The sequence below is a fragment of the Anaerofustis sp. LCP19S3_F7 genome (assembly GCF_052119445.1).
GTDB classification, from domain to species: Bacteria; Bacillota; Clostridia; order Eubacteriales; family Anaerofustaceae; genus Anaerofustis; species Anaerofustis butyriciformans.
Genome location: NZ_JBQKFF010000002.1, coordinates 57672 through 254622, shown reverse-complemented (window position 1 = coordinate 254622; position 196951 = coordinate 57672). Strand labels below are relative to the sequence as shown.

The 196951-nt window shown below is 31.0% G+C and carries 188 protein-coding genes, 1 tRNA gene, 1 other RNA gene, 7 pseudogenes, 2 riboswitches and 1 other annotated feature (1 of these 200 running past the window's edge); of the genes and pseudogenes, 49 read left to right on the top strand and 148 right to left on the bottom strand.

Translation table 11 applies throughout. The features are described from left to right. Positions 1-87: 87 nt before the first annotated feature. Together ACTQYZ_RS04685 and ACTQYZ_RS04680 are read left to right on the top strand one after the other, a co-directional pair. Positions 88-921, top strand: coding sequence for a deoxyribonuclease IV (locus tag ACTQYZ_RS04685; RefSeq protein WP_441416112.1), 834 nt, complete (start codon positions 88-90; stop codon positions 919-921). A gap of 3 nt (positions 922-924) precedes the next feature. Then, positions 925-1467, top strand: coding sequence for a 5-formyltetrahydrofolate cyclo-ligase (locus tag ACTQYZ_RS04680; RefSeq protein ID WP_441023091.1), 543 nt, complete (start codon positions 925-927; stop codon positions 1465-1467). Positions 1468-1491: 24 nt separating this feature from the next. Here the strand turns inward: ACTQYZ_RS04680 and ACTQYZ_RS04675 are convergent, their stop codons facing one another. Further along, complete coding sequence (locus ACTQYZ_RS04675; RefSeq protein WP_441416111.1) at positions 1492-2688, bottom strand: ATP-binding protein; 1197 nt, start codon at positions 2686-2688, stop codon at positions 1492-1494. 141 nt (positions 2689-2829) lie between these two features. Between ACTQYZ_RS04675 and ilvA the strand changes: the two genes are divergently transcribed. Further along, a complete protein-coding gene (ilvA, locus tag ACTQYZ_RS04670; RefSeq protein WP_441023088.1) occupies positions 2830-4035 on the top strand; it encodes a threonine ammonia-lyase in 1206 nt (401 codons plus the stop codon). Positions 4036-4100: 65 nt separating this feature from the next. On the opposite strand, the gene ilvD is transcribed toward ilvA, so the two are convergent. The 8 genes from ilvD to ACTQYZ_RS04630 form a co-directional block, all read right to left on the bottom strand. Continuing rightward, complete coding sequence (ilvD, locus tag ACTQYZ_RS04665) at positions 4101-5765, bottom strand: dihydroxy-acid dehydratase (protein WP_329385284.1); 1665 nt, start codon at positions 5763-5765, stop codon at positions 4101-4103. Positions 5766-5791: 26 nt separating this feature from the next. Next, entirely contained in the window at positions 5792-6289 is a 498-nt protein-coding gene (gene ilvN / locus ACTQYZ_RS04660) for an acetolactate synthase small subunit (protein ID WP_441023086.1), read from the bottom strand. 17 nt (positions 6290-6306) lie between these two features. Continuing rightward, complete coding sequence (gene ilvB / locus ACTQYZ_RS04655; RefSeq protein WP_441023084.1) at positions 6307-7968, bottom strand: biosynthetic-type acetolactate synthase large subunit; 1662 nt, start codon at positions 7966-7968, stop codon at positions 6307-6309. Positions 7969-8177: 209 nt separating this feature from the next. Beyond that, positions 8178-8885 (bottom strand): ABC transporter ATP-binding protein, encoded by a 708-nt coding sequence (locus tag ACTQYZ_RS04650; RefSeq protein WP_441416110.1) that lies wholly within the window; start codon positions 8883-8885, stop codon positions 8178-8180. A 1-nt stretch (position 8886) separates the two neighbouring features. Continuing rightward, complete coding sequence (locus ACTQYZ_RS04645) at positions 8887-9669, bottom strand: ABC transporter ATP-binding protein (RefSeq protein WP_138269370.1); 783 nt, start codon at positions 9667-9669, stop codon at positions 8887-8889. Positions 9670-9672: 3 nt separating this feature from the next. Further along, the gene (locus ACTQYZ_RS04640; RefSeq protein ID WP_441023081.1) at positions 9673-10698 is read right to left on the bottom strand and encodes a branched-chain amino acid ABC transporter permease; all 1026 of its coding nucleotides are present in this window, start codon (positions 10696-10698) and stop codon (positions 9673-9675) included. A 15-nt stretch (positions 10699-10713) separates the two neighbouring features. Beyond that, positions 10714-11592, bottom strand: a complete 879-nt coding sequence (locus tag ACTQYZ_RS04635; RefSeq protein ID WP_441023079.1) for a branched-chain amino acid ABC transporter permease — start codon at positions 11590-11592, stop codon at positions 10714-10716. A 168-nt stretch (positions 11593-11760) separates the two neighbouring features. Beyond that, positions 11761-12927, bottom strand: coding sequence for an ABC transporter substrate-binding protein (locus tag ACTQYZ_RS04630; protein ID WP_441023077.1), 1167 nt, complete (start codon positions 12925-12927; stop codon positions 11761-11763). A gap of 197 nt (positions 12928-13124) precedes the next feature. Here ACTQYZ_RS04630 and ACTQYZ_RS04625 point away from each other — a divergent pair, with 197 nt between their 5' ends. From ACTQYZ_RS04625 to ACTQYZ_RS04605, 5 genes are all read left to right on the top strand, one after another. Further along, positions 13125-14426: a bifunctional folylpolyglutamate synthase/dihydrofolate synthase gene (locus tag ACTQYZ_RS04625; RefSeq protein WP_441416109.1), complete on the top strand. Its 1302-nt coding sequence runs from the start codon at positions 13125-13127 to the stop codon at positions 14424-14426. Between the two features lie 122 nt (positions 14427-14548). Beyond that, a complete protein-coding gene (locus ACTQYZ_RS04620) occupies positions 14549-15019 on the top strand; it encodes a MarR family winged helix-turn-helix transcriptional regulator (protein WP_441023073.1) in 471 nt (156 codons plus the stop codon). Beyond that, on the top strand, positions 15019-17289 hold the full coding sequence (locus tag ACTQYZ_RS04615) for an ABC transporter ATP-binding protein (RefSeq protein ID WP_441023071.1): 2271 nt from the start codon (positions 15019-15021) through the stop codon (positions 17287-17289). The genes ACTQYZ_RS04620 and ACTQYZ_RS04615 overlap by 1 nt, the downstream gene beginning before the upstream one ends. Further along, positions 17282-19114 (top strand): ABC transporter ATP-binding protein, encoded by a 1833-nt coding sequence (locus tag ACTQYZ_RS04610; RefSeq protein ID WP_441023069.1) that lies wholly within the window; start codon positions 17282-17284, stop codon positions 19112-19114. The genes ACTQYZ_RS04615 and ACTQYZ_RS04610 overlap by 8 nt, the downstream gene beginning before the upstream one ends. 71 nt (positions 19115-19185) lie before the next feature. Then, entirely contained in the window at positions 19186-19356 is a 171-nt protein-coding gene (locus ACTQYZ_RS04605) for a hypothetical protein (RefSeq protein ID WP_329385250.1), read from the top strand. Positions 19357-19392: 36 nt separating this feature from the next. Here ACTQYZ_RS04605 and ACTQYZ_RS04600 read toward each other — a convergent pair whose 3' ends face one another. Beyond that, a complete protein-coding gene (locus tag ACTQYZ_RS04600) occupies positions 19393-19536 on the bottom strand; it encodes a hypothetical protein (protein WP_441416108.1) in 144 nt (47 codons plus the stop codon). A gap of 28 nt (positions 19537-19564) precedes the next feature. Beyond that, the gene (locus tag ACTQYZ_RS04595) at positions 19565-19795 is read right to left on the bottom strand and encodes a helix-turn-helix domain-containing protein (RefSeq protein ID WP_441416107.1); all 231 of its coding nucleotides are present in this window, start codon (positions 19793-19795) and stop codon (positions 19565-19567) included. A 152-nt stretch (positions 19796-19947) separates the two neighbouring features. Here ACTQYZ_RS04595 and ACTQYZ_RS04590 point away from each other — a divergent pair, with 152 nt between their 5' ends. The 3 genes and pseudogenes from ACTQYZ_RS04590 to ACTQYZ_RS04580 all read left to right on the top strand — a co-directional run bounded on the left by ACTQYZ_RS04590 (position 19948) and on the right by ACTQYZ_RS04580 (position 22097). Next, positions 19948-20301 (top strand): helix-turn-helix domain-containing protein, encoded by a 354-nt coding sequence (locus tag ACTQYZ_RS04590; protein WP_441023063.1) that lies wholly within the window; start codon positions 19948-19950, stop codon positions 20299-20301. Then, a complete protein-coding gene (locus tag ACTQYZ_RS04585; protein ID WP_441023061.1) occupies positions 20294-20863 on the top strand; it encodes an ImmA/IrrE family metallo-endopeptidase in 570 nt (189 codons plus the stop codon). The genes ACTQYZ_RS04590 and ACTQYZ_RS04585 overlap by 8 nt, the downstream gene beginning before the upstream one ends. A 122-nt stretch (positions 20864-20985) precedes the next feature. Then, positions 20986-22097, top strand: a pseudogene (locus tag ACTQYZ_RS04580) (IS3 family transposase). Positions 22098-22288: 191 nt separating this feature from the next. Here ACTQYZ_RS04580 and ACTQYZ_RS04575 read toward each other — a convergent pair. The 29 genes and pseudogenes from ACTQYZ_RS04575 to ACTQYZ_RS04435 form a co-directional block, all read right to left on the bottom strand. Beyond that, positions 22289-24703, bottom strand: a complete 2415-nt coding sequence (locus tag ACTQYZ_RS04575; protein WP_441416106.1) for a recombinase family protein — start codon at positions 24701-24703, stop codon at positions 22289-22291. A gap of 65 nt (positions 24704-24768) precedes the next feature. Further along, positions 24769-25266, bottom strand: a pseudogene (locus tag ACTQYZ_RS04570) (type IV secretory system conjugative DNA transfer family protein); the annotation flags it as partial. Next, entirely contained in the window at positions 25256-25450 is a 195-nt protein-coding gene (locus ACTQYZ_RS04565; protein WP_441416105.1) for a hypothetical protein, read from the bottom strand. The gene ACTQYZ_RS04565 and the pseudogene ACTQYZ_RS04570, both read right to left, overlap by 11 nt. 1 nt (position 25451) lies before the next feature. Next, positions 25452-26099, bottom strand: a complete 648-nt coding sequence (locus ACTQYZ_RS04560) for a PcfB family protein (RefSeq protein WP_441416104.1) — start codon at positions 26097-26099, stop codon at positions 25452-25454. Beyond that, positions 26083-27024 (bottom strand): annotated as a pseudogene (locus ACTQYZ_RS04555) (relaxase/mobilization nuclease domain-containing protein); the annotation flags it as partial. The gene ACTQYZ_RS04560 and the pseudogene ACTQYZ_RS04555, both read right to left, overlap by 17 nt. Before the next feature lie 308 nt (positions 27025-27332). After that, entirely contained in the window at positions 27333-28475 is a 1143-nt protein-coding gene (locus ACTQYZ_RS04550) for a MobA/MobL family protein (protein ID WP_441416103.1), read from the bottom strand. A gap of 85 nt (positions 28476-28560) precedes the next feature. Next, complete coding sequence (locus tag ACTQYZ_RS04545) at positions 28561-28746, bottom strand: hypothetical protein (RefSeq protein WP_441416102.1); 186 nt, start codon at positions 28744-28746, stop codon at positions 28561-28563. Between the two features lie 148 nt (positions 28747-28894). Beyond that, entirely contained in the window at positions 28895-29347 is a 453-nt protein-coding gene (locus ACTQYZ_RS04540) for a hypothetical protein (RefSeq protein WP_441023048.1), read from the bottom strand. Positions 29348-29451: 104 nt separating this feature from the next. Next, positions 29452-31425 (bottom strand): leucine-rich repeat protein, encoded by a 1974-nt coding sequence (locus ACTQYZ_RS04535; protein WP_441416101.1) that lies wholly within the window; start codon positions 31423-31425, stop codon positions 29452-29454. A 94-nt stretch (positions 31426-31519) separates the two neighbouring features. Then, complete coding sequence (locus ACTQYZ_RS04530; protein WP_441416100.1) at positions 31520-32215, bottom strand: TetR family transcriptional regulator; 696 nt, start codon at positions 32213-32215, stop codon at positions 31520-31522. Positions 32216-32439: 224 nt separating this feature from the next. Then, entirely contained in the window at positions 32440-34227 is a 1788-nt protein-coding gene (locus ACTQYZ_RS04525) for an InlB B-repeat-containing protein (protein ID WP_441416099.1), read from the bottom strand. A 95-nt stretch (positions 34228-34322) separates the two neighbouring features. Continuing rightward, entirely contained in the window at positions 34323-35018 is a 696-nt protein-coding gene (locus tag ACTQYZ_RS04520) for a TetR/AcrR family transcriptional regulator (RefSeq protein WP_441416098.1), read from the bottom strand. Positions 35019-35159: 141 nt separating this feature from the next. After that, positions 35160-35330: a hypothetical protein gene (locus tag ACTQYZ_RS04515; RefSeq protein WP_441416097.1), complete on the bottom strand. Its 171-nt coding sequence runs from the start codon at positions 35328-35330 to the stop codon at positions 35160-35162. A gap of 83 nt (positions 35331-35413) precedes the next feature. Then, positions 35414-35743 (bottom strand): hypothetical protein, encoded by a 330-nt coding sequence (locus tag ACTQYZ_RS04510; protein WP_441416096.1) that lies wholly within the window; start codon positions 35741-35743, stop codon positions 35414-35416. A gap of 64 nt (positions 35744-35807) precedes the next feature. Continuing rightward, positions 35808-37436 carry a VaFE repeat-containing surface-anchored protein gene (locus ACTQYZ_RS04505; protein ID WP_441416115.1) on the bottom strand — a complete coding sequence of 543 codons (1629 nt, stop codon included), beginning with the start codon at positions 37434-37436 and terminating at the stop codon, positions 35808-35810. A 45-nt stretch (positions 37437-37481) separates the two neighbouring features. After that, positions 37482-38087, bottom strand: a pseudogene (locus ACTQYZ_RS04500) (thioester domain-containing protein); the annotation flags it as partial. An 18-nt stretch (positions 38088-38105) separates the two neighbouring features. Then, positions 38106-38333: a hypothetical protein gene (locus ACTQYZ_RS04495; RefSeq protein WP_441416095.1), complete on the bottom strand. Its 228-nt coding sequence runs from the start codon at positions 38331-38333 to the stop codon at positions 38106-38108. 301 nt (positions 38334-38634) lie between these two features. Continuing rightward, a complete protein-coding gene (locus ACTQYZ_RS04490) occupies positions 38635-39453 on the bottom strand; it encodes a ParB/RepB/Spo0J family partition protein (RefSeq protein ID WP_441416114.1) in 819 nt (272 codons plus the stop codon). After that, entirely contained in the window at positions 39407-40225 is an 819-nt protein-coding gene (locus tag ACTQYZ_RS04485; protein WP_441416094.1) for a ParA family protein, read from the bottom strand. Before ACTQYZ_RS04485 ends, ACTQYZ_RS04490 begins: the two co-directional genes overlap by 47 nt. A gap of 195 nt (positions 40226-40420) precedes the next feature. Then, the gene (locus ACTQYZ_RS04480) at positions 40421-41023 is read right to left on the bottom strand and encodes a hypothetical protein (protein ID WP_441416093.1); all 603 of its coding nucleotides are present in this window, start codon (positions 41021-41023) and stop codon (positions 40421-40423) included. Between the two features lie 385 nt (positions 41024-41408). Then, positions 41409-41757: a transfer-messenger RNA gene (gene ssrA / locus ACTQYZ_RS04475) on the bottom strand. A gap of 2 nt (positions 41758-41759) precedes the next feature. Further along, positions 41760-42239, bottom strand: coding sequence for an SsrA-binding protein SmpB (smpB, locus tag ACTQYZ_RS04470; protein ID WP_441023028.1), 480 nt, complete (start codon positions 42237-42239; stop codon positions 41760-41762). Between the two features lie 7 nt (positions 42240-42246). Then, complete coding sequence (gene trhA, locus ACTQYZ_RS04465) at positions 42247-42906, bottom strand: PAQR family membrane homeostasis protein TrhA (RefSeq protein ID WP_441023026.1); 660 nt, start codon at positions 42904-42906, stop codon at positions 42247-42249. A gap of 19 nt (positions 42907-42925) precedes the next feature. Further along, the gene (locus ACTQYZ_RS04460; protein WP_441416092.1) at positions 42926-43810 is read right to left on the bottom strand and encodes a polyprenyl synthetase family protein; all 885 of its coding nucleotides are present in this window, start codon (positions 43808-43810) and stop codon (positions 42926-42928) included. Position 43811: 1 nt separating this feature from the next. Next, the gene (xseB, locus tag ACTQYZ_RS04455; RefSeq protein ID WP_441023022.1) at positions 43812-44039 is read right to left on the bottom strand and encodes an exodeoxyribonuclease VII small subunit; all 228 of its coding nucleotides are present in this window, start codon (positions 44037-44039) and stop codon (positions 43812-43814) included. Beyond that, positions 44029-45246, bottom strand: a complete 1218-nt coding sequence (xseA, locus tag ACTQYZ_RS04450) for an exodeoxyribonuclease VII large subunit (protein ID WP_441416091.1) — start codon at positions 45244-45246, stop codon at positions 44029-44031. The genes xseB and xseA overlap by 11 nt, the downstream gene beginning before the upstream one ends. A gap of 83 nt (positions 45247-45329) precedes the next feature. Then, positions 45330-45728, bottom strand: coding sequence for a transcription antitermination factor NusB (gene nusB, locus ACTQYZ_RS04445; protein ID WP_441023018.1), 399 nt, complete (start codon positions 45726-45728; stop codon positions 45330-45332). A 23-nt stretch (positions 45729-45751) separates the two neighbouring features. Continuing rightward, positions 45752-46120, bottom strand: a complete 369-nt coding sequence (locus ACTQYZ_RS04440; RefSeq protein WP_441023016.1) for an Asp23/Gls24 family envelope stress response protein — start codon at positions 46118-46120, stop codon at positions 45752-45754. 91 nt (positions 46121-46211) lie between these two features. After that, positions 46212-46712, bottom strand: coding sequence for a DUF6512 family protein (locus tag ACTQYZ_RS04435; RefSeq protein ID WP_441023013.1), 501 nt, complete (start codon positions 46710-46712; stop codon positions 46212-46214). A gap of 146 nt (positions 46713-46858) precedes the next feature. Between ACTQYZ_RS04435 and ACTQYZ_RS04430 the strand changes: the two genes are divergently transcribed. After that, a complete protein-coding gene (locus ACTQYZ_RS04430; protein ID WP_138269436.1) occupies positions 46859-47362 on the top strand; it encodes an ECF transporter S component in 504 nt (167 codons plus the stop codon). Positions 47363-47419: 57 nt separating this feature from the next. Here the strand turns inward: ACTQYZ_RS04430 and ACTQYZ_RS04425 are convergent, their stop codons facing one another. From ACTQYZ_RS04425 to minD, 5 genes are all read right to left on the bottom strand, one after another. Then, on the bottom strand, positions 47420-48235 hold the full coding sequence (locus tag ACTQYZ_RS04425; RefSeq protein WP_441023011.1) for a DUF1002 domain-containing protein: 816 nt from the start codon (positions 48233-48235) through the stop codon (positions 47420-47422). A gap of 159 nt (positions 48236-48394) precedes the next feature. Next, positions 48395-48910 carry an O-acetyl-ADP-ribose deacetylase gene (locus tag ACTQYZ_RS04420; RefSeq protein WP_441023009.1) on the bottom strand — a complete coding sequence of 172 codons (516 nt, stop codon included), beginning with the start codon at positions 48908-48910 and terminating at the stop codon, positions 48395-48397. Continuing rightward, a complete protein-coding gene (locus ACTQYZ_RS04415; RefSeq protein ID WP_441416090.1) occupies positions 48891-50405 on the bottom strand; it encodes a 4Fe-4S dicluster domain-containing protein in 1515 nt (504 codons plus the stop codon). Before ACTQYZ_RS04415 ends, ACTQYZ_RS04420 begins: the two co-directional genes overlap by 20 nt. A 94-nt stretch (positions 50406-50499) precedes the next feature. Beyond that, entirely contained in the window at positions 50500-50763 is a 264-nt protein-coding gene (locus ACTQYZ_RS04410) for a cell division topological specificity factor MinE (protein ID WP_138269431.1), read from the bottom strand. 8 nt (positions 50764-50771) lie between these two features. Then, positions 50772-51563, bottom strand: a complete 792-nt coding sequence (minD, locus tag ACTQYZ_RS04405) for a septum site-determining protein MinD (RefSeq protein ID WP_441023006.1) — start codon at positions 51561-51563, stop codon at positions 50772-50774. 278 nt (positions 51564-51841) lie between these two features. Next, a riboswitch (Lysine riboswitch) is annotated at positions 51842-52016 on the top strand. 82 nt (positions 52017-52098) lie between these two features. Here minD and ACTQYZ_RS04400 point away from each other — a divergent pair. Genes ACTQYZ_RS04400 through dapD form a run of 4 tightly spaced genes read left to right on the top strand, consistent with a single transcriptional unit; the run spans position 52099 to position 55497 of the window. Beyond that, positions 52099-53112 carry an aspartate-semialdehyde dehydrogenase gene (locus ACTQYZ_RS04400; RefSeq protein ID WP_441023004.1) on the top strand — a complete coding sequence of 338 codons (1014 nt, stop codon included), beginning with the start codon at positions 52099-52101 and terminating at the stop codon, positions 53110-53112. 1 nt (position 53113) lies between these two features. Further along, positions 53114-53995, top strand: a complete 882-nt coding sequence (dapA, locus tag ACTQYZ_RS04395) for a 4-hydroxy-tetrahydrodipicolinate synthase (RefSeq protein ID WP_441023002.1) — start codon at positions 53114-53116, stop codon at positions 53993-53995. Positions 53996-54005: 10 nt separating this feature from the next. Further along, on the top strand, positions 54006-54755 hold the full coding sequence (gene dapB, locus ACTQYZ_RS04390) for a 4-hydroxy-tetrahydrodipicolinate reductase (protein WP_441023000.1): 750 nt from the start codon (positions 54006-54008) through the stop codon (positions 54753-54755). 10 nt (positions 54756-54765) lie between these two features. Continuing rightward, positions 54766-55497, top strand: a complete 732-nt coding sequence (gene dapD / locus ACTQYZ_RS04385; protein WP_441022998.1) for a 2,3,4,5-tetrahydropyridine-2,6-dicarboxylate N-acetyltransferase — start codon at positions 54766-54768, stop codon at positions 55495-55497. Between the two features lie 103 nt (positions 55498-55600). Here dapD and rplL read toward each other — a convergent pair whose 3' ends face one another. The 9 genes from rplL to ACTQYZ_RS04340 form a co-directional block, all read right to left on the bottom strand. Continuing rightward, a complete protein-coding gene (gene rplL, locus ACTQYZ_RS04380) occupies positions 55601-55975 on the bottom strand; it encodes a 50S ribosomal protein L7/L12 (RefSeq protein WP_138269425.1) in 375 nt (124 codons plus the stop codon). 46 nt (positions 55976-56021) lie between these two features. Next, on the bottom strand, positions 56022-56543 hold the full coding sequence (rplJ, locus tag ACTQYZ_RS04375; protein ID WP_329385191.1) for a 50S ribosomal protein L10: 522 nt from the start codon (positions 56541-56543) through the stop codon (positions 56022-56024). 11 nt (positions 56544-56554) lie between these two features. Continuing rightward, positions 56555-56679, bottom strand: a sequence feature (ribosomal protein L10 leader region). 63 nt (positions 56680-56742) lie between these two features. Then, a complete protein-coding gene (gene rplA, locus ACTQYZ_RS04370) occupies positions 56743-57432 on the bottom strand; it encodes a 50S ribosomal protein L1 (protein ID WP_441022996.1) in 690 nt (229 codons plus the stop codon). A gap of 80 nt (positions 57433-57512) precedes the next feature. Continuing rightward, positions 57513-57938 (bottom strand): 50S ribosomal protein L11, encoded by a 426-nt coding sequence (gene rplK / locus ACTQYZ_RS04365; protein ID WP_138269422.1) that lies wholly within the window; start codon positions 57936-57938, stop codon positions 57513-57515. Positions 57939-57964: 26 nt separating this feature from the next. After that, positions 57965-58516 (bottom strand): transcription termination/antitermination protein NusG, encoded by a 552-nt coding sequence (gene nusG, locus ACTQYZ_RS04360; protein WP_441022993.1) that lies wholly within the window; start codon positions 58514-58516, stop codon positions 57965-57967. A gap of 12 nt (positions 58517-58528) precedes the next feature. Next, positions 58529-58768, bottom strand: coding sequence for a preprotein translocase subunit SecE (secE, locus tag ACTQYZ_RS04355; protein WP_329385183.1), 240 nt, complete (start codon positions 58766-58768; stop codon positions 58529-58531). Between the two features lie 11 nt (positions 58769-58779). Beyond that, on the bottom strand, positions 58780-58929 hold the full coding sequence (gene rpmG / locus ACTQYZ_RS04350) for a 50S ribosomal protein L33 (protein WP_007049596.1): 150 nt from the start codon (positions 58927-58929) through the stop codon (positions 58780-58782). A 269-nt stretch (positions 58930-59198) separates the two neighbouring features. Further along, positions 59199-60083, bottom strand: a complete 885-nt coding sequence (locus ACTQYZ_RS04345) for a cation diffusion facilitator family transporter (RefSeq protein ID WP_441022990.1) — start codon at positions 60081-60083, stop codon at positions 59199-59201. 201 nt (positions 60084-60284) lie between these two features. Further along, positions 60285-61331 (bottom strand): alcohol dehydrogenase catalytic domain-containing protein, encoded by a 1047-nt coding sequence (locus tag ACTQYZ_RS04340; RefSeq protein ID WP_441022988.1) that lies wholly within the window; start codon positions 61329-61331, stop codon positions 60285-60287. Between the two features lie 171 nt (positions 61332-61502). Between ACTQYZ_RS04340 and ACTQYZ_RS04335 the strand changes: the two genes are divergently transcribed. Beyond that, positions 61503-62096, top strand: a complete 594-nt coding sequence (locus tag ACTQYZ_RS04335; RefSeq protein WP_329385169.1) for an SIS domain-containing protein — start codon at positions 61503-61505, stop codon at positions 62094-62096. Between the two features lie 25 nt (positions 62097-62121). Here the strand turns inward: ACTQYZ_RS04335 and gatB are convergent, their stop codons facing one another. The 10 genes from gatB to hydE all read right to left on the bottom strand — a co-directional run bounded on the left by gatB (position 62122) and on the right by hydE (position 73504). Next, positions 62122-63552 carry an Asp-tRNA(Asn)/Glu-tRNA(Gln) amidotransferase subunit GatB gene (gatB, locus tag ACTQYZ_RS04330; protein WP_441022986.1) on the bottom strand — a complete coding sequence of 477 codons (1431 nt, stop codon included), beginning with the start codon at positions 63550-63552 and terminating at the stop codon, positions 62122-62124. Between the two features lie 10 nt (positions 63553-63562). Next, positions 63563-65023, bottom strand: a complete 1461-nt coding sequence (gene gatA, locus ACTQYZ_RS04325) for an Asp-tRNA(Asn)/Glu-tRNA(Gln) amidotransferase subunit GatA (RefSeq protein WP_441022985.1) — start codon at positions 65021-65023, stop codon at positions 63563-63565. Positions 65024-65194: 171 nt separating this feature from the next. Then, positions 65195-65791 (bottom strand): hypothetical protein, encoded by a 597-nt coding sequence (locus tag ACTQYZ_RS04320; protein ID WP_441022983.1) that lies wholly within the window; start codon positions 65789-65791, stop codon positions 65195-65197. 176 nt (positions 65792-65967) lie between these two features. Beyond that, positions 65968-66387: a hypothetical protein gene (locus ACTQYZ_RS04315; protein WP_441416089.1), complete on the bottom strand. Its 420-nt coding sequence runs from the start codon at positions 66385-66387 to the stop codon at positions 65968-65970. Positions 66388-66469: 82 nt separating this feature from the next. Next, positions 66470-66913 (bottom strand): hypothetical protein, encoded by a 444-nt coding sequence (locus tag ACTQYZ_RS04310; protein WP_441416088.1) that lies wholly within the window; start codon positions 66911-66913, stop codon positions 66470-66472. 50 nt (positions 66914-66963) lie between these two features. Next, the gene (gene glyA / locus ACTQYZ_RS04305) at positions 66964-68211 is read right to left on the bottom strand and encodes a serine hydroxymethyltransferase (protein ID WP_441022977.1); all 1248 of its coding nucleotides are present in this window, start codon (positions 68209-68211) and stop codon (positions 66964-66966) included. A 210-nt stretch (positions 68212-68421) separates the two neighbouring features. After that, complete coding sequence (locus tag ACTQYZ_RS04300; protein WP_441022975.1) at positions 68422-69612, bottom strand: M24 family metallopeptidase; 1191 nt, start codon at positions 69610-69612, stop codon at positions 68422-68424. A 147-nt stretch (positions 69613-69759) separates the two neighbouring features. Continuing rightward, a complete protein-coding gene (gene hydF / locus ACTQYZ_RS04295) occupies positions 69760-70944 on the bottom strand; it encodes a [FeFe] hydrogenase H-cluster maturation GTPase HydF (protein WP_441416087.1) in 1185 nt (394 codons plus the stop codon). Positions 70945-70952: 8 nt separating this feature from the next. Then, a complete protein-coding gene (hydG, locus tag ACTQYZ_RS04290; RefSeq protein WP_441416086.1) occupies positions 70953-72380 on the bottom strand; it encodes a [FeFe] hydrogenase H-cluster radical SAM maturase HydG in 1428 nt (475 codons plus the stop codon). 77 nt (positions 72381-72457) lie between these two features. Continuing rightward, positions 72458-73504 (bottom strand): [FeFe] hydrogenase H-cluster radical SAM maturase HydE, encoded by a 1047-nt coding sequence (gene hydE, locus ACTQYZ_RS04285; protein WP_441022969.1) that lies wholly within the window; start codon positions 73502-73504, stop codon positions 72458-72460. Between the two features lie 245 nt (positions 73505-73749). Between hydE and ACTQYZ_RS04280 the strand changes: the two genes are divergently transcribed. After that, positions 73750-74238: a prolyl-tRNA synthetase associated domain-containing protein gene (locus tag ACTQYZ_RS04280; protein WP_441416085.1), complete on the top strand. Its 489-nt coding sequence runs from the start codon at positions 73750-73752 to the stop codon at positions 74236-74238. Positions 74239-74264: 26 nt separating this feature from the next. Here ACTQYZ_RS04280 and ACTQYZ_RS04275 read toward each other — a convergent pair whose 3' ends face one another. Continuing rightward, complete coding sequence (locus ACTQYZ_RS04275) at positions 74265-74600, bottom strand: hypothetical protein (RefSeq protein WP_441416084.1); 336 nt, start codon at positions 74598-74600, stop codon at positions 74265-74267. A 151-nt stretch (positions 74601-74751) separates the two neighbouring features. Between ACTQYZ_RS04275 and deoC the strand changes: the two genes are divergently transcribed. Further along, entirely contained in the window at positions 74752-75444 is a 693-nt protein-coding gene (gene deoC, locus ACTQYZ_RS04270; RefSeq protein ID WP_441416083.1) for a deoxyribose-phosphate aldolase, read from the top strand. A gap of 250 nt (positions 75445-75694) precedes the next feature. Here the strand turns inward: deoC and ACTQYZ_RS04265 are convergent, their stop codons facing one another. Next, positions 75695-77026, bottom strand: coding sequence for a RuBisCO large subunit C-terminal-like domain-containing protein (locus tag ACTQYZ_RS04265; RefSeq protein ID WP_441022961.1), 1332 nt, complete (start codon positions 77024-77026; stop codon positions 75695-75697). A 186-nt stretch (positions 77027-77212) separates the two neighbouring features. On the opposite strand from ACTQYZ_RS04265, the gene ACTQYZ_RS04260 reads away from it, so the two are divergent. Further along, positions 77213-78184: a sugar-binding transcriptional regulator gene (locus ACTQYZ_RS04260; protein WP_441022959.1), complete on the top strand. Its 972-nt coding sequence runs from the start codon at positions 77213-77215 to the stop codon at positions 78182-78184. A 23-nt stretch (positions 78185-78207) separates the two neighbouring features. On the opposite strand, the gene ACTQYZ_RS04255 is transcribed toward ACTQYZ_RS04260, so the two are convergent. Next, positions 78208-79053 carry a patatin-like phospholipase family protein gene (locus tag ACTQYZ_RS04255; RefSeq protein WP_441022957.1) on the bottom strand — a complete coding sequence of 282 codons (846 nt, stop codon included), beginning with the start codon at positions 79051-79053 and terminating at the stop codon, positions 78208-78210. Positions 79054-79155: 102 nt separating this feature from the next. Between ACTQYZ_RS04255 and ACTQYZ_RS04250 the strand changes: the two genes are divergently transcribed. After that, positions 79156-79231 (top strand) — tRNA-Thr (locus ACTQYZ_RS04250). 8 nt (positions 79232-79239) lie between these two features. Here the strand turns inward: ACTQYZ_RS04250 and ACTQYZ_RS04245 are convergent. Continuing rightward, positions 79240-79572: a hypothetical protein gene (locus ACTQYZ_RS04245; protein ID WP_441416082.1), complete on the bottom strand. Its 333-nt coding sequence runs from the start codon at positions 79570-79572 to the stop codon at positions 79240-79242. A 105-nt stretch (positions 79573-79677) separates the two neighbouring features. Between ACTQYZ_RS04245 and ACTQYZ_RS04240 the strand changes: the two genes are divergently transcribed. Then, the gene (locus ACTQYZ_RS04240; protein ID WP_441022953.1) at positions 79678-80205 is read left to right on the top strand and encodes an SGNH/GDSL hydrolase family protein; all 528 of its coding nucleotides are present in this window, start codon (positions 79678-79680) and stop codon (positions 80203-80205) included. Between the two features lie 10 nt (positions 80206-80215). Here the strand turns inward: ACTQYZ_RS04240 and ACTQYZ_RS04235 are convergent, their stop codons facing one another. From ACTQYZ_RS04235 to ACTQYZ_RS04195, 9 genes are all read right to left on the bottom strand, one after another. Beyond that, entirely contained in the window at positions 80216-81109 is an 894-nt protein-coding gene (locus ACTQYZ_RS04235) for a YihY/virulence factor BrkB family protein (protein WP_441416081.1), read from the bottom strand. A gap of 64 nt (positions 81110-81173) precedes the next feature. Next, complete coding sequence (locus tag ACTQYZ_RS04230; RefSeq protein WP_441416080.1) at positions 81174-81425, bottom strand: hypothetical protein; 252 nt, start codon at positions 81423-81425, stop codon at positions 81174-81176. 18 nt (positions 81426-81443) lie between these two features. Then, complete coding sequence (locus ACTQYZ_RS04225; protein WP_441416079.1) at positions 81444-81935, bottom strand: hypothetical protein; 492 nt, start codon at positions 81933-81935, stop codon at positions 81444-81446. A gap of 84 nt (positions 81936-82019) precedes the next feature. After that, a complete protein-coding gene (locus ACTQYZ_RS04220; protein ID WP_441416078.1) occupies positions 82020-83384 on the bottom strand; it encodes an MATE family efflux transporter in 1365 nt (454 codons plus the stop codon). Positions 83385-83522: 138 nt separating this feature from the next. Next, entirely contained in the window at positions 83523-85832 is a 2310-nt protein-coding gene (locus tag ACTQYZ_RS04215) for a hypothetical protein (RefSeq protein WP_441416077.1), read from the bottom strand. Between the two features lie 69 nt (positions 85833-85901). Next, on the bottom strand, positions 85902-86432 hold the full coding sequence (locus tag ACTQYZ_RS04210) for a hypothetical protein (protein WP_441022943.1): 531 nt from the start codon (positions 86430-86432) through the stop codon (positions 85902-85904). Between the two features lie 105 nt (positions 86433-86537). Continuing rightward, positions 86538-87338 carry an ABC transporter permease subunit gene (locus ACTQYZ_RS04205; RefSeq protein WP_441022941.1) on the bottom strand — a complete coding sequence of 267 codons (801 nt, stop codon included), beginning with the start codon at positions 87336-87338 and terminating at the stop codon, positions 86538-86540. Beyond that, positions 87331-88218: an ABC transporter ATP-binding protein gene (locus ACTQYZ_RS04200; protein ID WP_441022939.1), complete on the bottom strand. Its 888-nt coding sequence runs from the start codon at positions 88216-88218 to the stop codon at positions 87331-87333. Before ACTQYZ_RS04200 ends, ACTQYZ_RS04205 begins: the two co-directional genes overlap by 8 nt. 20 nt (positions 88219-88238) lie before the next feature. Beyond that, a complete protein-coding gene (locus tag ACTQYZ_RS04195; RefSeq protein ID WP_441022937.1) occupies positions 88239-88850 on the bottom strand; it encodes a TetR/AcrR family transcriptional regulator in 612 nt (203 codons plus the stop codon). Between the two features lie 114 nt (positions 88851-88964). Between ACTQYZ_RS04195 and ACTQYZ_RS04190 the strand changes: the two genes are divergently transcribed. Next, a complete protein-coding gene (locus tag ACTQYZ_RS04190) occupies positions 88965-89594 on the top strand; it encodes a GNAT family N-acetyltransferase (RefSeq protein ID WP_441022935.1) in 630 nt (209 codons plus the stop codon). Between the two features lie 24 nt (positions 89595-89618). On the opposite strand, the gene ACTQYZ_RS04185 is transcribed toward ACTQYZ_RS04190, so the two are convergent. The 23 genes from ACTQYZ_RS04185 to ACTQYZ_RS04075 all read right to left on the bottom strand — a co-directional run bounded on the left by ACTQYZ_RS04185 (position 89619) and on the right by ACTQYZ_RS04075 (position 118748). Continuing rightward, complete coding sequence (locus ACTQYZ_RS04185; protein ID WP_441022933.1) at positions 89619-90464, bottom strand: histidinol-phosphatase HisJ family protein; 846 nt, start codon at positions 90462-90464, stop codon at positions 89619-89621. Between the two features lie 12 nt (positions 90465-90476). Continuing rightward, the gene (holA, locus tag ACTQYZ_RS04180) at positions 90477-91487 is read right to left on the bottom strand and encodes a DNA polymerase III subunit delta (RefSeq protein ID WP_441022931.1); all 1011 of its coding nucleotides are present in this window, start codon (positions 91485-91487) and stop codon (positions 90477-90479) included. A gap of 36 nt (positions 91488-91523) precedes the next feature. Then, on the bottom strand, positions 91524-93017 hold the full coding sequence (locus ACTQYZ_RS04175; RefSeq protein WP_441416076.1) for a ComEC/Rec2 family competence protein: 1494 nt from the start codon (positions 93015-93017) through the stop codon (positions 91524-91526). Positions 93018-93113: 96 nt separating this feature from the next. Then, on the bottom strand, positions 93114-94262 hold the full coding sequence (locus ACTQYZ_RS04170; protein ID WP_441022927.1) for a M20 metallopeptidase family protein: 1149 nt from the start codon (positions 94260-94262) through the stop codon (positions 93114-93116). Positions 94263-94282: 20 nt separating this feature from the next. Then, positions 94283-94783: a hypothetical protein gene (locus tag ACTQYZ_RS04165; protein WP_329384127.1), complete on the bottom strand. Its 501-nt coding sequence runs from the start codon at positions 94781-94783 to the stop codon at positions 94283-94285. A gap of 69 nt (positions 94784-94852) precedes the next feature. Next, positions 94853-95938, bottom strand: a complete 1086-nt coding sequence (gene mnmA / locus ACTQYZ_RS04160; RefSeq protein WP_441022925.1) for a tRNA 2-thiouridine(34) synthase MnmA — start codon at positions 95936-95938, stop codon at positions 94853-94855. A gap of 14 nt (positions 95939-95952) precedes the next feature. Further along, the gene (locus ACTQYZ_RS04155) at positions 95953-98403 is read right to left on the bottom strand and encodes an ATP-binding protein (protein ID WP_441022923.1); all 2451 of its coding nucleotides are present in this window, start codon (positions 98401-98403) and stop codon (positions 95953-95955) included. Further along, on the bottom strand, positions 98404-99480 hold the full coding sequence (locus tag ACTQYZ_RS04150) for a metallophosphoesterase family protein (RefSeq protein ID WP_441022921.1): 1077 nt from the start codon (positions 99478-99480) through the stop codon (positions 98404-98406). A 14-nt stretch (positions 99481-99494) separates the two neighbouring features. Further along, complete coding sequence (locus tag ACTQYZ_RS04145) at positions 99495-100295, bottom strand: hypothetical protein (RefSeq protein ID WP_441416075.1); 801 nt, start codon at positions 100293-100295, stop codon at positions 99495-99497. A 17-nt stretch (positions 100296-100312) separates the two neighbouring features. After that, on the bottom strand, positions 100313-100495 hold the full coding sequence (locus ACTQYZ_RS04140) for a DUF3006 family protein (RefSeq protein WP_441022918.1): 183 nt from the start codon (positions 100493-100495) through the stop codon (positions 100313-100315). A 2-nt stretch (positions 100496-100497) separates the two neighbouring features. After that, positions 100498-101388 (bottom strand): ComEC/Rec2 family competence protein, encoded by an 891-nt coding sequence (locus ACTQYZ_RS04135; RefSeq protein ID WP_441416074.1) that lies wholly within the window; start codon positions 101386-101388, stop codon positions 100498-100500. A gap of 5 nt (positions 101389-101393) precedes the next feature. Then, positions 101394-102644: a phosphoribosylamine--glycine ligase gene (purD, locus tag ACTQYZ_RS04130; RefSeq protein WP_441022914.1), complete on the bottom strand. Its 1251-nt coding sequence runs from the start codon at positions 102642-102644 to the stop codon at positions 101394-101396. Positions 102645-102658: 14 nt separating this feature from the next. After that, positions 102659-104200, bottom strand: coding sequence for a bifunctional phosphoribosylaminoimidazolecarboxamide formyltransferase/IMP cyclohydrolase (purH, locus tag ACTQYZ_RS04125; protein ID WP_441022912.1), 1542 nt, complete (start codon positions 104198-104200; stop codon positions 102659-102661). A 14-nt stretch (positions 104201-104214) separates the two neighbouring features. Beyond that, complete coding sequence (gene purN, locus ACTQYZ_RS04120; protein WP_138269129.1) at positions 104215-104835, bottom strand: phosphoribosylglycinamide formyltransferase; 621 nt, start codon at positions 104833-104835, stop codon at positions 104215-104217. Further along, positions 104826-105857, bottom strand: a complete 1032-nt coding sequence (gene purM, locus ACTQYZ_RS04115) for a phosphoribosylformylglycinamidine cyclo-ligase (RefSeq protein ID WP_329384099.1) — start codon at positions 105855-105857, stop codon at positions 104826-104828. The genes purN and purM overlap by 10 nt, the downstream gene beginning before the upstream one ends. Position 105858: 1 nt before the next feature. Then, positions 105859-107232, bottom strand: a complete 1374-nt coding sequence (gene purF, locus ACTQYZ_RS04110; protein WP_441023151.1) for an amidophosphoribosyltransferase — start codon at positions 107230-107232, stop codon at positions 105859-105861. An 89-nt stretch (positions 107233-107321) separates the two neighbouring features. Then, positions 107322-108026, bottom strand: coding sequence for a phosphoribosylaminoimidazolesuccinocarboxamide synthase (gene purC, locus ACTQYZ_RS04105; protein WP_441022909.1), 705 nt, complete (start codon positions 108024-108026; stop codon positions 107322-107324). A gap of 12 nt (positions 108027-108038) precedes the next feature. Continuing rightward, positions 108039-108527, bottom strand: coding sequence for a 5-(carboxyamino)imidazole ribonucleotide mutase (gene purE / locus ACTQYZ_RS04100; protein WP_138269132.1), 489 nt, complete (start codon positions 108525-108527; stop codon positions 108039-108041). A 12-nt stretch (positions 108528-108539) separates the two neighbouring features. Further along, the gene (locus ACTQYZ_RS04095) at positions 108540-112262 is read right to left on the bottom strand and encodes a phosphoribosylformylglycinamidine synthase (protein WP_441022907.1); all 3723 of its coding nucleotides are present in this window, start codon (positions 112260-112262) and stop codon (positions 108540-108542) included. Positions 112263-112480: 218 nt separating this feature from the next. Continuing rightward, positions 112481-114943, bottom strand: a complete 2463-nt coding sequence (locus ACTQYZ_RS04090) for an alpha-ketoacid dehydrogenase subunit alpha/beta (RefSeq protein ID WP_441022905.1) — start codon at positions 114941-114943, stop codon at positions 112481-112483. Between the two features lie 12 nt (positions 114944-114955). Next, entirely contained in the window at positions 114956-116317 is a 1362-nt protein-coding gene (lpdA, locus tag ACTQYZ_RS04085; protein ID WP_441416073.1) for a dihydrolipoyl dehydrogenase, read from the bottom strand. A gap of 13 nt (positions 116318-116330) precedes the next feature. Then, positions 116331-117590 carry a dihydrolipoamide acetyltransferase family protein gene (locus tag ACTQYZ_RS04080; protein WP_441416072.1) on the bottom strand — a complete coding sequence of 420 codons (1260 nt, stop codon included), beginning with the start codon at positions 117588-117590 and terminating at the stop codon, positions 116331-116333. Positions 117591-117608: 18 nt separating this feature from the next. Beyond that, complete coding sequence (locus ACTQYZ_RS04075) at positions 117609-118748, bottom strand: CDP-glycerol glycerophosphotransferase family protein (protein WP_441022899.1); 1140 nt, start codon at positions 118746-118748, stop codon at positions 117609-117611. Positions 118749-118989: 241 nt separating this feature from the next. Here ACTQYZ_RS04075 and ACTQYZ_RS04070 point away from each other — a divergent pair, with 241 nt between their 5' ends. Both ACTQYZ_RS04070 and ACTQYZ_RS04065 read left to right on the top strand, forming a co-directional pair. Continuing rightward, entirely contained in the window at positions 118990-120339 is a 1350-nt protein-coding gene (locus tag ACTQYZ_RS04070; RefSeq protein WP_329384074.1) for a MurT ligase domain-containing protein, read from the top strand. A gap of 9 nt (positions 120340-120348) precedes the next feature. Then, a complete protein-coding gene (locus tag ACTQYZ_RS04065) occupies positions 120349-121101 on the top strand; it encodes a hypothetical protein (protein ID WP_441022897.1) in 753 nt (250 codons plus the stop codon). Between the two features lie 102 nt (positions 121102-121203). Here ACTQYZ_RS04065 and ACTQYZ_RS04060 read toward each other — a convergent pair whose 3' ends face one another. The 5 genes from ACTQYZ_RS04060 to ACTQYZ_RS04040 all read right to left on the bottom strand — a co-directional run bounded on the left by ACTQYZ_RS04060 (position 121204) and on the right by ACTQYZ_RS04040 (position 125482). Beyond that, positions 121204-121662 carry an RpiB/LacA/LacB family sugar-phosphate isomerase gene (locus ACTQYZ_RS04060; RefSeq protein ID WP_253229989.1) on the bottom strand — a complete coding sequence of 153 codons (459 nt, stop codon included), beginning with the start codon at positions 121660-121662 and terminating at the stop codon, positions 121204-121206. Positions 121663-121672: 10 nt separating this feature from the next. Beyond that, a complete protein-coding gene (locus ACTQYZ_RS04055) occupies positions 121673-122743 on the bottom strand; it encodes an NAD(P)H-dependent glycerol-3-phosphate dehydrogenase (protein WP_441022895.1) in 1071 nt (356 codons plus the stop codon). A 168-nt stretch (positions 122744-122911) separates the two neighbouring features. Beyond that, on the bottom strand, positions 122912-123721 hold the full coding sequence (locus tag ACTQYZ_RS04050) for an ABC transporter permease (RefSeq protein WP_441022893.1): 810 nt from the start codon (positions 123719-123721) through the stop codon (positions 122912-122914). Next, on the bottom strand, positions 123708-124469 hold the full coding sequence (locus ACTQYZ_RS04045; RefSeq protein ID WP_441416071.1) for an ABC transporter ATP-binding protein: 762 nt from the start codon (positions 124467-124469) through the stop codon (positions 123708-123710). Before ACTQYZ_RS04045 ends, ACTQYZ_RS04050 begins: the two co-directional genes overlap by 14 nt. A 17-nt stretch (positions 124470-124486) precedes the next feature. Then, entirely contained in the window at positions 124487-125482 is a 996-nt protein-coding gene (locus ACTQYZ_RS04040) for an ABC transporter substrate-binding protein (protein ID WP_441416070.1), read from the bottom strand. 175 nt (positions 125483-125657) lie between these two features. Between ACTQYZ_RS04040 and ACTQYZ_RS04035 the strand changes: the two genes are divergently transcribed. Continuing rightward, the gene (locus ACTQYZ_RS04035) at positions 125658-126359 is read left to right on the top strand and encodes a DUF554 domain-containing protein (RefSeq protein ID WP_138269145.1); all 702 of its coding nucleotides are present in this window, start codon (positions 125658-125660) and stop codon (positions 126357-126359) included. A 31-nt stretch (positions 126360-126390) separates the two neighbouring features. On the opposite strand, the gene ACTQYZ_RS04030 is transcribed toward ACTQYZ_RS04035, so the two are convergent. From ACTQYZ_RS04030 to ACTQYZ_RS04010, 5 genes are all read right to left on the bottom strand, one after another. Beyond that, positions 126391-127761: an aldehyde dehydrogenase gene (locus ACTQYZ_RS04030; RefSeq protein WP_441416069.1), complete on the bottom strand. Its 1371-nt coding sequence runs from the start codon at positions 127759-127761 to the stop codon at positions 126391-126393. Between the two features lie 60 nt (positions 127762-127821). Next, complete coding sequence (locus tag ACTQYZ_RS04025; protein ID WP_441022885.1) at positions 127822-128343, bottom strand: hypothetical protein; 522 nt, start codon at positions 128341-128343, stop codon at positions 127822-127824. A 171-nt stretch (positions 128344-128514) separates the two neighbouring features. Further along, the gene (locus ACTQYZ_RS04020) at positions 128515-129516 is read right to left on the bottom strand and encodes a lipoate--protein ligase (protein ID WP_441022883.1); all 1002 of its coding nucleotides are present in this window, start codon (positions 129514-129516) and stop codon (positions 128515-128517) included. 3 nt (positions 129517-129519) lie between these two features. Continuing rightward, the gene (locus ACTQYZ_RS04015; RefSeq protein WP_138268722.1) at positions 129520-129798 is read right to left on the bottom strand and encodes a hypothetical protein; all 279 of its coding nucleotides are present in this window, start codon (positions 129796-129798) and stop codon (positions 129520-129522) included. Positions 129799-129853: 55 nt separating this feature from the next. Then, positions 129854-130402: a Sir2 family NAD-dependent protein deacetylase gene (locus tag ACTQYZ_RS04010; RefSeq protein WP_207669790.1), complete on the bottom strand. Its 549-nt coding sequence runs from the start codon at positions 130400-130402 to the stop codon at positions 129854-129856. A gap of 134 nt (positions 130403-130536) precedes the next feature. Here ACTQYZ_RS04010 and ACTQYZ_RS04005 point away from each other — a divergent pair, with 134 nt between their 5' ends. Continuing rightward, on the top strand, positions 130537-131490 hold the full coding sequence (locus ACTQYZ_RS04005) for a Gfo/Idh/MocA family protein (RefSeq protein WP_441022879.1): 954 nt from the start codon (positions 130537-130539) through the stop codon (positions 131488-131490). Between the two features lie 10 nt (positions 131491-131500). Here ACTQYZ_RS04005 and ACTQYZ_RS04000 read toward each other — a convergent pair whose 3' ends face one another. After that, positions 131501-134164 carry a calcium-translocating P-type ATPase, PMCA-type gene (locus tag ACTQYZ_RS04000; protein ID WP_441416068.1) on the bottom strand — a complete coding sequence of 888 codons (2664 nt, stop codon included), beginning with the start codon at positions 134162-134164 and terminating at the stop codon, positions 131501-131503. 182 nt (positions 134165-134346) lie between these two features. Further along, a riboswitch (M-box (ykoK) riboswitch) is annotated at positions 134347-134504 on the top strand. Positions 134505-134751: 247 nt separating this feature from the next. Here ACTQYZ_RS04000 and mgtA point away from each other — a divergent pair. Then, positions 134752-137430 (top strand): annotated as a pseudogene (gene mgtA / locus ACTQYZ_RS03995) (magnesium-translocating P-type ATPase). 125 nt (positions 137431-137555) lie between these two features. On the opposite strand, the gene ACTQYZ_RS03990 reads toward mgtA, so the two are convergent. From ACTQYZ_RS03990 to ACTQYZ_RS03945, 10 genes and pseudogenes are all read right to left on the bottom strand, one after another. After that, positions 137556-137723 carry a hypothetical protein gene (locus ACTQYZ_RS03990; protein WP_441022876.1) on the bottom strand — a complete coding sequence of 56 codons (168 nt, stop codon included), beginning with the start codon at positions 137721-137723 and terminating at the stop codon, positions 137556-137558. A gap of 43 nt (positions 137724-137766) precedes the next feature. Then, positions 137767-138204, bottom strand: coding sequence for a DUF4368 domain-containing protein (locus tag ACTQYZ_RS03985; RefSeq protein WP_441416067.1), 438 nt, complete (start codon positions 138202-138204; stop codon positions 137767-137769). After that, positions 138197-139381 carry a recombinase family protein gene (locus ACTQYZ_RS03980; protein WP_441416066.1) on the bottom strand — a complete coding sequence of 395 codons (1185 nt, stop codon included), beginning with the start codon at positions 139379-139381 and terminating at the stop codon, positions 138197-138199. The genes ACTQYZ_RS03985 and ACTQYZ_RS03980 overlap by 8 nt, the downstream gene beginning before the upstream one ends. Before the next feature lie 152 nt (positions 139382-139533). Next, entirely contained in the window at positions 139534-139701 is a 168-nt protein-coding gene (locus ACTQYZ_RS03975) for a hypothetical protein (RefSeq protein ID WP_441022872.1), read from the bottom strand. A gap of 740 nt (positions 139702-140441) precedes the next feature. Further along, a pseudogene (locus tag ACTQYZ_RS03970) lies at positions 140442-141656 on the bottom strand (replication initiation factor domain-containing protein). Positions 141657-142099: 443 nt separating this feature from the next. Beyond that, the gene (locus tag ACTQYZ_RS03965) at positions 142100-144019 is read right to left on the bottom strand and encodes a VWA domain-containing protein (RefSeq protein ID WP_441416065.1); all 1920 of its coding nucleotides are present in this window, start codon (positions 144017-144019) and stop codon (positions 142100-142102) included. 242 nt (positions 144020-144261) lie between these two features. After that, positions 144262-144869 (bottom strand): annotated as a pseudogene (locus tag ACTQYZ_RS03960) (recombinase family protein). Between the two features lie 318 nt (positions 144870-145187). Beyond that, complete coding sequence (locus tag ACTQYZ_RS03955; RefSeq protein WP_441022868.1) at positions 145188-145325, bottom strand: helix-turn-helix transcriptional regulator; 138 nt, start codon at positions 145323-145325, stop codon at positions 145188-145190. 94 nt (positions 145326-145419) lie between these two features. Then, positions 145420-147138 carry a phospho-sugar mutase gene (locus ACTQYZ_RS03950; protein WP_441022866.1) on the bottom strand — a complete coding sequence of 573 codons (1719 nt, stop codon included), beginning with the start codon at positions 147136-147138 and terminating at the stop codon, positions 145420-145422. A gap of 13 nt (positions 147139-147151) precedes the next feature. After that, positions 147152-147787 (bottom strand): cyclase family protein, encoded by a 636-nt coding sequence (locus ACTQYZ_RS03945; RefSeq protein WP_441022864.1) that lies wholly within the window; start codon positions 147785-147787, stop codon positions 147152-147154. Between the two features lie 157 nt (positions 147788-147944). Here ACTQYZ_RS03945 and ACTQYZ_RS03940 point away from each other — a divergent pair, with 157 nt between their 5' ends. Both ACTQYZ_RS03940 and hprK read left to right on the top strand, forming a co-directional pair. Next, positions 147945-148766 (top strand): Cof-type HAD-IIB family hydrolase, encoded by an 822-nt coding sequence (locus tag ACTQYZ_RS03940; RefSeq protein WP_441022862.1) that lies wholly within the window; start codon positions 147945-147947, stop codon positions 148764-148766. After that, on the top strand, positions 148766-149704 hold the full coding sequence (gene hprK / locus ACTQYZ_RS03935; protein ID WP_441416064.1) for an HPr(Ser) kinase/phosphatase: 939 nt from the start codon (positions 148766-148768) through the stop codon (positions 149702-149704). Before ACTQYZ_RS03940 ends, hprK begins: the two co-directional genes overlap by 1 nt. 31 nt (positions 149705-149735) lie before the next feature. Here the strand turns inward: hprK and ACTQYZ_RS03930 are convergent, their stop codons facing one another. Genes ACTQYZ_RS03930 through ACTQYZ_RS03920 form a run of 3 tightly spaced genes read right to left on the bottom strand, consistent with a single transcriptional unit; the run spans position 149736 to position 153413 of the window. Next, positions 149736-150941, bottom strand: coding sequence for a DUF2207 family protein (locus tag ACTQYZ_RS03930; RefSeq protein WP_441022858.1), 1206 nt, complete (start codon positions 150939-150941; stop codon positions 149736-149738). A 6-nt stretch (positions 150942-150947) separates the two neighbouring features. Continuing rightward, positions 150948-152843 (bottom strand): DUF2207 domain-containing protein, encoded by a 1896-nt coding sequence (locus tag ACTQYZ_RS03925; RefSeq protein ID WP_441416063.1) that lies wholly within the window; start codon positions 152841-152843, stop codon positions 150948-150950. Positions 152844-152858: 15 nt separating this feature from the next. Continuing rightward, complete coding sequence (locus ACTQYZ_RS03920; RefSeq protein WP_329384011.1) at positions 152859-153413, bottom strand: LemA family protein; 555 nt, start codon at positions 153411-153413, stop codon at positions 152859-152861. Positions 153414-153617: 204 nt separating this feature from the next. Between ACTQYZ_RS03920 and ACTQYZ_RS03915 the strand changes: the two genes are divergently transcribed. The 4 genes from ACTQYZ_RS03915 (at position 153618) to ACTQYZ_RS03900 (ending at position 157240) form a co-directional block, all read left to right on the top strand. Further along, entirely contained in the window at positions 153618-154811 is a 1194-nt protein-coding gene (locus ACTQYZ_RS03915) for an acetate/propionate family kinase (RefSeq protein ID WP_441416062.1), read from the top strand. Between the two features lie 81 nt (positions 154812-154892). Further along, positions 154893-155369 carry a YceD family protein gene (locus tag ACTQYZ_RS03910; RefSeq protein WP_441022853.1) on the top strand — a complete coding sequence of 159 codons (477 nt, stop codon included), beginning with the start codon at positions 154893-154895 and terminating at the stop codon, positions 155367-155369. A gap of 13 nt (positions 155370-155382) precedes the next feature. Continuing rightward, complete coding sequence (gene rpmF / locus ACTQYZ_RS03905) at positions 155383-155562, top strand: 50S ribosomal protein L32 (protein ID WP_138268708.1); 180 nt, start codon at positions 155383-155385, stop codon at positions 155560-155562. Positions 155563-155713: 151 nt separating this feature from the next. Continuing rightward, positions 155714-157240 carry a YifB family Mg chelatase-like AAA ATPase gene (locus ACTQYZ_RS03900; protein WP_441022851.1) on the top strand — a complete coding sequence of 509 codons (1527 nt, stop codon included), beginning with the start codon at positions 155714-155716 and terminating at the stop codon, positions 157238-157240. Positions 157241-157280: 40 nt separating this feature from the next. Here ACTQYZ_RS03900 and ACTQYZ_RS03895 read toward each other — a convergent pair whose 3' ends face one another. After that, positions 157281-157817, bottom strand: coding sequence for a hypothetical protein (locus tag ACTQYZ_RS03895; protein WP_441022849.1), 537 nt, complete (start codon positions 157815-157817; stop codon positions 157281-157283). A 251-nt stretch (positions 157818-158068) separates the two neighbouring features. Between ACTQYZ_RS03895 and rpsB the strand changes: the two genes are divergently transcribed. From rpsB to ACTQYZ_RS03845, 10 genes are all read left to right on the top strand, one after another. Continuing rightward, the gene (gene rpsB, locus ACTQYZ_RS03890; RefSeq protein WP_441416061.1) at positions 158069-158803 is read left to right on the top strand and encodes a 30S ribosomal protein S2; all 735 of its coding nucleotides are present in this window, start codon (positions 158069-158071) and stop codon (positions 158801-158803) included. Positions 158804-158824: 21 nt separating this feature from the next. Further along, positions 158825-159733 (top strand): translation elongation factor Ts, encoded by a 909-nt coding sequence (gene tsf, locus ACTQYZ_RS03885; protein ID WP_441022845.1) that lies wholly within the window; start codon positions 158825-158827, stop codon positions 159731-159733. A 113-nt stretch (positions 159734-159846) separates the two neighbouring features. Continuing rightward, the gene (pyrH, locus tag ACTQYZ_RS03880; protein WP_329383985.1) at positions 159847-160551 is read left to right on the top strand and encodes a UMP kinase; all 705 of its coding nucleotides are present in this window, start codon (positions 159847-159849) and stop codon (positions 160549-160551) included. A gap of 12 nt (positions 160552-160563) precedes the next feature. Then, entirely contained in the window at positions 160564-161121 is a 558-nt protein-coding gene (gene frr, locus ACTQYZ_RS03875) for a ribosome recycling factor (RefSeq protein ID WP_441022842.1), read from the top strand. Between the two features lie 28 nt (positions 161122-161149). Continuing rightward, positions 161150-161866, top strand: coding sequence for an isoprenyl transferase (locus ACTQYZ_RS03870; RefSeq protein WP_441022840.1), 717 nt, complete (start codon positions 161150-161152; stop codon positions 161864-161866). A gap of 1 nt (position 161867) precedes the next feature. Further along, positions 161868-162689, top strand: a complete 822-nt coding sequence (locus ACTQYZ_RS03865) for a phosphatidate cytidylyltransferase (RefSeq protein ID WP_441022838.1) — start codon at positions 161868-161870, stop codon at positions 162687-162689. Positions 162690-162701: 12 nt separating this feature from the next. Further along, positions 162702-163727, top strand: a complete 1026-nt coding sequence (gene rseP / locus ACTQYZ_RS03860) for an RIP metalloprotease RseP (RefSeq protein WP_441416060.1) — start codon at positions 162702-162704, stop codon at positions 163725-163727. A 12-nt stretch (positions 163728-163739) separates the two neighbouring features. Then, a complete protein-coding gene (gene ispG / locus ACTQYZ_RS03855) occupies positions 163740-164789 on the top strand; it encodes a flavodoxin-dependent (E)-4-hydroxy-3-methylbut-2-enyl-diphosphate synthase (protein ID WP_441022834.1) in 1050 nt (349 codons plus the stop codon). Then, entirely contained in the window at positions 164789-165526 is a 738-nt protein-coding gene (locus tag ACTQYZ_RS03850) for a PHP domain-containing protein (RefSeq protein ID WP_441416059.1), read from the top strand. The genes ispG and ACTQYZ_RS03850 overlap by 1 nt, the downstream gene beginning before the upstream one ends. A gap of 3 nt (positions 165527-165529) precedes the next feature. Continuing rightward, the gene (locus ACTQYZ_RS03845) at positions 165530-166021 is read left to right on the top strand and encodes an N-acetyltransferase family protein (RefSeq protein WP_441022830.1); all 492 of its coding nucleotides are present in this window, start codon (positions 165530-165532) and stop codon (positions 166019-166021) included. Between the two features lie 25 nt (positions 166022-166046). Here ACTQYZ_RS03845 and uppP read toward each other — a convergent pair whose 3' ends face one another. The 3 genes from uppP to rpsO all read right to left on the bottom strand — a co-directional run bounded on the left by uppP (position 166047) and on the right by rpsO (position 169414). After that, complete coding sequence (gene uppP, locus ACTQYZ_RS03840; RefSeq protein WP_441022828.1) at positions 166047-166883, bottom strand: undecaprenyl-diphosphatase UppP; 837 nt, start codon at positions 166881-166883, stop codon at positions 166047-166049. A gap of 66 nt (positions 166884-166949) precedes the next feature. Further along, positions 166950-169088, bottom strand: coding sequence for a polyribonucleotide nucleotidyltransferase (locus ACTQYZ_RS03835; protein ID WP_441022826.1), 2139 nt, complete (start codon positions 169086-169088; stop codon positions 166950-166952). A 62-nt stretch (positions 169089-169150) separates the two neighbouring features. Next, positions 169151-169414: a 30S ribosomal protein S15 gene (gene rpsO / locus ACTQYZ_RS03830; protein WP_253230045.1), complete on the bottom strand. Its 264-nt coding sequence runs from the start codon at positions 169412-169414 to the stop codon at positions 169151-169153. Between the two features lie 249 nt (positions 169415-169663). Here rpsO and dut point away from each other — a divergent pair, with 249 nt between their 5' ends. Next, positions 169664-170104, top strand: coding sequence for a dUTP diphosphatase (gene dut, locus ACTQYZ_RS03825; protein ID WP_207669788.1), 441 nt, complete (start codon positions 169664-169666; stop codon positions 170102-170104). Between the two features lie 24 nt (positions 170105-170128). Here dut and ACTQYZ_RS03820 read toward each other — a convergent pair whose 3' ends face one another. Further along, positions 170129-171244: a hypothetical protein gene (locus ACTQYZ_RS03820; RefSeq protein WP_441416058.1), complete on the bottom strand. Its 1116-nt coding sequence runs from the start codon at positions 171242-171244 to the stop codon at positions 170129-170131. Positions 171245-171398: 154 nt separating this feature from the next. Between ACTQYZ_RS03820 and ACTQYZ_RS03815 the strand changes: the two genes are divergently transcribed. The 3 genes from ACTQYZ_RS03815 to ACTQYZ_RS03805 all read left to right on the top strand — a co-directional run bounded on the left by ACTQYZ_RS03815 (position 171399) and on the right by ACTQYZ_RS03805 (position 173714). Next, positions 171399-171638: a YlmC/YmxH family sporulation protein gene (locus tag ACTQYZ_RS03815; RefSeq protein WP_138268691.1), complete on the top strand. Its 240-nt coding sequence runs from the start codon at positions 171399-171401 to the stop codon at positions 171636-171638. A gap of 19 nt (positions 171639-171657) precedes the next feature. Beyond that, on the top strand, positions 171658-172848 hold the full coding sequence (dapG, locus tag ACTQYZ_RS03810) for an aspartate kinase (RefSeq protein ID WP_441022822.1): 1191 nt from the start codon (positions 171658-171660) through the stop codon (positions 172846-172848). 161 nt (positions 172849-173009) lie between these two features. Beyond that, the gene (locus ACTQYZ_RS03805) at positions 173010-173714 is read left to right on the top strand and encodes a ClpP family protease (RefSeq protein ID WP_441416113.1); all 705 of its coding nucleotides are present in this window, start codon (positions 173010-173012) and stop codon (positions 173712-173714) included. A gap of 9 nt (positions 173715-173723) precedes the next feature. On the opposite strand, the gene ACTQYZ_RS03800 is transcribed toward ACTQYZ_RS03805, so the two are convergent. The 14 genes from ACTQYZ_RS03800 to ACTQYZ_RS03735 form a co-directional block, all read right to left on the bottom strand. Next, a complete protein-coding gene (locus ACTQYZ_RS03800) occupies positions 173724-175178 on the bottom strand; it encodes a lipopolysaccharide biosynthesis protein (RefSeq protein WP_441416057.1) in 1455 nt (484 codons plus the stop codon). A 34-nt stretch (positions 175179-175212) separates the two neighbouring features. After that, the gene (locus ACTQYZ_RS03795) at positions 175213-176577 is read right to left on the bottom strand and encodes an O-antigen ligase family protein (RefSeq protein WP_441416056.1); all 1365 of its coding nucleotides are present in this window, start codon (positions 176575-176577) and stop codon (positions 175213-175215) included. A gap of 17 nt (positions 176578-176594) precedes the next feature. Continuing rightward, positions 176595-177734 carry a glycosyltransferase gene (locus tag ACTQYZ_RS03790; protein WP_441416055.1) on the bottom strand — a complete coding sequence of 380 codons (1140 nt, stop codon included), beginning with the start codon at positions 177732-177734 and terminating at the stop codon, positions 176595-176597. Then, entirely contained in the window at positions 177735-178871 is a 1137-nt protein-coding gene (locus tag ACTQYZ_RS03785; protein WP_441022814.1) for a DegT/DnrJ/EryC1/StrS family aminotransferase, read from the bottom strand. Positions 178872-178882: 11 nt separating this feature from the next. Continuing rightward, positions 178883-180001: a glycosyltransferase gene (locus tag ACTQYZ_RS03780; protein ID WP_441022812.1), complete on the bottom strand. Its 1119-nt coding sequence runs from the start codon at positions 179999-180001 to the stop codon at positions 178883-178885. Next, positions 179994-180563 carry an acyltransferase gene (locus ACTQYZ_RS03775; RefSeq protein ID WP_441022810.1) on the bottom strand — a complete coding sequence of 190 codons (570 nt, stop codon included), beginning with the start codon at positions 180561-180563 and terminating at the stop codon, positions 179994-179996. The genes ACTQYZ_RS03780 and ACTQYZ_RS03775 overlap by 8 nt, the downstream gene beginning before the upstream one ends. Beyond that, the gene (locus ACTQYZ_RS03770) at positions 180563-181636 is read right to left on the bottom strand and encodes a Gfo/Idh/MocA family protein (RefSeq protein WP_441022808.1); all 1074 of its coding nucleotides are present in this window, start codon (positions 181634-181636) and stop codon (positions 180563-180565) included. The genes ACTQYZ_RS03775 and ACTQYZ_RS03770 overlap by 1 nt, the downstream gene beginning before the upstream one ends. A gap of 14 nt (positions 181637-181650) precedes the next feature. Beyond that, positions 181651-182964: a nucleotide sugar dehydrogenase gene (locus tag ACTQYZ_RS03765; protein ID WP_329383918.1), complete on the bottom strand. Its 1314-nt coding sequence runs from the start codon at positions 182962-182964 to the stop codon at positions 181651-181653. Positions 182965-182979: 15 nt separating this feature from the next. Then, entirely contained in the window at positions 182980-184233 is a 1254-nt protein-coding gene (locus ACTQYZ_RS03760; RefSeq protein ID WP_441022806.1) for a glycosyltransferase family 4 protein, read from the bottom strand. Positions 184234-184236: 3 nt separating this feature from the next. Beyond that, positions 184237-184863, bottom strand: a complete 627-nt coding sequence (locus ACTQYZ_RS03755; protein WP_441022804.1) for an acetyltransferase — start codon at positions 184861-184863, stop codon at positions 184237-184239. Beyond that, entirely contained in the window at positions 184863-185504 is a 642-nt protein-coding gene (locus ACTQYZ_RS03750; RefSeq protein WP_441022802.1) for a sugar transferase, read from the bottom strand. The genes ACTQYZ_RS03755 and ACTQYZ_RS03750 overlap by 1 nt, the downstream gene beginning before the upstream one ends. 2 nt (positions 185505-185506) lie before the next feature. Continuing rightward, on the bottom strand, positions 185507-186658 hold the full coding sequence (locus ACTQYZ_RS03745; RefSeq protein ID WP_441416054.1) for an aminotransferase class I/II-fold pyridoxal phosphate-dependent enzyme: 1152 nt from the start codon (positions 186656-186658) through the stop codon (positions 185507-185509). A 30-nt stretch (positions 186659-186688) separates the two neighbouring features. Further along, complete coding sequence (locus tag ACTQYZ_RS03740; RefSeq protein ID WP_441416053.1) at positions 186689-188014, bottom strand: hypothetical protein; 1326 nt, start codon at positions 188012-188014, stop codon at positions 186689-186691. A 121-nt stretch (positions 188015-188135) separates the two neighbouring features. Continuing rightward, on the bottom strand, positions 188136-189962 hold the full coding sequence (locus ACTQYZ_RS03735; RefSeq protein WP_441022796.1) for a polysaccharide biosynthesis protein: 1827 nt from the start codon (positions 189960-189962) through the stop codon (positions 188136-188138). Between the two features lie 202 nt (positions 189963-190164). On the opposite strand from ACTQYZ_RS03735, the gene ACTQYZ_RS03730 reads away from it, so the two are divergent. Then, positions 190165-192075, top strand: a complete 1911-nt coding sequence (locus tag ACTQYZ_RS03730; protein WP_441416052.1) for an NAD(+) synthase — start codon at positions 190165-190167, stop codon at positions 192073-192075. 26 nt (positions 192076-192101) lie between these two features. Here ACTQYZ_RS03730 and thrB read toward each other — a convergent pair whose 3' ends face one another. The 5 genes in view from thrB to ACTQYZ_RS03705 are tightly spaced (at most 12 nt apart) and all read right to left on the bottom strand, a layout consistent with a single transcriptional unit that may run on beyond the window. After that, a complete protein-coding gene (gene thrB, locus ACTQYZ_RS03725; protein ID WP_441022792.1) occupies positions 192102-192971 on the bottom strand; it encodes a homoserine kinase in 870 nt (289 codons plus the stop codon). Then, positions 192971-194461 carry a threonine synthase gene (thrC, locus tag ACTQYZ_RS03720; RefSeq protein ID WP_441022790.1) on the bottom strand — a complete coding sequence of 497 codons (1491 nt, stop codon included), beginning with the start codon at positions 194459-194461 and terminating at the stop codon, positions 192971-192973. Before thrC ends, thrB begins: the two co-directional genes overlap by 1 nt. A 10-nt stretch (positions 194462-194471) precedes the next feature. Then, positions 194472-195449: a PTS transporter subunit IIC gene (locus tag ACTQYZ_RS03715; protein WP_441416051.1), complete on the bottom strand. Its 978-nt coding sequence runs from the start codon at positions 195447-195449 to the stop codon at positions 194472-194474. A gap of 12 nt (positions 195450-195461) precedes the next feature. After that, positions 195462-196391, bottom strand: a complete 930-nt coding sequence (locus tag ACTQYZ_RS03710) for a PSP1 domain-containing protein (RefSeq protein ID WP_441022786.1) — start codon at positions 196389-196391, stop codon at positions 195462-195464. Continuing rightward, positions 196391-196951, bottom strand: the 3' portion of a protein-coding gene (locus tag ACTQYZ_RS03705; protein WP_441416050.1) for a hypothetical protein. Its footprint extends 309 nt past the window's final position; the window shows 561 of its 870 coding nt (coding positions 310-870); its start codon lies off the right edge, out of view — the gene reads right to left on this strand; its stop codon occupies positions 196391-196393. The genes ACTQYZ_RS03710 and ACTQYZ_RS03705 overlap by 1 nt, the downstream gene beginning before the upstream one ends.

Here is a 196951-nt window from a genome sequence, read left to right as displayed (position 1 = left end):
ATAAATCCCTATTAATTTTATAATAATTGTTTGATTTTTATTATAAATTTCTTATACTTAAATATAATAAAATTTTAGGAGAAAAAAATGTTAAATATAGGACCACACATATCAATAGCAAAAGGATATAAAAAAGCAGGAGAAGAAGCTTTAAAAATAAACGCAAATACATTTCAGTTTTTTACAAGAAACCCAAGAGGAGGAAAATCAAAGGATTTAAACGAAAAAGATGTTGAAGCTTTAACAAAAATAATACAAGATAATAATTTTGCCCCAATACTTGCCCATGCTCCATACACTCTAAATATGGCATCAGCAAAAGAAGATGTAAGAGAAGCTGCAAAAGAAATATTTAGAATGGATTTAGATATAATGAATCAAATCCCTTCAAAATTATATAACTTTCATCCTGGAAGCTACACAACAGATAACGTTGAAATAGGAATAACAAGAATTACCGATATTTTAAATGAATGTATAAAGGAAGATGACGATACATTTATTTTACTTGAAACAATGTCAGGAAAAGGCAGCGAAATTGGGAGAAGTTTTGAGGAACTTAGAGAAATCATTGACAGAGTAAACTTGAAAGATAAAATGGGAGTATGTTTGGATACTTGTCATGTTTACTGCGCAGGTTATGATATTGTAAATAATTTAGATAAAGTTTTAACCGATTTTGATAAAATCATTGGACTTGATAGATTAAAAGCAATTCACTTAAATGATACATTAAATGACTTCAATACAAATAAAGACAGACATGCCAAAATCGGAGAAGGCTTTTTAAAATTAGAACCAATAATAAAATTTGTTAATCATCCCGCATTAAAGCATTTACCATTCTTTTTGGAAACCCCAAACGATATGTATGGATATAAAAAAGAAATAGAATTATTAAGAGAAAATTATGTGGAATAAAATATGAAAAAAGAAGATATTAGAAAAGAAATTCAATTAAAATTACGAAATTTACAACATAGAGAAGAAAAAAATAATTTAATATTTAAAGAGTTAATAAGTAATAGAGATATAGAAAAAGCAGAAAATATTATGTGTTTTGTAAGCTTTAGAAATGAAGTTGATACTCATAAATTTATTAAACATATGTTAAAAAATAATAAAAACATATATATACCAATAATAGATAGCAAAAATAAAATAATGAATATATCAAAACTTAAATCCTTTGATGAACTTGAAAAAGGATTTTATGGAATCCTAGAGCCAAAGGAAGAATTTATAAGAATTACAGATCTGGAAATTTTGGATATTGTAATAACTCCCGGAGTAGTATTTTCAAAAAATAATTACAGAATTGGATACGGAGGAGGATTTTACGATAAATTTTTTGCTAACAAAAAGCTTAAATCAAAAAAAATAGGACTTTGCTTTAGTGAACAGATAATCGAAAGCATTCCTATAGATAAATATGATATTCCCGTTGACTATATAATTCATAAATAAAAAAATACCCATATGGGTATTTTTTTATATTCCTATTTTTACAAGCTCCACAAATTGTTTTGCAGTTCTTGCACTCCTTCCACCATGTCTTATTGAAAAAGCCTCTGCCTTTGTAAATAACTCATCAAGATCCATTTCTACACCGTATTGTTTAGCAAGATTTTCAACTATATTCAAATATGCTTTTTTATCAGGTTTTTGGAATGTTATTGTAAGCCCAAATCTAGCAGAAAGACTCATTGTTTCTTGAAGTGTATCATTTCTGTGAAGTTCATCACCTTGTCTTTCTGACATTGTTTCTTTAACTAAATGACGTCTATTGCTTGTTGCATAAATAGCAACATTATTACCAAGAGCTGAAACCCCACCTTCCAATATAGCTTTAAGAGCTGAAAAATTATCATCATTACCGGTAAAGCTTAAATCATCAATAAATATAACAAATTTTAATGGATTTGCCGCAAGCTCATCCACTATATTAGGTATTTTATATAATTGATTTTTCTTTATTTCAAGAAGCCTCAAACCGTCATTTTTAAAATGATTGCAAACTGCTTTTACACTTGAACTTTTTCCTGTTCCTGCATCACCATATAAAAGCATATTGCTTGCACCTGTACCGTCAAGAAGAGCTTTAGTATTTTTAATTATCAAATCTCTTTCTCTTTCATAACCAAATAAATCTTCAAGTCTTTGAGAATCAGGATATTTTACGGGAACTATTTTATCATCATCAAGAACAAAAGCTGTATATTTTGCATACATTCCATAACCCGTAAAAGTTAAAGAATTCACTTTTTCCTTATATTTTTCTTTTAAATCAAGCATAGTATTTTCCCATGCTGGTAGGAAACCATCATAAGAAATAAACTCTTTTATTTCAATAGGTGTTAACTTACTTAAATCATCAAGAATATTTAATTCTTCATCAACACAGTTTTCTATAAAATCAGGAACATTCTTCCCTGCAGCCTTAGCTTTTATATAAAAATTTTCATCATTTAATATAAAATTAAATATGTATTTTGAAAAATCAAAATCATAATTATAAAGACATGAAACAAATTCACTATACGCGAATACCATTGATTCATCATCTTCATATTCAAGAATAGTATCTAATAATATTCTTAAATTTTTTATAACATCTGTATTTAAAATATTTCTAAAAACTGCCAATGAATCCAGTTTTTCATTTAAGCCTTTTAATGTATGTTGCATTTTTCTTCTCCTATAAAAAAATATAATAAGAGTATATCACTAAATTTTTCTTTTTTAAATATTTAATTAAAAATATTTGAAATTTTCAGAAAATAATATATAATGTAATTTAATAGATTTTTATTTATAAGGAGGGTTAAAATGTTAACATTAGATAAAGTTTATCATGCAGCATTTACACTAAAAGATGTAATAAGGAAAACAGACTTAATTATTGCACCCGCTCTTAGTGACAAAAATAATATATATTTAAAAACAGAAAATTTACAAACAACAGGTAGCTTCAAAATTAGAGGTGCCTATTATAAAATAAGCCAATTAAAAGATGAAGAAAAGGGAAAAGGTATTATTGCTTGCTCTGCGGGAAACCATGCACAAGGCGTTGCATTAGCCAGCGAAAAAAGTAATATACCATGCTTAATATGTATGCCTGACGGTGCACCAATAAGTAAAGTAGAAGCAACAAAAAGCTATGGTGCAAAAGTTTGTCTTGTAAGTGATACTTATGATGATGCTTACAATAAGGCATTAGAACTACAAAAAGAAGAAGGCTATACTTTCATTCATCCTTTTAATGATGAAGATGTAATAGCAGGTCAAGGAACAATCGGACTTGAAATTTTAGACCAACTTGCAAATGTAGACGCAGTTGTAATTCCTATCGGAGGTGGCGGACTTATAAGTGGTGTTGCTTATGCCGTAAAACACCTAAAACCTGAATGTAAAATATATGGTGTACAAGCCGCAGGTGCCCCAAGTATGTATAAATCTGTAAAAGAACATCAAAGACAAGCAACAGAAACAGTAAATACATTTGCAGATGGTATTGCAGTTAAAGAACCTGGAGACTTAACATACGAACTAGTAAGTGAATATGTAGATGACATTATAACTGTAACAGAAGATGAAATAGCAGCAGCAATCCTAACATTAATGGAAAAACAAAAACTTGTTGCTGAAGGTGCAGGAGCCGTATCTGTTGCCGCAGCGATGTTTAATAAAATTCCACTTAAAAACAAGAATGTTGTTTGTATCGTAAGTGGTGGTAATATCGATGTTAACATTTTAAACAGAGTAATTGACAGAGGTCTTGTAATGAGCGGAAGGAAAAGTGCTCTTACAATTGCTCTTACTGATAAACCTGGACAACTTGTTGGCGTAAGTAACATAATAAGCAAATGTGGAGCAAACGTTGTAGGAGTTCAATACGACAACGGAGATCCTGAAATGCCTATAAACAGTTGTTTTATTAAGATAACAATGGAAACAAAAGACAGCGAACAAGCAAAAGAAATTGAAAAAGAACTTACAGAAAATGGATTTAGAATTGTAAGTGAAAGGGTATAAAAAGATATAATATTAATTAATAAAAAAAGAGATATATCAAATATATCTCTTTTTTATTTAATTTTTTATTTCATTACAGCACCTTTACTTGCTGAAGATACATTTCTTTGATATCTTGCAAGCCATCCACTTTTAACAGGTTCTTTAGGACATACATAAGCTTTTCTTCTTTTTTCAAACTCTTCATCACTTACTTTAGCATTAATCTTAGATGCAGGTATATCAATTTCAATAATATCCCCTTCTTCAATTAAACCAATATTTCCGCCTGCATAAGCTTCAGGACAAACATGACCTATTGATGCACCTCTAGATGCACCTGAGAATCTTCCATCAGTTATTAATGCAACTGTTTTATCAAGTCCCATTCCTGCAAGTGCACTTGTAGGATTTAACATTTCTCTCATACCAGGACCACCCTTTGGACCTTCATATCTAATGACAACAACATCCCCGTCAACAATTTTTCCATTATATATTGCATCAATAGCTTCTTCTTCACTATTAAATACTCTTGCTGGACCACTATGTTTAAGCATGCTTTCATCAACAGCACTTCTCTTTACAACACAACCGTCTTGAGCTATATTACCCCACATAACTGCGATACCACCTGTTTCGCTATATGGGCAAGCCACTGTTTTAATTAAGTTAACATCTTTAATTTCATGACCTTCAATATTTTCACCAACGGTTTTTCCATTTGCTGTAATTAAAGAAGTATCAACTAAACCTTTTTTGTTAAGTTCATGTAAAACAGCCATTAATCCACCAGCTCTGTTTAAATCATGCATATGAGTTCCGCCGGCTGGTGCAAGATGACATAAGTTTGGAACTTTTGCGCTAAACTCATTGAATATTTCAAGGTTTAATTCAACACCAGCTTCATTTGCTATTGCCAATAAATGAAGTACACTGTTTGAAGAACAACCAAGTGCCATATCACAAGCAAGGGCATTTCTTATTGATTTTTCATTAATAATATCTCTTGCTTTAATATCTTTTTCAACTAAATTCATAATTGCCATACCTGCTTTTTTAGCAAGTCTTATTCTTCCACTTTCAACAGCAGGAATTGTTCCATTTCCAGGTAAAGCAATACCAATAGCTTCAGCAAGACAGTTCATACTGTTTGCTGTATACATACCAGAACATGAACCACATCCAGGACAAGTATTTTCTTCATATTCTAAAAGTTCATCATCATTTATTAAATCTGCTTTTCTTGCTCCTACTGCTTCAAACATCTTAGATAAAGATGTTTCTTCTCCTTTTACAAGGCCTGACATCATAGGACCACCTGAACATACAACTGTTGGTATATTTAATCTTACAGCTGCCATAATCATTCCAGGAACGATTTTATCACAGTTAGGAACCAATACAAGACCGTCAAAGCAATGAGCAATTGCCATTGTTTCAACACTGTCTGCAATTAACTCTCTACTTGGAAGAGAATATCTCATTCCTGCATGTCCCATTGCTATACCGTCACATACCCCAATTGAAGGAACTTCTATAGGGGTTCCTCCTGCCATTCTTATTCCTGCTTTTACTGCTTCCGTAACTTTATCCAAATGAATATGTCCTGGAACAATTTCACTTTTTGCATTTACTACCCCTATAAGAGGTCTACTTAACTCTTCTTTTGTATATCCCATTGCATAGAAAAGACTTCTAGCAGGCGCCTTTTCCAAGCCTTTTGTTACATTTTCACTTCTTAACTTCATTGTCTTCTCCCTTTGTCGTTTATTTATTAATGTATCTCTCTTAAATCTCTTGAAATTCCTGTTATACCTGTTCTACAAACTTCTACAACATCATAACAATCTATCATTTTCATAAATCCATCTAATTTTTCAGGAGCACCTGTTAATTCAATAATCATGCTTTCTTTAGATAAATCGATTATTTTACCTCTGTATATATCAACAATTTCTTTAAGTGATGTTCTTTTTGTTTTATCTGTTTTAATTTTCACAAGTAAAAGTTCTCTGTAAAGAGAATTGCTTGCATCTAAAACAAATATGTCTCTTACAACTTCAAGTTTTTGTGTTTGAGTAATAATTTGATATAAAGATTGATCACTACCGTTAAAAACAATCGTAATTCTTGAAATATCAGGATGATTTGTCGCTGAAACAGTTAACGAATCAATATTAAAACCTCTTCTTCCATACAAACTTACAATTCTAGTTAAAACATTAGATTGATTGTCAACTAAAATACTTACAACTTCTTTTCTATCAGCCATCTTACATTCTCCTTATTTTAATTTATTATCATATCATCAATGGTTCCACCATTAGGAATCATAGGTAGAACTCTTTCAAGCTCTTCTATTCTACAATCAATCCATACAGGACCATCTTGTTTTAAAGCTTCTTCAAATACATCTTCAAATTCTTCTAATGTTTCTGCTTTATAACCTTTTAAACCAAAAGCTTCAGCTAATTTAACAAAGTCTGTTTTTCTGTTTAATACAGTTTGAGAGTATCTTTTATCATAAAATACTGTTTGCCATTGATAAACCATACCAAGAACGCCATTATTCATAATAATTGTTATAATAGGTAAATTTTGACTAACAGCCGTACATGCTTCATTTAAATTCATATGGAAAGACCCATCTCCTACAAATTGAATGACTCTTTTATCAGGACATCCAACTTGAGCACCAATTGCAGCGCCATAACTATATCCCATAGTTCCAAGTCCGCCACTTGTTAAAAATTTAACCGGTTTTACATTTTTTAGATATTGTGCAGCCCACATTTGATGTTGACCTACATCAGTAACAAAAATAGGTTTTTTATCTACCATTCCACAACTTGTCATTACAATATCGCCAGGATGTAAATTACCTTTATAATATGTATCTTCTACAGGTGTTTTACTCCATTTTAATGTTGTATCTAACCATTCTTTTCTGGTTTTCTTTTCAATAAGTGGAATTAATCTTTGTAAGAAATTTTTTACATCACTTATTATACTCTTATGTACAAAAACATTTTTATTGATTTCACTTTTATCAATATCAACTTGAATTTTTTTTGCATTGCTTGCAAATTTATTTGGATTAAGTGCAACCCTGTCACTAAATCTAGTCCCAAGAGCTAAAACCAAATCTGCGTTATATATAGCTTTATTTGCTGCAACAGTTCCATGCATACCAATCATTCCAAGTCTTCTCTTATTATTGTAACCAAGTACTCCTGTTGCCATCAAGGTATTAGTTGCAGGTATATCACCTTTTTCAAGTAATTCATTCAATTCTGCTATTGAATCAGATGCAACTATACCACCACCAAAATATATAACCGGTTTTTCTGATTCATTAATCATTTTTGCAACTTCTTCAATTTCTTCATCTGTTGCAATAGGATTTTCATATAAAGGAAGTGGACCTTGTTTTTTATATTCAACCAAATTTGCTGTTACATCCTTTGTAATATCAACCAATACAGGACCTTTTCTTCCGCTATTAGCAATTCTAAAAGCTTCTCTTAAAGCATCTTCCAAATCTTCTACTCTATTTACAAAAAAGTTATGTTTTGTTATTGGTAAGGTAACTCCAGTTATGCAAATTTCTTGGAAAGAATCTCTACCTATCAAATTATCTGGAACATTGGCAGTAATTGCAACCATAGGAATACTATCCATAAATGCTGTAGCAATACCTGTTACAAGATTTGTTGCCCCAGGACCACTTGTTGCAATAACAACACCAGTTTTGCCTGTTGCTCTGTAATATCCATCTGCTGCATGTGCTGCACCTTGTTCATGTGCCGTAAGGACGTGCTTAATTTTATCACTATATTTATATAATACATCGTAAATATTTAAAGCCGCTCCTCCCGGGTAACCAAACACCGTATCTACCCCATGCTCTAATAATACTTCTGCTACAATTTCAGAACCTGTTAATTTCATATCGCATCATCCTCTTCTATCTAATTATTTATTATTATTTTTTTATTGATTTTTTAATTATATAAATTTTATCAAAAAAGTACAAGTATTTAAACTAAATTATTAAGAATTTTCAGAATTTTTATATAATTTAACAAAATAAATATATCTTATATTTGCAAAAACTTCCCATTAAAACCTTAATGGGAAGTTTATCTTACATATATTTTTTAACCACCTAAATATGCTTTTCTTACATCATCTGATTGAAGTAATTCCTTTGCGTCACCGCTCATAACAACTTCACCTGTTTCAAGTATATATGCTCTATTTGATATTGAAAGTGCCATATTAGCATTTTGTTCTACTAAGAAAATTGTGGTACCTTCTTTATTAATTTGTTTAATTAATTTAAAAATATCTTGAACGATAACAGGTGCAAGTCCCATTGAAGGTTCATCAAGAAGTAAAAACTTAGGTCTTGACATCAATGCTCTTGAAATAGCAAGCATTTGTTGTTCTCCACCACTAAGTGTTCCTGCAAGCTGACTTTTTCTTTCTTTTAGTCTTGGGAACTTATTGTATATTTCTAAAATATCTTTTTTAATATTATCTTTATCTTTTCTTAAATAAGCACCCATCTCAAGATTTTCATATACTGTCATATCAGCAAAGATTCTTCTTCCTTCTGGAACATGAGAAACACCTCTTTTTACTATATCAGTGGCCTTTACATTATCAAGACTCTCTCCCATAAATTCAATATTTCCGCTTGTTTTTGGAACAAGCCCTGATATTGTTCTTAAAGTGGATGTTTTTCCGGCACCGTTTGAACCTATTAAAGTTACAATTTCTCCTTCGTTAACTTCCAAAGAAACATCTTTAAGGGCATGAATAGCACCATAATGTACATTTAAATTTTCAATTTTAAAAAACATTCTATACTTCCTCCCCTAAATATGCTTTTATTACTTTTTCGTTATTTTTTATTTCTTCAGGCTTTCCTTCAGCAATAATTGTACCAAAGTCTAAAACATATATTCTTTCGCATATTTCCATAACGAATTTCATATCATGTTCAATTAAAATAACGGTTAATTCATATTTTTTTCTTAAATTTTCTATTAAAATTCTAAGTTCATCTGTTTCACTTGGGTTCATTCCCGCTGCAGGTTCATCAAGGAATATTACACTTGCACCGGTAGCAACGGCTCTTGCAATTTCAAGTTTTCTTTGTTCTCCATAAGGAAGATTTTGAGCAAGCTCATCTCTTTTATCTGCAAGACCAACAAATTCAAGAATATTCATTGCATTTTCATAAAAAATAGTTTCGCATTCTCTGTATGCTTTAGTTCTAAAAATAGCAGAGAAAATATTATATTTTACTCTTTTATGCATTGCAATTCTTAAATTATCAAGTACGCTAAGTTCATTAAACAATCTGATATTTTGGAAAGTTCTACTTATACCAAAGCTACTTGTTATATAAGGTTTTAAACCGTTAATTAAAATTGTATCTCCAGTTTTATCATTTTTTAATTCAATTTTACCTGATGTTGGAGTATACACACCTGTAAGCAAGTTAAATATTGTAGTTTTTCCTGCCCCATTAGGTCCTATTAGACCTATTAATTCGCCTTTTTCAACATTTATATTTACATGAGAAACAGCTTTTAAGCCGCCAAAACTTTTACTTAAGTCTTCAATTTTTAATATTGCCATAAACTATTCCCCCACTACGTCTTTATTCTTTCTTATTTTATTTTTAAACTTTTCAACAGAAAACATTTCTCTTAATTTAACAAAGAAAGGAGTTTCACCTGATTTAATAAGCATTATGGCAATTAACATAATCGCATATAAAATCATTCTGATTTCTGAGAAGTCTTGAAGAGCAAAAGAAATAATATTTAAAACAAATGCTGCAATAATTGTTCCATTAATATTTCCTAGTCCGCCAAGTACAACAATCATTAAAATATCAATTGACTTCATGAAACCAAAGTTCTTTGGTTGAATAACGCCTACATAACCTGAATATAATGCTCCCGCAACACCTGCAAAGAATGTTCCTATAATAAAAGCAAGAATTTTTGCTTTAGTTACATTTACACCCATTGATTCAGCAGCTATTTCATCTTCTCTCACAGATACGCATGCTCTACCATATGATGATTTTAAAACATTTGTTATTACAAAATAACAAATAAACATACATATAAAACATACTTCAAGTGAAGAATATAAAGGGATTGAAGACAATCCGGCAGCTCCACCAAGGATAGTTTGGTCTACGTTTTGAATAACAATTCTGATAATTTCACCAAGGCCTAATGTAGCAATTGCAAGGTAGTCACCTCTTAAACGAAGAGTTGGAATACCAATTAAAAATCCTAAAAATCCTGATAAAATTCCACCTAAAATTAACGCAAGGATAACCATAACAATGCTATCTGACATTCTAAGAGTCATAAGAGCACTTGTATATGCACCTATTGCCATAAATCCCGCATGCCCTAATGAGAACTGTCCTGTAATACCTGTAATTAAGTTTAGACCAAGGGCTAAAATAATATCTATACAAAGTTTTAATACAATAGTTTCATAGAATGGAGAAATCATTCCAACAAAAATGAATAACTTTATTATTATATATGCAGCAACAAAAGCTATTACAGTAGGAATATTCCCTTTTAGTCCAAGTATCTTACTTGGATCTTGCTTTTTAAACATATCTAAAATCTTTTTCATATTAAACGTTACCTCCTATACTTTTTCCTTTCTATTCTTTCCAAGTAAACCTGATGGTTTAACAATAAGAATAATTATAAGGATTGCGAAGGCAACCGCATCTTTATATGCACTTGAAAGATAACCACTAACCAAAGTTTCAATTAGTCCAAGTGATACACCACCAACGATAGCTCCCGGTATACTTCCTATACCACCAAATACGGCAGCGATAAAAGCTTTTAAACCAGGTGTCATACCTGATAATGGATTTACAGTAAACATAGCACCATACATTACACCAGCAACAGCTGCTAAAGCAGAACCAATAAGGAATGTGAATGAAATTGCTTTATCTACACTTACACCCATTAATTGAGCAGCATCTGGATCAGATGAAACAGCTCTCATTGATTTACCTATTTTTGTCTTACTAATTAATAACTGTAATAAAACCATTAATACTAGTGTAATAAATGTAACCATTAATTTGTCACTTGGAATTGAAATTCCACCTAAATTAATGTAACCAAGTCCAAAAAATCCTGAAGGATATGTTCTAACATCTGGACCTACAAAATACATCATTGCATATTCAAGCAAGAAACTTACACCAATAGCTGTAATAAGAAGCGTAATTCTTGGTGCATGTCTTAGTGGTCTATATGCAACTCTTTCAATTACAACTCCAAGTATAGAACAAATTATAACTGCAATAATAGTTGCAGGTATAAAGCCTATTCCTAGCGTATATGAACAGAAAAATCCTACATATCCTCCTATCATTAAAATATCTCCATGCGCAAAGTTAATAAGGTTTATAATTCCGTAAACCATAGTATATCCAAGCGCAATCAAGGCATAAATACTACCAATGGAAATCCCATTGATAATTTGCTGAATAAATTGTTCCAAATTATGTACCCCCAGTATCTTTATTATTTTAAAAATATTGTTAAAACCATATTATATTCATATATTGTTTTAATCATATCCTTAAAACTGCAGTAAAGTGGTGAGTTTTTCTCACCACTTTACCAAAATTTATTTTATTTGTTAATAAATTTCAAATATTTTATTCAATTAAAGTTTTGTATTAAATACAGCATTTCCATCTTTAAATTCAAGTACTACTGTTTCTTTTACAGGGTTATGTTTTTCATCAATGCTTAGAGTACCTGTTACAGCTTGGAAATCTTTTGTTGCAGCTAAAGCTTCAGTAACTTTTTGAGGATCAGCACTTCCTGCTCTAGCGATTGCATCACAAGCAAGTTTACCTGCATCATATCCTAATGTTTCAAAAGCACCAGGATTTTCATCGTTATTTGCAGCTTTATAAGCTTTTACGAAGTTTTGAACAACTTCTGATTCATCATCTACTGCATAATGGTTTGTAAAGTATACATTTTTAAGTGCATCTTTACCTGCTGTTTCAAGCATTGTTGGAGAGTCATATCCGTCACCACCTAAGATTGGTAAATCAATACCTAAATCTCTTGCTTGTTTAATAATTAAAGAACATTCTGTGTAATAACCTGGTAAGTAGATTACATCAGCTTTTTTATCTTTGATTTTTGTAAGTACAGGAGAGAAATCTTTATCTTGAGCTGTAAATGTTTCTGTTGATACGATTGTTCCTCCATTTGCTTTAAATTCTGATTCAAATGCTTTTGCAAGTCCGTTTGAATAATCATTTGATGTATCAGCCAAAACGATTGCTGATTTTGCATTTAATTTTTTAGTTGCAAATTCAGCCATTTTGCTACCTTGTAATGAGTCTGTATAGCATAATCTAAATATATATTCTTGTACATTTCCGTTTGAATCTACTGTAATATCATCTGATGTACCTGAACATGTAATTGCAGGAACTTTATATTGATTTGCAGCTGCGATTGTTGCTTTGAAAGCACCTGAAGTAGCAGGTCCAATCATAACACTTACGCCTTCTTTACTTGCAAGTTTTGTTGCAGCACTCATAGCTTCATTGTTATCTGATTTGTTATCAATTTTAACAATTTCAACTTTTTTACCATTTATTCCGCCAGCTTCGTTTACTTCATTAACGGCCATTTCAACGCCTTTTGTACAAGCTTGTCCGTATGTTGCAACGTCACCTGACAATTCATAGTTAACCCCTATTTTAATTGTGTCTGAATTTTCTGCGCTGCTTCCTCCACATGCACTAAATCCTACAAGCATTGTTGCAGACAAAAGTAAAGCAGCAGCTTTTTTCATTGTCTTTTTCATCGTCTATACCCCTAACTAATTTTTTTAATTAATATAAAAATATATTAATAATTGTTATTATCTTACCCTTACTATTTTCTTTTGTCAAGTAAAATGATACAATTTTCTGAATATTTCAAAATATTATATATTACTCCCGATTTTTTTCAAAAATATGGTATAATTTTAATCAAGTTTTTATATTAAGGAGATACAAATTGAACTACGAACAAGCAATAAATTTTATACATTCTACAAATAAATTCGGATCTGTACTTGGACTTGATAATATCAATGAATTACTTAGGCTTATAGGAAACCCTCAAGATGATTTAAAGGTAATTCACATAGCAGGAACAAACGGAAAAGGCTCTATTTCAACAATGTTAAATGCTGTTTTATCAAAGTCCGGATACAAAACAGGTCTATACACTTCACCTTTTTTGGAAAAGTTTAATGAAAGAATAAAAATAAACGGTATAGACATTTCAAATGAGGATATAGCATATTACGTATCAGAAGTTAAAGATAAAATAGATAAAATGATAAAAAATAATTTCCCTCATCCTACAGAATTTGAAATAATAACTGCAGCCGCACTACTTTACTTCAAAGAAAAAGATGTTGATATAGTTATACTTGAAGTAGGGCTTGGAGGTAGATTAGATGCTACAAACGTTGTAGATAATCCTCTAATAAGCGTTATTGCATCAATAGGTTTTGACCATGTTGAACAACTTGGTAATACTTTAAAAAAGATTGCATACGAAAAAGGAGGAATCATAAAAACAAATTCAAATGTCGTAATATATCCTTCTGATAAAGAAGCTGTAGATGAACTTATAAAAATATCAAAAGAAAAAAATGCATCTTTTTATTTACCTAAAAAAGAAGATATTGAATTAATAGAAAGCAGTTTTGACGGAAGCAAAATAAAATATAAAAAAACAAATCCTTTTAGTATAAATGAATTTAAACTTTCTTTACTTGGTAAAAATCAAGTTTATAATGCATTAACGGTTTTACAAACTTTGGAAGTACTTTATTCACTTGGATATAAAATAAAAAAAGAAGATATACTAACTGCATTAGAAAATATACATTTTAATGGAAGATTTGAAATTTTCTCCAAAAATCCAATAATAATATTAGATGGAGGGCATAATAAAGAAGGAATTGAAAGTTTTGTAAACAACTTAAACCTTTATTTTAAAGATAAGAAAATAATACTATTTTTTGGTATGCTTGCAGATAAAGATATAGATAGTTCGTTAAAAAAACTTTTGCCAAAGGCAGAAAAAATTTATACTTTAACACCAAATAACAATCGTGCTTTTTCAAGCAAAGATATGTATGAAAAAATAAAACAAATTGATAAAAATGCCCATGTATCCTATATCACAGATACGTCAAAATCAATTGAGTTAATAGAAAAAGATAGTGAATATATATATGCATTTGTAGGATCCTTATACCTTATAGGCGAAATAAGAACTTTACTTAGACATGCAAATTATTAAAATTTCATTATAAAAATTATTTTATATTGACATATAAACATCTCAGTAATATAATTAAGCAGCAAAATAATTAAGTAACTTAACTATTTGTTGCTTTTTTTTGTTTTAAAGAGGATAAAGAAATGCAAGATAAAATTGAAAAAAAAGAAATTAAAGAATTTATTTATTATCTGCACTCTATCGGTAAAATCTTAGGTTCAAAAGCGGAATGTGACATTAAACTTCCAAAGTCTGAATTTTTTCTTCTTGCTTTTTTAATAAAACAGAAAAAAGAAAAAAATATTGACAGTGTTTTACCTTCAACAATAAGCGAAAAGACTAAATTATCAAGACCGGCAGTCACACAAACGTTAAATAGCCTTGAAAAAAAAGGATATGTAGTAAGGATAATGGATGAAAAAGACAGAAGAAAATTCAAAGTAGAAATAACACCAAAAGGGAAAAAAATGTTTAATGATACTTTTGAATCCAAATTCAGTGAACTTATGAATATTATCGAAAAATTAGGGAAAGAAAAAGTAAATCAACTTACGGATATTTTTAAAGAAATAGTAGAAATATCCCAAAATAACCAGAAAGGAAATGACCTATAATGATTAAATTAAGAAAATACTTAAAACCATTTATTTTCTCTATTATTTTTTCAATTGTATTTCTATTAATACAGGCAAATTGCGAACTATCTCTACCTGATTACATGTCTAAGATAGTAGACTACGGAATACAAAACGGTGGTATTGAGAACAACCTTCCAAATGTAATAAGAGAAAATAAATATGAAAAAGTTAAATTTTTCTTAGAAGAAAATGAACAAAAACAACTTGACAGCATTTATTCAAAAGTTACAAAAGAAAATAATGATTATGAAGAATATAAGGAAGAATACCCTATCCTTGAAAAAGAAAATGTATATGTTCTTAAAGATGATGCAAACAAAGATGTTATTAATTCATTAAATTTAGCAGTTGGGAAAAGTGAAATTATCGTAAGTTTTATTGATAACCCTGAAAACATGCAAAAACAAAATTTATTTGATATCGATACAAAAGAAGGTGATAATAAAACAGCTGATATGAGTTTAATGATGTCAAGTAATACTGATATGTTTTCTATAATAAAGGACATGCCAAAAGAAAATAGAGATGAACTTTTAAATAAAATAAACTCTCAACTTGACAACATTCCCGAAACAAGCATATCTCAAATTGCTTGTACTTATATAAAAGGTGAGTATCAACAAATAGGATTAAACCTTGAAGATGTTCAATCATCATATATTATCAATATTGGCGTTAAAATGCTTCTAATTGCTCTTGTATCTGCTGTTTGTGCTATTTTAGTAGGTTTCCTTGCATCAAGAACTGCAGCAGGAGTTGCAAGAACACTTAGAAAAGATGTTTTTGCAAAAGTAGAAAGTTTCTCTAATGTAGAATTTAATAAATTTGCGGTATCTTCTCTTATCACAAGAACCACAAATGATATTACCCAAATTCAAATGCTTATAGTAATGGGACTTAGAATATTATGTTATGCTCCTATAATGGGAGTTATTGCAATAATGAAAGCTCTTAGCTCTAGTACATCAATGAGTTGGATAATTCTTCTTGCAGTAATAGTTATTTTAGGATTTATGATGATAGCTTTCAGTGTTGTACTTCCAAGATTTAAGAAAATACAAAAATTAACAGATAAATTAAATCTAGTTGCAAGAGAAAATTTATCAGGACTTATGGTTATAAGAGCCTTTGGAACAGAAGATTTTGAAGAAAAAAGATTTGATGAAACAAATAAAACTTTAACAAAAAATAACTTATTTGTTAATAGATTCATGATGTTCTTAATGCCATTTATGATGCTAGTTATGAACCTTGTACAACTTCTTATTGTTTGGGTTGGAGCAAACCAAATAGAAGCAAGTACTCTTCAAGTTGGAGATATGATGGCATTTATCCAATATGCAATGCAAATAATTATGGCGTTCTTAATGATTTCAATGATGTTTATCATGGTTCCAAGAGCTAGTGTTTCTGCTAACAGAATAAATGAAGTTTTACAAACACCATTAGAACTAAAAGACCCTAAGGAAGAAAAACTTTTTGATGATAACAAAAAAGGAGTTGTTGAATTCAAAAATGTTTCTTTCGCTTATCCGGGTGCTAGTGAATATGTGCTTCACAATATAGACTTTACCGCTAATAAAGGTGAAACTACTGCTATTGTAGGTTCTACGGGAAGCGGTAAATCAACTCTTGTACAATTAATACCAAGACTTTTTGAAGCAAGTAAAGGTGAAATATTAGTTGATGGAGTAAACATAAAAGATATTAATCAAACATATTTAAGAGATAAAATAGGATACATTCCTCAAAAAGGAGTCTTATTCAAAGGAACAATAAGATCTAATCTTGAATATGGAAAAGAAAATGCAACAGATGAGGAATTATGGAAAGCTTGTGACATTGCACAAGCAAGTGAATTTATAAAAGAAAAACCGGATGGTTTCGAAACTGAAATTGCATCAGGAGGAACTAACGTTTCCGGAGGTCAAAGACAAAGATTATCAATAGCAAGAGCAATTGTAAAAAATGCTGAAATATACATCTTTGATGATAGTTTCTCTGCCCTTGATTTCAAAACAGATAAAAATCTTCGTAGTGCAATAAATAAAGAATTATCAGATGCTACGATAATTATAGTTGCTCAAAGAATTAGCACAATTATGCATGCTGAGCAGATAATAGTACTTGACGATGGAGAAATCGTAGGAAAAGGCACACATAAAGAATTAATGCAAAATTGTGAAGTATATAAAGAAATAGCCTTATCTCAATTATCAGAAGAGGAGGTAAGAAACAATGAGTAATCATAGAAGAGGACCTATGAGAGGAATGCCTGCAATGAGAGGCGGAGAAAAAGCAAGAGATTTTAAAGGAACAATGAAAAAACTTCTCCATTATCTCGGAACAAAAAAATTACAAATATTTATTGTCTTTATATTTGCAGTAATTTCAACTGTATTTAATATAGTAGGACCTAAAATACTTGGAAAAGCAACTACAAAAGTATTTGAAGGCGTAATGGGAAAAATTGCAGGTACTGCAACAGGAATTGACTTTATTTATATTGGAAAAATACTTATTATATTAGTATGTCTATATTTAATATCTGCCATATTCTCTTATTTACAAGCACATATAATGACAGGTGTTACAACTAATTTAACATACAACCTTAGAAAAGATATTTCTCATAAAATAAATACTCTACCTTTAAAATACTATGATACACAACAAACAGGTGAAGTTTTATCAAGAATAACAAACGATGTAGATACAATAAACCAAAACTTAAACCAAGGTGTTACACAAATAATAACAAGTATTACAACGGTAATTGGTATTTTAATAATGATGGCAAGCATAGATATCACAATGACTATTATTGCTTTACTAATCATTCCTATTTCTTCAATATTCATTATGACTGTAATACACTTCTCTCAAAAATATTTTAGAAGTCAACAAGAATATCTTGGACATGTTAATGGACATATTGAAGAAATGTATTCAGGACACTCTATTGTTAAAGCATTTAACAGAGAAGAGCAATCAATCAATGATTTCAATGAATATAACGATACTCTATATCATTCAGCTTGGAAATCACAATTTTTATCAGGAATGATGCAACCTATCATGAGTTTTATCAGTAACCTCGGATATGTAGCAATTTGTATTCTTGGTGGATATAGAGCAACAAAAGGATTTATAACAGTTGGTGATATACAAGCATTCATACAATATGTAAGAAACTTTACTCAACCTATAACACAACTTGCAAATGTTTCTAATATTCTTCAACAAACAGCAGCCGCTGCTGAAAGAGTTTTTGAATTCTTAGGAGAAGAAGATGAAAAAGAAACAACAAATGAACCTAAAGAAGTTAATCTAAATAATGTTAAAGGAAGCGTAGAATTTGACCATGTATATTTTGGATATGATGAAAATAAACCTATCATTAAAGATTTTTCTTCTAAAATAAAACCAGGACAAAAAATTGCAATAGTTGGACCTACAGGAGCTGGTAAAACTACAATAGTAAAATTATTAATGAGATTCTATGATATAAACAGCGGTTCAATAAAAGTTGACGGTGTAAATATAAATGAGTACAAACGTAGAGACTTAAGGAAAATGTTCGGTATGGTTTTACAAGATACATGGCTATATAATGATACAGTAATGAATAACATTAGATATGGTAACTTAAACGCAACTGATGAAGAAGTAGAACAAGCTGCAATTGCTACTCACGTTGACCATTTTATCAAAACAAATGTTGATGGATATCAAATGGTACTAAACGAAGAAGCAAGTAATATTTCAAGCGGGCAAAAGCAGCTTTTAACAATTGCCAGAGCATTACTTGCAGACCCTAAAATTTTAATTTTAGATGAGGCAACAAGTTCCGTTGATACAAGAACAGAAAAATTAATTGTAAAAGCAATGGATACCTTAGTAAAAGGAAGAACAAGTTTTATAATTGCACATAGATTATCAACAATAAAAGATGCAGATTTAATACTTGTAATGAATGAAGGAAATATTATTGAACAAGGTACACATGATGAATTAATGAAAGAAAATGGATTTTACGCAAATCTTTACAATTCACAATTTGAAGAATAAAAAAGAGCCTTAAGGCTCTTTTTTTAATATTTTATTTATTTTTTGGGAAAATAAATATTAAGGAGGTTATTATGAAAATAAACAAAAAAGATCTAAACCCACCTGATACTGATTTCTTAAAAAATTCAAAAACCATTTCATCAACAGAATGTACCGGACTAATGCAAAACATACCTAAAAGTAATGATGAAGAAGAATCTTATGAAGATTTATATCAAACACAAACAAATATAGAAAAATAAAAAACGCAATAATATCTAAGTATTTTTACTTAGATATTATTGTGTTTTTTCAAAATCAGCATAATAAAATACTTCAATATCAAAATTGTCAGGCTCTAAAATGTCTTTTAACAAAAAATGAAAATCTTCATCAATCGCATATATAATCTTATAAAGATTATATATGTCATCTTTTGTCATATTTAAAACTCTCCCCCTATAACTTATATTATTTAAAATTTTTTGGATCTTTATTTATATAACTACATATCTCAAGAAATTCATCTACATCCAAACTTTTTCTATTTTCATTAATGCTAATTTTTACGTCATTATAATTTAAACCTGTTTCTCTGCATATTTGTTTAATATCAATATTATTATCCAGTATATATTTCGATAAATTTTTACTGGCATTATCGGTATTCCCTACTCCATCATCCAATTTCTTATCCATCATAATATCTTCTCCGTTTTGAAGAATTTTTATTTTATTATAATATTACATAAAAACTTTGTCAATAAATACTCTTCAAATCGAAGAATATTTATTGACAAAATATTGACAAAAAAGTGACTTTTATATATGATTGAAAACAAGGAGTTAACAATATGAGCAAGGAAGAAATCTCACTAAAATTAAAAGAACTTAGAAGAAAAAACAAGTTGACAATAGATGAAGTCAAACATCTTTTGGAAAAAAGAAATATAAATGTTGCAATAAAAACAATATACGGTTGGGAAAGTGGACAACGACTTCCAAACCCCGATATTTTTTTAAATCTATGCGATATATATAATGTTAATAATATCTTAGAAGAATTTGAAGTTGGAAACAGAAAAAAGAAAGTAAATAATAATTTAAAAATGATAGCTAGAGAAGATGGAATAAGCTATAACTCTCTTAGTAAATACGAACTAAATAAACTAAAAGAAAATACTATTCTAATTACAAAAGATGAATAAAATAGATTTAAATAATTATAAAAATATACAGCATTTAGTTTGGTACATTTTAAGAGAAACAAAAACAAATAAACTTCCTGTTGATATCATTCATATATGTAAAGAATTAAATATAAAAATAAGATATTATGATAATAATAGTGAAATTGCAAAGACATATAAAGATGGATTTTCATATATAACTGAAGATAATGAAAAAATAATCTTTTTTAATAAATCTGTAAATAATTCCTGTAGAAATAGATTCACAATAGCCCACGAACTAGGTCATATTTTACTTGAACATAGTAAAGATAAAACTAAAACATACAACGAAATGGAAACCGAAGCAAACATATTTGCCATAAGACTTTTAGCCCCTCTTTGTGTTTTAAAAGAAATGAATATATCTTCTTCTGAAGAATTATCACAACTATGTAATATTTCTAAAACCGCAGGAACATACAGATATGAAAGATTACAAAAAGCATTAATAAAAAATAAATTCTATGTTAATCCAAAAGAAAAAAAGATTTTACAACAATTTAATAATTACATAAACAGTTTTTCCAGAGATATTTAATAAAATATCTCTTTTTTTAATAAAAAAACAATGATTAAAACCATTGCATTATACTTATTAAAGTGGACACATTTGTTAAATAGACTTACTATTAAATTAGACACCAAAAGGAGGTATCTTTTATGTCCACAAAACAACGTTACGATGAGGATTTCAAACGAACCCTCGTAGAGCTTTACCACAATGGTAAAACCCAAGCCTCTCTTATCAAAGAGTATGGCGTATCTCAAACTGCTCTTACCAGATGGATTAAGCAGTATTCAACCGTTGAAACTGATGACGGCGAAGTTCTCACTGCCAAGCAGGTCAAGGAACTTCAAAAACGTATGGCCCAACTTGAAGAAGAAAATCAAATACTAAAAAAAGCGATTGCCATATTCACGCCACACTCAAGCAACGATTAGATGCTGTTCATAAGCTGCGTCATCAGTATGATACCAAGACTCTGTGTAGAGTTCTTAAAGTAAACCGCAGCACTTATTACAAGCATTTTTATTCAGAACCGGCTCCTCGCACTGAAGAGAACCAAGTCATTCGTAAACACATTTTGCAAATCTATACTGATTATGATAACTCTCTTGGTGCTTACAAAATCCGTCGTGTATTAGAACGTGATTATGGCATTAACATCAGTCTCGGCAGAGTGTACCGTCTGATGAACACTATGAATCTTCCAAAACGTTCCACTGAAAAGCCTAAATGCAAAGGATCCTGGAAAGATAATGATCCATGCGTTAATCACCTTAATCAGCAGTTCAATCCCACAAGTCCTAACTCTGTCTGGGCAAGTGATTTTACTTACATCAAAGTTAATGGTTCATTCCATTATCTTTGCGTTGTTATTGATTTATTTTCAAGAAAAGTAATTGGTTGGAGAGTTCACAACCGGCACAATGTCGATCTAACTGAATCCGCGTTTAAAAATGCTTACTCCAACAGATGAGAGCCTGATTATGTACTCTTTCATTCAGATCAAGGATCCGAATATACCGCTACAACATTTCGCCAGACTCTTGAGAAATGTAATGCAGTTCAGTCTTTCTCCAAGAAGGGCTATCCATATGACAATGCATGTTGCGAAAGTTTCTTTCGTCATATGAAACGAGAATGTATAAATCGAAAGTCATTCCGCAATCAGGATGAACTGCGTCTTTGCTGCTTCGAGTACATAAACCGTTACAACTCTAAACGCCCTCATTCTTCACTTGGTGATTACACTCCAGATGAAATATAGGATTTCTACATGGAAAGGCAGGAATAATTCTGTCTTTCCTTAAAATGTATTTAAAAAGTGTGTCCATTTGCTTGACTATGCTGCAAATATTTACCTCATAGTCATCAAGCTTAAACCTTCTTTTCATCATAACATCCTTATGTACTTTGAGACCCCAGAGAGCCTCTCATAAAAAAGAAGCGGGCAACTGACTACACAGCAGCTCGCTTCACAGTATCGTAGTTCTCTTGCTTTCGAATGCTGATTCGCTGTTTTCGGCACTCATCGCAGCAGCAGATTGAATTAGGACCGCTAGGCCAGAACTCTTTACCGCATACAACGCATTGCCTCTTAAAGAACTTATGTCCTTCTTTCTCAGCCAGATCGCGATTCATTCTGACGAAATTCTCATGAGCTCTTCCACATTCTTTTGAGCAATACTTCTGTGATGGTCTTGTCGGCCAGTATTCCTTGCCACATTGCTCACATATCTTTGCCGGATATAGATGTCCATCATTCTCTGCCATTGCAGCTTTTTTCTTCTCTTCACGCTTCTTCTTTTCTTGTTCAGCTATGGCTTCACGATGCTCTTTAGTATACTTCTCACGGTATTCCTTGCTATTCTTCTCCTTGCATTCCTCGGAACACATCACCTCCCTGCCATTGGACGGGCAGAAAGGTTTACCGCACACTTTACATATTTTCTGAGTAAAGATGTGGTCTCCTTTTTCCTCATATCGTTTCGCTAGCATGACCTCTCTGTCATGTGCATACTTGCATTCCGAAGAACAATACTTCTGTTTACTGCTGTTCGGCCAGTATTCTTTACCACACTGTTCGCATATCCTCTTGGCGAACTTGTGACCTTCATTGGCTGCATAGCGTTCAGCTTTCTTCCTCGCACGATACTCTTTTTCACGTTCCTTTTGTGCTTCTTTCTTTGCAAGCTCTTTCGCTTCTTTTTCAGCCTGAATTGCATTGAGTTCTTCTTCGGTATATGCGAGATTTATCTCACCGACAAAATTAAAATGAATTTCTACCTTCTGAGTTCTACTGCTTCCTGCCCCTGAGAAATCATGAACGATGATTTTATCAATCAGTTCATTAACCATCAATGAGGTAAGTTCCTCAGGATACTTAAACTTCCTGATAATATCAATAAACTTCTGAAGCTGAACCGGCTCCGATTTTAATATTTCCATACGAGCCTCAAGTTCAGTGATTTCCTTCTCAAGATTTTCTTGCTCCTCGTCATACTGAATCATCAGAGAGTGATACTGTCTTTCCGGAAGTATTCCTGCAACATAGTTTTCGTAAAGACCTTTGATAAGGCTGTCAACTTCGTCATATCTTTTTCTGCATTTTGCCAGTGCTGTCTTATCCCGGTTCGGTATCTCTTCGTGCTTCTGTTCATACTTCTCTTTCAGTTCTTCTGCAAAGGCTTCCTCATCAATTTCAACTCTGCTCATTATTCTCTGTATTGTAGTCAGCACCAGCTTTTCTAAAGATACTTCACCAATATTATGAGATGAACATACCCTTCTATCAGATGCGTGCTTACCACATCTGAACGAGAAATACGGATGCTCTCTATCAGTGCCGCCAACCGCAGCTCTCATTCTGCTCCCGCAGTCAGCGCAGAAAACGAGTCCTCCCAGAAGATGTCCTTCCGTAAATGTTCCGGCAGGGTTCACTCTTTTGCTTCTTGCCCGCTGTCTAAACTTCTGAGCTTTATCCCAGATTTTCTGAGATACTATCGGCTCATGGGTGTTTTCAAACAGCAGCTGATCTTCCTTGGCAACAGCTTTTCGATTCTTCATCTTGAAGTTTGCTCTCTCTGACTTTTTCAGTACTGTGTGACCGAGATACTCTCTGCGGTTGATAATGTCGCTGATAGTTCCGTATCTCCATCTGTATGGGTCTTTGAAAGTCCTGTTGTTGTTCTGTTCCGGGTGGTACTTTGCTGTATAGGCTGACGGAATGAGAACCTTCTTAGCTTCTAATATCTTTGCTATCTCTGATATAGGCGTTCCCACCGAAGCCATATCAAAGATTCGCTTTACTACCTTAGAAGCAACTGGGTCAACAACAAGCTTCTGTTTGTCATCGGGAAGTCTGTTGTATCCATATGGTATGCTCCCGGAGCATCTGAGACCTTCACTCATTCTAGAATTGAACACAGCCTTTATCTTGTTGCTTGTGTCTTTCGCATACCACTCATTCATGATATTCAGGAACGGGGTAAAATCATTGTCCACCGGATTATCACTGTCAACACTGTTATTGATTGCAATGAACCTCACATTCTTCTGAGGGAATACCATTTCAGTATAGAAGCCGACCTGAAGATAGTTTCTTCCAAATCGGCTCATGTCCTTAACAATTATTGTGTCAATTTTGCCTGCTTCAACATCGGCAATCATCTCCTGAAATCCCGGTCTTTTGAAGTTGGTTCCGGTGAAACCATCGTCTGTGTAATGCTTTAGGTTCAGAAAGCCATTCTTACGAGCGTAGTCCTCTAAGTATTTTTTCTGATTGGAAATACTGTTAGATTCACCCTTAAGTTCATCATCTTTAGAGAGTCGCTCGTAGAGGGCAGTAAGCCGTAAAGCCTTAAATTTAGCCATTTCTGCCATCTCCTTTCTCTAAAATATGTAAACTTTGAAGGCAAATTTAATGCTCGTTCATATTTTAGTTGCCCCTTTGGATCAAGGCAAACAAAAGATGTGTTGGCCTGCATGAGATTTGGCTTCACATAGAATCTCGTTTTGCCCGAGCCTGAACCGCCGCACACGAGTACGTTCAGATTTCTTCTGTGCGCCCTTCCGTCAAGACCGATTCTTACATTCTGTGTAAGCAGCTTGCTTTCTCCGGGAGCCTTCGCGGCATACCTTTTGTTAAGCTTTGCCGCATCACCCCACTTTGCCGACCCCATCTCCTCACCGCGACGATAGTTCCTTCTGGTGCTGAAATAAATTCCGATTCCCATAAGATATGCAGCAATCTCAATCGCTGCCCACTTCAGACTTTCGCCGCTGAGCTTTACGGCAAACGGATTGGCAAGTGCCTCGAGAATAGGCTCCATGGCCGATACCAGGCCGTCCTTCATGCATGGAGCGACAAGGAGTGCCAGCCATACGACCGGCACAAGTCCGCTAGCTCCATAGATTACCCATTCCTTATCTTTCATGGCGTTCACCTGCAATTCTGCTTTTGCGCCTGGGAGCATTGCAGATATCTATTATGACTTCGCCAATCCATTCCACGTCCATGCCCTCCTTGAGCTTCGATTCTCTGAACTCGAGAAGAGCATTGATGATGAGGCCCTGCGTAGCTTCATCAAGCGTTAATACATATTTATCTTCACCTATCATGCTACCTCTCCTTTACTGGTTTCTTTTTCGGAGTAAGCTTCCGTACATTTGCTCTGCCTTGATAATCTCTTCTGGGAGCCACACATCTCTGCTCCTTCCCGGTATCGTCTCTGTACTTATCAAGCTCCGCTTTGACGGATGGCTTCTCGTTCTTACCCATACGGGAATCTTTTGCCCCGTTCAAGCTGTGCAAAGACTGAGGGTCTTTTTCTGTCTTTGCCCGGGCGGGATTTCTCTCTGCCTCCATGTCTCTTACAACAGAAGCCTTGTCCACTGTGCTGAGATTGAACCTCTCAACAATCCTGTTTATCTTCGGAGCATCGGCCGCTCTTGCGATAATATCTATCGCTGCATCGGGATTCTTGTTTCCCTTCTCGCGAAGAATGCTGTAAAGCACTCCGTACCTCTTTGCCTCTTTGGCAAAAGTCTTAAGGTCTTTCTGCTGCACAGTAAACACCTTAAGCTCGTTGCCGGACTTTATCATATTGGAAAGTCTGGCCTTGCCATGTGTCTTCTGCTCTTCCTTAAGAACTGCAGCGATAAGGATTGCAAGCTGCTTGGCACCCTCGCCTGATATTCTGGCCGCAACCTCAACTCCTTCAAGTGACATCCTTACTACCTGTTCTGCTGCATCACCGCCTGCGTTCATCCTTCTTCACCTCACTTTCTTTTTCTGTTTCCTTAATCTTTTCTTCAATAACCGCTGACCTGCTTTCTATGCTTTCGAGCATTTTCAGTTCTTTCCTCAGGTCTTTAAGTTCTCTGCTTATCGCAGTAGCCTGCTTTCGCAGGCTCTGTCTTTCATCCTCCGGGATTTTGCGTCTTGACTTCGTATAAATCTCGCCCCTCTCAGATGTTTTCTGCTCAATGGTCTCGCTGCATCTTGCAATGCGCTCCCGTAACTCCTCCATTGTTGTTATGTTCTCCCTGCAAAGCATTCGAGTTTCTTCTGCTAGCCTATCCATCTTGATAAGATCGTCGCGAAGCAGAGGTGATACCTTAGCCGGTCTCTTCGTATACCTTGGCAGATACCCCAGAAGATAGCAGTAATGGAGATACAGACCCTTGAGCCCTCCTACCTTTCTGATTCTGTCGCCTCTTGTCTGCATCCCGTACTGCCTCTTCTTCACTACAATGATTCTCTGAAACGAGCTGAACATTTTGTTCTCAGCTTCTCGCTCGAGTCTTGAGATAATATTCTCGTTTGTATAGGCATCTCCCATACGGTACATCCTAATAGGCCGCTGCCAGTCCTTCTGTTTAATCGTCCAGTACTTCCTCGAAGAATCCAGATTGCAGCTGTAACCCATGGCCTTCAGCGCCATTCTAAACTCATGCAGATTCTGGGAAGCTTCGATTGCTTCATCCACTGCTGCCTTTGCAAGATTAAGTCTTGTAGGCACACCTGCCTTCTCTGCGTTATATACAAAAGCAGGGACGCTTTTGCCTCGCGGATTCTCTATCACGCTGAGGCCGTACTCTCTGCAGATTTCATCCGACACCTTGTTGAAGTCGTACCAGCGCTTTGCCCTGCATCGCTTTCCGTCCTTGAATGAAACCGAGTTCACCACGAAGTGATTATGGAACCACTTTTGTCAAGGGTAGTTTTGTTATCAAAGAAAAAAACAGCCATACATTTATAATGCATGACTGCTTGTCACCGACAATAAATCACAAAAATAACTGCCCAGTCTGCAAACGAAAGCGGTTATTTTCATAACTAATTTTCACTTGTGGCTAACCGTATATTCGGTAGCATCTTTTCTATATCTATTATATATTCTCGGTTTTATTCTGTCAAAGATATTTTGTGTCTCATATTATCTTTCCCATCCATCACGCTCCTTCACAGTTCTGTTTCTCTCCGGCACTCTGCACTTCGCTATGAAATCCTTAAGAGAGCCAAATATGCTTTTTTCTGCTCCGGCTCGGCAAAGTAGAATTGCTTCGCACAGTTGCGAGCTGTAGCAGCTGCCCGAAGAACAATCTGTCTGAATGCAGACCTGTTGCTCTCAGGTGTTGCCATCGACTCTGCTATCGGTTCAATGATTTCTGTCTGCTTCATAACCTTCATTGACTCTTCCGGTATTCCGTATTTCAAGTTAACATTCACCTGCCTGTTCCATTCATCACGAACCCTGTTGTCCTCTCGGATTTCTTTTTCAAGTGGATTGTGTTTTCCAATCTTCTTTGTTGCAAGGTATGGTCCATCCGGGTTGAACACCTTCAGCTTCTCATCAGGTCTGGAAAGCTGATTCATTATCTCTGTGTAGTGATGCTTGACCTCTCTTATGAAAGCCCGGCTCTTGAAAGTTTCGTCCTTGCTGCTGAACATCTGCTGCTCATAGACTTCACCTTTAGGAAGTATGCGGCAGCCGGGCAAAAGATTACCGTCTGCATCAATAATCTCTTTCTTTGTTCTGACCTTCTTTCCCTTTGCATTGAAAAAAAGATTTCTTCCTGCAACTTTCTTTACCGGATCATCAAGTAGTGTTCGCTCCGAGTAAATCAGATGAATATGATAGTTTGTCTTTCTCGGGTTGTGGTGCAGAGCTGACGAGCACTCAACTCCATACTTCTTCTTAAATTCCTCTGTAAAATACTTCAGCAGTTCATTTGGATTAAACTGCTGTAAACTTTTCGGCAATGCAATCACAAGTTCTCTTGCTTCGATGCACTTGACGGGAGCACCGGACTTCTTGAACTCCGCCTGACTCTCGCGAGCGAGATCCTCCCAAAAGGGAGCTTCGTTCGTTTCGTAAGTGGCGTAAAGGTGCTCCTGCTCCTCATGGCTGCTGATATATCTCACGCGACCGCAGACATCATGGAGCTTCGTCTGTCTGACAAAAGTGAAACCCTTCATGTTTCCTCCTTTCACTTTGGGAAGCAGACCCGCCCCGCAGGGCCTTCGGAGAACGAAATACTTCTTGTCATAAACCTCAGGTTTGTGCAAGGTGTGTATTTCGCTCTCAAGCGCCGAGGGCTTAGCTAATGTCTTATCTGCTGCAATAGTTGTAGCTTTCATGCACGGTGCTGCTTACTGCTGTAGGATACCGGGCAATAAAAAAAGCACTTATTTGGTGCGCATTTCCCAAAAAGTGCCGGCTAGCTTATGGTTTTTTCTTCGTTATCACACTCATCGATATCTTTATCAACCTTCGGTCTTTTTCCCATTCTGTATGGGTATAGGGGGCAGTTTTCAGATTACAAAGCTTGATTTCTTTAGCCTGCCCACAGCAGCAATCCATACATTTTGCGCGTATCGCCTTTAGCGGCGTTAAGATTTTATCTGCCATTTGCTCATCCTACTTTCTCCCAAAATAAAAACAAGCCCCATTTTTAATACTGTGTCGGTATTACTTTTAATACTTGTTAGTGGTGTTTTTGTTACTCCTATCGGTATTAAAATTGCGACTCCTTATATATATACCAGGCATAGGGCGATTACTTATCGTCATATGCCTGGGCCAGCTCTTTGCGATTGTTCTTCTCCCAGTTGATTCTCTCTCTGAGCTCCTTCTTTATCTTTCCGGCAGTCTCAATATCTTGGATATCCTTCCACTTGTCCGAGAAATGATAAACAGTAGGCTCTCTCATAAGATTCCCCGGTTCTCTGACAATGAATCCCAGAGCTTCAAGAAGTCTTAATGCAGGTGGAATTGAGTTCCTGCTGATACCATACTGCTCCATGGTTGAATAAGGACAGGTGATATTGTTCATCGTAAAGTTTCCTCTGTACTCATTCTTAAGGATCAGATAAATCCTCGTTGCTACCGGTGATAGAGCTTTGAATGCAGGTGATTCAATCATACTCTCAAAGATTCTGACAAAGCGTTCATGGTCACTTATGCTTTCCCACTTCTGCGGTGGTTCCCGTTTATTATTTTTTCTTGACATAATTTCTCCTTTCTTGGGCATAAAAATAACCGCCAGACCTTTCCAAATTGAAAGAGCCTGACGGCTGTGTTATGACGCTTTGTTATTTCGTATCAGCGTTTTGTTTATTCATTTGTTCTTTTTCTTCTTGTGTAAACAGCAGTGCCTGTTATTCCTGCGCCTGCAAGAAGCATCAGTGCAAGCCACAGAGCAAGGTTAGTATCGTCTCCGGTCTTTGCTGAGTTTTTATCTGACTTTGAGTCATTGTCATTGTTACTGTCATCTGAAGTTCCAGGTGCTGCTTTTTCTGCTACTGTAAACTGTATTTTATCCTCAAGTCCTGTATAGTTCTTCGTTTCCTCTACCGTAGCTTTTACCCAGTATGTCCCGGCGTTTGCCGGCTGAGTAGATGTATATGTACCATCTTCTTCGGTTGAATAGCTGTATGTTGGCGTACCGAATTTTGCTGCAGCATTCGGGGCATTTGGTGTATCACCGTAAGTCCAGGCCTCTATTGAAAGGTTTTTTGTGAAGCTGTTTTCAGCCTGCAGGATTGTAAACCGGCCAATCTCATAACCGGATATTGCATCATACTTATCGCTGGCCGCAATATCGATTTTAACCGTATAGGTTCCTGCATTAACCGGACCTTCTGATACTTGACCGTTTTCATCATAATACTCTACAGTGAAATCACCATAATCCGAACTGTTTTTCGTGACTGTTGCTTCTTTTGCTTCTCCATCATACGTCAAATTGCTCGGCGGTGTAAAAGAAAAATCTTTAGTTATGTTTCCTACATATCTCACTTTTGCATTGTTATCGCCAGTAAGGTCACTATTATGATAAACAATTCTTATTTGATTCCATTGCTCTTTTGTGCCGAGATAATAAACATCCGTAAGTCCACCACAGCCTTCAAACGCTCCCCATTTAATCTCTGTCACACTGTTCGGTATAGTAATGCTTGTTAGGCTACTACAGTTATAAAACGCATACCTGTCAATTGATGTCACACTGTCCGGGATGGTGATACTTTTCAGACTTGAACAAAAATTGAACGCAGAATCGCCAATTGATGTCACACTGTTCGGTATAGTGATACTGGTAAGGCTTGTACAGTTATAAAACACATATTTATCAATTGATGTCACACCGTACGGAATCGTGATGCTTTCCAGACTTGAACAAGAATGGAAAGCTCTATGGCCAATTGATGTCACACTGTCCGGAATGGTGATGCTTTCCAGACTTGAACAAGAAATAAACGCTTCATAGCCAATTGATTTCGCACCGTCTGGGATACTATATGAGGTACTAGTTTTACCAGCAGGATATTTCATCAATTCTTCTCCACTGTTTTTGAACAACACTCCATCCACTGATGAATAAGCTGTATTATTTTCATCAACCATAATGCTTGAAAGGCTTGTGCAGTAATCAAAAGAGGCATCACCGATAGATGTAACGCTGCTTGGGATAGTTACACTTGCAAGGCTTGTGCAATTATAAAAGGCGAAGCTTCCGATTGATGCAAGCTGTGAATTGTTTTCAAATGTTACATTTGTAAGGCTTGTGCAACCATAAAAAGCCCCTTTTCCAATAGATGTAACGCTATTTGGAATCGTTACACTTGCAAGGTTTGTGCAACCATAAAAAGCACTTTCTCCAATCGCTGTAACTTTATAATAAACGTCCCCATCCTGAATTAAACTTGGAATTTCAACATCAGCAACACTGCCGTTATACCCGGTAATCGTTACCTCACCATCGGAAATAGTGAAGCTAAAACCATCTTCTGATCCAAAAGATAACTCAATGGTACTTTCTTTCTGAATATTATAATCGGCCAATGTTCTTCCATTTTCTAGGACTTTCCCTTTATACTTTAAGACCTGAAACGCTTCAGGATATCCGGTTTCGTCTTTGATTTTTGCCTTTACATTTTCAATACTATCACCGGATTCAACTTCAAGCGTCAATGAGGCCGCACCAGTGATACTCAAATCCACATAGATAGGCATAGCACTTGCGGAAACCGGTACAAGCGCCAGCACCATGCACAGTGAAAGCACTATGCCTAATAATCTTCTCTTCATTTTCTTCCCTCGTTTCATTTTAGAATTATCGTATTTTCATGCCGAACTATCTTTCCGGCTGTATTTCTCAATAAGAATTTGCTTGCTTCTGCCCTCAGGTCAGCAGGCCTTCCAGGGAGAATTCATATCGCATTGCAAGCTTTTCGAATAGTTCCTCCATAACTGACTGTGCCAGCTTTCTAATGTCAAGGCCTACAATGTATGAAAGGACTTTTTCTATCTCATCCTCCGGCACCTTGCAGCATCTGAGTGCCAGAGTAAGGAATGTGCTAAGCTTCTGCTCCAGGGTGAAGTCTTCCGTGCATGGGTTTGCCATGTAACCTCGCATCAGCCCTGCTGTTCCAAACTCAAGCCGATAGAAGTCCCGCTCTGTAAGCTCAGGCTGATATGATCCGAAGATTTCCTTAAGCTTCTTTGCCGTTTCCGTCTGAATGTAGTCAAGAGTGCTTTCTCGTGTGTAGGCTTCAATATATATGTCCCTGAGGTTCTCGTTAAGCTCTGTTAATGTAATCTGAATTGCGGTTTCTGTCGCATATACATATACAGGCGGAAGCTCAATTCCTGCAGCATTTCTCGCTGCACCGAACTGGTTTTCATACATGAACTTCACAAGCTCCAGAAGAACTCCTTCCTTGCTTGTAAACAGGTTCTGGAAGCTGCTGCAGGAAACCTTTGCATCCTTTAAGATCTGTCCTGTTACAGCCTTGTGATATCCTTTCTCGAGAAAAAGCCTTACGCACACCTGCAGAATACGCTTCTCTGTATTTGCTACGTCGTTTTTTCGTGTCACTGATAGTCTCCTTGCTTTTCTATGGTAGTACTACCATTATAGCCGATTTTCACTACTTTTTCAAGATAAATCGTTCGCATTGCCGCAGCTTTTTTGCGGAGGAAAAGCTTTCATGTAAATAAGGGCATAAAACACGCACCCGGTGCACGAAAAAGCCGCCGGGCTTCGAATTGAAACCTGACGGCTATGTAAGGACGCTTTGTTATTTGGTATCAGCGCCTATTCTATTCATTTGTTCTTTTTCTTTTTGTGTAAATGGTAGTGCCTGTTATTCCTGCTCCTGCAAGAAGCATCAATGCAATCCATAGAGTCAGGTTAGCGTTATCGCCTGTCTTTACCGAATCTTCAGCGTCTGCCTTTGAGTCCTTGTCGGCCTCTCCGTTTGTTGTGCCCTCAGAATCTGAAGGATCGACCGCCGATCTGGCATATTTGTTGACGAACGTCATTTTGTCTACACCATTTTCACCATATTCTACACTGTATGATGTACCGTCTTTTACTGCAGGGAAAATATAGATAGGGGAAGGTTCTACTTCTTCGTCACTTAAATCAACAACACTTCTATGGAAAAGCCCCCATGCTGCTTCATCAACATCCCAGTTCGAATCATTTACACCCGCCTGCTTAACATATATATATCCGTATTCATCACGTTCATTATCAAACATTCTCAAAATCGCTGACGCTGTTCCTGTGAAAGTTAAATTACCGTTATAGTCTCCTGCACCATCTGTTTCAACAGAAGCGGTAATTTCCACATTGTAATCATTCGGCTGCAGTTCATTTCCATGGGAATCTACAACCTCGAGGTTAAAGGTTGTCTCACCCGGTGAAGCATTTCCGCTCACCTCAACTGTAGTGGTGAAAGGCACAGTCAAGGTGATTTTTTCTTCTTCCCATCCAGCATAGAGGGTTATGTTATCTTTAACTTCGCTTTCAAAATCGTACGGAGTTTTGAGTTCTTCGTCCAAGTACCAGCCTGCAAATTCATATCCTTCTCTTGTCGGAGCAACAGGTTCAAGTGCCTGTGCCGTATCAATATTGACGAACCACTGTTTCGGTATGGAACCGCTGCCGCCGTTTAAGTCAAAACTGACAGTGTGATACGTGTCTTCCACTGTGCCGCCGCCTGAAATACCACCATAGTAAATGCCGCCGCTGATAGTACCATGGTCGCCGAGGCTGGTAGTAGCATTCGTAACCTCATCATAGAATCTTGTGCAACCGCCGTCTGTGGCAGTGTTCTGAATCCGTCCATATGAGAAAACCGTGCCTTTAATCGTTCCGCCGTTTGCATCGACGATCGAGTCAATGTTGACGGTGACAGCATCGCCAAAGTCTTCTGCTAAACAGTCGTAAATGGTGCCGCCGGTCATGGTAAATCTGCTGTCAGCAACATACACCCCACCTCCACCTTCATTTTTTGCAGAACAGCCGTAAATGGCGCCGCCGGTCATGGTAAATCTGCTCTCTGTGACATCCACACCTCCACCTTTCCGTGCAGAGCAGTCGCAAATGGCGCCGCCGGTCATGGTAAATCTGCCATATTTTTCGACACGCACACCACCACCACCACCACCAATATCCATGTGGCACTTATAAATGGTGCCGCCGTTCATGGTAAAGCTGCCGCCGTAGACATGCACGCCTATGCCTTCGGCTCCTGGATAATCGTTGGTTATCACCCCGCCTGCAGGCAATGAAGCGTCATCCCCAGAGTGTCCTGCCTCCGATTTACTGTCCTTCAAAGTCAGGTTGCCGTTGCTTCCCACATTTATCACTGAACCGTCGCCAGTCATCTTGATTACATGACCGTTCAGGTCAAGGGTGACGTCTTTTGTCACGTTCAGCGTCGTGTCGATGGCATAGTCCTTTTCCAGCTTCACCGTGCCGCCCGCAGTCAATTTGCCCTGCAGCTCGGTAGTGTCAGCGTTCTCCGCAAACACCATCTGCGGCATCAGCGCCAGCACCATGCACAGTGAAAGCACTATGCTTAATAATCTTTTCTTCATTCTACTCACCTTTTTTCTTTTTAGTATTATCGTATTTTCATGCCGGACTGTCTTTCCGGCTAATTTCTTAATATATAGTTTTCTTACTCCAATCCTCATGTAATCAGGCCTTCCAGGGAGAATTCATATCGCATTGCAAGCTTTTCAAACAGTTCCTCCATAACTGACTGTGCCAGCTTTCTAATGTCAAGGCCTGCAATGTATGAAAGGACTTTTTCTATCTCATCCTCCGGCACCTTGCAGCATCTGAGTGCCAGAGTAAGGAATGTGCTAAGCTTCTGCTCCAGGGTGAAGTCTTCTGTGCATGGGTTTGCCATGTAGCCTCGCATCAGCCCTGCTGTTCCAAACTCAAGCTGATAGAAATCCCGCTCTGTAAGCTTAGGCTGATATGATCCGAAGATTTCCTTAAGCTTCTTTGCCGTTTCCGTCTGAATGTAATCAAGGGTGCTTTCTCGTGTGTAGGCTTCAATATATATGTCCCTTAGATTTTCATTAAGCTCTGTAAGTGTAAGCTGAATTGCAGTTTCTGTCGCATATACATATACAGGTGGAAGCTCAGATCCTGTAATACTTCCTGCTACGCCAAACTGGTTTTCATACATGAATTTCACAAGCTCCAGAAGCACTCCTTCCTTGCTTGTAAACAGGTTCTGAAAGCTGCTGCAGGAAACCTTTGCATCCTTTAAGATCTGCCCTGTTGCAGCCTTGTGATATCCTTTCTCGAGAAAAAGCCTTACGCACACCTGCAGAATACGCTTCTCTGTATTTGCTACGTCGTTTTTTCGTGTCACTGATAGTCTCCTTGCTTTTCTATGGTAGTACTACCATTATAGCCGATTTTCACTACTTTTTCAAGATAAATCGTTCGCCTGACCGCAGATTTTTTACGAAGGAAAAGCTTTCATGTAAATAAGGGCATAAAACACGCACTCCTAAAGCTCGATTACCACACCGATTTCCTCTCCTCTTACCTCGCAGAGAAGCATGTCCTTCATTCCGAAGTTCATCACCTTCTTCTCATCATCAAAGCCCGCATCAAGGAGCTTCGTGATGACCTTCATCTTCAGTTTCCTGTCCACTTTTCTCACCTTCTTTCTTTTCATCTTTTAGCTTTCCCACAACCTTCATCATGCAGAAGCTGTAGAAGGGAGCATATCTGTTTCTGTAGTGACAGTTATCGGGGCATTTAACAGTATCCTTTATGCTCATCACCCCATTTTATTATCTTTCGCCCGTACTCCGTAAAGGCATACCAGTTGGTGTGATCAAAGCCTCCGAAGCTTAGCTTTCTTCTTATGATGATTTCTTTGTCCCTAAGAAGTCCTATTGCATACTCAACCTGAGCCATGCTTAGGAAAGGATAGATTACTGTAATGCTTTTGAATGAGCATCTGCACCAGGTCTTTCCAAACTTCTCTACAGCATCTCCTTCCTCCATTAATCCCATCAGCAGATTCGCTATGATTCCTGCATTTGTTCCGGCTTTCATTGCCACTCTGTCATTGCATATTGCCATTTAATCCATCCTTTCCGTGTATTACAAAAGGGAGCCGAAGCCCCCTTATGCTAATCCACAATCTCTATTTCTTCTTTCTCTTCTGTACATATTCGTTTACAAGAATACCCGATCCGATAACAGTCATTGATGCTGCAAGTATAATCCAAAGCAGCATGTGAAAGCTGTCGCCTGTCTTAGGTACGTCTGCCTTAGGTGCAGCAACCTTTATCATCTGATCCTTATCGTCCTTATCCTTATGCTCTGCAACCAGCTTTCCGTCAAGTCTAAGATCTTCAAATACAGTGATGTCTGAATCTCCGTATTCTGAAGCATCAAAGGTAAGCTCTGCCTTTACAGTGCCGTCTGCAGCTGCTGCGGTAAACTCCTTTGTAACCTCGGTTCCGCGGATCTTCTTTCCGTCCCTTGTGTGCCATGTGGTAAGGGTATACTTTTTGTCCGCAAGGAGCTTCTCGTAGGAAATTTCATCCGTGATTTTCTGATCCTTCTCGGCCTTGATGATATTGGTTTTGCCCGAAGCATCAGTTGCCTTTGTACCGATCTTAGGGATTACAACGCTCTGGCCTTCGTCATTGATGTCCTCATGGCCTGCGACCTCTGTCTCGGTCTTGGCATCATATACCTTTTCAAATACAACCAGCTCGGTTCCGGAAAGGCTGCTTCCATCGAATATGAATGTAATATCAGCGGTTCCCTTCTCCTTTGACGGAGTGAAAACCTTCTCTGAGGTTACAGCCTTACCGTTTACAGTTACCGGCTCTCCAGTCTCCTTGTCCATCAGGGTTCCCGCAAGTCTGTATGTCTTGCCCGGTGTGAGACCTCTGTACTTTACAGTATCGATGATTGTAACCCTGTTATCTGCAAGTGAGATGTGATTACCTGTATCGCTGTCCTTTGCGGTAGTACCGATGCTTATTACATCATCTGTCACTGTTCCAAGGTTTACTTTCATATTGTCTCTGTAGATTCTAAACTCAACGTTTTCTGCAAGCTTAAGGCCCTTGTTGCCCTCGCCTCTTATCTCATCAAGAGTGTAGTAGTCGTAAAGGAGTGCTCCCTTTTTGTCATCAATGGCATCAATCTCGCCAAACCAGAGTCCGCTTTCGGCTGTTCCTCCGTTAGTATCCTCCTTGTGGGAATTGAAGCCCGATGACATGTCGATCATTCCGTTCTCGTTTGTGCAGACAATATGACTCTCGCCTGTTGTTTTTGAGGTTATCTTAAACTGCACTCCCGGAAGTCTTGTCATGGTTCCGTCCTTTACCTTTACAAGCTGGATGTCACCACGCTTTATCTGCTCTGCAACTTCATCGTTTGTTCCGATTACAGGCGTATTAAAGGTGTTTACAGTCTCTACTGTTTCACTTCCCTCTTTGATTTCAGCTGTGTAGATTTTGCTGTTAAGAAGATAGCCTTCAGGTGCCTTAACCTCCTGAATGGTTACTGTTCCGAGCGGAAGGCATATACTGCCCTTGCTGTCCAGGTAAAATGCTGAATTTTCAAAGCTCATGTCAAGATAAGCATCTGTAAGCTCTGCCTTTCCCTCTGAATCGGTAATGACTCTCCAGGTTCTGTCTAAGTTCTTACCTCCATCCTTGTGTTTGTAATACTTAATCTCATATACAGCACCGGAAAGCTTTGCTCCTCCCTGAGGCTCTGCCTTTCCTGTCTCGGCATCACCCTTCTGAAGCATGAGGCTTACAGGATTGTTCTTTGGTACCTCAGATACGCTGACATTTGTAATCTGTTCATTCTTTACCGTGCAGTTATGGCTCTCAGTATCAACCGCAAAGCCCTTTGATGCATCCATTTCCTTAATCACATAGTCAGCTGCGAGAACGTTATCCAGTGTGCATGCTCCGTCCGCATCGGTTGTCATCGTGTAGCAGAGCTTGCCCTTGCAGCATACGCCGTATTTTGCACCCTGAAGCGAGTAGCTTTCCGAGCCCTCTGATATCTCACTGCTTGAGGATGCCTTCTTAAGCTTAATTGTTCCGACATCATTAAAGGAGCCGAGGATATCCTGCCTGCCGTCGTTTCTGATTCTAAACGCCCTGTAGTTTGCAGGGGGATCCGGAAGAGTCTTGATATATTCATAGAGACTCTTTACATTGTTCTTCCACGAATCACTGAGTCCCCTGAACGGATCTGACTCCGCACTAGTTGTCTTGTCATAGGCAATCGAGATGATAATGTGAGTCAGTGCATACGCATCATCCTCACCATCCCACTGACCGCTAAGCTTCTTGTTCGTGTATTCTTCAAAGCCCGGGCCGCCGAGTCCGTAGTACAGACACTTGGCAAGCATCGAATCAAAGTCGATGAAGTTGTACGAATAGGTTCCTGCAGAAGGCGCCGAAAGCTAAGGCTGCGCACAGAACACCGGATTGTCCTTATCAACTGCGTAGAAGTAATGGGTGAAGTGAGATGAATAATCTATCACTCTTCCCACCTTAAGAGTGATGGTTCCGTCTGCCGCAAAAGCTCTCTCGGGAAGTGCCGCGCCAAACACCGAAAACATCATGGCGACAAGCATCAGTATCGCGACGGACTTCCTTCTGCCGTTTGCTGTTACTTTGTCTTTTGTCATGAAATTTGTTCCTCCTTTCCATGCAAAAGACGGCTCTCGCAGGGGCTGATAATTCCCCGTGCAAAAGCCACCATATGAAATACTTTGCTTTACTATCTACGGAAGAGAGATAACCTACGGAAGTATTAATACCTACGAAAGAGAAAGGTAATGTCATATATTCTCTTCCTCCGAAGGTAATTGTCATCTTTCTAGATCTCTCTGTTTTCTCAGATACCTTCCGTAGTGCTCAATAGTCTTTAAGATATATTCCCCCCTCTCGCTAACAGGAAGATCTCTTGGAAGAATCTTTATTGTTCTTTCATCCCGCAGGATTACCTTCTCTCTGGTTAGGCTTCTCCTCCTGCATGATGGCTGATATCACCTCAGGTGTCAGCTTGTCCTGCTTAAAGAGTCCCTTCATGCGCACCGCCTGGTCGTGAGACGGAGTACATGCCTCCATCTCAATATTGTCAAGAAGTTCCTTCTGAAGATCCTTTGGAAGATATGAGATCTCTACCGCAGGTCTTAGAGCAATCTTGCCTTCATCGACCATTTCAAGGAGCTGTGGAATCAGTTCAGTCAGGCGGATATATCTCCTTATATTGTCTTTTCCTTCTCCAACTTGTGATGCAAGTTCTACATCAGCTCGCCCTAAATTAGTCGCCACTGGCGACGCATTTTTCGTTGGTCGCCCTGCTTGACGCTTCATCGCATCCAGCCTCATCTTGTAAGCAAATGCATTCTCGCTCGGAAGAATTGTCGTTCTCTGCAGGTTGCTGTCGCACATGAAAATAGTTGCGGCATCTCTGTCCAGCTCAACGATTTCACATCTGAGAGTATCCATGCCAAGAAGCTGACATGCTCTCCATCTTCTGTGACCTGACAGCATCTCATATCTTCCGTCTTCTTTTTTCCTTACTGTAGCAGGAGTAAGGACGCCGTTTTCTCTGATGCTTTCCACAAGATTCATCATGTCCTCATCGTCCTTCACCTTATATGGATGCTCTGGGAATTCGTCAATCTCATCAAGCGGAATCTCGTGAATCCTTGCAAGCTTTGCATCGTCTCTCATCTCCTGGGTTGTGAACATATCATCTACAGTCCCTAAAGTGAACCTTGGCTTTTTCTCTTGCGGCATCACCAATCACCTCCTTTGCAAGTCCTGCATACGCTCTTGCCACCTCGCTTTTGGGCTCATACTGAAAGATGCTCACGCCCATTGCAGAAGTCTCTGCCGCCTTGATTCTCATGGAAATCTGATTGGTGTAGATCCTGAGTCTCGGATACATCTGGCGTATCATCTCAGAAACCTCTGAAGCAAAGGTCGTTCTTTCATCGACAAGGGTCATCAGCACGCCGTCTACCTTAAGAGATGGATTAACATATTTCTGCACCTTGCCGACAGTCTTTAGAAGCTGCTCCATACCTTTGGCTGGCAGATAATGGGACTGTACGGGAATAATGACTGAGTCTGCAGCAGAAAGTGCATTGACTGTAATCATGCCAAGTGAAGGCATGCAGTCGATAATGACAAAGTCGAAGTTCTTTTTAACCTTATCTACATATCCCTTAAGTACTCTTTCCCTGTTCATAGTTCTTACAAGATTCATTTCCATGGCAGAAAGATCAAGATTAGCCGGAAGCAAATACACCCCGTCCTTACTTTCAAGCAGGCCTTCTCTCCAGCTGAAGGCTTCATCATTGATTGCCTTGGTCATCATATCAGACACAGTAGTCTCAAGTGAGTCTGTCCTTGCAAAACCAAGACAGGTAGACAGATCAGCCTGCGGGTCCATATCTATGGCAAGAACCTTCTTCCCTTCCATGGCCAGATCCGCACTTAAGCTTGCTGCAGTAGTTGTCTTGCCCACGCCGCCCTTCTGGTTACAAATAGCTATTACCTTGCTCATCCTCGTCCTCCTTTCGCAGTAATAAAAAAGCAGCATCATCTCTGACACTGCATGTACCTGCTAAGCTATTCGTAGCCCATTCTTATATTCTATTTTTATCTCCACAAACTGGAATTTAGGGGGCTGTTACCGATGACATTAGCAACATATGATGTTCTTCACCAATGAAATGTCATCGGTAAATTGAGATTTAACTTATTTAAAGCTCCAGTTAGCATATATCTCATCATGGTAATTCGGATAAGTCACATATGTGATTTCTTTTTCCTTCTGCTCTATAAGATCATACAGCTTACAATCCGAAAGGACTGTGCAGAAAGATATTTCTTCAGCTTTGCATCTCTCTATAGATTCTTCAGTAATTCCCTCATATCTACGCTTGTTGTCTATTACAACCATGACTTTTCCTACGCAGTGGCGGAATGCCGGCGTTATCACGGTTGTCTTTCTATCTATACAAGCTTTTTCACTTAACATAGTCTCCATTTCCTTATACCGTTTTACCCAGTCAGAAATTGCAACAGCTGCAGCATTTATCTCTACTGATTCATCCAGATAAAACCAGTCTGATATTCCGGTATCATCATTAAGACGATCAACGTCAGCCTTTATCGTATCCAGGTATGCTTTAAATGGTGTGTCGTTCAAAACTAATCCGAAAGATGTGATTCTGATATACGGTTCTGAAAAACCTTCCGGCAGTCTGCCTTCCCCTTCCATAAAATCCTGAAATGTTTTTTCTATTTCTGCACGTGCATCTGCAATTTTCTGTTCTTTTGATTTAAATAGTTTAAACATTGTATGCGCCCCTTTCTTCAAGTGCATTACACAATTCAATCTTACTTTCTTTAGTTTGAAAAGATATTCACAAATTCCGATTTACACTTCCATTATAATTCCCATTTCCCATCTCGTAAACGCAAACCTTTCGGCAACAGTAGGAACACTTGCTGTCAACTCTGCTCACTCTCGCCTGATTCAAAGGAGTCGAAGTCCTCACATTTCATCCCCAATACCATCAAAAAAACTCCTGTTTCATCCCCAGTTTCAGTTGTCTGAGATAATCTGAAACTGGTCTGAAATGATATTTGAAAAGGCACTGAAGCCTTGATGCTACTGGGGTTATCGTTCAAAACCGCTGGAAATAAAAGAATCTAGGCATTTTCTACCTAGGTCTAAAAAATGGTGGAGATGGGGGGAATCGAACCCCCGTCCAAAACCAGCTAAATTAAACTTTCTCCGAGTGCAGTTTATCTTAAATTTTAACCTAATAATATAAAACAAACAAAATTATATAAGGCGAGCCTTAATTAATACTATACATTGTCAAGACACCCAATATATAGGTCCCTGCGAAAGTGTGACAATCGTTATATTTCTTGCAGGTCAGAAATACACGACCGCGCTGCAACTAGGCAGCGAAAGATAATCTATTGTTATCGTTTATTTTTTAATTTGCTTATTTTAAAGATGTTAAGCTCATCTACTCGCTTATTTAACCTCACTAACCCTGTCGAAACCATTGCATCCCCGTTTATCTATAACTATTTTTAAGGTTTCTAGCTATATCACGTTTTGCATCTTTTTCTTTAAGACTTTCTCGTTTGTCATAAAGCTTTTTTCCTTTACAAACAGCGATATCCATTTTAACATAACTTTTACTAAAGTGCAAATTTAAAGGGATTAAAGTATATCCATCTTTTGTAAGATAGTCCTTTATTTTCCTTATTTCCCTTTTATTTAAAAGCAGCCTTCTTTCTCTTAAAGGATCGACATTATTTCTGTTACCAAATTCATAAGGACTTACATGCATACCAATTATATATATTTCATTTCCTTTAGTAACATTTGCATAACTATCTTTTAAATTAACTTTACCGTTTCTTATTGATTTTACTTCCGTACCTTTAAGCTCAATGCCTGCTTCATATTTTTCTATAATAAAATATTCAAAATTTGCCTGTTTATTTCTGGCAATTATTTTTTTATCTTCTTTATTTTTATTTGCCCCCATATTCTACCTACATACCTATAATATTAAATAAAATTGCAAAATAATGTAATATAGTGCCTGCCAAAACAAATAAATGCCAAATAGAATGCATGTATATATATTTAGTCAAACAATAAAATATTACACCAACAGTATACATCAATCCTCCTAAAATTAAAAGAACCAATGTTAAAAACGAGACAGCCTCAACCAAAGGTTTTATTGCAAAAACAACAGCCCATCCCATAATTAAATATAAAACTAAAGATATTTTTTCAAATTTCTTTAAATTGATTGCATTTAAAACTATACCTACTATTGCACTTAACCATATAACAACAAATATATACCATCCAACACTTTCTCTTAATGTATATAAAGTAAAAGGTGTATAAGTACCAGCTATAAGTAAAAATATTGTACAATGATCAAATACTCTAAAAATTTCTTTTACACGATGGTTCTGAAAAGAATGATATAAAGTAGATGCAAGATATAAAGAAAACATACTTATGCCATAAATAATGCTTCCAATTACAGCCCACATATTAGCATACATCGCACTAAGAACTATTAAAACGGCACAGCCTGCCACAGCAAAAAATACACCTACACCATGAGATACAGAATTAAATATTTCTTCCCCTAGTGTATATCGTTTTATTACATCTTTTTTTTCGTCACTCATAAATTTTCCTCTTCTCAAATTAATTTTTTCTGCTTGATAGATAAATAGCAAGATTTCTTAAAAAATCTGCACTTTCATCAAAACATGAAAGACTGTCAAGAGCAATATTTAAAAGCTGTTCTACTTTTTCATATGATTTCTCCAATCCATAAACATATGGATATGTCATTTTATTTCTTTCCTCATCCATTCCAACATTTTTACCTAAAGTTTTACTATCAGAAACAACATCCAATATATCATCAACAACTTGAAACATTAGACCAATGGAAGAAGCATATTTATTAAAAGATCTCATCTTTTCTTCGTCTGCCCCACCAATAATTGCTCCACTTAAAACACATGCTCTAAGAAGTGCTCCAGTTTTATTATCATGTATAAAATCGAGAGTTTCACTATTAGGTTCCTTACCTTCACTTATCATATCCATTACTTGGCCTGCAACCATACCATTAATACCTGCAGCATCGGCAATAACTTCCATTGCATCTACATATCTTGTTATATTTTTAGCCTTTTTACAATTTTTAATCATTGTTTCATATGCAAGATTTAATAAACTGTCTCCTGCAAGAAGAGCTGTCGCTTCACCATATAATACGTGATTTGTTGGTTTTCCTCTTCTTAATTCATCATCATCCATGCATGGTAAATCATCATGAATAAGAGAGTATGTATGAATCATTTCTATTGCAGCCATTAAAGGATAAGCTTCCTTTACATCTCCCCCAACAGCTTTGCATGATTCCATTAAAAGTATAGGTCTTATTCTTTTTCCGCCGACAAATAAAGAATAATTAAAACTTTCAAATATAATTGATGGTTTACCTTCTTTAACAGTATATTTATTTAAAATATCTTCAACAAAAATCTGTTTTTCTTTTAATTCTTTTTTTATATCCATTTTAGGCCTCTTCAAAATCTTTAACTAAAGCTTCATTATCTTTTTCTTCTACAAATATTTTTACTTTCTTTTCAGCATTTGAAAGTTCTTCTCTAAGCTCTTTTATTAACTTTCCAGCTTCGTCATATAATTTAACACTATTATCTAATGTTATTTTAGATTCTTCCATTAAACTGCTTATTTCTTCAAGCCTTGCCAATTTTTCTTCAAAAGTTTTTTTACTGCTCATTTTCTTCTCCTTCAATCTCTTCTACTGCAGAAATCAAATTACCGTCTTTCATTCTTATTTTTATTTTATCATTTATATTTACATCATTTATTGAAGTAATAACCTGATTTTCTTTTTCCACTACCACAAAACCTCTATCTAGAATACTTTCAATAGAAAGAGATTTTATCAATTTCTCAAGAGAATCTAATTTTTGTTTTTGTAAATTAATTTTATTTATATACGATATATCTATTGAATCTTTTAAACTATCTACATACTGCTCAATATTTTCAATATAAGCATTTGGTCTTTTTATTACAGGTTTATTTATAACATTATCAATTCTCTGTTTATATACATTTATTAAATTAAGTAGGCTATTAGCAATATTTTTTTCAAATTTATCAATGGATAAAAGAATATTATCCAAAGGTTCACTTACAATTTCACCGGCAACAGATGGTGTTGGAGCTCTAAAATCTGCCACAAAATCACATATTGTAAAATCCGTTTCATGTCCTACTGCAGAAACAACCGGAATTTTACTATCATATACTGCCTGAGCAACGACTCTTTCATTAAAAGCCCATAACTCTTCTATACTGCCTCCGCCTCTACCTGTTATAATAACATCAGCAAGATTAAGCCTGTTTATATTGTAAATCATTTGAGCAACATCTTCTCCGCTTCCCTGCCCCTGTACAAGAACAGGACAAACGATTATCTCAATATTTTTATTTCTTCTTTTTATAACGCTTATTATATCCCTTATTGCCGCTCCCGTTTTGGATGTTACAACCGCAACTTTATTTACAAATTTAGGTATAGGTTTCTTTTTATCAGAATCAAAATATCCTTTTAATTTTAGTTCCTCAAGTAATTTATTATATTCTTCATATAATCTTCCTATACCCTTTTTCTTCATACTGCGTACGTATAATTGATAATTACCGTTCTTTTCAAAAACAGACACATTACCCTCTATTATTACTTTCATGCCATCCATAGGCTCAAAATCTAGAGAATATGTGTCTGATCTAAACATAACGCAGTTTATTTTTCCTTTATTATCTTTTATTGAAAAATATAAATGTCCCGAAGAATGTCTTTTATAATTTGAAACTTCTCCTTCGACTTTTAAATTTGACAATAATTCATCATAATCAAGTAAAGTTTTAATATATCTATTTACATCCGTAACGGTCAAAATTACATTATCAATCATTTTAACCTCTCTATGTATTCAAAACCATATTATCTAGTATTGAATACTATATTATAATATATCAAAATACAAGTCAATATATTTTAAATAACTTTTTTATAAACACTGTTTAAAAGCCCATTTACAAAACTTGCTTCTTTTTCATCAGAATATGTATGAGCTAAACTAACAGCTTCATTTAATCCAACTAAAGCAGGAATATCATCATTATACATAATTTCAAAAACACCAAGTCTCAAAACAGCTATTACATGATTTGAAAGTCTTTCAAACTTCCAACCTTTTAAATTTTCTTTTATTATTCCATCAATTTCATCAAGATTTTCTAATATACCTTTAATGGTTTTTTTTGCATACTCCCCTTGAGTTCCTTTTAAACCATTATCTATAATCATTTGTTCATATCTTTCATTAAAATCATCATGGAAACTCATTTGAAAAATAATTTTATATACTAAATCTCTTGCTACGTCTCTTTTCAAAATTTAACCCCTTTAAAATATATTTAACATTCTAATCCTTCAATATATATATTAACTTGAATTACATTGTATCCTGTCATAGATTCAACAGATTGTTTAACTTTTTTCTTAACTTCATCTGTTAAATTAGGTATTATTGCTCCATATTTTATAATTAAAGAAATATCAATAATAATTTTATTACCACTTATTATTGTTTTTACACCTTTTCCAACATTCTTTTTACCAAATATTTCTCCAATATCTATACCGCCATATAGACCGCTTATACCATCAACTTCTCTTGTAACAAGTCCTACTATTGAAGTTATCACATTATCACTTATATTTAACTCATCACCTTGTTCTAAGGTTTCTCTTAAAGTAATGTTTTCATCAATATTTTTGCTCATAATTGTACCTCCTTTTCGAGAAATAAACATATACATATTAGTAACTCAATTATAACATTATTTTATTTTATTTCAAATAATTAATGAAAATTTAAATATCCATAAAAATTGGTGTATTTAAAGGATTATATGAAAAATAAACAAGTATTATTCCAAGTAAAATAATGCTCATTATACTTATTAATTTTACTTTAACTTTATCATTTTGTTCATCAAGCAAAATTTTATAACTAAAACTTTGACTTATACCTACACAAATCAAAACTAAAACAAAATAAAAAATAGTATTCATTACACCAAACATATTTTTAAAAGTATAAAAAAACATTGGAATACTAAAAACAAGAATATATGTACTTATTGCTTTTGCAAGAAAAAAATTATCATTATACTGAATTTTACAAATCATTTCTATAATCATAAAAAACATATAAGAAAAATATACAACTTTCATTTGCTCCAACATACTATTATTTCCTGCACATATAAATTTAAAGAAATCAAACTCAGTAAGAAAATATAAATTTGATAATAAAAAAACAAATAAAGTAATAAAAATAATCCCAAATCGTTCAACTTTTATAAGTTTCATAACATTACCTCCCTTTTATACAAATAATATATAAAAAGATGTATAAAAATAATGTCGTTTTAAAATAGAAATGAAACTTTATTATTGAAAATTTAATAATGTAGTATTAAAATAAAAAATAATTGTGATCTGACAGGAGGGAAAATATGACCAACAAAAAAACATTAAATATTGTTCTTACGGGAGTAATGGCAGCGTTTATATATATTGCAACATATATAAATATAAGACTCCCAATTTCATTTACAGACGGCGGACTTATACATTTAGGAGGAGCAGTTCTTGTTATTGCAACTTTTCTTCTTATGCCTGTTGAAGCAGGACTTGCGGGAGCAATAGGTATGGGACTTTTTGATTTATTAAGTCCTTATGCTGTATGGGCACCATTTACTTTCGTAATAAGACTTGTTCAAGGAATTGTTGTTTCTAAAATATTATTAAAAGGCGGAATTTCTAAAACAGTATTTGCCATGATAGCTTTTACCATAATAGGAATGGTTGGATATTATATGGCTGAAGCTTTTATTTATGGCAACTGGATTGCACCAATGGCGTCAATGCCCGGAGAATTTATCTCTGATATGGTAGCAGTTGTAATTGGCGTTCCTGTAGCAAAAATATTAATGAAATATAAAATAAGTTACAAATAAAAAAGCACATATAATGTGCTTTTTTTACATAATTATCTAATATTAACTTTTTTATTTTTAGTTAAATAATCCTTTAAAGAAATTTACTATTTTATCCCAAATACCAAGATCAGCAAATTGATTTGAAATATTTTTAAGTTCATCCATTACTCCGCTAAAATCAACATTTTCTAAACTTCTAACTAAATCAAGAAGTTGATCTAATTGTTCATCTGTAAGAGAAATGTTCATTCCATCAGCAATATTTTTTATTTCTTCTTTTGCCTGTTCATCATCCATATTTTTAAAATCATCTATAGATAATTTTAATTCATTTACAAGCTGAGAAGCATTTTCACTTCCAATATCATCAGATAATTCACCTGTTGTAACAAGTTCTTCAGTGGCAGCTTCTTTTGCTTCTTCTGAAACTGTTTCACCACTCATTTGTTCATATGCTTTATAAACTCCTGTTAATGCTGCAGTACCTGAAACTTCAAATGGCGCTGCAATAACAATTTTTGCATCTTTAATACCAACAGTTAAAAGTGCATTTTGATATATGTCTTCTGTTAGCCAGTTTATATTATGAAGTTCAATATCTAAACCAGCACCTTCATTTTGTGTTTCAATATAAATAGAAGATATACTGTTTGAACCTATTCTTGATGGATCAACATCTTGTAGATATTGTTTTTCATCATCATGAGTTACAGTAACTTCATCTACACTTCCTTCACTAACGCCAAAGTAATCATAAACTGTCTTTCTTTGGCTCTCATTTAAATCTCCTCCGATAGCAACCATCTGTTTACCAGATTCTATCGCGAAAACATTTGATAATGGTACCATTATCATCATAATTGATAAAACAATACTTAATATTTTTTTCATATTCTACTCCATTAAATTTTATTTCGATTTCAACATGATACCACAAGTTTCATGTTATTACCATGTTTTTAATAAAAATATAATAATTTAAATAATATAAAACTACTAAAATCTTTTGGATGTAAAATATTTATTTTAAGTAAAAAATTAATTACCAGCTTATCTAGTATATTTCTCTAATGCATTTTTATAATACTCATAAGTATTATTATCAAAACAAACCATTATAACTTCTTCAATTGAATTGTTTTTCTTAAGAAAATTCAATATAGTCTTTATGGCAATGTCACTTGCTTCTTTTAATGGATAAGAATAAACACCAGTACTTATTGAAGGAAAAGCAATTGTCTTTATTTTATTTTCAACTGCAACTTTAAGAGAATTTTCATAAGCATTTTTAAGAAGTTCACTTTCGTTGTTATTTCCTCCCCTATAAATTGGCCCAACAGTATGAATAACATATTTCGAATGAAGATTATATCCTTTTGTTATCTTTGCCTCTCCTGTTCTACATCCATTAAGAGTCCTACATTCTTCTAAAAGCTCCCTTCCTGCAGCTCTATGAATTGCACCGTCAACACCTCCCCCTCCAAGAAGAGAGGTGTTGGCAGCATTTACTATTGCATCTGTTGTTTCTTTTGTAATATCCCCTATTTTAATGTTCAACTTTGACATTTTCTTCTCCGATTTCTTTAATATATTCATTTTCATATGCTTCTTTGGATTTGGCTTCATTTTCAAAAGATTTTATTCCTTTTTCTGCTTTTGTTTGAGATATCAAAGTACCCATTCCTCCAACACAACCTCCTGGACATCCCATTCCTTCAAGTAAATATCCGTCTCTCTTACCCTTTTTTGCAAGCGTTAAAATCTTTTTACAGCCATTAAGTCCGTCAGCTCTATCATTTGGCACTTCAAGTTCAGGATCAAATTTCTTAATTGCTCCTATAATAGCTTTGCTTACACCACCTGAATATCCATACCCTCTACCTGCTGCTGTTGCATCTTCCATATGTTCACCTTTTAAGTCGCTTACTTTTATTCCTTTTGCTTCAAACATTCCATACACTTCTTCAAATGTTAATACATAATCTACATCGCTCTTTACGCTTCTTCTGTTAGCTTCCAATTTCTTTGCACTACAAGGTCCAATAAATACAATCTTTGAATCTGGATACTTTTCTTTTATTATTCTTGCACATGCAACCATAGGTGTAAGAGCAGGTGAAACATAAGGAGCAATATCAGGATAATCTCTTTTTGCCATAACTGCCCATGAAGGACAACATGAAGTTGCAAGGAAAGGTTCTTTACCTGTTTTAACTTTTTCAATAAAATGCTTTGCTTCCGCAACAGCCCCCATATCAGCACCAAGAGCTACTTCAACAACATCATAAAATCCTAGTTTAATTAGTGCTTCTTTTATTTTTTCAGGACTTGCATCAATTCCAAACTGTCCAACAAAAGCAGGAGCAATTTCTGCTATAACTTTTTTATTGTTTTGAATTGATTTTATTGTTTGATAAATTTCTGATTTATCACTTACTACACCAAAAGGACATGAAATAATACATTGCCCGCAAGAAACACATTTATCATAATCTATTTTTGCATGACCTTCATCATCACTTATATAAGCATTTACTCCACAAGCTGCTTTACAAGGTCTATCATATTTTACAATTGCATTATAAGGACAGGCAGCCACACATTTACCACATCTAATACATTTATCTTTATTAATTACACTTTTACCATTTTCAAAATATATTGCATCAACAGGACAAACTTCACTACAAGGATGAGCATAACAGCCTCTACAATTATTTGTTACAAAAACTGTATTTTCTTCACACTTCATACAAGCATCAGTTACAACATTTACAAGAGGAAGATTTAATACGTTCTTTTCATTTTTTATATTCTCAATATCTTTTTCTTTATTATATGGATTACTTTCGGTTGTAGCATCAAGCCCAAAAGCAAGTCTTAATCTTTCCAAGATTAAAAACGTTTCTCTCTTTTTATCAGTTATTTTGTTATCTTCTTCCATGACAATTTTTTTTGCTAAATTTTCTAAATCAATATCTAAATTTTCATATGCTACTTTTGCAACTTCTTTAAAAACTTTTCTTCTAATATCAACGATAGGGGTAAATATTTCTTTCATTACATTTCTCCTTTTTTTCTTATTATAATTTATTTTTAACATTTATTACAAAATTAATAGAAAAAAATAAAAAAAGAGATGAAATACATCTCTTTTAATTTTTAATAACCATAAGCGAAACCAGAACATTTTCTTCTTTTTTTTCTTTACCAAGTTTCATTTTTGTAAGATAAGTTTTGCTTCTTCTTTCATCTACCATAAAATATTCATTTACAACGCAAAGAACTTCTTTTTTTACCATCTCCAATTTATCATTTGTTATATTTGTTCTTTCTTTCATTAGAATATTTTGAAGTCTTTCTTTTGCTATATCTTTACTTTTATTTTCATCTGTTTTATCCCTAAAAAAATCAAACATATCTCCTCCTAAAATCCAAGACTATGAACAAGCCTTTTTACCAAATTTTCTTTCTTTACAATATTTCTTATTGGTATTTCTTCCCCTGTTATTCTTTTTGCTATGCCCATATACGCTTGTCCTGTTATTAAATCTTCTTTTCCCGCAACCGGCTCACCTCTATTTGAAGAAATAACAATTTCTTTTTCATCAGGAACAATTCCAATAAGTTCTATACCTAAAATATCCAAAATGTCATTTGTATCCATCATCTGACCCTTTTTCATCATATCTTCTTTTGCTCTATTAATTATTAATTTTGTATTTTCTATTCCATTTACATCAAGAAGGGATATTATTCTATCAGCATCTCTAACTGCTGAAACTTCGGGAGTGGTTACAACTATTGCTTCTTTTGCACCGGCAACCGCATTTTGAAAACCTTGCTCTATTCCTGCAGGAGAATCAACTATTATATAATCAAAAGTATTTTCAAGTTCTTTACATATTTTTCTCATTTGAGTTGGTCTTATTGCCGTTTTATCCTTTGTTTGCGAAGCCGGAAGCAAGTATAATCCATCATAACGTTTATCTTTAATAAGCGCCTGTTTTAATCTACATCTGTTTTCAATTACATCAATAATAGTATAAACAATCCTGTTTTCAAGCCCCAATATTACATCTAAGTTTCTAAGTCCTATATCAGCATCTATAACAACAGTCTTTTTCCCCAGTTTACTTAAGGATACACCAATATTTGCAGTAGATGTAGTCTTTCCGACTCCTCCTTTTCCCGATGTAATAACCAAAGTTTTTCCCATTTTTATGTTCTTCCTCTTTTCGCTTTTTTTATAAATAATAGCAATCTTATTTAAAATTTTTTGTCTTTATTTGTTAGTAAAATAAAAAATCAATGTAACAAAAAATAATTATGAAAATATTATGAAAAAAGCAAATAAATTATATTTAAAACATTATTCAAAAAAAGATTTTATAAATTTAATTTTCAAATATAAAACTACATCAAAACTATAATAAAATGCTTGCAATAAAACACATTTATTACTATAATAAAAACAATAGAATTTATATATCATAGTGTTAAAATAGAGGTGCAAATTTTATCAGTAATTTATTGGATATAGGTAAATATAAGTGAAAATAAATGAAAGGGAAATTTGCCGAGAATTGGCACTTTTTACCGGGTGTCTTTTCGGGCTTAATGTTAAGAGCATTAAGACTGTCATCGGGTTTGATGGAGTGCTATTCACTAATACTGATTTATTTACGTATTATGAGTCGCATTGTCGACTTTTATTTTTTATAACACTATAAAAAATATTTAGGAGGATTTTTATGGGAAAATACAATGTAGCTGTTGTTGGTGCAACAGGTGTTGTAGGACAAAAAATGATTGAAGTACTTGAAGAAAGCAAAATTGATGTTTATAACTTTTACCCTATGGCATCAATAAGATCAGCAGGAAAAAAAGTTAAATTTAACGGAAATGAATATACTGTAGAAGAATTAACAGAACATTCTTTTGACAAAGATATCGACTTTGCATTATTTTCAGCAGGCGGAGGAACAAGTTTAAAATATGCACCTATCGCAGCAAAAAACGGAGTTGTTGTAATTGATAACTCTTCAGCATGGAGAATGGATGATGAAGTACCTTTGGTTGTACCTGAAGTAAATCCAAAAGATGCTTTAAAAAACAAAGGAATAATCGCAAATCCAAACTGCTCAACTATCCAAGCAATGGTAGTTTTAAAACCTCTTCATGATGCGTATAAAATAAAAAGAGTAATCTATTCTACATATCAAGCAGTTGCAGGTTCTGGACTAAAAGGAATAAAAGATCTTGAAGAAGGAGTTAAAGGCGGTAAAAATGAATTTTACCCTGTTCAAATCGCATATAACTGTCTTCCTCATATTGATGAATTTACAGAAAACGGATATACAAAAGAAGAACTTAAAATGGTTAATGAAACACATAAAATTCTTGGTGACTACGATGTAAAAGTTACTGCAACAACAGTAAGAGTACCTGTTTTTGTAGGTCATAGCGAAAGCATCAACCTTGAATTTGAAAAACCTTTTGACCTTGAAGAAGCAAGAGAATTATTAAGAAAAGCTCCTGGCGTAATAGTAAAAGACGATATTTCAGTTCCAGAATACCCTACTGTACTTGATGCAGCAGGTGGAGATGAAGTTTACGTTGGAAGAATAAGAAGAGACTTTTCTGTTGAAAGCGGAATGAACTTATGGTGTGTAGGTGATAACATCAGAAAAGGCGCTGCATCTAATACAGTTCAAATCGCTGAATATTTAATTAAAGAAGATTTCTTTGGAAAGGAAAATAATTAATATGTCTATTTTTAAAGGTGTAAGTACTGCTTTAGTTACTCCATTTGATGAAAATAATAAAGTAAACTATAACGTACTTGAAGAACTTATTAACTCACAAATAGAAAATGGGATTAACGGTCTTGTAATTTGTGGCACAACAGGAGAATCTCCAACAGTTACCGATGAAGAAAAGGACCAAATTTTCAAAGTTTCAAATGAAGTTATAAACGGTAGAGTTCCTTTTATTGCAGGAACAGGAACAAACAATACAAAACATGTTCTTCATTTAACAGAAATAGCAGCAAAAAGAGGTGCTGATGCTGTTTTAATCAATAACCCTTATTACAATAAATCAAGTGATGAAGGAATTTATAAAAGTTATGAATATATAAGCGACAGAGTAGATGTACCTATTATTGTTTATAACGTTCCATCAAGAACAGGTAAAAATATATCTGCATCACTTGCTATTGAACTTACTAAAATAAAAAACGTAAAAGGTTTTAAAGAAGCAAGTGGAGACTTATCTCAAGTTGCAAGAATAATGAAAGATTTACCTGAAGATGTAGAATTATATTCAGGAAATGATGACCAAATTATGCCTGTCCTATCTCTTGGAGGAGATGGTGTAATTTCAACATGTTCAAACATTATTCCTAAAGAATGTGTAGCATTAACAGATGCATTCTTTAATGGAGATATAAAAACAGCAATTCAAAAACAACTTGATATCTTACCAATGTGCGATGCATTATTCTGTGAATGTAATCCAATCCCTGTAAAAACTGCCATGAAAATAATGGGACTTAATACAGGTGATATGAGACTTCCTTTAACAGAGCTAACAGGAAGTAAAAGAGATTTATTAGAAAAAACATTGAAAGAATATTCTTTAATCTAAGAGGCTAAATATGATAAAAGTTATGATAAGCGGCTTTAACGGAGCCATGGGACAAAATGTAAAAAACATAGTCGAAGGATATGAAGATATGAAAATCGTATGCGGATTTGATAAAAACATAAAAGGAAATGAAGAATATCCTATATATGATTCCTTTGATAAAATAAAAGAAGATATAGATGTTGTAATAGATTTCTCTCATTTTAGTCTTGTTGACAGTTTAATAGACTTTTGTGTTAAAAACAATATTGCACTTGTATGTGCTACAACAGGTCTTGATGAAGATACAAACAAACATTTAGATGAAGCAAGCAAAACTATACCTGTATTTAAAACAGGAAACTTCTCTTATGGCATAAGCGTTGTAAGCAAAATGCTTGAACTTGGCGCTAAACTTCTTTGTGAAGATTTTGATACCGAAATAATAGAAAAACATCACAACAGAAAAGTAGATGCTCCAAGTGGAACAGCTTATATGCTTGCAGATGTAATAAAAGAAAATTCAAATAAAGAACTTGAATATAAATTTTCAAGATATGGTAAAGATGTTAAAAGAGAAAAAAGCGATCTTACAATACACGCTGTAAGAGGCGGTACTATTGTAGGAGAACATGAAATAATCTTCGCCGGAGAAGATGAAATAATAGAAGTAAAACATACAGCATTATCAAGAAAAGTATTTGCAGTGGGAGCAGTTAAAGCAGGCAGATACATATATGATAAAGGAAATGGATATTTCCAAATGAATGATATAATTTAAGGAGAAAATAATGGATAACGCTAAATTAAAAGAACAATTTGACTTAACAAACCCTTATGAAATCGCTAAATACATTAAGGCTGCACAAAAAAGTACACCTATAAAACTTTATGTTAAAGGTGATTTAGTAGAAAACATGCTTGAAGGACTTGAATATTACGGAACACAAGGTTCTTATATTGTATTTGGAGAAAAAGAAGAGGTATTTGACTTTATTGATAGCAACAAAGACAGAATATCAAGCTATAGAATGGAATATGACAGAAGAAATTCAGCTATTCCTATGATGGATACAAATGAAGTTGAAGCAAGAATTGAACCAGGTGCAAACATCAGAGAAGGTGTACAAATTGGTAAAAATGCCGTTATAATGATGGGTGCTACAATAAATATCGGAGCTGTTATCGGCGAAGAATCTATGATTGATATGAATGCAGTTCTTGGTGCAAGAGCAACAGTAGGTAAAAGAAGCCATATTGGTGCTGGAGCAGTTCTAGCAGGAGTTTTAGAACCACCATCAGCAACACCTGTTATTGTTGGAGATGATTGTATGATAGGCGGAAACGTTGTAGTTTTAGAAGGTGTTAAAATAGGAAACGGAAGTGTTGTTGCAGCAGGAAGTGTTGTAACAGAAGATGTTCCTGAAGGCGTTGTAGTTGCAGGTGCACCTGCTAAAATCGTAAAACAAAAAGACGATAAAACAGAAGAAAAAACAGAACTTCTTGATGATCTTAGAGGTTAATAACTTAAAAATATAAGACGGATTTAATTCCGTCTTTTTTTATTATCATCAGTTTATAAAAAAAAGACCACATAATTGTGGTCTTTTAAAATTATAATCTAAACTATTTAAGTTCGATTTGTCCGCCAACTTCTTCGATTTTAGCTTTAATTTCTTCAGCTTCTTCTTTGCTAGCGCCTTCTTTGATAGCTTTTGGAGCGTTATCAACGATTTCCTTAGCTTCTTTAAGTCCTAAACCTGTTACTTCTCTAACAGCTTTAACAACTTTAAGTTTAGAATCACCAGCAGCTGTTAAGATTACATCAAATTCTGTTTGTTCTGCAGCACCACCAGCAGCACCAGCATCACCAGCAACTACTACTTGTGCAGCAGCAGCACTTACACCAAATTCTTCTTCTAAAGCACTAACTAATTCAGATAGTTCTAAAACTGACATAGATTTTACTTCTTCAATAATTTTATCAAATTTTTCACTCATTTTAATTTTCTCCTATTTATTTTCTTATTTCTTTAGCTAGACAAAACTAAGCGCTTGCTTGTTCGTCTTCTTCCATTTTTTCTTTGATAGCATTGATAACACATGCAAAGTTTGAAATTGGAGCTTGTAAGCTTCCAAGCATTTTTGCAAGTAATGCTTCTCTTGATGGTAATGTTGCGATTTTTTGTAATTCTTCTAATTTAGCTACACTACCTTCGATTACACCGCCTTTAATTGTTAAGCATTCTAAAGCATTGTCTTTAGCAAATTCGCTAACAACTTTTGCTGGTGCAACAACATCTTCGTCACAAAAAGCAACTGCTGTACTTCCTTTTAATACGTCAACAAGTTCATCGTATCCACATTCTTTTGCAGCAAATCTAAGGAATGTATTTTTGTAAATTTTGTAATCTACGTTTAATTCTCTTGCTTTTGCTCTGAATGCAGTATCTTGTTCAACATTAATACCTTTATAATCTACTAAAACGAAAGCTTCTGCATTTTTCATTTTTTCAACTATTTCGGCAACAATGGCTTTTTTGCTTTCTAAAATAGCTTCTGATGACACGACATTTCCTCCTATTCATAAAAAATACTCTTTCCGCAAGTTAAGAAAGAGTATTAGATAACTCCACTTCTTAACCTCGGCAGGATTGTTACGGATTATATCCCCCTGCTGTCTGCGGTATATATTAAAAGGTTAAAACCCTTTAATTATCGTGAATAATTAATATTTAATTTTTAGCTAATATATTATACTATATCAATTAGAATTTTGCAACAGAAAGTTTTACTCCAGGAGACATTGTGCTTGATAAAGTAACACTTCTGAAATATTGTCCTTTTGCTGCAGCAGGTTTTGCTTTCTTGATAGCATCGATTAAAACATTTAAGTTTTCTTCGATTTGTTCTTCACCAAAGCTTGCTTTACCAATAGCAACGTGAATAATGTTTGATTTATCAAGTCTGTATTCAACTTTACCTGCTTTAATTTCATTTACAGCTTTATCAACATCAAATGTAACAGTTCCAGATTTTGGGTTAGGCATTAAACCTTTAGGTCCAAGAACTCTACCTAATCTACCAACAACACCCATCATATCAGGTGTAGCTACAACTGCATCAAATTCGAACCAGCCTTCTTTTTGAATTTTGTCCAAATATTCTTCTGCTCCAACATAATCAGCACCAGCAGCTTTAGCAGCTTCAGCTTTTTCACCTTTAGCAAATACTAAAACTCTAACTGTTTTTCCTGTTCCGTGAGGAAGAACAATAGCACCACGAACTTGTTGGTCAGCATGTCTTGAGTCAACACCAAGTTTAACATGAAGTTCAATTGTTTCATCAAATTTAGCTGTTGCCATTTTTTTAACTAATGCTACAGCTTCATTTACATCATATAATTTACCTTGTTCAATCATTTCTTTTTTTGCAAGATAATTTTTACCTTTTTTCATTAATATATATCCTCCTGTGTGGTTACAATTTAAATACTTATTTACCTCTCCCACATATATACGAGATAAATAAACAGTTATTATTCTTCTACAGTAATACCCATACTTCTTGCTGTACCTTCGATCATGCTCATAGCAGTATCAATATTAGCAGCATTTAAGTCAGGCATTTTCATTTCAGCAATTTCTTTAATTTGATCTTTAGTAATTTTACCTACTTTGTTTTTGTTAGGTTCTCCACTACCTTTTTGTAGGTTGATAGCTCTTTTAATTAATACTGGAGCTGGTGGAGTTTTTGTAATAAATGTATATGAACGGTCTTGATATACACTGATTACAACCGGAATTATAAGACCGGCTTGTGATTCTGTTTTTGCGTTAAATGCTTTACAAAAGTCCATGATATTTACACCATGTTGACCAAGTGCAGGACCAACTGGTGGTGCTGGTGTAGCTTTTCCAGCAGGAATTTGTAATTTTATCATTCCAACAATTTTCTTTGCCATTTTTTATTCTCCTACTTTTCTTTCAATTAAAATTTTCTTACTTGTTCAAAATCCAATTCAACAGGTGTTTCTCTGCCAAACATAGATATATTAACTTTTAATTTTGCCTTATCGAGATTAATTTCTTCGATAATACCGGTATAATTTTCAAAAGGTCCGGATAAAACTTCAACTTCATCTCCAACCTTAAGGTCTGTCGTCACTGTTTCTTTTTCAATTATGCCAAGATTTCTAAGTTCTTCTTCCGTTAAAGGTACTGGTTTTGATGCTGGGCCAACAAATCCTGTTACACCTCTGGTATTTCTTACGATATACCAAGCATCATCAGTCATGTACATTTTTACCAAAACATATCCGGGAAATACTTTCTTTTCAACAACTTTTCTTTCTCCGTTTTTTGTTTCTTCAACTTTATGCATAGGCACTACAACTTCTTCAATAACATCAGACATATTCCTACGAATAACTGCAGCTTCGATATTTTCTTTAACCTTGTTTTCGTATCCTGAATAAGTATGTGCTACATACCAAAGTGCTTTAGTGCTATCACTTTCAATTTGTTTAACATTTTCACTCATAATTTTTACCTACTACAAAAGACCTCTTAATAATCCTAAAACAGTATCTAAACCCCAAATAAATATTGTAAGTATTCCGCAAATAACAATTACAACAATTGTTTGCTTTATAAGTTCATCTTTAGTTGGCCATGTAACTTTTTTTAGTTCTACACTAACCCCTCTAAAAAATTCAGAGATACCTTTTATCCATCTTAAAAGAAAAAATTCTTTTTTCTTTGTGGCTTTAGCATTTTTCTTACTGTTTGCCATAACCATACTCCTTATTTTGTTTCCTTATGATTAGTATGTTTCTTGCAAAATCTACAATACTTTTTAAGTTCTAATCTCTCTTTTGGATTGTCTTTATTTTTCATTGTATTATAGTTTCTTTGTTTACACTCTTCACATGCAAGTGTTACTTTTACTCTCATTATTTACAACCTCCGCTGTATTACTTGGTGAAGCTTTATATCTACAGGACTTAATATAAAACTTCGATGCAAATCACTCTCTATAATGGAGTCCACATCATTATCAAGAATAAATTTGCAACATTAAAAAAAGGCTTTTTTGCCTTTAGCAATCATAAGTATACCATAATAAGAAGAAAAATCAAGAGAAATAAAGTTTTTTTTTACTTTTTTTATACATAAATAAACAAAAAACTTTTGTAATTAAAACATTACAAAAGTTAAAAATTTTAATTTATAAAAATAGGATCAACATGCACCATACAATGCTTTACTCCCTCAAATTCTTTTTCAATTGCTTCATGAACATTCATTGCTATTGCATGCCCGTCATATACTGATAACTTTCCGTCTACATAAATTATAATATCAACATATTTTTTACTTCCGAAAAGTCTCGTTTTTATATCCTTTATTGAATAAACACCATCAATATTTTTTATAACTTCAACCATATCCTTAACAGTATCTTCATCACAAGACTTATCTACCACTTTATCTACACAATCCTTACCTATTTCATAAGCAGCTTGAAAAATCATTAAACAAATTAAAATGCATGCAATAGGATCAAGTATTGTAAAACCTAACCTTGCTCCCAAAATACCAACAAAACTACCTATTGAGGATAAAGCATCTGATCTGTGATGCCAAGCATCTGCTTTAAGTGCAGTAGAACCTGTTTTTTCTCCAGCTCTCATTGTAACTCTAAACATCATTTCTTTTACAACCACAGATAATACGGCTATATATAAAGCAATACTGGAAGGTACAGCTATAGTAGTATGATTAATAATTTTTACTATCCCGTCATACCCAATACCAAAACCTATAACTGCAAGAAATGCCGATAAATACATTCCAACCACACATTCTATTCTTTCATGTCCATATCTATGTTCAGTATCTGATTCTTTACTTGAGGCATTTATACCAACCATAACAGCAACAGTACTAAACACATCTGAAAGAGAATGTATACCATCAGAAATAAGAGCTGATGATTTTCCAAAGAATCCAACTGCAACCTTTATTATAGATAAAAAGACATTTACTATCATGCTCCAAAGAGATACCTTCATTGCAAGTTGCTTATCAGTTAAATTGTTTTTCATGATGATAACCTCCAAATAAAAAATATATCCATGAAACCCACAGATATATCAAACTGTTGCATAAAGCCCGGCACTACGCCTGTTAAATAGGATATTAATTTATTAGTCGAATTTTACTACATATTTTATTATATGTCAATATTACTTTTTTGTAATAAAAAAAGATTGTCCGAAAACAATCTTTTTTATTTTTAATTAATTTTATTCATTAAAAGGTTTCAAAACTACTTTTATTGCTTCCCCTGTTTTAATTGCTTTAATACCTTCTTTAATATCTTTTAAAGGCATAATATGAGTTACAAATTGTGTAGCATCAATTTTCTTATTAACGATTAATTCAACAGCTTTTGCAAATACTTCTGGAGCATAAGCAAATCCGCCTACTACATTAAGTTCTTTATAATGAATTAAGTTACTGTCGAAAAGAACTTTACAATTATCTTTTGGAAGACCTCCAAATAGAACTACAGTACCTCTTGGTTTAACAAGATGAGTTGCTTGTTCTTGAGCTGAACCAACAGGACATGCAACGATAACAACATCAGCTCCATGACCGTCTGTTTCTCTCATTACGCAATCTTCCAAAGTTTCTTTATTTGGATTATTAAATACATCCGTAGTTTTAAATCTATGAGCCATTTCAAGTCTTGATTCATTTGGTTCAGAAATAATTACTTTTCTTGCTCCTCTCGCTTTTGCAATAGCACTATGTAGATTCCCAAGAGGACCGGCACCCATAATTACAACATCGTCCCCTTCTTTTACTCTTGCAAATTCTTGTACAGAATAAACACTTGATGTTGTTTCTGCAAGAGGAATTAAATCAACATTAAAATCACTAGGTATTTTAACTATTGTATCATCAGTACAACATTCTTCTGGTAAAGCTGTATATTGTGCATATCCTCCAGGTAAATTTGTACCAAGTGTTATTTTATTTTCACAATGATTTTTTAGTCCATGTGTACAGAAATAACAAGTACCACATAATCCAACAAGTGGATTTATAACAATTTTTTCTCCAACAGGATAATTTTCATTATCACTTTCACAAATAATACCTGCTGCTTCATGTCCTAAAATATAAGGAGGTGTAACCGCAAAATGTCCTGAACTAAAAGTTCTAACATCAGAACCACAAAGTCCTACTGCTTCAACTTTTATTAAAACCCCTCCTTTTGGACATTTCGGTGTTTCAACTTCTTCTAGGCCAAAATCTTCAGGGCCTCTGAATACGACTGCTTCCATTAATATTTTCTCCTTTATAATTTAATCATAACTATGTATTTATCTATATTATTATAAAACATAATTATTATTTTTTCAACAATATATTTGAATAATTTTACTAATTAAAACATAAAAACCTTTTAAACAAATAAAAATAATGATAAAATAAAATATAAGGAGGTTATCTTTATGAATAATATAAATACTATAAAAGAATTATTAAAAAGAGAAGTCGATGCAGTTAACAATTTAGAAAAAAGTTTAAATTTTGAAATAGTTGAAAAAGCAAGTAATAAAATTGCAAATTGTAAGGGGAATATCATATTTGCAGGATGCGGATCTTCCAGTACAGCAGCATTTAGGGCAGCAAATATATATAATTTTTTATATATTCCTTCAATTGCAATAAACGTAATGAATGGACTTCACGGAGAATATGGAGTAATAAGAGAGAATGATATATTTGTACCTATTTCCAAAAGCGGCAATACAAAAGAACTTATGCATTCCATTCCAATAGCTAAAAAACTTGGAGCATATATAATAGCAATAACAGAAAACAAGGATTCTTATTTAGCTAAAAATTCAGATATTTGCATAACTTTTGATTCTTTAAAAGAACTTGACGACAAAGAAATGGTTGCAACATCATCAACTACCTGCACAAGCATAGTTCTTGATATAATAGGTGCAACTGTTATGAAAATAAATAATATAACAGATAAAGATTTTAAATTAATACATCCTTACGGAGCCGTTGGAGAAATGCTAAAAGACAAATAAAAAAAAGAGAGCAAAGCTCTCTTTTTTATAATCCTAAAATTTCATTAATTAATTGATTTACAATACCAGGATTAGCTTTTCCTTTTGTTTGTCTCATAACTTGACCAACCACAAAACCTGCAGCTTTTTTCTTTCCACCTTTCAAGTCTTCAACAACTTGAGGATTATCATTTAGAATTTTTTCAACGATAACTTTGATTTCTCCTGTATCGTTCATTTGTTTTAAGCCTTTTTCTTCAACTATTACTTCAGCATCTTTACCGCTTTCAAACATTTCATTTAAAACTTTTTTAGCAGTAGATAGGTTTATATCTCCTTTATCAACAAGGTTTATAAGTTTAGCAAGATTTGCCGGAGTAAATTTAATATCAGCAAATTCTAATTCATTGCTATTTAAGTATGCTGAAATATCTCCCATTAAGAAGTTTGCAACAGATTTGATGTTTTTAGTATCCTTTATTGATTCTTCAAAGAAATTACTTATTTCACTTGAACCTGCTAAGAAGTTTGCATCATATTCACTTAAAGAATATTCTTCCATAAATCTTTCTTTCTTTGCTTGAGGAAGTTCAGGCATTTGAGCTTTATATTCTGCAATTTCTTCATCTGTTAAGATAATAGAAACTAAGTCAGGGTCAGGGAAATAACGATAATCATGAGCATCTTCTTTGCTTCTCATAGAGAATGATTTTCCTTTTTCATCATCCCATTTTCTTGTTTCTTGTACTATTTCTTCACCTTTTTCAACGGCTCTAACTTGTCTTTTATATTCATATTCTATAGCTCTTTTTAATGATCTAAAAGAGTTAAGATTTTTCATTTCTGTTCTTGTACCAAATTCACTTGAACCTTCTGGCATAACAGATAAGTTTACATCAAAACGAAGAGAACCTTCTTGCATTTTACAGTCAGAAACTCCTACAGTTAAAAGATTGTTTCTTACTGTTTCAGCAAATAATAACGCTTCTTCTGCCGTTCTGATATCAGGTTCTGTTACAATCTCAATTAAAGGAACCCCACATCTATTATTATCAAGCAATGTTTGATAATCTTCATGAATAAGCTTTCCGGCATCTTCTTCAATATGAATTCTTGTTATATTTATTCTTTTCTTTTCTCCGCTTTCCTTAGTTATATCAAGATATCCTCCAAGACAAATAGGTTCATCATATTGAGATATTTGATATGCTTTTGGAAGGTCTGGATAAAAGTAATTTTTTCTATCTAATTTTGAAAAGTTTTGAATATTACAGTTTAAAGATAAACCTGCTTTTACAGCATATTCAACAACCTTTTTATTAAGTACGGGAAGAGTTCCAGGCATTCCCATACATCTTTCACATACATGAGCATTTTCTTCGGCACCAAATTCTGTTGGGCAAGAACAGAAAATTTTACTTTTTGTACCTAATTCACAATGAATTTCAAGCCCTATTACCATAGTATAATTTTTCATTTCTTACCTCCTATAAACTTGGTTTATTTTTATGAAAATCAGTTACTTGTTGATAATTATATCCGGCTTTTATAATATCACCTTCTCCAAATGCTCTTGATGCAATTTGAAGTCCTATTGGCATACCATTTTTCGAAAATCCACATGGAATACTTGCAGCAGGTATTCCTGCAAGGTTAGCAGTAACCGTAAATATATCATCAAGATACATCTTTGTTTGATCAGTACTTTTTTCACCTATTTTAAATGCTTCGCTTGTTGTTGTAGGAGTAAGAACTATATCACATTGTTTAAATATTTCATCATATTGTTCTTTAATAATTCTTCTAACTTTTAAAGCCTTATTATAATACATATCATAATATCCAGCAGAAAGAGCATATGTTCCAAGAAGAATTCTTTTTTTAACTTCTTCACCAAAACCTTTTGTTCTTGAATTTATTATAATATCTTCAAGTGTTTCCCCTTCTTCTCTAACTCCGTATCTTATTCCGTCAAATCTTGAAAGATTTGAAGATGCTTCAGAAGAAGAAATTAAATAATATACAGGTATTGCATAATCAAAACAGTCGAAAGAAATATCCACTATTTCTGCACCCATTTCTTTAAATGTTTCAATTGCTTTTTTTATATTATCACAAACATCTTTATCAATTTTGTTTTCATCTAAAAGGCTATAATCAACGCCCACTTTCATACCTTTTATACCATCACTTAAGAAAGAAGTATAATCAGGAACATCAACTTTCATGCTTGTAGAATCATTTTCATCATACCCTGCAATTACATTAAGCACACTTGCTACATCTTTCATATCTTTACCAAAAGGTCCTATTTGATCAAGAGAAGAAGCAAAAGCAACAAGTCCATATCTTGAAACTCTACCATAAGTAGGTTTTAAACCTGTTACCCCGCAAAAAGCAGCAGGTGTTCTTATTGACCCACCTGTATCAGACCCAAGAGTAAAAGCAGCTTGTGATGCACTTACACTAACAGCACTTGCACCAGAAGATCCTCCTGGAACTCTTGATGTATCCCAAGGATTTTTTACTGTGTGATAAGCAGAATTTTCATTTGATGAACCCATTGCAAATTCATCCATATCAACTTTACCAAGAAGTAATGCACCGCTGTTTTGAAGTTTTTTATATACAGTAGCACTATAAGGAGGCACAAAGTTTTCAAGTAACTTAGACGAACAAGTTGTTCTTACATCTTTTGTACACATATTATCTTTAAGGGCATAAGGTATCCCATCAAGAAAACTTAAAGGTTCTCCCTTTAAAATTCTTTCTTCGCTTTTTTCTGCATCTTTTTTTGCAACCTCAAAAGTTTTTGTTAAAAAAGAATTTAATTTATCATCAGTATCTTCTATTCTTTTTATATAACTATCAAGAACTTCTTTTACACTGACTTCTTTTTTATCTAGCATATCTCTTAATTGATATACGGTTTTTTCATATAAAGCCATGTTTCTTCCTCCATGTTTTATTTACACATTTTTCTTAATATTTTAACAATTCCATTAATTGTTTTATTATACATTTTTTTCATGCTTTTTGCAATGTTAATCCCCTATAAATACCCAATATGTAATAAAAAAAGAGGCTTACGCCTCTTTTAAGCTCTGTTATTTTATTTATTAATTATCCTCTTTAGATTCTTCATCTTTTTCTTCGGTAGCTTCTTCATCTGTAGACTCAGTGTCTTCAGTTGATTCTTCATTATTTTTTACCACATCTTCTTTTTCTTCTATAACTTCATCTACAGTTTCTTCTTTCTCTACAATATCTTCTTTTGACTCTTCTTGTTCTTGTACAGATTCTTCTTGTTCCTCTATATTTTCTGAAACTTCGCTATCTTCTTTTTCTTCAGATGTATCAGCTTCTTCAACAGTTTCTTCTTCAACAACTGATTCATAAACAATATTTCCTTCTGAATTTTGTTCCTCAGTTTCTTCTATTTTAACTGTTTGTGAATTATTTTCTAAAATTCTATATACTCCCAAAAGAACAAAACCTATACCGCCTATAGTACATAATGGTTCAATTACATATGGGAGGAATTGTGCAGGGAATAAATATTTTAATATTTCGCCCATTTCAAATCCTTGAGAAGTATATGATGATACGGTAGAAATAAAAGAATATATTCCCATAATTGCATCAAAAATTGCAACTACAAAAAATATAACAGAGAAAATTTTAAAAATATTATTTTTGTTTTGTCTTTCCTTCATAAATAAACTCTCTTTCTATAATAATTTCATAATCATCAATATTGTACCAATATTTCATGTAGAAAAAAAGAGTAATTATAAAAAACACAAAACTTTCATAAATTATTCACTGCATATTATTAAAATTATTAATTTATTTATATAAAAAAATCATTTATTTATAAAGTATAACTTAATTAATCAATTTCTACATATTTTTCTATCTCACTTTCTATATTTTCCAAAATATCTTCCATATAAGAAATTTGTTTTTCTTTATTAGAATATTCTTCTCTTGTTATTTCATCCTTATCATATAAAATTTCTAAATCATCGTCGATTAAATCAAGCTTATCTTCTAAATCTTTTACATCATCTTTTAATTTAGCATATTCATTTTTATCAGATACATTCAATTTATTTTTTAGTTTTTCTATTTCATTCTTTAAAATATCAATTTGATTTATATTTTCCATTCTTTCTTTGTCGTTATCACTTTTTATTAAAGACCTACTATTATTCATATCGTTATTGCTATTTGATAAAGATAATGAGCAGGCAGACAATGAACAAATAAACAAACAAATTAAAATTGAATAAAATACTTTCTTTAACATCGTTTCACCTCATTAAATATTTTTATCAACAATGATTTTTTTATTCAAAAAAAAGAGAGGTTTCCCTCTCTTAATTAATCGTCTACTCCAAAATAAGTTCAATTTTATCTTCATAATTATCTAACTTATTATCCATACTATCAAGTTTCTTTTCAAAATTTCGATAATCACTTTGGCTTAATGAACCACTTTCATACATCATTTCCAAATCATCATCCAAAATATCAATCTTATTTTCGACTTTTTTTATTTTAGAAGAAATATTTGAATATTCATCAATATTTTTTTGTCTGCTGCTACCTGCTTTTGCGTTATTTACAATATCTTCCAATTCATCCACTTCTTTTTCATAAGAAGAAATAGTGTTATTTATTTCATCTAAATTTACACTGGATTTCGTATTAGAGCTTCCTTCATTATTTGTTGTAGAATTTGAAACAGAATCTGTTGAATTAGAATGTTGTGCATCATTCCCTAAATTTATATTTATACTACAACCCGCAAATAACGCTAAAGAAACAGTCATTGCTAAAACCAATAAACCCCTTTTTTTTCATTCTACCCTCTCCTTAAATTTTAATAAAGTGGAAATCTGTCAGTTAAATTCTTTACTCCTTCTCTGATATAATCAGCCTTATTATCAAAATCAGTAGCCGCTAAATAAATAAAATCTGCTATTTCCTTCATTTCATCTTCTTTAAATCCTCTTGATGTAACAGCAGGAGTACCTATTCTAACACCACTTGTAACAAAAGGACTTTCAGGATCATTAGGAATTGTATTTTTATTAACAGTTATATAAACATCGTCAAGTCTATTTTGAAGTTCTTTACCTGTAACTTTAACCTTTCTTAAATCAGCAAGCATTAAATGATTATCTGTTCCTCCAGAAACCAAATCAATACCTCTGTTCATAAGTTCATCAGCTAAAACAGATGCATTTTTTACTACTTGTTTTGCATATTCTTTAAATTCTGGTTTCAAAGCTTCTCCAAAACAAATAGCTTTTGAAGCTATTACATGCATCAATGGACCACCTTGAGTACCTGGGAAAATTGCCTTATTTAGTTTTTTAATAAGATCATCATCATTTGTTAAAATAACACCGCCTCTTGGACCTCTTAATGTCTTATGTGTAGTTGTTGTTACTACATGGGCATATTCTACTGGATTCATGTGACATCCACCTGCAACAAGTCCTGCAATATGAGCCATATCCACAAATAAATAAGCTCCTACTTCATCAGCTATTTCTCTAAACAAATCAAATCTAATTTCTCTTGGGTATGCACTTGCACCTGCAATAATCATTTTAGGTTTTACTTTTTTGGCAATGTCCCTTACTTCGTCATAATCAATCATATGAGTTTCATCATTTACTCCATATGAAACCATATTATAAAGAATACCTGATTGATTAACAGGTGAACCATGAGTTAAATGTCCACCATTATCAAGACTCATACCCATAACCGTATCACCAACATTACATAAAGCTTGATAAACTGCCATATTAGCTTGAGCTCCTGAATGAGGTTGAACATTTGCATATTTTGCACCAAAAAGCTTACATACTCTTTCTATTGCAATTTCTTCAGTTTTATCTACACATTCGCAGCCTCCGTAATATCTTTTACCAGGATATCCCTCTGCATACTTATTTGTAAGAACAGTTCCCATTGCAGCCATAACTGCAGGAGAAACTACATTTTCAGAAGCAATAAGTTCTATATTTCTACATTGTCTTTGATATTCTTCAAAAATACTTCCGCCTACTTCTTTGTCATATTCCATTAAATCTTTTATGTTTTTTTCTACATTCATTAAATCCATCCTCCTAAAGTATGTCATTTTAATTTTACTAAATTTATTGAATTTTGCAAATACTTTTTAAGCAATATAATATATATAAATTTTAAATTTTATTTTAGTAAAATCATATTAAAAATATGCTATATATTTTAAAAAATATATATAAAATATCATACAGTTTAATGACCTAATATACATAAAAAACACTTTTAAAAAAGTGTTTTAAATTATATCTATAATATCTCTTGCGCCACCCGTAATGCATTCTCCGCCTTCTTTACCGACAATAAAAGTTTCTTCAACACCGACAATTCCTCTATTATCAACGCCGCATTTTGGCTCAACTGCCAAAACCATATTTTCTTCTAAAGATTCATTAAATCCATTTGCTATAACAGGATATCCATCTAAAAACATTCCAACACCATGTCCTAAGAAAGAAACTTTTCTATCTTTATACCCCATAAAATTTTGTTTTAATTCATTTGAAATATTATTCATTATTTCATTATAAATTTCACTTGGCTTATTTTCCGGCTTTAAAAGAGAAGAAACCTTGTTTAAAATTTCCATACATTCATGATGAAATTCTCTTTCTTTATTTGTTACTTTACCTTTAAAATTATAAACTTGTGTTTTATCCGTTTGATATCCTTCAAACATAGGAGAAGTATCTACAAAAACCAAATCTCCTTTTTTTAAGGTATAATCTCCTCCTACAATAGGAATAATAGCATTTAATCCTTGCATCCCTCCAGGCCCATCATGATTTGTATTAGCAAGGGCATTTTTACCAAAACTAAACTGTCCCAAAGCAACCTCATTATAAGGATCTTTAAATCTTACAACACCTTGTGAACCAAGTTTAATTTTTTCATTATATAATATTCCTTGAAATTCTTTTTCTTTCAAACCTTCTTTTAAAATATTAGGAACAACTTCGTTAAATGCTTTAGAATGAATCTGTCCACATTTTCTAATAAGATTAAGTTCATATTCACTTTTTACGCTTAATAATTTATCAAGAATTCTATCCACATCAAAAATATTATTCATATTTAAATATTTTTTTATTCTGTTTAATACAAGCATTGTCATTTGTGACATTTCTATATATACATCTGATAATTCGTTACCAATATATTTTACAATATCCTTGTAAGATCTAATTTTATATACGTCATCAATAGTTGCTTCTGCTTTTGCTCTATCATAGTCTCTTCTAACAAACAAATATGGCTTTCTTGTTTTGTTATTAAAAATTAAAAGAGCATCCTGCATTGTACCGGTAAAGTAATATTGATGGATTCTATTTATAATAATAACATTATCCCATTTACCATTTTCATCCATCATATTTAAAAATTTATCTATTCTATTTTTGCTTTCTTCTTTTGGAAGTAAATGATACATAATATACCTTTCTTTCTATATTTTTATTACCCAAATTTTTCTATATTATAACTTTAATATTTATTTAATGCAAACAATAAAATTAATATAAATATTTCTATTAACATAGTATAAAACAGTTAACAAAAAAGGACTTAAAAGTCCTTTTTATAATTTTATTGAAAGAGGTTCTACCGACCTTTGTAAAATACCATTTAAGTATGCAAGAAGAATTCCATAATTTACGATTTCCAAACCTTGATTATTTGTATAGCTAATTCTATGTTTCATTTCTTTTTCATTTAACATACATCCACCACAGTGAACAACAAGAGCATACTTATCAAGATTTTTTGGGAATTCCGTTCCGCTTGCAAATTCAAAGTTTAAATCTTTATTTGTAAATTTCTTTAACAATTTAGGTATCTTCTCACTTCCGATATCTCCACATTGTCTATGATGAGTACAGCCTTCACTTATTAAAATAATATCTCCGTCTTTAAGCTCTTTTACTTTTCTTACTCCTCTAAGTAATATATCAATTTCACCTTTATATCTTGCAAATAATATAGAAAAAGACGTAAGAGGAATATCTTTAGGAGTATCTAAACTTACTCTTTCAAATGCTTGTGAATCTGTGATAACAAGCTTAGGTTTTTCTTTCATTAAAGAAATAGTATCTTTTAGCTCATCTTCTTTACACATTATAGCAACAGCACCTTTATCCAAAATATCTCTTATTGTTTGTTGTTGAGGAAGTATTAATCTTCCTTTTGGTGCAGCTTTATCAATAGGAATAACTAAAATAACTTTATCTGACGGATTGATTAAATCAGACACAATAACTTTTTCATTCTCTTTAGGAGCTATTTTACCTATAAGTTCTTTTAACTCATTAATATTTTCTTTGGTTATAGTGCTTACATAAATATAATTTTCATCTTCTATCTTAGTTTCAATCAAATCGGATTTATTCATTACAACCAAATATGGAATATTTTTATCTTTTATCAAAGAAAGAATTTCTTTATCTTCACTGCTTAGCCCTAAAGAACTATCTACAATAAGAAGTGCTATATCTGTTTTATTTAGCACTTGATATGCCTTTTCAATACGCTTCTTTCCTAGCATTCCTTCATCGTCAAGTCCAGGTGTATCAATTATTGTTACCGGACCTAATGGTAGCATCTCCATTGATTTACTGACAGGATCAGTTGTTGTTCCTTTAACATCAGAAACTATTGCAAGCTCTTGTCCTGTTATTGCATTTATTATGCTGGATTTACCTGCATTTCTTCTTCCAAATATGCCTATATGAATTCTATTTGCATTTGGAGTTCCGTTAAGTCCCATTTTCTCTCCTATACTCTAAAGTCTCTTTGTCCTTTTTTAATATTTTCCAAGTTTCTCTCAACAATTTCTCTCATTTTGTCACTTGGAATTTTTTTAATTTCTTTTTCAATCAATTTATAACCATCTTCTCTTGTCTTTTCACTTGCATAATCTTCTAAATATTCAGCAAGTGTCATAATTGCATTAGGTTGACAGCAATTTGCAATTTGTTTACTTTTTACAAGCTGCATAAATCTATCCCCTGTTCTTCCTTCCCTGTAACAAGCAGTACAGAAACTTGGGATATAATCCATTCCTATAAGCCAATCTACAACTTCATCAAGAGGTCTATTATCACTAAGTTCAAATTGTGCTGAATTTTCTTCTTCAGGTTCATCATTTGCATATCCGCCTACACTTGTTTTACTTCCACCACTTATTTGAGAAATACCAAGATTCAATACTTTTTCTCTACATTCTTTACTTTCTCTTGTTGAAATAATCATTCCTGTATAAGGAACAGCAATTCTAAGACAAGCTACAATTTTAGCAAATACATCATCATCAATTCCATTATCAAAATCATCAGGGTCAATATCATCTGCTCTTCTAAGTCTTGGAACAGAAATAGTATGAGGTCCTACCCCTTTATATGCTTCAAGATGTTCTGCATGCATAAGTATACCCGCAAAATCATATCTGTATAAGTTAAGTCCGAATAAAACACCAATACCTACATCATCAATTCCTCCATCCATGGCCCTATCCATTGCTTCCGTATGATAAGCATAATTATGCTTTGGACCTGTAGGATGAAGTTGTTCATATGCTTCTTTGTTATATGTTTCTTGGAACAATATATATGTTCCTATTCCGGCTTCTTTTAATTTTCTGTAGTTTTCAACAGTTGTTGCAGCAATATTTACGTTAACTCTTCTTATTGAACCGTTTTTGTGTTTTATTGAATATATTGTTTTTATGCTTTCAAGTATGTATTCGATAGGATTATTTACAGGATCTTCTCCTGATTCTATGGCAAGTCTTTTATGTCCTAAATCTTGAAGAGCTATAACCTCTCTTTTTATTTCTTCTTGTGTTAGTTTTTTTCTGCATATATGTTTATTCTTATAATGATAAGGACAATATGTACAGCCATTTACACAATAATTGGATAAATATAAAGGTGCAAAAGTAACAATTCTGTTACCATAAAATTCTTCTTTTATTTCCTTTGCAAGTTTAAATATTTCTTCATTTTTTTCTTCAATATCGCAATCAAGTAAAACAGTAGCTTCTCTATGACTAAGTCCTTTTTTCTTTCTTGCTTTTTCTAAAATTTCATCGATTAACTTTTCGTTATGTTTATTTTCATCAGCATATTTTAAAGTTTCCATAATTTCATTATCATTTATGAATTCTTCTGCTTTTGGTGACATAACATCATATTTTATACCCATAACATTTCTCCTTTTCATAAAATGTTTTATATCAATAATAATTTAACTACATAAATTATTTATTTTAATAACTAAAATTAATTATCTAATAAGATACTGTCTCCTCTGTCGACTACAACTGTGTATCCTATTTTTTTCATGCTTTTTCTTAAATGTTCCAAACTTTCCGCAGCTTCATCACCTGTATTTGCCTTACCATCATAAAGCATATATTTATTTCTAACTTCTTTTGGAGATAAATTCGGCATTACAACATTTGCTCCCGCTAAAATTCCTTTTTCTCTTCCTTGTTTATCTATTGTTGCAAGAGCTGTGGTAGCAGGAAGCAGAACATAAGGCAGCATAAGCCTTATTATCCCAAGTAAATATAAAGTCATTTTAAAACTTCCGTTATTCTTATCTTTAAACGGTGTATCTTTATGAGCAATAAAAGGACCTATTCCAACCATATGAGGATTAAGATCTTTTAAAAATAACAAATCATCTGCTAAATTTTCACTGGTTTGGTATGGAGAACCAACCATAATTCCGCTTCCAACTTGATAGCCTATTTCTTTTAAATCAAACAAACATTTTTTTCTGTTTTCAAGTAACAATCCACTTGGATGTAGTTTCATATAATGTTCTTCATTTGCAGTTTCATGTCTTAACAAATATCTGTTTGCTCCTGCATCAAAATACTTTTTATAACTTTCATAACTTTTTTCACCAATTGATAAAGTTATGGCGCAATCATTATATTTTTCTCTTAATGTAGAAATAATATCAACCATTCTTTCATCTGTAAAATATGGGTCTTCCCCACCTTGCAAAACAAATGTCCTAAATCCTAATTTATAGCCCTCTTTTGCACAAAGAAGAATATCTTCTTTTGAAAGCCTATAACGCATTGCATTCTTATTTGAACATCTTATTCCACAATAATAACAATCATTTTTACAATAATTTGTAAATTCTATAAGACCTCTTATGTATATGTCTTTTTTATAATATTCTTCTCTTCTTTTTCTTGAAAGTTCAAAAAGATATTTACTGTTTTCATCGTTCATATTATCAAGTAAAAATATAAATTCATCTCTTGATAAAATTTTGTCATTATACAACTTATTTATTATATCTTTCAATAATACCTCCAATAAAAAATCCCATACCTAAAGCATGGGATTAAATACAAAATAAAACATATAAAAAAAATATTTATTTTCTTTACCCTTAGAAAAAAACTTTAGGTTTAGATATTATATAAAGCTTATCATCAGATTTATTCTTTTGACTTACATAGTGATTATACCATTTTATATTTTTGATTACAACTTAAAATCTAATCATAAATATGGTAAAATAAGAAAAAAATAATAAGGAATATAAAATGAACAAACAAGAAATATACGAATATTTGGATAAGTTAAACATTAAATATGAAAAATACGAACACAAAAGAGCTTATACAATAGATGAAATAAACGAACTTTCAATCCCAAATAAAGAAAAAATTGCAAAAAATCTTTTCTTAAGAGATGATAAAAAGCTTAATTATTATTTAGTTACACTTCCTCCAAATCAAAAAGCTGACTTAAAAAAATTAAGAAAGGAAATAGGAAGCAGAAGACTTAGTTTTGCAATGGGTAATGATGTAGAAGAAATTCTTAACGTATCTAAAGGAAGTGTTACGCCTCTTGCTGTTATAAATGACAAAGAAAATAAAGTAATATCTGTTTTTAGCAAAGACTTAAAAAACGAAATTGTAGGTATTCATCCAATGGAAAATTCTGCAAGTATTTTTTTATCTTTTGAAGATATAATAAAAGCAATAGAAAAATATCAAAATAGAATTATAATATGCAATATTGAAAAATAAAAAAGAAGTACAAAAGTACTTCTTTTTTATTCTTCATTTTCATCTTTTTCTATAAATGTTATTTTCCCGTCTTTTATTTCGGCTATATCTCTGCCTTCAATTATATGTTCTAATTTTTTATCTTCTTTAACATTAATATTTAAAATAGGAATTTCCATAATACTTTCAACATCATATTTCTTTCTTGCCAAATAAAAAAATAATTGACCGACAAAAAAACATATGAGAGCATAAAAAATTAAAATAAACAATAAAATAGGATGTGTATCATTAAATATTATATTTTTCAAAGCAAAAATTATTGAAATGAATATACCTGCTGCTTCAAATGAAAATCCAATTCCAAGAATTAAACTTATCATACTCTCCTCCTTATATAAATGACATTATATCATAAAAAATGACAATGAATATATTTTATACAAAAAAATAAAAAAATACTTTACAAAAAGGTAATTACCTGTTATTATAAAATTACAAAAGATAATGATGTTTATTTCTCGGAGGTTTAAAATGAAAAAAGATTTTGATTTCACAAATATTAACAGAATGGTGGATGTTAGTACAGTTAGAACAGATATAGTAATGGATGAAGTTGATGAAATGATCGATACTGTTATAAAATACAATTGTATATGCGCTTCTCCAATGCCATGGGTTACAAAGTACACGGTTGATAAATTAAAAGATTACCCTGATATTGTTACAACAGGGGTTGTAAGTTTCCCAAGCGGTGCTGCAACAACTACAAATAAAATAATAGAAGCAAAAGAAAATATTAAAATGGGATGTCAAGAATTAGACATGGTAAGTAACGTAAGTGCTTTAAAATCAGGTAAATATGATTACTTTGTTGATGATATTAAAGCTGTTGTTGATGCTGCTGACGGTGTACCTGTAAAAGCAATCATCGAAATTTGTTACTTAACAGATGATGAAATCAGAAAAGCAAGTGAACTTGCCGTAAAAGCCGGAGTTACATATGTTAAAACAGGAACTGGCTGGGGACCAAAACCAACAACAGTTGATACAATAAAAATCATTAAAGAAACAATCGGTGATGATGCATTAATCAAAGCTGCAGGCGGAGTAAAAGATTTAGATACAGTAATAAAAATGATTGAAGCTGGATGTAATAGATTTGGTCTTGGTGTTAGAACAGCAGGAACAATTTTAGAAGATGCTAAAAATAGATTTGGCGAATAAAAAACTTAATAGAATAAGTTAAGAAAAAAATTTGTAAATAATATTTTAACCTTATACTTTATACCCTACCCATAAAAATTAAAACAACTTTATATAAAAAGACATCCAAGGTGATGTCTTTTTTAATTCATTATATTTAATTTAGTACAAACATTATTAAATAAAATATTTAATACATAAAAACACGAGGATAAAATCCTCATGTTTTGTTTATTTATTTTATAATGAATATTTTATATAAATATTTATATTAACCCTTTAAGTCAAAGATACCATGTTTTTCTTCAACATATAAACCAAATGCATCAAGAGCTTTCTTAAGTTCTGGATATTGTTTTACAGTTTCTTCATCATCTAAGTGACCACCATTCATTACGATATCAATACCTTGTCTGAATGCTTTACCACCGGCAACTGATCCGTCTGGATGTCCGATAACAGCTCCACCAGCTGCAATTACTACATCTGTACCAAATTTTGTCATAACTTCTTCAATGTGACCTTGAGTTGTTCCACCACCAGGCATTGGGAATGAACGTTTAATGTTATGAAGTGGTGCCAAATGAGTCATACAAATTTGTTGGAATTTATCTTCGATCATTGGGAATTTTCCATAAGGACTAAGTACGATACCCATATCAAAACCAGCAAGTCTTGGAAGTTTAGCTTGAATTAATTCAGCTGATAAACCATAATCATGAGATACATATAATGAACCTGTTAAGTCAGGATGGAATAAGAATGGAACATCAAATTCTTTAATGATTTCTCTACAAGCATCAAGTCCTAAAGTCCAGCAGTTAAGCATTAATCCGTTAGCACCTGCTTTAATTGCTTTTTCAGCATTTCTCTTAGCTTGATCAGGTGTATCTGTAATATTAAATGTATAGATTGTTTTTTCACCTTTTTCATCATCAGCTCTCTTTAGAGCATCCATTACAGCACTAACTCTGTCTTCGATCTTTGAGTAGCCTGCATTTGCAATAAGTTCATCATCTTTGATTAAGTCAACACCGCCAAGAGCAACTTCATAAGCGATTTTTGCTGTTGTTTCAGGAGTAAGTCCACAGCAAGGTTTAATCATATTATTTACAAGTGGTCTTTCTTTTACTCCAAGTAATTCTCTAACGCCTTCTACCCCATATTTTGGTCCTTCAAATGATTCTAACCAGCATTTTGGGAATGATAAATCTAAAAGTTTAAGTTTACCGCCACCTGAGATATTACCAACGGCAGCTGTAAGTAACATTGCAAATTGAACTGAGAAGTTTGCAATTGGGAAACCTATTTGAATAATCCATGCTCTTTCTTTAACATCATCAGGAATGCACCAAGCATGATTGGGAACTTCATAAATACCACATACTCTGGCAACATGTTTTCTTCTTACCTCAGGTGTTTCTTCAGGTACAGGTAACCATGTTCCTGTTGATTGTTCCACTGCTAAAGCAAAGGATTGTTTTAATGCGTTTGTTGTAGTTTTTCCTTGATAAGCATATGTAGCGATAATAAAGTTATCTCTATCGATGTTATCTGATAATTCGAACATTGTTGGATCGTAAGTCATTTTTACTTTTGACATAATTTTTATCCTCCTAAATCTTTCTATGTCTATAGTATATTATTGGTTTTTAAATCTTTCAATACAGAAAATTTTTGCGTTAGAATGAAATTTTTTGCACTAACAATAATCATTTTCTGTTTATCATTCTTGAATTATCTTATTTAATATTTATAATTATATTAGAACATAAAATAAGGAGAATATATGGATCCACAAATTTACAGACAATCTACATCTCTAATGATGAAGACTACATTTTTATATTATGAAAAAGGACTTTCACAAAGTAAAATATCAAAAAAACTGAACATATCAATTTCCACAGTATCCCGACTTTTAAATAACGCAAAAAAGGAAAAAATGGTATCTTTTGTTGTGGACGAAAAGGTATTGGAAGTTGCTGATTTGGAAGAAATTATAAAAGAAAAGTTTAATTTAAAAGATGTAATTATTGCAAGATGGATGGAAAAAAGATTTACTCCCGAAAAAGATGACATAAAAAAACTTGTTGCATTTGAAGGGGCTCAATACATTCAAAGAATTATAAAAGATAATGATATTTTAGGTATAACATTTGGAAGAACAATGTATCATATGATAAATTCTTTTAATCCATGTAAAAAAACTGATACTCAGTTTGTTACATTACACGGAAGTTTAGATAAAATACATAGAGATTTCAATGTCGATACCCTAACAGAAAGAATGGCAATGTCTTTTGGAGGTAAAAACTACACAATAAAAGCACCGGGACACGCTAACACAGAATACGAAGCCAAAATGCTTATAAATAGAATGAATAATCGTGAAGTATTTGAGAAATTTAAAAATGTAAATATTGTTGTATCTGGGGTAGGTTCTTTTTACCCTGACATGACATCGTATTTATGTAATGAAAATTATTTTTCACAAAAACAACTTGAAGAATTAAAAGAACAAAAAGTTTATGCTGATGTTGGTCTTCGCCTTATAAACGAACAAGGTGAAGAATGCAATACATCTCTAAAAAACAGAACAATAGGAATATCTTATGAAGATTTTAAAAATATTCCAACAAAAATTATTATTGTAAGCGGAGAACATAAAAAATATAGTGTTAAGGCCGCCGTTAAAGGTGGACTTGCCGATGTATTAATAATTGATTATGATTTAGCAAAAAGTTTAATTAATATTTAAAAAAGACTGCCAAGCAGTCTTTTTTATTTAAACATTTTTACTATTTCATTCATATGTGCGTTTGCTTCCTTATATCCAAGTTCATAAACTTGTTTTATATAATTTTCATCCATTTTTAATTTTGTATCTTCCAAATAAGGATTTAAAATCAAATCAGACGCTTGAATACCTGGGATAAGACTTCTATCTGCCATAATATCAATAGTTGAAAAAATTATATCAAAATATTTTGTACTGTCTGTCCCTATTTTTGAATAAGCCTTTAAATTGATGCTCAAAACTTTATCTGCACCTTTATCTTTCAAAATATCAGCTGGCATGTTATCTAATACAAGACCATCAACCAAATGATATTCATTTGTAATTACTGGAGTAAAAACTCCTGGAATTGCACTACTTGCCCTTACAGCTGTTGCTAGTCTTCCTTTATCCATAACAATAAGTTTTCCGCTTTTCAAATCAACACTTACAGCATAAAAAGGAATTTTTGTTTCATTAAATAATTTATCTCCGGCAATACCCATAAAAAATTTCTCTATATTTTCAGAATCAATGGCAGGAGAAAAATTTATACCCTTAAATGAATTTAAAAACTCTTTTGGAGATGCAAAACTCAACTTGCTTCTAATACTTTTATAATTAATTATATCCCTTACTTCCATACTTAAAGAATAATCAAGCATTTCGTCGGCACTTATTCCAAGAGAATATAAAGCTCCTACTATACTTCCGGCACTATTTCCACTTGCCATATCAAACTTTATTCCATTTTCTTCCAATGCTTTAATTACACCTATATGAGCAAAACCTTTTACTCCTCCACCACTAAAACATATACCTTTTTTCTTCTTTTTTATAAAGCTAAACATGATCTATTCACCTCTAGTTATATTATACTAAATTATTTTTATTAGTAAACAAATCCCTTGACACTTAATAATAATTTAATTAAAATATAATATTGTAAATGGGCTATTATAACTCAGCTGGTAGAGTAACTCATTCGTAATGAGTAGGTCGTCGGTTCGAGTCCGACTAATAGCTCCATTTTTTTATTAAATTTTTTTTATTCTTTCTTTTAATAAAGGAAATACTGTTTTCACCCAAAAATGTCCACATATACATCCTGAACTCATTCCTCCAAAAGAAAATGCCTCGCAGATACCCATACTTTTCTCAGTTAAGTTTATACCAGTTAATCTAAAGTGTTCTTCTCTGATTATTTCTTCCAACATATTATATTCAAATGGAAATTCATAATCTGCAAATTTATCTTTTAAATAATTCCAAAAATACAAATCCCCTCTAAAACCAAAAGTTTCAGGTGTTTCTTTAAATATAATCGAAAGTTTTCCATGATTTTCTCTCTTTTTATTATAAAATTCCATACTGCTTTCCCTTTACTTTCCAATCTTGTTTATATTATACTATTTATATAAAAAAACATCTATAATATCATTTATATTAAAAATTTCGTTTTGGAGAAAAATAATATGGATATAATTTGTTTTGGAGACAGTTTAACAAATGGTGAAATAGGTTATTCATATAGAAGTTATTTAGATAGAAATCACAAAACAATCAATAAAGGTATTGATGGTGATACAACAGAAGGAATGTATTTAAGATTAAAAAATTTCTTACAAAAAGAAAATATATATGAATACTACATAATTTTTATAGGAATAAATGATGTTTTATTTTCTTTTAGTAATGAACAACAATTTGCATCAATATACGAAAAAATAGTTAAATTACTAAAAGAAAATAACAAAAAAGTTATATTTATTTCACTTCCATTTGTAGAATTTTATAATTTTGATACTAAATCTATAATTGGCAGAAATAAAATTATAAGTGCATTATGTAAAAAATATAATTTTTTATTTATAAATATTTTTGATATACAATACAATGAATTTAAAAATGGAAAAAATTTAACAATAGATGGAGTTCATTTCAATGAATATTCTGCAAAACTATTGGCTAAAGAGTTAAATAAAGTAATAAAAGACCTATAATATAGGTCTTTTATTTATTTAATATTAATTTAACATAATCTTTAAAAGTTCTTTTTCTTCTTGGTTTAGTAAACCATTGTTTTAATATTTTTTTTACATTATATTTTTGAAGTATAACATTTATTTCACCACCAAGAAAGATAATATACATACAAAAATACAACCATAGCATAAATAAAATAACAGCACTAAGAGAACCATATATAAGAGAATTAACTCCTACCCTTGTTATATACAAAGAATATAATACTGAAAAAACAATCCATCCCGCAGCAGAAAATATAGCTCCCGGAATTTCTTCTCTTATTTTAAATTTTCTCTTTGGTAAAAAGCAAAACATTATTAAAAATATAATACTTAATAGTAAAAGTCCACCAAAATAACTATAATTTATATGAATTGAACTTATAAAAAATAATTTGCTTTCAAGAAATTTAACTATATTTATTCCAAATATCAATAAAATAATAATTGATAAAATTATCAAACCAAAACATATAGTATAAATTAAAGATACACCTCTTATATGAATATAATTTCTATCATCATCAGTTTTATATATCATATTAAGCCCTTTTGATATTGCATAAATCCCTTTTGATGCAGACCAAATAAGAGTTATAAAGGTAATAAATAAAACCGTTCCGGAATAATTTATATAAAGACCTTTAAATAAACTCGTTATAAAACTTGATAAAGCCTGCGGAAATATATGCACCGATATACTTATAAGTTCCGCTTGAGAAAAAGGCAAATACTGAACCAGTAAAACAATAATCATTATCAAAGGAACAAAAGAAAACATCATAAAAAAGGCTGTCTGCGCAGCGAAAGTATAAATAAGATCATCACTTAATTTTTGTATAAAGCCTTTAATATCTTTTATTACCTGATAAAGATTCATCTTATCCTCCTACTCATATTTTATACCATAAAAGGATATCTATAAACATCAAATAAATTTATTTTTATAATTTTGGATATAGTAAACCTTTTTTACCTTGTTTTTGTCTTTTAGACATATTATCTTTTGAATATAATTCAAAAAACATATCTTCATCTGTTTTGATTTCTTCTTCCATATTTTCAATTAAGTATACAGGTATATTCTTTATTTCATTTTTTATTTTGTTTATTATTTCATTTATATTTTCTGAACAAGTAAATATATTATCATAATAATTTAAAATAATATCTTTTATTTCCTTGTAATCATACATTTTATGACTTTTAATAAGTTACCTTAATAAAATATAACCTATTATTTCTATTCTTCTATCAACATATGCCTTCCTTGGCATATCTAAATTATAATAATTTATATTAAATCTATTAAATATAGGTTGCTCTCTCATTACAGAATAATACCAAAGCATGGAATTAAATATATATTTTTCTCTATCATTATCGAAATTACATACCTGTATATTCGTTAAAGAAGGAATAATATTAAATGGTTTTAATACATCATATGTAGCTTTTTTAGGTATATTCTTTTTTACTAATCTTGCAGCTAATTTTCTATATGATTTATGTTTTACAAAAGAATTTTCTTTTTTAAAATTAAAAACAAGTAAATCATCACATTTTTTTACAATTTCAGTATACGTATTTATGAACATATCCATATTTCTTGTTGAAATAAAAAGATATACAATAATTAATGAAGGCACAACTGTGAAAATAAAACAATAGAATGCAATAAAAAACATATACATAATATCTAACATATCAATACACCTCATTTTATATCTATAAAAATATTGTATTATAAATATAAAAATTCTTCAATAAAAAAACTCCTTTACGGAGTTTTATACGACTTGTTTATTTTCCCATTTTGAACCTCTATATCTTATTATAAAGAAAATAGATCTTACTACCCAATCAAGTATCATTGCAATCCATACACCAAAAACACCAAATCCCATATACTTACCCAAAATATAACTAAATATAATTCTGCATACCCACATTGATACAATAGAAACAATCATACAATATTTTACATCACCAGCAGCTCTTAATGCAGATGGGATATTAAAAGCAGTAGGCCAAATTATAATCGCACAACATCCATGTAAAATTAAAATTTTGCTTGCTTCCAATACAGTTATATCAGATAAATTATATGCTTTAAGTATCAAAGGTAAAATTAAAAATATAAATAATACCAATATAGCTACACAAACATAAGTTATCTTTAATAATTTTCTTGTATAATATCTTGCCTGTTTATATTCGCCTGCGCCAACACACCTTGAAATAACGGTAGTAATAGCAAGAGAAACAGCCATTCCTGATAAAATTTGGAATGAAGCAACTACATTTGCAACAGCATTTGCTGCTATTGCATAAGTACCAAATGTAGATACTAAACTTAAAACTATTATTTTACCAAGTTGAAACATACTGTTTTCAAGTCCATTTGGAACACCTATGTATAAAATACTTTTTATCATATCAAATCTTGGTTTATATTTAAAACTTCTTTTTATATATAAAGTATTATTTTTATTTAAAAGAAGAATAACAATAACCACAGCTGCAACAATTCTTGAAACTAATGTTGGTATTGCAACGCCGGCAGTTCCAAAATGAAAAATATAAATCAATATAGCATTACCGCATACATTAATTAAATTCATTAATATAGAAACTTTCATAGAAACTTTGGAATTACCCATTGAACGAAATATAGCTGCTCCAGCATTATATAATGCAATAAAAGGAATTGAAGCACTTACGATAAGCAAATATGTATTTGCATGTCCCATAACTTCTGCATCAATACTGCCAAATACTTTAGTTAAAATAAACTGTTTCAATATATACATAAAAATCATAATAAATACAGCCAATATAGTTATAAACCATACGAGCTGTGTTGATGATTCACATGCATTTTCTCTATCTCTTTTACCCAAATACTGTCCGCAAACAACAGCTCCTCCCGTTGCAAGAGCAGCAAAAATATTTATTAAAAGAAGCATTACACTATCAACTAAAGATACTCCGGATACAGCCGCTTCACCTACGCTTGCTATCATAATAGAATCCGCCATACCTACTAAAATAGCCAAAAACTGTTCTACAATAAGCGGAACAATTAAAATCATTAATGCTTTATTTGAAAATAAAAAATCCTTTGTGTCGATCTTTTTTCTGCTAAATACCATATTAAAACCCCTATGTAAATAAAATGAAAATACTAATGAAAAAATTTATAAAATATTTGTAAAATTTTGTAACCTATTATACAACTATAATACAAAATAATAAACCCTTTTTATATTGTTTATAAAAAAAAGTAAAGGTTACTTAACCTTTACTTTTTTTACAGAAGAGAATGAAGAATAAACTTTCTTTCCTCCTACAATTTTATATGCTCTAACTTTATAATAATATGTTTTTTTAGATGTTAATTTTGTTTTTGTATAACTTGTACTTTTTGTTGTTTTTGTAAGAACATATTTACCTTTACTATTTTTTGTATATATTTGATATCCGCTTGCACCTGGAACTTTATTCCATTTTATGTATGCTTTCTTCTTACCTGCAGAAACTTTAATACTCGTACTTTTTAAAACAGGCTTAACTTTTACTGTATTATATTTACTCTTTACAAGTCCATTGGAATTATTATATGCAACAACTCTGTAATAATAATATCTGTTACATGTTAGAGAAGAATTTATATAATAATTATATTTACTGCTTACTGTCTTTATAAGTTTATAATTTTTACTTTTTGCATCATATCTATAAATATAATATCCTTCAGCATTATTTACTTTATTCCATGTAAGTTTAATTGCGTTATAGTTATAACTTACGCCTTTTGCTTTTACTTCTGATAAAACTACTTTTGGCTTTTCAACAGTCGTATCATCTTTTGGTGGATCAACCGTTGTATTTCCGCCTTCTGAAGAACCACCTTCTCCATTTCCAGTATTTGTATTATCATCTTTATTCAAATACTCGTTATATTTAACTATCGTTTTATATTTTATACTATCGCCCAAATAAGCATATATCTTATCACTTCCTAGTATAAAAGACATAGAACTTGCATTTGAATAAATATTTCTGCCGACTTTATTCCATGAAGAATCTTTATAACTATACATTTTAGTAACACCATTTGAATCAACAACACCTAAATATAAATCACCATCTTTTATATCAAATGAAATACTATTTACCTTTTCTTCAAAAGTTGCTACTTTATCAGTACTCCATGATTTGCCATCTGAGCTTACAACAATATTCGTTTTATTTAATGATGTATTATAAGTACATGCATATATATTATCTTCTGAAACAACAAGCTTCTGAAAATGATTTGCATAAGAATTCACATTATAAACTTTTTCAAATCCATTATTTGTTTGTTTATAAATAATTCCTCCTTCATTTTTATTTTGAACATCAGATAACATTACGTAAAGTTCATTTTTATACACTGCCATACTTGGTGCCATTAAATATTTACAATCAGTTATTTTACCAACTGTTAAAAACTCACTTCCATTCCATTTCATAACAGTAACATTAGTATTATCCAAGTCGTATAAACAGTATAATTCTCCGTTTAAATTTATGGAATATGGAACATTTGCATAACTTCCATTTGTACTTATTCTGCTTTTTTCTATCCAATTACCATTTTTATATTTTTTTAATACAATACTCTCTTTTTTGGATGAATAATCAGCATAAAAAACATAAACTTCATTATTTAAAATAACAAGATTACCATTGTTTACATTACTGTCAACTATACCCAATGATGAATATATACCATCTTTATATTGATATACTTTATTTTTATTTAAAAAATATAAAGTATTACCTATTTGTCCAATTGATTTTGCATTATCGCTATCTGCAAAATAATTTGTATTTAAAGATATATCAGTCAAATCCGACCATACATTTTCACTTGAATAATCAGGAATTGTTATATCAAATGTAATATAATCATCGCCCTGTGATGTAACCTTAACGTGAATTCTACTGTTAACATCATTTGTATAAACAAGTGCATTATCTTTTATAGTTGCATTTTCATCACTGCTACCTATCTCACTTCTTTTTCCGTCACTCAGTGATAATACAGCATTATTTATATCTCCAACAAAATCATTTATACCTGTATCATTAGATCTAAATACATAAATATAATTTTTATTGTTAAAATTACTTTTATCACTATCACTTAACGCATCGTTTACTCTATAACAAACAAGTCCAAAATAAGGTATTTGACTGTCTACATTATTTGAATCATTTAAATTTGTTTTCTTTCTATATTCAAAAACAAAATATTCACTATCCTTTAGAGGAGTCTTAACCATAACGGCATTATCTCCTTTATTTGAATATGGAGCATAAAGTGTAACACTTTTTGTTCCGCTTCCAGAAATATCTTTTATTGTATCAAAACCTAACATTTTTCTTGTTTGTGCCAATGGATAAGACGGAGCACTGCCTACTTTAGACATTACATCATAAGGACCTACAGGAGTTTTAGTGCTGTCTTTACTATACAAATCAAGTACACCAAGAGAATGTAAAAATTCATGTACCATTGTTGGAATAAGATTACTTGCTTGAGTATTCAAAACATTGTAATTTAATATACTCTTACCTGCTATTGTAAAATTATAATTATTGTTATCTGCCTTATGAGGTCAAATCACATCTGAATTGTCTTTAGGTGCATCTACTTTATCGATTTGTACCATAATAGTCAAATTATCAATATAACCATCATTGTTTTTATCTACTTCACTTGCATTAATATTATTTTCAAATTCTTCCATTTTTGATAGACAATCATTTAATAAAGACTGCGAACTATTATAGTTTGATTTATTTTTATCAAGAGTAATATATTTTATTGTTCTGTTATCTTCATTTTTTTGAGGGAAATAAGATCTTACATTTAATTGTCCATTTGATAAGATATTTATATATTTTTCAAATGAATTTGGTATATAGCTATCTGAGTTATCATTAACTTGGTTTTCAAAATAAGTAAATCTCGAATATTTTGCATTATATGTATAATCTTCATTATATGTTTCTTTCGTATCATCTTTAAATTTAACAATAAAGACTAGATTCCCCATTTCTTTATTTGCCGCTTTAATGTTTGGAACAAATAAAGATACACTTACAAATAATATCATTAAAAAAGTTAATATTCTTTTAAACTTCATAATAATCCCATTATAGATTATATTCATTCTAAATTATTTCAGATATTCTACTATATCTAATATTAAAATGCAAATAATTTATAAAAAAAACAGCTAAAAGCTGTTTTATATTGATAGATCTTTTTTGCAGAATACTTTTATACCTATACAAAATAATAATATACCGATAACATAAAGTATTATGGCAAATAAAACTCCTAAAATATCACCTTCTATAATCTTTGCTGTATCAAATAGAGTAAGTGGAGTAAGGTATTTTAAATATGAGAATTTTTCTCCAACACCGGAAATCATTTGTATTAATAAAAACAAAACATTTAACCCTATTCCAACAGATAAAGCATATCTGGAATCATTAAATATACAACTTGTTAAGAAGCATATGCCTAAAATAAATATCCAAAGTCCAAATACACCACAATTAATCAAGAGGAATTTAGATATATCAAGTTCTCCATTAAACATAACTTGACTTAAAATAATAATTAATGAAGATATGTATATAACCAAAATAAGTAACATAAAAATCATAACAAATAACCAAGAAAAAATTATCTTAAATCTACTGTTTGGTGTAGATAAAATATAAGATAAAGATCCTTTATCGGTATATTTTACAATAAGCCTATTGGTTAATATTCCTATAAAAACAAGAGGGAAAGCAATAAACAAGAACCCATATAGATAATTACAAATAAATTCAATTAATGATGTACCTGGATTAGACATATTAAAAGCAGAAAAAATACCTGACATACTTTCTGACATCATTTTTAAACTTTCCCCAAGTTTTGGATCAAACATACTTACTATCATCGAAGAATATAGAGTCAAAATAGCCATAAATATAAATAATATTTTATAATTAGATTTTATTTCTTTCTTTAAAAGTACTAAATTAATCATTTTTTTCTCCTTCATAATAATGCATAAATAATTCTTCAAGACTTAAAGGTTTTATATCCATATCAATGACGTTAAACTTAGATAATAATTTTATTAGTTTATCTAAATTTTGTTTTACGTTAATTTTAACAGTATCTCCTTTATGGTGAATATTCTTAAATAATGCAGTAAATCTCATAGCTTCTTTTTCATCTGCAAATTTAATAATAAAATGTTTGCTTTTTTGTTTAGTTAAAGAACTTATTTTTTCATTTAATACAAGTCTTCCTTCTTTTATGATAACGCTTCTATCACAGGTTTTTTCAATTTCTTCAAATATATGGGAAGACATTAAAATTGTTGCTCCTCGTTTTTTTTCTTCTAAAATTAACTCGATAAACTTATTTTGCATTAATGGATCTAATCCGCTTGTAGGTTCATCTAAAATTAAAATATCAGAATAATTCATAAAGGCACATATAATTGCAATTTTTTGTTTCATACCTTTTGACATTTTTTTAATACGCCCTGAAGCATTTAATTCAAACATTTCCTTAAGCTGATTAATTCTTGCAAAATCTTCTACACCTTTCATTTTTGCAATAAAATTAATAAACTCATCGCCTTTCATATCATCCATTAAAGTATTTTCTCCAGGTAAATATCCTAAATTGGTATTAATTATTTTACTATTAAAAAAAGGATCTAACCCATTAACTTCTACACAACCTTTATCCGGTTTAATAAATCCAAGTAATGTTCTTATTGTTGTCGTTTTTCCTGCTCCGTTTGGGCCTAAAAATCCCATTATTTCACCTTTTTGAACTTTAAAACTTAAATCAAAAACGCCTTTATTGTCTCCATAATCTTTAGTAATGTTATTTACTTCGATAATATTCATTTCACTCTCCATAATTAAATTTATTTATAAAAATACTTTTTTAATAATTCCATAATTTCATCAAATTCTAAAATGATATCAGAAGATTTAATTTCTTCATCCCTCATTAATTTTTCATGCAAATATCCATCCATAATCCAAATAAAAATTTTATATATCATAAATAAATCATTTTTATCTTTAAATTTTGATACATCTATATTATAAAAATATTTATCATATGATTCATTAAATTGTTCAACAATAAGTTTTTTTATTTCACTGATGATATTTTTATCACTGCAATAATAACTTCTAATGCAAAAATCGAATATATATGGATTTTCTTTTACTAAATCTAACTTTATTTTTGCGGCATAATTCATTAATTCAAAAAAATCTTTTATTTGAGTTATTTTATCTTTTTTAATTCTTTTTTCAATTATTTTTATTATATTATCTATTAAAAATAAATACAAAGTTTTTTTATTTTTAAAATAATAAAAAAGCAAACCTTTTGATATTCCTGCTTTATAAACAATTTCTTCCGTAACGGCATTTTTATAATCATTTTTTGCAAATACTTCAATAGCAGCATTTATTATTTTATCTTGTTTTTCTTTTTCAAGCTCATAAAATTTTTCATTAATCATTTATTACTCCTAATACATATCTAATAAAAGTATATATTATTGACTATTTTTGTAAAGCCTTGAGATATCTTTTTTATAATATTTTTTTATGCTATAATGCTAACAGGAGGATATATGGAACAAAAAGAAATTACAATCAGAAATCTAAAAGATGAAGATTTACCCCAGATAAAAAACTTACTTTATGATACATGGATAAAAAAAGACTATGGAGAAAATGAAGAAGTTGCAAATGAAATAAGTTCAATTTTTATGTATGAACTTCTTTATCGTCAAACATTCTCAAACGTTGCAATTTATAAAAATAAAGTTGTAGGAATAATTCTTGGAAGAATAAACAAATGTTATAAATTAAAAAACAATACCACATACATAGTAAAATTAATATTACACTGTTTAAAAACTATACTTATTAAAGGCGGTATAAAAGCTTTAAAATCAGAAAAAGAAATAGCAAAAGTAAACAACGAACTATTAAATAATTTAAATACAGATACAGATGGAGAACTGGTTCTTTTTGCATTAAACAAGAATATAAAAGGAAAAGGTTTAGGATCTAAATTATTAAATTCTTTTTATAATTATATGAAAGAAAATAATGCAGATAAATTTTATCTTTTTACTGACACAACATGTGATTATAGTTTTTATGACCATAATGGATTCAAAAGAGAAAGTTCAAAAAATATTTATTTCAAAAAAGAACCTGAAACATATTTTATATACACAAAAAAATTAACTTAAAAAAGGACTTTTAAAAAGTCCTTTTTATATTTCAAAAGAAATAAATCCTTTCTCTTTATTAGAAAAAGTATATAATTTTTTTACGCCGGCAGCTTTTAATCTGCTTATTCCAAGATTATAAAGAAGATCAAGCATTTCCAAATTATGAGTATCAGATGACATAGTAAATTTAATTCCTTTATCATTTGCCATTTTGATAATTTCATTTGATGGATACAAACTTCTTACACCATGTTTATATCCCCCACCGGTATTTAATTCTAAAACAGCATCAATTTCTTTTACTTTATCGAGAACATCTGATACTAAGTCTTTATACCACTTACTCTGTTCGTCAAAGAAAATACCGTCTATATTATTTTTTTTAATCAAATCAATATGCCCTGCAACTTCAGGTTTTAATTCGCATAAATTGTTATAATAATTTTCATAATAATCCATTACAAATTTTCTTGCATCATTATCATAACTTCTCTTTAATGATTTTCTAAAAGTAGAACATAACTCATCAACAGGCTCCATTATTCCGTTTGCATTAGTTAAATGAACAGAACCTACAATATAATCTAGTCTATCTCTAATACCAGAAATATCACTCATTAAATATCCGCTTTTACCATATCTTTCACTTTCAATTCCGGCAAATATTTCTATTTTATCTTTATATTTTTCTTTATATTCATTTATTTTATCAACATATTCATTATATTTTTCAGGTTTTAAAGAATGATTTTCATAATTATATGTACAAACATGATCGGTAATACCAAAATGAGTAAAACCCCTGTTGATTGCTTCAATAATTAATGTTTCCATTTCATCTTTACCGTCACTTAAATTCGTATGATTATGAAGTGATACTTTATACATCTTTTATACCCCCTATCTATTAGATATCTTTTCTACCAATATAATTCCGGCATCTTTTTCACTTATCTCTCCTATTTTTATTTTATAATCTAAGTCTAAACATAAGTCAAGAAAAACGTGAATTTCATTCAAAGAATATTTCTTTGAAGAAATGTTTGCCATTTTAACTGCATATGGATGAAGAGAATAATCTTTTACTATATCATTTTCCGTTTTACCTTTTTTTATATACTGTTTACATATATACATATTTTCAAAATTTCTTACAACAACACCAAGTATCTGCATAAATTTTACATCATTATATTTTAAATTATGCAAAAGCTTAAAAGCATAATCTGAATTTTTATCCCTTAACGCATCAGTCAATTTGAAAATTTCATCTTGTATATTTACACTTATAATTTTTTTAATTTCATCAATATCTATTTTTTCTTTATTTATACTTGATAATTTTTTTATTTCACCTTCAAAATAACCTAAATCAACTTTACTTTCATCAACCAAATATCCGCTTGATTCTATAAAATATCCAACAGCATCATTTGTAAGAATAATATTGTTTTCCTTTAATTTTTTTCTAACCCATGATTCAAGTGCATAAGCTTTAAATTTATCAAAGTCAACTATATCACCATATTTTTTTATGGTTTTATATAAAGCTGTTCTTTTATCTAAAGAACCCTTAATCCATATTACAACTACTGTAGTTTTAGGAATATCTTTTATATAGTCGCTAAATTTTTTTGATATATCTTTATTTGTTATGCTCTCACTTTTAATAAAAACCATTCTGTAATTATCCAGCATAGGTAAAGTTTCACAAAGTTCAATAGCCTTATTTATATCAATTTTTTTATCATCAAATACAGAATAATTAAATGCTTCATATTCCTTTGAAAGTAAATTATTTTTTAAACTTTCAAGCATTTTTTTTGCAATATAATCTTCTTTAATATTAAATAAATATATATTTTTAAAATTTTTCTTTCTTATATTTTCATTTAATTTTATATAATCCATAATTTTTCTCCTATCATCTTTTTTATTATGTCATCATTACCCTGCTTTATGTTTAATTGGGATTTTTATATATCCGCTTAACAACAGAAGAACAAAATAATATAAAATTATAAAAACAACACTCATATTTTCTATACTAACCGTAGCAAAAGGAAAACTTGCAAGTATAGAAATAATATATCTAATAATACTTAAAATGATATTTAAAAAATGAAGAAGGAACATTCCAAACAAGAAATTACCAAATAATCCTCCAACAATACCTATTATCATTATAGGTGCCATTAAAGGTACAATTAATAAATTACCTATAATACTTATAATAGAAACCGTACCGAATGAATTAAGTATAATAGGTATGGTAAATAAATATGCAGATATACTTACAGAAAATAAACCTACAATATTTTTCTTAAACCTGCTTTCTTCATAAAACATTTCAAGAATTTTAAATTGTATTACCGGTGCAAGTAATATAATACCTATTACAGCACTAAAAGATAATAAAAAACTTACATTAAATAAATTAAGAGGATTAATCATAAGTAATATTATCGCTATTACAAATATATTATTAAAAGCATCATTATCTTTTTCATGCTTCAAGGATAATAACTCATTTAAAATACACAAAAACATTGCTCTAAGAGCTGAAACAGACATACCCGCAAGCATAACATACATAAATAATATCGGTGCAACAATAAATACTCTATATTTTTTGTTTATATTAAACATAGAAATTATAAATAAAATAACACCATAAATAAGTCCTACATGCAACCCTGATACTGCAAGTACATGACTTAAACCAACAGCATTAAAGTCTTCAGTAGTTTCTTCACTTAAACTTTTATCTGAGAACATTATACCCATAATTAAATTTACATTTTCTTCATCATCAATATTTTTAAGTAAATTTAATTTAAAACTATCTCTTAGTTCAAAAATTTTATCTAAATAAAAAATTAGATGTCCACTTTTATTAAATTCAACTTTATTTGTATTTACATTTATATAATTATAAACACCTATCGTTTTTAAATATAAATTATAATCAAAATCATCAAAAGCTTTTGGAGTTTTTACCTTACCTGTAAATTTATAATAATCTCCAACATTATATGTATGATAGTCATAATAAACGTTTATTAATACTTTATCTTTTATATGTACAGTTTTTCCTTCATCAAAAATATTTATATCTTTGACATAAAGCTGTGTTTTATCTTCTTTATAGACAGGTGCTTTAACAATTTTTGCGGTAAATGTAATATTTTTTTCTGCAAATTGATTTAATTCACTATTATAATTAAGTTTATAATTTGTATGAACAAAAGTAATAAGTCCAAAAATAATACAAACAATAAAAATAACTCTCAAAGAATTATTAGGAAAAAGTTTAAATAAAACAAGACACGACAAAACAAGCCCTAAAATATAAATTAAAATAGGACATTGTAAATATGCTAATATTATAGAACATAAAACATATAAAAAAAGAACTATTGCCGGTCTTTTAATATCCATAAATATCTACCTTTTTTTTTAATTCGTTATTAATAATTTTAACATAAATATTAATAAATTTCTTAAAAAAATAAAAAAGGGTATATAAATACCCTTTTAAATTATCGATAATGTTTTTAAAATATTAATATTTCCCATTACTCCATAAAGTAAACTTTCTTCATCAAAATTAAAATTAACACTATGGAGAGGATTTACATATCCCTTGTCTTCTTCTCTTATACCAAGTTCATAAAAGAATGAAGGAACCTCCTCACTATAATAAGAAAAATCTTCAGCACTTAAAATAGCATCACCCAAAATATAATCATCACCAAATGCAGGAACAACCTTATCATAAAGTTCTTTATCATTATAAGTTACGCCATAAAAAGGTCTCCAATCATATGTAATTTTGCAGCCATAAGCTTCGCTTAATCCATCAGCCAATGCATGCATTCTCTTATCTATGATATTATAAGTATTTTTATCAAGTGTTCTTATTGTCCCTTCCATTTCAACGTGTTCGGCAATAATATTAATTCTATCTCCACCTTTAATAGTACCTATTGTAACAAGTCCTTCTTTAATTGGATTAATATTTCTACTCACAATACTTTGAATTCCATTTATATATTGTGCTGCAATAACTATAGAATCAATTCCGTTATGAGGAGCAGCTCCATGTGAAGCTTTACCGTCTATAAATACAGTAAATTCTGTTGAAGCAGCATAGAAGCCATAAGGTTTTGATGAATATTTCCCTTTTGGGATGTTTGGACTAAGATGAAGAGCAAAAACATTTTTAACATTATATTTTTTTAATTTTCCTTCATTAATAATAAGTTTTGCTCCACCAGGTCCTTCTTCTGCCGGTTGAAAAATCAACAATATATTTTTTTTAAGTTTATCTTTATTTTCTGATAAATATTTTGCAAATACAAGAAGTATAGCCATATGGCCATCATGACCACAAGCATGCATCATATTACAATGTTTACTTTTAAAATCAATATCATTATTTTCTTCCATACTTAGCCCGTCCATATCGCTACGAAATGCGTAAGTTTCTTTGCTGCCTGCATTTATAAAACATAAAACACCGGTACTAGCTGTTTCTTCGTATTTAAAACCTAAGTTTGAAAGATAAGTTTTTATATATTTGCTTGTTTCAAACTCCTTTAATCCTTCTTCTGGAATTTGATGTAAATCTCTTCTTATTTTTGTTATTTCTTCAAAATATTTTTCTTTAATCTGTTCAAACATTTTTTTCTCCAAGATATAAATTATTCTGTCTTTGTTTCATCAGTATTTGATTCTGTATTTGTTTTTGTTTCATCTGTTTTTTCTTCATTTGCCCAAGGAAGAGTTTCTGAATATTCTCTATAAACAGTATGAACAGTTCTTCCTTTTGAATCAGTATTATATAAATGTAATAAATTGGCGCCAGGATCGTAATTAAAAGTATATTCTATAGTCCCATCACCGCTTGTTGCAGTAAATTTTCCATCAGCTACTCCGCTTATTGTATATGTAGTAGTTGTAGGTGAACCTTCTTTTTTTGTAACGGTAACAACCATTGAAGATTCGTCAAGAACCATATCTGTTTTTGTTTCATCTGAAATCTTTTTCGCATGAGAATCTTCATAAATACTATCAAGTGTCCATTTGTTTTCAATATCTGAAAAATCAGTTGAATGTTCTTTAGGCTCTGTACCGCAACCGAACAGAGAAAAAAGTAATAAAGTAGTAATTAAAATACTTAATATTTTTTTTGTTGTTTTCATATAATCGTACCTCATATTTATTTGTGATATATTGTATCATATAGATAAGAATATTTTAAAACATTTTTATTAAAATTTAATTAACTTATCTATTGTTCCTCCACCTAAACATACATCCCCATCATAGAACACACCGATTTGTCCCGGAGTAACGCCGCTTTGTTCCTCATCAAAAATAACTTTTACTGTTTTTTCATCCAAAACTTCAACCGTTACTTTCTTTAAAGGCTGTAAATGTCTAAATCTTAAATCACATCTAAATTTCTTAGCAGGAAACTCTCCAGAAACCATATTTACATCTGTGGCAATAAAGCCATTTTTATATAATTTAGGATTTTTATCTCCTTGAACAATATATAATATATTATTTTCTAAATCCTTATCAGCAACATACCATCTTTCTCCGCTTCCACATCCTCCTACACCAAGACCTCTTCTTTGTCCTAAAGTATAGTACATTAAACCTATATGCTCACCTTTCTTTTCTCCGGTGTCCATATCAATCATATCACCTTTTTGATTAGGCAAATAATTTTGTAGGAAATTTGTAAAATTTCTCTCTCCTATAAAACATATTCCGGTAGAATCTTTTTTCTTTGCATTTCTAAAACCTTCTCTTTCAGCTATTTTTCTTACTTGTGATTTTTCCAAATCTCCTATTGGGAAAATAACTCTTTCAAGCTGTTTTGAACTTAATAAAGAAAGAAAATACGTTTGGTCTTTATGTTGGTCTTTTGCTTTTAAAAGTTTTGTTCCGTTTTCTGTATGTTCAACCTTAGCATAATGTCCCGTTGCAATATAATCTGCATCAAGAACATTCATTGCATAATCTAAAAAACACTTAAATTTTATTTCTTTATTACATAATACATCGGGATTAGGTGTTCTTCCTTTTTTATATTCATCTAAAAAATAAGTAAATACATTATCCCAATATTCTTTTGTAAAGTTAACGGTATAACAAGGTATACCAATGTTTAAACATACAGCTCTTGCATCATCATAATCTTCTTCGGCTGTACATTCGCCATTTTCATCAGTTTCATCCCAATTTTTCATGAATAAACCAATTACATCATATCCTTGTCTTTTTAAAAGATATGCACTTACGGCACTGTCAACTCCCCCGCTCATACCAATTACAACTTTTTCCACTTATACTTCTCCTTTTATAAAACTATTCTATTATAGTTTATACCTAATTCTTTTAGAGCTTTTTCTTCTCTTGTATGACATGTAAACATAATAATTTGTTTTTCATCTGATACTGATGCCAAGTATGACAATACTTCTTTTAACCTGTAATCATCATATTGAATAAAGCAGTCGTCCAATATAATAGGCATAGTACTTTTAATAAGCAAATTATCAATGATACTAAAACGAAGAGCAAGATATATTTGGTCAATTGTTCCGTAACTTAATGTTTCAGCATCAACCATTTGTCCACTTTCTTCATCAAGCACCATAACGTCCATATTATCATCAACTTTTACAGTAGAATATTTACCATTTGTGATTTTAGACATAATCTGTCCTAATGTTTCGTTAATTTTAGGTGCAACATTTGTATGGATATCTTTTGAAATACTATTAATTGTATCAATAGCCTTTTCAATTGCAAGAAGTTTAAATTCAAATTCTTTAATTCTTTTTTCATATTTATTTATGTCTTCATTAATTACACATAAATTTTCATTGAAAGAATTTGATTCTTCAAGTATTCCGTTTATTCTAGATAACTTTGCAGATACATTTGTTATTTCATCATTGATCACATCAACATCATCATCTATAATGTTTCCATTATTAGATTTAACTAAGTTTAAAGTATTTTCATCAATATCTTCGCCTTCAAATTTTTTAGCTAAAGCATCGATATCATTTCCGTCAATGATATTTAAAAGTAATTTGTTGTTACTTTCATATCTATCTATTAGTCTGTCATATTCTTCTCTTTTTTCTAAAGCTTCTTTAAACTCTTCAACATTTGAAATATTATTTTCTATTAATATTTCATTCATCTTATAAGTATTTTTGCTTATTTTCTCTTCTAATATTTTATTTGTTCCGTCAAAATCTTCTAAGTCCATTTTATATTTTTCAAGTTTATTTTGATTAAAAGAAAATTCTTTTGCAATAACACTTTTTTCTTCCAATATTTTAATTAACTTATGAGGATCTTCTTCACCGTAATCATTAAGAATTTTGTTAATTTCAACTTCATTTAACTCAATCATATTTTGAGTTCTAATTAAAGATGTATCATATTTTTCAAATTTCTTTGATGTTTCTTTATATACACTAAGTATTACAAGCTTCATAATTAAGCATATTACGGTTGCACCAAGTGCTATATAGAAATAAAGTAATAAAGATTTGCTTATTGTAAAGCTAAATGCAAGCATAAATGCAGATATTATTGCCATAACTACACAAACTATATTTATAACTTTATTTGTAGTAGATTTAGCAGAATAATCTTTTTCAACTTTAACATCTTTTTTTTCTGAAAGTCTGCCTTGAAGTCTTTCAATATTACCAAGCCTGTCTTTTAATATTTCTATATCTGAAATAATTTTATTGTAATCTTTACCTTTTGTTTCTTTATTTACTTCTTTATTTTCATCATCTAAACTTTTTAAAGCATTATTTACATATTCTTGTTTTTTTCTTAAATCGTCAATTTGTTCTTGTAAAGATTTGTTTTCACTATATAAATTTAAAAACTTTGTATATAAATCATTGTTTATATTTTTATATTTTTTTAATTCCTCAATTTTTTGTCTTATCTTCTCATTATCGGCTTCAACAGATTTATATTTAAAATATGTTATTTTTTCCTTATTTCTCGCAATATCATTTATATTTCTAAGAATATCTTTTTTCTTATTTAAAAGTTCATTTAGTCTTTTTTCAAGTTTATTTGCTTCCAAATAATATTCTCTGTTTTCTTCCATTGCCTTAATGGCATCTTCTCTTGATTTTTTTAGTTGTTCAAGTTTAATGACACTGCTTCCATACTCTGATTTTGATTGTTTTCTTGTTCCTATTAAAGCTTTTTGCTTTTCCAAATAATCAATGGCTTTATTAACAGAAATTTTATTATTATTCCCTTTTTCATAATTAGCCAATGCTTCGCTTATTTCTCTTTTAAAATCTTTTTCTGTTTTATTTCCAAGCTGAGAAATTGAAATTGTATTATTATATAATACACTGTTTAGTTTTATAACAGGAGAAATAATTCTTTGTTTTGTTGATGCGTCATAAGGAAGTTTATCTGTTAAATCTTCACCTGTTATATTATCAAATAACTTAAATTCTTCATTTTGTTTGTCAAAATTTCTTTCAATTCTATATTCTCTTTTTCCAATATTAAACTCTAAGCTTCCTTTATATAAATCACTATTCCATGGTTTATATTTTTTATATTCATAAGAATAAATTTTATTCTTGCTGTAAGGCTTAAAGAAACCGAAAAATACCCCTTGAATAAATTTATGAGCAGTTGATTTTCCTGCTTCATTGTTACCATATATTACATTTAAACCATCTTCAAATTTTATTTCTTTATCTTTAAATTTACCAAAACTTTTAATGCCTAATTTTCTTATTTTCATCTATTTGGACCCCTCATTCAGAAGTGCATCTAGACCAAGATACAAAGCTTCAATATCAATTTCGTTTTCTTTTCCTTTTAATGCATCAATATATAAACCTATAATATTATCCTTATTTTCGGTATGAATTTTAGGCAAGAAATAATCTGCAGAAGTATTATCTATTATTTCTGCATAATACAATTCTTCATTTAATCTGGTTTTAATATCATCTATGGTTACAAGTTCGCTTAATGTTCCTTGTAAATTTATTCTATATAAGAAATTATCAATATTTCCATTTGCTTTTTCTTTAACTAAATTTACAATTTCTTCTAAAGAGTCAATTCCTGTTATATCAACATTTAAATCTTCAAATTGTTTAACATTGTTCTTTATTAATTTAACAGAAACTTTTTTATCTTCTATTTGCCCAAAAATATATCCATGATAACCTTTTTCTGAAAAATCATGAGGTTCAAGACTACCAGGATAAACAGAATTATTTGATAATTTAACAGATTTGTGAATATGCCCAAGAGCACAATAATCAAAACCTGATTTTTCTAATTTTGATTTACTTACAGGTAAATAATTTCCATTTGGATTTAGTAAGTCACAATGAAGTAGTAATATATTAGTTTTTGTTTTATCAAGTTTAGGTATTTCTAAAATATCTTCATTATAATATTTTTTTAAAAAACTTAATCCATAAATACAAATATTTAAGTCTTCTAATTCAACTTTTTCCAATTTATCACTATTAAAAATAGTGACATTATCCGGAAAAGAAAGTAAATTATAAAAAGATTTTTCATGTAAATAATCATGATTACCCGCAACAATAAAAACCCTTACTTCAGGAATCATTTTAAATCCGTCTATTATTCTATTTACATCACTTGCTCTTACAAGTTCATCTTCAAACAAATCACCTGCAATCAAGAGAATATCAGCTTCTCTTTTTTTGCAGGCTTTAATAACTTTATTAAATGCTTTAAACAGATCCTCTCTTCTTTCTCTTGCAATGCTTTTATCAAAAGAAGATGAAAGAAAAGAGGTTCCGATATGCAAATCTGCTGTGTGTATAAATTTCATATTACATTGTCCTATCATTCAAATTTTTTATCATATTCCATGCTTTCCAAAGCAGCCAAAGCTTCTTTGTACTTATAATCATTCTCTTCTTTTAAAGATTTTATCTTGTTTTCCTTTTGTGTTTCTCTTTCTGTTTTACTTAAAAGAATAGCTTCCATAAGGTATGTGTAAAGCCATGAATTATCTTTATCTGAATTTATTAAGTATGCCAAATCATTTGCGATCGTATTTATCTTTGAAATTTCACTTATTCTTTCAATAAGCTGACCACTGACACGTTTATTTTGTTTTTTTACCTTAATAAGATTTTTTACACAAGTTAAGATATATAACTCATAACTATCATAAGACTCTTTATCTTGTAAAACTCCCGTATCAACTGCAAGATCCAATATACTTCCGTCACTGTCCAATTTTTCAAGTACATCAACCTTTGAAAAAGTTTTTTCTGACTTTCTTTCTAATTTTGTAAGCATGGCTTCTTCTTGTTCAACTGCACCAAACCTCTTACAAATCTCATTCATATCGGAAGTATCCATATTTTGTTCGGTAGCTTTTGAAAGTAGTTCTTCATTTTCTTTAAAAATTTCTTCTTTTATTTTGGCAATACTCTTGCCTGCTTTTTTATTTGATAAAATTCTTTTTAATCTTATATAATGAAAATCGGCATACAAAGCTTGGTTTGCACAAATATAATAAGGTTTTTGCAAAATTCCTATATCAATATAATGCTTTATCATTCTTCCTGTTATGCTGTATCCATCAACTTTTAATCTTTGGATAAGCTCTTTCATTTTCATATAATATTCGCTCATAAATTCTCCTCTTAAAACTACCTAAATAGTTTATCTATATCAATTTTCTTACTATGCTTTATATCAATATTTAAAAGCACTTCGTCGCCTTCTTTCATCTCTTCATGAAAAAGACTTTTAGGTAAAACACCTATTTGTAAATTTTCAAATTCTATTACAACTTTATCATTTTCAAATCTGTCAATTATTCCCTTTATCATAATCACTTACTCGAATAAACTTTAATACTTCCGTTTTTATCTATAATAAATGCAATATTACCGTCTAAATCTGTTCTATATACTTTAACATCATGTTGTTCAAGCCTATTTAATGTTTCAGTTGAAGGATGGGAATATTTATTATCTTCTCCTACTCCTATAATTGCATATGTAGGTTGTATCTTTTCTAAAAATTCATCACTGGTAGATTTATAACTGCCATGATGAGCAACTTTTAAGATATCAACTTTACCAATTTTATTCATTATTTTTAGTTCTGCTTCTTCAAAAATATCTCCGGTAAACAAAACTTTTCTTCCATTTGTATTTAATACGCAAACTGCATCAGAGTTATCTAAATCATCAAGGTCCATATCTTTTGTAGGAGAAATAAATTTTATATTATCAGTATCACTTAATTTTATCTCCACTCCACTTTTTGCTTCAGTAAAATAAAGATTTTTTTCTTCCATTTTTGATACCATGTTTTTAAATGAAGAAGTAGTATGCGACATTTTTGGCATATAGACTTTTCCTACTTCAAAATTATCCAAAACATCACACATTCCTCCAATATGATCAGCATGTGGATGAGTAATGATAATATAATCTATCTTTTCAATATCTCTTTCTTTCAAATGGGAAACCAAATCTTGTGCATGATCTGTCTCACCTGTATCTACTAAGATATTTCCATATTCTTCGTTGCTTATTAAAAAAGCATCCCCTTGTCCAACATCAATAGCTTCAACCAAAGTACTGCCCGGTTCAATATCTATTAAATAATCATTTCCTATAAAGTTTGATAGATGTTCAAATCCACCCGTAAGAAATGATACAAGTATCACTATAAGCAGTACAACTATGCTTAAAAGTTTTTTTATTTTTGACACTTCTACTACCTTGCTATATCGTTTCTAAAATATGCACCGTCAAAAGTAATTTTGTTTACTTCGTTATATACCTTTTCTCTTGCTTCGTCTAAAGTATCTCCAACAGCACAGATATTTAGAACTCTTCCTCCGTTTGTAACAATGTCATTGCCGTCTTTTTTTGTTCCTGCATGGAAAACAATAACATCATTACTTACATTTTCAAGTCCTTTTATAACTTTTCCGTTTTCATAACTTTCTGGATATCCTCCTGATACCATAACAACACAAACAGAAGGTTTATCAGACCATACAATATCTTCTTCTTCTAAAATACCATCTGCAGTATTTAACATAATATTTGCAAGGTCACTTTCAAGTCTAAGCATAACTGCTTGTGTTTCAGGATCTCCAAAACGTACATTAAATTCAAGAACTTTTGGTTCTCCGTTATCAACCATTAAACCAATAAACAAAACACCTTTATAATCAAGTTCTTCTTTCTTAAATCCATTAATAATAGGATCTAAGATTTTTGTTCTTATTTTTGCGTTAAGTTTATCATCAAAAATTTTATTTGGTGAGTAGTTACCCATTCCACCTGTATTTAAACCTTCATCATTATCGTATGCAGGTTTATAGTCTCTGGCACTTTCCATAGGGATAATTTTATTCCCATCAACAAAGCATAAAGTAGAAAGTTCCGTACCTGTCAAAAATTCTTCGATAACAACACTGTTTCCTGATTCGCCAAAAACTTTATCTATCATAATTTCTTTTAGTGCATTCATTGCCATTTCTTTATTTTCGCAAATAATTACACCTTTTCCGGCAGCAAGACCATCTGCTTTTATAACAACCGGATATCCGAATTTTTCAAGATTTTTAACACCTTCTTCATATGTTGTTACTTCTAAATATTTAGCTGTTGGTATCTTATATTTTTCAAGGAATCTCTTTGTTAGGCCCTTGCTTCCTTCAAAAGCAGCACATTGTTTATTAGGACCAAACACTTTTAGACCTTCCTTTTCAAATTCGTCAACGATACCCATGACTAATGGTAGTTCCGGACCTACAACAGTAAGCCCAATTTCATTTGTTTTTGCAAATTCTTTAAGTCCTTCAATATCGTCAACTTTTATATCTACGCACTCAGCAATGCTTTCAATACCGGCATTGCCAGGAGCACAGAATACTTCTGTTACAAGAGGACTCTCCTTTAATTTGTAAACTAATGCGTGTTCCCTACCACCGGAACCTACTACTAATACTTTCATTCTTAATTCTCCTTTTACGAATGTTTAAAATGTCTCATGCCTGTAAATACCATGGCAATGCCATATTCATTACATGCTTTTATTGAATCTTCATCTCTTATTGAACCACCGGGTTGAATAATTGCAGTTATTCCCGCTTCATGAGCTGCTTTTACGCAATCATCAAATGGGAAGAATGCATCAGACGCTAAAACAGAACCCTTTACACTTTCTCCGCCTTGTTTTATTGCGTTTTCAAGTGCCCAAATTCTGCTTACTTGTCCAGGGCCGTTTGCTACTAATATTTTATCTTTTGCTAAAGAAATAGCATTTGATTTTGTATGTTTTACGGCTTTCCATGCAAATATTAAATCTTGCATTTCTTTATCCGTTGGTTTTCTGTTTGTTACAACTTTAAGTTCATCACTAAGAAGTTTTGTATCTCTTGATTGCATCAAAAGACCACCCATTACTTTCTTAATATCTTTGCCATCTTGATTGAACTTAATATCTGCTAATTCCAATAATCTGATATTTTTCTTCTTTGTTAAAATTTCAATTGCATCGTCGCTGAAACTTGGAGCAACAACAACTTCAATAAAGATATTGCTGATTTGTGTAGCAGTTTCTTTATCAATTTCTTCGTTTGCAGCAATAATTCCACCAAAGATAGATTGAGGATCTGCCTCATAACATTTTTTAAATGCATTTGAAATAGAAGCATCACTTGCTATTCCGCAAGGATTAGAATGTTTAACGGCAACAACTGTTGGTTCGTCATTATATTCTTTTAATATTTCCAAAGCACCGTTTGTATCATTTATATTGTTATATGAAAGTTCTTTACCATGAAGTTGTTTTGCTAATGGAAGAGAACCTTTCATAGGTTGAACTTCTTTATAGAATACAGCATCTTGATGCGGATTTTCTCCATATCTTAAATCTTGTGCTTTATCATAACAAAGAGTAAGAGTTTCAGGATATGAATCATCTCCAACTTTTTCTCTTAAATAGTTTGCTATTAATGTATCATAATAACTTGTAGACATAAAGACTTTTTTAGCTAAATTTAATTTTGTATCATAAGAAACTTCTCCATTTTCTTCAAGTTCCTTTAATACAACATCATAATCTTTAGGGTCAATAACAACCGCAACGTCTTGGAAATTCTTTGCAGCAGCTCTAAGCATTGTAGGTCCGCCAATATCTATATTTTCAATAGCATCTTCAAAAGTACATCCTTCTTTTAAAATTGTATTTTTGAAAGGATATAAATTTACGATAATCATATCAATAGGTTCTATTGATAAATCGAAAAGATGTTGCATATGTTCTTCATTATCTCTTTTTGCAAGAAGACCAGCCATGATTCCAGGATGAAGAGTCTTAACTCTTCCGTTTAAACATTCTGGGAAACCTGTAACTTCTTCAACAGAAATAACTTTTACACCTTCATCTTCAAGTGCTTTCTTTGTACCGCCTGTAGATATAATTTCTACACCCATTTCTTCTAATTTTCTGGCAACTTCTACAATACCTGTTTTATCAGAAACGCTTATAAGTGCTCTTTTTATCATTATATTCCTCCGTATTATTCTTTAATATAAACTATTCTGCCTCTAACTTCAAGTTTATCTAAGCAAAACAAACTTACAGCTTTAGGTAAAATCATATGTTCTACTTCAAGAACTCTCTTTTGTAAAATTTCCGGTGTATCATCATATAATACAGGAACTGTTCCTTGTATTATGATAGGTCCGGTATCAGCTCCTTCATCAGCAAAATGAACTGTTGCGCCTGTTATTTTCGCACCATATTCAAGTACTGCTTGATGAACTTTTATTCCATAATAACCTTTTCCGCAAAAAGAAGGTATTAAAGATGGATGTATGTTTATAATTCTATTTTTAAACTCTCTTGCAAATGAAGGAGATAAAATTTTCATAAATCCTGCAAGAACAATAAGGTCAATATCTCTTTTTACAAGCTCATCTTTTATAGCATCGGAAAAAGCTTGTCTTGAATCATAATCTTTGTTGTTTATAACCATTGTTTCGATATTTGCATTTTTTGCTCTTGTAAGACCATAAGCATCTTCTTCATCTGAGATTACAACATCAATTATTCCGTCTTTTTTATGAACTTTGTCTATAACAGCTTGAAGGTTACTACCTCCTCCACTGATTAAAACTGCAATTTTTTTTAAAGACATAATTCAATTTTCTCCTCACCTTTAATAACTTCACCAAGAACAACAGCATCTTCACCAAGAGCTTTTAGTTCTTCTAAAGTTTTATCACAGTCTTCATCTCTTACAACTACAACAAAACCTATACCCATGTTAAATGTTGAGAACATTTCTTTTTTATCTATATTTCCTTCTTTGCTTATTAAATCAAATATAGGAAGTACATTTACTTTGTTTGTATCAACTTTTGCACAAAGTCCATCAGGAATTACACGTGGAATATTTTCTACAAATCCACCACCTGTAATGTGGCACATACCTTTAATATCAACTTTTTCAAGTAGTGATAAAATACTTTTAACATATATTTTTGTAGGAGTAAGAAGAGTTTTCCCTATTGTATCACCAAGAGATTCTACATAAGTATCAACATCATAATCCTTTACTTCAAAGAATAATTTTCTAAGAAGAGAATATCCGTTACTATGAACACCACTTGAAGGTAGTCCAATAATTTTATCTCCTTCTTTTATATCTTTTCCTGAAATAAATTTATCTTTATCTACAACACCTACACAAAAACCTGCGAGGTCATAATCATCTTCTTTATACATTCCAGGCATTTCAGCTGTTTCTCCACCTACAAGTGCACACATACCTTGTTTACAACCTTCACTTACACCTTTTACGATAGCTTCAATTTTCTTTGGATAATTTTTTCCGCAAGCAATATAATCAAGGAAAAATAAAGGTCTTGCACCATGACATAAAATATCATTTACACACATTGCAACAAGGTCAATACCTACAGTATCATGTATATCTTGTTTGTGAGCAAGAATAAGTTTTGTACCAACGCCGTCTGTTCCGCTTATAAGTACAGGTTTTTTATAACCTTCAGGAAGCTCTACAGCACCTCCAAAACTTCCAAGTCCAGTTAAAACATATTTACTGAAAGTTTCTTTTACATGTTTTTTTATTAGTTCAACACTTTCGTATCCGGCTTCTTTATCTACACCACTGTTTTTATAAGTTAATTTTTCCACTTTATTTACTACTCCTTACCTGTTCTTCTCTAAAAGGCACTTCCATTGGATAATCTCCATTAAAGCAAGCCATACAATATCCTTTATCAAAATCTTTTACAGTTTGTTTTAATTCATCTATTGTTAAGTAATATAATGAGTCAGCTCCAATAAACTCCTTAATTTCATCTAAAGATAATTTTGAAGAAATTAATTTATCTCTATTAGGAGTATCAATACCGAAGAAGCAACTGTAAGATGTTGGAGGAGATGCAACTCTAAAGTGAATTTCTCTTGCTCCTGCTTTTCTTAATTTATCAACAATTCTTTTTGAAGTTGTTCCTCTTACTATTGAGTCATCTATTAAAACAACACTTTTATCTTTAACGTTTGATTTTAAAATATTTAATTTTATATCAACACCTTCCTCACGCATAGCTTGTGTAGGTTGAATGAATGTTCTTCCAATATATCTGTTTTTAATTAAACCTACACCGTAAGGAATTCCAGATTCTTCAGCATATCCGATTGCAGCAGAAACACCACTGTCAGGAACAGCCATAACAACATCTGCATTAATCTTTCCTTTATCAGCTTTTGCTAGTAATTTCCCTGCCATTGCTCTTGATTCATGAACTTCATCTCCGTCAAGTACACTATCAGGTCTTGCAAAGTATACAAGCTCAAAAATACATCTTCTTGGTTTTGCCCAATTTTCTATTTTATAACTTTCAATGTGTTTATCGCTTATAACAATAATTTCGCCAGGTTCAATATCTCTTACTAAAGTTGCCCCTATTGCATCAAGAGCACAAGATTCACTTGCAAGAGCATATCCACCGTTTTCAAGTTTACCAAGACATAAAGGTCTAAGTCCATATGGGTCTCTTACACCAATTAACATATCTCCCATTGTAAGAACAAGAGCATATGCACCTTTAACAATTTGACCAACTCTTTTTAATGCTTCAACTATACCGAATTTATAGTTTCTTGCTATTAAATTTGCTATAACTTCTGTATCAGAACTTGTCATAAAGATTACACCTTCGTCTTGAAGCATATTTTTAATTGCATCAGCATTAACAAGGTTTCCGTTATGAGCTAAAGCAATTTGCCAATCTTTACAATTTACAGTAAGAGGCTGTGCATTTTTAATATCACTATCTCCTGCTGTTGAATATCTTACATGACCAATTGCAATTTCACCTTTTTGTTTTTTTAATTCTTCTGATGTAAATACATCCCCAACAAGTCCCATACCTCTGTGTTGTGTTATTTCAGTATCGTTATTTACCGCTATACCACAGCTTTCTTGTCCACGATGTTGAAGAGCATAAAGTCCTAAATATACATAAGCAGCTGTATTTTCAGGAGTATCTTGCAATACTCCCATTACACCACATTCATCTTTAAATTTATCTAATTGATACCCCAAAGTAAAATCTCCTTATTTCTTTAATTTAATAAATAATAAAGTATTCCTTATTCGCTTATTCTTCCTAAAACTTCTTTATAAGTTTCTTCTACATCACCAAGGTCTCTTCTGAATCTGTCTTTATCCATTTTTCTGTTTGTATCTTTATCCCATAATCTACATGTATCAGGAGAAATTTCGTCAGCTAAAACGATTTTTCCATTATATCTACCAAATTCGATTTTAAAATCGATTAATTTTAAGTTGTGTTTTAAGAAGAAATCTTTTAGTAATTCATTAATTTTAAATGTATATTCTTTGATTGTATCAATTTCTTCTTGTGTTGCAAGTCCCATTGCAAGAACATGATAATCGTTAATTAAAGGATCATCAAAATCATCGTTTTTATAACAGAATTCAAATACTGTAGGATTTAGTTCTTTTCCTTCTTCAAGTCCTAAGTTTTTACAAATTGAACCTGCTGCAACATTTCTTATAATTACTTCTACAGGTACGATTTCAACAGCTTTTACAAGTTGATGAGTATCGTCAAGGACTTTGATTAAATGTGTAGGAACACCAGATTCTTCAAGCATACCAAAGATTATACCTGTAAATTTATTATTTACAATACCTTTGTTTGCAATTGTATCTTTTTTCTTACCGTTAAATGCTGTTGCATCATCTTTATATTCGATGATATATTCATCTGCTTTTTCTGTTTTAAATACTTTTTTTGCTTTTCCTTCATATAACATTTCTAATTTTTCCATTTTTAACACCCCTTAAATTCTTTCTTGTAATTTTTTATCTTTTTCAACTACTTCTTCTTCCATTTTTACTTTGTAGTCTTCAAGTTTTTTATCCAAGTCTTTATCTTTAAGCGCCATCATTTGAATAGCTAATAAAGCTGCATTTTCAGCTCCGTCAACAGCAACTGTTGCAACTGGAATTCCTTTTGGCATTTGAACTATACTTAGTAGTGAATCCATACCGCCCATTAATGAAGTTTTAATTGGAATTCCAATTACAGGCAGAGTTGTCATTGCTGCCAAAACTCCTCCTAAATGAGCAGCTTTTCCGGCTGCCGCTATTATTACTTCAAACCCGTTTGCCTTTGCATTTCTTGCAAACTCTTCAGCTTGTCTTGGTGTTCTGTGAGCAGAAATAACTCTTGCTTCATATTCAACACCAAATTCTTTTAACACTTTCAAACCTTTTTCTACAACTCCAAGATCAGAGTCGCTTCCCATAATAACTGCTACTTTTCCCATTAGTTTCTCCTTTTATTTGAAATATTCTACACCACTTAAGAAAATATTTTGTTCCATTTCTCCATAAATATTTTTATATAAGTTGCTTCCTTTTCTTTCACTGTGTCCCATCTTACCTAAAATTCTTCCATCAGGAGATGTGATACCTTCTATTGCACATACACTTCCGTTTTGATTAATTCTTGGTGAAACAGATAAATTACCGCTTTCATCTGTGTATTGTGTTGCAACTTGTCCATTATCTATAAGTTTTTGTAAAACTTCTTCATTACATACAAATCTTCCCTCTCCATGAGATATAGGATTTACAAATGTATCGCCTACATTAACATTTTTAAACCATGGAGATAAGTTTGATGCAACTTTTATATATGAAATATTTGCTATATGTCTATTTATTAAGTTAAATGTAAGAGTTGGGCTTGTTTCATCAAGATCTCTTATTTCTCCGTAAGGAACAAGACCTGTTTTGATTAAAGCTTGGAAGCCGTTACAAATACCAAGCATTAAGCCGTCTCTGTTTTTAAGTAAATCCATAACCGCATCTTTTATTCTTTCATTTTTAAATACGCTTACGATAAACTTAGCAGAACCATCAGGTTCATCACCAGCTGAGAAACCGCCAGGTAAGGCAATAATTTGAGAATTTCTTATTCTCTTTTCAAGTTCGATTACAGAATCTTCTATATCATTTTGAGTTTTGTTTTTAAATACAAATATATCACTATTTCCGCCTGCTTCATTGAAAGCTTTTGCAGTATCATATTCGCAGTTTGTTCCAGGGAATACGGGAACGATAACTTTTGGAGATGCAATGCTTGTTTTTCTTGTTATTATACTTCCTTTTGTATAACTGATTTCTTTTACGTCTGTTTCAATTCCGCTGTCAATTGGGAATACGCTAAGTAATGGATTTTCCCATTCTTTTATAAGCATTTCAAGGTCAAGAACTTCACCTTTAACTCTTATTTCTTTTTCGCTTATTGTTTTACCAAGTAAAACAGCATTTTCGTTTTCTATTGTTTCGCTTGTTTCAATGATGATATCACCATAATTTTTAGCATAAATATCATAGTCTGAATCTGTGAATTCAAAACCGATTTTATTACCGAAACACATTTTTGAAACAGCTTCACAAGCACCGCCGACAGTTATTGATTTTGAAGCTTTTACTTTTCCTTGTTCAATTAATTCATGAATAAAATCAAAGGCTTTTCTTACGCTTTCAAACTCAGGAGTGTTATTTTCTGTTTTATTTATTTTAATTACATATACATTATTTTCTGCCTTCTTAAATTCACTGCTTACAACTTTATCAGCATTTACAATACCAACAGCAAATGAAACAAGTGTTGGAGGAACATCTATATCTTCAAAAGAACCAGACATACTGTCTTTTCCTCCGATTGCAGGAGTATTAAGTTCAAGTTGAACTTTTAAAGCACCAAGAAGTGCAATAAATGGTTTTGCCCATCTTGTAGGGTCTTTTCTAAGTCTTTCAAAATATTCTTGGAATGAAAGTCTTAATTTTTTATAATCAGCACCTATTGCAACTGCTTTTGAAACAGAAGAAACAACTGCATAAATTGAACCAAGATATGGATTTTCACTTAATAATTCAGGGTCAAATCCATTTGTCATTACAGTTGCAGTTTTTGTATCTCCTTTTTCAAGAGGCACTTTAGCTACCATTCCATCAACTTCACTTAACATATATTTCCCGCCGTAAGGCATCAAAACATTGTTTGCCCCGATAGTATTGTCAAAATATTCAACAAGTCCTTTTTGAGAACAAACATTGTGGTTTTTAAGTATATTTATAAAGTTTTCTTTATTTGTTTTATTTTTATCAGCTAAAGAAGATATAACATTTGAAGTTTTTCCAACTTTAATGCTTGCATTTTTGCTTGCTCCGTTAGTATCAACAAAACTTCTTTTGATTTTTAATACTTCTTCGCCGTCTTTTGTCATTACGATATTACCGTCATTAGTTACTGTTGCAACTTGAACGGCTTCAAGATTTTCTTTTCTTGCAGCTTCTATGAATTTTTCTTTGTCTTCTTTTGCTATTACAACGGCCATTCTCTCTTGAGATTCACTTATTGCAATTTCAGTAGCATCAAGACCTTCATATTTTTTAAGTACACTGTCAAGATTAATATTTAAGCTGTCTGCAAGTTCACCTACTGCAACACTTACTCCGCCTGCACCGAAGTCGTTACATTTTTTAATCATTTTTGCAACTTCATCAGTTCTAAATAATCTTTGAAGTTTTCTTTCTTCTATAGGATTACCTTTTTGTACTTCACTTCCTGCAGTTAATACTGATTTTTCAGTATGTTCTTTTGAAGAACCGCTGGCACCTCCGATACCGTCTCTACCTGTTCTTCCGCCAACAAGAACGATTATATCTCCAGGATCAGATGTAAGTCTTTTTACGTTTTCTTCTTTTGCAGCAGCTATAACTGCACCAATTTCCATCCTCTTGGCTACATAATTTGGATGATAATATTCTTTAACTTGTCCTGTTTGAAGTCCGATTTGATTTCCGTATGAAGAGAAACCATGACAAGCCCCTGTTGTAATTTTTCTTTGAGAAAGTTTACCTTTTAAAGTTTTATCATAAGCTACAGTAGGGTCTGCACTACCGGTAACTCTCATTGATTGATATACATAACTTCTACCTGAAAGGGGATCTCTTATTGCTCCACCAAGACAAGTAGCAGCACCACCGAATGGTTCTATTTCTGTTGGGTGGTTGTGTGTTTCATTTTTAAACATGATAAGATATTTTTCATCTTTTCCGTCAACATCTACATCAGCTCTTATACTGCAAGCATTTATCTCATCACTTTCTTCAAGATCCTTTAATAAACCTCTTGCTTTTATTTCTTTTGTTCCTATTACTGCCATATCCATAAGAGTAACAGGTTTATTTTTACCTACATATAATTTTTCTCTAAGAGCCATATATTCATCATATGTCTCTTTGATTTCATCATTTATTCCGCCAGCTTCAATATCAATGTCTGTTAAATGAGTAGAAAAAGTTGTATGACGACAATGGTCAGACCAATATGTATCAAGAACTCTTATTTCTGTAAGAGTAGGATTTCTTTTTTCATCATTTTTAAAATATTCTCTTATAAGTTTTAGGTCGTTTATATCCATTGCAAGACCCATTTCACTTAAAAGATTTTCAAGATACTCATCATCAGAATCAATAAAGCCTTCAATTATAGGAGTTTTTTTAACTTCTACTTTTTCATCTTCCATATCTATTTTACTGTCAACTTCGACTTCTCTTGAATCGACAGGATTTATCAAATAATTTTTAATTTTTAATAATTCATCATTACTGATATCGCCATAAAGAACATAAACTCTTGCATTTTTAACCTTTAATTGTTCATTGTTCATAATTAAATTAGCACATTGTTCTGCAGAATCTGCTCTTTGGTCATATTGTCCCGGAAGGTATTCTATACCAAATAATGTTGCACCGCTAAATTCAGGCAATTTATCAACATAAATATTATCAACGTTAACTTCACTTAAAACATTGTTAACTAAATTTTCAAAATGTTCTTCACCGTCAACTAAAATATCATATCTATTAAATATGTTTACTTTAGTTAAAGAAGAAATATTTAAGTTGATTTTTAAATCACTTAATAAATTTGCACCTGATGTATCAAACCCATCCTTTTTACCTATAAATACTCTTTTTATCATCTCTTACTCCAAATCATGTAATAATATTATTAAAAAAGTTAAACTTTTATGTATTAATTAATAATAACATATTTTTATATATTTTAATTAGTATTTTTATATATTTTTATATAAAAAGTTAAAAAATTTTGTTATATATTCCTAATATATAATACCTATAATATATAAAAATGCAAATAATAAAACACAAAAAACTCTCCTTTAAAGAGAGCTTTTTGTTATACACCCTGCTTATTTAGTCTAATAAGTTCTGTAGGTGTAAAGTTATGTTTTGGGGTGTATCCCTCGATTGGCATTATATTTTCATGAAAGGCGTCAATAATCCAATCGCTTTGAGGGAAGAAAGTATGATCAAGTTCATGCGCAGGAGTAATCCAGTTTTTAGCTCCCACAACAACAGCAGGTCCGTCAAGATAATCAAAAGCAAGTCTTGTAATATTACTTGCCATATCTTGAAGATATGAACCTCTTTCACATGCATCTGATGCAAGAATAATCTTGCCTGTTTTCTTAACAGATTCTATTACTTTTTCATAGTTAAACGGAACAAGACTTCTTGCATCTATTACTTCTGCACTTATTCCATATTCTTCAAGTTTATCAGCAGCTTCTAATGCTGTATATAATGTAGGACCGATTGTAAGTATTGTAACATCGTTTCCTTTTCTCTTTATGCTTGGTTCACCAAATTCTATTTCGTAATAGCCTTCTGGAACACTTTCTTCAAATTCTTCACCTTTGTCATACATTTTTTGACTTTCAACAAATATAACAGGATCTGTTCCTCTAATTGCTGAATTCATAAGACCTTTTGCATCATAAGGAGTATTTGGATAAACAACTTTTAGTCCTGGAATATGTGTGCAAAGTCCGCTCCAGTCCTGAGAATGTTGTGCCCCATATTTATTTCCAACAGGAAGTCTAAGTATTACAGGAATCTTAAGTACTCCGGCACTCATTGCATGCCATTTTGCCATTTGATTAAATACTTCATCTCCACATCTACCGATAAAATCAGCATACATAAGTTCTGCAATAACTCTTCCCCCTGCCATAGCATAACCTACGGCTGTTCCGACTATGGCAGCTTCAGAAATAGGAGAATTGAATAATCTGTGATATGGAAGAGCTTCTGTTAACCCTCTATATACCGCAAAAGCACCTCCCCAGTCACGACATTCTTCGCCGTAGGCAATAAGTGTAGAGTCATTTTTATAACCTTCAACTATCGCTTCAAACAAACCATCCCTTATTTGGAAAACTTTGTTTTTAGATACTTTTTTACCATCTTCATCATAAGCACTTCTTACTTTTCTTTCTATTGCTTTTATTCTTGGATTATCTTCAAGATTAATTTCAGGAACTCTGCTTTCATCTCTGTTTACTATCTTTTCATTAGAAAACATAATATTTTCCATAAGTTCAGGATGATTATCAAGATCCATTCTTGGTGATATTTCAGGATCGATTGAAAGTTTAACAGCTTTTTTAATATCTCCTCTTACTGCAAGTTCTATTTCCTTTAAATCTTCCTTAGTGCATACACCAGCTTCTACCATTTGATTTCCGAAATCAATTATTGAATCTTGTTCTTCCCATGCAGCAATTTCTTCTTTTGTTCTATATGTAGAAGAGTCTGATGGAGAGTGACCTGAGAATCTATAAGTAACAACTTCAAGAAGTACCGGACCTTCTCCACTTTCAACTATTTTTCTCTTTCTTCTGTATGCATCTATAACAGCAAGAGGATTATAACCATCAACTCTTTCAGCATGCATTTGGTTAGGAGTAACCCCAGCCCCTAATCTTGAAACCATGCCATAAGCCATTGTTTCACCTTTAGTTTGACCACCCATACCATAACTATTATTAAATACATTATAAATAATAGGAAGTCCACCGTTAAATCCATCTTCCCAAAGCTCTCTAAATTGATCCATACTTGCGAAGTTCATTGATTCATATACAGGACCGCATCCGATTGCACCATCTCCACAGTTTGCAATTACTATACCTTTTTTCTGATTTGCTCTTTTATATAATGCAGCACCTGTAGCTATAGGAGCAGAGCCTCCTACAATGGCATTATTTGGATAAAGACCAAAAGGTAAGAAATAAGCATGCATTGAACCACCAAGACCTTTTGAAAAGCCAGTTTCTTTTGCAAATATTTCTGCTAAAAATCCATATAAATAAAATTCTCTTGCTATATCTTTTACATCAGTTGAAGTTGTATTTTCTTTTATTATTTTATAAATTTTTCCACCATCAAATTCTTCCATTATTTTAGTTAATTCTTCATCACTTAATTTTTCTATGGCAGATAAACCTTTCGCCAAAACTTCACCATGAGAACGATGAGAACCGAAAGAATAATCATCAATGGTTAAATCAAAAGCTTGACCTACATAAGCAGCTTCCTGTCCAATGGCAAGATGAGCAGGTCCGGGATTATTATATTCCATTCCTTCATATTCACTTCTTGTTTTTATTAAGTTAAGCATTGTTTCAAATTCTCTGATATACCACATATCTCTGTATATTCTTTTAAATTCATCAGTAGAGAATTCATCAAGTACATCTTTAACCTTTTTTTGATAATCATTAACTTTTATATCTTCGAATTTTATCGTGCCTTTTTTTCTAACTTCGTTTGGGTCAACATATAAACTCTTAGTCATTTTACTTTCTCCTTATATACTAAATATTGCCTCTCTTATTATTTCGCCAACACTTGGATGAGGGAATACTACCTTTTTTATTTCCTCTATATTCATATTACTTTCAACCATTGTTGCAGCTGCCAAGATAATTTCACTTGAATAATTTCCCATCATGTGAACACCTATTAAGGTATTCCATTTTTTATCTACAATTATTTTTATTATTCCACTTCCACCTTCATTTTCAGCTACATATCTTCCGGAATACTGCATAGGAAGTTGTTTTACTATAATATCTAATCCATATTCTTTTGCACTTTGTTCGCTTTCTCCAACACTTGCAATTTCAGGGTTTGTATAAATTACACTAGGAACAGCATTATATTGCATTCTGTCTTTCTTACCTAAAATATTATTAACTGCAACTTCCGCTTCTCTATATGCTGTATGAGCTAACATAACGCCACCTACACAATCTCCAACTGCATATACGTTTGCTATATTTGTTTGTTGTTTTTCATCTACTTTTATACAGCCTCTTTCGGTATATACATTCAAGTTTTCAAGACCTATTCCGTTAATATTTGCTCTTCTTCCTATTGATAACAATACTTTGTCTGCTTCAACTTTATTTTCTTCACCATTCTTTTCAAAGTAAATAAATTTATCATCAACTTTAGTTACTTTTGATTCTAAATAGAATTTAACACCTTTTTTCTCATATTCTTTCTTTAAACTTTCAGATATTGTTATATCTGTAGGACCAGCAATTTTACCCATCATTTCAACTACTGTAACTTCACAACCTATAGAGTTAAAATAACTTGCCATTTCAAGACCAATAACTCCTCCTCCTATAACAACTAATTTCTTTGGAGCTTCTTTTAGTGAAAGAATTTCTTTATTTGTTAAAACAAATCCGCTTTCAAGTCCTTCTTTTACTCCAGGGATAGGAGGTTTTACACTGTCAGATCCTGTCGCAATAATCAAAGATGTACTTTCTTTTATCTCACCGTTTACTTCTACTTGAATTTTACCGTCTTTTTTTTCTTTAATTTGAGCATCACCCATAATAACTTCTACTTTTTTTGATTTTAATGCCATAGAAACACCGCCAACAAGAGTTTTAACAACCTTATCTTTTCTATCTATTACAGCACTATGATCAATTGTTATATCCCTTGCACTTATGCCATATTTATCACCGTGTAATGCTCCATCATAAAGTTTTGCAGAATATAATAATGTTTTTGTAGGTATACAGCCTTCGTTTAAACATACTCCACCAATATGCTCTTTTTCAATAAGTAAAATCTTTTTACCTTCGGCTGATATTCTTTCAGCAGCAAGATATCCGCCTGGGCCTGCACCTATAACTATTACATCATACATAAAAATTTACCTCCTATTTAGCAAGCAAAGCAGAGAAATTTTCAAGCGCTTCGCATAAATCCTTTAATAATCTTGCTGCATCAGCACCATCTACTGCTCTATGATCACATGTAAGTGATAAATTCATTGCTTTATATGGAACAATATTTCCATCTACAACTTTTATTTTATCAACAAGACCGCAAACACCTAAGATACCTGTTTGAGGTGGATTTACTATTGGAGTAAAACTTTCTATTCCCATAGAACCCAAATTACTTACAGTAAATGTAGCACCGCTCAATAAATCAGGGCTTATCTTGCCTTCACTTGCCATAGAACCAAGTTCTTTTGATCTTTTTGAAATTTCATTTAAAGACATCTTGTTTGCATTAAATATTGTAGGAACTAAAAGTCCTCTCTTTGTATCAACAGCCATACCTAAATGAACATTGTTAAATACTCTCAATTTTTCATCATCATAATGAGCATTAAAGCTCTTGTGATTTAAAATAATTCTTGATACTGCGTACATTATTATGTCGTTTACGGTAATCTTTTCAAGTCCCAAACTTTCCATTGATGATTTTATAGTCTTTCTATAATGCATCATGTTTGTAGTATCAAAGCTACGATTAAATGTAAGTTGAGCCATATTGCTTAAAGATGCATGCATTGATTTTGCAATAACTTTTCTTACATTTGAATGAGGAATATCTTCATATTCATTTATTGTATCGTTTACATTTTCATTAATAAAAATAGAACTTTCTTCTTGTTGAATTTCATTATTGATTTTATATCCATTTTTAGCCAAAGTTAAAATATCTCTTTCTATTACCCTTCCGTTTGGACCTGTGGCAACAGCTTTGTCTAAATCTAAATGTTTTTCTTCTGCAAGCATTCTTGCTCTTGGAGAAACTTTGTTTTCACCAGAAACTGAAGCCATAGTAACTTCTGTTTTTTTCACTTCAACGTTCTTTTCTTCTAAATCACTTTTAACTTCTTCTTTTACTTCGTTTCCTTCTTTAGATAAAAATTCACTTATGTCTTCACCTTCATTGCCAATCACACAAACAATATCAAGACAAGGTACATCGTCACCTTCTTCTGCCAAAATCTTCAAAATTGTTCCGCTTACATTGGCTTCTTCTTCAAAAGCAGATTTATCTGTTTCATATTCAAATAAAACATCACCCTCCTTTACGTTGTCTCCTTCTTTTACGTTCCAATTAGTAATAATACAACTTTCTACCGATTGCCCTTGTCTAGGCATTATTACGCCCGTTGCCATAATTACCTCCTTAAAAATTTATTTTTCCATTAAATTATTTATAATATAATCTGCAGCTCTTTGTGAGCTTTTACCGTCAAGGAATTTATAATGAACATTTATGAATTCATCATAATTGTCAAAATTAAAATTGTTTTCTTTAATAAGTTTAATAACCTCCTTTGTTGTATAGGCCTTTTCACCTATAGTTTCCTTTTCATAATCTTGATAAAAGCCCGGATTTTTCTCATATTCTTTAACATCATAAGCATATAAAATAAGAGGTTTTTTTAAAATTGCATATTCTATTATTGATGAAGAATAATCCGTAATAAAAATATCACAAACAGGCATCAATTTATTTAATATATCATCTTTATCTAAATTTATTAAAAATGAATCTTCTTCGTTATATTCAGCTACTGCACTTAAATGAGGTTTATATAGTAATACATAACCTAAATCTTTTAACTCTTTTTCCATTTCATCTCTATCTAAATGACATTCACAATGGGCATTACTTCCTCTACCTCTAAATGTAGGTGCATATAAAATGATTTTTTTATTTTTCAAATTAGGATATTTTTCATAAAATTCATTTTTAACTCTTTCAAGTTTTGAATCATCAAAAAACAAATCTGTTCTTGCACAACCTAAAACAATAATTTTATCCAAACTTGTTCCAGTTGCTGTTGCAAAATGTTTTTTTGAAAAATCACTACCCATAATACATAAATCATAATTTTTATGTCTAAACTTATCTTCAGTCTTTTCTCCAACATTTTCACAGTCATTTCCAAACTTTTTAAATACACCACCACCATGCCAAACTTGTATTACAGTAGTTCCTTTTTTATGTTTAATTATATGAACAGGGAAATATGCATTATCTAAAATAAAAACTTTTGAAGTTGATAAATGATATACCCCTCTTATTAATCTAAATAAATAAAAAATTTTCCCTAAAAAAGAGTAACTATATTTTTCAAATAAAAAAATGTATTTATAATCTTTACGCTTTTCATATAATGCTCTATATATATACTTAATATTTCCTTCTAAAATAGTATTCCTTGGAGAAGCAAAAGTTATCTTCTTCTTATTTATTGGAATAAAAAAGAATATATAATAAAATAAATGCAAAAATATATTAGATAAAATGTATTCTATATTATTCATAAAAAACCTCATATTTTAACTTTGAATATATTATACTTTACAAAGTTTCTTTTGTCAAAGATGTTAAAGATAATAAGCAAAAAAAACTTTTGTTTATTTTTCTTGCGAAAGCAAATGTAACAATTTTAAAAATATAATTAAAAAAAATTTAATTTTCAGACAAATTAATAATCACTATACTTTTTTTTATAGTTATGATACAATAATTTACCGTAAAATATAAGAAAAAGAGGTACGATGTATGTTTTATATTGATATGATAATATCTAAATTGATTATTCTGCTTATTAATATTATTGATAAAACCAGAGGAACAGACCTTCCCGGTAAAATAGCTTTAAAGCTTAATAAAAATTTTCCTTTGGGATTTAAGAATATTGACTACAATAAAGTAATATTTGTAACTGGAACAAACGGAAAATCTACAACCACAAACTTAATACACCATGTCTTAAAATCAAACAATTACAGCGTTGCATCAAATCTTGAAGGTGCAAATTTAATTGCCGGAATAACAACAACATTAATCAAAAACTCTACTTTAACCGGAAAATTAAAGCCTGAATATTTTGTTTTTGAAATAGATGAAAGATCATTAAAAAACATTCACAGAGTTATTCCTGCAAAACATCTTGTTATAACAAATCTTCAAAAAGACCAAGTACACAGAAATGCTGACCCTGACTTTATTTACAGAAAAATAAAAGATGTTGTAACAAAAGATATGCATTTATATTTAAACAATGAAGAACCAAGAAGTAAATCATTTGAAGACTTTGCAGATGATATAACATATTACAGTGTTGAAAGAAATGAAAGATCTGTAGTTGATAATGACAGACTTGCAGTTACAATGCCTTGTCCAAAATGTAATCATAAAGTTAACTTTAATTATTACAATGTTGACAATGTAGGTAATTTTAATTGTACAAACTGTGGGTTTAAAAGCGAAGATAAACCTGTTTATCAAATGAAAGACGTTGATTTTGAAAACGCAACTTTTACTTATGATGGAACAACATTCAAAATGCCATATAACGTTCCTTTCATGATGTATAACTATGCTCTTGTTATAGCACTTGCCGACAAACTTGGACTTACAAAAGAACAAATGCAACATTCATTTAATACTTTTGTTAATATTGGCGGAAGAATAGAAACAATTAAGTATAAAGATAAAGAACTTAAATATATAAGAATCAAGCAAGAAAACCCTGAAACATTACAATCTGCCATAGATGTAGTAGCTAATGATAAAACAGAAAAAACATTTATACTAGGACTTTGTATAATAAAAGACGAGCCACCTCACTATACAAACACATTCTATGCATATGACTGTAATTTCACACCTCTTGTAAATTCAAATATAAAAAAATATATCGCATTCTCTGAATATGTATGTTATGACACTGCAAACAGATTTATCTATGAAGGTGTTGAAAAAGATAAAATAGATATATTAAATACAGATGATGTAGAAAAAATACTTGAAAAAGTAGATGAAGCTGAATGTAAAAATGTTTATTTAATAACATGGCTTGAAACATTTATAGATATCAAAAATTATGTTAAGAAAAACAATTTATAGGAGAAAAAAATGGGAAAAGAAATTAATTTAGCTTACCTTTATGCCGATATATTAAACCTTCACGGAGACAGAGGAAATGTTCTTGCTTTTGAGAAAATAGCAAAAGAAATGGGTATAGAATTAAAAACTACAAGAATTGACAGCCCAAACGAAAAAATTGACTTTGACAAATTCGATATTATACTTTTATCTCCGGGAGAATTAAAAGTAATGGACACAATAGTAGAAACTTTTAATAATCAAAGAGACGAATTTGAAAAATACGTAAACGAAAATAAATATATGTTTGTAATTGGCACAACAGGTGCAATACTTGCAAAAAACATTAAATTTGAAGACGGAAGAGAAAAAGAAGGCTTAAATGTATTTGATATGACAGCAACAGAAAGAAAATGGATATATGGTGATGATTTAACATTTAATGCTAATATAGATGGTAAAGATATGGAAATAATATCATGCCAAATAAATTCAATTGACATAACTTTTAACAGTTATGAAATTACTCCTTTCGGAAGTGTAAACTACGGACTTGGAAATGACAAAAACCATAAAGAAGGAGCAAGAAAAAATAATTTAATTTATACAAATGCATTAGGACCTGTTTTTATTAAAAATCCATGGTTAACAAAAGAAATTTTACTAGATATAGCAAATAAAAAAGATATTGAAATTAAAAATATCGATTTAGATTTTTCTATTGAAGAAGCTTCAAAAGAAACAATAAAAGACTTTATAAGTAAAAAAGAACCTGTTCAATAAAAAAGAACCGATAAGGTTCTTTTTTTATATGTAAAAAAGCCGCTAAAAGCGGCTTTCCTACCAAAAAGAAAAAATGGTAAACATATATAATTATTAAAATAATTATTTACGATATTTTTCGTCAAGCTTCATTACTTCATCAACATTGCTTTGACTCTTACAGCCTTGTTCAAAGTCATTGTCTAACCAGTGTTTTAAAACAACTTTTGCTGTTTCTTTACCAATAACTCTGTATCCCATAGTGATAATTTGTGCATTGTTGCTTAAGCTTGCTCTTTCTGCTGAATATGGATCATGACAAACAGTTGCACATACTCCAGGAACTTTATTGGCAGCAATACTCATTCCAATACCTGTTCCGCAGAATAATAAACCTCTGTCATAATCTTCATCTCTTACGGCTAATGCAACTTTTTCTGCTATATGAGCATAAAAAGTTTTATCATTTTCATCTTTAACTCCTAAATCAGTTACTTCGTATCCTTCGTCTTGTAAAAATTTAACAATTTCATCCTTTAAAAGTAAACCTACTGCATCTGCACCTAATACTATTTTTTTCATATTCTTCCTCCTATTCGTAATCAAAACCTGTACATTTATTCATTACTTTAACGATTGTTTCATATGATGGAGCATCGTTGTATAAAATTTCATATAAAGCTTCCAAGAAAGGAAGTTTTTCTCTTTTTAATACTCCTTTTTCTTCAAGTTGAGCTACAAGTTCCCAAGCAAATTTTATCGCATTATAACCTTCAACTGTTATATCTTCATCTCTCATTTTCTTTATGGCTTTTGTTCCCGGAGTCCCAGCACCTACAACTTCACCTAAAATTCTGTTTCTTCCTGCTTCACATGTAATTTCAAGATCTCCAACACCCGGTTGACCTATAACAGAAGCATAACTTCCGCCCATTGCTTTTGTTAAAACGCCCATTTCAGCAACCGCAAATGTGAATAAAGCTGCTTTACAGTTATTATTGTTTTTACCTTCAAGTTCTTTAAAACCTTCAGCCATTCCAAGACCGATTGAATAAGCATTTTTCATTGCTGCACAAATTTCAAGTCCGATTACATCAGTTGTAACACCTACATTATATTTATCTGTTGCAAGAAGACTTCTCATATATTTTGCTGCTTCAATATCCTTACTTGCATAATCTACTGAGTTTGGACATTCCCATACAACTTCTACAGCTTTACATGGTCCGCCAACAAATACCAAAGGAATTTTCCCTTTTAATTCTTCAGGAAGTAATTGTTCTAAAATATCAGGAAGAATAATTACTTTATCTTTTTGTTCAAGATCGTATTCAAAACCTTTTGAAACACTACCTACAACCATTCCTTCTTTTAAATAAGGAATTGCTTTTTTAAATACACTTGCAAGACCGTCGCTTGTTATACCCATTATAACTAAATCTGCGCCTTCCATAGCTTGTTCAAGTTCTTCATTGTAAAAATACTTAATTCCGTCTGCAAGTTTACATTTGTGTTTTATATGAGTTCCATCTTTTTTCAACTGATCGATAATTTCAGTATCAAGATGAGTCCCCCATAAGTTTACATTGTGTCCGTTCTTTCTAAGTGGAGTAGAAAGGGCACTTCCCATCGCCCCTGCACCAAGAATTGTTACATTAGCCATATTATATGTACCTCTCTTTATTTTAATTACTATATTTTATATAAAAAAACCATAACATAATAACACATGTAACATGTGCATTTCGTTATGGTTTCTCTAATTCTCTTCCAAAACTTTCTATTAAGTTATATTTATTATATACGATAAGTGAAAATTTTTCAATATGTTTTAATTATATTTAATGATTTTTTTCTCTAAGAATGAAACTAAAAAATACATAATTCCTGCAACAGCCGATAAAATAACGACTCCTGCCATTACAAGATCAAGATTAAATACCTGTGAACCATAGACAATTAAGTACCCAAGTCCCTCTTTACTTACAAGAAATTCTCCCATTATAACTCCTACCCATGAAAGACCTACGTTTATTTTTAAAGCATTTATTATATTTTCTATACTTGAAGGAAAAACTGCTTTTGAAAAAAGTTGCATCTTTGTTGCATTAAAAGTCTTAAGCAGTATTATCTTTTCTTCCTCGACTTGCATAAATCCGGAATATACACCTATTATTGTTGCAACAATTGAAATTGCAAGAGTCATAATTAAAATAGAACCCATTCCTGCTCCAGCCCATACGATTATTACCGGACCTAATGCTACTTTAGGTAAAGCATTTAACACAACCAAATAAGGATCAAGTATCTTTGCAAGCCTATCACTCCACCATAATATCATTGCTATTATCGTTCCAAGAATTGTACCTATACTAAAACCCATTACAGTTTCAAAAGTTGTAATAAAGAGGTGATTATAAAGCCCATTTGTTTTTATTAAATCCACTATTGTTTTAAAAATTCTACTTGGAGTAGATGTAATAAATTGATTAATCCATCCCATTTTTGCACTTAATTCCCACATCAAAACAAAACATGCTAAAATCGCAACTTTCCAAAACAAAACTATAAAGTTTTCTTTTTTTATATTTTTTAAGAAATTTTCATGTTCTTTTTTCTTTAAATCATCATATATGCACATCCAAATCCCTCCATATTTTATCATAATAATCAGCAAATTCCTTTGCTTTACGCCTTTCAACTGGACTTAAAGAATCAACGGAAAGATTAATTTCATATATATTTTTTATATTTGCCGGTCTTTGAGAAATTACAACCACCCTGTCAGCCAAAGAAATAGCCTCTGATAAATCATGAGTAACAAGTATTGCTGTTTTATTACTTCTTCTTATAGCCAAACTTATATCTTCACTTACGGCAAGCCTTGTTTGATAATCGAGAGCTGAAAATGGTTCATCAAGCAAAAGTATATCGGGTTTTAGAGCAAGAGTTCTTATTAAAGCAACTCTCTGCCTCATTCCTCCTGATAATTGCTTTGGATAAGCATTTATGAAATTTTCCAAACCATACATTTTTAAAAGTTCCATTACATATTTTTTATCTTTATCATCTATTTTTCCTCTTGATCTTATTTCAAGACCAAGTAATGCATTACTTAATATGGTACGAAAAGGAAACAATTCATCTTGCTGCAGCATATAACCTATTGTAGGGTTTTGTTTATTTATGGTAAAAGTACCACTGCTTGGCTTAATCAAATTAGAAAGCATCGATAAAATAGTACTTTTTCCACAACCGCTTGGACCTACCAAAGCTATAAATTCACCTTCATATACATCCAGAGAAAACCCTTCTACTGCAGTTATTATGCTGTTTTTCGTATGAAAGTTTTTCACCAAATCTCTAATTTCCAATAAAGGTTTTCTCATTACTCATACTCCTTTATCTATTTTGTTTTCTCTGCAAATGTAGTATTTACCAAATCTTTATATGCTGCTTTTTCATCAAGCTGTCCAGCCATTGTCATAATTTCTTGAAGTCTGTTAAAAGCATCTTCTGTTATAACAGGTGTATCATTCCATGCATCAATACTTTTATATCTGTCAATTACTTTAACTAAAGTATCTTTATCTGTATCAGGGAAAAATTCTGCTATGTTATCTGCAATTTCCTCACTGCTTGCGCTATTTACGTATTTTAAACCTTTAGAAACAGCATTTGTAAAACTTTGAATAAGATCCGAATTTTCCTCTATAAAACCTTTTCTTGCATTATATACGGTATAAGGAACTTCACCACTTTCTTCACCTATTGACTTAAGAACATAACCTTGTTTATTTTCTTCAACTTCTGTTGCGCTAGGTTCAAATAATGCTACATAATCACCGGTTCCTCCTACAAAAGTTCCGGCCATTGCTGCAAATTGTACAGAGGTATCTAATGTCACATCTTTTTCTATGTCTATTCCATTTTTCTTAAGCACATACTCAAGTGTCATTTCAGGAACACCACCAGCTCTTCCTGCAATAATATGTTTTCCTATTAAATCAGAATATTTAAAATTACCTTTACTGTCTTCTCTACCAACTAAGAAAGATCCATCTTTTTTTGTTACTTGAGCAAAGTTTATTAAATAATCCTCTTGACCTCCCTGCATAACATAAATAGTTGCTTCCGGACCGCAAAAACCAATATCACTATCCCCACTCAAAACTGCAGCAGTTACTTTATCGGCTCCTTGTGCGGTTGTAAGCTCAATATTTATTCCTTCTTCTTCAAAATATCCAAGACTAATTGCCGCATATTGAGGTGCATAAAAGATTGAACGAGCAACTTCGCTGACTTTCACAGTTGCAAGTCCCTCATCTTTATTGTTTCCACACCCAATAAAACAAGATAAGCAAACAAACGTACTAACTAAAAGTGCAATAATCTTTTTCAATGTACTACCTCCCAAAATTGTTATTCACCATTATAGTATGCGGTTTAACTTAATTTTGTACTTATATAAAAAGTCTTTTATTGAAAAACAAAAATTTTAATAGTAATATATTAGATACAAATATTAATTATGAAATTAAAACAATCAATAACTTAATATGGCAAAGAGGTAATAAATGGGAACAATAGTAAATGTTATTGCAATTTTATTTGGAAGTACCATAGGAATGCTTTTTAAAAAATTTATAAATAAAAGAATAGAGAATAACTTAAAAACCGCTCTGGGACTTTCTACTGTAATAATAGGCATACTTGGAATAATCACTTCTAGTATTACAGTAGATAATAACGGAGTACTACAATCAAATAATGTATTATTACTTGTTTTAAGTTTGGTAATAGGAACTTTTATCGGTGAAATCTTAAATATAGACTATAAGACAAATCAGATAATAAAAAAATTAGAAAATAAACTTTCAATACAAGGATTTTCAGATGGATTTATTCCTGCTTCGGTTTTATTCTGCACAGGAGCAATGGCAATAATAGGCTCTTTAAATGACGGTCTTATAGGAGATCATACAATTCTCTTCACTAAATCAATACTTGACGGAACAATAGCAATATTATTCGCTTCAACTTTAGGGTTTGGAGTATATTTTTCAAGCTTAACCGTTTTAATTTATCAAGGAGCAATAACAATTCTTGGAATATATTTATCTCCTTATTTATCTGATGCACTTATAAATAACATATGTCTGGTTGGATATGCAATGATTGTATGTATCGGTCTTGACTTAATGAAAATAAAAGAAATAAAAGTTTTAAATATGCTTCCGGGACTTTTAATCCCTATTTTATATGCTTTAATTTTTTAAAAACAAAAAAGAAGAGTACAAACTCTTCTTTTTATTTTAAAATTTTTTTTATAAGATTTTCTTTTTTCTTTGTATAAGGCTGATATCTTAGATTAATATCAATTAAATTACTTCTTTTAAGTATACTTTTTTCATGAGAAAAAGTATTAAACCCATATTCCCCGTGGTAACTTCCCATACCACTGTTACCTACTCCTCCAAACCCCATATATTCGTTTGTAAGATGAACAATGGTATCATTTATACATCCACCTCCAAAATTAACTCTTGATAAAATATAATCTTCTAAAGCTTTATTATCAGAAAACAAATATAAAGCTAATGGAGTTTTGTTATGGTTTATTATTTCTACAATATCTTCTTTTGTTTTAAACGTCATTATAGGAAGAATAGGCCCAAATATTTCTTCCTTCATACAAGCGTTTTCAAATGTTACATTATCTATTATTGCAGGCTCAATTCTTAAATTCGCTCTATCAACTTTCCCTCCCCAAATTATATCTTCATTTTTTAACATAGATACAATTCTGTTAAAATGCTTTTCATTTATTATTTTTACATAATCTTTATTTTTAAGAGGCTCTTCTCCGTATTGAATTGATATTTCATTTTTTAACAATTCTATAAAATTATCTTTTATATTCTCTTTTACAATTAGATAATCAGGAGCAACACAAGTTTGTCCTGCATTTAAAAATTTACCGAATACTATTCTTTTTGCTGCAAGTTTTAAATTTGTATTTTCATCAACAATACAAGGGCTTTTCCCTCCAAGTTCCAACGTTACGGGTGTTAAATTCTTACTTGCCTTTTCCATAACAAGCTTACCAACACTTACACTACCTGTAAAAAATATATAATCATATTTTAAATCAAGTAAAAAGCTATTTAATTCTCTTCCTCCAATTGCAACACTTACTACTTCTTTAGGCAAATATTTTTCAATAAGCTTTTTTAATACTTCACCTGTATATTTTGAATAAGCACTTGGCTTTACAACACAAACATTTCCCGCACTTATTGCATCTACTAAAGGAGAAATCGTAAGCATAAAAGGATAATTCCAAGGACTCATAATAAGAACTAAACCATAAGGAACCTTTACCTTGTAACTTTTACTATAAAACTGTGATATCGGTGTTTTAACTTTCTTTATTTTACTAAATTTCTTTATATGTTTTATCATATAGTTTATTTCAGTTAAAACCATTCCAATTTCACACATATAACTTTCATAATAACTTTTACCTAAATCTTTTTTTATAGCTTCACAAATTTCTTCTTCCATTTTAAGAATTCCCATTTTTAAATTCTTTAAAAGTTCTATTCTAAAATTAATATCTAAGGTCTTGCCTCTATTAAAAAATTTATTTTGAATTTTTATTTTTTCTCTTATTTCCATATTATCACCATTATTTTATACAAAAAAATATACTTAAATACATAAGTATATTTTTATCATTTACAAATTATTATTTAAATTAGAATCTTTTTTTTCTTGTTCTTCTCTCTTTAATTGTTTTGCTTCTTTTTTTCTTCTAAGTCTTTCTCTTTCTTTTTCCTCTCTTTGTTGTCTTTTATTTATTTTCTTAATTCTTTTTTCTTCTTTTTTATTTTGATACTCTTCAATTTGTTCTTTTGTAACACTCATGTTTTTTGATTTAAGTTTTTCTTCATTTTCCTCATCATATCCCCTAAAACCATTTAAAAGAAGAGTTTTCACATACTTTCTATTATAAATAAAAGCAAAAAGCAAATTTATTACAAACCATATACATAACAAAGTAAAAGACCTATTTAGTAAAATCAAATTAAACTTATCTTGAATATATCCCACAACAAAATAAGTGCAAAGCATTATTAATGTCCATAAAAAATCTGCTCTTAACAAAGGTACAAATTGCCCAAAAAACAAAGTTGTAAAACTAAATCCTAATTTTGATTTTTTTATTCTATTTTCATTATTTTTTAGAAATATTTTCATTCTACATTACGCCTCCGTTTTGACATAAACATATATTAGCACAAAATTTGTAAAATTTTTATATAATTTGTTATTTTTAATATAATTATAAGATTCTAACGACATTCTAATAATGACTATATTAATATATATGCATTAAGCAAAAAAAATAATAAAAAAGACTGATTATCCTCAGTCTTTTTCATTAAATAAAATTTTAATAAAATCATCGTTTTTAATATTTATAATATAATCAGATATATTTATATTACTTAAAAGTTTAAATACATCTTCTTTTTTATATCTTATCCCTTTTAAATTATCTTCAAGCTCTTTGGTTTCTTTAACAGAAAAGTAATCTCCGCTTATATTAATATCATTTATAAATCCGTCTTTTATATCAAGCATGATATCAATTATACCTACGCCCTCTATTTTCTTTTTATTTTTTATTGTAAATTTAGGCGAATATCCATAGTTAAAGTCCCAGGTTCCATACTTTTCTTTAACCAGTTTTTCTATATTTTCAATATCTTCCTTTGAAAGTATGTATTCATCAATATCCTCATTGTTATATATTTCATTTAAAATAAAATCCTTAAATTCATAAATATCCATATCTCTGTTTATCATATCTTTAATATTCAAAACCCTGCTTCTTACGGATTTTATTGCCTTTGAAGTTATCTTTATATCACTGACATTTAAAGCATTAACAAGTGCTTCAACATTAACATCAAACATTATAGTTCCATGATGTAACACTTTCTTTTTGTTCATACACTGCGCATTGCCACTTATTTTTTTTCCATCAACAAGTATGTCGTTTCTTCCGCTTAATACAGCATCAATTCCCAGTTTCTTTAATGCTTTTATTACAGGAGTAGTATATTTTTCAAAATCAATTTCTTTTATATCATCTTTTTTTGTTGTAATGAAAGAAAAATTCAAATTTCCTTCATCATGATATACTGCTCCTCCTCCTGTATTCCTTCTTGCAACAATAATATTATTCTTTTCTACATATTCACTGTTTATTTCTTCGATTGTATTTTGATGTTTTCCAACTATAATTGAAGGAACGTGAATATAAAAAAAGAAATAATCATCATCGAACTTATCATTATTCATTACATAATTTTCAAAAGCCATGTTATAGTAAGGTACTTTAAAGTCAGTTTTTATATATTTCATAATCTAAATAATCTCTCCGGAAAATAATATATTTGTATATACTTCGTCATTTGGTCCTTTTTTAGTATATATTGTAATATTACCTACACAAGTATCATATCTTGCAAACTTATTTACAACACCGTTTGTTTCAATCATTGTAAACTTTACAAGAGCATTTAAAAGGTCATCTAAAAATTCATCATTGTATTTTTCAAGTTGTGTAAATACATCTTGACTACAACCAAGAACGCCAAGTTTCTTATTGGCAACTAATATACCTTGCAAATAATCGTCTTTCATAATCTTACCTCCTAAGAAAACAATATAATAATATTCTTTCCCAAGATATTATTTTTTATTTTGTCAATTCTTCTAATACTTTTCTTACATTTTTTTGAGCATCTTCTTGTATCTCTACAATTTTTGCACCTCTGCTTTTTGCTACTTCTCTTAAATCACAAGCAATAGCTGTATGATAAGAACAGCCTATAACAAGAAACACATCGCCAGGTTTCATTGTAGAAACAAGTTCATAAGCCTTTTGGTAATTTGGTGCAGGATCTCCATATAAAACAGGCTTATTACGTAATTTATATGCTATATCCATTTCGTCATCTTCAGGCAGCCCCCCATGAAGTTCCAAAGGTTCGCTTCCTGCTTTTGTATGGAGTCCATCTATATTCATTGTAATAATTGGAATATTGTATTCACTTAAAGCATAATGAGCATCATTAGGCTCAGCTCCATTCATATTTGCTTTTAATTGTCTGATTGTTTCGTTATATTCTTTTGGATGTAATATGGCAAAATCTCTAAACAGTTTTTCTCTTACATCAGGTCTTTCCATAAAAGTTGGAATATTACTTTGTTTTGATATACCTGCTCCGGTAAACGCTATAATCATTTTTATCATCCCTTATCTTAAAAATTTATTATATAATTATACCCTTTAAATTATTCAAATTCAAGAAGTTATACTTTAGTAATAAATCTATTTAGTGTATAATTATTTATATAAAAATATGAGGAGATAGTAAAATGGTTAAATACGGGATATTAAGCACAGCGTCGATAGTTCCAAGATTTGTAAAAGGTGTAAGAGAAAGCGAAAACGGAGAAGTTGTTGCAATAGCTTCAAGAGGAAAAGAAAAAGCAAAACAAAAAGCAGAAGAATTAAATATAGGAAAATACTACGGAAGCTATGAAGAATTATATAATGATGATGAAGTTGATGTAATATATATAGCAACTATAAACTTTGCTCATTATCAAAATATTAAAGATGCATTAAACGCAGGCAAACATGTAGTTTGCGAAAAACCATTGGTTTTAGAAAAAAAACAAGCAGAAGAATTATTTGAACTTGCAAAAGAAAAAAATCTATTTTTGGCAGAAGCACAAAAAGAAGTTTTTCTTCCTGTTACAAATAAAGTAAAAGAAATAATCAAAGAAAAACAAATCGGTGAAATAGGTCTTATGGACTTTGCGACTTCTTTCCCTGGAGATTATAATGCTTGGACTCTTGATTTATCAAAAGGCGGCGGGGTATTTTTCACAAATGCAGTATACTGCATAGAATATATCGAATATGTTTTAGGTAAACCAATAAGCGAATACTTTGGAATGAGACTTAAAAGCGAAGAATTTGGCGGGGACAAAGAATGCACGCTTAACTTTAAAATAGGAAATGATACTCTGGCTACAAGTAAAATATCAGGATATGTTAAATTATTAAACAAATTGTTTATCTATGGAAGTGAAGGTTACATTGAAATGGATAACTTCTATAAAGCTGATAAAATGACAATACACTATTATGATGACAGAGATAATGAAGAAGTTTATCATCCTGCTACATGTGAAATGACATATGAAATTAATCATTTTAATAGTTGTATTATGGAAGGCAAATTAACAAGTGATGTTATAACAAAAGAAATGACAATACATAACGTAGAAATACTTGAAAACATACAAAATTCATGGAAATAAAAAAGACTGTTTAAACAGTCTTTTTTTGTTTATCATTTCTTCCCTGTCTCAAAAGACTATTTTCTTCCACAAACAAGTCTTTTGCAAGTTTTACTATTTCAGAACTTACCAAAGGAACTAAAGATAAAGTTAAAACAAAGTCCCACTTATTTGGATCAAGGGCTGATAATTCAAATATTTCTCTAAAAAATGGAACTATAACAATGATTATTGCAAGCAAAGCTGAAACTATATTTGCAAGTATAAGAACCTTATTTTTCATTGGAGGATTGTCAAACAAGCTTTCATTCATTGCCCTTACATTAAATGTGTGAAATAACTGAGATAAGCAAAGTATCAAGAAAGCAAAGGTTCTTCCCGTCTCAAGAGAATAATAGGTATTACCAAACCAAAAACCAACCAATGTAACGAAACCAATTAGTAATCCTTCAAATATAACTCTTATGCTAAAACCAGGAGTAAATATATTGTTATCCTTCTTTTCAGGTTTCTTTTCCATTATATTTTCCTCTGAAGGGTCAACTCCAAGAGCAAGTGCAGGAAGAGAATCTGTAACTAAGTTTACCCATAAAATCTGTATAGGAAGTAGAGGCATAGGATAATTAAGTATTGTTGCAAAAAATAATGTAATAATTTCTCCGATGTTACAAGAAATCAAAAAATGTATGGCTTTCTTTATATTTTGGAATACCCCTCTACCCTCTTTTACTGCCATAACTATTGTTGAAAAATTGTCATCACATAAAATCATGTCAGAGGCACTTTTTGCAACATCCGTCCCTGTTATTCCCATTGCACATCCTATATCTGCTTTTTTAAGTGCTGCAGCATCATTAACGCCATCTCCACTCATTGCAACAATATTACCACTTTTTTGATAAGCTTCAACAATCTTTACTTTATTTTTCGGTGTAACTCTTGCATAAACACTTATATTATTTATTCTTTTCTCAAGTGCTTTATCACTTAAACGTTCAAGTTCCAATCCACTTATACATTCTTCATCATTTTTCAATATTCCAAGTTTTTTTGCAATAGCTTCAGCTGTAAGTTTATGATCTCCCGTAATCATAACAGGTTTTATTCCTGCTTTTTTACAAGTTTCAATTGATTCAAATACCTCCTCCCTTGGAGGATCAATCATAGCCGTAAGACCTACAAAAATGAGATTATCTTCTACATTTTCTTTATCAGGTAAATTATCCAAAACTTTATAAGCATACCCCATGACTCTATATGCTTCCATTGAAAGCTTGTCCACTTGAGATAAAAAATCTTCTCTTAAATCATACGTTATTTTCTTTACATTAGATTCACAAACATAATGAGAGCATTTATTTATCAAAACATCGCTAGCCCCTTTTACATACACGATATACTTATTATCTTCCCTATAAATGCAGCTCATCATTTTCCTTTTAGAATCAAAAGGAAGTTCGTCAAATCTAATTTTCCTTTCTCTTTCTATTCCACTTTCTTTTGCAAGTCTAACCAATGCAACCTCAGTGCTATCCCCTATTTTAACTTCTTTACCTTTCTCATCATAATAAAGATTTGCATCGTTACAATCATACGCAACATTAATAAGCATTTTAAAAGCTATGCTTTTATTTGTAGAAAACTCATCTTTATCTATAATTCTATTTGCAATATAAACTTTTTCCACACTCATTTTATTCTGCGTTAATGTTCCTGTTTTATCTGAACATATTACGTTTGCACTTCCGAGCGTTTCAACGGCATGCATTTTTCTTATAATAGCACCTTTTTTACTAAGCCTTGTTATACCTATAGAAAGAACAATGGTTATTACACTTGGAAGTCCCTCCGGTATTGCGGCGACAGCAAGAGAAACACTTGTCATAAACATATTTAAAGGTTTATTACCATGAATAAAACCTATAATAAAAATAGCAATACAAACCCATAAACATCCAAGAGAAAGAACCGTTCCTATTTCTTTTGTCTTTTTTGCCATTGGAGTTATATTTTCACCTTGCGATGTAATCATCTTGGCAACCTTGCCTATTTCGCTGTCCATACCTGTAGCCGTTACAATATATGTACAATTTCCATAAGTTACAATTCCCGACGAATATACCATATTACGCCTTTCAGCAAGAGCAACTTTCTCTTCTTTTATAATTTTATTATCTTTATCTATTGGAATACTTTCTCCCGTAAGAGAAGATTCATCTATTTTCAAATTATTGCTTTTTATAATTCTTCCGTCTGCAGCAATTAAATCACCGCTTTCGGCATAAACTATATCTCCTACCACAACTTTATTAAAAGGAACTTTTATAACTTGTCCATCTCTTATTATTTTTGCTTCGTTAACACTAAGCTCTTTTAATGCCTCAAGTTCATTATCTGCCTTATATTCTTGGAAAGATGCTATTAACGCATTTACTATTACTATAACTAGTATAATAATTGCATCCCTTCCCTCTCCTATAAAAAAAGAAACAGCAGCAGCAATTAAAAGAACAATAATAAGAAAATCCTGAAATTGAGATAAAAAGATATCTAAAAAAGTATTTCTTTTTTCCTCAATTAAAATATTTTCTCCATATTTTTCAAGCCTTAAATTTGCTTCTTCTTCGCTTAGCCCTTTTTCTTTATCACTATGTAACATTTCTATAATTTCATCAACCTCTACATTAAAAAACATATTACGCCTCCTTTTATAGAAATTATATTTATATAAATGTGTATAATTTATCGGTTTTTGTTTATGAATCAATAATAAAATTTATTAATTATCAATTCTTAACTTTTTCTTAAATAAGTAAAAAATACAAATTGTATATTGGCAAAATAAAAACACGAGAGTATAATCCCAAAATGTAAATTAAATAAATCCGGTAGGTAAGGCTACTACAGGGATATGGACTGTTGCCGCAAAATGATGGAGACATAATGCGTTGGTTTGAACAGGTTATATCGAAAACAAGGTATAACATAATACAGTTTCACCGCCCTGCAGAGTTAAAGCTCAAACGGCTATAAAATATTGAAGTATATCTTATACAAACCTTTGAGCTTGTATAAGATTTTTTATTTATCCGGATAAAAAAAGGAAAGAGGTGAAGAAAATGGACGCTGGAGGCAGTATTAACACAAAAAATAAAAAAATAGCATTAATAGAAAATTTATTCCTTCAGTGAACATTTTTCTATTTATAACGTTATCTTTTATTTTTGTGTCTACCTTCTCTAAATTCTACTTTAAAACAAAGAAAATGGAGGTAATAGACCAATGAAAGAAAGAATCTTAAAATCAAAAATGACATCATCTATGGTTCATAGAGATGATGTAAATCAAAAATTATTATTTGCGGCAAACAATGAAACTAAAGATGTAATAAAATTTTTTAATTCATCAAATAATGGATTAAAAAATATTAAGGCAAATGAACTACTTGAAGAAAACGGAAAAAACATAATAACAAAAAACAAAGAAGAATTAATAATAACAAAAATTTTTAAAGCATTTATAAATCCTTTTACATTAATTTTATTAATGCTTGCTGTTGTTTCAACCTTTACAGATATAATATTAGCTGATCCGGGAGATAAAAATCCCATTACAGCAATCATAATAACATTAATGGTTATGATTTCAGGAATACTTCGTTATACACAAGAAACTAAAAGCAACAATGCGGCTCAAATATGATTTGCAGTACAGCCTGTATTGAAAGAATTGAAAATGAAAAAAAAGAAATCCCAATGGAAGACATAGTTCAAGGCGATATAATTCATTTATCTGCAGGCGATATGATACCTGCAGACATAAAAATTATAGAAGCAAAAGATTTATTTGTAAGCCAATCTGCTCTTACAGGAGAAAGCGAAGCAATAGAAAAAACTTCAAAAGTAAATAATGAAAAAACATCTATACTACAAATGGATAATCTTGCTTTTATGGGAAGCAATGTAATAAGTGGAAGCGCAAAAGGTATTATTATTACAACAGGCAATGATACAATGCTTGGATTTACGGCAAAAGAGCTTATGAATAAACCTGTTAAAACTACATTTGAAAAAGGCGTAAATTCCGTATCATATCTTTTAATTAGATTTATGCTTATAATGGTTCCTATTGTTTTTTTCATAAATAGAATAACAAAAGCTAATTGGATAGGAGCATTATTATTTGCTGTTTCCATTGCAGTTGGATTAACACCTGAAATGCTACCTATGATAGTTACATCATGTCTTGCAAAAGGAGCTACACAAATGAGCTTAAAGATTTAAACGCAATTCAAAACTTAGGTTCTATTGACATTCTTTGTACAGATAAAACAGGAACCTTAACAAAAGATAAAGTTGAACTTGAGTATCATTTAGATATAAAAGGAAAAGAAGACGACAGAATTTTACGTCATGCTTTTTTAAACAGCTACCATCAAACAGGTTTAAAAAATCTAATGGATAGAGCTATAATCCAAAGAACAAAGGAATTATCGAAAACATAAGAATATTTAAAAAATCTTGAAAAAGATTATATAAAAGTTGATGAGATTCCTTTCGATTTTGAGAGACGTAGAATGAGTGTTGTAATAAAAGATAAAAAAGACAAAACTCAAATGATTACAAAAGGTGCAATAGAAGAAATGCTAAACATATCTTCTCATGTTGAATATGAAGGAAAAGTCTTAAACTTAACCAACGAAATGAAAGAAAATGTAATCAAAAAAGTAAAAGAATTAAACGAAAAAAGGAATGAGAGTTCTTGGAATAGCTCAAAAAACAATCCTTCAGGAGTTGGTGCTTTTAGCGTAAAAGACGAAAAAATATGGTTTTAATAGGTTACCTTGCTTTTCTTGATCCACCAAAAGAATCAACAAAAGGTGCAATTAAAGCATTAAAGAAATATGGCGTTGATGTAAAAATTCTAACCGGAGATAACGAACAAGTAACAAAATATATTTGCTCAAAAGTAGGAATTAAAATAACAAATATCATTACAGGAGAAGATCTTGAAAAAATCTCTGATATGGAGCTTAAGAAAAAAGCAGAAATAACAAATATTTTTGTAAAACTTTCTCCTGAACAAAAATCAAGAATTATAAGGATCTTAAGAGAAAACGGACATAGTGTTGGATATATGGGAGATGGAATAAACGATGCAATTTCAATGAAAGAAAGCGATGTTGGTATCTCTGTTGACACTGCCGTTGATATAGCAAAAGAATCAGCAAATGTAATTTTACTAAAAAAAGATTTAATGGTTTTAGAAAAAGGAATCATACAAGGAAGAAAAACATATGCAAACATGATAAAATACATCAAAATGACAGCATCATCAAACTTTGGGAATATGTTCTCTGTATTATTTGCAAGTGCATTTTTACCATTTCTTCCAATGGCTTCAATACATTTTATATTATTAAACTTTATATATGATTTATCTTGCACAACAATTCCTTGAGATAATGTTGATGAAGAGTTCATCTTAAAACCAAAGACATGGGATGCATCATCAATAAGTAAATTCATGCTTTGGATAGGACCTACAAGTTCAGTATTTGATATAATAACATACATAGTTATGTACTTTATCATATGTCCTCTTGTAATGGGCGGTAATTATGCAAGTTTAAATAGCTCAGCGCAAATCATGTTTATTTCTTTATTCCAATCAGGATGGTTTATAGAATCAATGTGGAGCCAAACACTTGTTATACATATGATAAGAACTCCAAAGATACCTTTTATTCAAAGCAGAGCATCAAAAATATTAACATTTACAACATTTATGGGAATAGCTTTATTTACAATAATTCCTTTCACATTTATTGGAAAATCAATAGGACTTACAAGCTTACCTATCGTTTATTTTGTATTTTTGATTTGTGTTATATTATCATATATGTTACTTGTAACTTTTATAAAAAAGTTATACATAAAAAAATACAACGAATGGTTATAAAAAAGAACTCAGACTTTTGTCTGAGTTCTTATAATTCCTTATACTTAATAATTAAAATGCCTAAAATATAACCTATAATTCCTCCTACTATGGGGAAGAAAATAATATCAACTGCATCCAAAAAACTATTTAATAAAAAATCCTATACAAAAGAAAATAGTCCCTGTATAAAAAGCAAAATTAAAACATAAACTTTCATCTAATGTTTCAATTTCCTCTTCATCTCTAACAAGAGAATCTATTGTTACATCAAAAATATCAGCTATTAATTTTAAATTTTCTATATCGGGCATTCCATTTCCAGTTTCCCTTAGTTAAAGATATGAACCCTCATTATCAGTCTACTTTTCCAATAAATCGGTAGTATATCTCTATTTCCTGCATTCTTTCATTGTCCTCATTCGTTGTTGCTTCGTGAATGAGTATTTTTTCTATCATTGCATTTAATAACGGTGCTATCAGTTCCTTTGGTACGGAATACTCCTTGATTAACTCAATCCACTTTTCAGCACCTATCATATCCTGTTCCATTTTCCTTAATTCTTCTCTTAGGTTGGTTATCTGCTGTTCCAGTTCTATCTGTTCCTTTTGATATTTCCCCGACAGCATAATGAGGTTTCGTTCCGTTATCTTCTCACAGGCTCTATCTTCGTACATTTTCGCAAACAAGCGGTCAATCTCATTTTGACGGTTCTCGGCTTTCTTCAAAGCACTTGCCTTTTTCTTCTTTTCCCGTATTCGCTCTGCATTGCCAGCCTTTTGTATCTTATTCAACCACCTTTTCTTCGTCCTGCTGTACTGCCTTAGACCAATACTGCAATCGTTCCAATACAGCTTGATACATCACATCATAGCGGATATAGTGCATAGAGCAATTACCTTTGCCAAACTGCCCGTAGTAACTGCAAGCATAATAAATGTATGGCGTTTTATTTGCCTTATTTGTTGCAAACCTCATAGACCAGCCACAATCCGCACACTTGACAAGCCCTGCAAATATCGGCGTTGCCTTTTCCTTTGTCTGTCTACGCCTTGATTTTATCTGTTCCTGCACACGATAGAACACTTCTTTGTCAATAATCGGCTCGTGGGTATTTTCTACTCGAAACCATTCACTTTCGGGTTTACGCACTTTCTTTTTACTCTTGAACGATACCGTAGACTGCATATTGTTAACGCTATTCCCGATATAGACTTCACTTTTTAAGATTGCCTTAACATGAGCAATCGTCCACTCATAACGCTTGCTGTCGGGCTTTCCCTCAAAGATATATGCAAAAGTGCCATACCTTGTAAAATTCAGCCAAGACGCTGTCGGGACTTTTTCTTCTCGCAGTATCTTTGTGATTTTTGCACTACCGTAGCCTTGATAGGCTAGAGAGAAGATTTTTTCAACAATCCATTTTGTTTCCTCATCAACCAGCAGTTTCCCTTTGATGTCAGGGTGTTTCTTATATCCTAGCGGAGCATAAGCCCCATAATGAGCACCCTCTGCAAATTTCGTCTTAAAGGCTGATTTCACTTTACGGCTCGTATCTCTTGCCCCCCATTCATTGATGATGTTCTTAAATGGTGCAATCTCACTTTCGCCTTTTTCGCTGTCTACACCGTCATCAATCGCTATGTAACAGACATTATGGCTAGGAAAATACAATTCAGTATATTGTCCTGTCATAATATAATTTCTGCCAAGTCGTGATAAGTCTTTTGTTACAACACAGTTGATTTTGCCTGCCTCTATATCCTCAATCATTCTTTGAAAACTCGGTCTGTCAAAATTTGTTCCCGACCAGCCGTCATCAATATATTTATCAATCACATTCAAATGATGTTCTTTTGCATATAGACGCAACATACTTCTCTGTGTAGTAATGCTGGAACTTTCGCCTTGTAATTCATCATCTCGGCTCAACCTAAGATAAAGTGCAGTATTGTAAATCTGTTGTTTCATTGTCAGTTATCCTCCTTTATAACTAACCCATGTTTACAATACCTGCTTGCAAGTAAAGTATAACATGTGTACTTTTTGTCATTCAATCTATTTCTTACAACTGCACCGATTTTATGCGATTGTCTGCTTTGCCTTTTCTAGCATAACATCAGTTAAAAGTTCTTCCATTGTCTTTCCCTTTTCAGAAAATGCTCTTTTACAACAATCTTTGTCTTTCCTCTGTTGCCAATGCCACGCTTGTTATTTTTCTTTTGAATTGTTTTTACAGCATTATCAATAACACATACCCCCTTTCTGTAAAATCTTTCTAAGCAATTCAACGGCTTTTGTCATAGTCCACAGGAGTTCCACCTCTGCATTATCCAATGTAGCCGTACCCATTGCGTGCGACGCTCTTAACGCTCAAGCTGTGGCTGTACGGGAGTATCATTATCAAACAGAACAGGTCATGGCGGTAGGAAAGGACAAGTTTCTTACAGGAACACAGATAAGGTTCGCTCGCTTTAGCAGGGAAAAGGTCATGGCGTATCTGTTTCAACGGCTCGCTGTCTGTCAAACGTATTGAACTGCTTTATTCAGTTGTCAAAGAACACGAAAGAAGAAAATCGTCTTTCCTATATACCGCGTTGGAAAAGAACAGAAGCGTAACCAATCTTCAAAACTTTTTCTCTTTTCCTGCACCATATAGGAAACGAAAACTACGGATTGTTAAGTTGAGAATGAAAAGATTTTCTTCTTTTCACACCAACACTCGACGTAAACAAGACATTTGAATACAAATTGACAATAATTTTGTGGAAATATTGATTTTCTTTTCAGAACAACACTGTACTTCAAACACCTGTTTATTAACCAAATCAAGAATTTTCTTTCCTCTTTCACATAACACTGTCCACTCAACTCGATTTTTCGACTTTTTTTCAAAATCTTTTCTTCTTTCACTCCATATAGGGAATGGAAACCTCGATTTAATGAGTGGTTTTGAAAAAAAGTTAGATTTCCTTTTCTCACACCATATCTGTACGCTAGTTGATGTTTTGTTGCAGATTTTTTGAAGAAATTAAAAAATACCGTCATTCTCTTGTGGAACATCGATATCTATACGTTCTTCTATGGTTGATTTTTCTAACTGTAATAAGTATTTATGTTTGTCTTTGAGTTCTGCCTGCACAATCATATCTTTCAGTATCGTTGTATGATTTTCTCTGTCTAATGTCTGTACCATTTTTATGGTCGGTGCAACCTGTCTTTGTAGCCAATGTAATGCCTTTTGCAAGGTATAGGGCTCTGGCTTTGTAGTTAAGCGTATCGTTTCTCTGTTATCCCCTACAAACCAAGCCCAATCCTCATTCATTTTCCATTGACTTTTCGGTTTATCATCCTCTCTATCTACAAAACGGACATAATGATTGATGATAGAAAAAGCAGTACGTTCAGCGTCCCGATAAGTCAGTAAATCTACAACGGCATAATAGGCTCGTTCATTCTTCAAGCGTATTTCAAAACGGTTCTTGATTTCTGTATCTTCAACTTCTATACCATTCTTGACATACTGCTCATAATTCTTCTGATAGGCACACATATATAATTCACTACTGGTTGAACCAAGATATAAAGTTTCTCCTGTGTTCTTTGGCGTATCATCACCGCATTTTTCTGTACTGCCATAATTTTTCTGCTTTCGGAAATAGGAAACACATTCCCCAGCCATATATTTTTCCTTTTAACTTTGGAATATCTAATATTCCTGCTCGTTCATTGATAGCCAAGTCAAGCCGTTTCATTACACCGCCAGCCGTCATGCAATCAAGCATAAAATCATACCATGAGCGTTCCTGTGCCAGCAGATAACTTTCCAGTTGCCGACAGCCTTTACCTTTCAGTTCCAATAGAACTCCTAAATGTTCCTGCATGGAACACATGATATTGATGTCGCCAAGCACATATTTGCTTTCATATCCGTATTTTCCATAATCTTCATACAGCATATAATCGGCTTTCAGTTGCAGTACATCACGGATAATCTTTAATGCGTCCGTAGTAGAAAAGCGGACACGAAAGTAATCAATTAGTAAAAATAACGGCTCTCGTGGATTGAAACGCCCAATCTGTTTCTCTATGATTTCCTTTAATTCGTTATTCAATGGCTGTTTGCTTTTTCAATGCGGTTATAATACTCACGGCTGATACCACAGGCAACCGCAAGCCTAGTTTGTGTTACACCGTATTTTTCACGTTTTTGCCTTAATTCTTCAAAAAAGTTTTTATCATTCATTCTAAAATTCCTCCAATCAAAAAAGGCAACTACCGTATCTTGATAATTGCCTATACTTAAATTTCTTCAAAAGAAAAAGACAATCAATTTCTCATTTGAAATCAACTGTCTTTCCTGTGTCTTTTTCAAGTGATAATGGCGTAATTTATATCACACCTTGCAAAATACGGTTTTACCCCGTAAATAAAGCGTTTTCCGCTTGTAAATGTCTATTGTCTTTTGTTTTTTCTGCCCCCTTGTTGTTAGATAACGGGAGCTTTGAACGGCTCGCAGGCTCGCCCAACCGACAAGGTGAACCAGCCCCTCGCCAGCAAGCTGGTGTGCCGAAAAGTCTGGAAACTTCCGCCACCGTGTCCGGTTCACTCCATCGGTATAAAAATTGCTTATGATAACACACAACAGCCTGTTATCTCTTTATCTTTCCATGTTTTTAAAGAAACACCTTATTTATGCTCTAAGGCTTTCTTTTTCTTAAATACCGCTAGAATTGCAATACCTAATGCACTGATAACTAATAAAGAAGTGAATAGACCTACATTTGTCTTATCGCCTGTTTTTGGATTGCCTGTATTGTTTATTTTATCTCCACCGTTATTCGGATTTTTCTCTTTATCCGTATTTGGTGTTGATATTTTTCTCTCTTTGACTGTGACTTTAATCGTCTTAGTATAGGATGCTCCTTGGCTGTCTGTTACCTTGTAGGTTACTTCATATACCCCAGCTTTGGTTGTATCCACCTCATTCTTCACAACTTCGAGATTTGCTGTGATGTCACCGTCTTCCTTATCGCTTGCTGTTACATCTGCTTTTGGGTCAAAGGTATCACCGACAGTCAGTACTTTATCCGTTGCCGTGATGGTTGGTGCTATGTTTAAGTCAATCAGGTTCATATCCCAAGTTGCATGATAGACGACTGTTTTTGTTACTTTATCTTCAATTTGAGGTGACCATCCTTTAAAAGTATATCCATCTCTTACCGGTATTTCTCCGAAATCCGGTGTTTTAGAACCTGTTACGATGTTCTCAAACACTTTGTCTTTGAATACTTCTTCATTGTCGACCCCATCAGTATAAGTGACGGTATAACGTGTCTTTGTTCCCTGTGCTGCAGGAATCGGGAATTTAACTTTTTCTCCACTTGGCATATTGATTTCGGTCTTGCCATTAAGCGGATACCAGTTTTCTTCCTTAAATTCAGCATTATCTGCATCTAATTTGACAGTATACTTTAGCTGATAAGTATAATAAGTTTGGTTACCTTCCGTTGTTGTAGTTGCATTCGTCAACTTCCATGTAAAGCCATTCTCATCTTGCTGAATTGTCGTTGGCAAGTTGCTCACTGTAACAAATGGAGCAGAACCGTCAGTAACAGTTAGATTTTCACCAGTAATCCCACTGACAACACTTTCAGAAATAGCTTCGAAGACTTTCATTAAATCTTCAGTTTTTCCAACGATAAATGCTGTATCTGGACTTTGTGCGATATTATCTGCCAGAAAATCAGAAACCAACGGACCGCCTTCATAGGTGGTTTGATCCTGTGCTCCATAACACACGGTATAAACCTTTGATTCATCCTTAAGAACTTTAGCATCTTTAGTTGTCAAATCAATAATATTTTGACTTCCACTTCTTCCAGAACCTTTTAAATCATAGATGACACCATCAATTACAACATGCGTATGCATCCATGTAAATATTCCACCAGAGCAATTTTTAAGATAATAGGTTGGTGCTCCATCGGTTAATACAACTGTGTTTCTATTCTCCTTTTGAATTCCCTGAACCGTAGACTGCTTAAATAAAGAAGATGCCTGTTTTAATCCAGCTTGTAAATTAGTTCCTCCATTTGCCCTTAATGCTTGAATCGAATCAATAGCACTTTTCTTTCCTTGTTCCGTAGAAACATCTGTCCAATTTAGAACTACCTTAGTTTCAGTAGAAAATTGGACAACGGCTAAATAACGTCCCGTGTTTTCTTTCTTTCCTGCGTATGTCGTGATAAATTCAGCAGCCGAATTTTTTAAAGTTTTTAGGCGTGAATCATCGTTCATACTCTCTGATGTATCAATCACAAGAACAGTTGCAGACTTTTTGCTGAATGATTCAACCTTTTGTTTAGTAACAACTTCCAAGGTAATCTCATAAGTGTTGTCAGCAACAGGCGTGGCAGTTTTATTAACAGAATGAATTCCTTCTGGTAGCGTCTGCTGTAATGTACCTTCAACCCATTGACCAGAACTGTCATAATAACCATTTTTCACTGCATCGTTTTCACTGGCAAGAGCGTCAGCGTTAACAGGTGCTAATGCGAAACACAAGATAAATGCAAGTGCAAAACTTGTAAACCTCTTTAGATTCATTGTTCTTTCTCCTTTTTTAAATTTACAACAGATGATTAAAAAATTCTACTCTTCCCTTCCTGCTTTTATATCATTATCAAAAAGTACACTTTTTACCAGTCTATTGTATGATTTCTATTACAAGCGATAATGCCTATTTTGTCAATACTCGTGGTATTTTTACCATAATCTTTTGCTAAGGTTGATGGTATTCCCTGACTCATGATTATCAAAAAGTGTACCTTTTAAGAGTTCAGCACAAATTATTTTTGTTTTAATAAGCGATATTCCCTTAATTTCCTGTAAAATGTGGCTTCACTCATTTTGCATACTTCCAAGACTTCCGATAGAGGAAGCCTTTTCTTTTCCCATTCATGGACAAGCTCCCCAAAGTTCTCTGGAAGCGCGATTTCTGGTCTGCCGAATTTTATTCCTTTTCCCTTTGCCACCGCAATGCCCTGTGCCTGTCTTTTTCTGATGTTTTCACGCTCATTCTGTGCCACGAACGATAGTATCTGTAATACGAGATCGGCAATGAATGTTCCCATTAAATCTTTTCCATTCCTTGTATCTAACAAGGGCATATCTATAACGCATATATCAATCCCTTTTTCTTTCGTCAGTATTCTCCATTGCTCCTGTATTTCAAGATAGTTCCTGCCTAGTTGGTCAATGCTTAAAATATAAAGCAAATCGCCTTGTTTTAGCTTTCTTACAAGCTTTTTATATTGCGGACGTTCAAAACTTTTCCAGACTGCTTGTCTATGTAGATATTTTTTGAAAGTACATTTCTTTTTGATAGTTCGACAATCTGTCGTTCCTCATTTTGGTCTATGCTGGAAACCCGTACATATCCATAAACCTGTGCCATTTTTTATCAATCCTCCTTCCTATGGATATAGATAAATATCATAAACAAAAAAGCACCTTACTGTAAAAGTAAAATGCTTGGTAATTTCTGCCATCAAGAAGATACGCCTTATCACACAGCTTGTAAAGAGTGCTGACGCATTGCGTTGCAACAGGTTCTTGACAAGCTATGAGCTAAGACGTTGATAACGAACAAGCAGAAATGAAATAGTGTGCTGTTTCGCAGCATAAAAAAAGAGATACCAACACACCTATGCAGTATCTCTTAGCTTAGTAGCAATATTCTTTTGTTTGCAAGCAGGCAAACACAGGTTATTTCTTAATATCCTTTTGTTTGGAAAACTTCATTTTCCCATTTAGTAACAGCCTGCCTTGAAACATTAATCATTTCTGCTAAAGTTTCCTGAGAGTATTCATTTTTAATTCTAAGACTTTTTAATTTTTCTCCAAAATTCATACTATGCCTCCTTTTTTATAATCATATAAAAAAGCACATTAAAAGTCTGCTACCCATTATTATAATAATGCAACTTTTCGTTTCATCGGTGTTTTTAAATCATTTCTTTGATCGATTTCATATATTTTCTAGACTTATATTTTGCATCTTTCACAGAACTTCCTTTTGATAAAATATATAATTTTATTTTTGGTTCAGTTCCGCTTGGACGACAAATTATATCGCATCCATCTTCAAGTTCAAAAAACAAAACATCAGAAGTAACTTCATTAAGCTTTTCTTTTTCTCTTGTTTTTAAATTTTTAATGATATGGTTTTGATAATCTCTTACTCTTATTACATTAGTACCACTAAAATTTGTAGGAATATCTTTTCTTAATTTTACCCCTATGTTTTTTATTCTCTCTTCTCCATCTAAACCTTCCATATAAATACTTTCCGTTAGCTCATCGAAGTAACCGTATTTTTCATATAAGCAGTTTAGAGCATCAAATAAATCCATTCCTTTATCATAATAGTAACAAGCCATTTCACAAACGAGCATTGATGTAACTATTCCGTCTTTATCCCTTGCATAACTTCCCTTTAAATAACCTATACTTTCTTCAAAGCCATATATAAATTTGTATCTTCCCTCTTCTTCTATTTCTTTTATTTTCTTACCTACAAATTTAAAACCTGTTAAAACTTCATAAAGTTTAACGTTATTTTTTTTACATATTTCATCAACTATATTTGTAGTTACAATACTTTTGATAACTGCAAAATTATTTTTAAATTCTCCCTTTTCTTCCTTTGCCATTATTATATATTCAAGAAGCAAAGCTCCGACTTGATTACCGGTTATAACTTTATATTCGTTATCTTTATCTTTTGCCATAACCCCTACTCTGTCTGCATCAGGGTCAGTTCCTATTATTATATTTGCATTATTTTTTTTAGCAACCTTAATAGCCTCATTAAACCCATCTGCATTTTCCGGATTAGGAGATTTAACCGTTGAGAAATTTCCGTCTAAAACCATTTGACTTTCAACTTTTATAATATTATCTAGCCCTATTTTTGAAAGCACATATGGCACAAATTTATATCCACATCCATGAAAAGGTGTATATACTACTTTAAAATCATCTTTGTGTTTTATTGTATATTTTGAATACTCGCTTTCTGATAACACTTTTTCCAAATAAAGATTATCAATATCTTCTCCAATAATTTTAAGTAGTCCCTTTTTTACAGCTTCGTCTTTTTCCATAATTTTAATATCACTTAAAACATCTATCTTTATCATATTCTCATGAACTTTATATGCCATATCTGGAGAAAGCTGAGCTCCGTCTTCCCAATAAACTTTATATCCGTTATATTCCTTTGTATTATGTGAAGCTGTTATATTTATTCCTGAAATTGCTTTAAGATGCCTTATAGCAAAAGAAAGCTCCGGCGTTGGTCTAAGGTCATCAAACAAATAAACTTTTATACCCATATTACATAGAGTAAGAGCTGCTTCAAGAGCAAATTTATCAGAATTATTTCTCGGGTCATGGCAAATAACAACGCCTCTTTTTTCTTCTCCTTCATTTAAAATAACTTTTCCAAGAGAAAATGTAGTGTGCCTTATGGTATATATATTCATCATATTTATTCCAATACCCATAACACCTCTAAGTCCCGCAGTTCCAAAATCAAGAAGTTTTGAAAATCTATATTCTTTTTCTTTTTCGTCATATTTAATATTTAAAAGTTCTTCTTTATCTTCTTTATTTATTATGCTGCTATTTAAAAATCTATTATATTCTTTTATATAATCCATTTTTTCTCTCCTTTTATTCTTTTACAAAGGCTCTAATAGGACAAGCTTCCAAACCTTTTAGCTTAAGAGGAATAAAATAAAAATCATACGTTACTCCACTAACTAACTTATTAAGCCCTGTTAAATTCTCAACCAATAATACACCGTTTGATAAAAAAATATTATGAGCATCAAAGCCTTTATCTTCAAATGTTGCATCAAATCCAAAACAATCAATACCACAAATTTTAATATCCTTATTACATAAATATTTTACAGTTTCAATATCTAAATAAGGATGTTTTAAATATCTGTCAGTATTATAATATTTTGAATATCCTGTTTTAAAAATCAAAACATCTGTTTTTAATATATCTTCTTCATATTTACTTATATCTTTAACATAAATTATCTCATTATCTTTTTTATAACTTATATCAATTACAAAGCCTTTGCCTATAAAATCATCAATTTTATAATCATCTGCATTCTTCCCACCTTTTATAAAATGAGAAGGGAAATCAATATGAGTTCCGCAGTGAGAAGAAAAAGAAATATTATTTACCAAACATCCATCATCTTCATAAGAAAAACACTTTTTTATAATTGTATTTGGATCAGATGGATAAACCTGCATATTATTTTCAATGTTAATTGTCAAATCTATCATTTATAATCCTCTTATATACTCTTTTTATTAATTTTAACACAAAATAATTAAATTACTCTTTATTTAATATTGAATATTGCTATTGTAAAAAAAAAATAAATAATATAAAATAAACATGGAATAACAATATATTAACTTTTTTGAAAGAGAGAAAAATATGTACAAATTAATAGCAACAGACATCGATGGAACTTTAATTAATTCAAAAAGAATTCTAACAGAAAACACAAAAGAAGTTCTTAAAGAAGCTTCTGACAATGGAATTGTAATTATGCCATGTTCGGGAAGAGCTCCCGTAACATTAGACCTTATAACAGATCAACTTGATATTGATATGCCTCTTGCTTGTTACAACGGAGCACAAATATTAAGCGGAAAAAACGGTAAGGTTTTATATCAAAAAGGTTTAGATAAAGAAGATGCCATTTTAACTTATAAAGAAGGATGCAAAAGAAATGTCGGCGTAATAATTTGGACATTAGACGGAAAAATTGCATTTAATGAAAAAAACAGGCATACAAAACATTACTTGGATAATTCAAACTATAAAGATGAAGTTTTATACATAGGCGATGATTTGAGTTATTTTGACGATAAAGACAACAAAATAGCAAAACTTTTATGGCAGGATGATCCTGAAAAAGTAGAAGAACACATTCCTTACAGTAAAGAACTTTTAAAAGGCACAAATGCAATAAGTGCTACAAGTCAAAGTTTTTTACTTGAATTTACTCATAAAAATGCAAATAAAGCAGAAGCTATAAAACAAGTAGCAAAGGCTTATAACATAAAGCATGAAGACACAATAGGAATCGGGGATGGATTAAACGATATACCAATGATTGAATATGCTTCCCTTGGAGTTGCAATGAAAAATGCACACAAAGACGTATTAAAAATTGCAGATATAGTTGCACCAAGCAATGATGAAGAAGGCGTTGCTTATATTATAAATAAATATATGTTAGGTAAGGAATAATGAAAAGAGCATCTTTAGAAGAATTTTGTAAGAATCTTGAAGGCGAAATATTATACAGTGATTTTAGGAAAAATATCAGACTAAACACACCCTTTTTAACAAGACCGGGAATACAATTAACGGGATTTTTTGAATACTTTGATAATGACAGAGTACAAATAATTGGAAATACAGAAAATGCTTATTTAAAACATCTTACACCTCAAGTTAGAGAAAATAGAATAAGAGCATTATTTAAACATGATATTCCATGTGTAGTACTAACAAACGGTGTTAAAGAATATGATGAATTTGTTAAAATTGCAAGAGAAGAACACGTTATACTTATAAGAAGTAACTTCAATACAAACTTAAGTATAAATAAAACAGTAGCATTTTTAGAAGACTTATTTGCTCCTAAAATGCAGCTACATGGGGTTCTTGTTGAAGTTTTAGGTGTAGGTATATTACTTGAAGGTGAAAGTGGTATAGGTAAAAGTGAAATAGCACTTGAACTTGTTCAAAGAGGTCACCGACTTGTATGCGATGATTTAGTAGAAATTAAAAGATTAAACATCAATACTTTAGAAGGTTCTTGTCCTGAAATATTACAATATTTTATGGAAATTAGAGGAGTTGGTATTATTGATGTAAAGGCTTTATTTGGAATGGGTGCAATAAAGGATAAAGTTGATATAGAATTAATAGTTAGACTAGAACATTGGAACAATGAAAAGCATTATGAAAGATTAGGTACAGAATATCAAAAAGAAGAATTACTTGATGTTTCTCTTGATAAATTAATAGTACCTGTTAGACCGGGAAGAAATATGGCTGTTATAATAGAAACAATAGCAAGAAATTATCGTGTAAATGAAATGGATTATAATGCAGGTAAAGTTTTCTGTAAAAGAATAGAAACATTTAATAATGCAAATGCGAAAAAAGTAAAAAAATAAAGACTTACATTTTATGTAAGTCTTTTTATTTTTAATATGAATGAATGATTGCATCATCAAGTATATCCATATCGTTGTTAAAATCATTCAATGAAATTTCTTTTCTTTCGTCATAAACTGAATAGAAATAAGGCATTTCAATTTTTCCCTCATTTTCATCAAAAAGAATTATTGATAGTTCCAAAGAAAACAAGTACGGAAGTATTTCAAAAAAGTATTCTCTATCATTATTGTATAGAGATATAATATTCTCCTTATCAAATTGGCTCAAATTATTTTTAAACCCACTAAGCTGTGATATCACATAGTTTAAGTGTTCACTTCTTTTAAATATAAACCCATTTACAATAACACATAACAGTAACAAGTTAAGTTGGCAAACAAACATAATACCAACATTACTGTAGTGAATTGAAAAGTAAGGAACTGATATATTACCACATAGTATAAATATGCTTGTAACTAGAACGGCATATTTTATATAAGTACTGCTGCTTGTTTGATATGCAACAATCAAATGGGACAATAGATAATACATAAATCCCGCTAAAATCAATAATAATATTGTAAAAGCAACTCTAAATCTTAATGCTCTAAAAGCAAAGTAAGAATATATTATGAATGACACAATAAGAAGAATTGCAAATAATACACCTGTCAATCTTCTAAAAAATCTTGATGTTTTATCTTCAATATTACTATCTTTAGAATAAGAATTATTTATAATATTTTCCATTCTAGAAAAATAATGTCCTTCATTTTCAAATAATTCCTTGCTGCTAACAGAATTTCTATTCCCTTTAAAAAGAATTTTATATATAAATCTTTCAAACTTTGTTGTGTATTTATCTAATTCTTTTATTTTCTTTATAATAATTTTGCCATCTATATCTTTAAAAATACTAATATATTTTTTTATGGCAAGGGACAGTATCAAAGATACAAAATGATTACTTTGAACTTCTCCTGTATCTAAATAGCCTGCAACAAATCCATCCATACCACTTGGAGGATAAACAGCTATTTCTTGATTAACCTTTTTATCTTTACCCCATATAAAATAAATTATTAAATTTAAAATAAGTAAAGCTACAGCACAAAGTAAAAGTATGGTTAATATATTCGGAGGAAGCTTTTTACTAAACAGCTTCTGCGTTACATATATAACAACTCCTATAACTATAGCTAAAATTAATAGAATTATACCTTCTTGAACTTTTTCTTTTTTCCTATCCATAATTTTCTACCAGCTTCCGCCGCCACCGCCGCCGAAGCCGCCTCCAGAGAAGCCGCCTCCACCGGAAAAGCCACCGCCACCACTTGAAGAAATATCACTTACCTCTACAGCACTTACAGTACTGTTCATAAACAACATTCTATCATATAGACGTGACATCATATAATAATCCCAAAATGTAGGAGAATTATATGAACTATACCATGTAGGAGGTTCCATTGTTATATCTTTAAATTTATCCATCCATTTTGAACTTATTCCAAGTACAAATGTATAAGGCATTATATCATAAAAATATGAAGGATTTTCTTCAACCAATGCCTCAAGTTTATCTTTTTCAGTAACAATCAAAAAGTCTTTAAATCCAAGTATCTTTCCAATAATACTATCTAAATATTTACTTCTTTTATATGTCATACCTGTTAAAAATACGCTTATGATTAAAATAATATTTTGTAATAAATAAAAAATCACGCTAAATGATAAAATATTTAAAACAAAACACATTGCTCCCATAAGTAAAGCATATAAAATCAAACAAAATGCTATCCCAAAAACTTTGCTTTTGTTACTTCCGGTGTGCATCTTACTTATCAAATAAATAATTGATATATAAATACCGCCTATTAAAACAGTTGATGCAAATCCTAAAATTAAGCTTATAAGCATACTATAAAATATTTGATAGAAAGTATAAGTATAGCTTACAAATGCAAATAGACAGACTACACCGGTCATTATACGCTGCATTTTTAAAGAAACTCTATCACTTAAACTCTTTTCTCCGCTAAACTCACTTTGCAAATCGTCTCTTGCAAGTGTTAGTGCTGAAGAATACTTATATTTAAGTGAAGATAATTTCACTTCATCAGAAGAAGCAAACAAATTATCAAATAAACATTTTTCATAAAGTTTTGCATCTTTTGGTAAATTTTTCACCTTTATAAAAATAAGTTCAGCTTCACTTTCTTCTCTAATTTTAAGATATCCTTTAGATGCAAAATATATTATCATTGATGTTAGATTTTTATCACTCCAACTATCTCCTGCAATATATCCAACCTCTGCCGGAGTCATGTTATTTGGGGGATAAAATTCAACTGTCTTTATTATTTTTTCATCTTTCCCATGTTTTGTAAATACAAATAAAGATAATATTAATATTAATGCTGAAACTATAAGAAAGATAATATCAAATAATTTATTATTTGAAGATGCATTTACAAAATATCCATCAGGAAGCTCTATTCTAACTGTAACACTTTCATGATTATAAAGTTTAGAAGTTGTATATCCTTTTATTACATTATTATCAACACTATACTCTACATTACTGTCTGTATTGCCATAAGAACCTGATGTAAAATTAATTAAGTTTGTATCAAAATCTTTTGGCATTTTAATTGTAAAGGTTACTTTATCAATGGTTGTATCCCAGTCGTTTCCTATAAGGTTAAAATAAACATCATCAAACTCATTTATTCCGTCATTACCGACAACATAAGTATATTTAATTTTATAAGTTTGCTTACCAGTTACATATTCGTCACTATCCCCTATTTGCAATACTATATTATCAAAATTTCTTTCTGTAGAATAATCACTTCCAACTACATCAATATCTTTTACTTTAATTAAATGTGTTTTTTTTACATCTTTTCCATCAATATTTCTTGTAGCTGAAGAAATTGTAGGGATTGTTCTGAATATACCATGTTTTTGATTATATCCAAAATCTACATCTATTGTTTCTTCTATTGTATAGCTGTTATCATCATTTACTACCATATTTATTTTATAATTATCTATGGTAAATGCTTCCGATGCAAAAATATTTGTAGATGGAAGCAAAAATAAAAATAATAATACTACTAAGCCTACAATCTTTCTTGTTCTTTTCATATTAATACCTAAATGTTAAAATTCAACTTTTACGTTTTCTCTTTCTTCTTCACTGTTTACTTCAAATAAAGGTTTAGCAGAAAAACCAAACATATTTGCTATAATATTAGTTGGAAAAACTTCTGTTTTTGTATTAAAAGTATTAACTATAGCATTATAGTATTTTCTTGAAGAAGCAATTTCTTCTTCCATTCTATTTAAATCATTTTGAAGAGAAACAAAATTTTCATTTGCTTTTAAATCAGGATAACTTTCAGAAAGAGCAAATAATGATTTTAAAGTACCTGAAAGAACATTTTCTCCTTCAATTTTATCTCCAACACTAGAAGCATTCATAGCCATGTTTCTTGCACTTATAACTTTTTCAAGAGTGCCTTGTTCATGTTTTGCATAACCTTTTACTGTTTCAACTAAGTTAGGAATAAGGTCATATCTTTTCTTTAGATAAACATCCATAGTTGCAAAAGCTTCTTTTATTTTGTTATTTAACTTTACAAAATTGTTGTAAGCTGATATTAAATATAGAACAATTACAGCAACAACAATTAAAATGATAATTAATGTAATCATAAACTTTCTCCTTTAAAAATACTTTTATTATATTTTATCATATAAACTCAAATCTAATTATACTTTTATATAAAAATATTAAAATAATTATGAAAAGATTTACCTACATTATTATTTACAAAACAACAAAAAGGGTATAAAATAATAAGGAATTTTTCAAATACAAATAAAAACAGTTTACATTTATTAGGAGGAAATATATTAATGAAAGTTCTTGTAATTAACTGCGGAAGCTCTTCGCTAAAATATCAACTTATTGATATGGATAACAACAATGTTTTAGCTAATGGAGTAGCTGAAAGAATAGGTTTAGAGGACGGAATTTTAACACATAAACAACCTGGAAAAGATAATGTAGTATTTAATGAAAATATGCCTACACATAAAGAAGCTCTTCAAATTTTAGTAAAGGCTCTTGTTGATAAAGAATATGGTGTTATTAGCAGTTTAGATGAAATTTCTGCAATCGGACATAGAATAACAACAGGCGGCGAAAAATATAATGAATCAATCAAAGCAACAGATGAAGTAATCGAAGGATTAAAAGAATGCAGTGAGCTTGCACCTCTTCACATCCCTGGACAAGTAATGGGTCTTTTAGGATGTAAAGAAGTATTCCCTGGAAAAGAAATGGTATGTGTATTCGATACATCTTTCCATAGAACAATTCCAAAACAAGCTTATATGTATCCTATTCCTTATGAATACTATGAAAAATATAGTATAAGAAAATACGGTTTCCACGGAATCTCTCATCAATTTGTATCACAAAAAGTAGCTGAGCTTATGAATAAAGATGTAAAAGATTTAAAAGTAATTGTATGTCACTTAGGTAATGGTGCTAGTATTTCTGCCGTAAACAAAGGGGAATGTATTGAAAACTCAATGGGATTCACTCCTCTTGATGGTCTTGAAATGGGAACAAGAAGCGGTTCTATCGACCCATCAGTAATTCCATTCCTTTGCGAAAAAGAAAACAAAACACCAAAAGAAGTTGAAGATATATTAAACAAAGAATCAGGTTTACTTGGAGTTTCAGGAGTATCTTCAGACTTTAGAGATATAACAGATGCTATGGAAAAAGGAAACGAAAGAGCAAAACTTGCATTTGATATATTTGTATATAGAGTAAAAACAACTATTGGAGCTTACACTGCTGCAATGAATGGCGTTGACTGCATTGCATTTACAGGTGGTATCGGCGAAAACTCAACAGACGTTAGAGCTGCAATATTAAAAGACATGGAATTCTTCGGTATTGACTTTGACGAAGAAGCAAACAATGTAAGAGGAAAAGCTCAATTTATAACAAAACCTTCTTCAAAAACAACTTGCATGGTTGTTCCAACAAATGAAGAATTAATGATAGCAAAAGAAACAATAAATATATTAAAATAGCCAATAATTAATAATAATATATTGACAAATTATAGCTAAAGATATATAATTGTTCTTACTGTGACGCTAGGAGGAAAAAAGTTGATTATTAAACTTAAAAAAATATTAGATAGCGATAATCAGTGCCTTTTAATTGATGAAAAACTTGAAGATTTTTCTTATAAAGATTTTCAAATTTCAAACATTAATGTAAAAGGTGAAGTATTTAAGCAGTCTGATATTTTACAGTTAAGTTGTAAAATACTTTTGACTTATTTTACAACCTGCGACAGATGTTTGGAAGATATCCAAAGAAATGAAGATTTTCCTTTAGAAAAACAGTATGATATCAAAGAGATTGAAAACAGTGAAGCTGAAGGAATCGACCTTAAAGAAGCTGTAAGAGAACAAATTTTATTAAATATGCCGAATAAAGTTTTATGCAAGGATGATTGTTTAGGCCTTTGTCCAGATTGTGGTATAAACCTAAACAAAGAAAGCTGCGATTGTGGTAAAAATAAAATTAATCCAAAATTTGCGGCACTTAGTAAACTATTAGAGGGCGAAGGTGAAAACTAGGAGGTGAATAATCATGGCAGTACCAAAGAGAAAAATTTCTAAAGCAAGAAGAGACAAAAAAAGAGCTAACAGTTATAAAATCGCTATGCCTGCATCTAGCGTTTGTCCAAAATGCGGAGAAGTAAAAGCTCCTCACAGAGTATGTAGCGTTTGCGGAACATATAAAGATGTAACTGTTATTGATGTTGAATAATAAAGATAAATTAAAACACTGTACTAAGGTACAGTGTTTTTTATTATTTTTACAAAAGTGACCAAAAAGTGACCAGATACTCTCATATTATTGACAATGAACATATGTTCTACTAATATTAAATAAAAGAAATAATATAGAGGTAATAAAAATGTTTAGTAAATTATATTCAGGAAGCATTATGGGAGTTGATGGAATAATCGTAAGCGTTGAAACAGATATCATTACCAAAGCCCTTCCTTCAATGTCAGTTGTAGGGCTTGGGGATATTGCCGTAAAGGAATCAAAAGAAAGAGTTTTTGCAGCAATAAAAAATAGTTCTTTTCAAATACCCCTTGGTAAAATAACAATCAATTTAGCACCTGCAAATATAAAAAAAGAAGGAACTTTTTATGATTTACCAATAGCCATTGGTATCCTTCTTTCTTCTACACAGATTTTTTCAAATATTGATTTAAATAAATATTTATTTATCGGAGAGCTTTCACTGGACGGAACACTTCGAGGAGTAGACGGAGTTCTTCCAATGGTTATGGAGGCAAAAAATAACGGAATAACAAATATTGTCGTTCCTATTGAAAATGCAAAGGAAGCATCAATTATAGACGGTATAAATGTATATCCTGCAAAAAATATTTTAGAAGTCGTTTCTCATATTAATAATAGAAAACCAATAAACAAGATGGATTTTAATGATAATTATTTTTCAAATGATGAAGATACATTATCAGAACTAGATTTTGCAGATGTAAAAGGACAAGAAAGCGTTAAAAGAGCAATGGAAATAGCAGCTGCAGGAGCACATAACATTCTTATGATAGGTCCTCCGGGAAGCGGGAAAACAATGCTTGCAAAAAGATTTTCAACTATTCTTCCTAAAATGACATTAGAAGAAAGTTTGGAAGTTACAAAAATATATTCTGTATCAGGACTTTTAAAGAAAGATGAACCACTAATAAAAACAAGGCCATTTAGAAGTCCTCACCATACAATATCAGATGTATCTTTAATTGGAGGAGGAAGAATACCAATTCCGGGAGAAGTAAGTCTTGCACACCTTGGAGTATTATTTTTAGATGAGTTCCCTGAATTTCAGAAGAAAGTATTGGAAGTTTTAAGACAACCTCTTGAAGACGGAGAAGTTAATATTTCAAGAGTATATGCTTCCCTATCCTACCCTGCCGATTTTATGCTTCTTGCAAGTATGAACCCTTGCCCTTGTGGGTATCTTGGAGACAGTAAAATAGAATGTAAATGCACAGATAACCAAAGAGAAAGATACAAAAACAAAATATCAGGGCCTTTACTTGACAGAATAGATATTCAAGTAAAAGTTCCAAGACAAGACTATGACAAATTAAGAATAAATAGTACTAAATCAGAAACAAGTACACAAATAAGAGAAAGAGTAAATAAAGCAAGAGAAATCCAGCTAAAACGATATAAAGGAACTAACATTCTTTTTAACTCCATGTTAACTCCAAGTAAAATAGAACAGTGGTGTAAAATTGGAGAAGAAGAAGAAAAACTTATGAAAATGGCTTTTGATAATTTGAATTTATCAGCAAGAGGCTATCATAGAATTTTAAAACTTGCACGAACAATAGCAGATCTTGACGGAGAAGAAAATATAAATTCATCGCATATAAGCGAAGCATTACAATATAGAGGAATGTAAGTTGTTTTATCATAAAAAGCAGTATAAAATATACTGCTTTTTATATTGGAATATTTTTAAAAACAAAATCATTCCCATTATAATTAAATGATATTGTAATACTTTTTACATTTTCATTAAAAGGAAGGAATCTAAAATTCAAAGTTTCTTTATATTTTAAAGGCTCATCAACAGGATAATCATCAAAATAAAAGTTTATGGGTTTATATTCCATTCCAAGATTATCAACAACTTTTAAATTATTAATTTTATGATTACTTATGGGATTTTTATTTTGGTTTTCTACTAAAAAAACTACATAAAAAGAGCTTTTATTTCCACTCATCCAAGAATAAGTAATAAAATAATTTTCATTTAATACCCTTTCTATATCTATACTTACTCCTCCTTTTGATAGATAATATTTACTTTTCCCATAATCTTTCTTTAACAAGTCTTTTATGTTATAAGGAACATTTGAATCCATGTTTGAAACAGAAAATGACATTCCGTTAAAAATAAATGTAAAAATAACAAGACCTATGAAAATAATTAATAATAAATAAATTATACTTTTTAATGTTCTTCTTTTTCTCATACTAAAATATATGAACTTTAATTTTTTATATGATTAAACAATCAATAAGTTAAAAATCACCTCAAAAGCCTTTACAGCCTTAATTTTAGGTAAAAAAAATATAAAAAAATACATATATTATCTTGCATATAAAATGCCCTTATGATATCATAAACAAGGTTGACAAAAAATCACAGATATGCTTTAAATTCTTTGGTTCTCATTTATGAGCTGAATTGGCATATCAAGGAAAAAACCAAGGAGGAAAAAGAATGAGTTACATTCAAATGAAACAATTATTAGAAGCTGGTGTTCAATTCGGACATCAAACAAGAAGATGGAATCCAAAAATGAAAAAATACATCTTCACAGAAAGAAATGGTATTTATATCATTGACTTACAACAAACAGTAGGATTAGTTGACGATGCTTGCAAATTTGCAAGAGAAATCGCTGAAGAAGGCGGAGAAATCTTATTCATCGGAACTAAAAAACAAGCTCAAGAAGCTATCCAAACTGAAGCAATTAAAAGTGGAAGTCACTTCATTAACCAAAGATGGTTAGGTGGTACACTTACAAACTTCCAAACTATTTCTAAAAGAATTAAAAAATTACACGAATTAAATCAAATGGAAGAAGACGGTACTTTTGATGTACTTCCTAAAAAAGAAGTTATCTTACTTAAAAACCAAAGAGATAAACTTGAAAAATTCCTAGGCGGAATTAAAAACATGGAAAAACTTCCATCAGCATTATTCGTAATCGACCCTAAAAAAGAAAGAATTGCTATTTCAGAAGCTAAAAAACTTAATATTCCAATTATCGCTATTGTTGATACAAACTGTGATCCTGATGAAATTGATTACCCAATTCCAGGTAACGATGATGCTATCAGAGCCGTATCATTAATCGCTTCTACTATTGCTAATGCTATTTTAGAAGGAAAACAAGGCGAACAAATGGAAGAGGCTGTAGTTGAAGAAGCTACAACAGAAGTTAAAGAATAATATTATCAAGGGGATATAATTATGGCAATTACAACTAAACTTATTAAAGAACTTAGAGAAAAAACAGGCGTTGGTATGATGGACTGCAAAAAAGCACTTGTTGAAACAGACGGTGATATCGAAAAAGCCATCGTAAACTTAAGAGAAAAAGGTCTTGCTGCTGCAAGCAAAAAAGCAGGAAGAATCGCTGCTGAAGGTGCTGTAAAAGTAGTAGTTAAAGACGATAAAGTTGCTGGTATCGTTGAAGTAAACTCAGAAACAGACTTCGTTGCTAAAAACGAAGACTTCCAAAACTTTGTTGAAGATGTTGCTGAACAAGTTATATTAAGCGATGCTAAAGATTTAGATGCTTTCTTAGCTGAATCATGGGCAAAAGAAGCAGGAAAAACTGTAAAAGAAGCTTTAAATGAAAAAATCGCAGTTATTGGTGAAAACTTAAACATCAGAAGATTTGAAAAAATCGTAAGTAACGGATGCGTTGCTGCTTACATTCACGGAAACGGAAAAATCGGTGCTGTTGTAGAAGCTGACTGTGATGAAGTAAACGATGCTGTTAAAACTTGTCTTAGAAATGTTGCTATGCAAGTTGCAGCTATGAATCCTAAATATGTTTCAAGAGAAGAAGTTCCAAGCGACTATATTGAATCAGAAAAAGAAATTTTACTTCATCAAGCAAAAACAGAACATCCTGAAAAACCTGACAATATCATTGAAAAAATGATTACAGGACGTTTAAACAAAGAACTTAAAGAAGTTTGTCTTCTTGATCAAGCATATGTTCAAGATCCTGATTTAACAGTTGAAAAATACATCGCTCAAGCTGGTGCAAACATTAAAATCAACAAAATCGTTCGTTTTGAAACAGGCGAAGGTCTTGAAAAGAAAGAAGAAAACTTTGCTGAAGAAATTCAAAAACAATTAGGTGAATAATTAACATTTAAAAGAACACAATTAATTCAGTTGTGTTCTTTTTTTATTGTTTTATTTAAGTAAATATTGTATTATATATAAAGAAAAAGATAAATGATAGATAGGAGTATTTTATGGAACCTAAATACAAAAGAATTATATTGAAAGTAAGCGGCGAAGCTCTTGCCGGAGATAAGAGATTTGGTTTAAACACATCTGTTATAAATAAAATAAGCGAACATATAAAAAAATGCCATGACATGGGAGTTGAAATTGCCATAGTTGTTGGAGGCGGAAACTTCTGGAGAGGAAGAACAGGAGAAGGCATGGACAGAGCAACTGCTGATTATATCGGTATGCTTGCAACTGTAATGAATGCATTAGCTCTTCAAGACAGTCTTGAACAATTAGATCTACAAGTAAGAGTTCAAAGCGCAATAGAAATGAGACAAATATCTGAAAGTTATATAAGAAGAAGAGCAATAAGACATTTAGAAAAAGGAAGAATAGTAATCTTTGCATCAGGAACAGGTAACCCATTCTTCTCAACAGATACAGCAGCATCTCTAAGAGCTGCAGAAATAGAAGCTGAAGCTATTTTATCTGCAAAGAACATAGATGGTGTTTACAATAAAGACCCTAATTTATATGATGATGCAATAAAATATGACGAACTAACTTATCTTGACATTTTAGATCAAGGATTAAAAGTTATTGACTCAACAGCAGCATCACTTTGTATGGACAATGATATTCCATTACTTATATTTGCAATAGATCCACCTGAAAATATCGAAAAAGTAGTATGTGGAGAAAAAATCGGTACAATAATAAAATAAAGGAGAAAAAAAATGAGTAACGAAATAAAAGCCCAAACAAAAGAAAAAATGACTAAAGCAGTTGAAAATTTACAAGCAAACTTAAATGCATTAAGAGCAGGAAGAGCAAATCCTGCAATGTTAGATAGAATTGTAGTTGACTACTATGGAAGTCCAACACCAGTAAATCAAATGGCAAGCATTTCTGCTCCTGAACCAAGAACTTTAACAGTTCAACCTTGGGATCAATCTGCCTTAAAATTAATTGAAAAAGCAATCATGAATTCTGATTTAGGTTTAAATCCTTCAAATGATGGAAAAGTTATAAGACTTTCTATTCCTCAATTAACAGAAGAAAGAAGAAAAGAACTTTGTAAACTTGCTCAAAAAGAAGGAGAAAATGCAAAAGTTGCAGTAAGAAATATCAGAAGAAATGCTATACATGATTTAAAAGCAGCTCAAAAAAATGGTGAAATAACAGAAGACGGATTAAAAGACTTTGAAGATGAAATCCAAAAATTAACAGATGAATATGTTAAAGAAATTGACGAAAAAATTAAAACAAAAGAAAAAGAAATTACAACAATATAATTAATTATTTATTTAAGGGAAACATAAAATGGATAATTTTGAATTAGATAAAAATAATATGCCTACCCACCTTGCCATTATTATGGATGGCAATGGTAGGTGGGCAAAACAACAAGGTAAAATTAGAAGTTTTGGTCATAAATTTGGTGCCAAAACCGTAAAAGATATAATAAAAGAAGTAAATAATCTAAATATAAAACATCTTACTTTATATGCATTCTCTACGGAAAACTGGAAAAGACCAAAAGATGAAATTAATACTATTATGAACCTTGTTATCGAGTATCTAAATAAAGAAACCGATGATTTAGTTAAGGAAAATGTTAAAATGGACTTCATAGGGGATATTGAATCTCTACCTGAGAAAACATTAAACAGCATGAAAGACACAATTGAAAGAACAAAAAATGGTACGGGACTTCATGTCCATATTGCCCTTAACTACGGTGGAAGAAAAGAAATAGTAAATGCTACAAAGGAAATAATAGAAGAGGGAATCAACGCTGAAGATATTACAGAAGAATTATTCAGCAAATATTTATATAATAACGAAAATACAGACATTGATTTATTAATAAGAACAGGCGGAGATATCAGAATAAGTAACTTCCTATTATGGCAGATTGCATATAGTGAGTTATATTTTTGTGATGTACTTTGGCCTAATTTTAATGTAGAAGAATTACATAAAGCCATTTACTCTTTCCAACATAAAGAAAGAAGATTTGGAGGATTGGTGAAATAAATTGACAAAAAGAATAATAAGTGCCGCTGCATTAATATTATTACTAATTATTGCGTTAATAATAGGAAATAAAGCTTTTTTAGCTTTAGGGTTTATTGTAAATGCAATAGCATTATATGAATATATCAATGTAGTTGACAATAACGGAAAACATTTAGAATTATCAAAAATAATATATATTTTGCTTGGAACGATAATGATGTTCTTTGCAACTATTATGCCAGCATTATTGGTTCCTGTTCTACCTATTATTGTAATACTTATTACAATCAATAATATACTAAATAAAAAATACCATTCAGAAACTACGATTTACTCTGTTTTCGGAATAATATATATATCGCTAATACTTTCATTTATGGTTATAATGATTAACTATCTACCAAACAACCAAGGATTAGCGCTTATTACTTTCGGAATTTTAATTGCAGTTGCCACAGATTCTTTTGCTTATCTTTTCGGAGTTAAATTTGGCAAACATAAACTTTGTCCTGCTATAAGCCCCAAAAAAAGTATAGAAGGAAGTTTTTATGGATTATTATTTGGTATTATAGCAGGTATAATATTATATTTCATTTATACAAAATATAATATTCTTGATCTTTTTTTAATAGACTTTATAATAATGGCAATAATAGATAGTATACTTTGTCAATTTGGTGATTTAACTGCATCAATGATAAAAAGAACTTTCGGTGTTAAAGATTATGGCAAATTAATTCCGGGACATGGTGGAATACTTGATAGAATTGACGGAATGCTTTTTTCACTTGCTGGAACGTTCTTTTATGTATATATTGTTATAAATATACTTACTTTTTAGGAGACGATTAATTTGAGCATAGTATTATCAATTATTTGCACCCTGATTATATTTGGGGTATTAATAACAACTCATGAATTCGGTCACTTTATTGTGGCAAAAAAATGTGGTGTCATCGTAGAAGAATTTTCTATTGGGATGGGACCACTTCTTTTTAAAAGAAAAGGAAAAGATGAAACGCTTTATTCTTTAAGACTTTTCCCTGTTGGCGGGTACTGCAAAATGTATGGAGAAGATGAAGATGAAAATGAGCTTGGAGAAGGTTCATTAAATTCTATTTCACCTTTTAAACGTATTTTAGTTTTAGCTGCAGGTGCTTTTATGAATTTAATAACAGCAATCATAATTTTAATGATTGTATATGCTATGGCAGGCACAGAACCTACAACAACAATATCAAACGTACTTGAAAATTCTCCTGCATATACTTCTGGACTTAAAGCAGGAGATACTATTATAAAAATAGAAGATACAAATATAAATAGTTGGGAAGATCTTTCAAATGAAATCACATCATCAAATGGTAAAAAAATAAATGTAACTTATAAAACATCTGATAACCAGACAAAACAAACTACAATGACTCCAACTTTAGATAAGTCAACTAATTCATATAAAATAGGAATTACTCCTGAATATTCAAGAAGTTTTATAGGAACAATTACAAATGCTTTTAAAGCATTCTTTACTTATATTTATTTAACATTTGAAGCTATTATAAGTTTAATTAGAGGAGCTATAGGAATTAACCAATTATCAGGTCCTATAGGAGTTGCAACAATTGTAAATCAGGCAATGAGTATGGGTAGCATAATTGTGTTAAACATTACAGCACTTCTAGCAATAAACATTGGTATATTTAACTTACTTCCTATACCAGCCCTAGATGGAAGCAGAATACTATTTTGTATTATAGAAATGATAAAAGGATCCCCTATAAACCGTGAAAAAGAAGGCACTATTCATTTTATCGGATTTATACTTTTAATGGGACTTGCGGTATTTGTAGCTGTACAGGATGTAATAAAACTTTTTTAGGAGAGTTATAAAATGAAAAAAACTAATGTAGTAAAAATTGGAAATAAAATTATAGGCGGAGGAAATCCTGTATTAATTCAATCTATGTTAAAACTTCCTCCTACAGACTATAAAAGCATTATAAAAGAAATAAATGACCTTGAAATGCTTGGGTGTGACATAATCAGAGGAACTATTCCAAATATGGAAGCAGCAGAGGTTATTCCAGAAATAATAAAAAATACAAATATACCTTTTGTTGCAGATATACATTTTGATTATAAAGTTGCAATTGCAGCAATCAAAAATGGCGTACATAAGGTTAGAATTAATCCAGGCAATATTGGAGGCAAAGAAAAAGTAAGAGAAGTTGTTAAATGCTTAAAAGACTATGATATCCCTGTTAGAATCGGTGTCAACTCAGGTAGTCTTGAAAAAGATTTACTTGAAAAATATAAGCATCCTACAGCTGAAGCTTTAGTGGAAAGTGCTTATAGAAGCATATCTTACTTTAATGAATTTGATTATGATAATATTGTATTGTCAATTAAATCAAGTGATGTAACAACAACAATAGATGCTAACAGATTATTTAGTGAAAAATACAACTATCCGCTTCATCTTGGTGTTACGGAAGCAGGTGCTGAGCTTACTGGTATAGTAAGATCCAGCATTGGACTTGGAACACTTCTAAAAGAAGGTATAGGAGATACTATTCGTGTTTCTCTTACAGGTAAAAGTTCAGATGAAGTAATTGTAGGAAAAGAAATTTTAACTAGTCTTGGTTTAATGGAAGAAGGGGTAAGAATTGTATCCTGCCCTACTTGTGGAAGATGTAAAACAGATACATTGGCAATAGTAAAAGAGATAAAGGAAAAAACAATGCACATTAAAAAGCCTATTACAGTAGCTGTTATGGGTTGTGCCGTTAATGGCCCTGGAGAAGCAAAAGAAGCTGATATGGGGGTTGCATGCGGTAACGGTAATGCTGTTTTCTTTGAAAAAGGAAAACAAGTTACAAGCATAAAAACTAATGAAATTGCATCTTTCATCTTAGAAAGGATTGAAGAAAGAATAAAATAATGAAACTTACAGCAGAAATTCATTGCCACACAGTATACTCTCATGGAAGTGGTACTATAGAAGATAATGTATTAGCGGCAAAAGAAAAAGGAATAAAAAAAATTATAATAAGCGAACATGGTCCTGGACATATGGTTGCAAAGCACAATACAAATGAAACCTATAGGAAAATGAAAAATGAAATTATTTCATTGAGAGAAAAATATCCTGACATGGAAATCATAATGGGACTTGAAGCAAATATAATTTCAACAAAAGGCGAATTAGATGTTGATGATGAACTACTAAACATTGTAGAAGTTTTATACTGTGGAATCCATTTAATGTCTATACCAAAAAATTTAAGTGCACTATTTAACCTTCAATTAATGAATACTTTATATTGTAAGTTTGGTATTTTTAAAAAAAGACAAACTAAAATTAATACAAATGCAATAATAAATGCAATGAGAAAATATCCTCTTAAAATGATAACTCATCCTGATACAAGAGGTCCTGTTGATATAATTAAAATTGCAAAAGAAGCACAGAAGCATAACATAATGCTTGAAATAAATGATACACAAAGTAAATTAAATTCCGAAGATATTAAGTTAATTGAAAAAGAAGGAATTAACGTTATGTATGCAGTAGGAAGTGATGCACATTCAAAAAATGACATTGGAAAATGGAATAATGCAAAAAAAATTATCGAACAAAGCAATATAAGTTTAGAAAAAATATGGAATGTGGAGTAAAAAATGGAAGAAGAAATAATAATCAGAGAATTTAAAAAAGATGATATAGAAGATATGATTGACATTTGGAATGAAATTGTATCACAAGCCAATGCTTTTCCTCAAATTGATTGTTTAAATGAAGAAGACGGATTTGAATTTTTTAAAAGTCATAGTTTTACTGCTGTTATAACTATTAATGATAGCATTGTTGGGCTTTATATATTACACCCAAATAATATAGGAAGATGTGCCCATATTGCAAATGCAAGCTATGCAGTAGATAAAAATATGAGAGGAAAACATATAGGAAAAAAACTTGTAGAACATTCTCTTTTAAAAGCAAAAGAACTTAATTTTAAAATACTTCAATTTAACGCCGTTGTAAAATCAAACAAAGCAGCCATTCATTTATATGAAGAACTTGGATTTAAGAAACTAGGTACAATCCCAAATGGATATTTAAAAAAAGACAATTCTTATGAAGATATTATTTCTTATATATACGAACTATAAAAAAAGACACCAAATGGTGTCTTTTTTATAATCTAATTAAAATATTATAAATAATAAGTGCTAAACCCACTATCCAACAATAAATTGAGAAATAATAAAGTTTTCCTTTCTTAACAATGCTGTTAAGTAAAACAATAGAAAAATAACCAATAACAGCCGCACATAAGAAACCTACTATAAGTGGAACAAAAGAAGTTGAAGCTCCTATTGCTAAAATATCTTTAATTTTTAAAAGTAAAGATCCAAGTACGGCAGGTATAGACATTAAGAAAGAAAACTCAACAGCTTCTTCTTTTTTAAGACCTGAAAGAAGTCCTCCTACAATAGTAGAACCAGATCTTGAAATACCAGGAGTAATTGCAAACATTTGGAATATACCAATTATAAAAGATTTCTTTGGACCTAACGCCTCTATATGTTTGCTATTATTCTTTCCAAGAGCATCTCCAAGAACAAGTAAAACACCTGTAATCATAAGAGTTATTCCAACAATAACAAGTGAACCAAATTTTTCACTTATAAAATCTTCAAATAACACACCTACTATACCAGCAGGAACTGATGCACATAAAATATATACTATGTATCTTCTGTATTTACTTTTATCAAGCATTGGACCTTTCAATGTAATAATATCTGCAAGCATTAAGAAGAATTCTTTAAACATATTCCATATTGATCCATAATATGCTATAACAACAGCAAGCAAAGTCCCTAAATGAAGTACAATAGTAAATTCTAAACTACCTTCCCCTATTCCCATAAAATTTTGTAAAATTACCAAATGTCCGGAACTACTTACAGGTAAAAACTCTGTAAGCCCTTGAACTATACCTAAAATTATGGCTTGAATTGTAGTCATAATATCCTCCGTTATATATCTATTTATATGCTTTAAAAGCGAAGTTAACACCCCGCTTTTAAATTTTTATTCTTCTGTTTTTTTATCTTCGTTTTTATTTTCGTCAATCTTTTTTTCTTCTTTTTTAGGTTTTGGAAGTAATGCTTTTCTTGATAAATTGATTCTTCCTTGTTTATCTATTTCGATAACCTTAACATTAACTTCATCACCTACATTAAGAATATCTGTTACTTTATTAACTCTTTCATGAGCTAATTTTGAAATATGAACAAGTCCTTCTTTTCCACCAGGAATTTCAACAAAAGCACCAAAGTCCATAATTCTTACTACTTTACCTACATAAGTATCGCCTTCTTGAACTTCTCTTGTAATGTCTTCAATCATTTGAACAGCTTTTTTAGCTGCATCTAATTCAACAGCACCTACATAAGTTTGTCCATCTTCAAGAATATCAATTTTAACACCAGTTGCATCTATGATCTTGTTAATCATTTTACCGCTTGGTCCAATTACATCTTTAATTTTATCTTCGTCTATTTTAAGTGTTAAAATCTTAGGAGCATATTTGCTTACTTCTTCTCTTGGAGTTTCAATAGCAGTACTCATTTTATCTAATATGTGATATCTACCTTTTTTAGCTCTTGCTAAAGCTTCAGTTAAAATAGCTTTATCAATACCTTTGATTTTGATATCCATTTGAATAGCTGTGATACCTTTTCTTGTACCGGCAACTTTAAAGTCCATGTCTCCGTAGAAGTCTTCTACACCTTGAATATCAGAAAGAACAGATACTTTACTTTCTTCTTTTATAAGTCCCATAGCAATTCCGGCAACAGGAGCTTTAATTGGAACACCTGCATCCATTAATGAAAGAGTAGAACCACAAACACTTGCTTGTGATGTTGAACCGTTTGAAGCAAGAACTTCAGATACAACTCTTATTGTATATGGAAATTTATCTTGTGAAGGAATTACAGGAAGTAATGCTCTTTCAGCTAAAGCACCATGTCCAATTTCTCTTCTTCCAGGACCTCTCATTGGACCTGTTTCCCCAACTGAATATGATGGGAAATTATAGTGGTGCATATATTTCTTACTTGTTTCTTCTCCGATACCGTCAATAATTTGTTCATCACTGATAGCACCAAGAGTAGCCATAGACATAACTTGAGTTTGTCCTCTTGTGAAAAGCCCTGAGCCATGAGCTCTTCTTACTTTTCCTACTTCACAAGTAATTGGTCTTATTTCATCAACCTTTCTACCGTCAGGTCTGATTCCTTCGTTAGTAATCATATCCCTTACTATTTGTTTTAAAATCTTAGTAAAGATTTCATTAAAGTCAAGCTCATTATCAGGATACTTTTCTAAATATTTATCAAGGATTTCTGCTTTTACTTCTTCAACTCTGTCTTCTCTTGCTTGTTTTTCATGAATATTATAAGCTTCTCTAAATCCTTTTTTAGCTTCTTCATAAATTTTTTCTTTAATTTCTTCACTTGGTCTGTAGTAAGGAAGATCAGCCTTTTCTTTTCCTACTTCTTTGATGATTTCTTCTTGGAACTTAATAATTTCTTTAATATGTTCATGAGCTCCCATTATTGCATCAATCATAGTTTCTTCGCTTACTTCGTTTGCACCAGCTTCAACCATTAAAACAGCTTCGCTTGTGCCTGCTACAGTTAAGTTTAAATCGCTTTTTGCTCTTTGTTCACTTGTTGGATTATAAACAAGTTCATCATCTATTAAACCAACTTGAACAGCCCCTACAGGACCGTCAAAAGGAATATCAGAAATTCCAAGAGCAAGAGATGCACCAAGAATACTTGTTATTTCAGGTGAATTATCTTGTTCAACACCCATAACTGTTGCAACTACTTGAACTTCGTTTCTAAATCCTTTGTCAAATAATGGTCTAAGAGGTCTATCGATAAGTCTGCAAGTAAGAGTTGCTTTTTCGCTGGCTTTACCTTCTCTTTTTAAGAATCCACCAGGAATTTTACCTACAGAATACATTTTTTCTTCATAATATACACTTAATGGGAAAAAGTCTATTCCCTCTTTTGCTTCCTTAGCCATACATGCATTTACAAGTACTTGTGTATCTCCATAAGAAATAAATACACTGCCATTTGCCATTTGGGCAAGTTCGCCAACTTCAACGCTTAATTCTCTGCCAAGGAAATCAGTTGTAAACACTTTCTTCATTTAAAATCTTTCCTCCACATATCATAAAAAAAGGCGAAAAAATCCGCCTTTTTAATGCTAAATTATTTTCTTAAGTTAAGTTCTTTAACTAATTCTCTGTATTTTTCAATATCTTTTTTAGCAACATAATCTAAAAGTCTTCTTCTTTTACCTACCATCATAAGAAGACCTCTTCTTGAATGATGATCTTTAGGATTCTTTTTGAAATGTTCATTTAAAGTATTGATTCTGCTTGTTAAAATAGCGATTTGGATTTCAGGAGAACCTGTATCCTTATCATGTTTTTGAAATTTGCTTATTACTTCTTGTTTTTTTTCTTTTGTTATTGACATTTATCTGTCTCCTTTATATTAATTTTATTCGCCTATAACCTAGCTTAAAGTCGGAGATTCCATAAACTAAGCCTAAGGTACATAGCTTAAAAATTATATCATAAATGAAAATCATTGTAAAGCATTTTAAATGCATTAATAAAACAATTTTCATCAAGTTTTTTTATAAAAAATTAGGCATTAAATATTATATATGATATACTTAACAAAAACTATAATTTATATAAATTTTTGGAGAAAAAAATGGATAAAATTAAAATAGAAATAATAAATAAATCAAAATATCCCCTACCGGAATATGCAACAAGTGGAAGCGCAGGAGTAGACTTATATGCAAATATTGATGAAGATATTACGGTAAACATGGGGGAAATTAAACTTATACCTACAGGAATATTTATAAAACTTCCTTTGGGATACGAGGCACAAATAAGAGCAAGAAGCGGACTTAGTTTAAAACATGGTGTAACTTTAGTAAACGGAATAGGTACTATTGATTCTGATTACAGAGGAGAAATAGGAATAATACTTACAACATTAAAAAACGAACCATTTACAATAACTCCGGGAATGAAAATAGCTCAAATGATCATTGCAAAACATGAAATTGCAGAATTTGTTGAGGTAGAAAAACTTGACGATACAAAAAGAGGGGCTGGAGGATTCGGCCACAGCGGAATATAAAAAAGAAAGCATATTGCTTTCTTTTTATTTTTCAGCTGCTTCTATTGTGAAATAAATATAAGATGAACTATACTCATCATAATCTTCCTTAGTTTCTGTAAAGTAATTTATATCAACATTTTCATTAACGCTATAATTTATTTTTTCGTAATACGAACCTTCCATAAATTTATCACAAAATTCTTTAGGTAGTTCATACTCTTCAAGAAGTTCATTAGACAATGCTTTTACATTTGCATCATTTAACATTACATTTAATTTTAAAATATCTAATTTAGCTTTTTCTAAATTTTCTTCTTTGCTTTTATTTATATCAATATCAATACTGTAAGTTATCTCTTCTATTAATCCTTCATTATTTACACTTACATTTATATTTGAATTATACTCTTCATCATAATCATATAAATATCCCGCAACATCATATCCATGAGAATTATATTTTTCAAACGGATCATCAATTCTTACATTCACGCAATCTGTTTCAAATGAACGTTGTAATGCATATACAGATTTTGATGCAATCAGAGCTTGATTATTTGCATTATTTGCGCAAAAAATAAAATGAGGAATATATGTAGCTATCAACAAAATAATCGGAATAAATATTATTGATAAAACGTATTTTCTTGCTTTAGGAATTTCAACATCAAAAACTCTTGCGACTGTTTTTGCATTAGAACTTAATTCATTTGTCATTGAAGCAACCATTGCAACACTACCTATGGCAGAAGCAACATCTAAAGCATCAGAAGCATTTTTTAAACTCTGATTATCAGACATATCAAGTAAAGTTGAAACTCCTCTTGCACCTAAAAGAGCGCTTATACCTTTTGAATAATCTTTATTTGATAATCTAACATCTGCATACTCTACAATTTTAGTCCACTTTTCTTTTCTCATCCCAAGCTTTGTGCATAAAAAACAATAAATAAAAAGTATCAAATAAACCAATACAATACCAATATACACCCAAATACCTATAGTATAAACTGTAGTAGAATTAAAAACCAAATCTCCAAGCATGTTTAAAATTAACCAAAGAATTCCAATTGTTAAACAAACAATTAAAAATGTTAATGAAAGACTTGGATAAAGGCAGTATTTTTTTACCAATTTTTTTTGTTCTTCATCTAACATTCCCCTCACATCCTTTCATACTTTATCATAATTTAATTATATATATAAATGCAAACAATTTCAAGAAAGTAAAATATACATAAAACTATATATTTACATAAACTTTCATTAATATTCCATAGATATTTTCATATACTTAAAAGAGGTGAAACATATGAATTTGTCTGATTTAAAAGATAGAATAATTGTAAATATAAATAACGGTGAAAAAATGGGGGTTTTAGGCAATTGCGACTTGAAAATTAATGAAAAAGAAGGTAAAATAGAAGCAGTATTAATTCCACAAGGAAAGGTCAGAACCTTCTTTTCAGGTGAAGTACAATACCGTGCAATAGCTTGGGAAAACATTGTAAAAATTGGAATGGATACAATAATGGTAGATATAAAAAATTAAGTATACAGAGGTTTAAAACATGAAAATTATTGTGCAAAAATATGGTGGAACAAGTGTAAATACAGCAAAATCAAGAAGTATGATTATAAAAAACATGATCGATGCAATCGATGATGGACTTAAACCTATTATTGTAGTTTCGGCTATGGGAAGAAAACCTGAACCATACGCCACAGATTCTCTTTTAAGTTTACTTCCCGATACAAAAAATGCTAACTTAAGAAACAAAGATTTACTTGCAAGCTGCGGTGAAATTATTACAACAGTTGTTGTAAGTGAAGAAATAAGAGCAAAAGGAATAAACGCAAGAGCTCTTACAGGTGGACAAGCTGGTATTGTTACAAACGAAAATTATGGTGATGGAAAAATAGTAAAAATAGATACAAGCAGATTATTAGAACTTCTAAATCAAGATATCGTTCCTGTTGTTGCAGGATTCCAAGGAATGAGCAAAAACGGACAAATCCTAACTCTTGGAAGAGGCGGAAGTGATATTACAGCAACAGCGCTTGGTGCAGCTTTAAATGCTGAACTTGTTGAAATTTATACAGATGTTGACGGTGTAATGACAGCAGACCCAAGAGTTGTTGAAAATGCAGAATTAATTGAAACAGTAGACTACGATGAAGTATTCCAACTTGCAGAATATGGTGCAAAGGTTATTCACCCAAGAGCAGTAGAATATGCAATGAAAGCAGATGTTCCTATTGCAATTTTAAATACACAAAAAGGAAGATATTACGGAGGAACAAGAATCGAAGATACTCCTCAAGATATTTTCAGCGACAAACATTTCTCTGCTGTTACTCAAATTGACGGATGCAGCCAAGTTGATATTAAGTTTACAGATATTAAGAAAGAAGACAAACTATTCGATGTTCTTGCAGAACAAGAAGTTTCTATTGACATGATAAACATTTTCCCTGACAGAAAAACATTTATCATTGATACAGAAAAACAACATATTGTTGATAGAGTAATGAGCAAATTAGGTCTTGAATATACAATCACAGAAGGATTTACAAAAATAACAATTATGGGAAGAATGAAAGGTGTTCCTGGAGTTGTTGCAAAAATAATTGCAGCTTTATATTCAAACAATATCTTTGTTCATCAATCTTCTGACTCAAGTACAACAGTATCAGTACTTGTTGATACAAAACAAGCAAAAGATGCGGTTAACGTATTACATACAAATCTTATTAAATAGTAAAAAAGAACGGTTAACCGTTCTTTTTTTATTTTATACAAAATAAAACACATATTTTTTTCATTAACAGACAAAAATAAAATAGAGCAAAACTCCTTCTTATATTATTATTTTTGAAAGGATAGAAAATGAAAAAAATAAATAATGAAATAGAATTTGATATGTCTCATGAAGAAAATTTTGATGAGGAAACCATAAACAAGTTAAAAGAGCTTGGACAAACAAATGACTTTTATTCAAGCGGAATACAAACAATAACAATAATTGGAGAAATAGAAGGACATGTTGAAGCTTCTTCTCCTAAAAAATCAACAAAATACGAACATATTATTCCAATGATTATGGACGTTGAAGAAAAAGACGAAATAAAAGGTGTTCTTCTTATTTTAAATACTATGGGAGGAGATGTGGAAGCGGGGCTTGCAATTTCAGAATTAATTTCTGGAATGAGCAAACCATGTGTGACATTAGTGCTTGGAGGAAGTCACAGTATTGGTGTTCCATTAGCCGTAAGCGGCAACTATTCTTTTATTACTCCTTCGGCAACCATGATGATACACCCTATCAGAACTACAGGACTTGTAATAGGAGTTTTACAAAGTTTTTTATATTTCCAAAAAACGCAGGAAAGAATAACAGATTTTGTAATTGAACATTCGAATGTAGATAAAGATGTTTTTACAAAAATAATGTTAAATACAGATGAACTGGTAAACGATATGGGCTCTGTTTTGGTAGGTGACGATGCCGTTAAAATAGGACTTATAGATGAAGTAGGCTCTCTTAAAGATGCAAGAAATAAACTGCTTGAATTAATCAAAGAATATGAGCATACGGGAAAAAATAAAAAAAGCAAGGAAAAATAAATCCTTGCTTTATTTTCTTTTATTAATAGATCCCTTTATTTTACCAACCATATATACGTATGCTTCAAGTTTTAATACATGACATCCTAAAACATAAATACATACACCTAATAATATTTGAATTAATAACAAAATGATATTATTTACGCTTAAAACAAGACTTATACCATATACAATAACGCACATTAATATTGACACCAATAAATATGGGAAAATATCTCGCCATTGTTCTTTTATTGAATAATTAATAAGCTTTTTATTTGGGAATCCATTTACAACTGTTGCAAGCAATGAAAATACGATTTCACTTCCAACAATTGCATACACACCAAATGGGAAACTAAGTCCTATTAAGCATAAGCCCATACTTCTCTTTATAACTTCAAGCTTTAAAGAAACATCACTTCTTCCTATTGCATTAATAGCTTGTAAATTTGCAGAATGCATAGGATAAAAAGCATAGGCTATACAAACTAGCCTCATGAAAGGAACAGCAGGAAGCCATTTTTCCGTAAATAAAATTACTATTAAAGGTTTAGCAACGGCAACAAGACCAAACATAACAGGAAAAATAACAAAACAGTTTATAGACATTGTTCTTCTAAGCATTTTCTTAAGTTCATCTACCCTATCCTGCTTTGTTGAAAGAACAGGCAACATTACTGATGAAATTGCACCTGTAAGACCGTTCATTAAACTTGAACCAAGCATATCCCCTCTATTATAATATCCAAGAGTTTTTGAATTAAAAGCCTTACCTATAATTAAAGTTCTAATATTTGTATAAACTGTACTTACAAGTGAAGAACAAACAAGTTTCCAACTAAATGAAAATAAAGTCTTTACCCTTTTCGCAGAAAAAACAAGTTTTGGTCTCCATTTTACACTAAACCATAATACAACAGTTAAAACAAAATTATTAACTATTGTTGATATTGCAAGAGCCCATATTCCTGCTCCCGCATATGCAAGAGCTACACCTGAAATCCCGGCAGAAATACATCCAAGCAAACTTGCCCTGAAGTTTTTTCTAAACTCAAGGTTTCTTGCCATAATTGCTTGCTGAACCGTATTAAAGGCTCCAAATACAAGTATTATTCCTTCCGCTCTAAGAAGTTTACTAAGTACATCAATATTATAGTAAGCAGCAACAAGAGGAGAAATAAAACACAAAACTACATATAAAACTATTGAAGCAGTGATACTGAAATAAAATATAGAAGAACTATCAACTTCATCTATTTCCGCTTTTTGAATTAAAGCCGTTCCAAAACCGCTTTGAACAAATATTGTAGCAATGTTTATAAATACCGTAATAATAGCCACTGCAGCAAAATCTTCCGGAAAAAGTTTTCTTGCGAGAAGAATTTGAATAATTAAATTAATGGCTTGTACACTGATACGCTCCATAAATTTCCATATTAAATTTATCACAACATTCCCTGAAGATATTTTTTGACTCATATTACTCCCCAATTTACTTTATACATTGTTTTAACTAAATATCTAAATATTTCTTTTTATTAAATAAGTACCCTATTATAAAATAATAAAATAATGAAACTGAACTTATATAAGGATAATATACAGAAGATAAAACCATTGTTATCTCACAGCTTATTAACATACCACCTAAAAATAAATATTTTTCATCTAAATATCTTTCTTTTATCCCCTTAAAAAGAATTCTAAATAGATAATATGCAAACATTATATTTAAGATAATAAAACTTATTCCTACTATTATACCCCCGCTATGGGCAATTTGTAAATATGTATTATGTGCATTTGCTTCTATATATCCACCTTGATATAATACCTTAAGTTTATCTGCATTATGACCTGTAATATTTAGGTCATTTAAATATGTTTTCCATATTTCAGCTCTTCCGGAAGATAGTGAATCACTGTTCCCTATTCCCTTTTTACCTCTCTCAGCAGCTCCAACAAGCTGATTATTTAAACTTGTAATTTCGTTATAACTACTTTGAGGATCAAACACAACTTTAAAAGATGAACCAAAGATATTTTCTTCCGTTTTTAAAATAAATCCATTTACATATGTAAAGCAAACAAACATTATTACTGTACCTAAAACAGCAGAAACGATAATCTTTAATATTCTCATTATTATATTTTTAAGTGTATATCTTTTATTTATAAACAAATAAATTAAATATACCATAAAAGAAAATCCCAAACATAGATATGTTGTTCTGGATTTAGTAAATATAGCAAATGCAAATATACTTCCTATTAAAATCATATTGATTATTTTATCTTTTTTATCTTCTTGTATTTCATATAAATAAAGCAAAGACGCAAACATCACAGAAACAAAAGCACCTAGTCCATTTGGATTAGCTAAAAAAGATGCATATTGTCCATCTGACAATGGTGAAATGATAATAGAAATAATTATCATTAAAATATAGCTGTACTTTGCTCCTTTAGAAAACAAAACTAAAAATTCATTATAATCTTTTTTTGCGTTAAAAATTATATAAAAAATAGGAAATAAAAACAAAAGTATCAATGCAAGCAAAATAAAAGCAACAACTTTATGTAAAATTGCAGACATTAGAAAACAAATACCAACAATATAGTATAAAATCATTACTGTTTTATTAAATTCAATTTTATCTATTTTTGGTGTACTTAAACATATTATTACAAACGTAATAAGTACCCCTATAAATGCTGCTATTGATGTACTGCCTTTATATACTCCCGATGTAGAAAGCATCATATTGACAAATAATAAGAAAAAGCTAAAAATAAGTATTTTAGCTTTATTCTCATTTGATACTCTTTGATTCCAATTACTTATTTTATTAATAACGTTAATTAAAAGGTTACTCATCATTTTTCTCCAACATATTAACTATATAATTTTAACCAATCTTCTTTTACTGCTTGCCATGAATATTTATCATATAAAAGATGAACTTTATCGGCATTATTTATATCTACTTTTTTATCAATAATATTATTTATATATTCCCCTATCTGTTCATAAGAGTTATATGTTAAATAATCTATTCCAACATTATCAAATTCTTTATACATTATCCAAGATGGATTTATAAGAATACTTCCTCCATATACACATTCTTGTATTGATGCAGAAAATGCATCACTTTCCTGTGCATGAACAAAAATATCAGTAGCAAGCCTCAACATTGCTGATTTTAATTTATCTAAGAAATCATCTATTACAACAAATTCAACATCTATTTTATTTAATTCATCTAAAATTTCTTGTCGATATTCCTCACTTGAAAGCCCATAGCTTAATTGAACTACCAAACTTATTTTATCTAATATTTCTTTATTTAATTTACCAATCTCTTTTATAACATCTATATGATGCTGTCTTTTATTTCCATTATATCCTATTGCAACACTTATCTTATCTTTATTTATTCCAAAAAATTCTTTACATTCTTCTTTCGTTTTTTCCTTCTTAACTTGATTTATAACATCATAAATTGATATACCAAATTTAGCACGTTGAATTTTACTGTTATAAATATCACCAAATACGTCATGGAAATATTTATCCATTCTATCAGAAGAATAAGATATGTACTTAGCTTTTTCAAGACAAGGTATGGCATTTTCTAACTGTTCCTTGCTTTTTGATAATAAATCAGATCCCCAGTATGTACATATTAAGTTCTTACCATATTTTATTATTTTCTTACTTAAGAATTTAATCATAAAATTACTTGGTACAGAATGAATATGAATAACATCAAACATTCCTCTTTTAAACTCTTTTTTTACTTTTTTTCTCATATTAACAAGAGTTCTGATTTTGGGGATAAAGTCAATTAAAAAGGTTCCTTTATCAGTATTTAAAATTTGAACAGAACTATTTGAATAAAAATACTTAAATTCCTTATTTGTCACTGGTTTTGATACGATGAAAATATCATTTTCCTCATTTAAAAGTACATATTGCACATATTCTTTAATCCAAAAAGAATTTGCATTTCCTACTAATAAAATTTTCATTTATTTCCTGCCACTGAAAAATTCTTTGATTTTATCTGCAACAAAATCAATATCTTCATCTTTTAAATAAGGATGCATTGGAATTGATAAAACACGATCGCAAAGCATATTTGTGTTTTCAAAATCTTCACCTTTATAATCTAAATAATCAAATGCTTTTTGTTCATGCATTGGTTTTGGATAATATATCATCGTAGGAATACCATTGTCTTTTAAGAAAGCTTGAAGACCTTCTCTTATTTCTCTACTTTCCAAAGTAAGAGTATATTGAGCATAACTTGAATAAAACCCATCTTTTATTACAGGAGTTTTAACAATATCTTTTAATGCTTTTGTATATTTTTTTGAGGCATCATTAACATCTTTTAATTCATAATCTTTAAATGCTCTAAGTTTTATTTTTAAAATTGCGGCCTGGATTGTATCTAATCTTGAATTAACACCAATTCTTACGTTATCGTATTTCATAGAACCTTTTCCATGTACTCTGTAAGATTTTAAAAGTTCACAAATATTATCATCGTTAGTAAATACAGCTCCGCCATCTCCATAACAACCAAGAGGTTTTGCAGGGAAGAAAGAAGTTGTACTTATATCTCCAAAACTGCATGCTTTTTTACCATCTTGTTCACCACCAAAGCCTTGTGCTCCATCTTCAAGGATAAATAAACCGTATTTATCAGCTATTTTTCTTATTTCTTTATAATCTGCAGGAAGTCCAAATAAATCAACCGCAACAATAACTTTAGGAGTTAGTTTTCCCTCTTCCTTAATTTTTAAAATAGCTTTCTCAAGTTTTTTAGGACAAATATTAAAGCTGTCTTTATCTACATCTACAAATATAGGAGTAGCACCTATATGTGATACGACTTCACCTGAAGCAAAGAAAGTAAAATCAGGAACAAAAACAGCATCTCCCTTACCAATATTCCAAGACATTAAAGCAAGAGAAAGAGCATCTGTACCATTTGCACAAGTTACACAATGTTTAACACCTACATATTCTGCAAGTTCTTTTTCAAGTTCTTCAACTTGTTTTCCACTTATAAAATTGCAGTTTAACATTACTTCTTCACATGCTTTGTCTATATCATCTTTTAATACTTTGTACTGGGTTTTTAAATCTCTAAATTCCATATCTATCCTCACTATTTCAATATATCTAAATATAAATTATATAAAACTTTTTCATCTACACTCCAATTAAAATGTTCTTTAATTGCTTTTCTTCCGTTCTCACCCATTTGTTTTGAAATATCAGGATTCTCACTTAAATACTTTATTGCATTTGCGATTTCCTCACTGTTACTTGAATCAACAACTAAACCAAATTTATATTCTTCCATTACTTCTCTTGCGTATGGATAATCATTACTTATAACAGGAAGCCCCATAGACATAAATTCATATATCTTGGTAGATAAATTTGAAAGAACAGAATACTGCCCAATATTTAAAAGAACATTTGCGCCAATTGTAGATTCTTCATACATATTCAATACTTCATCTCTATTTAAATATCCTCTAAAGTCTACACATTTATATTCTTCCTTTTGCTTTAATTCTTCACCATATGAAGCAGGAACAAAATTTCCTCCAAGAATTAATTTAGCACCGGCTTTATAGCTACCTTCTATTAATTTTGTTATTCCTCTGTTTACATTAAGCCCTCCGGCATAACATACAACAGGTTTAGAATAATCTTTATCTTTTTCATTGTATTTATCATATAATTCTTCAAGTATAGGAGTATTATTTATATAAACACACCTTTTACTTCTTCCTTCAAAAGGATGCTTTCCAAACATTGGACAAGGAAAGATAACAGCATCTATTTTTTTCGTTACTTTACTTTCATAACTTTTAAATACTTTTGAAATAAATCCTCTTAAAATCTTTGGAATATAATACTTTTCCTTTATTTGTTCACTGTAATTTTCATGACTGTCAAAAATTACCTTCTTACCTTTTTTCTTTAATTTTAAACCGTAAGGAAGAAGCTCAGGATCATGAAAATGATATATATCAGCATCTACTTCAAGAGCTTTTTTATAAATATCCTTAGCTGTAAAAAGCATTCTTGATATTCTGCCTCTATTTATTTCACCTATTCCTACAATATTTACATTTTTACTTTGATAACTTTCACCTTTTGCAACCAGATACACATCGTATTCTTCTTTTTTTGCCAAAGAAACACATTCTTTTTCAAAAATTCTAATATCAGTAGGTTTATGTGCGCTGGTCATATGACAAACCTTAATCATCATTACTCCTTACAAGACCATTACTTTCTTTTTTATACTCTCTTCCACAACTGCATGTCAAATCTTCATTTAGCACATTTCCACATTCACATACATATCCAATTTGTCTTGCAGGAACACCTGCATAAAGAGCATGGTCTGGCACATCTTTTGTTACAACAGCACCGGATGCAATCATTGCCCATTTACCGATTTTATTTCCACAAACGATTGTCGCATTTGCACCTATACTACAGCCTGTATCAAGTAATGTTTTTTTATAACCGCTCGGTCCTTTTGGATATTTTGCTCTTGGTGTTAAATCATTTGTAAAAACCATTGAAGGGCCGCAAAAAACATAATCTTTAAGTTCTACACCTTCGTATATTGATACATTGTTTTGAACTTTACAACCATTACCTATTTTTACGTTATTTGATACATTAACATTTTGACCGAAAGAACAGTTTTCACCTATTCTTGCACCCTTTTGAATATGGCAAAAATGCCATATCTTGGTATTTTTACCAATTATGACATCTTCATCTATATAGCTGGATTCATGAACGAAATATTCACTCATTAAAATTCACCTTTCATATCAGTACTTGCAAAATCATCTAAAGGAAGTTTTACGGCTTTACCTTCTTTTTGTGATTTATATATACTTAAAACAAGTTCAAGAGCATTTCTTCCTGCAACTGCATCAACATAAGGTTTTCTATCTTGTTCAATTGCTTCTATAACATCTCTGAATAGAGATGTATGCCCGTTTCCGTAAACATTACTTGTTTGCTCTTCAAGACCTTTATTTTTATTGTCTTCATCTGTTTCATCTGCAAAATCCCAAACATCAATATTGTTTGTAGATTTTCCGCCAAGTTTAACAGTTCCTTTTTCTCCGAATAAATATAAAGTTTCTTCAAGGTTTTTAGGATATACGTTTGTTGTTCCTTCTATTGTTCCAACTGCACCGTTTTTAAATTTCACTACAGCCATTCCAACATCTTCGGCTTCAAGATAGTCATGAAATTGTTGTTTTGTAACTCCATAAACTTCTTCGATTTCATCTCCCATCATCCATCTAAGTAAATCAATTCCATGAATGCATTGATTCATTAATGCTCCACCGTCTTCTTTCCATGTTCCTCTCCACGGTGCTTGTTCATAATAATTTTTATTTCTATTCCATCTAACATGAATTGAACCATGAGAAAGTTTACCGAATCTTCCGCTTTCAAGGGCCTTTCTCATTTCTTGAACGGCAATATTAAATCTGTTTTGATGACAAGCAGATACTTTTACACCTTTTTCTTCTGATCTTTTTATTATTTCATCAGCATCTTTAATGCTCATCGCCATAGGTTTTTCAATTATTACGTTTATTCCTTTATCTATTAAATATAAAGCTATTTCAGCATGAGAACCGCTTTCTGTTGCAATACTAACAAGCTCAGGCTTAACTTCTTCAACCATAACCTTATAATCATTGTATCTTTTTATACTTTTATCATTTTGCAAATCATGTTTTGAAAGAACCTCTTCCATTCTTTCATCTAAAATATCGCAAACAGCAGCAATTTCCAATTTATTGTTTACGGCTGCTTTTATATGATTTGTTGATATTCTTCCACAACCAATTAATGCATATTTCATTTTCATTCTCCTAATTATAAAACTTCAATATTATCTCTGTTTTCAATTTCTTTCATGGCATTTTTTGTATCAAAAATTGCCTTAGCATTTTTACTTACCATTTCATAATCAACATTGCTATGAGATGCAGTTATTACTATTAAATCATATGAAGAAATAATTTCTCCGTCAATTTTTTCAATACCTTTTTTTACTTTTCCTTCGTGTTTGTATTCACTTATATATGGATCATAAAACTCAGTATTAGCACCGTTTTGTTCAAGTATTTCAATTACATCTATTGCTGGAGATTCTCTGTAATCGTCAATGTCTTGTTTATAAGCAACCCCAAGAACAAGTACATTTGATTTGCTTAAAGCTTTTCCATGTTTATTTAATATTTTCATTGCTCTTTCTACACAGTATTCGGGCATTTTATCATTAATCATCATTGAACTTTCAATCATTGATGTATGGAAACCATATTCTCTTGCTTTCCATGATAAATAATATGGATCAAGAGGAATACAATGTCCACCAAGACCTGGACCTGGATAAAAAGCTTGGAAACCATATGGTTTTGTTTTTGCAGCATCAACTACTTCCCATAAGCTTATTCCCATTTCATGACAAAGCATTGCAAGTTCGTTTACCAAACCGATATTAATGTTTCTATATGTATTTTCAAGAATCTTTTCCATTTCTGCAACTGCAGGAGATGAAACTGTATAAATATCACCTTCTAAAACTGAACTATACATTTTTGCAATTACTTCTGTTGCATCTTCACCTATTGCTCCAACAACTTTAGGTGTATTCTTTGTTTTATATATTAAGTTACCTGGGTCAACTCTTTCAGGAGAAAATCCTAAATAAAAATCTTCTCCGCATTTTAGTCCAGAACCTTCTTCCAAAATTGGTTTAATAAGCTCTTCTGTTGTACCAGGATAAGTTGTTGATTCCAATACAACCATTGTACCTTTTGTTAAATATTTTGCTATTTCTATGCTTGAATTCTTTACATAAGAAATATCAGGCTGTTGATGTTTATCAAGAGGTGTTGGAACACAAATAGCGATAAAATCAACATCTTTTACAAAACTAAAATCAGTTGTTGCAGATAACATCTTAGATTCAACAAGCTCTTTTAAATCGCTGTCAACAACATCTCCAATATAGTTTTTTGCTTCATTTACCATTTGTACTTTGCTTGCTTGAACGTCAAAACCTATTGTTTTATATCCTGCTTTTGCCTTTTCAACTGCAAGAGGAAGACCTACATATCCAAGACCTACAACACCTACAACTATTTCTCTGTTTTCAATTTTCTTTAAAAGTTCATTTTTCATACGTTTCACCCTACTTTACTTAATAATATAATTTATCACATCAATTAATTTATCGGTTAATTTATCAAAGCTAAACTCAATGCTTGCATTTTTCGCATTTTCACAAAGTTCATTATAATTTTCTTTATCTAAAACAATTTTTTCTATATCATCACAGTACTGTTTTAAATCAGAATACTTCTTACATATTCCTACTTTATTATCTTCTATTAAATTAAAATCTCCAAGATTATAATTTGCACATATAGGTTTACCGCTTGCCATGTATTCAAACAGTTTATTCCAACTTACGCCATAAGCACCGATATTACCGGAAATACCGCTTATTAAATTAAGATTACTTTTTGAAAGAATAAATGGAATATATTTCTTTTCTACTCTTCCTTTAAATACAACATTATCAAGTCTTAATTTTAAAGCTAGTTGTTCAAGAGGTTCTTTCCTTGGACCGTCGCCATAAATTATGAATTTAATATTGTTTATTCCCTTTTCTTTATAGATATCTGCCATTGACAATATTTCATCAACATTGTTTACATCCCTGATTGAACCTGCATATACGATTTTAAATATTTCATCATTTTCTAAATCCTCATCATCTAACTGATAAGTTTGTTTATTATATTCAAATTCTTCAAGGTCAACACCGTTATTTATATAAAATATTTTACTTAGAGGAATATCTGCTATCCAGTTTCTGTCAATAATATATTTTTCTCCACCCGGAATTGTAAAAAGTACTGCATCGGATTTTTTATAAATCCATTTTTCACCCTTATAAAGAACCTTTGCAATAAAACTATTTCTATTTATTATACCATATTCTACAAGACTTTCGGGCCAAAGATCTCTTATTTCACTTATACATGGTATATTAAATTTTTTCTTTAATTTAATTCCCGCAACAAGTGCAAGAGGATGAACAGATGAAGCATATATTACATCAGGATTTCCTTCTTTTTTTATATATTCACTTACAACTTTTTTTACATTTTTGTAATAAGAGTACATGTTTTTTATTCTTGAAACACCGTTACCTTTATATATAGATGTATCTACAAAAATGTAAGGAACATTATCCATACCTTTTTTTTCAATATATTGTTTACCATCAAGATCAACAACTTCATCGCTGTTATGAACTGTACTGGCACAAAATATCTTTACTTCATGTCCTTTTTTTATTAAGTATTTTGCAAAACTTTGATGTCTGCCAAGTCCGTCAAAATACATATTTGTAGCATAATGATTTAAAATCCAAATCTTCATTTATTACTCCATACACTTGTTTAATTTTTTCACAGGACTGCCTATGTAAATTCCCTCTTCTTTTATATCTTTAACTACGACACCGCCTACACCAACTGTAACATCTTCGCATATTGTAATATTGTTTTTTACACTGCTTCCTACACCAATCCAGCTTCTTTTACCTATTTTAACAGTTCCTCCCATATGAACTCCGGGAGAAAGATGAGCAAAATCATCAATTTTGCTGTCATGGTCTATTGAAACTGACGTATTAACAATAACATGATCTGATATTAAACTACCGCTGTTTATTACTGCTCCTGCCATAACTACACAACCCTCACCTATCTTTACATCTTCAGCGATTATACTTTTCGGATGAATAAATGATGTATAGTTAAGTTTATATTCACTTACTATTTTTTCTCTTACTTTATTATTTCCAATTGCAATAATAAACTTTGTATCTTTAGGAAATTGAATACAATCTTTAACTTTTCCCTTTACTTCTACATTTAGAATTTTTGTTCCTATGTTTAAATTATCATCTAGAACAGCTATTTCATCATCTTTATAACCGTTTTTCTTTATAATGTCAATAACAACCTTAGCATGTCCACCGCCGCCTATTACAACAACTTTATACATTATATAACCTCTTCAGCTTCTCTTGAACCTTTAAATTCTTCCATTGTCACACAAGTGCCACTACTTATTCCTTCTCTATCAAAAACCTTTTTAATGGTTTTAAAGAATATCATTAAATCCACCATAAAAGAAGAATTATTTACATAAAATATATCAAGTTCAAACTTTTCTTCCCAGCTTATCGCATTTCTTCCATTAACCTGTGCATAACCTGTAAGCCCTGGTCTTACATCATGCCTGTGAGATTGTCTTTCACTATATAAAGGAAGATATTTTACTAAAAGAGGTCTTGGTCCTACAATACTCATATCTCCTTTTAATATATTAAACATTTCCGGAAGTTCATCAAGACTTGATGATCTAAGGAATTTACCGAATTTTGCAAGTCTAACTTCATCAGGAAGAAGCTCTCCGTTTTCATCAGTCTCATTTGTCATAGTTCTAAATTTATACATTTTAAAAATTTTACCATTTAGCCCTGGTCTTTCCTGTTTAAATAAAATGGGAGAACCTAATTTTGTTCTTACCATAATGGAAACAATCAATAAAACAGGACTTAAAATAATTATCCCGATTAAAGACAGTAAAAAATCTATAATTCTTTTTATGTACTTGTCGTAAAAGGTTCTTTTTCTAATCATAATTATTCAAAAAGAGTCTTTATTATGTCGCTTACTCTTTGCATATCTTCTTTCGTCATTTTTGTATCAGATGGAAGACATACACCGTTATTAAAGATATACTCTCCTACTCCTCCGTTATCAATATAATCATATTTTTCAAAGAATGGTTGTTTATGCATTGGATTCCAAATATGTCTTGCTTCTATATTGTTTTCTTCCAATTTTAAAATAATATCAAGAGGTTTAACTTTTGATTTTTCATCAATAAGTATTGAAGATAACCAGCAGTTACATCTTGTATTTTCATCATCAATAGGCATCATTTTTATTTCTTTAATATCTTTGAAAGCATCTTTATAATGGAAATATATTTCTCTTTTCTTATCAACTCTCTTATTTAAAACTTTAAGCTGACCTCTTCCAATACCAGCAACAATATTACTCATTCTGTAGTTATATCCTACTTCTTTATGATAATAATATCTTTTATTTTCTCTTGCCTGTGTTGATAAAAATCTTGCTCTTGCTGCTTTTTCACTACTATCAGGAGTATTTACAAGAAGCATACCTCCACCTGAAGATGTAATGATTTTATTTCCATTAAAAGAAAGTATTCCATAGTCACCGAAAGTTCCTGTCATTTGTCCTTTATAAATACTGCCTAAACTTTCAGCTGCATCTTCAACCAAAGGAACATCATATTCTTTACAAATTGATACTATTTCATCTAAATTAGCACAAATACCATATAGATGAACAACTATAACAGCTTTTGGTTTTATTCCTTGTTTTTTATATTTTTCAAAAGCTTCTCTTAGTGCTTTTGGGCTCATATTCCAAGTTTCAAAATCACTGTCTATAAAAACAGGTGTTGCATTTTCATAAATTATTGGATTAGCACTCGCCGAAAAAGTAAGACTTTGGCAAAATACAATATCACCTTTTTTAACTTCCAAAAGTTTCATTGCAAGATGAATTGCTGATGTTCCACTAACTAAGGCAGCAGCGTCTTTTGCGCCTGTAACATCACATATTTCTTTTTCAAAGTTATTTACATTTGCCCCAAGAGGAGCAATCCAGTTTGTATCAAAAGCCTCTTTGATGTATTGTTGTTCATACCCTTCATCACTCATATGAGGAGATGCTAAAAAAATTCTTTCATTATTTTCCATTTCTAACTCCTATTAAAAACATTATATATTTTATTTTTTATATTTTCCACACTTAAAATTTTCCTTTTTATTTGATTTGTCAAGATTAAGATTATCATGTTCCATACATGATATGAATAACAGTATCAAGAAAAACATAAATGGAATTATATTTAAAATTGTATTTTCAAAATTTGATACGACAATCATAAAAATAATCGTCAAATAATATTTCCTGCATACTCTGTCATCTATATTTTTTATTTTACTTATAATAAAATATAAGAATAATGCTAAACATATTATACCGTTTCCGGCAATAAAATCCAAAAATCCGTTATGCGCATTTAAACTTTTATACTTGTTTGCATAGTTCGCATCTGCCCCAAGTCTAACATCAACAACTTGAGGGAAATGTTCCATTAAATACTCATATCTTTTCTCTCCTGTATATTCAAAAGAGCCAAAGCCGAGAAGGAAATCATCTTTTAGTGATAAAATAGTATACTTATCAAGCATATATCTTGTTGAACTGTAATGATTCCAACTTTTTTCAAAAGGTGTAAAAACAATTGTATCCTTATTTATCATTGTACAGGTAAATAAACTCATCAAATACATAAATGACAATATAATCATCGAAAGCATGATTTTATTACAATTAATATTTTTACATTTTTTATAAATAATCATCGATATTAAAACAGCAACTATTCCAACACTTGCACTTCTACAACCGCAAAGAAGTAAATATAAAACAAGAGATGATAAAAATAAGTATATATATGTATTTTTTTTCTCTACAAAAGAAAGTAAAAATGCACATACAAACATAACAAGAACCCCTGTATCGTTTGGATTAACATCGAAAATACTTCCCGATATATTAAAAGTAAGGGATTTTAAAAGTGCATCAAACAAACTATTTCCTATTACAATATAATAAAATGTCCTTAAAACAAAAAACACACATACAACAGTAATGATCGCCATACATGGATACAATATTTTCTTTGGGTTATTACCATTAAAATTTATTCCTCTAAAAAATATAACCAAAAGAAAAAATTCAACCATAATACTGTTAAATGTGATAAAATCGAACCCTTTTATTACAAAAGTTAAAAGTCTTATAATAAAATATAAAATAATAACAATGTTATTTTTTATAATATTCTTTAAATTAAATGTTTCTACCGTTTTTGAATAATTAAATAAAAATAAGGCAATACACAAAAAAAAGCACAACAAATTAAAGCTTATACTAAAAGTATTGTCAAGCTCAGATAATAATGTATTTCTAAGTACGAATACAATCATTGTAATGATTAGCATAATATTAAAAAATAAATTACTTTTTTTACTTATACTATCCACAGATTTTCTCCTTATTACTAAGTACATATTATACACCTAAATATAATATTTTGACAAATTTTTAATCTTTTATTAATAAAAAGTATCTTAAAATGATAAAAATCACTTTAAGATACCTGAATTAACTATTTTTTACTTCATGATATGTAGGGCAAAGCTTTTTAATTTCTTCCCTAATATTATCCGGATTTTTATATGCAGTATCAATAAGACTATCTAAATCAACAAAAAACTTATCTATATCTATATTGATAGGTTTTGCAATATAAATCATATGATTTTTTGTTCCTGTAAGACCTTCTTCTTCCATAAGAATTTCTTCATACATTTTTTCTCCGGGTCTTAACCCAACAACTTCTATTTTAATATCTTCATTTGGAACATAACCTTTTAATTTAATCAAGTTAACTGCTAAATCATAAATTTTAACAGGTTTTCCCATATCAAGAACAAAGATTTCGCCGCCTTTTGCAAGAAGTCCCGCTTGAATTACAAGAGAAACAGCTTCTCTTACAGTCATAAAGAATCTTGTAACTTCTTTATGCGTTACAGTAACAGGTCCCCCTTCTTCTATTTGTTTTAAGAATAAAGGAATAACCGAACCATTACTTCCAAGAACATTACCAAATCTCACAGCAACAAATTCTGTCTTAGAAATTTTATTATAGCTTTGTATAATTTTTTCACATATTCTCTTGGTAGCACCCATAACGTTTGTAGGTCTTACAGCTTTGTCAGTAGAAATTAATACAAATCTTTTAACTTCATATTTATCCGCAAGGTTAACAAGATTTAACGTTCCCTTACAGTTATTTTTAACAGCTTCATTAGGAGAATACTCCATTAAAGGAACGTGTTTATGAGCTGCCGCATGGTAAATAATTTGTGGATTATATTTTTTAAATATACATTCCATTCTGTCATAATCTCTAATTGATGCAATAAGTACACGTACATCAATTTCAGGATGTTTTCTTTTAAGTTCCATTTGAAGCTCATATGCCGTATTTTCATATATATCTACAACAAGCAACTTATCAGGTTTATTTGCAGCGATTTGTCTACAGAGTTCAGAACCGATAGTTCCACCGCCACCTGTAACCATAACGGTTTTTCCGTCAATAAAGTTTCCAAGCTCTTTGTTTTTTATATCAACAGCATCTCTTCCAAGTAGGTCTTCATAATTAACTTCTCTAACCTTTTGTGTTAAAGAGGTTGTAAGACTTTTGGAAATTGCAGGTAATATTTTAAGTTTTACACTTGTTTGATTACATATTGTGATTATATCCCTTATTGTATCGACAGAAGCAGAAGGCATTGCAATAATTATTTCATCAATATCATATTTATTAATGTTAAATAAAATATCATCTCTTCCGCCTACAATTGGAATATTATGTATATACTTTCCTCTTTTTTCTTCATTATCATCTATTATACATACTACTTCATAATGTTTCATACCGTTTCTTATTTCCTTAATAAGTAAAGAACCCGCTGAACCGGCACCTATAATCATAACATTTCTTTTTAGCTCGCTTTTATTTTTTCTTATAATAAAGCCTTTATAAATTCTTACAGATAAACGAGAAAGTGCAATTAAAACAAAAAGAAAAGTGAAATCAAAGAAATAGTAACTTCTTGGCATCCCAACATCTAAGTAAACATGATAGAAAATGTAAATAAGTTCAATTACTGTAGCAGCCTTAAAAGCAGAAATAACTTCATCCATCGATGCATAAGTCCAAACTCTATTGTACATTTTAAAAATAGCAAGAACAGCTATTGCAATAACAATATCGAGTGGTAAAAATCTTAGTGCAGGATATAAAAATCTTGAAGGTATAATAAATAAATCAAACCTTAATAAAAGTGACATTATCATACTAAATGACACTATTAATACATCTATTAATAATAAAATTATTAATCTCTTTTTCTTCGTCAATTTTTTTCTCCCCAAATAATATAAAAAATGATTGATTTTACATAAATAAACTTTGACATAAAGTATACTACGAACCTAAAAAATTGTCAAACTTCGAGCATTTTCGATAGTTATAATAAAAATCAAAAAACTACATTATTTTCATTTTCTATATATTATGGTATAATTAATTGTTATTAAATATTTAAGAAGGTAGAAAATTATGAATAATTATGGTTTTATAAAAGTTGCTACGGGTGTACCTAAAGTTAAGGTTGCAAATCCCGATTATAACAAAGAACAAATAATCAAATTAATTGATAAAGCAAATGAACAAAATGTAAAAATTCTTATAACACCGGAATTATCTATAAGTGCATATACATGTGCAGATTTATTTTTCCAAGATACACTTTTAGATCAATGCGAAAAAGCACTATATGAAATCACAGAATACACAAAAGAGATTGACATTGCTTTGGTTGTAGGAATGCCTATAAGATACAAAAATGCACTTTACAACTGTGCTGTAATAATGCTTAGAGGAGAAATTTTAGGAATAATACCTAAACAATACATACCTATTCACAATGAATTTTATGAAAAAAGATGGTTTGCAAGCGGAAGAGATGTTTATGATGAAATAAAAATTGCAAATCAAACAGTTCCTTTTGGTCAAATGCTATTTAAACTAAGAGAAGACCTAACGGTAGGAATAGAAGTATGTGAAGACTTATGGGTTCCTATCCCTCCAAGCAGTAATCTTGCATTAAGCGGAGCAAATTTAATTTTAAATATATCTGCAAGCAATGAGGTAGTTTCAAAAGATGAATACAGAACAAACTTAATCGTATCCCAAAGTGCGAAATGCTTATGTGGTTATATGTATGTTTCTGCCGGCGTTCATGAATCAACAACAGATTTACTTTTCGGCGGAAGCAGTGTAATTGCAGAAAATGGTATTCTATTAAACAAAGGGAAAAGATTCGAAAGAGAAAACGAACTTACATGTGCATATGTAGATATGGGAAAACTTAATTTCCAAAGACGTCAAAATATGAGTTTTAATGATAACAAAAGAGAATACGATATGGAATATGATGTTATTGAAAAAACTTTTATTGATAATGAGATTTCCGATTTTGACAGATATGTTGACGCACATCCGTTTATTCCAAGTGATGAAAATCTTAGAATTGAAAGATGCAATGAAATATTTAGCATTCAATCCTCAGCACTTGCTAAAAGACTTGAACATACGGGACTTAAAAAATTAGTTGTTGGAATTTCAGGAGGACTTGATTCAACATTAGCTTTACTTGTTGCAAGCGAAACAATGAAACTTTTAAACCTTCCAAGTGAAAATATTATAGGTATTACAATGCCCGGATTTGGAACAACTGATAGAACTTATACAAATGCACTTGACTTAATGAAATCTCTTAATGTAACTATAAAAGAAATAAGCATAAAAGAAGCTGCAACTCTTCATATGAAAGATATTGAACATGATATAAACATACATGACATAACATATGAAAATACACAAGCAAGAGAAAGAACACAAATTCTTATGGACATGGCAAACAAACATGGTGCAATATTAGTTGGTACTGGAGATTTAAGCGAAATGGCACTTGGCTGGTGCACATATAACGGTGACCATATGAGTATGTACGGAGTAAACGCAAGCGTTCCAAAGACATTAGTTTCTCATTTGGTAAGAACAGTTGCTATGATAAGCGATGAAAAAACAAAAGAAATATTACTTGATATTTTAGATACACCAATAAGCCCTGAACTTTTACCACCAACAAAAGATGGAAAAATAGAACAAAAAACAGAAGATAACATTGGTCCTTATGAACTTCATGATTTCTTCTTATATAACTTCATAAGATGCGGTGCAAAGAAAAATAAACTTCATTTCCTTGCAAAACAAGCATTTAAAGAAAAATATTCAGATGAAATAATAGAAAAATGGTTAAATAACTTTATGAGAAGATTTTTCATTTCTCAATTTAAACGTTCGTGTACACCGGATGCTCCCAAAGTTGGGTCGGTAAGTTTAAGTCCAAGAGGAGATTTTAGAATGCCAAGTGATGCAGATTTTTCTTCTTGGTTAGAAGAATAAAAAAAGATGACATTTAGTCATCTTTTTTAATATCTTACACCGTTAAAATCAATCTTTAAAGGATATAAATCATATTTATCTTTTAATTTTCTTAAATCAAATCTTAATTTTTTAAGATCAATGTTTCCTTCATAGACACCCATAATTGTAGGCCCTGCACCAGATAAATATGTTCCCACAAAACCATATTTTTTAGTTAAATTTACCACATCATCATATCCGTTTATTAAGTCTTTTCTATATGGTTCATGAATTTTATCTTGAAGTGCATCTTTAACAAATTCACTATCCCCTCTTTCTAAACTAAGAGGAAGTAAAGATGCTCTTTGTATGTTAAATACAACATCTTCTCTCGAATATTTTTCCGGAAGAACATTTCTTGCTTTTTTTGTTGAAAGTTTAAAACGAGGAATAAACGCACATATCTTATATTTTTTATTTGCATTTATTTTATAATATTTAAACTCATCATCTTGTTTATAAGAAAGCGTAGTACCTCCAAAAATACAAGGAGCTACATTATCGGGATGTCCTTCTATACTTGAAGCAATATTGAACACATCATCAATATCAACCTCTACATCAAGAACTTTATATGCCATTATTATTCCTGCTACAACACAAGTTGCACTGCTTCCTAGTCCTCTAGTTGAAGGAACATCGCTAAAAACATCAACTTTTACAGGAACCGGTTCTTTATCTAAAAATCTACAAGCAGTAAGCATACTTGTTAAAATAAGATTGTTTGTATTGTTAATGTCTTCTACTCTTCCATCAAATATGTATTTATCACTTTTTTCTACTTTAAAAGTATTGTATAAAGTTACTGCAAGTCCAAATGTATCAAATCCACAACATATATTGGCACTTGTAGCCGGAGCTTTTATTTCAAACATTATTTTCTACCTTCTATATATTTTATTATTGAATTTCTCATATCTTCTTTTGTAATAACTTCTTCTTCTCTTCTTTGGAAGTTTTCGATATTATCAACAGCTTTTGGAATTTTTACATTTGTTTTTTCATTTAACTTGTACATATACTCAACATCATCATTTGCATTAACTTCATCATCAAAAATTGAGTGATATACATCTTTAGAGAATTTATAAGCTGACGCTGTAGATAATAATACAGAATATGTATCATCTTCTTTTGTATCTTTATATACTTTATATCCTGCAGCAGTATGAGTATCCATTAAATAATCGTCGTTTTCATAAACGTATTTTATAGCTTCTCTTATTTCATCTTCACTTGCATATCCTCCGATGAAATTGTCAGCATTATCCATATACTCTTTATCAACTGTATATTTTCCGTCCTTACTTAATTTATTCATAAGCTCTGTTACTTTTTTATCATCTGAGTTATACATATGATATATTAATCTTTCAAGGTTTGAAGAAATTAAAATATCCATTGAAGGAGAAATTGTCTTTTTAAATTCTCTATTTTTATCATAAACACCTGTTTTGAAGAAATCAAAAAGTACATTATTGTCATTTGAAGCACATATTAATTTATTTACAGGAAGACCTGTTAAATAAGCATAATATCCAGCTAAAATATTTCCAAAGTTACCTGTTGGAACTATAAAGTTTACTTTATCTCCTTCTTTAATTTTTCCTTGTTCTATTAATCTTACATAAGCATGATAATAATAAACAACTTGAGGAAGAAGTCTTCCTATATTAATTGAGTTTGCAGAAGAAAGTTTTACTCCGTATTTTTCAAGTTCCTTTGCAAATTCACTATCATTAAAAATTTCTTTTACACCATTTTGAGTATCATCAAAATTACCTTTTACTGCATAACTTTTTACATTCTTACCTTTTTGAGTAAGCATTTGAAGAAGTTGAAGTCTTGATACACCTTTATATGGATAGTAAACTATAACATCAATACCATCTATATCATGAAATCCTTCTAAAGCAGCTTTACCTGTGTCCCCGCTCGTAGCTGTTAAAATAAGAACATCATCTTTATCATTTACATTTTCTTTTGCACAATTTAATAAAAGAGGTAAAATGGAAAGAGCGCAGTCTTTAAAAGCAATTGTATTTCCCGTAAATAATTCAAGAACAGAAAGACCATCTTCAACGTCAACAACGTTAAAAATATTTTCATTTTCAAAATTATCTAAACTATAAGCCTTATCTACACAATAATCAATTTGTTCCTTTGAAAAATCTAAAAAAGCACCTAAAATTGTTTTTGCTATGTAATTGTAAGATTTACCTATAAAATCTTTATAATCAAATTTTACTTCATCTAAAAATTCAGGAACAAATAAACCACCATCATCACTAAGACCTTTTATTATAGCTTTTGAAGGTGTAAGTTTATTGTTTTTGTCTCTTGTACTGTTAAATAATTTTTCCATACCAATTCTCCTATTTTAAATCTAATTTTAAATCACCTGGTTTGATGATATTTTTCTTTCTGAATATTTCACTTATTACAAGGGTTATAAAAGCCGGAAGAACAAAATGCATTAAAATCATCATTGCAATAACACCGGTTGAACTTCCCATAGCTTCAATCATACCAAACTGACCTACAAGTCCGCTTGTTCCCATTCCCGCACCATATGCTGTATTTGTCATTTTAAATACAATAGTAGACACAGGTCCTAGAATTGCACTTGTAATTATAGGCGGTAAGAAAAGCACAGGCTTTTTCATAATGTTGCCTATTTGGAGCATGCTTGTCCCAAGTCCTTGTGAAATAAGACCTTCAATTTTATTTTCTCTAAAACTCATTACCGCAAAACCAACCATTTGGCAAGCACATCCCACACACGCTGCACCTGCAGCAAGTCCGGATAAATTAAGCATTATACCAAGAGCTGCGGAAGATATTGGAAGTGTTAAAATAATCCCCATAATTACACTTACCAAAATCCCCATTACAAAAGGTTCTTGTTCACAGGCTTTCATTATTATATCACCTAAAAATGCCATAAAATCCTGCATTATAGGTCCTACATAATATCCAACTATACCTGCCGCCAATACTGTAACAATCGGAGTTACGATTATATCTATGCTTGTCCTTTTTGAAATAAGCATACCTACCACGGAACCACTTATCCCGCAAAGAAGAGCACTTATAGGATCCCCACCTATTAATCCTGCACCCCCACATGCAAATATTACAAGAGGATCAGCCTTAAGTCCATATGAAACACTAACTGCTATAACAGGTGCTGTCATTGTTTTTAAAGCCGGATACAATGTATCAGTTAAAAAACTTATATTAAACACAACACCTATTTGATTTAATATACTTCCTATAATTAAAGTAGAAAACAGTCCAAGTGCCATACTTGACAATGTATCAATAAAATATTTTTTAAAAAAATCTTTCAAAGGTCTTTTCTCCTAATCTTCTCTTTCAAGTGCTTTTAACTCTTCATCCAAAGGTTCTTCTATTTCATCATGTTTTGAATGGTTAGGACAATTTTTATTGTCACATTCTTTATTGTTACAATGTTTTTTCTTTCTCTTTAAAACTTTTACTTCATCGTTTTTATATTCTTTAAAAGCAATATCTCCATCATTTTCAAATTTAACAAGTAAAGTTTCTTTTAATACGTTTAATCTTTCTATTGTACCGACGCCATCTTCGGTTTTAACTTTATCAGAAACTCTTGGCAGTCTTGAAAGAGCATCTTCATAGCAATTATGCTCATATTGAAGACAACAAAGAAGTCTTCCGCATATTCCCGAAATTTTTGAAGGATTAAGAGATAAACCTTGTTCTTTTGCCATTTTTATTGAAACAGGTTGGAATTCTCCAAGCCATTTATTACAACAAAGCTCACAACCACAAGGCCCAAGCCCTCCAAGTATCTTGGATTCATCTCTTACACCTATTTGTCTAAGTTCAATTCTAATTCTAAATATAGCAGCTAAATTTTTTACAAGTTCTCTAAAATCAATTCTACCATCTGCAGTAAAATAAAAAATTACCTTTTGAGCATTAAATGTATATTCTGCTCTTATTAGCTTCATATCAAGACCTTGTTTAGCTATTTCTTTTTTACAAATTTCCAAAGCTTTTTCAGCTTTAACAAGATTTTCTTCGTGAATTTTTGTATCTTTTGCTGTTGCTTTTCTTATTACCGGTTTTATAGGTTTTGTTACTTCTTCATCTTCAACATATTTAACCTTACCGGCAACGGTCCCATATTCAAGACCTCTTGCAGTTTCAACTATAACATTATCCTGTAATTTTAAATAAATATTTTTAGGATCAAAATAATATATCTTACCTGCGGGTTTAAATCTTACCCCCACTACTTTTTGCATTAAATATCCTCCTCAATATACATAAACAAACTTAAAAATGCCAATGAGGCATTAACATTATAATTAATCATTAAGTTTATGTTTAACATTTTATCAATGATTTTTTTTAGTTTGTGTTTTGTAACAAGTTTATTTACTTCTTTAACATAATTTTTATAATTATTTTTATCTCTATTAAAAGTAATATCCAAGTTGCTTTCCTTATATATTAACACATCTGATAAAAATTTCATTATAAAAACTACATAATTTTCAACTTTATTTCTATCCTTTACAAGTTTTTTGCTAATATTTACATTATTTAAGTTATTTCCTTTAAATATAGAAAGTAAATTTTCAAGCAAATATGTTTTTTCTTCATCAGAAAGAGTAGCATTTTCATTACTGTCATTTACCTTAATTTCTATACACCTTGAAAGAATAGTTGGTAAAATCATTTCTTTTTTTGAAGAAGATAATATTATAATTGTATCTTTTACAGGCTCTTCCAATGTTTTTAAAAATGCATTAGCGGCTTCAACAGTCATAGAATCAGCACAATGAACAACAAAAATATTATA

Coding starts and splice junctions, on each gene's coding strand:
- ACTQYZ_RS03790 (WP_441416055.1), bottom strand. CDS start 177,734: ATGAAAATTTTATTAGTAGGAAATGCAAATTCTTTTTGGATTAAAGAA.
- ACTQYZ_RS04195 (WP_441022937.1), bottom strand. CDS start 88,850: ATGATTAATGAAAAATTTTATGAGCTTGAAAAAGAAAAACAAGATAAA.
- ACTQYZ_RS04220 (WP_441416078.1), bottom strand. CDS start 83,384: ATGGTATTTAGCAGAAAAAAGATCGACACAAAGGATTTTTTATTTTCA.
- pyrH (WP_329383985.1), top strand. CDS start 159,847: ATGGAACCTAAATACAAAAGAATTATATTGAAAGTAAGCGGCGAAGCT.
- glyA (WP_441022977.1), bottom strand. CDS start 68,211: ATGAATGTAGAAAAAAACATAAAAGATTTAATGGAATATGACAAAGAA.
- ACTQYZ_RS04000 (WP_441416068.1), bottom strand. CDS start 134,164: ATGTTTTTTAATGTAGAGGTTGATGAAATTATAGAAATGTTACATAGT.
- smpB (WP_441023028.1), bottom strand. CDS start 42,239: ATGGGGGCAAATAAAAATAAAGAAGATAAAAAAATAATTGCCAGAAAT.
- ACTQYZ_RS04575 (WP_441416106.1), bottom strand. CDS start 24,703: ATGGCTAAATTTAAGGCTTTACGGCTTACTGCCCTCTACGAGCGACTC.
- ACTQYZ_RS04140 (WP_441022918.1), bottom strand. CDS start 100,495: ATGATAAAGGGAATAATTGACAGATTTGAAAATGATAAAGTTGTAATA.
- ACTQYZ_RS04045 (WP_441416071.1), bottom strand. CDS start 124,469: ATGAGAAAACCTTTATTGGAAATTAGAGATTTGGTGAAAAACTTTCAT.
- purF (WP_441023151.1), bottom strand. CDS start 107,232: ATGGGAGTATTGCAAGATACTCCTGAAAATACAGCTGCTTATGTATAT.
- ACTQYZ_RS04035 (WP_138269145.1), top strand. CDS start 125,658: ATGGGAACAATAGTAAATGTTATTGCAATTTTATTTGGAAGTACCATA.
- ACTQYZ_RS04620 (WP_441023073.1), top strand. CDS start 14,549: ATGCAAGATAAAATTGAAAAAAAAGAAATTAAAGAATTTATTTATTAT.
- dapA (WP_441023002.1), top strand. CDS start 53,114: ATGTCTATTTTTAAAGGTGTAAGTACTGCTTTAGTTACTCCATTTGAT.
- ACTQYZ_RS03945 (WP_441022864.1), bottom strand. CDS start 147,787: ATGATAGATTTGACAATTAACATTGAAAATAATATGCAGGTTTATCCA.
- frr (WP_441022842.1), top strand. CDS start 160,564: ATGAGTAACGAAATAAAAGCCCAAACAAAAGAAAAAATGACTAAAGCA.
- ACTQYZ_RS03990 (WP_441022876.1), bottom strand. CDS start 137,723: ATGCCCGATATAGAAAATTTAAAATTAATAGCTGATATTTTTGATGTA.
- ACTQYZ_RS04230 (WP_441416080.1), bottom strand. CDS start 81,425: ATGTATGATTACAAGGAAATAAAAGATATTATTTTAAATTATTATGAT.
- ACTQYZ_RS04440 (WP_441023016.1), bottom strand. CDS start 46,120: ATGAGCAAAAATATTGATGAAAACATTACTTTAAGAGAAACCTTAGAA.
- ACTQYZ_RS04535 (WP_441416101.1), bottom strand. CDS start 31,425: ATGAAGAGAAGATTATTAGGCATAGTGCTTTCACTGTGCATGGTGCTG.
- rpsB (WP_441416061.1), top strand. CDS start 158,069: ATGAGTTACATTCAAATGAAACAATTATTAGAAGCTGGTGTTCAATTC.
- dapD (WP_441022998.1), top strand. CDS start 54,766: ATGGATAACGCTAAATTAAAAGAACAATTTGACTTAACAAACCCTTAT.
- ACTQYZ_RS04590 (WP_441023063.1), top strand. CDS start 19,948: ATGAGCAAGGAAGAAATCTCACTAAAATTAAAAGAACTTAGAAGAAAA.
- dapG (WP_441022822.1), top strand. CDS start 171,658: ATGAAAATTATTGTGCAAAAATATGGTGGAACAAGTGTAAATACAGCA.
- ilvA (WP_441023088.1), top strand. CDS start 2,830: ATGTTAACATTAGATAAAGTTTATCATGCAGCATTTACACTAAAAGAT.
- ACTQYZ_RS04050 (WP_441022893.1), bottom strand. CDS start 123,721: ATGTGCATATATGATGATTTAAAGAAAAAAGAACATGAAAATTTCTTA.
- ACTQYZ_RS04145 (WP_441416075.1), bottom strand. CDS start 100,295: ATGAGCGAATATTATATGAAAATGAAAGAGCTTATCCAAAGATTAAAA.
- ilvB (WP_441023084.1), bottom strand. CDS start 7,968: ATGAAATTAACAGGTTCTGAAATTGTAGCAGAAGTATTATTAGAGCAT.
- trhA (WP_441023026.1), bottom strand. CDS start 42,906: ATGAGTGACGAAAAAAAAGATGTAATAAAACGATATACACTAGGGGAA.
- ACTQYZ_RS03820 (WP_441416058.1), bottom strand. CDS start 171,244: ATGTTAGATGAAGAACAAAAAAAATTGGTAAAAAAATACTGCCTTTAT.
- ACTQYZ_RS04600 (WP_441416108.1), bottom strand. CDS start 19,536: ATGACAAAAGATGACATATATAATCTTTATAAGATTATATATGCGATT.
- ACTQYZ_RS04010 (WP_207669790.1), bottom strand. CDS start 130,402: ATGATTATAGCGTTTACCGGAGCAGGTATATCAAAACAAAGTAATATT.
- ACTQYZ_RS04310 (WP_441416088.1), bottom strand. CDS start 66,913: ATGACTGTTTCTTTAGCGTTATTTGCGGGTTGTAGTATAAATATAAAT.
- purE (WP_138269132.1), bottom strand. CDS start 108,527: ATGGGAAAAGTAGCAGTTATTATGGGAAGCGACTCTGATCTTGGAGTT.
- ACTQYZ_RS04675 (WP_441416111.1), bottom strand. CDS start 2,688: ATGCAACATACATTAAAAGGCTTAAATGAAAAACTGGATTCATTGGCA.
- purC (WP_441022909.1), bottom strand. CDS start 108,026: ATGGAAAAATTAGAAATGTTATATGAAGGAAAAGCAAAAAAAGTATTT.
- ACTQYZ_RS04505 (WP_441416115.1), bottom strand. CDS start 37,436: ATGCTTCAGAAGGGTGATGCCGAGACAGGAAAGGCAGAGCCTCAGGGA.
- rplK (WP_138269422.1), bottom strand. CDS start 57,938: ATGGCAAAGAAAATTGTTGGAATGATAAAATTACAAATTCCTGCTGGA.
- ACTQYZ_RS04025 (WP_441022885.1), bottom strand. CDS start 128,343: ATGAAAATATTTCTAAAAAATAATGAAAATAGAATAAAAAAATCAAAA.
- ACTQYZ_RS03900 (WP_441022851.1), top strand. CDS start 155,714: ATGTTTAGTAAATTATATTCAGGAAGCATTATGGGAGTTGATGGAATA.
- ACTQYZ_RS04540 (WP_441023048.1), bottom strand. CDS start 29,347: ATGTCAAGAAAAAATAATAAACGGGAACCACCGCAGAAGTGGGAAAGC.
- rplL (WP_138269425.1), bottom strand. CDS start 55,975: ATGAGTGAAAAATTTGATAAAATTATTGAAGAAGTAAAATCTATGTCA.
- ACTQYZ_RS04480 (WP_441416093.1), bottom strand. CDS start 41,023: ATGTTTAAACTATTTAAATCAAAAGAACAGAAAATTGCAGATGCACGT.
- ACTQYZ_RS04255 (WP_441022957.1), bottom strand. CDS start 79,053: ATGTTTAGCTTTATAAAAAAGAAGAAAAAAGGTATATGTTTTAGTGGT.
- dapB (WP_441023000.1), top strand. CDS start 54,006: ATGATAAAAGTTATGATAAGCGGCTTTAACGGAGCCATGGGACAAAAT.
- ACTQYZ_RS04490 (WP_441416114.1), bottom strand. CDS start 39,453: ATGCCGCAAGAGAAAAAGCCAAGGTTCACTTTAGGGACTGTAGATGAT.
- ACTQYZ_RS04680 (WP_441023091.1), top strand. CDS start 925: ATGAAAAAAGAAGATATTAGAAAAGAAATTCAATTAAAATTACGAAAT.
- thrC (WP_441022790.1), bottom strand. CDS start 194,461: ATGGAAAAATTATTTAACAGTACAAGAGACAAAAACAATAAACTTACA.
- ACTQYZ_RS04205 (WP_441022941.1), bottom strand. CDS start 87,338: ATGATTAATTTAGTACTTTTAAAGAAAGAAATAAAATCTAATTATAAA.
- ACTQYZ_RS04070 (WP_329384074.1), top strand. CDS start 118,990: ATGTTTTATATTGATATGATAATATCTAAATTGATTATTCTGCTTATT.
- hydF (WP_441416087.1), bottom strand. CDS start 70,944: ATGGGACTTAACGGAACTCCAAATGCAAATAGAATTCATATAGGCATA.
- ACTQYZ_RS03765 (WP_329383918.1), bottom strand. CDS start 182,964: ATGAAAAATGAACTTTTAAAGAAAATTGAAAACAGAGAAATAGTTGTA.
- dut (WP_207669788.1), top strand. CDS start 169,664: ATGGATAAAATTAAAATAGAAATAATAAATAAATCAAAATATCCCCTA.
- secE (WP_329385183.1), bottom strand. CDS start 58,768: ATGGCAAACAGTAAGAAAAATGCTAAAGCCACAAAGAAAAAAGAATTT.
- ACTQYZ_RS04510 (WP_441416096.1), bottom strand. CDS start 35,743: ATGGCAATATGCAATGACAGAGTGGCAATGAAAGCCGGAACAAATGCA.
- tsf (WP_441022845.1), top strand. CDS start 158,825: ATGGCAATTACAACTAAACTTATTAAAGAACTTAGAGAAAAAACAGGC.
- ACTQYZ_RS04645 (WP_138269370.1), bottom strand. CDS start 9,669: ATGGCAATATTAAAAATTGAAGACTTAAGTAAAAGTTTTGGCGGCTTA.
- ACTQYZ_RS04190 (WP_441022935.1), top strand. CDS start 88,965: ATGGAACAAAAAGAAATTACAATCAGAAATCTAAAAGATGAAGATTTA.
- ACTQYZ_RS04430 (WP_138269436.1), top strand. CDS start 46,859: ATGACCAACAAAAAAACATTAAATATTGTTCTTACGGGAGTAATGGCA.
- ACTQYZ_RS04155 (WP_441022923.1), bottom strand. CDS start 98,403: ATGAAAATAAGAAAATTAGGCATTAAAAGTTTTGGTAAATTTAAAGAT.
- ACTQYZ_RS04435 (WP_441023013.1), bottom strand. CDS start 46,712: ATGAAACTTATAAAAGTTGAACGATTTGGGATTATTTTTATTACTTTA.
- ACTQYZ_RS04650 (WP_441416110.1), bottom strand. CDS start 8,885: ATGTTTTTTAAAATTGAAAATTTAAATGTACATTATGGTGCTATTCAT.
- ACTQYZ_RS04165 (WP_329384127.1), bottom strand. CDS start 94,783: ATGAAAACAACAAAAAAAATATTAAGTATTTTAATTACTACTTTATTA.
- ACTQYZ_RS04275 (WP_441416084.1), bottom strand. CDS start 74,600: ATGATAAGTTTAATTCTTGGAATTGGATTTTCATTTGAAGCAGCAGGT.
- ACTQYZ_RS04065 (WP_441022897.1), top strand. CDS start 120,349: ATGGGAAAAGAAATTAATTTAGCTTACCTTTATGCCGATATATTAAAC.
- rpmG (WP_007049596.1), bottom strand. CDS start 58,929: ATGAGAGTAAAAGTAACACTTGCATGTGAAGAGTGTAAACAAAGAAAC.
- minD (WP_441023006.1), bottom strand. CDS start 51,563: ATGGGAAAAACTTTGGTTATTACATCGGGAAAAGGAGGAGTCGGAAAG.
- ACTQYZ_RS04515 (WP_441416097.1), bottom strand. CDS start 35,330: ATGAAAAGAAAGAAGGTGAGAAAAGTGGACAGGAAACTGAAGATGAAG.
- ACTQYZ_RS03870 (WP_441022840.1), top strand. CDS start 161,150: ATGGATAATTTTGAATTAGATAAAAATAATATGCCTACCCACCTTGCC.
- purH (WP_441022912.1), bottom strand. CDS start 104,200: ATGATAAAAAGAGCACTTATAAGCGTTTCTGATAAAACAGGTATTGTA.
- ACTQYZ_RS03730 (WP_441416052.1), top strand. CDS start 190,165: ATGAATAATTATGGTTTTATAAAAGTTGCTACGGGTGTACCTAAAGTT.
- ACTQYZ_RS04420 (WP_441023009.1), bottom strand. CDS start 48,910: ATGTCAAAGTTGAACATTAAAATAGGGGATATTACAAAAGAAACAACA.
- ACTQYZ_RS04030 (WP_441416069.1), bottom strand. CDS start 127,761: ATGGAAATAAGAGAAAAAATAAAAATTCAAAATAAATTTTTTAATAGA.
- ACTQYZ_RS03950 (WP_441022866.1), bottom strand. CDS start 147,138: ATGGATTATATAAAAGAATATAATAGATTTTTAAATAGCAGCATAATA.
- ACTQYZ_RS04075 (WP_441022899.1), bottom strand. CDS start 118,748: ATGAATAATATAGAATACATTTTATCTAATATATTTTTGCATTTATTT.
- ACTQYZ_RS04595 (WP_441416107.1), bottom strand. CDS start 19,795: ATGATGGATAAGAAATTGGATGATGGAGTAGGGAATACCGATAATGCC.
- ACTQYZ_RS03850 (WP_441416059.1), top strand. CDS start 164,789: ATGAAACTTACAGCAGAAATTCATTGCCACACAGTATACTCTCATGGA.
- ACTQYZ_RS03835 (WP_441022826.1), bottom strand. CDS start 169,088: ATGAAGAAAGTGTTTACAACTGATTTCCTTGGCAGAGAATTAAGCGTT.
- ACTQYZ_RS04210 (WP_441022943.1), bottom strand. CDS start 86,432: ATGAAGTTTAAAAGAATATTAACTTTTTTAATGATATTATTTGTAAGT.
- ACTQYZ_RS04200 (WP_441022939.1), bottom strand. CDS start 88,218: ATGAATATTATCGAAGTAAATAACATTACTAAAGATTATGGAGACAAT.
- ACTQYZ_RS03750 (WP_441022802.1), bottom strand. CDS start 185,504: ATGATTAGAAAAAGAACCTTTTACGACAAGTACATAAAAAGAATTATA.
- ACTQYZ_RS03815 (WP_138268691.1), top strand. CDS start 171,399: ATGAATTTGTCTGATTTAAAAGATAGAATAATTGTAAATATAAATAAC.
- ACTQYZ_RS04225 (WP_441416079.1), bottom strand. CDS start 81,935: ATGTTAGATATTATGTATATGTTTTTTATTGCATTCTATTGTTTTATT.
- ACTQYZ_RS04340 (WP_441022988.1), bottom strand. CDS start 61,331: ATGGAAGCAGTCGTATTCAGAGGCCCTGAAGATTTTGGCCTAGAAGAA.
- ACTQYZ_RS04060 (WP_253229989.1), bottom strand. CDS start 121,662: ATGAAAAAAATAGTATTAGGTGCAGATGCAGTAGGTTTACTTTTAAAG.
- thrB (WP_441022792.1), bottom strand. CDS start 192,971: ATGTTTGAAATAAAAGCTCCGGCTACAAGTGCCAATATATGTTGTGGA.
- ACTQYZ_RS04240 (WP_441022953.1), top strand. CDS start 79,678: ATGGATATAATTTGTTTTGGAGACAGTTTAACAAATGGTGAAATAGGT.
- ACTQYZ_RS04090 (WP_441022905.1), bottom strand. CDS start 114,943: ATGACTAAGAGTTTATATGTTGACCCAAACGAAGTTAGAAAAAAAGGC.
- hydG (WP_441416086.1), bottom strand. CDS start 72,380: ATGGGTATAAAATATGATGTTATGTCACCAAAAGCAGAAGAATTCATA.
- ACTQYZ_RS03770 (WP_441022808.1), bottom strand. CDS start 181,636: ATGAAATATGCATTAATTGGTTGTGGAAGAATATCAACAAATCATATA.
- ACTQYZ_RS03845 (WP_441022830.1), top strand. CDS start 165,530: ATGGAAGAAGAAATAATAATCAGAGAATTTAAAAAAGATGATATAGAA.
- nusG (WP_441022993.1), bottom strand. CDS start 58,516: ATGAGTGAAAATGTTAAACAAATTGAAAGTGATAGCACTAAAGCACTT.
- ACTQYZ_RS03785 (WP_441022814.1), bottom strand. CDS start 178,871: ATGGAATTTAGAGATTTAAAAACCCAGTACAAAGTATTAAAAGATGAT.
- ACTQYZ_RS04170 (WP_441022927.1), bottom strand. CDS start 94,262: ATGTTTGAACAGATTAAAGAAAAATATTTTGAAGAAATAACAAAAATA.
- ACTQYZ_RS04585 (WP_441023061.1), top strand. CDS start 20,294: ATGAATAAAATAGATTTAAATAATTATAAAAATATACAGCATTTAGTT.
- ACTQYZ_RS04315 (WP_441416089.1), bottom strand. CDS start 66,387: ATGTTAAAGAAAGTATTTTATTCAATTTTAATTTGTTTGTTTATTTGT.
- ACTQYZ_RS04300 (WP_441022975.1), bottom strand. CDS start 69,612: ATGTATCATTTACTTCCAAAAGAAGAAAGCAAAAATAGAATAGATAAA.
- xseA (WP_441416091.1), bottom strand. CDS start 45,246: ATGATTGATAATGTAATTTTGACCGTTACGGATGTAAATAGATATATT.
- ACTQYZ_RS04615 (WP_441023071.1), top strand. CDS start 15,019: ATGATTAAATTAAGAAAATACTTAAAACCATTTATTTTCTCTATTATT.
- rpmF (WP_138268708.1), top strand. CDS start 155,383: ATGGCAGTACCAAAGAGAAAAATTTCTAAAGCAAGAAGAGACAAAAAA.
- ispG (WP_441022834.1), top strand. CDS start 163,740: ATGAAAAAAACTAATGTAGTAAAAATTGGAAATAAAATTATAGGCGGA.
- ACTQYZ_RS04335 (WP_329385169.1), top strand. CDS start 61,503: ATGAATAATATAAATACTATAAAAGAATTATTAAAAAGAGAAGTCGAT.
- ACTQYZ_RS04640 (WP_441023081.1), bottom strand. CDS start 10,698: ATGAAAAAGATTTTAGATATGTTTAAAAAGCAAGATCCAAGTAAGATA.
- ACTQYZ_RS04565 (WP_441416105.1), bottom strand. CDS start 25,450: ATGATAGGTGAAGATAAATATGTATTAACGCTTGATGAAGCTACGCAG.
- hprK (WP_441416064.1), top strand. CDS start 148,766: ATGAAAAGAGCATCTTTAGAAGAATTTTGTAAGAATCTTGAAGGCGAA.
- ACTQYZ_RS04495 (WP_441416095.1), bottom strand. CDS start 38,333: ATGACAAAAGACAAAGTAACAGCAAACGGCAGAAGGAAGTCCGTCGCG.
- ACTQYZ_RS03965 (WP_441416065.1), bottom strand. CDS start 144,019: ATGAATCTAAAGAGGTTTACAAGTTTTGCACTTGCATTTATCTTGTGT.
- ACTQYZ_RS03955 (WP_441022868.1), bottom strand. CDS start 145,325: ATGAATTTTGGAGAAAAATTAAAAAGTCTTAGAATTAAAAATGAATAC.
- ACTQYZ_RS04175 (WP_441416076.1), bottom strand. CDS start 93,017: ATGGATATTAAAAGACCGGCAATAGTTCTTTTTTTATATGTTTTATGT.
- ACTQYZ_RS04560 (WP_441416104.1), bottom strand. CDS start 26,099: ATGAACGCAGGCGGTGATGCAGCAGAACAGGTAGTAAGGATGTCACTT.
- ACTQYZ_RS04265 (WP_441022961.1), bottom strand. CDS start 77,026: ATGTCAAAAGTAAAAATGACTTACGATCCAACAATGTTCGAATTATCA.
- ACTQYZ_RS03940 (WP_441022862.1), top strand. CDS start 147,945: ATGTACAAATTAATAGCAACAGACATCGATGGAACTTTAATTAATTCA.
- ACTQYZ_RS03920 (WP_329384011.1), bottom strand. CDS start 153,413: ATGATTACATTAATTATCATTTTAATTGTTGTTGCTGTAATTGTTCTA.
- ACTQYZ_RS04460 (WP_441416092.1), bottom strand. CDS start 43,810: ATGGATATAAAAAAAGAATTAAAAGAAAAACAGATTTTTGTTGAAGAT.
- ACTQYZ_RS03710 (WP_441022786.1), bottom strand. CDS start 196,391: ATGCAAAAAGTAGTGGGGGTAAGATTTAAACCCGCAGGTAAGATATAT.
- ACTQYZ_RS03930 (WP_441022858.1), bottom strand. CDS start 150,941: ATGGATAGGAAAAAAGAAAAAGTTCAAGAAGGTATAATTCTATTAATT.
- ACTQYZ_RS03915 (WP_441416062.1), top strand. CDS start 153,618: ATGAAAGTTCTTGTAATTAACTGCGGAAGCTCTTCGCTAAAATATCAA.
- ACTQYZ_RS04095 (WP_441022907.1), bottom strand. CDS start 112,262: ATGATAAAAAGAGTATTTATAGGTAAAAAGGATGGGTTTGATACATCA.
- ACTQYZ_RS04685 (WP_441416112.1), top strand. CDS start 88: ATGTTAAATATAGGACCACACATATCAATAGCAAAAGGATATAAAAAA.
- ACTQYZ_RS04235 (WP_441416081.1), bottom strand. CDS start 81,109: ATGAATCTTTATCAGGTAATAAAAGATATTAAAGGCTTTATACAAAAA.
- ACTQYZ_RS04020 (WP_441022883.1), bottom strand. CDS start 129,516: ATGAAATATATAAAAACTGACTTTAAAGTACCTTACTATAACATGGCT.
- ACTQYZ_RS04545 (WP_441416102.1), bottom strand. CDS start 28,746: ATGGCAGATAAAATCTTAACGCCGCTAAAGGCGATACGCGCAAAATGT.
- ACTQYZ_RS03980 (WP_441416066.1), bottom strand. CDS start 139,381: ATGAAACAACAGATTTACAATACTGCACTTTATCTTAGGTTGAGCCGA.
- ACTQYZ_RS04005 (WP_441022879.1), top strand. CDS start 130,537: ATGGTTAAATACGGGATATTAAGCACAGCGTCGATAGTTCCAAGATTT.
- ACTQYZ_RS04080 (WP_441416072.1), bottom strand. CDS start 117,590: ATGGCAACGGGCGTAATAATGCCTAGACAAGGGCAATCGGTAGAAAGT.
- purN (WP_138269129.1), bottom strand. CDS start 104,835: ATGTCTTTAAAAAAAATTGCAGTTTTAATCAGTGGAGGAGGTAGTAAC.
- ACTQYZ_RS03805 (WP_441416113.1), top strand. CDS start 173,010: ATGTCTCATGAAGAAAATTTTGATGAGGAAACCATAAACAAGTTAAAA.
- xseB (WP_441023022.1), bottom strand. CDS start 44,039: ATGAGCAGTAAAAAAACTTTTGAAGAAAAATTGGCAAGGCTTGAAGAA.
- ACTQYZ_RS04280 (WP_441416085.1), top strand. CDS start 73,750: ATGAACAAACAAGAAATATACGAATATTTGGATAAGTTAAACATTAAA.
- holA (WP_441022931.1), bottom strand. CDS start 91,487: ATGGATTATATAAAATTAAATGAAAATATAAGAAAGAAAAATTTTAAA.
- gatB (WP_441022986.1), bottom strand. CDS start 63,552: ATGAAAAATTATACTATGGTAATAGGGCTTGAAATTCATTGTGAATTA.
- gatA (WP_441022985.1), bottom strand. CDS start 65,023: ATGGCTTTATATGAAAAAACCGTATATCAATTAAGAGATATGCTAGAT.
- ACTQYZ_RS04150 (WP_441022921.1), bottom strand. CDS start 99,480: ATGAAATTTATACACACAGCAGATTTGCATATCGGAACCTCTTTTCTT.
- uppP (WP_441022828.1), bottom strand. CDS start 166,883: ATGACTACAATTCAAGCCATAATTTTAGGTATAGTTCAAGGGCTTACA.
- ACTQYZ_RS04550 (WP_441416103.1), bottom strand. CDS start 28,475: ATGAAAGCTACAACTATTGCAGCAGATAAGACATTAGCTAAGCCCTCG.
- ACTQYZ_RS04345 (WP_441022990.1), bottom strand. CDS start 60,083: ATGAAAAACAATTTAACTGATAAGCAACTTGCAATGAAGGTATCTCTT.
- ACTQYZ_RS04015 (WP_138268722.1), bottom strand. CDS start 129,798: ATGAAAGACGATTATTTGCAAGGTATATTAGTTGCCAATAAGAAACTT.
- ACTQYZ_RS04055 (WP_441022895.1), bottom strand. CDS start 122,743: ATGGCTAATGTAACAATTCTTGGTGCAGGGGCGATGGGAAGTGCCCTT.
- ACTQYZ_RS03895 (WP_441022849.1), bottom strand. CDS start 157,817: ATGAGAAAAAGAAGAACATTAAAAAGTATAATTTATTTATTATTAATT.
- purD (WP_441022914.1), bottom strand. CDS start 102,644: ATGAAAGTATTAGTAGTAGGTTCCGGTGGTAGGGAACACGCATTAGTT.
- ACTQYZ_RS04415 (WP_441416090.1), bottom strand. CDS start 50,405: ATGAAAGAAATATTTACCCCTATCGTTGATATTAGAAGAAAAGTTTTT.
- ACTQYZ_RS04260 (WP_441022959.1), top strand. CDS start 77,213: ATGGATCCACAAATTTACAGACAATCTACATCTCTAATGATGAAGACT.
- ACTQYZ_RS03755 (WP_441022804.1), bottom strand. CDS start 184,863: ATGTATAAAGTTGTTGTAATAGGCGGCGGTGGACATGCTAAGGTTGTT.
- ACTQYZ_RS04410 (WP_138269431.1), bottom strand. CDS start 50,763: ATGTTTGATTTTTTTAGGGATAAAACAGATGAAAATAAAAGTAAAGAT.
- ACTQYZ_RS03795 (WP_441416056.1), bottom strand. CDS start 176,577: ATGAGTAACCTTTTAATTAACGTTATTAATAAAATAAGTAATTGGAAT.
- ACTQYZ_RS04605 (WP_329385250.1), top strand. CDS start 19,186: ATGAAAATAAACAAAAAAGATCTAAACCCACCTGATACTGATTTCTTA.
- ACTQYZ_RS04400 (WP_441023004.1), top strand. CDS start 52,099: ATGGGAAAATACAATGTAGCTGTTGTTGGTGCAACAGGTGTTGTAGGA.
- lpdA (WP_441416073.1), bottom strand. CDS start 116,317: ATGTATGATGTAATAGTTATAGGTGCAGGCCCAGGCGGATATCTTGCT.
- ACTQYZ_RS04245 (WP_441416082.1), bottom strand. CDS start 79,572: ATGGAATTTTATAATAAAAAGAGAGAAAATCATGGAAAACTTTCGATT.
- ACTQYZ_RS04630 (WP_441023077.1), bottom strand. CDS start 12,927: ATGAAAAAGACAATGAAAAAAGCTGCTGCTTTACTTTTGTCTGCAACA.
- ACTQYZ_RS03775 (WP_441022810.1), bottom strand. CDS start 180,563: ATGAGTGAATATTTCGTTCATGAATCCAGCTATATAGATGAAGATGTC.
- deoC (WP_441416083.1), top strand. CDS start 74,752: ATGAAAAAAGATTTTGATTTCACAAATATTAACAGAATGGTGGATGTT.
- rplA (WP_441022996.1), bottom strand. CDS start 57,432: ATGAAAAAAGGTAAAAATTATCTTGCAAAAAAAGAAATGATTGAACAA.
- ACTQYZ_RS03925 (WP_441416063.1), bottom strand. CDS start 152,843: ATGAAAAGAACAAGAAAGATTGTAGGCTTAGTAGTATTATTATTTTTA.
- ACTQYZ_RS03800 (WP_441416057.1), bottom strand. CDS start 175,178: ATGAGTCAAAAAATATCTTCAGGGAATGTTGTGATAAATTTAATATGG.
- ACTQYZ_RS03760 (WP_441022806.1), bottom strand. CDS start 184,233: ATGAAGATTTGGATTTTAAATCATTATGCTACAAATATGTATTTTGAC.
- ACTQYZ_RS04320 (WP_441022983.1), bottom strand. CDS start 65,791: ATGAAGGAAAGACAAAACAAAAATAATATTTTTAAAATTTTCTCTGTT.
- ACTQYZ_RS04185 (WP_441022933.1), bottom strand. CDS start 90,464: ATGTATAAAGTATCACTTCATAATCATACGAATTTAAGTGACGGTAAA.
- ACTQYZ_RS04525 (WP_441416099.1), bottom strand. CDS start 34,227: ATGAAGAAAAGATTATTAAGCATAGTGCTTTCACTGTGCATGGTGCTG.
- ilvD (WP_329385284.1), bottom strand. CDS start 5,765: ATGAAGTTAAGAAGTGAAAATGTAACAAAAGGCTTGGAAAAGGCGCCT.
- ACTQYZ_RS04610 (WP_441023069.1), top strand. CDS start 17,282: ATGAGTAATCATAGAAGAGGACCTATGAGAGGAATGCCTGCAATGAGA.
- ilvN (WP_441023086.1), bottom strand. CDS start 6,289: ATGGCTGATAGAAAAGAAGTTGTAAGTATTTTAGTTGACAATCAATCT.
- ACTQYZ_RS04425 (WP_441023011.1), bottom strand. CDS start 48,235: ATGAAAAAAATATTAAGTATTGTTTTATCAATTATGATGATAATGGTA.
- ACTQYZ_RS03745 (WP_441416054.1), bottom strand. CDS start 186,658: ATGGAAAATAATGAAAGAATTTTTTTAGCATCTCCTCATATGAGTGAT.
- ACTQYZ_RS04485 (WP_441416094.1), bottom strand. CDS start 40,225: ATGAGCAAGGTAATAGCTATTTGTAACCAGAAGGGCGGCGTGGGCAAG.
- ACTQYZ_RS03780 (WP_441022812.1), bottom strand. CDS start 180,001: ATGATTAAGGTTTGTCATATGACCAGCGCACATAAACCTACTGATATT.